At 37.6% G+C, this 230686-nt stretch carries 227 protein-coding genes, 1 other RNA gene, 3 pseudogenes, 2 riboswitches and 4 other annotated features (2 of these 237 running past the window's edge); of the genes and pseudogenes, 54 read left to right on the top strand and 177 right to left on the bottom strand.

Going from position 1 to position 230686, the window contains the following annotated elements; translation table 11 throughout:
• The 4 genes from AAJG31_RS22020 to rpmG all read right to left on the bottom strand — a co-directional run.
• Positions 1-1397 carry the 5' portion of an LTA synthase family protein gene (locus AAJG31_RS22020; protein ID WP_048392681.1) on the bottom strand. Its footprint begins 499 nt before the window's first position, so the window shows 1397 of its 1896 coding nt (coding positions 1-1397); its start codon is at positions 1395-1397; the stop codon falls past the left edge of the window.
• A 280-nt stretch (positions 1398-1677) separates the two neighbouring features.
• On the bottom strand, positions 1678-1887 hold the full coding sequence (locus tag AAJG31_RS22015; protein ID WP_004231021.1) for a YqgQ family protein: 210 nt from the start codon (positions 1885-1887) through the stop codon (positions 1678-1680).
• Positions 1880-2473, bottom strand: coding sequence for a 5-formyltetrahydrofolate cyclo-ligase (locus tag AAJG31_RS22010; protein WP_066036422.1), 594 nt, complete (start codon positions 2471-2473; stop codon positions 1880-1882). Before AAJG31_RS22010 ends, AAJG31_RS22015 begins: the two co-directional genes overlap by 8 nt.
• A gap of 112 nt (positions 2474-2585) precedes the next feature.
• Positions 2586-2735 carry a 50S ribosomal protein L33 gene (gene rpmG, locus AAJG31_RS22005; RefSeq protein ID WP_008408521.1) on the bottom strand — a complete coding sequence of 50 codons (150 nt, stop codon included), beginning with the start codon at positions 2733-2735 and terminating at the stop codon, positions 2586-2588.
• 150 nt (positions 2736-2885) lie between these two features.
• Here rpmG and AAJG31_RS22000 point away from each other — a divergent pair, with 150 nt between their 5' ends.
• Positions 2886-3338, top strand: coding sequence for a hypothetical protein (locus AAJG31_RS22000; RefSeq protein WP_305210563.1), 453 nt, complete (start codon positions 2886-2888; stop codon positions 3336-3338).
• Between the two features lie 3 nt (positions 3339-3341).
• Positions 3342-3824: a hypothetical protein gene (locus tag AAJG31_RS21995; protein WP_054549222.1), complete on the top strand. Its 483-nt coding sequence runs from the start codon at positions 3342-3344 to the stop codon at positions 3822-3824.
• Positions 3825-3870: 46 nt separating this feature from the next.
• Here the strand turns inward: AAJG31_RS21995 and AAJG31_RS21990 are convergent, their stop codons facing one another.
• The 9 genes from AAJG31_RS21990 to AAJG31_RS21950 form a co-directional block, all read right to left on the bottom strand.
• Positions 3871-4443: an aminodeoxychorismate/anthranilate synthase component II gene (locus tag AAJG31_RS21990; protein WP_279495589.1), complete on the bottom strand. Its 573-nt coding sequence runs from the start codon at positions 4441-4443 to the stop codon at positions 3871-3873.
• Positions 4440-5825, bottom strand: a complete 1386-nt coding sequence (gene trpE / locus AAJG31_RS21985) for an anthranilate synthase component I (protein WP_279495590.1) — start codon at positions 5823-5825, stop codon at positions 4440-4442. The genes AAJG31_RS21990 and trpE overlap by 4 nt, the downstream gene beginning before the upstream one ends.
• A gap of 138 nt (positions 5826-5963) precedes the next feature.
• Positions 5964-6174: a binding site (T-box leader), on the bottom strand.
• Between the two features lie 39 nt (positions 6175-6213).
• A complete protein-coding gene (locus AAJG31_RS21980) occupies positions 6214-7284 on the bottom strand; it encodes a mechanosensitive ion channel domain-containing protein (RefSeq protein WP_048392250.1) in 1071 nt (356 codons plus the stop codon).
• A 77-nt stretch (positions 7285-7361) separates the two neighbouring features.
• Positions 7362-8234 (bottom strand): hypothetical protein, encoded by an 873-nt coding sequence (locus tag AAJG31_RS21975; protein WP_048392249.1) that lies wholly within the window; start codon positions 8232-8234, stop codon positions 7362-7364.
• 177 nt (positions 8235-8411) lie between these two features.
• On the bottom strand, positions 8412-9071 hold the full coding sequence (gene phoU, locus AAJG31_RS21970; RefSeq protein WP_048392248.1) for a phosphate signaling complex protein PhoU: 660 nt from the start codon (positions 9069-9071) through the stop codon (positions 8412-8414).
• 13 nt (positions 9072-9084) lie between these two features.
• On the bottom strand, positions 9085-9918 hold the full coding sequence (gene pstB, locus AAJG31_RS21965; RefSeq protein ID WP_048392247.1) for a phosphate ABC transporter ATP-binding protein PstB: 834 nt from the start codon (positions 9916-9918) through the stop codon (positions 9085-9087).
• A gap of 12 nt (positions 9919-9930) precedes the next feature.
• Positions 9931-10809, bottom strand: a complete 879-nt coding sequence (pstA, locus tag AAJG31_RS21960; protein ID WP_048392246.1) for a phosphate ABC transporter permease PstA — start codon at positions 10807-10809, stop codon at positions 9931-9933.
• Between the two features lies 1 nt (position 10810).
• Positions 10811-11758: a phosphate ABC transporter permease subunit PstC gene (gene pstC, locus AAJG31_RS21955; protein WP_048392245.1), complete on the bottom strand. Its 948-nt coding sequence runs from the start codon at positions 11756-11758 to the stop codon at positions 10811-10813.
• A 64-nt stretch (positions 11759-11822) separates the two neighbouring features.
• Positions 11823-12797: a PstS family phosphate ABC transporter substrate-binding protein gene (locus tag AAJG31_RS21950; RefSeq protein WP_004231003.1), complete on the bottom strand. Its 975-nt coding sequence runs from the start codon at positions 12795-12797 to the stop codon at positions 11823-11825.
• A 243-nt stretch (positions 12798-13040) separates the two neighbouring features.
• Here AAJG31_RS21950 and AAJG31_RS21945 point away from each other — a divergent pair, with 243 nt between their 5' ends.
• Positions 13041-13232: a hypothetical protein gene (locus AAJG31_RS21945; RefSeq protein ID WP_009370174.1), complete on the top strand. Its 192-nt coding sequence runs from the start codon at positions 13041-13043 to the stop codon at positions 13230-13232.
• A 256-nt stretch (positions 13233-13488) separates the two neighbouring features.
• Here the strand turns inward: AAJG31_RS21945 and AAJG31_RS21940 are convergent, their stop codons facing one another.
• From AAJG31_RS21940 to AAJG31_RS21925, 4 genes are all read right to left on the bottom strand, one after another.
• Complete coding sequence (locus AAJG31_RS21940) at positions 13489-15693, bottom strand: penicillin-binding protein 2 (RefSeq protein ID WP_048392244.1); 2205 nt, start codon at positions 15691-15693, stop codon at positions 13489-13491.
• Positions 15694-15973: 280 nt separating this feature from the next.
• Complete coding sequence (locus AAJG31_RS21935) at positions 15974-16579, bottom strand: superoxide dismutase (RefSeq protein WP_016995356.1); 606 nt, start codon at positions 16577-16579, stop codon at positions 15974-15976.
• Between the two features lie 175 nt (positions 16580-16754).
• Positions 16755-17234: a DUF456 domain-containing protein gene (locus AAJG31_RS21930; protein ID WP_004230999.1), complete on the bottom strand. Its 480-nt coding sequence runs from the start codon at positions 17232-17234 to the stop codon at positions 16755-16757.
• Positions 17235-17296: 62 nt separating this feature from the next.
• On the bottom strand, positions 17297-18928 hold the full coding sequence (locus AAJG31_RS21925; RefSeq protein ID WP_279495591.1) for a Na/Pi cotransporter family protein: 1632 nt from the start codon (positions 18926-18928) through the stop codon (positions 17297-17299).
• A 194-nt stretch (positions 18929-19122) separates the two neighbouring features.
• Between AAJG31_RS21925 and AAJG31_RS21920 the strand changes: the two genes are divergently transcribed.
• The 4 genes from AAJG31_RS21920 (at position 19123) to AAJG31_RS21905 (ending at position 21835) form a co-directional block, all read left to right on the top strand.
• Positions 19123-19641, top strand: a complete 519-nt coding sequence (locus AAJG31_RS21920; protein ID WP_054548526.1) for a DUF1189 family protein — start codon at positions 19123-19125, stop codon at positions 19639-19641.
• 52 nt (positions 19642-19693) lie between these two features.
• Entirely contained in the window at positions 19694-20038 is a 345-nt protein-coding gene (locus AAJG31_RS21915) for a hypothetical protein (protein ID WP_004230996.1), read from the top strand.
• Positions 20039-20134: 96 nt separating this feature from the next.
• Positions 20135-21250 (top strand): flavodoxin-dependent (E)-4-hydroxy-3-methylbut-2-enyl-diphosphate synthase, encoded by a 1116-nt coding sequence (ispG, locus tag AAJG31_RS21910; RefSeq protein ID WP_004230987.1) that lies wholly within the window; start codon positions 20135-20137, stop codon positions 21248-21250.
• 12 nt (positions 21251-21262) lie between these two features.
• On the top strand, positions 21263-21835 hold the full coding sequence (locus AAJG31_RS21905) for a nucleotidase (RefSeq protein ID WP_048392241.1): 573 nt from the start codon (positions 21263-21265) through the stop codon (positions 21833-21835).
• 60 nt (positions 21836-21895) lie between these two features.
• Here AAJG31_RS21905 and AAJG31_RS21900 read toward each other — a convergent pair whose 3' ends face one another.
• Positions 21896-23983 (bottom strand): methyl-accepting chemotaxis protein, encoded by a 2088-nt coding sequence (locus AAJG31_RS21900; protein WP_279495592.1) that lies wholly within the window; start codon positions 23981-23983, stop codon positions 21896-21898.
• Positions 23984-24741: 758 nt separating this feature from the next.
• Positions 24742-24870, bottom strand: coding sequence for a hypothetical protein (locus AAJG31_RS21895; RefSeq protein WP_255349862.1), 129 nt, complete (start codon positions 24868-24870; stop codon positions 24742-24744).
• Positions 24871-25068: 198 nt separating this feature from the next.
• Between AAJG31_RS21895 and AAJG31_RS21890 the strand changes: the two genes are divergently transcribed.
• The 6 genes from AAJG31_RS21890 to AAJG31_RS21865 all read left to right on the top strand — a co-directional run bounded on the left by AAJG31_RS21890 (position 25069) and on the right by AAJG31_RS21865 (position 29556).
• Complete coding sequence (locus AAJG31_RS21890) at positions 25069-25554, top strand: hypothetical protein (RefSeq protein WP_269899005.1); 486 nt, start codon at positions 25069-25071, stop codon at positions 25552-25554.
• 152 nt (positions 25555-25706) lie between these two features.
• Positions 25707-26111: a MerR family transcriptional regulator gene (locus tag AAJG31_RS21885; RefSeq protein ID WP_308339959.1), complete on the top strand. Its 405-nt coding sequence runs from the start codon at positions 25707-25709 to the stop codon at positions 26109-26111.
• A gap of 32 nt (positions 26112-26143) precedes the next feature.
• Complete coding sequence (locus tag AAJG31_RS21880) at positions 26144-27478, top strand: hemolysin family protein (RefSeq protein ID WP_048392236.1); 1335 nt, start codon at positions 26144-26146, stop codon at positions 27476-27478.
• A gap of 90 nt (positions 27479-27568) precedes the next feature.
• Positions 27569-27973 carry a hypothetical protein gene (locus AAJG31_RS21875; protein ID WP_004227282.1) on the top strand — a complete coding sequence of 135 codons (405 nt, stop codon included), beginning with the start codon at positions 27569-27571 and terminating at the stop codon, positions 27971-27973.
• Positions 27974-28111: 138 nt separating this feature from the next.
• Positions 28112-28561 (top strand): helix-turn-helix transcriptional regulator, encoded by a 450-nt coding sequence (locus AAJG31_RS21870; RefSeq protein WP_009370152.1) that lies wholly within the window; start codon positions 28112-28114, stop codon positions 28559-28561.
• 260 nt (positions 28562-28821) lie between these two features.
• Entirely contained in the window at positions 28822-29556 is a 735-nt protein-coding gene (locus AAJG31_RS21865) for a metallophosphoesterase (protein WP_269898104.1), read from the top strand.
• A 69-nt stretch (positions 29557-29625) separates the two neighbouring features.
• On the opposite strand, the gene cyoE is transcribed toward AAJG31_RS21865, so the two are convergent.
• The 5 genes from cyoE to AAJG31_RS21840 form a co-directional block, all read right to left on the bottom strand.
• Positions 29626-30576: a heme o synthase gene (gene cyoE, locus AAJG31_RS21860; protein WP_115674090.1), complete on the bottom strand. Its 951-nt coding sequence runs from the start codon at positions 30574-30576 to the stop codon at positions 29626-29628.
• Between the two features lie 302 nt (positions 30577-30878).
• Positions 30879-31532 (bottom strand): alpha/beta fold hydrolase, encoded by a 654-nt coding sequence (locus tag AAJG31_RS21855; protein ID WP_066036432.1) that lies wholly within the window; start codon positions 31530-31532, stop codon positions 30879-30881.
• A gap of 38 nt (positions 31533-31570) precedes the next feature.
• Positions 31571-32128, bottom strand: a complete 558-nt coding sequence (locus AAJG31_RS21850) for a hypothetical protein (protein WP_066036433.1) — start codon at positions 32126-32128, stop codon at positions 31571-31573.
• Between the two features lie 137 nt (positions 32129-32265).
• Entirely contained in the window at positions 32266-32967 is a 702-nt protein-coding gene (locus AAJG31_RS21845) for an O-linked GlcNAc transferase (RefSeq protein ID WP_054548534.1), read from the bottom strand.
• A 104-nt stretch (positions 32968-33071) separates the two neighbouring features.
• On the bottom strand, positions 33072-33542 hold the full coding sequence (locus AAJG31_RS21840; RefSeq protein WP_066036434.1) for a thioredoxin family protein: 471 nt from the start codon (positions 33540-33542) through the stop codon (positions 33072-33074).
• 195 nt (positions 33543-33737) lie between these two features.
• Here AAJG31_RS21840 and AAJG31_RS21835 point away from each other — a divergent pair, with 195 nt between their 5' ends.
• Positions 33738-36032, top strand: coding sequence for a YhgE/Pip domain-containing protein (locus tag AAJG31_RS21835; RefSeq protein ID WP_279495594.1), 2295 nt, complete (start codon positions 33738-33740; stop codon positions 36030-36032).
• A 79-nt stretch (positions 36033-36111) separates the two neighbouring features.
• Positions 36112-36624 (top strand): PCYCGC motif-containing (lipo)protein, encoded by a 513-nt coding sequence (locus AAJG31_RS21830; RefSeq protein WP_279495595.1) that lies wholly within the window; start codon positions 36112-36114, stop codon positions 36622-36624.
• Positions 36625-36656: 32 nt separating this feature from the next.
• Here AAJG31_RS21830 and AAJG31_RS21825 read toward each other — a convergent pair whose 3' ends face one another.
• Together AAJG31_RS21825 and AAJG31_RS21820 are read right to left on the bottom strand one after the other, a co-directional pair.
• Positions 36657-37076, bottom strand: coding sequence for a hypothetical protein (locus AAJG31_RS21825; protein WP_233732086.1), 420 nt, complete (start codon positions 37074-37076; stop codon positions 36657-36659).
• Between the two features lie 304 nt (positions 37077-37380).
• Positions 37381-37917 (bottom strand): hydrolase, encoded by a 537-nt coding sequence (locus AAJG31_RS21820; protein ID WP_279495597.1) that lies wholly within the window; start codon positions 37915-37917, stop codon positions 37381-37383.
• A 395-nt stretch (positions 37918-38312) separates the two neighbouring features.
• On the opposite strand from AAJG31_RS21820, the gene serC reads away from it, so the two are divergent.
• Positions 38313-39401, top strand: a complete 1089-nt coding sequence (gene serC / locus AAJG31_RS21815) for a 3-phosphoserine/phosphohydroxythreonine transaminase (protein WP_103118443.1) — start codon at positions 38313-38315, stop codon at positions 39399-39401.
• A 279-nt stretch (positions 39402-39680) separates the two neighbouring features.
• On the top strand, positions 39681-40088 hold the full coding sequence (locus AAJG31_RS21810; RefSeq protein ID WP_279495598.1) for a hypothetical protein: 408 nt from the start codon (positions 39681-39683) through the stop codon (positions 40086-40088).
• Between the two features lie 64 nt (positions 40089-40152).
• Here AAJG31_RS21810 and AAJG31_RS21805 read toward each other — a convergent pair whose 3' ends face one another.
• Genes AAJG31_RS21805 through AAJG31_RS21795 form a run of 3 tightly spaced genes read right to left on the bottom strand, consistent with a single transcriptional unit; the run spans position 40153 to position 42201 of the window.
• Positions 40153-40581: a Fur family transcriptional regulator gene (locus AAJG31_RS21805; protein ID WP_048392220.1), complete on the bottom strand. Its 429-nt coding sequence runs from the start codon at positions 40579-40581 to the stop codon at positions 40153-40155.
• Positions 40578-41441 carry a metal ABC transporter permease gene (locus tag AAJG31_RS21800; protein ID WP_048392219.1) on the bottom strand — a complete coding sequence of 288 codons (864 nt, stop codon included), beginning with the start codon at positions 41439-41441 and terminating at the stop codon, positions 40578-40580. Before AAJG31_RS21800 ends, AAJG31_RS21805 begins: the two co-directional genes overlap by 4 nt.
• Positions 41442-41454: 13 nt before the next feature.
• On the bottom strand, positions 41455-42201 hold the full coding sequence (locus tag AAJG31_RS21795; RefSeq protein WP_048392218.1) for an ABC transporter ATP-binding protein: 747 nt from the start codon (positions 42199-42201) through the stop codon (positions 41455-41457).
• Between the two features lie 165 nt (positions 42202-42366).
• Between AAJG31_RS21795 and AAJG31_RS21790 the strand changes: the two genes are divergently transcribed.
• Positions 42367-42603 carry a Nif11 family protein gene (locus AAJG31_RS21790; RefSeq protein WP_004227236.1) on the top strand — a complete coding sequence of 79 codons (237 nt, stop codon included), beginning with the start codon at positions 42367-42369 and terminating at the stop codon, positions 42601-42603.
• 44 nt (positions 42604-42647) lie between these two features.
• Here the strand turns inward: AAJG31_RS21790 and AAJG31_RS21785 are convergent, their stop codons facing one another.
• Together AAJG31_RS21785 and AAJG31_RS21780 are read right to left on the bottom strand one after the other, a co-directional pair.
• Positions 42648-43541, bottom strand: coding sequence for a deoxyribonuclease IV (locus AAJG31_RS21785; RefSeq protein WP_048392217.1), 894 nt, complete (start codon positions 43539-43541; stop codon positions 42648-42650).
• 12 nt (positions 43542-43553) lie between these two features.
• Positions 43554-44855 (bottom strand): DEAD/DEAH box helicase, encoded by a 1302-nt coding sequence (locus tag AAJG31_RS21780; RefSeq protein ID WP_048392216.1) that lies wholly within the window; start codon positions 44853-44855, stop codon positions 43554-43556.
• 293 nt (positions 44856-45148) lie between these two features.
• On the opposite strand from AAJG31_RS21780, the gene AAJG31_RS21775 reads away from it, so the two are divergent.
• A complete protein-coding gene (locus AAJG31_RS21775; RefSeq protein ID WP_279495599.1) occupies positions 45149-46204 on the top strand; it encodes a 2,3-butanediol dehydrogenase in 1056 nt (351 codons plus the stop codon).
• Positions 46205-46254: 50 nt separating this feature from the next.
• Here the strand turns inward: AAJG31_RS21775 and kdpC are convergent, their stop codons facing one another.
• Genes kdpC through kdpA form a run of 3 tightly spaced genes read right to left on the bottom strand, consistent with a single transcriptional unit; the run spans position 46255 to position 50684 of the window.
• A complete protein-coding gene (gene kdpC / locus AAJG31_RS21770; RefSeq protein ID WP_279495600.1) occupies positions 46255-46899 on the bottom strand; it encodes a potassium-transporting ATPase subunit KdpC in 645 nt (214 codons plus the stop codon).
• A gap of 11 nt (positions 46900-46910) precedes the next feature.
• Positions 46911-48974: a potassium-transporting ATPase subunit KdpB gene (kdpB, locus tag AAJG31_RS21765; protein WP_103118447.1), complete on the bottom strand. Its 2064-nt coding sequence runs from the start codon at positions 48972-48974 to the stop codon at positions 46911-46913.
• Positions 48975-48989: 15 nt separating this feature from the next.
• Positions 48990-50684 carry a potassium-transporting ATPase subunit KdpA gene (kdpA, locus tag AAJG31_RS21760; protein ID WP_279495601.1) on the bottom strand — a complete coding sequence of 565 codons (1695 nt, stop codon included), beginning with the start codon at positions 50682-50684 and terminating at the stop codon, positions 48990-48992.
• Positions 50685-51057: 373 nt separating this feature from the next.
• On the opposite strand from kdpA, the gene AAJG31_RS21755 reads away from it, so the two are divergent.
• The 4 genes from AAJG31_RS21755 to AAJG31_RS21740 all read left to right on the top strand — a co-directional run bounded on the left by AAJG31_RS21755 (position 51058) and on the right by AAJG31_RS21740 (position 56164).
• Positions 51058-53763: a sensor histidine kinase KdpD gene (locus tag AAJG31_RS21755; RefSeq protein ID WP_279495602.1), complete on the top strand. Its 2706-nt coding sequence runs from the start codon at positions 51058-51060 to the stop codon at positions 53761-53763.
• Positions 53756-54463, top strand: a complete 708-nt coding sequence (locus AAJG31_RS21750) for a response regulator transcription factor (RefSeq protein ID WP_004227221.1) — start codon at positions 53756-53758, stop codon at positions 54461-54463. Before AAJG31_RS21755 ends, AAJG31_RS21750 begins: the two co-directional genes overlap by 8 nt.
• Positions 54464-54624: 161 nt before the next feature.
• Positions 54625-55119, top strand: a complete 495-nt coding sequence (gene vrrA / locus AAJG31_RS21745; protein ID WP_004227219.1) for a VrrA/YqfQ family protein — start codon at positions 54625-54627, stop codon at positions 55117-55119.
• A 76-nt stretch (positions 55120-55195) separates the two neighbouring features.
• Positions 55196-56164: a 4-hydroxy-3-methylbut-2-enyl diphosphate reductase gene (locus AAJG31_RS21740; RefSeq protein WP_048392210.1), complete on the top strand. Its 969-nt coding sequence runs from the start codon at positions 55196-55198 to the stop codon at positions 56162-56164.
• A gap of 47 nt (positions 56165-56211) precedes the next feature.
• Here the strand turns inward: AAJG31_RS21740 and AAJG31_RS21735 are convergent, their stop codons facing one another.
• Together AAJG31_RS21735 and AAJG31_RS21730 are read right to left on the bottom strand one after the other, a co-directional pair.
• Positions 56212-56913, bottom strand: coding sequence for a response regulator (locus tag AAJG31_RS21735; protein ID WP_279495603.1), 702 nt, complete (start codon positions 56911-56913; stop codon positions 56212-56214).
• A 17-nt stretch (positions 56914-56930) separates the two neighbouring features.
• Positions 56931-58472, bottom strand: a complete 1542-nt coding sequence (locus AAJG31_RS21730; protein ID WP_167444839.1) for a sensor histidine kinase — start codon at positions 58470-58472, stop codon at positions 56931-56933.
• Positions 58473-58622: 150 nt separating this feature from the next.
• Between AAJG31_RS21730 and AAJG31_RS21725 the strand changes: the two genes are divergently transcribed.
• The 3 genes from AAJG31_RS21725 (at position 58623) to AAJG31_RS21715 (ending at position 61887) form a co-directional block, all read left to right on the top strand.
• The gene (locus AAJG31_RS21725; RefSeq protein WP_048392207.1) at positions 58623-59672 is read left to right on the top strand and encodes a TRAP transporter substrate-binding protein; all 1050 of its coding nucleotides are present in this window, start codon (positions 58623-58625) and stop codon (positions 59670-59672) included.
• A gap of 264 nt (positions 59673-59936) precedes the next feature.
• Positions 59937-61196: a dicarboxylate/amino acid:cation symporter gene (locus AAJG31_RS21720; protein WP_016993523.1), complete on the top strand. Its 1260-nt coding sequence runs from the start codon at positions 59937-59939 to the stop codon at positions 61194-61196.
• A 154-nt stretch (positions 61197-61350) separates the two neighbouring features.
• Positions 61351-61887 (top strand): hypothetical protein, encoded by a 537-nt coding sequence (locus AAJG31_RS21715; protein ID WP_279495604.1) that lies wholly within the window; start codon positions 61351-61353, stop codon positions 61885-61887.
• A gap of 73 nt (positions 61888-61960) precedes the next feature.
• On the opposite strand, the gene AAJG31_RS21710 is transcribed toward AAJG31_RS21715, so the two are convergent.
• Positions 61961-62587: a hypothetical protein gene (locus AAJG31_RS21710; protein WP_112118222.1), complete on the bottom strand. Its 627-nt coding sequence runs from the start codon at positions 62585-62587 to the stop codon at positions 61961-61963.
• Positions 62588-62848: 261 nt separating this feature from the next.
• Here AAJG31_RS21710 and AAJG31_RS21705 point away from each other — a divergent pair, with 261 nt between their 5' ends.
• Complete coding sequence (locus tag AAJG31_RS21705; protein WP_054550103.1) at positions 62849-63028, top strand: hypothetical protein; 180 nt, start codon at positions 62849-62851, stop codon at positions 63026-63028.
• Between the two features lie 65 nt (positions 63029-63093).
• Here the strand turns inward: AAJG31_RS21705 and AAJG31_RS21700 are convergent, their stop codons facing one another.
• The 11 genes from AAJG31_RS21700 to AAJG31_RS21650 all read right to left on the bottom strand — a co-directional run bounded on the left by AAJG31_RS21700 (position 63094) and on the right by AAJG31_RS21650 (position 72724).
• Positions 63094-63633, bottom strand: coding sequence for an NADPH-dependent FMN reductase (locus tag AAJG31_RS21700; RefSeq protein WP_048392202.1), 540 nt, complete (start codon positions 63631-63633; stop codon positions 63094-63096).
• 214 nt (positions 63634-63847) lie between these two features.
• Entirely contained in the window at positions 63848-64096 is a 249-nt protein-coding gene (locus tag AAJG31_RS21695; protein WP_048392201.1) for a DUF2164 domain-containing protein, read from the bottom strand.
• Between the two features lie 112 nt (positions 64097-64208).
• Positions 64209-64433, bottom strand: coding sequence for a hypothetical protein (locus AAJG31_RS21690; RefSeq protein WP_048392200.1), 225 nt, complete (start codon positions 64431-64433; stop codon positions 64209-64211).
• Positions 64434-64447: 14 nt separating this feature from the next.
• Positions 64448-65569 (bottom strand): Nif3-like dinuclear metal center hexameric protein, encoded by a 1122-nt coding sequence (locus AAJG31_RS21685; RefSeq protein WP_048392199.1) that lies wholly within the window; start codon positions 65567-65569, stop codon positions 64448-64450.
• A gap of 1 nt (position 65570) precedes the next feature.
• A complete protein-coding gene (locus AAJG31_RS21680) occupies positions 65571-66263 on the bottom strand; it encodes a tRNA (adenine(22)-N(1))-methyltransferase TrmK (protein WP_048392198.1) in 693 nt (230 codons plus the stop codon).
• A gap of 164 nt (positions 66264-66427) precedes the next feature.
• Positions 66428-66790 (bottom strand): cytochrome c550, encoded by a 363-nt coding sequence (gene cccA, locus AAJG31_RS21675; protein WP_016993532.1) that lies wholly within the window; start codon positions 66788-66790, stop codon positions 66428-66430.
• A 462-nt stretch (positions 66791-67252) separates the two neighbouring features.
• Positions 67253-67819, bottom strand: coding sequence for a hypothetical protein (locus AAJG31_RS21670; RefSeq protein WP_004227167.1), 567 nt, complete (start codon positions 67817-67819; stop codon positions 67253-67255).
• A gap of 245 nt (positions 67820-68064) precedes the next feature.
• A complete protein-coding gene (gene rpoD / locus AAJG31_RS21665; RefSeq protein WP_004227165.1) occupies positions 68065-69192 on the bottom strand; it encodes an RNA polymerase sigma factor RpoD in 1128 nt (375 codons plus the stop codon).
• Between the two features lie 32 nt (positions 69193-69224).
• A complete protein-coding gene (dnaG, locus tag AAJG31_RS21660; protein WP_083225209.1) occupies positions 69225-71057 on the bottom strand; it encodes a DNA primase in 1833 nt (610 codons plus the stop codon).
• Between the two features lie 206 nt (positions 71058-71263).
• Positions 71264-72076: a pyruvate, water dikinase regulatory protein gene (locus tag AAJG31_RS21655; protein ID WP_066036445.1), complete on the bottom strand. Its 813-nt coding sequence runs from the start codon at positions 72074-72076 to the stop codon at positions 71264-71266.
• Between the two features lie 15 nt (positions 72077-72091).
• Complete coding sequence (locus AAJG31_RS21650; RefSeq protein WP_004227151.1) at positions 72092-72724, bottom strand: helix-turn-helix transcriptional regulator; 633 nt, start codon at positions 72722-72724, stop codon at positions 72092-72094.
• Between the two features lie 427 nt (positions 72725-73151).
• On the opposite strand from AAJG31_RS21650, the gene AAJG31_RS21645 reads away from it, so the two are divergent.
• Positions 73152-74537, top strand: coding sequence for a glycine--tRNA ligase (locus tag AAJG31_RS21645; RefSeq protein ID WP_004227145.1), 1386 nt, complete (start codon positions 73152-73154; stop codon positions 74535-74537).
• Between the two features lie 44 nt (positions 74538-74581).
• On the opposite strand, the gene AAJG31_RS21640 is transcribed toward AAJG31_RS21645, so the two are convergent.
• Positions 74582-76300, bottom strand: coding sequence for an HD domain-containing phosphohydrolase (locus AAJG31_RS21640; RefSeq protein ID WP_054550114.1), 1719 nt, complete (start codon positions 76298-76300; stop codon positions 74582-74584).
• 838 nt (positions 76301-77138) lie between these two features.
• Here AAJG31_RS21640 and AAJG31_RS21635 point away from each other — a divergent pair.
• Entirely contained in the window at positions 77139-78539 is a 1401-nt protein-coding gene (locus AAJG31_RS21635) for an S-layer homology domain-containing protein (protein ID WP_066036446.1), read from the top strand.
• A gap of 24 nt (positions 78540-78563) precedes the next feature.
• Here the strand turns inward: AAJG31_RS21635 and recO are convergent, their stop codons facing one another.
• The 13 genes from recO to rpsU form a co-directional block, all read right to left on the bottom strand.
• Positions 78564-79349 carry a DNA repair protein RecO gene (recO, locus tag AAJG31_RS21630; protein WP_048392194.1) on the bottom strand — a complete coding sequence of 262 codons (786 nt, stop codon included), beginning with the start codon at positions 79347-79349 and terminating at the stop codon, positions 78564-78566.
• A 218-nt stretch (positions 79350-79567) separates the two neighbouring features.
• Positions 79568-80485: a GTPase Era gene (gene era / locus AAJG31_RS21625; protein WP_004227129.1), complete on the bottom strand. Its 918-nt coding sequence runs from the start codon at positions 80483-80485 to the stop codon at positions 79568-79570.
• The gene (locus AAJG31_RS21620) at positions 80472-80885 is read right to left on the bottom strand and encodes a cytidine deaminase (RefSeq protein ID WP_081011012.1); all 414 of its coding nucleotides are present in this window, start codon (positions 80883-80885) and stop codon (positions 80472-80474) included. The genes era and AAJG31_RS21620 overlap by 14 nt, the downstream gene beginning before the upstream one ends.
• A 59-nt stretch (positions 80886-80944) precedes the next feature.
• Positions 80945-81295, bottom strand: a complete 351-nt coding sequence (locus AAJG31_RS21615; RefSeq protein WP_048392193.1) for a diacylglycerol kinase family protein — start codon at positions 81293-81295, stop codon at positions 80945-80947.
• Positions 81296-81769 carry an rRNA maturation RNase YbeY gene (gene ybeY / locus AAJG31_RS21610; RefSeq protein WP_066036447.1) on the bottom strand — a complete coding sequence of 158 codons (474 nt, stop codon included), beginning with the start codon at positions 81767-81769 and terminating at the stop codon, positions 81296-81298.
• 8 nt (positions 81770-81777) lie between these two features.
• Positions 81778-83898 carry an HD family phosphohydrolase gene (locus tag AAJG31_RS21605; protein ID WP_004227107.1) on the bottom strand — a complete coding sequence of 707 codons (2121 nt, stop codon included), beginning with the start codon at positions 83896-83898 and terminating at the stop codon, positions 81778-81780.
• A gap of 224 nt (positions 83899-84122) precedes the next feature.
• On the bottom strand, positions 84123-85079 hold the full coding sequence (locus tag AAJG31_RS21600; RefSeq protein WP_016994096.1) for a PhoH family protein: 957 nt from the start codon (positions 85077-85079) through the stop codon (positions 84123-84125).
• Between the two features lie 2 nt (positions 85080-85081).
• Entirely contained in the window at positions 85082-86194 is a 1113-nt protein-coding gene (locus tag AAJG31_RS21595) for a sporulation protein YqfD (protein WP_048392191.1), read from the bottom strand.
• Positions 86184-86444 (bottom strand): hypothetical protein, encoded by a 261-nt coding sequence (locus tag AAJG31_RS21590; RefSeq protein ID WP_048392190.1) that lies wholly within the window; start codon positions 86442-86444, stop codon positions 86184-86186. Before AAJG31_RS21590 ends, AAJG31_RS21595 begins: the two co-directional genes overlap by 11 nt.
• A gap of 54 nt (positions 86445-86498) precedes the next feature.
• Positions 86499-86975: a hypothetical protein gene (locus tag AAJG31_RS21585; RefSeq protein WP_054550098.1), complete on the bottom strand. Its 477-nt coding sequence runs from the start codon at positions 86973-86975 to the stop codon at positions 86499-86501.
• 28 nt (positions 86976-87003) lie between these two features.
• A complete protein-coding gene (gene floA, locus AAJG31_RS21580; RefSeq protein ID WP_016994103.1) occupies positions 87004-88008 on the bottom strand; it encodes a flotillin-like protein FloA in 1005 nt (334 codons plus the stop codon).
• Positions 88009-88011: 3 nt separating this feature from the next.
• Positions 88012-89340, bottom strand: coding sequence for a nodulation protein NfeD (locus tag AAJG31_RS21575; RefSeq protein ID WP_066036448.1), 1329 nt, complete (start codon positions 89338-89340; stop codon positions 88012-88014).
• Positions 89341-89652: 312 nt separating this feature from the next.
• Complete coding sequence (gene rpsU, locus AAJG31_RS21570; protein ID WP_004227078.1) at positions 89653-89826, bottom strand: 30S ribosomal protein S21; 174 nt, start codon at positions 89824-89826, stop codon at positions 89653-89655.
• 252 nt (positions 89827-90078) lie between these two features.
• Positions 90079-90220: riboswitch (cyclic di-AMP (ydaO/yuaA leader) on the top strand.
• A gap of 116 nt (positions 90221-90336) precedes the next feature.
• On the opposite strand from rpsU, the gene AAJG31_RS21565 reads away from it, so the two are divergent.
• Together AAJG31_RS21565 and AAJG31_RS21560 are read left to right on the top strand one after the other, a co-directional pair.
• The gene (locus tag AAJG31_RS21565) at positions 90337-91674 is read left to right on the top strand and encodes a TrkH family potassium uptake protein (RefSeq protein ID WP_048392187.1); all 1338 of its coding nucleotides are present in this window, start codon (positions 90337-90339) and stop codon (positions 91672-91674) included.
• A gap of 25 nt (positions 91675-91699) precedes the next feature.
• Entirely contained in the window at positions 91700-92356 is a 657-nt protein-coding gene (locus AAJG31_RS21560; protein WP_004227067.1) for a TrkA family potassium uptake protein, read from the top strand.
• 51 nt (positions 92357-92407) lie between these two features.
• Here the strand turns inward: AAJG31_RS21560 and AAJG31_RS21555 are convergent, their stop codons facing one another.
• From AAJG31_RS21555 to deoC, 4 genes are all read right to left on the bottom strand, one after another.
• Complete coding sequence (locus tag AAJG31_RS21555; protein WP_004227065.1) at positions 92408-92977, bottom strand: manganese catalase family protein; 570 nt, start codon at positions 92975-92977, stop codon at positions 92408-92410.
• Positions 92978-93001: 24 nt separating this feature from the next.
• Complete coding sequence (locus tag AAJG31_RS21550) at positions 93002-93265, bottom strand: spore coat protein CotJB (RefSeq protein WP_016994107.1); 264 nt, start codon at positions 93263-93265, stop codon at positions 93002-93004.
• Positions 93258-93485, bottom strand: coding sequence for a spore coat associated protein CotJA (locus AAJG31_RS21545; RefSeq protein WP_004227061.1), 228 nt, complete (start codon positions 93483-93485; stop codon positions 93258-93260). The genes AAJG31_RS21550 and AAJG31_RS21545 overlap by 8 nt, the downstream gene beginning before the upstream one ends.
• Before the next feature lie 135 nt (positions 93486-93620).
• Positions 93621-94292: a deoxyribose-phosphate aldolase gene (gene deoC, locus AAJG31_RS21540; RefSeq protein WP_048392186.1), complete on the bottom strand. Its 672-nt coding sequence runs from the start codon at positions 94290-94292 to the stop codon at positions 93621-93623.
• Positions 94293-94605: 313 nt separating this feature from the next.
• On the opposite strand from deoC, the gene mtaB reads away from it, so the two are divergent.
• Positions 94606-95955, top strand: a complete 1350-nt coding sequence (mtaB, locus tag AAJG31_RS21535; protein WP_048392185.1) for a tRNA (N(6)-L-threonylcarbamoyladenosine(37)-C(2))-methylthiotransferase MtaB — start codon at positions 94606-94608, stop codon at positions 95953-95955.
• A gap of 216 nt (positions 95956-96171) precedes the next feature.
• Here the strand turns inward: mtaB and AAJG31_RS21530 are convergent, their stop codons facing one another.
• The 14 genes from AAJG31_RS21530 to AAJG31_RS21465 all read right to left on the bottom strand — a co-directional run bounded on the left by AAJG31_RS21530 (position 96172) and on the right by AAJG31_RS21465 (position 112023).
• Entirely contained in the window at positions 96172-96939 is a 768-nt protein-coding gene (locus AAJG31_RS21530; protein WP_054550096.1) for a CsxC family protein, read from the bottom strand.
• A gap of 129 nt (positions 96940-97068) precedes the next feature.
• Entirely contained in the window at positions 97069-98550 is a 1482-nt protein-coding gene (locus AAJG31_RS21525) for a BC_2427 family protein (RefSeq protein ID WP_066036449.1), read from the bottom strand.
• 311 nt (positions 98551-98861) lie between these two features.
• Complete coding sequence (locus tag AAJG31_RS21520) at positions 98862-99662, bottom strand: CsxC family protein (protein ID WP_048392182.1); 801 nt, start codon at positions 99660-99662, stop codon at positions 98862-98864.
• A gap of 279 nt (positions 99663-99941) precedes the next feature.
• Positions 99942-100679: a 16S rRNA (uracil(1498)-N(3))-methyltransferase gene (locus AAJG31_RS21515; RefSeq protein WP_279495606.1), complete on the bottom strand. Its 738-nt coding sequence runs from the start codon at positions 100677-100679 to the stop codon at positions 99942-99944.
• 81 nt (positions 100680-100760) lie between these two features.
• Positions 100761-101702, bottom strand: coding sequence for a 50S ribosomal protein L11 methyltransferase (gene prmA, locus AAJG31_RS21510; protein WP_004227050.1), 942 nt, complete (start codon positions 101700-101702; stop codon positions 100761-100763).
• Between the two features lie 21 nt (positions 101703-101723).
• Positions 101724-102842, bottom strand: coding sequence for a molecular chaperone DnaJ (gene dnaJ / locus AAJG31_RS21505; RefSeq protein WP_016995416.1), 1119 nt, complete (start codon positions 102840-102842; stop codon positions 101724-101726).
• 233 nt (positions 102843-103075) lie between these two features.
• The gene (gene dnaK / locus AAJG31_RS21500; protein WP_048392179.1) at positions 103076-104917 is read right to left on the bottom strand and encodes a molecular chaperone DnaK; all 1842 of its coding nucleotides are present in this window, start codon (positions 104915-104917) and stop codon (positions 103076-103078) included.
• Between the two features lie 75 nt (positions 104918-104992).
• Positions 104993-105565: a nucleotide exchange factor GrpE gene (gene grpE / locus AAJG31_RS21495; RefSeq protein WP_004227038.1), complete on the bottom strand. Its 573-nt coding sequence runs from the start codon at positions 105563-105565 to the stop codon at positions 104993-104995.
• Between the two features lie 17 nt (positions 105566-105582).
• Positions 105583-106611, bottom strand: coding sequence for a heat-inducible transcriptional repressor HrcA (gene hrcA, locus AAJG31_RS21490; RefSeq protein ID WP_004227036.1), 1029 nt, complete (start codon positions 106609-106611; stop codon positions 105583-105585).
• An 89-nt stretch (positions 106612-106700) separates the two neighbouring features.
• Complete coding sequence (gene hemW / locus AAJG31_RS21485) at positions 106701-107846, bottom strand: radical SAM family heme chaperone HemW (RefSeq protein WP_066036451.1); 1146 nt, start codon at positions 107844-107846, stop codon at positions 106701-106703.
• Between the two features lie 172 nt (positions 107847-108018).
• On the bottom strand, positions 108019-109182 hold the full coding sequence (chrA, locus tag AAJG31_RS21480; RefSeq protein ID WP_083225211.1) for a chromate efflux transporter: 1164 nt from the start codon (positions 109180-109182) through the stop codon (positions 108019-108021).
• 85 nt (positions 109183-109267) lie between these two features.
• On the bottom strand, positions 109268-110116 hold the full coding sequence (locus AAJG31_RS21475) for a DUF4179 domain-containing protein (protein WP_048392177.1): 849 nt from the start codon (positions 110114-110116) through the stop codon (positions 109268-109270).
• 103 nt (positions 110117-110219) lie between these two features.
• Positions 110220-111419: an oligoribonuclease gene (locus tag AAJG31_RS21470; protein ID WP_066036452.1), complete on the bottom strand. Its 1200-nt coding sequence runs from the start codon at positions 111417-111419 to the stop codon at positions 110220-110222.
• A 397-nt stretch (positions 111420-111816) separates the two neighbouring features.
• Entirely contained in the window at positions 111817-112023 is a 207-nt protein-coding gene (locus AAJG31_RS21465) for a helix-turn-helix transcriptional regulator (RefSeq protein WP_279495607.1), read from the bottom strand.
• A 424-nt stretch (positions 112024-112447) separates the two neighbouring features.
• On the opposite strand from AAJG31_RS21465, the gene AAJG31_RS21460 reads away from it, so the two are divergent.
• Positions 112448-113200 (top strand): hypothetical protein, encoded by a 753-nt coding sequence (locus AAJG31_RS21460; protein ID WP_227744900.1) that lies wholly within the window; start codon positions 112448-112450, stop codon positions 113198-113200.
• A gap of 213 nt (positions 113201-113413) precedes the next feature.
• Here the strand turns inward: AAJG31_RS21460 and AAJG31_RS21455 are convergent.
• A pseudogene (locus tag AAJG31_RS21455) lies at positions 113414-113773 on the bottom strand (hypothetical protein); the annotation flags it as partial.
• A gap of 522 nt (positions 113774-114295) precedes the next feature.
• Between AAJG31_RS21455 and AAJG31_RS21450 the strand changes: the two are divergent.
• Both AAJG31_RS21450 and AAJG31_RS21445 read left to right on the top strand, forming a co-directional pair.
• Positions 114296-115939 carry a pyridoxal-dependent decarboxylase gene (locus tag AAJG31_RS21450; RefSeq protein ID WP_279495608.1) on the top strand — a complete coding sequence of 548 codons (1644 nt, stop codon included), beginning with the start codon at positions 114296-114298 and terminating at the stop codon, positions 115937-115939.
• On the top strand, positions 115923-117620 hold the full coding sequence (locus AAJG31_RS21445; protein ID WP_279495609.1) for a methyl-accepting chemotaxis protein: 1698 nt from the start codon (positions 115923-115925) through the stop codon (positions 117618-117620). The genes AAJG31_RS21450 and AAJG31_RS21445 overlap by 17 nt, the downstream gene beginning before the upstream one ends.
• Positions 117621-117701: 81 nt before the next feature.
• Here AAJG31_RS21445 and AAJG31_RS21440 read toward each other — a convergent pair whose 3' ends face one another.
• The 7 genes from AAJG31_RS21440 to AAJG31_RS21410 form a co-directional block, all read right to left on the bottom strand.
• Entirely contained in the window at positions 117702-118130 is a 429-nt protein-coding gene (locus AAJG31_RS21440; protein ID WP_048392170.1) for a GatB/YqeY domain-containing protein, read from the bottom strand.
• A gap of 50 nt (positions 118131-118180) precedes the next feature.
• Entirely contained in the window at positions 118181-119203 is a 1023-nt protein-coding gene (locus tag AAJG31_RS21435; protein WP_259948140.1) for a DUF1835 domain-containing protein, read from the bottom strand.
• 266 nt (positions 119204-119469) lie between these two features.
• On the bottom strand, positions 119470-120459 hold the full coding sequence (locus tag AAJG31_RS21430) for a zinc-dependent alcohol dehydrogenase family protein (RefSeq protein WP_259948141.1): 990 nt from the start codon (positions 120457-120459) through the stop codon (positions 119470-119472).
• 18 nt (positions 120460-120477) lie between these two features.
• The gene (locus AAJG31_RS21425; RefSeq protein ID WP_279495610.1) at positions 120478-120870 is read right to left on the bottom strand and encodes a GNAT family N-acetyltransferase; all 393 of its coding nucleotides are present in this window, start codon (positions 120868-120870) and stop codon (positions 120478-120480) included.
• Positions 120871-120939: 69 nt separating this feature from the next.
• A complete protein-coding gene (locus AAJG31_RS21420; protein ID WP_036076277.1) occupies positions 120940-121623 on the bottom strand; it encodes a VOC family protein in 684 nt (227 codons plus the stop codon).
• An 86-nt stretch (positions 121624-121709) separates the two neighbouring features.
• Positions 121710-122048 carry a cupin domain-containing protein gene (locus tag AAJG31_RS21415; protein WP_054550083.1) on the bottom strand — a complete coding sequence of 113 codons (339 nt, stop codon included), beginning with the start codon at positions 122046-122048 and terminating at the stop codon, positions 121710-121712.
• A gap of 58 nt (positions 122049-122106) precedes the next feature.
• Complete coding sequence (locus AAJG31_RS21410; protein ID WP_066036458.1) at positions 122107-122859, bottom strand: SMI1/KNR4 family protein; 753 nt, start codon at positions 122857-122859, stop codon at positions 122107-122109.
• A gap of 149 nt (positions 122860-123008) precedes the next feature.
• Here AAJG31_RS21410 and AAJG31_RS21405 point away from each other — a divergent pair, with 149 nt between their 5' ends.
• The 3 genes from AAJG31_RS21405 (at position 123009) to AAJG31_RS21395 (ending at position 124394) form a co-directional block, all read left to right on the top strand.
• Positions 123009-123344, top strand: coding sequence for a hypothetical protein (locus AAJG31_RS21405; RefSeq protein WP_066036459.1), 336 nt, complete (start codon positions 123009-123011; stop codon positions 123342-123344).
• A gap of 10 nt (positions 123345-123354) precedes the next feature.
• Positions 123355-123903 (top strand): GNAT family N-acetyltransferase, encoded by a 549-nt coding sequence (locus AAJG31_RS21400; protein WP_279496372.1) that lies wholly within the window; start codon positions 123355-123357, stop codon positions 123901-123903.
• A 356-nt stretch (positions 123904-124259) separates the two neighbouring features.
• Positions 124260-124394, top strand: a complete 135-nt coding sequence (locus AAJG31_RS21395) for a hypothetical protein (RefSeq protein ID WP_004226973.1) — start codon at positions 124260-124262, stop codon at positions 124392-124394.
• A gap of 131 nt (positions 124395-124525) precedes the next feature.
• On the opposite strand, the gene AAJG31_RS21390 is transcribed toward AAJG31_RS21395, so the two are convergent.
• From AAJG31_RS21390 to AAJG31_RS21365, 6 genes and pseudogenes are all read right to left on the bottom strand, one after another.
• On the bottom strand, positions 124526-125389 hold the full coding sequence (locus AAJG31_RS21390) for a GH25 family lysozyme (RefSeq protein ID WP_066036461.1): 864 nt from the start codon (positions 125387-125389) through the stop codon (positions 124526-124528).
• A gap of 215 nt (positions 125390-125604) precedes the next feature.
• Complete coding sequence (locus AAJG31_RS21385; protein WP_066036462.1) at positions 125605-125994, bottom strand: tautomerase family protein; 390 nt, start codon at positions 125992-125994, stop codon at positions 125605-125607.
• A 507-nt stretch (positions 125995-126501) separates the two neighbouring features.
• Positions 126502-126734: pseudogene (locus AAJG31_RS21380) on the bottom strand (hypothetical protein).
• A gap of 878 nt (positions 126735-127612) precedes the next feature.
• Positions 127613-128329 carry a hypothetical protein gene (locus AAJG31_RS21375; RefSeq protein ID WP_279495612.1) on the bottom strand — a complete coding sequence of 239 codons (717 nt, stop codon included), beginning with the start codon at positions 128327-128329 and terminating at the stop codon, positions 127613-127615.
• Between the two features lie 328 nt (positions 128330-128657).
• On the bottom strand, positions 128658-129278 hold the full coding sequence (locus AAJG31_RS21370) for an AAA family ATPase (protein WP_036076269.1): 621 nt from the start codon (positions 129276-129278) through the stop codon (positions 128658-128660).
• Positions 129279-129411: 133 nt separating this feature from the next.
• Positions 129412-129753 carry a DUF2834 domain-containing protein gene (locus tag AAJG31_RS21365; protein ID WP_081011009.1) on the bottom strand — a complete coding sequence of 114 codons (342 nt, stop codon included), beginning with the start codon at positions 129751-129753 and terminating at the stop codon, positions 129412-129414.
• Positions 129754-129901: 148 nt separating this feature from the next.
• Here AAJG31_RS21365 and AAJG31_RS21360 point away from each other — a divergent pair.
• Positions 129902-130015 (top strand): annotated as a pseudogene (locus AAJG31_RS21360) (type II toxin-antitoxin system HicB family antitoxin); the annotation flags it as partial.
• A gap of 144 nt (positions 130016-130159) precedes the next feature.
• On the opposite strand, the gene AAJG31_RS21355 reads toward AAJG31_RS21360, so the two are convergent.
• On the bottom strand, positions 130160-130633 hold the full coding sequence (locus AAJG31_RS21355) for a hypothetical protein (RefSeq protein WP_259948156.1): 474 nt from the start codon (positions 130631-130633) through the stop codon (positions 130160-130162).
• 382 nt (positions 130634-131015) lie between these two features.
• On the opposite strand from AAJG31_RS21355, the gene AAJG31_RS21350 reads away from it, so the two are divergent.
• Positions 131016-131201: a hypothetical protein gene (locus AAJG31_RS21350; RefSeq protein WP_341715411.1), complete on the top strand. Its 186-nt coding sequence runs from the start codon at positions 131016-131018 to the stop codon at positions 131199-131201.
• 446 nt (positions 131202-131647) lie between these two features.
• Here AAJG31_RS21350 and lepA read toward each other — a convergent pair whose 3' ends face one another.
• From lepA to gpr, 4 genes are all read right to left on the bottom strand, one after another.
• Complete coding sequence (lepA, locus tag AAJG31_RS21345; RefSeq protein WP_004226914.1) at positions 131648-133474, bottom strand: translation elongation factor 4; 1827 nt, start codon at positions 133472-133474, stop codon at positions 131648-131650.
• Between the two features lie 518 nt (positions 133475-133992).
• Positions 133993-135888, bottom strand: coding sequence for an acyltransferase family protein (locus AAJG31_RS21340; RefSeq protein ID WP_066036466.1), 1896 nt, complete (start codon positions 135886-135888; stop codon positions 133993-133995).
• Between the two features lie 594 nt (positions 135889-136482).
• Positions 136483-137337 carry a stage II sporulation protein P gene (gene spoIIP, locus AAJG31_RS21335; protein WP_225340378.1) on the bottom strand — a complete coding sequence of 285 codons (855 nt, stop codon included), beginning with the start codon at positions 137335-137337 and terminating at the stop codon, positions 136483-136485.
• Between the two features lie 120 nt (positions 137338-137457).
• Positions 137458-138474, bottom strand: coding sequence for a GPR endopeptidase (gpr, locus tag AAJG31_RS21330; RefSeq protein WP_066036467.1), 1017 nt, complete (start codon positions 138472-138474; stop codon positions 137458-137460).
• Between the two features lie 163 nt (positions 138475-138637).
• On the opposite strand from gpr, the gene rpsT reads away from it, so the two are divergent.
• A complete protein-coding gene (gene rpsT, locus AAJG31_RS21325) occupies positions 138638-138886 on the top strand; it encodes a 30S ribosomal protein S20 (RefSeq protein ID WP_004226906.1) in 249 nt (82 codons plus the stop codon).
• A gap of 95 nt (positions 138887-138981) precedes the next feature.
• Here the strand turns inward: rpsT and holA are convergent, their stop codons facing one another.
• On the bottom strand, positions 138982-139992 hold the full coding sequence (gene holA / locus AAJG31_RS21320; protein ID WP_048392157.1) for a DNA polymerase III subunit delta: 1011 nt from the start codon (positions 139990-139992) through the stop codon (positions 138982-138984).
• 165 nt (positions 139993-140157) lie between these two features.
• Here holA and AAJG31_RS21315 point away from each other — a divergent pair, with 165 nt between their 5' ends.
• Complete coding sequence (locus AAJG31_RS21315; protein WP_004226902.1) at positions 140158-140295, top strand: YqzM family protein; 138 nt, start codon at positions 140158-140160, stop codon at positions 140293-140295.
• Positions 140296-140323: 28 nt separating this feature from the next.
• Here AAJG31_RS21315 and AAJG31_RS21310 read toward each other — a convergent pair whose 3' ends face one another.
• The 12 genes from AAJG31_RS21310 to AAJG31_RS21255 all read right to left on the bottom strand — a co-directional run bounded on the left by AAJG31_RS21310 (position 140324) and on the right by AAJG31_RS21255 (position 150027).
• Positions 140324-142600, bottom strand: a complete 2277-nt coding sequence (locus AAJG31_RS21310; RefSeq protein WP_131520523.1) for a DNA internalization-related competence protein ComEC/Rec2 — start codon at positions 142598-142600, stop codon at positions 140324-140326.
• A 14-nt stretch (positions 142601-142614) separates the two neighbouring features.
• Positions 142615-143184: a ComE operon protein 2 gene (locus AAJG31_RS21305; protein ID WP_004226897.1), complete on the bottom strand. Its 570-nt coding sequence runs from the start codon at positions 143182-143184 to the stop codon at positions 142615-142617.
• A 105-nt stretch (positions 143185-143289) separates the two neighbouring features.
• Complete coding sequence (locus AAJG31_RS21300) at positions 143290-143916, bottom strand: helix-hairpin-helix domain-containing protein (RefSeq protein ID WP_066036470.1); 627 nt, start codon at positions 143914-143916, stop codon at positions 143290-143292.
• A gap of 279 nt (positions 143917-144195) precedes the next feature.
• Complete coding sequence (locus tag AAJG31_RS21295) at positions 144196-144933, bottom strand: class I SAM-dependent methyltransferase (protein WP_115674130.1); 738 nt, start codon at positions 144931-144933, stop codon at positions 144196-144198.
• Complete coding sequence (rsfS, locus tag AAJG31_RS21290) at positions 144934-145278, bottom strand: ribosome silencing factor (protein ID WP_004226890.1); 345 nt, start codon at positions 145276-145278, stop codon at positions 144934-144936.
• Positions 145275-145847: a bis(5'-nucleosyl)-tetraphosphatase (symmetrical) YqeK gene (gene yqeK / locus AAJG31_RS21285; protein ID WP_103118467.1), complete on the bottom strand. Its 573-nt coding sequence runs from the start codon at positions 145845-145847 to the stop codon at positions 145275-145277. Before yqeK ends, rsfS begins: the two co-directional genes overlap by 4 nt.
• Positions 145816-146406 carry a nicotinate-nucleotide adenylyltransferase gene (locus AAJG31_RS21280; RefSeq protein WP_103118468.1) on the bottom strand — a complete coding sequence of 197 codons (591 nt, stop codon included), beginning with the start codon at positions 146404-146406 and terminating at the stop codon, positions 145816-145818. Before AAJG31_RS21280 ends, yqeK begins: the two co-directional genes overlap by 32 nt.
• A gap of 9 nt (positions 146407-146415) precedes the next feature.
• Positions 146416-146718, bottom strand: coding sequence for a ribosome assembly RNA-binding protein YhbY (gene yhbY, locus AAJG31_RS21275; RefSeq protein WP_048392151.1), 303 nt, complete (start codon positions 146716-146718; stop codon positions 146416-146418).
• Positions 146719-146723: 5 nt separating this feature from the next.
• Entirely contained in the window at positions 146724-147554 is an 831-nt protein-coding gene (gene aroE / locus AAJG31_RS21270; RefSeq protein ID WP_131520522.1) for a shikimate dehydrogenase, read from the bottom strand.
• Between the two features lie 32 nt (positions 147555-147586).
• Positions 147587-148690, bottom strand: a complete 1104-nt coding sequence (gene yqeH / locus AAJG31_RS21265) for a ribosome biogenesis GTPase YqeH (protein ID WP_131520521.1) — start codon at positions 148688-148690, stop codon at positions 147587-147589.
• Positions 148687-149208, bottom strand: coding sequence for a YqeG family HAD IIIA-type phosphatase (locus tag AAJG31_RS21260; protein WP_016994153.1), 522 nt, complete (start codon positions 149206-149208; stop codon positions 148687-148689). The genes yqeH and AAJG31_RS21260 overlap by 4 nt, the downstream gene beginning before the upstream one ends.
• Positions 149209-149244: 36 nt before the next feature.
• Positions 149245-150027 carry a phosphatidylserine decarboxylase gene (locus tag AAJG31_RS21255; RefSeq protein WP_048392148.1) on the bottom strand — a complete coding sequence of 261 codons (783 nt, stop codon included), beginning with the start codon at positions 150025-150027 and terminating at the stop codon, positions 149245-149247.
• A 199-nt stretch (positions 150028-150226) separates the two neighbouring features.
• Between AAJG31_RS21255 and pssA the strand changes: the two genes are divergently transcribed.
• Positions 150227-150664, top strand: a complete 438-nt coding sequence (gene pssA / locus AAJG31_RS21250; protein ID WP_004226869.1) for a CDP-diacylglycerol--serine O-phosphatidyltransferase — start codon at positions 150227-150229, stop codon at positions 150662-150664.
• Between the two features lie 86 nt (positions 150665-150750).
• Positions 150751-151458: an RNA polymerase sporulation sigma factor SigK gene (gene sigK, locus AAJG31_RS21245; protein ID WP_004226867.1), complete on the top strand. Its 708-nt coding sequence runs from the start codon at positions 150751-150753 to the stop codon at positions 151456-151458.
• Positions 151459-151581: 123 nt separating this feature from the next.
• Here the strand turns inward: sigK and AAJG31_RS21240 are convergent, their stop codons facing one another.
• The 17 genes from AAJG31_RS21240 to AAJG31_RS21160 form a co-directional block, all read right to left on the bottom strand.
• Positions 151582-151737, bottom strand: coding sequence for a hypothetical protein (locus tag AAJG31_RS21240; protein ID WP_026023469.1), 156 nt, complete (start codon positions 151735-151737; stop codon positions 151582-151584).
• 51 nt (positions 151738-151788) lie between these two features.
• The gene (gene mtnN, locus AAJG31_RS21235; protein WP_016994157.1) at positions 151789-152481 is read right to left on the bottom strand and encodes a 5'-methylthioadenosine/S-adenosylhomocysteine nucleosidase; all 693 of its coding nucleotides are present in this window, start codon (positions 152479-152481) and stop codon (positions 151789-151791) included.
• Positions 152482-152541: 60 nt separating this feature from the next.
• A complete protein-coding gene (locus tag AAJG31_RS21230) occupies positions 152542-153201 on the bottom strand; it encodes a YrrS family protein (RefSeq protein WP_048392147.1) in 660 nt (219 codons plus the stop codon).
• Between the two features lie 143 nt (positions 153202-153344).
• Entirely contained in the window at positions 153345-153833 is a 489-nt protein-coding gene (greA, locus tag AAJG31_RS21225) for a transcription elongation factor GreA (protein WP_016994160.1), read from the bottom strand.
• 175 nt (positions 153834-154008) lie between these two features.
• Complete coding sequence (udk, locus tag AAJG31_RS21220) at positions 154009-154647, bottom strand: uridine kinase (RefSeq protein ID WP_004226858.1); 639 nt, start codon at positions 154645-154647, stop codon at positions 154009-154011.
• Positions 154647-155927 carry a U32 family peptidase gene (locus AAJG31_RS21215; protein WP_054550066.1) on the bottom strand — a complete coding sequence of 427 codons (1281 nt, stop codon included), beginning with the start codon at positions 155925-155927 and terminating at the stop codon, positions 154647-154649. The genes udk and AAJG31_RS21215 overlap by 1 nt, the downstream gene beginning before the upstream one ends.
• A 14-nt stretch (positions 155928-155941) precedes the next feature.
• Complete coding sequence (locus AAJG31_RS21210; RefSeq protein WP_115674133.1) at positions 155942-156874, bottom strand: peptidase U32 family protein; 933 nt, start codon at positions 156872-156874, stop codon at positions 155942-155944.
• A gap of 5 nt (positions 156875-156879) precedes the next feature.
• Complete coding sequence (locus AAJG31_RS21205; protein ID WP_054550064.1) at positions 156880-157512, bottom strand: O-methyltransferase; 633 nt, start codon at positions 157510-157512, stop codon at positions 156880-156882.
• A 286-nt stretch (positions 157513-157798) separates the two neighbouring features.
• The gene (mltG, locus tag AAJG31_RS21200; protein ID WP_048392143.1) at positions 157799-158926 is read right to left on the bottom strand and encodes an endolytic transglycosylase MltG; all 1128 of its coding nucleotides are present in this window, start codon (positions 158924-158926) and stop codon (positions 157799-157801) included.
• 149 nt (positions 158927-159075) lie between these two features.
• Positions 159076-159603, bottom strand: a complete 528-nt coding sequence (locus AAJG31_RS21195) for a DUF1292 domain-containing protein (protein WP_048392142.1) — start codon at positions 159601-159603, stop codon at positions 159076-159078.
• Positions 159604-159948: 345 nt separating this feature from the next.
• Entirely contained in the window at positions 159949-160257 is a 309-nt protein-coding gene (locus AAJG31_RS21190) for a DUF1292 domain-containing protein (RefSeq protein WP_004226842.1), read from the bottom strand.
• An 18-nt stretch (positions 160258-160275) separates the two neighbouring features.
• Complete coding sequence (gene ruvX / locus AAJG31_RS21185) at positions 160276-160692, bottom strand: Holliday junction resolvase RuvX (protein ID WP_004226840.1); 417 nt, start codon at positions 160690-160692, stop codon at positions 160276-160278.
• Between the two features lie 2 nt (positions 160693-160694).
• Positions 160695-160961 carry an IreB family regulatory phosphoprotein gene (locus AAJG31_RS21180; RefSeq protein ID WP_004226839.1) on the bottom strand — a complete coding sequence of 89 codons (267 nt, stop codon included), beginning with the start codon at positions 160959-160961 and terminating at the stop codon, positions 160695-160697.
• An 88-nt stretch (positions 160962-161049) separates the two neighbouring features.
• Positions 161050-163710 (bottom strand): alanine--tRNA ligase, encoded by a 2661-nt coding sequence (gene alaS, locus AAJG31_RS21175; RefSeq protein ID WP_279495614.1) that lies wholly within the window; start codon positions 163708-163710, stop codon positions 161050-161052.
• Between the two features lie 87 nt (positions 163711-163797).
• Positions 163798-164013: a binding site (T-box leader), on the bottom strand.
• Between the two features lie 68 nt (positions 164014-164081).
• The gene (gene corA / locus AAJG31_RS21170) at positions 164082-165047 is read right to left on the bottom strand and encodes a magnesium/cobalt transporter CorA (protein ID WP_279495615.1); all 966 of its coding nucleotides are present in this window, start codon (positions 165045-165047) and stop codon (positions 164082-164084) included.
• Between the two features lie 246 nt (positions 165048-165293).
• Positions 165294-165459, bottom strand: a riboswitch (M-box (ykoK) riboswitch).
• Positions 165460-165516: 57 nt separating this feature from the next.
• A complete protein-coding gene (hpaB, locus tag AAJG31_RS21165; protein ID WP_115674135.1) occupies positions 165517-166950 on the bottom strand; it encodes a 4-hydroxyphenylacetate 3-monooxygenase, oxygenase component in 1434 nt (477 codons plus the stop codon).
• A gap of 123 nt (positions 166951-167073) precedes the next feature.
• On the bottom strand, positions 167074-169506 hold the full coding sequence (locus AAJG31_RS21160) for an ATP-dependent RecD-like DNA helicase (RefSeq protein WP_131520513.1): 2433 nt from the start codon (positions 169504-169506) through the stop codon (positions 167074-167076).
• Between the two features lie 189 nt (positions 169507-169695).
• Between AAJG31_RS21160 and hisA the strand changes: the two genes are divergently transcribed.
• The 3 genes from hisA (at position 169696) to AAJG31_RS21145 (ending at position 172043) form a co-directional block, all read left to right on the top strand.
• Positions 169696-170463, top strand: coding sequence for a phosphoribosylformimino-5-aminoimidazole carboxamide ribotide isomerase (gene hisA, locus AAJG31_RS21155; RefSeq protein ID WP_048392137.1), 768 nt, complete (start codon positions 169696-169698; stop codon positions 170461-170463).
• On the top strand, positions 170460-170747 hold the full coding sequence (locus tag AAJG31_RS21150; RefSeq protein ID WP_048392136.1) for a hypothetical protein: 288 nt from the start codon (positions 170460-170462) through the stop codon (positions 170745-170747). Before hisA ends, AAJG31_RS21150 begins: the two co-directional genes overlap by 4 nt.
• 546 nt (positions 170748-171293) lie before the next feature.
• On the top strand, positions 171294-172043 hold the full coding sequence (locus AAJG31_RS21145; protein ID WP_048392669.1) for a GTP pyrophosphokinase family protein: 750 nt from the start codon (positions 171294-171296) through the stop codon (positions 172041-172043).
• Positions 172044-172132: 89 nt separating this feature from the next.
• Here AAJG31_RS21145 and AAJG31_RS21140 read toward each other — a convergent pair whose 3' ends face one another.
• The 5 genes from AAJG31_RS21140 to AAJG31_RS21120 all read right to left on the bottom strand — a co-directional run bounded on the left by AAJG31_RS21140 (position 172133) and on the right by AAJG31_RS21120 (position 177531).
• A complete protein-coding gene (locus tag AAJG31_RS21140) occupies positions 172133-173578 on the bottom strand; it encodes an MDR family MFS transporter (RefSeq protein WP_066036483.1) in 1446 nt (481 codons plus the stop codon).
• A gap of 172 nt (positions 173579-173750) precedes the next feature.
• The gene (locus AAJG31_RS21135; protein ID WP_048392133.1) at positions 173751-174410 is read right to left on the bottom strand and encodes a tetratricopeptide repeat protein; all 660 of its coding nucleotides are present in this window, start codon (positions 174408-174410) and stop codon (positions 173751-173753) included.
• 74 nt (positions 174411-174484) lie between these two features.
• Complete coding sequence (mnmA, locus tag AAJG31_RS21130; RefSeq protein ID WP_066036484.1) at positions 174485-175609, bottom strand: tRNA 2-thiouridine(34) synthase MnmA; 1125 nt, start codon at positions 175607-175609, stop codon at positions 174485-174487.
• 78 nt (positions 175610-175687) lie between these two features.
• Positions 175688-176836, bottom strand: coding sequence for a cysteine desulfurase family protein (locus AAJG31_RS21125; RefSeq protein WP_054550056.1), 1149 nt, complete (start codon positions 176834-176836; stop codon positions 175688-175690).
• A gap of 275 nt (positions 176837-177111) precedes the next feature.
• On the bottom strand, positions 177112-177531 hold the full coding sequence (locus AAJG31_RS21120) for an Rrf2 family transcriptional regulator (RefSeq protein WP_004226809.1): 420 nt from the start codon (positions 177529-177531) through the stop codon (positions 177112-177114).
• A 203-nt stretch (positions 177532-177734) separates the two neighbouring features.
• Here AAJG31_RS21120 and AAJG31_RS21115 point away from each other — a divergent pair, with 203 nt between their 5' ends.
• Complete coding sequence (locus AAJG31_RS21115) at positions 177735-179021, top strand: replication-associated recombination protein A (RefSeq protein ID WP_131520511.1); 1287 nt, start codon at positions 177735-177737, stop codon at positions 179019-179021.
• Positions 179022-179102: 81 nt separating this feature from the next.
• Here AAJG31_RS21115 and AAJG31_RS21110 read toward each other — a convergent pair whose 3' ends face one another.
• The 15 genes from AAJG31_RS21110 to hisS form a co-directional block, all read right to left on the bottom strand.
• A complete protein-coding gene (locus AAJG31_RS21110) occupies positions 179103-179819 on the bottom strand; it encodes a hypothetical protein (RefSeq protein WP_279495616.1) in 717 nt (238 codons plus the stop codon).
• Positions 179820-180113: 294 nt separating this feature from the next.
• The gene (locus tag AAJG31_RS21105; protein ID WP_048392128.1) at positions 180114-180632 is read right to left on the bottom strand and encodes a hypothetical protein; all 519 of its coding nucleotides are present in this window, start codon (positions 180630-180632) and stop codon (positions 180114-180116) included.
• 209 nt (positions 180633-180841) lie between these two features.
• Entirely contained in the window at positions 180842-181228 is a 387-nt protein-coding gene (locus AAJG31_RS21100) for a hypothetical protein (protein WP_048392127.1), read from the bottom strand.
• Between the two features lie 141 nt (positions 181229-181369).
• Entirely contained in the window at positions 181370-182131 is a 762-nt protein-coding gene (locus tag AAJG31_RS21095; protein ID WP_048392126.1) for a tRNA threonylcarbamoyladenosine dehydratase, read from the bottom strand.
• Positions 182132-182431: 300 nt separating this feature from the next.
• Positions 182432-183514 (bottom strand): MupG family TIM beta-alpha barrel fold protein, encoded by a 1083-nt coding sequence (locus AAJG31_RS21090; protein WP_279495617.1) that lies wholly within the window; start codon positions 183512-183514, stop codon positions 182432-182434.
• A gap of 24 nt (positions 183515-183538) precedes the next feature.
• Positions 183539-184864, bottom strand: coding sequence for a PTS sugar transporter subunit IIC (locus AAJG31_RS21085; RefSeq protein WP_112118169.1), 1326 nt, complete (start codon positions 184862-184864; stop codon positions 183539-183541).
• 47 nt (positions 184865-184911) lie between these two features.
• Positions 184912-185232: a PTS lactose/cellobiose transporter subunit IIA gene (locus AAJG31_RS21080; protein WP_004226783.1), complete on the bottom strand. Its 321-nt coding sequence runs from the start codon at positions 185230-185232 to the stop codon at positions 184912-184914.
• 18 nt (positions 185233-185250) lie between these two features.
• Positions 185251-185562 carry a PTS sugar transporter subunit IIB gene (locus tag AAJG31_RS21075; RefSeq protein WP_103118482.1) on the bottom strand — a complete coding sequence of 104 codons (312 nt, stop codon included), beginning with the start codon at positions 185560-185562 and terminating at the stop codon, positions 185251-185253.
• 226 nt (positions 185563-185788) lie between these two features.
• Positions 185789-186964, bottom strand: coding sequence for a GNAT family N-acetyltransferase (locus AAJG31_RS21070; protein WP_279495618.1), 1176 nt, complete (start codon positions 186962-186964; stop codon positions 185789-185791).
• A gap of 87 nt (positions 186965-187051) precedes the next feature.
• A complete protein-coding gene (locus tag AAJG31_RS21065) occupies positions 187052-187330 on the bottom strand; it encodes an HPr family phosphocarrier protein (RefSeq protein ID WP_279495619.1) in 279 nt (92 codons plus the stop codon).
• Between the two features lie 18 nt (positions 187331-187348).
• Positions 187349-188068 carry an SIS domain-containing protein gene (locus AAJG31_RS21060; protein ID WP_103118484.1) on the bottom strand — a complete coding sequence of 240 codons (720 nt, stop codon included), beginning with the start codon at positions 188066-188068 and terminating at the stop codon, positions 187349-187351.
• Positions 188069-188072: 4 nt separating this feature from the next.
• Positions 188073-188795: a GntR family transcriptional regulator gene (locus tag AAJG31_RS21055; RefSeq protein ID WP_004226770.1), complete on the bottom strand. Its 723-nt coding sequence runs from the start codon at positions 188793-188795 to the stop codon at positions 188073-188075.
• Positions 188796-189345: 550 nt separating this feature from the next.
• Positions 189346-189545, bottom strand: a non-coding RNA gene (gene ssrS, locus AAJG31_RS21050) — 6S RNA.
• Between the two features lie 139 nt (positions 189546-189684).
• Positions 189685-191454 (bottom strand): aspartate--tRNA ligase, encoded by a 1770-nt coding sequence (gene aspS / locus AAJG31_RS21045; protein WP_054550048.1) that lies wholly within the window; start codon positions 191452-191454, stop codon positions 189685-189687.
• A 65-nt stretch (positions 191455-191519) separates the two neighbouring features.
• Positions 191520-192788, bottom strand: coding sequence for a histidine--tRNA ligase (gene hisS, locus AAJG31_RS21040; protein ID WP_016991629.1), 1269 nt, complete (start codon positions 192786-192788; stop codon positions 191520-191522).
• A 231-nt stretch (positions 192789-193019) separates the two neighbouring features.
• Positions 193020-193262, bottom strand: a binding site (T-box leader).
• Between the two features lie 164 nt (positions 193263-193426).
• Here hisS and AAJG31_RS21035 point away from each other — a divergent pair.
• Positions 193427-195013 (top strand): SH3 domain-containing protein, encoded by a 1587-nt coding sequence (locus AAJG31_RS21035; RefSeq protein WP_048392119.1) that lies wholly within the window; start codon positions 193427-193429, stop codon positions 195011-195013.
• 46 nt (positions 195014-195059) lie between these two features.
• On the opposite strand, the gene AAJG31_RS21030 is transcribed toward AAJG31_RS21035, so the two are convergent.
• The 7 genes from AAJG31_RS21030 to AAJG31_RS21000 all read right to left on the bottom strand — a co-directional run bounded on the left by AAJG31_RS21030 (position 195060) and on the right by AAJG31_RS21000 (position 203623).
• A complete protein-coding gene (locus tag AAJG31_RS21030; protein WP_054550044.1) occupies positions 195060-196466 on the bottom strand; it encodes an AbgT family transporter in 1407 nt (468 codons plus the stop codon).
• Between the two features lie 621 nt (positions 196467-197087).
• Positions 197088-197303 carry a DUF2642 domain-containing protein gene (locus AAJG31_RS21025; RefSeq protein WP_004226745.1) on the bottom strand — a complete coding sequence of 72 codons (216 nt, stop codon included), beginning with the start codon at positions 197301-197303 and terminating at the stop codon, positions 197088-197090.
• A 71-nt stretch (positions 197304-197374) separates the two neighbouring features.
• Positions 197375-197815 (bottom strand): D-aminoacyl-tRNA deacylase, encoded by a 441-nt coding sequence (dtd, locus tag AAJG31_RS21020; RefSeq protein WP_279495620.1) that lies wholly within the window; start codon positions 197813-197815, stop codon positions 197375-197377.
• Positions 197816-197847: 32 nt separating this feature from the next.
• Entirely contained in the window at positions 197848-200043 is a 2196-nt protein-coding gene (locus AAJG31_RS21015) for a bifunctional (p)ppGpp synthetase/guanosine-3',5'-bis(diphosphate) 3'-pyrophosphohydrolase (RefSeq protein ID WP_048392114.1), read from the bottom strand.
• A 205-nt stretch (positions 200044-200248) separates the two neighbouring features.
• Positions 200249-201163, bottom strand: a complete 915-nt coding sequence (locus tag AAJG31_RS21010; protein WP_048392113.1) for a pseudouridine-5'-phosphate glycosidase — start codon at positions 201161-201163, stop codon at positions 200249-200251.
• 4 nt (positions 201164-201167) lie between these two features.
• On the bottom strand, positions 201168-202259 hold the full coding sequence (locus AAJG31_RS21005; RefSeq protein ID WP_279495621.1) for a winged helix-turn-helix transcriptional regulator: 1092 nt from the start codon (positions 202257-202259) through the stop codon (positions 201168-201170).
• A gap of 113 nt (positions 202260-202372) precedes the next feature.
• A complete protein-coding gene (locus AAJG31_RS21000) occupies positions 202373-203623 on the bottom strand; it encodes an MFS transporter (protein WP_048392111.1) in 1251 nt (416 codons plus the stop codon).
• 184 nt (positions 203624-203807) lie between these two features.
• Between AAJG31_RS21000 and AAJG31_RS20995 the strand changes: the two genes are divergently transcribed.
• Positions 203808-204266, top strand: a complete 459-nt coding sequence (locus tag AAJG31_RS20995) for a MarR family winged helix-turn-helix transcriptional regulator (RefSeq protein WP_048392110.1) — start codon at positions 203808-203810, stop codon at positions 204264-204266.
• Between the two features lie 39 nt (positions 204267-204305).
• Here the strand turns inward: AAJG31_RS20995 and AAJG31_RS20990 are convergent, their stop codons facing one another.
• From AAJG31_RS20990 to AAJG31_RS20955, 8 genes are all read right to left on the bottom strand, one after another.
• A complete protein-coding gene (locus AAJG31_RS20990; RefSeq protein ID WP_004226730.1) occupies positions 204306-204818 on the bottom strand; it encodes an adenine phosphoribosyltransferase in 513 nt (170 codons plus the stop codon).
• 23 nt (positions 204819-204841) lie between these two features.
• Positions 204842-207172 (bottom strand): single-stranded-DNA-specific exonuclease RecJ, encoded by a 2331-nt coding sequence (gene recJ, locus AAJG31_RS20985; protein WP_279495622.1) that lies wholly within the window; start codon positions 207170-207172, stop codon positions 204842-204844.
• 142 nt (positions 207173-207314) lie between these two features.
• On the bottom strand, positions 207315-208106 hold the full coding sequence (gene trpA, locus AAJG31_RS20980) for a tryptophan synthase subunit alpha (RefSeq protein ID WP_066036497.1): 792 nt from the start codon (positions 208104-208106) through the stop codon (positions 207315-207317).
• A gap of 1 nt (position 208107) precedes the next feature.
• Complete coding sequence (trpB, locus tag AAJG31_RS20975; protein ID WP_279495623.1) at positions 208108-209313, bottom strand: tryptophan synthase subunit beta; 1206 nt, start codon at positions 209311-209313, stop codon at positions 208108-208110.
• A complete protein-coding gene (locus AAJG31_RS20970; protein WP_279495624.1) occupies positions 209313-209927 on the bottom strand; it encodes a phosphoribosylanthranilate isomerase in 615 nt (204 codons plus the stop codon). Before AAJG31_RS20970 ends, trpB begins: the two co-directional genes overlap by 1 nt.
• Positions 209924-210715, bottom strand: coding sequence for an indole-3-glycerol phosphate synthase TrpC (gene trpC / locus AAJG31_RS20965; protein WP_066036499.1), 792 nt, complete (start codon positions 210713-210715; stop codon positions 209924-209926). Before trpC ends, AAJG31_RS20970 begins: the two co-directional genes overlap by 4 nt.
• Positions 210715-211743 carry an anthranilate phosphoribosyltransferase gene (gene trpD / locus AAJG31_RS20960; RefSeq protein ID WP_066036500.1) on the bottom strand — a complete coding sequence of 343 codons (1029 nt, stop codon included), beginning with the start codon at positions 211741-211743 and terminating at the stop codon, positions 210715-210717. The genes trpC and trpD overlap by 1 nt, the downstream gene beginning before the upstream one ends.
• On the bottom strand, positions 211743-213071 hold the full coding sequence (locus tag AAJG31_RS20955; RefSeq protein ID WP_066036501.1) for a chorismate-binding protein: 1329 nt from the start codon (positions 213069-213071) through the stop codon (positions 211743-211745). Before AAJG31_RS20955 ends, trpD begins: the two co-directional genes overlap by 1 nt.
• Positions 213072-213170: 99 nt before the next feature.
• Positions 213171-213412, bottom strand: a binding site (T-box leader).
• A gap of 320 nt (positions 213413-213732) precedes the next feature.
• On the opposite strand from AAJG31_RS20955, the gene AAJG31_RS20950 reads away from it, so the two are divergent.
• Positions 213733-215421 carry a methyl-accepting chemotaxis protein gene (locus AAJG31_RS20950; RefSeq protein WP_066036502.1) on the top strand — a complete coding sequence of 563 codons (1689 nt, stop codon included), beginning with the start codon at positions 213733-213735 and terminating at the stop codon, positions 215419-215421.
• 106 nt (positions 215422-215527) lie between these two features.
• Here AAJG31_RS20950 and secDF read toward each other — a convergent pair whose 3' ends face one another.
• Entirely contained in the window at positions 215528-217795 is a 2268-nt protein-coding gene (gene secDF, locus AAJG31_RS20945) for a protein translocase subunit SecDF (RefSeq protein ID WP_066036503.1), read from the bottom strand.
• A gap of 346 nt (positions 217796-218141) precedes the next feature.
• On the bottom strand, positions 218142-218450 hold the full coding sequence (locus AAJG31_RS20940; protein ID WP_279495625.1) for a post-transcriptional regulator: 309 nt from the start codon (positions 218448-218450) through the stop codon (positions 218142-218144).
• Positions 218451-218543: 93 nt separating this feature from the next.
• Here AAJG31_RS20940 and AAJG31_RS20935 point away from each other — a divergent pair, with 93 nt between their 5' ends.
• Positions 218544-220061, top strand: a complete 1518-nt coding sequence (locus tag AAJG31_RS20935; RefSeq protein ID WP_048395180.1) for an oligosaccharide flippase family protein — start codon at positions 218544-218546, stop codon at positions 220059-220061.
• On the opposite strand, the gene AAJG31_RS20930 is transcribed toward AAJG31_RS20935, so the two are convergent.
• On the bottom strand, positions 220058-220693 hold the full coding sequence (locus tag AAJG31_RS20930; protein WP_066036504.1) for a DUF421 domain-containing protein: 636 nt from the start codon (positions 220691-220693) through the stop codon (positions 220058-220060). The genes AAJG31_RS20935 and AAJG31_RS20930 overlap by 4 nt on opposite strands.
• Before the next feature lie 138 nt (positions 220694-220831).
• Here AAJG31_RS20930 and AAJG31_RS20925 point away from each other — a divergent pair, with 138 nt between their 5' ends.
• Positions 220832-221683, top strand: coding sequence for a polysaccharide deacetylase family protein (locus AAJG31_RS20925; protein WP_279495626.1), 852 nt, complete (start codon positions 220832-220834; stop codon positions 221681-221683).
• A gap of 73 nt (positions 221684-221756) precedes the next feature.
• Here AAJG31_RS20925 and yajC read toward each other — a convergent pair whose 3' ends face one another.
• The 7 genes from yajC to AAJG31_RS20890 all read right to left on the bottom strand — a co-directional run bounded on the left by yajC (position 221757) and on the right by AAJG31_RS20890 (position 228192).
• Positions 221757-222023 (bottom strand): preprotein translocase subunit YajC, encoded by a 267-nt coding sequence (gene yajC / locus AAJG31_RS20920; protein ID WP_004226696.1) that lies wholly within the window; start codon positions 222021-222023, stop codon positions 221757-221759.
• A 253-nt stretch (positions 222024-222276) separates the two neighbouring features.
• Positions 222277-223422 carry a tRNA guanosine(34) transglycosylase Tgt gene (tgt, locus tag AAJG31_RS20915; RefSeq protein ID WP_016991901.1) on the bottom strand — a complete coding sequence of 382 codons (1146 nt, stop codon included), beginning with the start codon at positions 223420-223422 and terminating at the stop codon, positions 222277-222279.
• A gap of 57 nt (positions 223423-223479) precedes the next feature.
• A complete protein-coding gene (gene queA, locus AAJG31_RS20910; protein ID WP_279495627.1) occupies positions 223480-224520 on the bottom strand; it encodes a tRNA preQ1(34) S-adenosylmethionine ribosyltransferase-isomerase QueA in 1041 nt (346 codons plus the stop codon).
• Positions 224521-224537: 17 nt separating this feature from the next.
• Entirely contained in the window at positions 224538-225542 is a 1005-nt protein-coding gene (ruvB, locus tag AAJG31_RS20905) for a Holliday junction branch migration DNA helicase RuvB (RefSeq protein WP_004226692.1), read from the bottom strand.
• A gap of 18 nt (positions 225543-225560) precedes the next feature.
• Positions 225561-226181 carry a Holliday junction branch migration protein RuvA gene (gene ruvA, locus AAJG31_RS20900; RefSeq protein ID WP_048395174.1) on the bottom strand — a complete coding sequence of 207 codons (621 nt, stop codon included), beginning with the start codon at positions 226179-226181 and terminating at the stop codon, positions 225561-225563.
• Between the two features lie 111 nt (positions 226182-226292).
• Entirely contained in the window at positions 226293-227072 is a 780-nt protein-coding gene (locus AAJG31_RS20895; RefSeq protein WP_054550030.1) for a phosphotransferase, read from the bottom strand.
• Positions 227073-227160: 88 nt separating this feature from the next.
• Positions 227161-228192, bottom strand: a complete 1032-nt coding sequence (locus AAJG31_RS20890) for a LysM domain-containing protein (protein ID WP_279495628.1) — start codon at positions 228190-228192, stop codon at positions 227161-227163.
• Between the two features lie 141 nt (positions 228193-228333).
• Between AAJG31_RS20890 and AAJG31_RS20885 the strand changes: the two genes are divergently transcribed.
• Entirely contained in the window at positions 228334-228867 is a 534-nt protein-coding gene (locus tag AAJG31_RS20885) for a transcription repressor NadR (RefSeq protein WP_131520487.1), read from the top strand.
• Positions 228868-228994: 127 nt separating this feature from the next.
• Here AAJG31_RS20885 and AAJG31_RS20880 read toward each other — a convergent pair whose 3' ends face one another.
• From AAJG31_RS20880 to AAJG31_RS20870, 3 genes are all read right to left on the bottom strand, one after another.
• Complete coding sequence (locus AAJG31_RS20880; protein ID WP_048395166.1) at positions 228995-229387, bottom strand: thiol-disulfide oxidoreductase DCC family protein; 393 nt, start codon at positions 229385-229387, stop codon at positions 228995-228997.
• 24 nt (positions 229388-229411) lie between these two features.
• Positions 229412-230290, bottom strand: coding sequence for a prephenate dehydratase (pheA, locus tag AAJG31_RS20875; protein ID WP_048395164.1), 879 nt, complete (start codon positions 230288-230290; stop codon positions 229412-229414).
• Between the two features lie 165 nt (positions 230291-230455).
• Positions 230456-230686, bottom strand: partial view of an ACT domain-containing protein gene (locus tag AAJG31_RS20870; protein WP_004226679.1) — the 3' portion only. It continues 225 nt past the right edge of the window; the window shows 231 of its 456 coding nt (coding positions 226-456); the start codon falls outside the window, past its right edge; its stop codon occupies positions 230456-230458.

Raw genomic sequence — 230686 nt, 5'->3', positions numbered from 1 at the left:
ATAGAATTATCATAGACACCTTGATCTTTTAACTGTTGGAAGAAGTCTTTTAAAGCCTCATCCATGTAACGTACTGTTTGGAAGTAACGATTTAATGTACCTGAATTTGAATCATATTCAGGAATCATAATATCTTCTGGATCCAATGTAAATGGATAATGGTTCGTTAAAGTAATAAGTCTAGAGTAGAATGGCTGAGGCATATCTTTCATTAAAGCAGCTGATTGCTCTAAGAATGGAACATCTTTCATTCCCCAGTTTACAGCTTGCCCCTCTTCCACAGTATATGAATCTATATCGTAGAATTTATTAATTTTTAACGATTGATACATCATGTCACGATTCCAGAATGATTTATTATTAGGGTGCATGACATTTGTAAAGTATCCATTTTCTCCAAGGCGTTCAGCCATTGAATTATACGTATTTCCACCATGCGTGAAGAATACAGCACCTCGACCTAAACCAAACAGTGAGTTTTCAACAATAAACTCCGAGTCAGATGTTTTTCCTAACCCTGTTTGGTGATAGAAGTTACTGAAATAATACGTATCTTTATCTTTTGTTAAAGAGTTTAAGAATGGCGTAATTTCGTGACCATTCATGTCATTATTAATGACAAAGTTTTGTAATGACTCCATCGATACCACAATCAGGTTACGACCTTTATATTTCCCAAACATCTCTGGATTTACAGCAGCCTGATTAGAACGTATATAGTTGTTCACTTCTACTAGTTCACTACCATCGGCTAACGCACGTTGAGCAGATGATTTAGATTGAATATAAATGTCATACAAGTGGTAATTGTACGTACCAATGTTTTTTACTAATAATTCGCGGTCAAAACTACGTGTTAGTAATTGTGGGCGCTCAGTTTCTGCTAATCCTAAATTTAAGAATGTCATTGCTATTGCAAGCACAAAAAATGCACGACGGAATTCAATATTCACTTTAAATGCATCTTTCATTTTTGGTAAAAATTTATTCGCTAAGATTAAGATAACGACATCAACGAAATATAATACATCCCAAGGCTCAACAATGGCTGCTACTGATGTTCCTAAGTCACTAAAGTTACTTGTTTGGAATAATACTGGTAGCGTAATAAAATCATTGTAGAATCGATAGAACGCTACATTTCCATATAAAACAATGGACAAAATAACGCTGACCGTAATCAAATAACGATTTCTAGCTTTTGCTGATTTAAAGAATAGTGATAAACCATACGTAAATAGCAAGAAGCTTAATGGATTAATAAATAAAATAAACTGTTGCATTGCATTTTCAATTTTCATTTCAAAGCTTGTGTGGTAAACAATGACCGTTTTGATCCAAGTTGCTATAATTGCTAGTATCATAAATGAATGTTTAGGCCACTTTATTGATTTCATTCCTAACATCCTCCCTACTTCCTTACAAAAAAATAATAATTTTTTACATTTTGTTACGGAAACAAAATATATCTTAATCCTTTTTTAACAGATAATCAACACATATCTTAGGGAAAATTTTTTCTCCCTGCTCTTTCTATGCACCAGATATCTATATATACGTTTTGCATTGTAAAAAGTTTCGTAAAAACATAAAAACAGCGGAAACCCACTGTTTTTAAGAATATTACATACATGTTACATTAATTTTACAATACCCAATTACATTATATTTCAAACATTACTTTTTATGCTCTTCCATACGAAGTCTTGTTGTTTCTTGTCGAATAAGCAGTAGAGCCATTTGATAATCTTTTATATCTAGTACATTCGCTTTATAGAGCTCACGTATTTCATCCTCCATCAACATCAAATCGCCAATAGGATCACGTGTATAAATATAGGTACCATATGTTTTCAAGAGTTCATAAATATCTAGCATTTTATCCATTTTCATTCGCTCCTCGTTGTGCAACACAGTCAATACGTTTTGTGGGCGTCACAATGATATCTACTGGGCAATCATGTGCTTCAGTAGGAACACAATCAATGATTTGCTCATCAAAGAGCAGCGACATCAGCTTACCCTTATTATAGTTTAATACATAGCGGTCATAATAACCACCGCCATAGCCGATTCGATAACCGTATGGATCAAAAACAACGCCTGGTACAACAATGATATCCATCTCATTTGCGTCAACAAACTCACTTTTTGCTGGAATGGGCTCACGCAAATGCATATATACAGTTTCAAGCTGTGCAAATGATTCAATGGCATAAAATGACATTTCTCTTGTTTTTGGGTGACATTTAGGAACTGCGACCTTTTTACCTAGTTTCCATAATTCCTCAATTATAAGAATTGTGTCGACTTCTGGCTTATTTGAAATGGTCATGCCAATTGTATTTGCTTCTATTATATATGGTTCCTGTAGCACCTTGTTTAACACAGCTAATGATTGACGATGATAGTCTTCATCCTTCATAGTTGCAAGGGCTTGGCGTACCGTGTTTCGTAAAGTTGTTTTATCCATCTAGGCTACCTCCTATATCGTAAAACTTCATATCCTCCTGGAATTGTTACATTGAATGATGTGATAAAATGTAGAAAGCCAAAACCACTTGTGGTTTTGGCTTAATGAGCGATTACTTAGTTTCACGGTGAAGAGTGTATTTCTTCTCGCGAGAGCAATATTTTTTAAGTTCAAGACGCTCTGGATTGTTACGCTTGTTCTTTTTAGAAATGTAGTTACGTTCGCCGCAATCTGTGCAAGCTAAAGTAATATTTACGCGCATCATTAACCCTCCCACTCTATATCAAGAATTTAAATTTGAGCATGATTTATACGACTAACCTATTATAACATAAACTGAAAAAAAATCTACCTTCATTTCATATTAAGTTTGCATATGGTAAAATATCTTATAATTACATACTACATTGAGGTGAAACTATTGGATTTATCCATCTTATTAATGAGTATCGGCATTTTTCTGATCATCATTTCGTTCTTTTTCAAAAATAGCTCGAAAAAAATCGAACAAGATGTCGAAGAATTATCTATCTCCATCTTCCAAGAAACGAATAATTTAAAACGTCGTCTTAAGATTGTGGAGGAAGAACTTTTACTAGAGCCTGAGTTCCAAGTGAAATCAAAATCAAGTATCCCTCCAAAAGGTCAAGATCCTAAAGTGCACCAAGTCATGCAGGCTGTTCAACAGGCTGCACAGAGTTCAAAAGTTGGACAAACAACAGCACCAGCAAAACCGATTCATCAAATTATTATTAGTCAGGTACTTGAATTAAATAAACAGGGTCTTTCTGTAGCAGATATTAGTATTCGCTCAAATTTAACAGAAGAGCAAGTTCGGCAAGTGATTGCAAACGGGGGGCGTTGATTGATGAATAAGTCTGCCATTCGTGCATTTGGTATAGCCATTTTTCTTGTTGGGGCATTGCTTGCACTCGCAAACCGCTTCGATGTAAATATTGGTCTTCCTACTAAGGAATTTTCCAATCAACAACAGGTAAAAGAACTGCAAAACAAACTAAGTAAGGCCAATCAAGAAATTGCCTCGTTAAAGGATCAATTAAAGCAAGTACATACGACTGAAAAAACTTCTACAACAGATGCATCTGAACAAGCTGATAAAGAAGCGTATACAGATGTAACAACGATGTCTCTGCAAATCTATAGTGGTATCACACCGTATAGTGTGGCCCAAAAACTTGAAGACGGTGGCATTATTACCAATAGTGTTGAAATGGAGTTACTACTTGCTAACCCTAAATATGCTAGAAGCTTACAAATCGGCTCCTATGAGGTCAATTCTTCCATGACTTTAGAAGAAATAGCTAATTTAATTACAGGTAAGAAACAATAACATAAAAAGCTGTCGCCCATTCATATATGAGGCGACAGCTTTTTTATTACGCTATACTTTCTAGAAAGGCTTGCATCATCATACTACCTTCTTTTGTGCCGATTGATTCAGGATGAAACTGCAGCCCATAAAGTGGATATTCTTTATGTTGAATGGCCATGATTTCTCCGTCATCACCCGCTGTGGCGAGTATTTTAAAATCCGTGTGTAAAGTTTGTTCTTCAATAATAAGTGAATGATATCGCATAACCTCGATATCCCCATCTAATTGGGCAAATAAACCTGTTTGCTCGTATTGTAATGGGGACAGCTTTCCATGCATAATATTTTTTGCCTGTACAATATTTGCGCCAAAAGCCTGACCTATCGATTGGTGCCCTAGACAAATACCTAAAATAGGGAATTTTTGATAGAGTTCCTTGATGACCTCTATCGTTATCCCTGCTTCATTTGGCGTTCCTGGCCCTGGTGATAAAATGATGGCTTCTGGCGATAGTTTTTGAATTTCTTCTATAGTAATGACATCATTCCGTACAACCTTGACGCTTTTTCCAAGCATACTGATTTGTTGAAATAAATTATAGGTAAAAGAATCGTAGTTATCTATGATTAAAATCATTTTTTTACCTCCAATAGGGCACGTGCCTTATTCAGTGTTTCTTCATATTCTGACAATGGAATCGAATCATAAACAATACCTGCTCCTGCCTGTACATGTGCCTTTTGATCCTTAATGAGCATCGTGCGAATCGCGAGGGCCAAGTCCATATCACCAGTTGTCGAAATATAGCCCACTGCTCCCGCATACACCCCACGCTTTACTGGTTCTAATTCATTAATCAATTGCATGGCCCGAATTTTTGGTGCCCCTGACACTGTACCAGCAGGTAAACAAGCACGAAGTACATCCAGTACATGGAGGTCATCTCGCAATTCGGCAATAACCTCAGATACCATATGCATCACATATTTATAGCGCTCAATTTTCATGTATTTGGTTAGCTTGACAGAACCCACTTTTGCAATACGTCCAAGATCATTGCGACCTAAATCCACTAACATACGGTGTTCAGCTATTTCCTTGCTATCCACTAATAGCGCATTTGCGATGGCCTCATCCTGTTCTATTGTCGTGCCACGCGGCTTTGTACCTGCTATTGGGTTGGTTGTCACTTTTCGATTTTTTACTTTCACAAGACTTTCAGGAGATGTTCCTAAAATAATATAGTCACCATAATCCATATAAAACATATAGGGTGATGGGTTAGACGTGCGCAATTGACGATAGAGCGAGAACGGCAAACCTGTAAACGGCGCAGAAAAACGTTGCGATAACACAATTTGGAAAATATCACCTCTCAAAATATGCTGCTTAGCACGTTCCACCAAAGCAACAAATCGTTCCTTTGAAATCATAGGCTTAAACTGTAGCTCATCCACCTTTAATACCTCAAAGGTCGTACCTGCACAAAGCTGTTGCTCCATCCTTGTAATAGCAGCTTCCATCTCCTCTAATGAACGCCCATCCTGAAATAGATCAATCGAAGCTAGTGTAATTTCTTGTGTTAGATGATCAAAAACAATAAATGTATCATAGAAAAAAACATGAACATCAGGCATAGCTAAATCATCCTGTAAATAGTCACCTATTTTTTCTGTGTAAAATGCTGTTTCATAGCCAAAGAAACCTATAGCTCCTCCAAAGAAAGCAAAAGGATAGCTTTCTTTATGAAAGGGTATTAGTTCTTTTAATCGATCAAGCACATTGCCCCTAGCCTTGTCATTTTCTGCTCCTTTTGAAAACACGAATTCTTCATTGTTTCCTTTTAGTTCAGCCACTGGATTGATGGCGATAAAGGAATATCGCCCACTTTCCTCATGTTTCGCTGAGGATTCGAACAACATTTTATGCTGCCCTTTCAGTGATTGATACACAGAGATCGGGGTCATCATATCCCCATGTAATACTTTCATAGCATACTTTCTAAGCTCAACTGTCATACTCTTCTCTCCTTCTCTAAGCTCTGCTCATCTACACCTCATCTATCTTTAGCAGCAGAAATCTGCTAAAGGCTCTCTCTTCATTCAGCTAAAACATTTGCCGTCTAAAGAAAAAAATATAAAAAGGCCTTTCCATCCCAAAAGGACGGAAAAGCCGTGGTGCCACCTTCATTGGTCTCCTGATAGGAAAACCCTCTCTAAGCCTTGTAACGTAGGCATCCGCTAATCCGTACTTTTTTCAGGATTAGAGCTCCGAAGTCCATTCACTAAACATTTGTACTAGTTTTCACCAACCACTAGCTCTCTATAACAAATTGTACTAGCTACTACTCTTCATCAAAGCTGATTTCTTGGTAATATTGTAAAGCAAACTATCTTACAATTCAATTTATTTTTTATTTCGCAGACTTTCTTCTTCAGGATGGCTAGCTAATGTAATCGATAGCTCCTCCATTATTTGACGAATGGCAAATAAAATATCCTGCCGCACTTCCAGCATAACAGCGGTATCATTTGTGGCAACAAAGAATCGAACAAGCACGCGATACGAATCATGATGAAATTCATCTATAAATACATGAATCATGTCTTTCTCTGTTTTAGCATGTAAATAAATTTCCTTATGAATGGCCGTTAAAGCGCTACGTATGTCTTCCTCATTATTAGCAGCAGCGATATATAAAAATTGCTCACATTTCCGTTTTTCTCGTTTAGATAAATTATAAAGTGGGCGATTCACTAAATAGGAGTTCGGCACATACACAAGTCCTTTGTCTCCTGTTTGAATTAACGTACTTCTTAAATTAATATCCTCAATCGTTCCTTCAATTTTTTGATCCTCTGTCGCAATCCAATCTCCTATTTGGAATGGATTATCTAAAGCTACGGACATGCCACCAAATACATGCGCTAGTGTATCGCGAATCCCAAAGGCAATCGCCACACCCGTTAAGCCGATTCCCGTTAAAAAGCCATTCAGATTAAAATCCCAAAAGGAAGCAATCGTAAACATAGCAAAAATCATGATAAGTACTTTACCGATTCGTAGAAAAAACGGTAGTAAAACATTCTGATCCTCTTCGCTTGTTAATTCAAATGGTTGTTTCGTATAAAAATTCAAAACATCATAAATCCCTTTAAAAGCAAAAAACACCATAATAGACAATACAAAATTCTTTGTTGATGGATGTGTAAATAAAGGGACTTTTATTAAATAAGATAAGCTTAGCACAATGACAGTCGTCATAAAGGCATAGCCAATTGCTTTACTAAATTGAGCCAGTACATTTGCTTGGAAATTGCGCTGACGATCTTTTAAAAATAGCACAACACGATGAATAATTTTTTTGATGATGAATCGTTGAATAAGCCACCCGACTAAACAAATAATGACAGCAATTAAGCCATCTAGCCAGGTTGGGACTGTAAATTTAGGTAATAACCAATGTAATGAATCCATGTATTTCTCCTTTATAACTACCTATGTATCGCCAGCAAAAAGGAGCCGACCTTCAGTAATGGTTAGCCCCGTTCTTGTTATTGTATGGCATCATCTGCAAAAAAAGCCTTACTAGCAAACCAAAATTGCTGTTTATTAAAGTTATGTTCATGCATGGCAATTACCGAAAATTCAGCATGATATTTTTGCTTCATTTCCTTTAGCATCATTTTTGCTTGCTTGCCAACGAGATGCTGCCCATCAATAGGTGCTCCTTCTGTAAAAATAATGACATCTGCTTCTGTACCTAATTGATTTTCCTGTAGCAATGCTTTCACAAATTGTAAAACAGGTAAAATGGCTGCCTCTCCCTTTGCCTTATATTCGATAAAACTTTTAAAATCAGCTAAATTTAAATGACCATTTTCAAAGCGGTAGTGGACATGAATTTGCCGATCATACGGTACAATGTATAAATCACGGCCTTCTCGATGTGCACTCATAAATAACGCTAAAATCATACTTTTACAAATCTCAGAATAAGCGGCCATTCCTGTCGTTTGTTCTAAACAAATAATCATCGGGCCAGGGTCTTGTTGATAATCATGAAAGGGTACATAGTAAATATTGCCGCTTTTCGTTGTCTGTTGCTTAAGCTTTTGACGTCTAAGCTCTGACCATTTTCGTTCATAATACTGGCGTTGCTCTTTGCCATTTGCTAAGCGTTCTGCCTTCTCAATAGCAGGAATATTCTCTTGGATTTCATGCATGATATCCGTCAATTCCAGAGCAAATGCTGCCATATTTCGTAATGGCTCACTCTTGAAAAAATAATCGATAAAATAATGTTGTTCCCCTTCACTTAACTCCTCTATATGTAGGTTTTCATAGAGAAAACGTAAATAGTCAAGTTGTTCTATTGTCAACTGCTTGTCAAATTGCTTGATGAGGGATTCAATCGCATCTTTCATGTAGCAGCACCTCCTAAGCACCACATTTTTTGGATAATGTCTATAGTATAACCAAAAAAATTTTTTGACAATACAAAAACGCTTGCTATAAAGACGCTACAGCCAAAGACAATGTTGCTGCTTCAGGAGATTTTTTTCTGCAAATGAAAAAAAGAGCTAAAACGCAGCTCTTCTTTCTTAATTATTTAATTCATAATGTTTGCCTTTTACTAAGTAAAATAGATGTTCAGCAATATTTGTAGCATGGTCAGCAGAACGCTCTAAATAGCGGCATATAAATGTTAGGTGCGTAATCTGTGAAATATGGGAGGGGTTTTCTACCCCAGCACGGAGTAAAAGGGTGATCGTTGCCCCGTATAAATCGTCCACGTAATCATCTAACTCTGCAATCTCTTTAGCGCGTACCGTATCTTCCTCAGTAAAGGCCTTCATGATGCTCTCTAGCATTTCTACTGTTTTATTGCACATGGTTTGGAGATTTGTTATTGGAAATATCATCGGCTCCTTACCAATTCGAATTGCTTCTTTAGCTATATTAACCGCATAGTCCCCTACTCTTTCCATATCTGAAGCTGCCTTTACGAGAACCATGAGACGGCGTAAATCTGTTGCTACTGGTTGTTGCTTGGCAATCATTAGGATCACATGGTCATTAATTTCTTCTTCAAGGCGATTAATGATTAAATCGTCCTCCAAAATTTTCAAAGACTTTTCTAAATCCTGCTCTACCAATGCTTCAAAAGCTGTTTTTAATGCAAGGATACTGCTATTAGCAATTGCAAGAAATTGTCCCTGTACCTCTTTTAACTCTTGTTCAAAACGTTCACGTACGATCATTCATTGCTCCTCCTTAGCCGAAACGTCCCGAAATATAGTCTTCTGTACGTTGATCTGCTGGTGTTTGGAAAATAACATCCGTTTTATCGTATTCGACAACCTCTCCACTTAGGAAGAATGCTGTACGATCAGAAATACGTGCCGCTTGCTGCATATTATGTGTCACGATGACAATGGAATAATCCTTTTTCAGTTCTTGAACCAGCTCTTCCACTTTCAACGTAGAAATCGGGTCCAAGGCAGATGTTGGCTCATCCATTAAGATGACATCAGGCTCAATCGCTAAGCAACGTGCAATACAAATACGTTGTTGCTGACCACCTGATAATCCGTAAGCATTTTGATTCAAACGGTCTTTTACCTCGTCCCAAATGGCTGCCCCTCTTAATGATTTCTCCACAATTTCATCGAGAATTTTTTTATTTTTAATGCCATGAATTCTTGGTCCATAGGCAATGTTATCATAAATGGATTTTGGAAACGGGTTTGGCTTTTGGAATACCATACCTACACGTGTTCTTAATTCCTCTACCGTATAGTTTTTATCTAAAATATTTCGCTCACGATATAAAATTTCTCCTGATGTACGTACGATTGGTACAAGTTCAACCATGCGGTTTAATGTTTTTAGATACGTAGATTTCCCACAGCCAGATGGTCCAATAATAGCCGTTACTTCATTTTCATAGATGCTTAAATTAACATCTTTTAAACCATGATGATCACCATACCATAAGTTTAAATTGCGTGTATCATAGACAATATTTTTCGCCACATCTGCTATAGGCTTAGTCGTTGCCTGATTCCGTTTGACAATTGTTTTTTCCTCTTTAAAATCTAATACCATAAGGTCACCTCATTAATAACGTTTTTGGAATTTATTTCGGATATAGATGGCAATCGAATTCATTAATAGCAGCACTGTCATAAGCACTAAAATACCTGCGGCTGCTACGTACTGAAAGGCTTCTTGTGGTCGTTTTGCCCAATCATATATTTGCATTGGTAATGCTGTAAATTGACTCAGTAAACCATTCGGTAAAAACTGGAGGATAACTGGAATTCCAATTACAACTAGTGGAGCTGTTTCTCCAATGGCACGAGACAAGGCTAAAATACTTCCTGTTAAAATACCTGGAATGGCAGCTGGCAATACAACACGCAAAATCGTTTGCCATTTCGTTGCACCCATGCCATATGAAGCTTCACGTTGTTCGTTTGGCACTGCACGAATAGCCTCTTGAGCCGCTACAATGATAACAGGTAAAATTAACAAACTCATTGTAAAGCCAGCAGCTAAAATACTTTTTCCTAGACCCATCATACGTACAAAAATAGTTAATCCAAGTAATCCAAAAACAATGGAAGGAACACCTGCTAGATTCGATATATTCATGCGAATAAAGTCATTGATTTTATTTTTCTTGGCATACTCCTCTAAATAAATCGCAGTACCAACTCCTAAAATAATGGATACTGGTGCTACAACTGCCATTAACCAAAGCGAACCGATTAAAGCAGCTTTGATACCTGCCTTATCCGCAAATCGTGATGCAAAATTCGTCAAGAAATCGATATTTAAGTAATCAATCCCCTGTGTCACAATGCGGTACAGTAAAATAGCTAAAGCAACAAGTGCAAACGTAGTAGCTAAGAAAAAGAGAGTTTTCCAGACTTTATTTGCTGTAATACGCTTTGTCATTCGTTTCATGACGACTGTGTCATCCATATAGCGCATGCTAGTAAACCTCCCTGAAGCGTTTCGAAATATAGTGAGCAAGTAAATTCATTACTAGAGTAAAGATAAATAGTGTAAATCCTACTGAATAAATTGAGTAATAAATGGTTGTACCATAACCCGCATCACCAGTTGAAACCTGTACAATGTATGCAGTCATTGTTTGAATAGAGTCTGTCACATTGAGGTCAAATTTCGGTGTTGAACCACCTGCAAGCGATACAATCATTGTTTCTCCAATTGCCCGGGAAATAGCTAACACAACAGAAGCGACAATCCCTGAAAGCGCAGCTGGTAATACTACTTTGATTGCTACTTCAAATTTCGTCGCACCTAGAGCTAAGGCTCCTTCACGCATACTATTTGGTACAGATGACATAGCATCTTCTGAAAGAGATGTAATCATTGGTAAAATCATAATCCCTACAACAATACCAGGACTTAATGCATTAAATAATTTGAGTCCAGGTACAATTTCTTGTAAAACTGGTGTGACAAATGTTAAAGCGAAGAAGCCATAAACAATTGTTGGCACACCTGCTAATACCTCTAAAATAGGTTTCACTGTACGTCGTGTTTTCTCACTTGCATATTCACTTAAATAGATAGCTGAAGCAATTCCAAATGGTACAGCTACTACAACTGCAATAAGTGTCACTTTTAATGTACCAGCGATTAATGGCAGTATCCCAAATAACGGTTCGTTACCTGAAAACGGTAACCATTTAGTACCGAAAAGGAAATCCGTAATCGACACACGTTTAAAGAATTCAAACGTTTCAAAAATAAGGGTGAAAACAATGCCAAATGTTGTTAATATCGAAATAATAGCTGCAGAAAATAATAGAGCTGGCATGGCTTTTTCCACTATTTTCTTTGTTTTTTGGTTGCGCGAATTTGCAATTAATTGCTGCACAGATGATGTCTTATCTTCCTTTTGAGAAACCATTGGGAGCTCCTTTCAAATAAGTGAGGGAAAGAGCATACATCTCTTCCCCTCTATGCATGTCTTCTTATTTTAAGCCTTCTAAAGTTTTTAAGCCTTCAGTATATTTTTCTTCAGGTAAACGAACATAGCCCACTGCTTCAGCCATATCGCCTGCGTTTTCAAGTGTAAATTTAATGAAGTCGTATGCTGCTTCATTGTCCTTCATTGCACTATTTTTTACGTATGTGAATAATGGACGTGAAAGTGGTGTATATTCGCCACCTTCAATTGTTTCATTTGTTGGCTCTACGCCATTTACTTTGACAATGTTTAATTTATCTTTATTTTCAAGGTAGTAAGCATAACCGAAGAAGCCAATCGCATTTTTATCACCAGCTACACCTTGCACTAGCATATTATCATCCTCTGATAATGTTGCTGAGCTTACTAGATCTGCTCCATCTAAAATCACTTCATCAAAGTAATCGTATGTGCCTGAATCAGTACCTGGTGAATAGTAAACGATTTTTTCATCTGGCCATGATGGATCAATATCAGACCATTTTTTCTCTGTCCCATCTTCAATCCAAATTTTTTGTAGTTGTTCTACCGTTAAGTCCTTCGCCCAATCATTTTCTGGGTTCACGACTACTGATAAACCGTCATATGCTAAAGCTAGCTCTGTAAAATCAATGCCCGCTTCTTCTAATTTCGCTTTCTCTTCATCTTTTATATTACGAGATGCATTTGAAAAGTCTGTTTCACCTGCGATGAATTTTTCAAAACCACCACCAGTACCAGAAACCCCCACTGATACTTTGACATCTGGTTGTGTACCTGCATACTCTTCAACAACTGCCTCAATGATTGGTGCTACTGTTGATGAGCCATCTCCAGCTACAGACCCTTGTAGCTTTTCATCAGCAGCTTCTTGTCCTGAGCTTGCTGGTGCATTCGTTTCTGTATTGTTTCCGTTTTGTGCAGAATCGCTACCACATGCACCTAGCATTAATGCAGAACCCATTACCGCTGTCATCGTTAAGTACTTCCACTTTTTCATCTCATTTGCCTCCGTCATGAACTGTTTTATAGTTATTTGTCTTACAATCTTTACTATAATGACTGATTGTTGAAGTCGTATAAACGGTTCGTAAAAGAGATGTAAAGGAATGTAATGCTTTGTAAACGTTTGTAAAGATGAATTTACAATAGAGGAAACTTGCTTCCTATAGGAAAGGTGTTATAATAAGCAATTGTGTCAGGAAATATTTATTTTAATGATAAGGAGAGTTTGACCTTTGTCATGAAACATGCAAAAGTACAAAATGTCGATTATTTTAAAACATATTTATCATTAGTAATGGAACATCGGGACTACACACTTCAAGAGGCGATTGATTTTATGCTAGCTTCTTATTTCTATAACAATATAGAACTTTATGGGGTAAAACCAAGAGAGCAATTTGAATTAGCCATTCAGCAATTATCCGCATAAAGGCACTAAATATTTGAAAGGGGCGTTTTGCTATGCAAACGCCCCTTTCACTACTTAGTTAAGTTTAAATTTCACAACATATTCAGTTCATCAGCAATTTTGACAAGTACCTCTGAATTGCGCATTTGGTATACATTCCATATTTACTTAAGAATTAGCGTAACATCATTCAAAATTCATAAAAAAGTAAAAATAAAACGGATTTGGAAAATAATTTTTCCAAATCCGTTTTGTATTAGCGCATATCCAATACCCTTTATTCCTGCTCATTCTCTCCAATTTTTTCTTCCGTAATCGCTGGTAAAATTGGCTGTTTTACATTGCTATCAGTTACTTTTTCAGCTTGATATTTTGCTTTTAATTCAAAATACTTATCTAAAGAACGTCTAGCAATGACATTATTTTGATAGTAGTGTGGCGCTAAATTTGTATTAACCCATGGGATCACAACTGCATAGGCAATTTCAGGATTTTCATATGGGGCAAAGCCAACATGCGTTAAATTAATCGTATTTGTGCCGTAGTGCTCACGTAACGGACCATAATACACTACCTCTGCTGTCCCTGTTTTCCCTGCAGCTGTATATGGAGTATCGGCAAATTGTGCTCGTGCTGTACCATGTGAACCAGTATATACACGACGTAGCCCTTGCTTTACATAATCGATCTCTTCTTTAGGATTATCAATTTGATTCAAAATAGTTGGACCTACTTCTGTTACTAACTGCCCTAATTGCTTCCCATCCTGTGATGGGTCTCGAACCTCTTTCACAACATGTGGCTGAATACGATAGCCACCATTGGCAACTGTTGAAATATATTGTGCAAGTTGAAGTGGTGTATACGTATCATACTGACCAATCGCCAAGTCAAGTGTTTTACCACCCATTGTTGGACCTGATGGACCACGCACTCCGCTAAATTCATTTGGTAAATCAATGCCTGTTTTCACACCTAAACCAAATTGCGCATAATTATTACGCATTTTTGAGAACGTATCGTCCTTTAAGCGTAATGGCATACCATAACTATAAGGGGTTCCATTAAGCAGCATCGCAATTTTAAACATATAGGAGTTGGAAGAACGTTCTAATGCTAACAAGTCATTCATCGGGATATATCCAGCCCTGTTAAAAATAGACGTTTTCGGGTCCGTGCCAGCTAATATAATCGGCTCGTCTCCCATTGAAGTACCCATCGAAATAACATCCTGATTGTAGCCAGTGAGGACTGTTGCTGCTTTAACAGATGAACCTGCCTCATAGGCTGTTGTAAACGATCCATATGCATAGTCAATGACTTCATTTTGCCCTGTCTCGGGATTTTTTTCTATTTTCTTACCTACCATCGATAAAATGTCGCCTGTATTTGGATCCATCATAATAAGGAAGGCACGGTCTAATAAATAGGAGCCTGGAAGTGCCTTTAAGTTAAGCAGTTCTTCTTCTACAATCTTATCCGTTTCAGCCTGCAGCTCACTATCCAATGAAAGGATTAAGTCTTTACCTGGCTCCCCTTCATAGGTTGTGACTGTATCGACTACTTGACCTTTTTTATTGGTAATATTTTTGACGACTGTTTTTTGACCTTGTAATAATTCTTCATATTGTGCTTCAATGTAACTTTCTCCCACACGGTCATTACGTGAGTAGTCACGTGCTAAATAGTAATTGAGCTTCTCTTTTGGTATCCCTTTTGTTGGGACCGTTGTACGCCCAAGAATAGATAAAGATGATAATTTGACACGTTTCCAGTCTGTTGTTGTATTAACACCTGGTAGTTCAGTTAAACGCTCAGATACACGAGCAAATTCATCAGCTGATACATTTTCACTTTTAATAATTTGAGGAGATAGATTATAGCCAGATACCATCTCACGATAAATCGCTAATACCTCTAAATCTGCCTCTGTTAATTGTAAAAGTTCTTCGTTTGTGATACGTTCCCGTACCAGTTTATCAATCTCTGCATTAATCTGACTTGTTGTAATATTTTCTTGTGCATTAATTTTTGTTTTTTCTGCCTCTGTGACTTTTTCATAGGCAGCATCGTGATTTTGTAATATCCAAAAATCCTGTTTATCACGCAATGTGACACGCTTTGTTGGCTGTTCAATTAACTGTGCCAGCTTTTTCGCGATATCAAGCATCTCCTCTGTTGTGGTCGTTTGCATTTTCGTATACGTAATGGCATTTTCCGGGTGATTATCCACTAAAATACGACCGTAACGATCATACATGCGTCCCCTTGGTACACTTGTGTTGACAGGAACTTCTTCTGTACGCTCTAAAATACGTACATAATCTTCCCCTTTGACGATTTGCATATAGCCAAGTCTAAAAATTAACATTGAAAATACGATAAATATTGCAAAGAAAAGGATATTCATACGAAATGTTAAGTTAGAATGATGTTTTGCTTTAACACTCGCCGCGCGATTTTTTCCAGGTGCTTTGCGCATATGTATTCCCCTCCTCATCTTCTGATCATTTCAATACACGATACCTAGTATACCATTCGAAGGTATGACAGAAAAGCACGCACTTTCGATTTCTTATGTAAAACATCATTTATTTGACGGTACTTTATGGAGAAAGGTTGCCCTATTTCACGCTCTCCTTATATTTCGTCTTCATTATCCTGATATTTTCAGATTCTATCCCTTAATTTGCTGTTTTATCCAACAAAAAAAGGCTATGCCTCCGTGATTGCTCACTTTAGGCACAGCCAATTATTCGTTATTATTTTGCAGCTTGGAATTTAGCTTCTACTACATCCCAGTTTACTACGTTCCAGAAAGCACCGATGTAATCTGGACGACGGTTTTGGTAGTTTAGGTAGTATGCATGTTCCCATACATCTAAGCCTAAAACTGGAGTTTTCCCTTCCATTACTGGAGAGTCTTGGTTTGGAGTAGACGTAACAGCAACTGAGTCACCATCAACGATTAACCAAGCCCAACCTGAACCAAAGCGAGTTGTAGCAGCTTTAGCAAATTCTTCTTTGAAAGCGTCGAAAGAACCGAATTTAGCATCGATTGCTTTTGCTACTTCACCAACTGGTGTATTTGAACCGCCTGGAGCGATTACTTCCCAGAATAATGTATGGTTAGCATGTCCGCCACCGTTGTTGCGTACAGCAGTTTGTTTGTCAGCTGGAAGAGCATCTAGGTTTGCGATTAAGTCGTTAATGTCTTTTTCTGCAAATTCAGTACCTTCTACTGCTGCGTTTAAGTTTGTTACATAAGTATTGTGGTGTTTAGAATGGTGAATTTCCATTGTTTTTGCATCGATATGTGGTTCTAATGCGTCATAAGCGTAAGTTAATTGTGGTAATTCGTAAGCCATTGTTAAGTTCCTCCCTAAAATAAGAAATAATTAGTACATCCTTAGATTATCAAAATTGGTCAAACCATTCAACGAAAAATACTTCAATTTGAAGATTTCAGCCTTTTGACCGAAATACCGATATGTTTACTATCTTACCCTTTTCTCTCACACACTAAACCTTAAAAGAAAGGCATTAAATGGCGATAAAAAATACAATAATCATAACAATTTGAATAACAGCCTTGACAACAGTAGATGTCAAAAAGCCAATTAAAGAACCTACACCACTTTTCACTGCCTCACTAAATGTACGTTTCTCAACGATTAGTTCCGCAATCACAGCCCCTAAAAATGGTCCAATTAAAATCCCTGCCACAGGGATCACAAATGGACCAATTAATAACCCAATGGTGCTCCCCCACATACCAGCATTGGAACCACCAAACTTTTTGATACCAAACGCATTTGCCACAGTATCTGCCCCAAATAACAACACGACAAATAGTATTTCAATGACCCAAAACCACCAGCTTAGCTCTGCGAATGAGAAAAATAAGCCATAGAGCAAAAACCCACCGACTAAAAACAGTACTCCGGGAATAATTGGATATACTAAACCAATAAATGAAATAATAAAGCAGGCAATCACTAAGATCCAGCCAACAACTTCCATAAAGATTCTCTCCTTTTAACGTGCATTGCCTTTCATACGAAATAACAAAGTGAAAAGTTTCATTAATGACGAATGCCTAAAATAGAATCTGCAATATTTACTGCATGGTCTCCTATACGCTCTAGGTTGCTAACGATATCCATATAAACAATTCCTGCAGCCCCACTACACTCATTTGTGTTTAATCGGGCAATATGCTTTTGACGTAGTTTATCTTCCATATCATCAATCAGGCTTTCTAGCTCTGTTACTTCTTGAGCTAAACTTAAGCTAGCGGTATCTAATGCTTCTATACTTTTGCGCACTGCCTCTATGGCTAAACTAAACATACCTATTAAGTCCTGTCGCGCTGATTTACTTAAGCTTACCTCGTGGTGATCCTTGTACTGTAAAAGCTCTAATATATTTTCAAAATGATCCCCAATTCGTTCAAAATCCCTTACATTTGTCAATAAAGTATGATGTCTTACAGAGTCTGCACGGGAAAGAGGCTGCTTAGACACCATTACTAAATAATCAGTAATTTCATTGTCTAGATGATTTAGCCCGACTTCTAGCTGTAGCACCGTTGGAATATGCTCTGTCTCTCCAGATTTCATATATAAAAACGTTTCTTCTAACCCACGCAATGCATGTTCACCCATGCGTAATACCTCTTCTTTAGCTTGACCTAGCGCAATAGCAGGAGAGGAATCAATGAATGAAGGATCTAAATGCTTAGTTGTTACATTGATATGGCCATCATGTCCCGGCAATAGCTTTGTAACTAAGGCTGCGAGTCCAGCAATAAATGGTAGTTGGATCATCATATTAAAGACATTGAATGAGCCATGAGCAATGGCAATCTGCATGCGAGGCTCTAAATGAAATATGCCACTGATCCACTGTACATATTGCATAAACGGTGTGAACAATAACATGAAAATAATCGTTCCAATCACATTAAATAATACATGAGCCGCTGCTGCACGCTTAGCGTAAATAGAAGCACCAAGAGAAGCTAAAACAGCTGTAATGGTCGTGCCAATATTTTCCCCAAACAATATCGGTAAGGCACTATTTAAACCAATTAATTGTTCTGCATATAAACCTTGCAATACCCCCACCGTTGCGGTAGAGCTTTGCACAAGTAATGTGAAAATGGTTCCTAAAAATATGCCTAATATCGGTTGATTGCTTAAATGAAGCGTTAACGATGCAAAATCTGCAAGCTGGTGTAACGCCTGCATACTAGCACTCATCAACTCTAGCCCTAAAAATAAACCGCCAAAGCCAAATAGAATCTGACCAATATGTTGATACGTTGCTTTCTTTAAGAAAAATAAACAGGCTGCCCCAATTGCCAATAAAGGGTAAAAATAGAGTCCAATATTAATACCAATAATAAATGCTGTAATAGTTGTACCAATATTTGCCCCCATGATGACGCCGATTGCTTGACGCAGTGTTAAAAAACCAGCACTCACTAACCCTACAGTGATGACTGTTGTGGCAGAACTTGATTGTATGCAAATTGTTACAAATATACCTACCAGGACACCCATAACAGGGTTTGTGGTAAAGCGATTTAACCATTCACGTAACCGATCATCCGCTGATTTTTGAAGCCCATCCCCCATGAATTTAATGGAAAATAAAAAGACCCCTAGTCCGCCTAAAAACTGAAAGAGAATGCTTTGCCAATCTATTGTCAATTGTTTTCGCTCCAATTCCTACATCTCTACTACCCTCGTTCTAATCATTAAATGATTCCTAACAAAAAGTAAAGAAATCCTTTAACTTCTTTACATAATGTTAACATTTTAACATCAAGACCCTCCTCATTTATACTTCTTTCATATCTTGTCCTCATTGAACATGTTAAAATATCGATTGGAGGAGATAAAGCATGAAACACTCACAGCTTTTTATTGATAGTCTTATACATCCTAAAAAACTAGCAGCCTATCGTTTATTACCTATTGGAAAGGTTATTCAATATACTTTTCTACTGATTACCATTGTGTCCGTATTCTCTTTAGGTCGTTTTGCAGCAGGTATGTCCGTTGATACATTCGATATGGATAGTTTAACTGGTTTAACAGATTACATAGAGGACATTAAATGGCTCTTATATCCATTCACCTTCCTAATGCTTTTCGTCGTGACAACAATGCTTATTTTTGCACAAATTGCCCTTTATGCTTTAGCAGGTTTATTTATCTTAAAAGCGATGAAGCGTCGGGGTGAGTATCGCCATATCTGGAGAACAACTACCTTTGCGATCACTTGGGCTACGTTACTTTCGATGTTAGCAGACTATCTGCCCGTTAGCAGTACTGTTATCACTGTACTATCTTTATTTTTAACCATTTCTCTATTAATTGTGGCCTTTACAAAATATCCAAAACAACCAAATATAAAATAATGTGCATGAATCCCCTCTCTTCTCAATATAGTGTAGAAAAGGAGGGGATTTTTTGCGAGCATTCATCTTAACAACTATCATCATCGTAATTGCCTTTGTCGTCAAAGTAGATTTAACAGAAGGGTCCATCCCACTTGCGGCTTTATCCACAAAGAGCTCAGAAAATGGACTTTGTGAACAACAGCGTGAGCCAAATTATATTACTGTACAAACGATTGAAGGAGATACCATTCATAGTTTATTTGCTCTACACCCTGCTAAAGTTCCCATGACCTTTCCAGAACGCTTACAACTTTTTTACAACTTAAACCCACACTTACAATTACAAGCACTAGTTCCAGGTGAAAATATCAAGCTTCCTCTCTCATTTGAGCTTGAAAACAAATGCGGAAAATGAAAAGTTAGCGTTTCTTCCTTGTCCTTATTTTCTTACACTGCTAAAATAAATGACAGTGACGGCTGAAAATAGTGGCCCGAAAAGGAGAGAAAGTTAATGAGTGAAATTTGTCACCGTTCAAATACACGTCCTGTGCGTGTCGGTAACTTAACAATTGGTGGTAGTAATGAATTATTCATTCAAAGTATGTGTACAACCAAAACACATGATGTAGAAGCAACAGTTGCAGAAATTCTTCGTCTTGAGGAAGCAGGCTGTCAAGTTGTTCGTGTTGCAGTACCAGATGAACGTGCAGCGGACGCGATTGCCGAAATCAAAAAACGTATTCATATTCCATTAGTAGCTGATATTCATTTTGATTATAGATTAGCATTAAAAGCCATTGAAAATGGTATTGATAAAGTACGTATTAATCCAGGTAATATTGGTCGTAAAGAAAAAGTGGAAGCTGTTGTTAATGCAGCCAAAGCAAAAGGTATACCAATTCGTATTGGTGTAAATGCCGGTTCATTAGAGCGTCATATTTTAGAAAAATACGGTTATCCTACGGCTGATGGTATGGTAGAATCTGCTCTACACCATATTAAAATTTTGGAAGACTTGGACTTCCACGATATTATCGTATCAATGAAGGCATCTGACGTTAACCTTGCCATTGAAGCCTATGAAAAGGCGTCTAAAGCCTTTAATTATCCGCTACATTTAGGGATTACAGAATCAGGGACATTATTTGCCGGTACTGTAAAATCAGCAGCAGGTCTTGGAGCCATCCTATCAAAAGGTATAGGAAACACATTACGTATCTCCCTTTCCGCTGACCCTGTAGAAGAGGTTAAAGTAGCACGGGAACTATTAAAATCCTTTGGCCTCGCTTCTAATATGGCAACTTTGATTTCTTGCCCAACATGCGGACGCATTGAAATTGATTTAATTTCTATTGCAAATGAAGTAGAAGAATATATTTCAAAATTAAATGTACCGTTAAAAGTAGCTGTTCTAGGCTGTGCGGTAAACGGTCCTGGAGAAGCGCGTGAGGCAGATATCGGTATTGCTGGTGCCCGTGGTGAAGGCTTGTTATTCATGAAGGGGAAAACAGTCCGTAAAGTGCCAGAAGAAACAATGGTGGAAGAACTGAAGAAAGAAATTGATAAATTAGCAGCAGAAATGGAAGAAAAACGTGCAGCGGAAGAAGCTCAAAAAGCGAATGCCTAAGGAGGTGCTAGCATGAAAAAGCCCCGCTTTGGTATTGATATTGATGGGACTGTGACATGTCCAAGTACACTCATTCCACATATTAATAAACAGTACAATGTAAATATTACGCTAGATGATGTTTGTGAATATGATTTTTTATCTGCCTTCCCACACCCTATTGACCGAAGTGCCTTTAATACTTGGTTTAAGGAAAATGAACCTTATATGTACGAAGTCTCTGAAGTGGCAAAAGATGCAAAAAATATTCTAAGCGCTTGGAAAAATAATTTTGAGCTGTATTATATTTCTGCACGTGGTGAAAATGTAGCAGACATCACTGTCAATTGGTTTAAATCGCAAGCTATACCTTACGACCATATCGAGCTTCTCGGCAGCCATGATAAACTAGCCGCTGCAAAAAAACATCGTGTAGAAGCTTTCTTTGAGGATAAGCATGATAATGCGGTGATGCTGGCAGAGGAATTAAAAATACCTGTTGTGTTATTTGATACACCTTATAATCGTCTTGCCGTTCCTAATAATGTTGTAAGGGTTTATAACTGGCAGGAAGCGAATCAATTTATTACACAATTTTTCAAATAAGTATTAAGAGCTGTAGGCAAGGTTGGATGAAAATTTCACCTTGCCTACAGCTCTTTTAATTTAATATTGAAATTTAGCTAGTGCTGCCTGTAAAGAGTCCGTCATAGCTGTTAATTGTTTGGCTTTGCTATTGATGTCATGAACCGCTAAATTCTGCTGTTCCATCGTTGCCAATAACTCCTCTGTTCCTGCTGAGGATTGCTGGCTAACAGCTGTCATATTTTCCACTGCACGTACAACCTCCTGCGTCTCCCTTTGAATGACACTGGAGGCAGCTGTCACATTATCGATTTGCGCTACTGTATCGACAATATGGCGTAAAATCGCATCAAGTGCCTGCTTATTGGCATCAATATATTGCGTATTGTTTTCCACAGCTAAGACAACACTTTGCATAGCATCACTAGCCTTTGCTGCTTCCCTCACAACCATATCAATAATGGAGGCGATTTGGCTTGTTGATTTGGCTGATTCTTCTGCAAGCTTTCGTACTTCCTCTGCCACAATCGAAAAGCCCTTGCCATGCTCACCTGCACGAGCAGCTTCTATCGCCGCATTTAATGCTAATAAATTTGTTTGACCTGCAATAGCATTAATGACTTGTAAAATACGATTAATTTCTGTTGATTGGTCGCTGAGCTGTTGGACGATCATAGCTGTCAGTGACACTTTTTCAGACATCACTTCCATCCCTTGAATAGACTGCTCTGCATGAATTAAACCTTGTTTAGAAGACGCTGTTGTAAGCTGAGAATCCTGAAGCATTTCTTCAATTGCCATTTGAATTGCTTGCAATTTCTGCTCAACCTCTTGTGTAACGCCTAAAGTAGTAGGGGCCTGTTCGGCTTGTACGGTAGCACCTGTCGCCAACTCACTTGTTGTTGTTAGCACCTGTTCGATACTGATGCTCATATCATTGGTAGAAGTACGTAAATCTCCGCTGTATACATTCACCTGATTGGAAATATGTGTAGCCGCTTGTAACAGCTCACGCATATTGTCTGTCATATGATTCATTGCATGTGCAAGCTCGCCAATTTCATCCTTCGAACGAACCTGTAACGGATCCACTGCTAAATTTCCACCAGCAATGGTTTTGACCTGTTCCACTGTCTGAACCACTGGTTTGACGATCCGTTGAGCTATCCAAGTAATGGCACCAACTAATACAATAATACCAATAATAGCTAGTAGTATTGATAACCACATTGCCTCACTTGCGGCTGCCATTACCTCATCAGATGGAATAATTACCTGCAATGCCCACGGTGTCGACGTTTGACCAATTTGGATAGGTGAGACAGCAATAAAGGAAGCTTCCTGTAAATAGGATGAATAATCCTCTACTAGATAAGGTTTGCCCTGTTCAACAGCAGACAAAATTTTATCCGTATTTTTATATTTTTCCATTTCAGTCACTGGTCTATTGACATAATCAGGAGATGGGTGGGAAACAAACGTCCCATTATGAGACACAATGGCACTATATCCTGTATCATAGAGTACAATTTCATTATTAATGGCAACCAATGTCTCTAAGCTTATATCAATGCCAACAAGACCAACGACTTTTCCATCTATTTGAATAGGTATAGCTGTGGAAGTCATCAATACATCCTGACCGTCAACTGGGTAAGTTAACGACTCTAAAATAACCTCTTGTTTCAACGTTTTAGGTAATACATAATAATCACTAGTTTCATAGTCTTCTAGAGGAGCAAGCGTCACATCGTTGTTGCTGCGTGCCCAATATGGAAGGAAACGACCTGATGCATCATGCCCTTTCAAATTGGCAAAATGAGCATCTTGTCCATCAAAGGCATTTGGCTCCCAAATCGTCCAAACCCCTAGAAAGGTGTCATTGTGTTCGAGTAATTGTTTGAGCATCTCGTTTGCTAAATCACGATCTCCCTTATGATTGGCTACCATTGCTTGGAGATTAGAGGCTACTGTCCTTGCTGTATCCATCGCATAATCAAGTTCCATTTGCATTTTATATGCACTTTCGGACGCCCGCGATTGAGCAAGCTGTCGTGCATCCTCCACTGCTAATGAATTAGTTTTTACAATATTGACACTTAAAATAATGATGAACACAATCATCATTGTAGATAACGTTGTCAGTAATATTTTATGTAGTAATTTCATATGTACCAGCTCCTGCCTATAGCAACTAAATAAATAATAGCATTTATGCGTCAATAAATAACTAAATATTCAGAAAAATATTTTTGGTGGTAATTAACTTACAATTTAGCCGTATGTCATCCCGTTGTACAGAAGATGACATGCAGTCTTAGTTCTCTACTAAAAATGGAATTTTGCTAGTGTTTGTTGTAAGGAGTTCGTCATACCTGATAAGCTTTATGCCATATTTTTTGAACCGCGGGATTTTGCTGCTCCATCGTTGCTAATAGCTCCCTTGTTTCTGCTGAGGATTGCTGGCTGACAGCCGTCATATTTTTCCACTGCCCGCACTACCTCTACCGTTTCCTTTTAAATTAAAAGAGAGGCAGTTGTCACTTCGTCAATTTGCGCCACAGTAACAACCAATACGTTGTAAGATGACATCAAGTGCTTGTTTATTAAATTTTGAATCTGGTACGCGTTATTAGATGTTTCTGCTTGTGCCATTTTTTGAGCTGTTTCAATCATTTAATTTTTTGTTTGATAAATATTCACAGCTGTTAGAACTGCGAATACCTACTGTTCAAATGACAGTTGTGAGAATTTTCCCCAATAAATTCATATGCATCATCCCTTTTAGATAGAAAGTAATAGATACGTAACCAATTAAGCTAATTATAGCATCAGTAGCAATGAGTAAAGTATCTAATTTAAGAGTAAATATGTCTTTTTTATAGATAAAAACTCCTGTTTCCAGGAGTTTTTTAAAGTACAGCTCACTATATGTCAAGTATGCCTCGTAGCCAACGCTCCACAAAGTTTTCAAACGTAATCCCATAAGTATCATAAACAGCATGATAAACAAAATATGTTCCTAATCGATCAAGCATTTCATCATTAATTTTCATCACAAACCGCTCCCATTCTTTTGTTTTTTTACTAAATATTCAGACTTATATAATTCTCAAATGCCGAACAATCAAGTGGAGGTCGCATCGTTGCAAAACCGTCACAAACTACCGCCTTCATGCCCTTTCTTCATATTTTTCTTTTCGTTAAGATAGTTATAACAACTTACTAGACTGGAGGGACTACTTGTGAAATGGATGACAAAAGTTGCTTGTATCACATGCATCTGCGCACTACTTTCTGGCTGTGGTGGTCGATTTTCAGAAATTAAAGATGCTGCCTCAGGCATCAATTCAGCTGCTAATTCCGCAGCTAGTGCAGTTAGCCGAGATGTCCATGCAATACGTGCTCTAGACATTAACTATAAAGATACATCGTTTACGGTTAATGACCTATTTAAAACTATTTTACGTGACATACGCTGGGATTATGACCTTGAAAAAAATGAGCTACATGTGAGAGGTACTTGGCAGCCTCCACTATTTTCTGATCAGGCGTGGAGTGACGATATGAAAGAAAAGCTTACTGAATCAGGCTTTGTGACTGTTACCTGTCAAATAATTGACGACAAAATTGATAGCCAACAAATGAGCATAACACTTACATATAATGATGAAATTCTCTTACAAAAAAATGGTGAGGAAGCACTCCATCACCTATACGATACTTATTTACTTCCTTAAACCTAGGAACGTCTCTACCATTTAATCATGGTAGAAACGTTCTTTTTTTGAAAAAAATTTTATAATTTCGAAATATCAAAGGCTATCATTTGAATAAACTAAAACCATCACGTTATAATCAAAGTATCACGTGATGGTTTGGAGGTGTTTGCATTGGGACAGAAAAATTAAAGATTGGCGAGCTTGCAGAAAAAACAGGCATTACTAAACGAACAATTGATTACTATACAAATATTGGTTTGCTAGATGCAGAACGTTCTGCAGCAAATTATCGCTACTATGACCAAGCCATGATTAAACGGCTTCAATTTATTGAACAGCGCAAACAACAGGGGCTTTCACTTGTACAAATCCAACATGAGTTAAACATCACACCCTATGAAGAAATCGATGTACAGGTGCTTCGTTTAAAAATGCAAGATTTAGAGCATGATGTTACATCTCTGCTCGCACAAATGAACAAGCAAGATGATAAAAAAATTGAAACGATTAAGAAAAATGTTTCACCCGAAAGTATTGCATTAATGCAATCTTTATTATTACTCATTCATAATTAGGAGGTGACGTTCTGTTTTTACAGAACGACTATTTGGAGACCATAATAAACCTATCGATTTTTACCATTCTATTAGCTTTAACAGGCTTTTTCGTGGCAACAGAATTTGCCATTGTAAAAGTACGTTCCTCAAGACTCGATCAGCTGGTTGCAGAAGGCAATAAAAAAGCAGTTGCTGCTAAACATGTTGTTCAACACTTAGATGAATACTTATCAGCGTGTCAATTAGGGATTACTGTAACCGCTCTTGGTATCGGGATGGTTGGTGAAAAAACTTTTGAATTTATGCTTCACCCGCTATTCGAAATAATCGGCATTTCTGATAAATATATGACGATCTTTACAATTGGAACAGCCTTTGCCATTGCTACGTTTTTACATGTAGTGGTCGGCGAATTAGCCCCAAAAACAGCTGCCATTCAAAAAGCTGAATCCATTACACTTCTTTTCGCAAAACCCATTATGTTTTTCTATAAGATCATGTATCCATTTATTTGGTTCTTGAACGGTTCTGCACGCGTGTTAGTTGGCTTATTCGGTATGAAACCTGCTAGCGAACATGAGCTATCTCATACAGAGGAAGAATTGCGATTATTACTGTCTGAAAGCTTTAAGAGTGGTGAAATCAATAAATCTGAGCTCAAATATGTCAATAACGTCTTTGAATTTGATGAACGTATTGCTCGTGAAATCATGGTTCCCCGAACAGAAATTATTGGAATTGAACAAAATGAATCTTTTACAAACATTATTCATTACATCGCTTCTGAAAAATATACGCGTTACCCGATCTATGATGGGGACCGAGATAATATATTAGGTTTCATCAATGCGAAAGAACTACTAACGCAGGGTCTACTTGAACAACTTACAGACGACTCCTTAGTTCTAGAAGATTTCATAAATCCAGTCATTCGCGTAATTGAAACAATGCCCATTCAAGAATTACTTGTACGTATGCAAAAGGAACGAATCCATATGGCTATCCTAATGGATGAATATGGTGGTACATCTGGTCTTGTAACGGTTGAAGATATTTTAGAAGAAATTGTTGGTGAAATTCGAGATGAGTTTGATGATGATGAAATTGCGGATATTCGAAAAATTACAGATCATCACTATTTATTAAATGCAAAAATGCTTGTGGAAGATGTAGAAAATCTATTAAACATTACCCTGGATGCTGAAGAAGTGGAAACATTAGGTGGTTGGTTCTTAACTGTGAATAACGGCATTAAAGCATCAAAAAATATTGAGCTAGGCTCCTATATTTTTAGCATCTATGAGCAACAAGGTCATCAAATTCATTATATCGAGGTTCGTCCTCTTCGAAAAAGTCTACCTCTTAAAACAGAGGTTCAATCGTAACAGTAGGAAACAGTATTCCTTATTCCATTATTAGCCATTTCACTATATAATGAATAGAGAAAATGATTTTAGTTGCAGGGGGCCATACACATGACATTATTTAAGCTATATCATTCAGATGGTATTCACATTATTACTGATGTAAAAAAACACAAAACAAATATTGAGTTAAAAACAATCACGGGAGAAGTTCTATTTATTATCGTGGTAACAGATGAAAATTACACAGTCTACGATGATCGGTTTGCAGGAGCTTCCAAGCAATTAAATTCAGTTGAAGCTTTCGATATTGATGGGAGTTTTCGTAGTTTAGATTTCGATAATATGCGCTCTCTATTTAAAGAATCTTTTACAAAGCTTTTACAAGAGATTGCTGTGTGTGTCAAAAATAAAGAGGAGCTTGTGGATATCGATACACTCCGCCATAAAGTCAGCGCACAGATTAAAGGCATCCACTTCAGGGTGATCTCGGATACAAAAAAATATGAAATCTAACATCCAACAGACTGTCCATTAGGGGCAGTCTGTTTTAATTTTACGCGACCTTTGCCACTTCCCAAGGTGAAAGAAAAACACGCTTCTTTACTTTCATGTATAATGGAACTTAACAATCTGAAAATAAGGGGTGTTAGGATGAATCGTGAACAATTAATCACACTCGTTTCAGAAAAACTGAAATTAATCCGTACAGAAAAAGCTTTCACACAGGATCAAATGAGTGATTTACTAGGATTATCAAAAAAAACACTTGTCCAAATTGAAAAGGGCCGTATACTAGCTGGCTGGACAACCACTGTTACAGTTTGCACATTGTGTAGAGACAGTACGATTTTACAGCATGAGCTTGGTGGTGATCCATTAGAGGTTGTAGATTTAATCGCAAATAATGGAACATTGCAGCCAAAAGAGAAAACAATGGGTGGATACATATGGTGGAAAAACATTCAGGAGTATGGTGGTTTTCGACTACAGCAAAACGTCATCAGTCAGCATTATCGCATTTTAGACAGCAATAATTTTCGCCTCATTTCAACATTTGATGAACAAATAGCTAAGCAAGCATGGGAAAAACTACAGATATAATTTTTAAGTCAAACAGTAGGAGCATTGCAATTTGCTTCTGCTGTTACGTTTCAAGCATTTCCCTCCTCTCATCACCCATCTTCTCTAGACAAATGAATAAAGCCATAAAAACATCCTTCATATGATAAACATAGTAGTAAGAGAATTGTTTCTTTAAAAATTCTATGAAAAAAGCTAGGAGAAGCTAGAAAAGTCGAAACTTGTAGAATAATTCTCTATACTTAAGGGTAAAGCTGTACTATTAGAAAGGATGCTCGTAAATGAACCGTATACTAGCAATTAGTGACATACATGGAGAATTAGGGCTACTGGAAGAATTATTATTAAAAGCAAACTATGACCCAATGAACGACCAGCTTTTTCTTCTTGGTGATTATATTGATAGAGGGCCCTCTTCTAGTGGTGTGTTAAATTTAGTGAGTGAATTACAGACAAAAGGTGCACGAGTTTTACTAGGCAATCATGAGGCGATCATGCTCAATGCATGCCGTTCAGGTCTTGCTAAGCCATGGAACCATTGGGTAGGGCTTTGTGGTGGTGAGGCAACATTAGCAAGCTATGGCTATCAGTTGGCAGACTTTGAGGAAGCCATCCAAAGTAATACTCTGCCTAGCTTTATTAAAACGCTCCCTAAGCTTGAAGAACATTTACAGTTAATCGAGACATTTGAAATATATATTGAGTTAGAAGATGCTATTTTCGTCCACGGTGGCGTTGTGCCAGGTGCTGCAATAGCCGAAACTGACCCCATGCGCTTACTTTGGATTCGTGATGAATTCCACGCAGGCTATCAAGGGGAAAAAACAGTAATCTTCGGCCATACCCCTACGTATAACCTGCATCATGATCCAACTGATTATCATGTTTATTTCGGAGAAAATAATATTATTGGCATTGATGGTGGAGCTGTGTTTGGCGGACAGTTACATGCATTCGAGTGGCCTAGCCGCCAAATCATTTCTGTCGACAATAAAAAACCAACAAGTAACGAGTAAACTTGTTGGTTTTTATTTTCGCAATTGTTTTCGCACAACTTTATTTTTTTCAGGGCAATTTTTGAAAAATTAATATAACTTAAAAATAACTCCTACTAGCGAGTACACAATAACAGTTGTGAATAGTATAGTCATATGGAATAGGGAAAAAACAAACATTTTGGTAGCCCATTTCACTTGATCTGTATTACTATGATAACCGTAAATACTCATCACTAGCCAAGCAACACTTAAAATCAATGCCACAAGCATGATGCCTACACTTAGTGAGCCAAATAAAAAGCTTGATAGAATCAATAGTATTAAATAGAAATTGGTTTGATAATATGTTCGACGCATCCCTTTGATAACTGGTAGCATGGGTACACTGGCTGCTTCATAGTCTATACGTTTGCGAATGGCAATAGCATAAAAGTGAGGCATTTGCCAAATGACCATAACAAAAAATAAACCAAGTATCGCTGGGTGTGTAATATCTGTAGATACAGCAGACCAACCTATTAATGGTGGCACCGCACCACTAATACTACCGATTTCTGTATTATATATCGTACGACGCTTTGTCCACATTGTATAAGGGACTACATATAGGAATACACCTAATAATCCAAATGCCGCTGCTAAAGGTGAAGCAAGTGCCAGCACAGCTACGCCAATAATTAACATTACAACAGCTAATGATAAAGTAGATTTTGCTGACATTTCACCTGTTACAGTTGGTCTGCTTTGTGTACGAGGCATAATTGCATCAATATCACGATCATAGACATTATTAAAGGCCCCCGCAGCTCCAATGACAAGGGCGGAACCGATTGTTGAAAAAATAATTTCTGGTATATTGTCTACAAATGTCATTTTATTTTTGTACATGCCTAGCGTTAAACCAGCCCACATAGGTATTAAATTGGATTTGATAATCCCTGTCTTGACGGTTTGCGCTAAAATAGAAGAACGTGATGACTTCCCTCTTGTTTTTTCGGAGGATAGTGGTTTATGCTCCGTTTTCAGATTTTGTTCCATTCAGCTTAATTCCTTTTCTCCATAATTTCTACACGCTTTCATCGATAGAAAGCGACAAAATTTGCATCTAGCACATCAAATTATTATTTTACCCCTTTTAGTTCTGTTCTGTCTCTCTTTTCACATAAAGTACATGTTTTTCATCTAACAAAGCACGTTCATTCACAACATCTACTATGATACCACCGACTGACGTGAATTTGAACCTTCTTGCCTCGATTCTTCCAAACACTATTGGAGAAAAATAATTTGAATTACGATAGCCAAAAAAACCGAGACAAATTTTTGCCTCGGATTTCCTTTTATTGAATTTCTTCCTGTAGTTGCTGCGCTAAAAATGCTACTAGATCACGTAGATTATCAGGTGTTACACCATGTCCATCTGGGTATTGTTTAAATGTCACCGTGGCACCAAATTGTTCAAAGATCTCCTTGCTTTCCATTCCCCATTGAGAAGGTATTACATAATCATAATCACCGTGCGAAATAAAAGCATGTAAATGTTCTACAGAACGAATAGCATACTCCTCCGTCACAAACTTTGGCGTATAGCCACTTAATGCAACAATACCCGTCACTAAATTCCCCATCACAAAGGCAAGTGATTGTGCTAAAACCGCACCTTGGCTAAAGCCTAAAACAAATACTTTATGAGGATCGATTTGATATTCTTCGATAGCCTCTAATATAAATCGTTGCAATGCAATCAACACTTTATCGAAGATTGCACGATCTGGTTGCCCCACCTCTTGAATGGTAAAAAAAGCATAGCCGGGATGTTGCGTAATTGGCCCTCGTAAGCTAAATATATGACATTGCTCTTGAAAATCCTGCACTAATTGTGGTAAATCATCTTCATGACTGCCCATGCCATGAAGCAAAAAAATAGCAGGGTACTTCTTCGTAGGGTCCATATTTGTTGGTTGTGTATGGTTAAAAGTAAATGGTGTATTCATTTAATCAAATTCCTTTCGCGTGAAGCTTTGTAACAAAATTAGTGTAATTTTGTTTTATTAATTAATCCATCTGTATGGTAGGCAATATAACCATTGACAATTCGTATCGTTTCTTGTGGATCTGCATCAAAGAGTATTTTTGATTGCTCTGGCGTGGATACAAGCACGGTTAATAAATCCATACGCATGGAATGCCCAGCAGAGCTATAGGCATAGTCATAAATAATCGCTTCCTCTGTCATGCCTTCTGTCTCATATTGCTTATGGAATAAATTCTTTGCAGCATCCAATTGCTCTGCCACTTGTTGACGAATTCGCATCTGATGCATTAATAATTCCTCTTCAAGAGCTGATGGCTTTAGCCACTCCTTAGCTTGAAGCATATTTAGAAATTCCTGCTCCCAAGCCTGTTCATTCTCAGTAAAATAAAGCATATTAATCATCAACATGTCCCAAAAGTCCATAGATGTTGCGGCTGATTGTCGCTGCATAGTAATTGTTTCTTTAAAATGCTCTTCCACTTTTGTAATATTCATATTGCGAACTAAATGATTACATACGTTTTCTATAAACTTATTTGCCGCTTCTTGTGCCATAAAAAATCCGTCCTTTATATCTACAAATCATTTTCTTTCTTATCATACCATGATTGTGAAATATGGCAACGAACCCCGCTCACTTGATTTTTAAGTAAAAAGGATGACTCCATATACTTTGGAGACATCCAATTATCTTATGAGAAAACATAGCTATCCATATTGTCGATTGTATTTTGAATAGCAGCTTTCAACGATTTTTGCTCTTCACCACAAGAAGCTAGCGCATCCTCCAATGTCAGTGCAGCATTCGCTATAAATGGAGCCATTTGCAAATCTTTTGCCAATTGAATAAGTACGAGGGCTCTATTCCATTTCCATCGAGGATTTGTTGGATCTAGCTGAATCGCTTGCTCCAAATAACCGAGGGCATCAAATGGCATCCAGCCAAAGCGGTGCATCGTCTGCCCTGTGATCCCCCAGTAGACAGCCTTATTTGGGTTTTCCTTTACTGCTTGCTGAAAACAGTGAACACTTTCATTGTAATGATGTGCGAATAAGAACAGCTCTCCTTGTGTAAAAAAGGATTGCGCTTTGTCAGCTGATGTTCCAGTTTTTGCGACTTCCTCCAATTGCTGAATACGCTTCGCAAATGCCTCTTCATCTTTTATTGCTCGTATTTCTACAACTAGATCTGATTCTGGATAGCTTTCATCAGCTCGTTCCACATGCTGTACTTCGATATGAGCAGTTGGCTTTGGATAACGATCATATTCATATTCTTCTAATAATCGAATATATTTTTGTGCCAATACTTTGTCCTCTTCGTTTGTCACCTGCTTCGCTAATTCATAGCATTTCATCAGTTCACCATTATAAAAATAATCATCCATTGACATTCATCATACCTCCAGTGTACAACTATTCAGTATTTTTAGTATACACTACAAAAACAAAAGAGACCGTATCTAAATAATTATGATACAGTCTCTTCCTTTTCTATTTATTTAACCGTATTTAAGAACGTTCGTAAATCTTCTTCTTTAAGAGCTCCTACAAAGCGATTTACTTCTTTACCATCTTCGAAACGAATAAATGTTGGTGTTGCTTCAATATTATACTTGTCTGTTAGATCATCGTATTCATAGACATTTAATTGTGCAATATCAACACCTAGCTCTTCTGCAATTGGCATTAACACTGGCGTGAAAGCTTGACAGTGTATACAAATCGGGCTGAAGAAATAAGCATTGACAGGCTCACCAGCTTTTATTTTTTCCTCTAACTTGTCTGGCAACATAATGTTTTGATAGTTTTTGTCATCTACTTGATCGATTGTTTCTTGTTTAAGCTCTTTATCGCCATAAAGTTTTTTTGCGATTTCTAACTTACTTTGATTTGAGACATTGGTAAGGACAATAATTGCTGCAAATAAAACAACAATCACTGAACCAATAATTAATAATTTTTTCACTAAAGTAGTGACCTCCTTTTTTACACTAAAAGCCCTACTTTTAGTGCATTCGCGATTGATTATAAATTGTTTTGAAAACCTAGTAAACTAATTCGCCTTTAAATGAAGATATTTCACATTTATAACATAATTTCAAGTATATTTGGGAACATACATAGTGAGAGTTCATGCAAATTTGAATGTGGGGTGATCATGATGAAAAACTCGTTCCAGCATGTTTTTCAAATTTATACAAAAGATATCCGTAATATTGTCACAAACTGGGTCGTAGCTGTCATTATAGGTGGACTAATTTTTCTTCCATCTCTTTATGCCTGGCTAAATATTTATGCCTCCATGGACCCTTACGCTCACACCTCTAATATGAAAATCGCGATTGTCAATGAAGATACGGGAACCACGGTAAGAGATGAAGCAATTAATGTCGGGAATGAAGTAATTGAGACTTTACGTACGAATAAAAGCTTTACTTGGAAGCTCGAAACAGAGAAAAAAGCTAAGGAACAATTAAAAAATGGTGATTACTTTGCAGTCATAATCATTCCAAATGATTTTTCGCAAAAACTAACCTCTATTTTAACCGACCAACCAACGAAGGCCCATATTGATTATTATGTAAATGAAAAAAAGAATCCTATTGCCCCTAAAATTACAAGTAAAGGAGCGAGCGTACTTACACAGCAGGTTTCGAATGAATTTGTATCCACCGTCAATGGGACACTTTTTTCTATTTTTAATACAATTGGAATTGAAATGGAACGTGACATCCCTGATTTCCGCAAATTCGAAAATTATGTTTTTACTATCGAACAGCATTTACCTGATATTAATTCATTTTTAACGCAAGCCTCTACTCAAGGAAAGGAGGCAAATCAATTACTTAATCAGGCGCTGACACAAGTTCCACAGGTGAAACAACTAACGACAGATGGTTTAACTACCATTCAAAGGGGTTTACATTTAGTGAATGAAGCAGATGCTTTATTTAATGAACTATCCCCTATCATCAAAAAGGATGTCACAACTGTTCAAAATATCGCCCAACATTTTACAGAGATCATCAATAAGCTCAATCGTATAAATTTTGACCCTGCCTCCATTACGCAAACGAAAGAGGCACTTAAAAATCAATTGTCAACTTCTAAAGACAACATAAACAAGAGTATTCAAACACTTGAGGCACTGCAAAAATTAATTCAGGCAGATGCTTCTACTCGTAAGCAATTAGAAGACTCTTTAACAACCATTATTGGTTCTTTACAGGAAAGTAATGCAGAAGCGAATCAACCAATCATCGAACAGCTTACAGCCATTCGCGAAGCTTTGGAACATCCACCAAACTTCATTGATTCTACGTCAAATGCGCTTAACTCATTACAACAATTACAGACTCTACAAGACGATTTACTAAATAAAGTGGATCAATTAAAGCCAATTGATAAAGATGTTATCAAGCAAGACATTACAGCTATTCAGCAAATCGCACAAAATGCTACAGCTAATTTACAAAAATTCTTATCCTACTATAACGAAAGTCTAGAGCCACAAATTCGATCTACCCTAACCAGTGCGAAACAAACTTTAACTAACGCTTCTACCATGTTGACAAATGTAAAACAATTCATACCTCAGGCAACAGATAAATTGACACAGGCCAAAAACACGCTAGGAACAGCAAATCAAGCTATTCAAAAAATACAAACTGAATTTCCAACTTTAAGTGCTAAAATCAAAGAATTAGCGAATAAGCTACGAACTTTAGAAGAAGAAGCGGATCTAGCAGAGATTGTGCAATTACTAAAAAATGATGTCAACGCCGAACGTGATTTCTTTGAGGAGCCTATTATATTAAAGGAACATCGCGTATTCCCTATTGCGAACTATGGAACAGCCATGACACCGTTTTACACAGTACTATCTATTTGGGTAGGCTGTTTACTGTTAATTTCATTATTGTCTGTGAATCTCCATGGAGATACATCTTATAGTATTCGAGAAATTTACTTTGGTCGACTCTTAACTTTTGCAACTTTCTCGTTTATTCAAACTCTCATTATTACAATTGGAGATATTTTCTTAGTAGACGGCTCCATTCAAGCACCTGCCTACTTTATCTTATTTGGACTTTTTATTAGTCTCGTATTTGTAACGGTTGTCTATACACTCGTATCCGTCTTCGGTAATGTAGGAAAAGCATTAGCAATTGTGATGCTTGTGTTACAAATTGCAGGCTCTGGTGGAACCTATCCAGTCGAGTTATTGCCGAGGTTCTTCCAAATAATCAACCCTTTTTTACCATTTACGTATGCGATTGAAATGATGCGTGAAGCTGTCGGCGGAATTATTTGGTCAACAGTCTGGATGGACCTCATCTTCCTATTTGGTTTCTGGTTCATTTTTATCCTGTTCGGATTCTTCTTAAAAAAATTATTGAGCGAGAAAATGGAACATTTCATGAACAAAACACGTGGATTAGATATATTTCACTGATTTTCAACGAGGCGTCTGTAAATGTTTATGAAAACGATGTTATAATGGAAGTATTGTAAACATGTAGGAGGCGCTATTTTTGAAGAAATCGATTACTATTTTTGTTGTATTGGCGTTACTGTTATTAAGTGCTTGTGGAGAAAATAAAAACAGTGCTGAAACCTCTCCTAAAGCAAATGACGCTTCACATGAAGGTCATGACCATGCAGAGGCATCTGGTGATATCCAAGAAGAAACAGCTTCTGCAGACGTCCTACCAACCTTTTTAGAGGGCAAGCAAGAAAATATACGCTTAGTCTATCAAATCGCTGGACAATCAACAGAGATTCTCGAATGGATGCCATGCTATTGCGGCTGTGGGGAATCTGCTGGCCATAAAAGTAATTTAAATTGCTTTATTCAGGAAAAAAGTGAGGATGGTTCGATTGTTTGGGATGATCATGGGACGCGTTGTTTAGTGTGCTTAGAGATTGCTGTCCAATCAGCACAACTGCACAAAGAAGGCAAGAGCTTAAAAGAAATTCGTCAGTTCATTGATGACACGTATAAAGAGGGCTATGCAAAACCAACACCAACGGACATGCCTGCATAAAAAAGCAAAGTCGCACATTCGCGACTTTGCTTTTATTGTTTCAGTTGATTTTTCTTTCGTTTACGAAGGATGATATACAGGATAACTGCAATGACAAGGATGAGCCCAACAAATTCTGCAATTAAAACATAGGATATTTCACCTTTTTTAGCTACTTTCCCGTCTTCCTTATCAGCATTTTGATTTATGGCTACAACAAATTGCCCTTCTTTTGTTTCAATCGCAGCTTCTGTCTGTGAATTCGTCTCTTTCAAGTGAGCATAAAAGTTACCTTTTACAGAGGCATTTTCTAATGAATGAATCCATAATAAAGGCTCTTTAAGCTGCCAGAAATTTTTCGTTATGAACACATATTGGCCAATTGCCTCAGGTAAAAACCCTTGTGAGATAAGCTGCTCAGATGTGTGAGGGATTTTTGAGGATTGCTTGGCAAGCCATATTAGCTGTTCCATTTCTCCCATAAAAATGACTGTTTTTTCATAGTCATCATCCTAATTAAAAGTTATTTACCCATAACGAATTCCCGATTTTTAATTATAGTATACAACAAATGGAATGGCTAAGTTTTTATATGAGTAATGTCACACATAATATAGCCCTAAAATAAAAAAGATGCCCAATAAAGGTCTATAGACCCATTAGACATCTACATTTATTCAATCTAACCCAATTTCTTTGTATATATTTCTCTTGAAAGCAAAATTGTTATTACAATGAATGGAATAAACATACCAATTGTTTCAATTTTAATTTGCGTTATTTAACAAGCTTCAAAATGGTTTTAAAATGTTCATGATCTGCACGTTGTAGTAGCTCATACAAGATCATTTCGGTGCTAGTTGGGTAAATACCCAGCGCATGCATCTTTGTAAGCCCAATTTCTTTATTTGCCTTTGTTCGAGAAGATACTGCATCTACAACAACCTCTACTTCAAATCCTTGTTCTTTCAGGTGTCTAGCCGATTGGTACACACAAATATGTGTTTCAATACCTGTCACAATGAATTGAGTACGTCCATTTTCCTTCATAGCCTCTACAAATGCCTCTTCTTGGCACGCACTAAAGGCCATTTTAGGAATCGGTTGCCCTTCTAAATGCTGAGCAATCTCAAGAGCCGTTCCGCCTAAACGACTTGGATTTTGTTCTAGCCATAAAATAGGTACTTCCAGTGCCTGCATTGCTTGTACGAGCTTTGCCACATTTTCAATTACCATTTCACAGTCATCTACAATTGTTGCTAACTTTCCTTGCACATCTACAACTACTAAACAAGCTTTCTCTACTGTAAACATCCTGAACACCTCTTTTTCTTTTCTTTATAATACTATACAAAAACCTGCTTATCTCTCGTAAAGTAATAAGGAGTTTTCTCTAACAATCGATTTTAATGGTTTTGCTTTAGCCTGTAGGTTTCACACTCCCAATAAGGAAATACTTGTAAATTAAAACACGAACATTATCGTTTTTATGGTAATAAAAAATATTTAATATACGGAAAATATCACTTAATTTCAAAAATAACTTTCTATTTGTTCGTTTTTAATGAAAAATACCTGCTTAAATGTGTACATTTTGTTGCGAGTCTGTCTCCATTCTGCTCAAATATTAAGAATTTTATTTTTTCTCTTGAAAATTAGGTTATAATCCAGTAAAGTTCTGTTATTAACCAAACAAGGAGTGTACCACTTTGACACAACGTGCATACAATTTCAACGCAGGTCCATCTGCTCTACCACAAGAAGTATTAGAAAATGCTCAACAGCAATTAGTAAACTTCCGTGATTCAGGTATGTCCATTATGGAAATGAGTCACCGTAGTGCCATTTTTGATGAAGTACATAACGAAGCCATTACTTTATTAAAAAAACTTTATGCTATTCCTGAAAACTATGAGGTACTATTCTTACAGGGTGGAGCAAGCCTTCAGTTTACAATGGTGCCTATGAACTTCTTAACAACTGAGCAAAAAGCTAGCTATGTATTATCAGGCTCATGGTCTGAGAAAGCTTTTAAGGAAGCTAAATTATTTGGGACACCTGTTGAAGCTGCAAGCACAAAAGAAAACCAATACCGCAATATTCCTGCTTTAGAAGATATTCAATTCAATGAAGATGATGCATATGTTCACATCACATCCAATAATACGATATATGGTACGCAATGGAAAAACTACCCTGATACAGGAAATGTTCCATTAGTGGCAGATATGTCAAGTGACATCCTATCAAAACCAGTTGATATTGAAAAGTTCGGAATCATCTATGCTGGTGCTCAAAAAAACCTTGGTCCTTCAGGTGTAACGGTCGTAATTATTCGCAAAGATTTACTTGAAAAAGCCAATAAAAATATTCCGACGATGCTAAAGTATACAACACATGCTGATAGTAATTCACTTTATAATACACCTCCAACATTTGGGATCTATATGCTAGGCGAGGTGTTAAAATGGGTTGAAGCTAAAGGCGGCGTAGCAGAAATTGAGAAACATAATGAATTAAAGGCTAAAGTCATTTATGATGCCATTGACAAAAGTAATGGTTTCTACAAAGGCCATGCCACACCAGAAAGCCGTTCTTTAATGAACATTACATTCCGTGTTGCAGATGAGGAGCTGGAAAAATTATTCCTTGTAGAGGCAAAGGCAGCAGGTTTTGTTGGGCTAAATGGACATCGTTCTGTAGGTGGTTGTCGTGCTTCCACTTATAATGCAGTGCCCCTTGAGGCATGTGAAGCTTTAAGAGATTTCATGGTAGATTTCCAACAAAAACATCAATAAACTTCTATTTAAAAGATGAATCTTTACAGAAATGTAAAGATTCATCTTTTTTTCGCGCTTGTAGAAGGAAATAAGAAATCTATCCCCATACCATTAGCTTGATTAGATGTTTATAGCAATATCTCAGCTTAGGGCTTTACACATTGCAAAAGTTTTTGAGAAAAATATAGATTTTTAAGCAGCCTATCGGACATATCGCCAGCCTCTAGCTATGCACCAAACATAGATTATTACTGTAAGGGTTACCCTTACGAAACTAGAGGAAGGGAGGTCTAGACAATGGAAGATAAAAGATATATGTCACATATGAACTGGCAAGGCTGTAAATGTCCTAAAAAAGAGGAAAAATGCTGTCAACGTAAAGTTGAAAAATGTCATTGCCAAAAAGAGGAAAAATGTCATTGTAAAAAAGAAGAAAAATGTCATTGTAAAAAAGAAGAAAAATGTACACCAAGAATGAGCAGCAACTGTAGAGGCTGTATTTGTCACCAATTAAGAAAATTAGAGCTAGCTACTACACTAGATATCTTCTTATCTGGAGGTATTAGCTTCTTAGGTGTGACTTTCATTTCCTTCGATCCAAGAAATTGCTGTGCATACTTCCTTGAGCCAGGTGCAGCAGCTGCTTCTCCTTTAATCGTAGATTGCAATAAAATTGTTGCGATTCGTCGAGTGGCAGTAGCTTAATCCTTTTAGAGGGTAGCCTTCTATTGGCACCCTCTTCTTACATAGAAAAAAACTCTGTCAACATTTAATGTGACAGAGTGTCATGCTTACAATCAGGACATTTACCATATATTTCAAACTTATGATTTTCAATTTCATAATCAGGCAATTTTTCACCTAACATTTCCATTGGACAAAGATTAAGCTCTTTGACGTTGCCACAGTCCATACAGATAAAATGATGGTGATGATGCGCAGATTCACAGTGCATACGGAAATTACGTTCCCCGGATAGCTCTGTTTCTTCTAATATCCCAAGTTTCACAAAAGTAGCAAGGTTACGATAAATAGTATCAAAACTCATTCCCGGAAAATCTTTTTTTAAAACATCCAATAAATCACGGGCTGTTAGATATTTATCTGTTGCTGCAAACATATCTAATATTAACTCCCGTTTATCTGTTTTTTTATAGCCATTTTCCTTTAATATTTCCCACGCTCTTGAAATATTCATTGCGCTACCTCCCCCTGCTTTGCAGCCATTTTAAGTGCTACTTTCTTCCCTAGGATTACAAGTAACAAAATCAGAATAGAAGTGACAACAATCGTGCCTCCTGGCGCTAAATCCATATAAAATGCGCTAATTAGACCAATTAGTACAGCTGTTTCTCCAAAAACAATGGCAAAAATGATGGTTTGTTTAAAGCCCTTTGCCAAGCGCATTGCTGCTGCAACAGGCAATGTCATCAGAGATGATACAAGTAAAATACCAACTATGCGCATACTTGCCGCAATGACAAGTGCTGTTACAATCATAAATAAAAGATGAACCCAACGAGCCGGAAGTCCACTAGCTTTTGCATATTCCTCATCAAAAGACAAAACAAATAATTCTTTAAAAAATAAAAACAAAAAGATAATCACAATGGCAGCAATGCCAATCACTACCCATAAGTCTTGACGAGATACAGCAGAAACCGAGCCGAATAAATAACTCATTAAATCTGTGCTAAAACCACTGGCAAGTGAAATAAAGATGGCGCTAATCCCAATACCACCTGACATGATAATTGGAATGGCAAGCTCCTCATAGTGCTTATACAAACGTCTTAAACGCTCAATCAAGACAGAGCCACTCACAGAGGCTAGTATTCCTAGATAAATAGGATTGAGCATTGCTAAGGCTGTCACTGATTGACTAATGTATAAGCTCCCAGCAATTCCTGCAAGTGTTACATGCGACAAAGCATCCGCAATCAAGGATAGCCTACGTACAACAATAAACACACCCAGCAGGGGCGCAAGTATGCCAATTAATAATCCAGAGAAAAAGGCATTTTGTAAAAATTCATAATGTAAAATTGCTTCAATCATATGCCTGCTCCTTCTAATGAATCTTTCTCACGGAATGGCCATACCAAGCGTCTAGCGCATCCTGAGAAATATTATCAAATTCATTTTTATAGCCGTGGAAGTGAATAGTTTGATTCAAACATGCCACATGGCTGATACGATTCGATACCGTATCGACATCGTGTGTGACAAGAATCATCGTAATTCCTTGTTCCCGATTTAATTTCGCCAGCATATCATAAAATGACTGCACATTCTCGTGATCAATGCCGACAGTTGGCTCATCTAAAATGAGCAATTTGGGATTACTGACTAAAGCTCTTGCAATAAAAACACGTTGTTGTTGTCCACCAGATAGTTCTCCAATGTTGCGATTCATATAAGCATCCATGCCAACTGCCTTTAAAGCTTCTTGAACTTTGTCTTTGGCATCTCGGCCAGGTCTTTTAAAAAGCCCTAATTTTTTCGTTAATCCACTTTTCACGACCTCTTGCACGGTTGCCGGGAAGCCAGAATTAAAGGCATTGGATTTTTGCGAGACATAGCCAATCCATTCACGGTGCTTAAAATTTGCACTTGGTTCACCAAATAATTTTATTTCTCCGGATAAAGGTTTCAGCAAACCTAAAATAATTTTTAATAATGTTGATTTTCCCGAACCATTTGGGCCGAGAAGTGCTAAAAAATCTCCCTCTTCTACACGAAAAGAAATGTTTTTTAAAACTTGCGTATAGTCATATTGAAATGACACATTTTCAATGTCAATAAGTGTTGTTTTCATGCATGATCGCTTCTTTCTAATTCAAAATCATTACGATTTACAAATTGTAAGTATAAAGGAAAGTGCAGTTTTTGTAAAGAAAAGAAGATGGATGCTTTTTCGAATAGCTGATTGCAAGTGTATAAATGATTTCGTGAAAATTAATGAGATAAAGGAGGATTGACTTTGAGTATTCAATTTTTACAGCAATTAGCACAAAGCACGGATAAGGAAATTGTCGCGATTGCTCGTGAAGAAGGCTTTAGCATTACGACTTCTGAAGTAAAAAAACTTCGACCTTATTTGGAGCAATTCTCATTTTCTTGGCTATTTTTAGGGATTCCTAAAGATATTCTTGTTGAAGTGGAGGCCGTTTTAGGAAGAAAGCGCTCTCGTCAACTCATCGCCTTGTTTACAAAATAAAAAAAGCCCGAAATCAGAACTAGCCTGATTTCGGGTTATTTCTGTTAGCCTTTTAAAGCTTCAATATGCTCAGGTTTAAAAGTACCACTTCGTAACATATCGATTTCCACTTTATACGGAGCTACCTTAGATTTAGCGTCACTCTTGAGAGGGACAAAGGGTGTTTCTAAAATTTTAGGAACATCCATTAATTGTGGATGGTGTACTACATAGTTAAGGGCATCAAAGCCAATATGACCAAAGCCAATATTTTCGTGACGATCCTTACCTGCACCGCGCACATTTTTGGAGTCATTGATATGCAATACTTTAATGCGTTCCACGCCTATAATTTTATCAAATTCGTTTAATACACCATCAAAATCTTCCACGATATTATAGCCAGCATCATGTGTATGACAGGTATCAAAGCATATAGAAAGTCGCTCGTTATTCGTTACACCATCAATAATTTTAGCAAGTTCTTCAAAGGAACGTCCACATTCCGTCCCCTTCCCTGCCATGGTTTCTAATGCAATTTGAACGGGATAGTCCTGAGATAATACCTCATTTAAACCTTCAATAATTTTAGCAATACCAGCATCAGCACCAGCTCCTACATGGGCACCAGGGTGTAAAACAATTTGCGTTGCCTCCAGTGCAGCAGTACGTTCAATTTCCGATTGTAGAAAATCTACACCGAGACGGAATGTTTCTGGTTTTTCCGTATTGCCAATATTAATAATGTAAGGTGCATGTACAACAATATTGGTCATCCCATGCTCTTTCATATGCAGGAGTCCATTCATAATGTTTAAGTCAGCAATGGCTTTGCGACGTGTATTTTGCGGTGCTCCAGTATAAATCATAAATGTATTGGCTCCGTATGACAGTGCCTCTTTACTAGAGCCAAGTAGCATTTCTTTCCCGCTCATCGAAACATGTGAGCCAAGTAACATGTAAAAGCCCCCTTATTTTTTACCGCGTGCCTTTAAGCGACGTTCACGTTTTTTAATTTTTTCCATTTCCCACTTCATATTACGTTTATAGCCAGGTTTTACCTTTTTAGGCTTACGTACCAACGCTTTTGCTTTCACATCAATTTCATTCTCTTGCTTCACACGATTTTTACGGGCATGACGCTCTTTTAACTCTGACCATTCGCCATCTTTTACATCTTTTTGTACAAAAGGAATGCCCATTTTTTCTACGCGAACTACTGCATCCTCATCTGATGGCTCAAATAAAGTAATGGCTGTCCCTTTATTGCCTGCACGCGCTGTTCGACCAACGCGGTGAATAAAGAATTCTAAGTCTTCTGGAATCTCGTAGTTAATAACATGAGAAATGCCTTGGATATCAATACCACGAGCAGCTAAGTCAGTTGCTACAATGTATTGGTAGTCAAGATCACGGATTTGCTTCATCATTTTTTTACGATCACGTGGACTTAAATCACCGTGAATTTGGCCACAACGGATACCATGCTCATTTAAATAGCCAGCAACGTGTTCTGCTGTCTTACGTGTGTTGGTAAAGATAACAGCTAAAAAGGGATTAATGCCCTCAATGACTTCTAATAAACGTTTATTACGAGATTTTGAGCGCACTGGTACAAGTACAAAATCGATACCTTCTGCCACTGGTCGTTTATCATTCATATGGACATGCACTGGTGCTTCCATGTATTTCTTTAAAAACGGCTGAAGTTTTTCTGGTATTGTTGCAGAGAAAACATACATTTCAAGCTTTTCAGGCATCTGTGAAGCAAATCCATCAATCTCTTCAATGAAGCCCATATCAAAAGCTAGATCCGCTTCATCGACAACTAAAATTGGTGCTGTATGCACAAATAACGCTTGTGCTGAAACAAGGTCACGAATACGTCCTGGTGTTCCAACAACAATTTGTGGCTGTGTTTTTAATTTATCAATGGAGCGTTGTTTGTCCGTACCCCCAATAAATAGTTTTGCTTGAATAGCTGTTCCTTCTATTAATTGATTTAATGCATCAAAAATTTGCTGTGCTAACTCTCGTGTAGGAGAAGTAATAACGGCCTGTACTTCCTGTTTTTCTACATCAATACGTTGAACAATTGGAATTAAAAAACTATGTGTTTTCCCTGTTCCTGTATGTGCCTGTCCAATAGCACTTTTCCCTTTTAATAAAAGCGGAATAATTTCTTTTTGAATTGGTGTCGGTTCTGTAAAGCCAAGATTTGCAATGGCGTCCTGCAAAAATGGCTGAAAATTATAATCAGTATATTTTGACATCATTCGTTCCTCCTAACATCTTTTTCATTGTACCATGATTCGAACTTTAAGGTATATTTACGTCCTATTTCTTACTAGCATAAACATATTTTTAATGTTTTATTATCACCGTAACAAAGCCCTTATCAAAGGTACTTGAAATACGCAGAATATGCAATCATAAAAGCGCTGTAACAATGTTCGAAAACGCTTGTAATATGTAATTTTTATGTCAATTTATAGGGAACTAATGATTAGCAGATTCCCCACATGTTATGATAGAGCTGTAAGATATTATGGGAGGTTGGTAGATTATGAAAGCAGCAAGATGGTATAAAGCAAAAGACATCCGTGTAGAAAACATTGAAGAACCAGTCATCGCACCTGGAAAAGTAAAAATCAAAGTACATTGGACAGGGATTTGTGGCAGTGATTTACATGAATACGCAGCTGGGCCAATCTTTATTCCAGTGGAGCAACCTCACTATGTAAGTAAAGACATCGCACCTATTGTAATGGGACATGAATTTTCAGGTGAAGTAGTTGAAATTGGCGATGGTGTTACATCTGTTAAAATCGGTGATCCTGTAGTAGTAGAACCAATCCTTGCATGTGGCGAATGTGCTGCCTGTAAAAAAGGTAAATATAATATTTGTAAACATTTAGGTTTTCACGGTCTTTCAGGCGGTGGCGGTGGATTCTCCGAATATACAATGGTAGATGAAAAAATGGTTCACAAAATGCCAGAAGGGCTTTCTTATGAGCAAGGAGCACTTGTTGAACCAGCAGCAGTCGCTTTACATGCCGTGCGTCAGAGTAAATTAAAAGCCGGTGACAAAGCTGCCGTCTTTGGGACAGGACCAATCGGGCTACTTGTCATTGAAGCATTACGTGCAGCGGGCGCATCAGAAATCTATGCTGTAGAGCTTTCAGCAGAGCGTGCCGCAAAAGCTTTAGAACTTGGTGCAACAGCCATCATTAATCCTAAAGAGGAAGATGCCGTTGCGCGTCTACATGAATTAACAAATGGTGGTGTAGATGTTGCCTTTGAAGTAACGGGCGTTCCTGTGGTATTACAACAAGCTATTGACTCAACAACTTTTGAAGGTGAAACAATCATCGTGTCGATTTGGGAGTCTACAGCTGCTATCCAACCGAACAATATCGTTCTATCAGAGCGAACAGTCAAAGGAATTATTGCCTACCGCGATATTTTCCCAGCTGTAATGGAGCTGATGACCCAAGGTTACTTCCCTGCAGACAAGCTTGTTACGAAACGAATTGCTCTTGATGAAGTGGTAACAGAAGGCTTTGAGGCATTAATGAAGGAACGTAATCATATTAAAATTCTTGTAAATTCTCAAGCATAAAATACGATCAGGTAGAGAATAAAGCATTTCTCTACCTGATTTTATAGTTATTATTCTTGTCTATTATCCATTTTTTTCATGATAGTTAAATTCGCCATTAGAACGTTCACTTTACTTTCTCCAAAGATTCCTAGTGTTCGTTTCTCCGTATTTTCTTCAATGATTTTTTCAATCTCTTCTTCTGAAAGACCGCTTGCTAGGGCAATGCGCTTCACTTGAATGTTTGCAGCCTTCACACTAATATGTGGATCCAGCCCTGAGCCAGAAGCTGTCATTAAATCTGCAGGTATATCTTGGCGTTTTACTGTTGGGTTTGCAAGTAGAAACTTCTTGATATCTGCTTCAATTCGCTTCTCCAATTCTGGATTAGATGGTGCATAGTTAAAAGTTCCAGAAGTCACACCACTATAATTTAACTGACCATTTTTGTCTGGTACCGTATCATCCTCAGTATAAACATTGTAATGAATGGCTGAAACACGTCCCCAGAAATATGATGGTGCTGAAAAGGATTGACCGATCAGTTCTGAACCAACAGCTTTACCATTGATTTCCAGTAAACTACCATTTGCTTGATGATGGAGTAATCCTTGAGCTAAAGCAGTCACCGCAAAAGGATAGATTAGCCCACACAGTATAAACATTGTTATTGTAATCAGAATTGCTTGCTTTAAGTTCATAAATAGTTTTCGCATGTACCTTCCTCCTATAGCCCAAAACTACGGCATAGTGGACCAACTAGTATGTCAATTAACTTAATCCCAATAAAAGGAGCTATAATACCACCTATACCATAGACTAATAAATTTTTATTCAAAAGTTTTGTAGCACTCATTGGTTTATACGTTACTCCCTTTATTGCAATTGGAATTAACAAGGGAATAATGACTGCATTAAAAATTAAGGCAGAAATAATCGCACTTGTTGAAGAATTAAGTTTCATTATGTTTAATGCGCTCATCTCAGGTACAGCCACCATCAACATAGCAGGTATGATGGCAAAATATTTTGCTATATCGTTAGCGATACTAAATGTTGTTAAAGCGCCACGTGTCATCAGAAGCTGCTTCCCTATCTCTACAATTTCAATAATTTTAGTTGGATTTGAATCTAAATCAACCATATTAGCTGCTTCTTTTGCTGCATTTGTACCTGAATTCATTGCAAGCCCAACATTGGCCTGCGCTAACGCTGGTGCATCATTTGTACCATCACCAGTCATTGCTACTACCTTCCCTTGTGCCTGTTCATCCTTAATGACTTGAATCTTGTCCTCAGGTTTGCTTTCTGCGATAAAGCTATCTACTCCAGCTTCCTTTGCAATGGCTGCTGCTGTAAGTGGATTATCTCCTGTACACATAATGGTTTTAATCCCCATTTCACGAAGCTGTTCAAAACGTTCCTTTAGTCCAGCCTTGACAATATCCTTTAGATAAATAACGCCTAAAATTTTATCATTCAGTGCTACGACCAGAGGCGTCCCCCCTACTGTAGATACTTGTTGAACCAGCAACTCTAGATTTGAAGGAATACTGTACCCTGCCTTCAAACTCTCTCTTTTTATCGTATCATAGGCACCTTTTCGAATTTTTGTGCCATCCACCCTATCCAAGCCACTCATTCGTGTTTGTGCAGTGAAGGGAATATGTTTACTTGTCTGGATAATGCTTTTTTCACCGTCCGTATTCACCCCTAATTCGCAAGCAAGCGATAAGATAGATTTTCCCTCAGGTGTATCATCTGTTAGAGAACTAAGCCATGCAGCTTGCATTAACTCTTCTCTGGCAACTCCTTTTACTGGTAGAAACTCAGCTGCCATTCGATTGCCATATGTTATCGTGCCAGTCTTATCTAAGATTAATGTATCCACATCTCCACAGGCTTCCACCGCTCTCCCAGACATTGCAATGACGTTAAATTGTGTTACCCTATCCATACCTGCAATACCAATTGCGGATAATAATCCACCAATCGTTGTAGGAATTAAACAAACTGTAAGTGCTATTAATGTTGCGATAGAAATTGGCACATTCAAATACATAGTCATTGGATAGAGGGACACTACCACTAACAGAAAGATAATTGTTAAACTTACTAGAAGTGTATTAAGGGCTATTTCATTTGGTGTTTTTTTACGGCTAGCCCCTTCAATTAGCGTAATCATTTTATCCAGAAATGATTCGCCAGGCAATGAAGTAATTTCAATCATCAACCAATCACTCGTAACCGTCGTACCACCCGTAACGGATGAAAAATCTCCACCTCGTTCTTTTACAACAGGGGCAGATTCACCTGTTATTGCCGATTCATCCACAGTAGCAATGCCATCAATGACTTCCCCATCATTTGGAATTACCTCTCCAGCTTGAACTAATACAATATCTCCTTTTTTTAGGTCATTGGCCTGTTTAAGGATTTCCGTACCATCATGAAGCAACACACGAGCCTGTGTCACTGTCTTTGTTTTTTTTAAAGTTTGAACTTGTGCTTTACCTCTTCCTTCTGCAATTGACTCTGCAAAATTAGCAAATAGAATTGTAACAAAAAGTAGGATAGCAACTATTCCATTGTATAATCGAGCATGTTCTTCTACTACACTCCCAAACATATTTGGAAAAAGAACTAATAGCACCACAAACAAAAATCCTACTTCTACAACAAACATAACAGGATTTTTTAGCATATAAGTGGGACTAAACTTTTTTAAAGCGTCTATCATTGCATTTTTCAGCATCTTACTTGTCAAAAAACTCTTTCTTACTGTTTCCATATGCTCACTCCTCCATTAAGAATAAAGTTGTAAATGCTCTGTAATTGGACCAAGTGCTAAAGCTGGTAAAAATGTTAGGGCACCAATCATTAAAACGATAGCCACTAGTAAAAAAGTAAAAGTAGTATTATCCGTTTTTAATGTTCCTATTGAATCACTGTGCCAAAATTTTTTGGCAAGTAGTGACGCAATCGCAAGTTGAATGATAATGGTTAAATATCGTCCAAAGAACATTGCAAGTCCTGTTGTCACGTTCCAAAATGTGGAATTATCTACTAACCCTTCGAACCCTGAGCCGTTGTTGGCAGAGGCTGAAGCAAATTCATATAAAACCTGTGATAATCCGTGAGCACCTGGATTCGTTATGCCTGCTATTCCTGTTGGTGTTACAACTGCTAGTGCTGAAAATAGCAAAATAATAGCCGGATGAATCAAAATGCATAGAGCAATTAATTTCATTTCTTTCTCTTCAATCTTTTTACCTAAAAACTGAGGAGATCGCCCAATCATTAAACAGGCAATAAAAATTGTTAGTAGAACATACATCATCATGTTCATCAGGCCGACCCCTTTACCACCAAACACAACATTTAGCATCATATTAAACATCGGTACTAGACCCCCAAGAGGCGTCAATGTATCGTGCATATTGTTAACAGATCCTGTTGTAAACGCAGTAGTGACAGTGGTAAATAATGCTGATTGTACTACTCCAAAACGCATTTCTTTTCCTTCCATGTTCCCTAGCTCCTGTGTTATACCGAGTTCACTTATAATTGGATTACCAGCCTTCTCTGCTATGTACACAGTCACTAATCCGAGTAGAAACAATATACTCATTGCTGCAAAAATAGCTAAACCTTGTTTTCCAAAAATAGTTTTCTTTTTTCTATAAGCAATCATCAAACTAAAGGCAACTACACAAGCGCCCGGCAATAGCATCATCGATAACATCTCCACTATATTTGAGAGAACGGTTGGATTTTCAAAAGGTGTTGTTGAATTGGCTCCGTTAAAGCCCCCACCATTCGTACCTATATGCTTAATCGATTCTAGAGAAGCAACAGGTCCAAGTGCAATATCTTGTAATTTTCCTTCGATCGTTTGTACTGTTTTATTTGCACTTAAGGTTTGTGGTGTCCCTTGAGATACTAAAATAATGGCAACAACGATGGAGATAGGCATTAAAATACGCGTAATAACACGAACAAAATCAATAAAGAAATTCCCAATAGTATCTGTTTTCGCAACAAGGCGACGACAGAACGCCATACAAGCTGCATAACCAGTAGCTGCAGATGTAAACATCATGAAGATAATGACTAGCATCTGTGATAAATAACTGAGTCCAGATTCACCGCTATAATGTTGAAGATTTGTATTGGTTATAAAAGAAATAATCGTGTTAAATGAAAGTGTAGCTTCCATATTGCTAATATTATTTGGATTTAAAAACAGGAATGATTGAATGCGCAACAAAAAATATCCAATAAAAACCATAATTGCATTTGAAAGTATTAATGAAAGTACATATTCTTTACCATTCATATCTACTTGTTTAATGCCACACAATTTATAAATTACTGCATCAACTTTGTCTAAAATAGGATCAAGCCATGTTTTTTGATGTAATGTTACCCGATATAGATAATGCCCAGTTAAGATAACGAGCGGTAAATAAATAATTAATACTATGGCTATTTGCCACATAGTGCATTACCTCCTAACAGCCTTTAATAATTTTCAGGACAAAGTAATGCATGCCCTAGATAACCAAACAAGAATACAAGTACAATCCCGATAAAAATCCACATTCCTATCTCCTCCTTATTGCTCATCCACTAGTTTGAAGCACCATGTAGTTAATGACAAAAGACTTGCGAAGCTTATCAGTAACAATACAACCATATAAAAGTCCATCAATAAAATACCCCTCCTTCATTTAGGTTGTTTTCATCTTACTGACTTTCAAATTAATGTAGTGTTAGGAAATCTACTTTTCTATTAAGAAAGCATAAAGAGGCAAAATCTTTATACTTTCTTAATGGGAGTTAACGCTATAATACAAATGAGGTGAACGAGGATGGAAAATACACGTCCAACTCCTGAGATGTTTTTAGCAAGACTTCAACAGGAGCAACAAATTTTAGGGAATTTAAAAATCTTTCTCGGTTATGCTGCTGGAGTAGGTAAAACTTACGCAATGTTAGATGCAGCACATCAAGCTCAAAAATTAGGTAAAGATGTGGTGGTTGGCTATGTAGAACCGCATCCTCGTCCAGATACGTTAGCTTTACTAGAAGGGCTTGAGCAAATTCCGACGAAAAAAATAACCTATAGAGGAAAAGCTTTTTATGAATTAGATATTGATGCCGTATTGCAGCGCAAGCCAGAAATTGTTCTTATCGATGAATTGGCACATTCCAATGTTCCAACAATGCGGCACAAGAAGCGTTTTGGAGATGTTGAAGAACTACTGTCAAAGGGGATTCATGTTTATACAACTGTAAATATTCAACATATTGAAAGCCTTCATGACTTAGTAGAAGAAATTACTGACATTAAAGTACGAGAGCGTATCCCTGATTACTTAATTGATCAAGCATCTCAAATAAAAGTTGTAGACATTGAACCAGATGAACTAATACAACGCCTACAAGAAGGTAAAGTTTATGCAAAACAACAAGCGGAAAAAGCACTGCATTCTTTTTTCCGTAAACAAAATTTAGTGTCATTACGAGAAATCGCATTACGTAGAGCAGCGGATACAATCAACTATAAACAAATAAACAACCATGAATCTGTCAAACACCCTGTACAAATTGAAGAACACCTACTAGTTGGTATCAGTAGCTCTCCTACAAATGCAAAAGTTATTAGAACCACTGCAAGACTTGCACAAGCATTACACGGTAAATTTACTGCTCTTTATGTGCAAAACCTGCAGGAGCAAGAAGGAAGTAGTGCAAATTCAGAACGATTACAACAACACATTAAACTTGTGGAACAGCTTGGCGGCCATGTCGTCATCGTTCAAGAAGACGACGTAGCAGCAGCCCTTGCTAATTATGCTCAAATTAGTGGGGTCACGAAACTTGTTATCGGACGAACAAGTATGAGGAAAAAATGGTGGCGACCAAGCACAAAAATAAGTGACCGCCTGAATGAATTTGTTCCGAACTTAGCCTTACACATAGTACCAGATCAAGAAAATGAACCATTTTATTTTCCTAGTATAAGTAATAAATTATCATTTGAATGGCTTGATTTGTTCAAAATGTTTATCGTATTTTGCTTCATATCAATTGTCGGCTTGTATCTATATTCAATTGGTATAAGCGAGTCAAACATCATTACAATTTACATTTTAGGGGTCCTCATCCTTGCTATTTGGTCAACTGGATCGATGATGAGTATTATTAACTCCATTATTGCTGTCTTACTTTTTAATTACTTTTTTACAGAGCCTCGATTTTCATTTGATGCTTATCATCGTGACTATCCAATGACATTTTTTATCATGTTTATCTCTGGCGTAATTACGAGTAGCTTAACAAAGAAGATAAAGGAGCAAACCATTATAGCCATTCGTAAATCTTATCGAATGGAGGTGCTCCTTGAAACAAATCGTAGGCTTCAACATGCTAAGTCTATTGAAGAAATAATAGTTGAAGGCATGTCTCAAATTGTTAAATTAGTAGAAAAGCCTGTACAATTTTTCGAAATAAATAACCAGGTAATTGAGAAATCATCTTTCTTTCGTACTGAAACAATGTCTAGTAGTGAAAATCAAAAAATAGCTGTACTTTTCGATAATCCAAATGAATGTGGTGTTGTTAGTTGGGTTACAAATAATAGGCATGTAGCAGGTGTATCTACAGACATCTTTCCTGAAGTGAACGCTTATTATATACCTGTTATTTCTAATGGAGATGTGAAGGGTGTTATAGGTATTGCCCTATCTAAAGTCTCCCCATTGCCTGCATTTGAGCGCAATATTTTGCACGCCATTATTAATGATTTTTCATTCGCTTTGGATAAATGGTATTTACAGAAACTTAATGAGGAAGTAGCGCGAGAAGCTGAAATGGAACAGATGCGAGCTAACCTTTTACGTGCAATCTCTCATGACCTTAGGACACCACTCACTGCTATCTCTGGAAATGCAGATATCTTACTCAACAATGCACCACTAATACCAGAGATTGAAAAAAATATATTGTATGAAGATATTTATAAAAATTCAAAATGGCTTGTACAAATGGTTGAAAATTTACTAGCTGTATCTAAGTTAGAGGATGGGCAATTTGCGTTAGAAATGCAAATTGAACTAGTAGAAGATATTATTCAAGAGGCACTGTCCCATGTTATTCCTCAAAACAATACACATAAAATATCTTATGAAATTAAACCTGAGTTTTTATTTGCTTTAATGGATGCTCGACTCATCATACAAGTTTTCATTAATATCATCGATAATGCATTGACTTACACCCCACCAGGTAGTGCCATTACGATCATAGTGAAAGAATCAGATGGATTCGTAAGTTTTAGTATTTCTGACAATGGGCCTGGAATCGATGACGCTTTAAAAAGTAGCTTGTTTGAGCCATTTACAACTGGAAAAGTACAACGCAGTGATAGTAGACGTGGTCTTGGTTTAGGCTTAGCACTCTGTCAAACAATTTTAAAATTACATGGTAGCAGCATAAACGTTTCAGATAATAAACCACAAGGAACGATTTTTAACTTTTCGCTGAAAAAAGGAGTAATGAAATTTGATGAGTAAAAGAATTCTAGTAGTTGAGGACGATGTAGCAATTGCCAATTTAATTAAAATGACATTAGCGACAAACCATTATGAATTCGACATTGCACGTGATGGTAATAGTGCCCTTCAAAAGGCTCTTACCATAAAACCTGACGTTTTTATTTTAGATTTAGGTCTACCAGACATAGATGGCGTAGAACTAATCACAAAAATTAGAAGTTGGAATCAAACACCAATTATCGTCGTAAGTGCTCGTGGAGAAGAACATGATAAAATTAATGCTTTGGATGCAGGTGCAGATGATTATGTAACAAAGCCATTTAGTGTGGAAGAATTATTAGCAAGAATTCGGGTTGCCTTAAGAAGAATGGCCTATGAACAACCACTTGAAAAAGAGAATCCCATTTTCACAAATGGTTATCTTCAAATTAATTATGTTGATCATACAGTATTTGTAAATGGAAAAGAAATACATGTGACGCCGATTGAATATAAGCTTTTAATTGTTTTATCCAAAAATGTTGGGAAAGTTCTAACACATAATTATATTTTAAAGGAAATCTGGCAAAATGCTCTTCAATCAGATGTTCCAAGTTTACGAGTTTTTATGGCTACACTTCGAAAAAAAATAGAAGTTAATCCAGCACAGCCCAAACTTATTCAGACACATGTACGGGTAGGCTACCGAATGCTTCGCTATCATGAAGAGGATGAATGAATATGGAGCCTAAGGTCTAGCTGTATTTGGACTTCTACTTTACAAACTCCATATTACATTTTGCTTTTATGTAGCTTTATTGAACCCTCCTATTAGCCTTTGCATATCATAGCTATAGTCAGGTATGTCATCAATGAAAAACAAGTAGAAAGGAGATCATTATGGTATTTCGACCACCTTATCCATACCCAATGTATCCGGGTGGCATGAGAATGCCCATGCCCATGCAAACACCTCCACAGATGTCGCCACAGTCCTTTTTCCCGCCTGGAGGCTTCCCTGTTCAACCACGAATTCCAGGCGGCTTTCCAATGGCTAATGGAATAGGTTCATTTGGAGGGCAAATGCCGATGCCACCTGTGCAAGAAGCTTCGAAAGTCGGTTCATTTTTACAGCAAGCCAACAGTTTATTTAATACAGCCAAAACCTATACCCCTTATATCCAACAAGCTATGCCGATGGTGAAAAATATTCCATCACTTTTAAAATTGTATAAAGGATTCCAAGGACTTCCTTCCGCTGGCGGTGGAGCAACAGAAGCAGCAGGAAGCGATAGTAAGGCTGCTGGAAGTAGACGGTCATCTAGGCAAAGTGCATCATTTACGCCTCCCGAGCCACTTCCATCTAAACCACGTATTTTCCAACCACCAATGTAAATGAACGTTTCTTTGTATTCACTGTCACTGTCCGTTATAATGTAGATAGGTAAGCTTGAAAGGAGTCACAACCACCATGCAAGTATTAAAAATTAATCCACGTGGCTATTGCTACGGTGTTGTGGATGCGATGGTGATCGCTCGTAACGCCGCACTTGATAAAACATTACCAAGACCTATCTACATCTTAGGGATGATTGTGCATAATAAACACGTCACAGATGCGTTTGAAGAGGATGGTATCATCACGTTAGATGGTGACAACCGCCTAGAAATTATTGAACAAGTTGAAACAGGTACTGTCATTTTTACAGCACATGGTGTTTCACCGGAAATTCGTGAGATTGCGAAGCGAAAAGGCTTAGTGTCCATTGATGCTACATGTCCTGATGTAACAGTTACCCACGATTTAATTCGTGAAAAATCAGCAGAAGGCTATGACATTATTTATATTGGTAAAAAAGGACATCCCGAACCAGAGGGTGCTATTGGCGTTGCCCCGGATCATGTCCACTTAGTACAGTCTTCTAACGATATTGATGCTTTACAATTAACGAATGATAAATTACTTGTCACAAATCAAACGACAATGAGCCAATGGGATGTCGCCCATTTAATGGATAGTTTAAAAGAAAAATTCCCACATATTGAGGTACACAAAGAGATCTGTTTAGCTACACAAGTACGTCAAGAGGCTGTTGCACAGCAAGCAGGTGAAGCGGATTTACTTATTGTTGTAGGTGATCCTAAATCCAATAACTCGAACCGCTTAACACAAGTTTCTGTAGAAATTGCAGGAACACCATCCTATCGAATTGCAGATGTTTCAGAGCTAAAAGTAGAATGGTTAAAAGGTATCAACATCGTTGCTGTAACAGCAGGTGCTTCTACGCCAACACCAATTGTAAAAGAGGTTATTAACTTCCTTGATCAATTTGATGAAAATGATCCATCTACACACGAGATTAAGCGTACAGTAACACTAGATAAAATTCTGCCAAAGATTAAGACACCAACACCTGTTGATAAAATCATGCCCTATTAGTTAATCACAAAAAATCCTGATTGTTATTATGACAATCAGGATTTTCTTTATTTACTAAAGTAATAGTTTATAGGACGACCAATGCCACCATAATGGACATCCATTGTGATTTCCTCTTGTTTTTCAAGGTAATCTAAATATCTTCTAGCTGTTACGCGGGCAATGCCAATTCCACTGGCTACTTCTTCCGCTGAGGCACCATCCACCGATTGTAAAAAGTGCACAACCTTTTCAAGTGTTGTACGATTAAAACCTTTTGGGAGATTTTTTTCGGATTTCAATGTAACAGATTGATCCAACATAGTTTGTCCATCACGATAATGAAATAACTGATCTAATTCTCCCTGTGTGAGCTCTCGTTCTGTTTGAGTTTGCTTGTTAAAGCGTAAATAATTGTCAAGTGTCCCTTTAACACGTTCAAAAGAAAAAGGCTTCATAATATAATCAAAAACACCTAGATGCAGTATCTGTTTCACTGTCTCCATATCATTTGCGGCCGTCACGGTAATAACATCTACTGGTAAATCGAGCTCACGTATTCTGCGTAAGCTTGTAATACCATCTTGCTCTGGCATAAAAATATCCATAAAAACTAAATCAGGCTTCAGTTGACAAATTTGCGTAATGCCTTCTAACCCATTAGGTGCCTGTCCAACCACTTGAAAATGCTCTACCTTTTCAATAAATTGACGATTTACCTCTCGTACCATTGGATCATCCTCAATTAATAATACTCTAATCTGTGCCACTGCTAGCCCTCCATCCATTATGAATAATAAAAGGTGATTAAAAAACTTGTTCCTTTGTTAGGCTCACTGATGACTTCGATGTCACCCTGCCCTTTTTCGACAATTTCCTTTATTAAAAATAACCCTATTCCACGGTAGTTTTTCTCTTTTGTAGAATAACCATTATCAAAAATGTGCTGCTTGACCTCTTCCGTCATGCCAACACCATTATCGGTTACTAATATGGCTAATACGTCATCATCTTCATCCACAGAAACATGAATCACCTTCTCCTCGACCTGTACATCCTTTAATGCATCAAACGCATTTTCTATCAAATTACCAAAGAGAATGACGAAATCATGATGATCCAAATTAGCTGGAAATGATGTAAATCGGCTTTCACGGTCAATTTCCAATCGAATTCCTTGTTCCTTCGCATAGGAAATTTTACTGAGCAATAGCCCAGAAATATTTTCATTTTTTATTCGTTCGTTTAAAAAGTTAGTGATTTCATCATGCTCTTCCTTCACTTGTGTTAAGTAAGAAAGTGCCTGTTCATGATGACCTAGCTGTAAAAGACCCGCTATCGTATGCAGTTTATTTTTATGTTCATGAGTTTGTACACGAAGGGCTTGGACAAATGCTCTAACGCCTGTTAATTCTTCGGCAAGCTTTTTCACTTCCGTACGGTCTTTAAACATGGCCACTGCCCCAACAGTTTCACCATTCACCTGTATCGGAATTCGATTACTCATAATACTATGATTATTAATATACAGCTCACGATTAAATAACGGCTGATCCAGCTCTAAAATTTCAGGAAGTCGTGTATCTGGCAAGACATGAAAGATTTTCTGTCCAATCAATGTAGAGGGTTTTTCATAAACGCCTAAGATATCACAGGCTTTTTCATTAAAAATCGTAATGGTCAAATCATTATCGATAGCAATGATGCCTTCGTGCATGGCATTAAACGTTTCTGTACGTTCTACATACATTTTGGCAATTTCATGCGGCTCTAACCCAAACATTTGCTTTTTCATATGAAGCCCCAATGTTCGTGCTCCCCATACACTAAATAGTAACGATAATAGTACAGTAACCATTAGTTCGGTTTGCATTGTTTGCAGTAACTCCACTACCGTAAGAACACTGTACCCTACTACTGTAACACCTATTTGTTGTCCTTCATGGTTCATAATCGGAACAAACGCACGAACCATATTACCATGTTCTCCACGTGCAATCGACGTATAGTAATGCTCTGAAAAAGCGGCGTTTAAATCTCCAGATTGAGATATTCGACCAAGTTCCTGGCTATTAGGATGGGAATATTTTCGTCGTTGCATATCAAGAACAACAATATATTTTGCCCCATTGATATCACGGATTTCCTCTACAACAGGATTAATATGCTGTACGGCATCATAGTAATTTTCACTAGCAATATATGTTTTTATTTCAGGAAGCTGAGAGACGGTTTTTGCTACAAGGAGTGCTTGATCACTTAGTTTGGTCTTTTGCTCATTCATGACAAAACCTAACAAAAAAGTACCGCCAATGCTAAAGGAAAGCATGAGAATAAAAAAAGTCAGAGACATAATTTTTCTTTGCATGGATAACTTCTGAAATTTCAACTGACCGCCTCCCTCCTACTATATTTTAGCTTACTCCATATGTTAGAATAACAAAAACATCAGAAAATACGAATTAATTGGGTGTATACAATGAAAAAATTTATTATTGGTACGATTATAACTGTGCTTGTGTTAATCCTCACTATCAGTGTTCAACAAGGATTACTATTCGCCAAGCCACTTCCCTATGATGATGAGCAAAAGGGTTTAGACACACAGATAACAATTCATTTAAGTCATGTCGTCGCTGAAAATACCCCTAAAGGCCAAGCTGCCAACAAATTTGCTGAGCTAGTAGAAGAAAAAACAAACGGGAAGGTCAAAGTACATGTCTACTCCAACTCCTCTTTATTTAATGATGAAAATGAATTTCAGGCATTGCAAAAGGGAGAAGTGGAAATGATCATCCCTACTTTTTCTAAAATGACAGCTTATGTTCCTAATTGGCAGGTGCTTGATTTACCCTTTCTGTTTAATACAAATGAGGAAGTAAAGGAAGTCCTAACGGGTTCTATTGGTGAACAATTGGTTAATGAGCTAGAGCCGTTCCATATTAAAGGGCTTGGCTTTTGGTACAATGGGTTTAAGCATCTAACCTCTGTTGAGCAGCCTATTCATAACTTTGAAGATTTACAGGGCTTACGAGTGCGTACGATGCCAAGTAAAACATTAGAAAAGCAATTTGAAGTGGTCAAAGCAACACCTATACCTATTTCTTTTAGTGAGGTCTTTTCGGATTTAGAGAAGCATGCAATAGACGCACAAGAAAATACCGCTTCTAATATCTATTCAAAGGGTTTTTACAAAGTACAAAAGCATATGACTATCACTCAGCATGGGATTTTAGGCTATGCTGTGTTAATGAATGAAACCTTTTGGAATTCTCTACCTATCAAAATTCAGCATCAGTTGTTGGATGCTATGAAAGAAACAACCGATTGGCAATTTGAGCAGGCTGAACTTATGAATGAACAAGATATGGACAAGCTGAAACAGCTAGATGATTTTGATGTGTATACAATGAGTCCCCAAGAAAGACAGCGCTTTAAGGAACAACTTGCACCTGTTTATGATTTTTATAGAGCCCATATTCAAAACGATCAAATCTTAGCAGAGATTGAAAAAATCGTTGATCCCTAATACTTTTGTTCATTAATGAAAAATCCTTACAAAACGTAAGGATTTTTTCTATTGTATTATAATAGATTCGCGAATCTCACAACTACTATAAAACAGCTTAAAACCCTTGATATTACTAGCCTTAATACCCCCTTTCTCTCAGAATGAACAAAATGAACAATACAACCATTACGGTCATAAACACTATTGTCGGAAAATTTCAGCTATGATAACCACATGAAAGCGTTCACACAATATTCATAGATGTTGTAGGGGGAGAACTATATGCGGATAAATTTTAAAAACTTAACAGTACAAGTATTGATTGCCATTGTACTAGGGATTATCGTCGGAGCAACATTCCCAGAATTCGGGGCAAAGCTCAAAATCTTGGCGGATATATTTATTAAACTTATTAAAATGTTAATAGCACCAATTATCTTCCTAACAGTCGTAATCGGCATTGGTAGCATGGGGGATGTCAAAAAGGTTGGTAAAATTGGTGGAAAAGCTTTAATTTATTTTGAAATTGTTTCAACTTTTGCCCTTGCAATTGGCTTAATCGTTGTCAATATTGTTCAACCAGGTAAAGGTTTTAATACAGATGCAGCAAGCGGTGCTGATGTTTCACAATATACAGAAGCAGCGGCTGCAGAGCATGGTTTAGGTGCATTTATTATGCAAATAATTCCTGAAAATGTAGTTGGTGCTTTAGCAAATGGTGAATTATTACCAGTCTTGTTCTCAGCTGTTTTATTTGGACTAGCTGCGGCGGCGATTGGTGAACCAGCTAAACCTGTTATTAAATTTTTCGAGCAAGTTGCAGATATTTTCTTTAAAATCGTTAACATGGTGATGAAAATTTCTCCTATTGGTGCGTTTGGTGCCATGAGTTATACAATCGGAAATTTTGGACTTAAATCATTAGGAAACTTAGGATTTTTAATGCTATCTGTTTACATTACAATGTTCATTTTTATTGTTGTGATCATTGGATTGATTACCCATTATTTTGGCTTTAGTATTTTTAAATTTATCAAGTACATTAAAGATGAAATCTTTATCGTTATCGGAACATCTTCATCTGAATCTGCATTACCTTCCATGATGCGTAAGCTTGAAAACTATGGTTGTTCAAAGCAAGTGGTTGGGCTAGTGATTCCTACAGGCTATTCATTTAACTTAGATGGAACATCCATTTACTTATCAATGGCTGCTATCTTTATTGCGCAAGCCTATGGTGTGGATTTAGATGTTTGGCATCAAATTACGTTATTAGCCATCTTAATGCTTACTTCTAAAGGGGCAGCTGGTGTAACAGGCTCTGGCTTTATTACACTTGCAGCAACATTAGCAGCATTCCCGATGATCCCAGTAGAGGGGATTGCCCTTTTAATCGGCGTAGATCGTTTCATGTCAGAAGCACGTGCAGTTACAAATCTAATTGGTAATGGTGTAGCAACAGTGGTCGTGTCAAAAATGGAAAAAGAATTTGATACAGAGCAGGAAAAGCGTGCTCTATCCGGTCATACCCAAATGTCATAAAATGAACAGGCTGCTGAAAGCGGAAATAATTTGCTACTTCAGCAGCCTGTTCTTTTATTTATAAAGAGGCAAGTAGATAAAAAACACCGTAGAGCTAGTTTCTTGAAACCTCCTCAACTACCTACTCGTATAAATAATGACTGGAGGTTTCTTTATGACAACTTTTACACTTACCTATCCGAAGGGCTTTAAAAGCTTCACTGATATTCCAATCGTGAATGAACACAACGAAACAGTATGTGTACTTCAAAAAATGGAGCGTACCTCTGCTGGTAAAGTACTGAATGCTGTCTTGCTGGTAGCTGCACAGCAAACATTACCGTACCGTTATGAGACACGAACTACATTAGGTGCACCACTTTTTCAAGTACAATCTACCCTGTTAACAAAAGGAGTCAGCCATCAAATTGTTATGCCTGATGGCAGCTTGATACCCATTCAACGGAAAACAGTGCAATTATTAGAATCCTCTTATTCATTTACAATGGACGATTTAGAATTTCGTTTTGAAAAGGATTTTACCTCTACTGCTTATTTATATTGCAATGATGAAAAGATTGCGAGTGCAAGCTCTATTGAGACTGAGCTAGTACAGATAGGTATACAGTTTAAGCTTTTCCAAGCGGATGATATGCGCTTTGTTGCACTCCTAGCAACTCTTTATCAAGCTCTCTTTGCAACAACTACATAGCTGCTTTAAACATGTCAAAGGCATCGAGCATTAAAATCTCGATGCCTTAATCCTATGTTATTTTTCTACACAGCTAATTTATTTTTTCTCGTTGGGTATTTAATATGTTAATAACATAGGAAGTATTTTGTGATGCTTTTGCTTGTACAATCTTCTTGATGGCTTCTTCCATCCTTAAAGCTAACTCAAGTGCCTCATGCGTAGCGCCCTTTATCGTTGTTTGTATGGTAATGGTTGTTCGATTTTCAATAACTAAATATTCATATACGTCAAAAGCTTCTAAGCCCGCAATTAAATCTTCCATCAAAAGGTTCATATCATCCCCCATTATCTTGTTGTTATCAAGCAAGGAGGTAAACTCCCATCTTTCAAAAACTATGGGATAGTCCTTTAAGGGAGACGTTTTTAAAGCATTTTTTGCTATGGATTCCATATCTTTTTTAATTGACTGGAAATAGTCTTCTCCGCCTACAACTTGGATTACTAATTCCTTTTCTTCCGTCGTTTTAACGTCAATGCCGACATACTTTTCAAGTAGCTTATCCTTCAATCGAGCCAGACTCAACTCTTCATTTGTTATAAGCGATTGAGCCTCTTTATTTGCTTCTGACCTTTTCTCTCCTGCAAATCTATCAAATAGGACCAACATAGATATAATGACTACCAACAGTCCGATGACAAGCCCAAACCGTTTACCCATTGAATCCCTCCTGATAGGAAGGTATGTCCCCTTTTACTACAATATTCGCTTTTCTAGCTTGAAACAGCACATACTTTTCATACTAAAATGCAGTTTCCATACAGTATCTCCACTCTTCATAAGGGAAATTGTATCGCTTATTTTTCCCTATATATTCCGGGACGCGAAATAAATTTGCTTTGTTTTGTCCTTTCTGTGTCATGCTTCTCAAAAAGGAGTACACTTAAGAAGTAGTAATTCTATCATTATGGAGGGTTTTATATGGCATCAAAAGCAGCGGATATTAAAAATATACTAACATTAAATCTGCTTGTACAAATCTTAGAGGAACGTGGCATTATGACAGATAAAGAACTAAAAGAGCGTCTCACCAATACAGTAAAACTATCTTCGATGGAGAATGATTTAAAGGAAAAAGTCCTTGAAGAAATCAAACATTAATGGATTTTACCTCATCAAAAAACGACCGCTTTCTGAAAGCGGCCGTCTGAATCAAAGCTTTAAGTTTAGGATCGAATTGTTTTCAAAGCAGTTGACCATGGCACAAGCTGATCTAACATTTGATGAACTGAATCTGCTTGCACCTCTTTTGGTTTAAAGACAGAGCCGTTTTCAAAATCAGTAAATAATGATAATGCTGGATGTACTCGAACATCTGCAACTAGCAATTCTCCGAGAATTCCTCGTAGATGCTCTGCTGCACGCGCACCTCCAACAGAACCATAAGAGACAATACCAGCAGCTTTATTGTTCCATTCAACTCGTAAATAATCTAATGCATTTTTTAATGCACCTGTAATGGAGTGATTGTACTCCGCAACAATAAAGACAAAGCCGTCACAAGCTGCTACTTTTTCTGACCATGCAGCTACCCCAGAAGTATCTCCACCTGGTTCCCCTAAAAATGGTAATTTAAATTCAGCGATATCAATTATTTCATATTCCGCATCACGACGTTTTTCCGCAACTTCCTTTACCCAAGCTCCAACTTGTGGGCTTACACGACCTTCTCGCGTACTTCCTAAAATAATACCGATTTTTAACATATGACGCCTCCTCTTATCATCCATTCTTGTGACTCCATCACGGTTTATCGTACGTGTTCGCCACTCGTAACCATTTTGGTCAGAAAAATATCCCTTTATTCATCACCCGTTAATTAGCTCTGAATAGTTAGAATTGAATTATCTCTAATTCAAGATTAAGGTATCATCAACCATTCTTTCCTGTCAAATATTTAATCTAGAGGGATAAAGAGGATTATTTTGTTTTAATGGGCTGCTCCAATGCCTCTAATTCCTCTTCAATAGAGGCGTATTGTCTTTCCACAACATACTTGGCATCTGACAAGGCAGCATTATAAATATAGGGGGCAATATGCTCTTTGATAAAATCTAACATACGTTCAGCTTCAAATTCACTAATGTCTTCATCACGCTGATTATAAAAAAAACGTTGAATATCAGCAAGAATCATTTCCTGCTGATCTTTAGATAAACGAATAAACAAGACAACTCTCTCCACTTCTGTTAATCAATTTTCTCTACATCTTATCACTGTTCATAGATTCCTTGCATTCAAAAAGGCTGAAACACTAGTACTGCTAGCGTTCAGCCCCATCTCATTGTTTACATTCAAATGAGTAGCTAGTGGATAAAAAGTTTTTCTCCTTTGCTACAATTGCTTGTCCACCATCATCTTCACATTGCTGTGTCATTGCATCGATTTTCTTATCATTGACCATATTGGTCATCACCGTCATACCAATACCAAAAACAACGATGAATAAACCAATCATGATCCATAGCTTGCCTGCTTTATTACCAGCTGGTCTTTCATTAGCCATATTAGTTCCCTCACTTATACAAATAAAAATGGTTCTGTATGGATCGTTGATTGGATGAATTCAACCAAATATTTTTTATCCTCACATAGTTCAGCCATTTTTTTTGCTACTCCTGCAATCATTACCTTTTCTACATGATGACCAGGATCTACTATTTGCAGATCAATGGCTTGTGCGTCCTGAGCTGTATGGAAGTACATATCGCCTGTTAAGAAAACATCAGCTCCTGCACGTTTTGCCGCATAGATATATTTATTACCATCTCCACCAACAAGCGCAACCTTGCTGACCTTCGATTGTAAATCACCCACTACACGCACAGCTGGCACATCTAGTTGCTGTTTAACGAATTCAGCAAATTGTTGTAACGTCATGTCCTTTGTTAAGTAACCTACACGCCCTAATCCCATCACATTTGTTTGCTGCTCAAGACGTATCACATCATAGGCAGGCTCCTCATAAGGATGACTAGTAAGCATGGCCTTTAACACGCGGCCTTTAATAGATTCAGGAAAAACAACTTCTACCTTTACTTCTTCCTCCACATGTAATTCACCAACAGAGCCAACGAACGGATTAGCTCCTGCTAATGCACGGAACCGACCTTCTCCAGTCGTTGTATAACTACATGCTTCATAGTCGCCAATACGACCCGCCCCAGCTTTTGCAAGCGCCTCACGTAATGCTTGGGCATTAGCAGTTGGTATAAAGACTGCCAGCTTCAACAAATTCTCAGCATACGTTTCTTCTAATATTGACCGGTTTTTTAGCTGTAGGGCATCTGCTAATAAATCATTTACCCCACCTTCGGCTACATCTAAATTTGTATGAGCGGCATATACAGCAATATCGTGTTTAATGAGCTTTTCATATAAGCGCCCTGCTGGATGATCTGTGCGGATATTCGCTAGGCGTCTAAAGATTGGTGGATGATGTGCGATAATCAGCTCACAGCCTTTTTCTATTGCCTCATTTGCCACGGCTTCATTGACATCTAACGTCACCAAAACTTTACTTACAGGTTTGTTGAGGGTCCCTATCGCTAGTCCAATTGGATCATTGTCCATACAAGCTAGTTTTTTGGGCGACCATGCTTCGAACACTTGAATAACTTCTTGGCCATTTACCGTTTTCATCTTACAAAACTCCTTCTACTAAATGTATCAGAGCCGTTAACTCTGCACGCTTTTCTTCAATTTCAGGTGTTTGTTCTGCTCCTTCAATGGATTGTAGTACACGTTGCCAATTGTCTTTTTCACGCAACCATTTTTTCGTAAATGCTGGCGATTTACGCAGGCTTAGCTTAGGTCCAAACAAAATCTCTGCTGTAGAGAGCTCCATTTGCCCTCTTTGTAACACAAGGATTTCATAGATTTTATCATCTTCCTCTAAAATCTCTTCATCAAGAATCGCCCATTGATGTGCTAAAGCCCACTCACGGATAACCTTGGCGTGAATATTTGGCTGTAGGATTAGACGTGTGACACCTTGAAGCTTTTCTGGATGCTTCTCTAGAATGGAAACAATTAATGGTCCACCCATGCCTGCTATTGTCACCGTATCCACATGGTCAGCTTCTTCTATCGCTGCTAAACCGTCTGCAAGGCGTACTGTAATTTTTTCAGTTAAGTTTTCCTTCTGTACTTGTCCTACCGCCGATTCATAGGGTCCTTTTACAACTTCCCCTGCTATGGCATATGAGGCAGTCCCTTTGTGAATTAAATAGCATGGTAGATAGGCATGGTCACTACCAATATCCGCCATGACTGCTCCTGTAGGAACAAATTTCGCTACTGCTTCTAATCGCTTTGAAAGTTTTTGTGCGTTCATTTTTATACCGCCTATCTTCAATAGAGTCCATTAATAGTATGGATGATGTCGTGAAAAAAAACAAATGGAGTTGTCTCACATTTCTATGTGGACAACCCCATCTTCATGATGCTTAAATCTAAAAAGTAGCTGTACTATTTCAGTACAGCTACTTGTCAGTTTTACTATTCTAAAGTAGAAATGTATTCAGCGATTGCTTTTGCTTCCTCTTCAGTTTTCATGTTTGGTTGCATTGGAGTACCTTCGATACCCTTTGTTAAAACTTCTACGATATGTGCTTCATCTAAGCCATGTAGATTTGGACCCATACTACCAGTTAAGTCACCACCATGACAACCGATACAAGATTGTACTAGTGCTGAACCATCAGCTTCTGCATCTGTTGTTTCTGTAGTAGTTTCGCCACCACCCTCATGTTCAGCAGCAATTTCTTTCTTGTTATCTGCACCTTGTAAAGACATGAAGAAAATAAGACCAATACCAAATGCCAGAATTAAGATGTAAGGAACGACTGGATTGTTTTTCATAAGTTTCCCCTCCTCATTTTAAGTCTACTTCTATTATAATATAGAATCAGTCAACATCTAATATTGTACTTCATTAACAAAGAAACGAAAAGCCCTATTCGCTAAGTTTTCCTTTGTTTGTAACAAATTCGACATTTCTGTATCTATTGGATAAAATATGTCTTGCCAACATCCAAAATTGGTCAAATTTATCCTTTTATACAATTTCTTTTTCATTATATTTATGCTGTTATCATACCCTTTTCACTCATTGATATACCCAAAATTAAAAAATCTGTACGTTTTTAATTAGCGTACAGATTTTGAATCTTCTGAGGTAAAAACTTTAACATGATACTGACCCTATTATAGATAAATTGTCACAAATTATGGTTTTATATAAACACTAAAGATCAATTAAGTTTCTAACCTGATTTAGTAGATGGAGTTCCTTGTACATCGATAGAAATACCATTTGCTAAATCAGGATAAATTTATGATATAGTACCCAACTAGTGCTATTAATCCTAAAGCACCTGAGACTGTGAAATATAGAAGTTTCATTTTAATACCTGACAAAAGCCAAATGACACAATTTGCTGCAATCAAGCAAAATAAAACCGTATTATTTCCACTAAAATATGTAGTACAAATGCGGATCGACATACTAAATAACAGGATGGCCGCTAGTACATGAAAAATGGGAGCTAGTAGATGTTTTTTTCGAGCCATTTGCCACGCAGCAATAAATAAGATGCATGCACCTACTCCCACGATTACTGTAAAAATCAATGTTAAAGATTGCATTGTAAAATAGAGTGCCAAAACAGCCATTATGGCGATACATAGACCCACTACCAATAGGATCATTTTTCTTTTTTCTGATGGCAAGACCGCTTGTTTAGGATGTTGCACTGGTTCTAACTCCTCTATGTCAGCCCCCTCCGTATAAAGAGCTGCTAAAAAGTCACAATAGTGCTCAGGTAAAAGTTTATTTTGCTTCCAAAACAAAATTTCATTAAGGATTATTTTTTTGCGAGGATTTGTCATAGTGTTAGCTCCAAACATTGCTTAATAATGGTTGTATTACAATTTTATCTCACACTATTTGAAAACACATCTGTATAAAGTCGCAAATCTAGCATTTCCCTCATTCTAATTATCTATGATTGCATAGCATCGATAGGTGAATAGCAGGGCTAATTTCTTTTTGTTGACTTTTCAATTCTATAAAAAAGGAGCTATACCAATTAGTCATTTTCTCACTACTTGGATAGCTCCAGCTATTTTAAATTTTATTCTAAGAAGTCTTTTAAACGTTTACTACGAGAAGGATGGCGTAATTTTCTTAGTGCTTTCGCCTCGATTTGACGAATACGTTCACGCGTTACGCCAAAGACTTTCCCAACCTCTTCTAATGTACGTGTGCGACCATCGTCTAACCCAAAACGTAAACGAAGTACGTTTTCCTCACGGTCTGTTAACGTATCTAGTACATCTTCTAATTGTTCTTTTAACAGTTCATAGGCTGCATGGTCGGAAGGAGATTGTGCTTCTGAATCCTCGATAAAGTCTCCTAAATGGGAATCATCTTCTTCTCCAATTGGTGTTTCAAGAGATACTGGTTCTTGTGCAATTTTTAAAATTTCACGTACTTTTTCAGGTGTTAAATCCATTTCTTCTCCAATTTCCTCTGGAGAAGGCTCACGACCTAAATCTTGTAAAAGTTGACGTTGTACACGTATTAATTTATTAATGGTTTCGACCATATGAACAGGAATACGAATCGTACGCGCTTGGTCAGCGATTGCGCGTGTAATCGCCTGACGAATCCACCATGTAGCGTAAGTCGAGAACTTAAATCCTTTACGATAATCGAATTTTTCAACAGCCTTAATAAGACCCATATTTCCTTCTTGAATTAAATCAAGGAATAGCATTCCACGACCAACATAGCGTTTTGCAATCGATACAACTAGACGTAAGTTCGCTTCCGCAAGGCGTTTACGCGCTTCCTCGTCCCCTTGCTCAATACGTTCAGCAAGTGCAATTTCTTGCTCAGCAGATAATAAATCTACTCGGCCGATTTCTTTTAAATACATACGTACAGGGTCATTGATTTTAACACCTGGTGGCACACTCAAATCATTTAAGTCGAAAGTTTCTTCGTTCGCTTCTTCTTTCATTAGACTTTCTTCTTCAAATTCTTCTTTTCCAATGATTTGAATATCTTTATGCTTTTCAAGATCCTCAGCAAAATGGAAAATTTCTTCGTTTTCCAATTCATAAGGTGTTAGTTTCTCTGAAATTTCTTTCATTGAAATTTCACCCTCTGTTTTTGCTTTTTCTTGTAGGAATTTTTTTGCATCATCTAATGTAATTTCTACTTCTATCTCTTTTGAACGTTCTGACTTGTCCGCCATAAACCTTCCTCCTTCTAAACAACCGAATCGGGTTAAATCGCCGATAACGATTTTCTTAAATGAATAATCTGTTGGGCGATTTCAAGTGCACGTGCATACTCATGCATCTTCTCCGCTTCCTTTGACTCATGCATCTTTTGATAAATTTCTTGCTCAATTCTATATTTTTGAAGCTGACGGATAGAGTCCATAACCTCTGCCTCTGCTTGATCTGGATCTCGCTCAACTAAAGCCGCTTCCATGACAATTTTTCGTAATTCAGCGTCATCCAAAATTTCCACAAAACGTTGATAATCAGGATGACCATACTCCTCATAAAATCCAACTAAGCGAACAAAAACTGCCATATAGGCATCTCGTACAAATGGCTCTTTTTGCTCACTACGTAATACCCTGTCCACTACATCTATATTATGAAGCATATGAGCCAGTAATAAACGTTCGGCACGTTCGGCTGCGTCCATAGGCTTTTGTTGTTGCGTGACTGGCATTGAAGGTATCTGTGTAGGCATTTCTACTTTAGCAGAACGTACCTGATTAGCCTCCAGTTTTCGGAATTGGGCATAAATGGCTTCTTCCGAGATGTTTGTTTCATTTGATAGCTGTCGTATATACAAATCTCGTTCAACTGGTGAAGATCTTCCCACTAGCTGCTCAAGAACTTCTTGAATATATTGAAGCGTATCATTTTCAAATTGAAAGTTCTTATTGCGTCTAGCATGCATCATCATAAAAGCAATATACGCATGAGGTTTTTCCAAAATTTGTTCCTTAAATGCTTGTCCACCTAAAGTGTGAATGTATTCATCAGGATCTAATTTTTCTGGCAACACGGCAATATCGACTTTCAATCGCTCTGTATGCAGTAGCTGCGCCGCTCGTTTCGCTGCATCAAATCCAGCATTATCACCATCATAGCAAATCGTAATTTGCTCTACTAAGCGCTTTAGCTTTGTGATATGCTGATTTGTTAACGAAGTACCCATTGTCGCAACAACATTCATGACACCTACAGAGTTGGCTGCTAAAACGTCCATAAATCCTTCCATCAATACTACTTGACGATTTTTTCTGATAGAAGTTCGTGCTTTATCTAGGTTATACAGCACTTCACTTTTTTGGAAAATTGGTGATTCTGGACTATTTAAATATTTTGCTTCCTCACCATTGGATGAAAGGATACGTCCTGAGAAGGCAATAATTTTACCATTCTCATCTCGAATAGGAAACATGATACGTCCTCTAAAACGATCAAAATAACGCTCTTCTCCCTCTCTTTTGATGATTAAGCCACTTTCGGCAATTTCTTGTAAGTTATAACCTTTTCTTTCAAGCAATATTGTTAATGCATCAAAGCTTGGGAGAGACCAACCAATGTTATTAGATTCGATAAGTTCCCTTGTAAATCCTCTTTCTAGCAAATAATTTAAAGGTTCTTCACCATCTTCTGTATTCAACAGTAAATGATGAAAAAAATCTGCTGCAAAAGCGTGTGCTTCTTTCATCCTTTCTTCCGCTTTAGATATCTTTTTCGTTCCTCCAGGGAAACTTGGCTCAACATCTAAGTGTATGCCAACACGTTCCCCAAGTTTCACAACTGCATCAGGAAAAGAAATGCCTTCAATATCCATTACAAAAGTAATGGCATTGCCCCCTGCACCACAACCAAAGCAATGAAAAATTTGCTTGTCTGTAGATACAGAAAAAGACGGTGTTTGCTCTCCATGAAATGGACAGAGACCAAACCAATTTCGCCCACGCTTAGTAAGCTGCATGTATTCACTAATAACATCAACGATATCTGATTGTGTGCGAATCTGCTCAATTACTTCTTCTGGAATCTTCCCTGCCAAATCCATCACCATCTTTAATATTTGCGTTCTAGAAACACAATTCGCTATTCGTTTTAATATTCCTTTATTTCTCGACAAAAAATTAGGATTTTTCTCTTATAAATATTTTTACCACAATTTTATTATTATAAAACAAAAATTAGTTTTTATCTATACCATTTTCAAAATCCACTCAAAAAAACCGCCTCTGCTAACCGAGGTGGTTTAAAATTCTATCCTTATTTACAGGTCAAAATATGTTCGATAATCGTATTTGCTGTCTCTTCAACAGCTTTATTTGTCACATCGATAACTTTACAACCTATTCTACCGACAATTTTTTCAAAATGCTGAATCTCATCAAGAATTCTTTCATGCTGTGCATAGATAGCATCATCATTCAAGCCGAGAGACATTAATCTTTCTTTCCGAATTGAGTTTAACTTCTCAGGGGAAATAATCAATCCAAAGCATTTTTTAGGGTCTATCTGTAATAGCTCTTCTGGTGGTTCTACCTCTGGCACTAAAGGTACATTCGCCACTTTATATTTTTTATGGGCTAAATATTGTGATAGTGGTGTTTTAGAAGTTCGTGATACACCAACTAGTACAATATCAGCCTGTAATAATCCTCTTGGATCTCTACCATCATCATATTTTACCGCAAATTCAATCGCTTCAATTTTTTTGAAATAATCATCATCCAGCAGATGAACAATACCAGGCGTTTCCAATGGATTTTCTTCCATAAAAGCTGCCATTGATTGTAAGGCTGGCCCTAAAATATCAACAGCCTGAATTTTTTCTTGTTCACATAAATCATGTAATAATTTACGCATTTCTTGGCGAACAAGTGTATAAACAATGAATGCTCGCTGTTGCGAAGCAAGAAAAACAATTTTACGGATAAGCTCCTCTGATTGAATATGTGGAAATCGACGAATCACAGTATTTTCAAGACCCGGTCGGAACTGGCTAATAACCGCTTTTGCAACTTGATCACCAGTTTCACCGACAGAATCAGATACAACAAATACGCGTAGTCTTTTCATGCAGCTCTCCTTCATTTAGACATTTTGTGCAAGAGATAAGAAAGCCCGTGTAATCGTTGTTTTTGTAAGACGACCAACAATCGTTAAACCACCCTCTTGCGGTTCAACTACTGGTAGTGAATCAACCTCACGTTCAATAAGTTTGTTCGCTGCAACAATTAAAGAATCTGATCTTTCACAGTACGAAATATTTGGCATACGCGTCATAATAATATGTACTGGAATTTTATTTAAATCCTGCGTGCCAATACTTGTACGCAGTAAATCTTTGCGAGATAGTACGCCTGTCAAAAACTCATTCTTATCTACGACAAAGAGTGTACCAACATCTTCTGAAAACATAAAGCAAATTGCATCATAAACCGTCATTGTTTCAGGGACAACTACTGGCCCTGAATGAAAATCCTTCACTTTTAAATTGTGAATACTATCTATTAATGTAACAGATGCCTTCTTACCTGAATAAAAATAACCAACCCTTGGTCTTGCATCCAGAAATCCTGCCATTGTTAGGATTGCTAAATCCGGTCTTAGAGTTGCTCTTGTCAGATTGAGACGTTCGGCAATATGTTCCCCCGTAATAGGGCCATTTTCTTTCACAATTTGTAATATGTCTTCCTGACGTTTATTGAGTTCGATTGGACTCACCGCCTCAAATCTAATAGTGTTATACTTATGCTCAATTATTATATACTATTTTAATAATTATTGCGAATTAAAGAACTACATGCTACAATATTGACACATACGCTTGCTCTATCAGTATTTTCGAGCAAATTGCGTTATACAGGCGATGATGGGAAAAAAGTATCTGTTCCATTCTATAGCGAGTAGAAGATGGTGAAAGTCTACACAGCAACAGAGAAAAGGCACTCCCTGAGCTAACTTTTTGAAAAGAGGTTTTAAACTACTCGTTTAAAACAATCAGGGTGGAACCGCGGGTATTAGCACTCGTCCCTGGGCATACAATGTGCCCGGAGACGGGTGCTATTTTCATTTAGTTGCAACTGAATGAAAAAACTATGGCGTTTTTACCGCTAAAACAACGTATTAAAAATTTAAAGGAGGCTATTTTATGGCTAACAAATCAATGGAAACCATCGTATCTTTAGCGAAGCATCGAGGCTTTGTCTTCCCTGGTTCTGAAATCTACGGAGGTTTAGCAAACACGTGGGATTATGGTCCACTAGGTGTCGAATTAAAAAATAATATTAAAAAAGCATGGTGGCAAAAGTTTGTTCAGGAATCTGAATACAATGTAGGTATTGATGCTGCTATTTTGATGAATCCAAAAGCTTGGGTTGCTTCTGGTCACGTAGGAAACTTCAATGACCCAATGATCGACTGTAAATCATGTAAGGCCCGCCACCGTGCAGATAAAATTATCGAAGACGCTGCATTAGCGAAAGGCGATGAAATCATTGTTGATGGTATGACATTCGACCAAATGAAAGAAACAATGATTAAATATGACGTAGTATGCCCTGATTGCGGAAAGGCTGATTTCACAGATATTCGCCAATTCAACCTCATGTTTAAAACATTCCAAGGTGTAACGGAATCCTCTACAAATGAAATTTATTTACGCCCAGAAACGGCACAAGGTATTTTCGTGAACTTTAAAAACGTTCAACGTTCTATGCGTAAACGTACACCATTTGGTATCGCACAAATCGGTAAATCTTTCCGTAACGAAATTACACCGGGTAACTTCACATTCCGTACACGTGAATTCGAACAAATGGAGCTTGAATTCTTCTGTAAACCTGGTGAAGACCTTGAATGGCATGCATATTGGAAAGAATTCTGTAAAAATTGGTTACTAAACCTAGGCATGAAAGAAGATTCGATGCGCCTTCGTGACCATGAGGATGATGAGCTATCTCACTACTCTAACGCTACAACAGATATCGAATTCAAATTCCCATTTGGCTGGGGAGAGCTTTGGGGTGTAGCAGATCGTACAGATTACGACTTAAAACAACATATGGAGCACTCTGGTGAAGATTTCACTTACATTGATCCTGTATCAAATGAACGTTATGTTCCTTATTGTATTGAACCATCATTAGGCGCTGATCGTGTAACATTAGCTTTCTTGTGTGATGCCTATGATGAAGAGGAACTAGAAGGTGATGATAAACGTACGGTTTTACGTTTCCACCCTGCTCTGGCTCCATTTAAAGCTGCTGTGCTACCACTTTCTAAAAAATTATCTGATGAAGCTACAGATGTTTGGGCTGAACTGCGTAAAGCCTTCCCTGTTGATTTTGATGAATCACAATCAATTGGTAAACGTTACCGTCGTCAAGATGAAATTGGTACACCATTCTGTATCACATATGATTTTGATTCAAAAGAGGATGGCCAAGTAACAGTACGTCATCGTGACTCTATGACACAAGTTCGTATGCCTATTGCTGAAGTAAAAGCATATATTGAAAAACACCTACAATTCTAATCACTTAAAAAAGAGGGGGTAGCCAGCAGGCAACTCCCTCTTTCTTATGCTTTAAATGTTGAAAATAAACGCTCTTGCATTTTTTCCTCGAATGAAAACTTTTTCATGCTCAAACCTATTAAGCTTACTAATAGCTCCTCAATATCCGCTAGTGAGTAATAAAGGAATGTACCTTCTCGCATTGGACGAACCCGTTTGTCAAAAGTTAGTTCATCTTCAATAAAGTAAGCGACATTAACATCACAATGTTCCATCAATTGTGTAATACGTTGATCATCACCTGGGTTTATAAAGAATGGCACAATTTTATCAATATACAAAATACTTTGAACAAGCTTAATGAAGAAATTTTCACGCAACGATGTCTCCACAACTAATATGGTCGTTTGCTCATGTTGATAATCCATATATAAAACGTTTAATTGCTCCTCTAGGAGCGTTTTTAAAATACCAATAGAATTGCGATACTTTGTCATATCCGTTTGGATTTCCCTTGTTAGTAAACGTAAAATACGAAAGGCTGGCAGAAAAATTTTTAAGACAATTTCTTTAGGATGTAAATGGTCAATTAATTTATTAAAATGAATTCTCAGATTATTTTCGTCACAGCGGATTAATTGCTCTACAAATAAGTTGAAAATCTCTTCAAAGCTATTCGCTCGATAGTCGATCATTTTCGTAATTCTCACACTATAGTTCAAAGGAAGATTCATTGATTTTTGCTCATCTAACAATCTTACTTTTGGTAATGTTGGAAATAAATCATAAACAAGTTCTACTTGTGCACTGCGATTATCGGATAACATAACAACAGAGTTTACTGGGTAAATCCCTAAACATTCTACAAATTTATGCATAAAGCTCTCATTATATAAATGTCGATCTCTGTATAAGACAGCTAAAGCATCTGTAGCACCATAGCCAACATGATAGACTCTCTTGGATGTCATCGCTGAATATACATCAACAATTTGTAATAATTGTACACCCTCACTCATATCATCCGCACAAAGTTGATTTGGATAGCCCTTTCCCGCAAAACGTTCATGATGATCTCTTGCCAAATAGGCAATGTCTTCCTCGTTATGTTCCATGAGTAGCTCGTAGCCTTTTGTTGTGTGCGTCTTTACAATATCGAACTCATCTTCAGAGAGTTTACGTTTCAGATTTAATATTTCTTGGGGTATAAAAACCTTCCCGATATCATGGAACAGGTAGCCCCTAGCTAATGTTTCAATATCTGTTAAACCTAGGTATCTAGCAAAAATTGTACCTAATACAAACACATCAAATGAATGGACAAATGAATACTCGTCCCATTCCTTTAAACGCATAAGTAGCTCATAGCGATGTTTTTTTTCCAAAATCTTTTCAAAAACACCTCTTACATAAGCCGTATCCTGTATGCTTTTAAGAATTTGTCCATAGCGTAATTCGTGCACGACATTCTCCAACGTTGTCATAAAAAGCTGACTAACTGTCTCTTTATAATCATCCACAGGATCTCTTTTTTCAATTAATGGGGCAAATAGATCTTCATATTCTCTTGTTCGTTGAGCACTTAAATCATGTACAACTCGAACTGAATTAGATGGCAAATAGACAGATAATTCATCTACTTTACGAAGTTTAAGTAAGGCAATAATTCGCTCCGTTAAAACTAAATCCTTTTTAGCCAATAAACGATACTCTGAAAAAATATCTTCTGCTAATATATCATTTGCTTCAACTTCATGAATACTTAAGGTTACTTTTCGTAGCATATATTTTGCCACATACGCAATGTACTAAGCACTATGTGACTCCCTCCTTCTTCCATAGGACTGCGCTATTCTGATAAACGTATAACAATACGTTTTGCTGATAGAGGCTTTTATATTTCATAGGCATGTCTAAAGTGATCTAGCGTACATCAGTTTCGATGGAGATTAAACGACTTAATTATATTTAAAAAATATAATTACCATTATCTATACCATTTACAATATCATAGGTTAAAATGCCTTTTCAACTAGTATATGGGTCTCGAATGAACAGTTTCTACCACTTATATAATGAAAACTAAACAAAAATACAAATCTTTTTACCTATTAAAATACTTATAAATATATAAATAAATAAAAATATAGATAAATAAGACTTCATATTATTCATTTAAAGACGGAAAAATAACAAATAAAATTAAATTTACGCAATAATTTTATTTTGTAAAAATTGAAATTTATTCATTAAAAAGAAAGGTAATCTAGTTGCATCCTCCTATAAAATCAAAGGTATTTCTTTTTATTTAAAAGATAAAATGAAGCGAGTTCTGTGCTATGCAAGTTAATTAGTTTTAGCTCCCCCTTTTTACATAAGGTATAATCGATTACCGAACAGTCATGATATGGATGAAATTCCCTCTATGCGTTGTTCCATCTTTTTGGTATAAATAAGTTATTATAGTTAGTATTAGCTGTTAAATAATGAATAATTGACAGGCTAAAGACACATCACCTTTTAACATTCATTCGTCCGGAAGTTTGAACTGATACATAGGAAGGTCTGACCAGAAATATATATACTATAAAATTTTCTATTGTACTTTTTGGAGGAATTTAATTGCAGTCTCAACGTTTATTTCAACTAGCTATGGCTTCTGCTTTAGCAACAAGTGCGATTATTATCGCACCACCCGCACACGCAGCATCATTTTTTCCTGATATCAACCCAACCAATGAAGAAGGTAAGGCTATTATTCAATTAGCAGAGCGTGGCATTATTTCAGGCTATATGGATGGGACATTTAAACCCGCTAATCCTATTACACGTACACAGGCTGCGAAGATTTTAGCAGGTATTTTAAAGTTAGATACAGTTCACGTAAAAAATCCCCAATTCAAAGACATCAAACCTGGCGATGAAAACTACGGAGCCATTGCAGCATTAGCAAATGCTGGCATTATTAATGGTGCAAATGGTTATTTCTACCCTACTCAAAATATAACTCGCGAGCAAATGTCTAAAATGATTGCGAAAGGCTTTGGATTAACAAGTACGAGTAACACACAATTACCATTTACAGACGTTAAAAAGGGGAATGAATTTGAGCCTCATATTAAAGCATTGTTTGCAAATGGGATTACCAAAGGAACATCTGCAACCACTTTCGGCCCAAAAAGCAATGTAAAGCGCTCTCAGCTGGCTGCTTTTGTTGTACGAGCTGAAAAGTTGCTAGGCAATGCAACCGTCTATGCAAGTCAATTTAAACAGGACTATATTTTTGCTTCTTATGGTGGTCTTGAGCCAGCAGAGGATATTTTCACATGGAATGAAGAGGAAGATATGACAGAGTCTATCACAATTACCCCTATAAAAGAAGGTACGGGTAAATTAGTGATTACTGGATTGACTGATGATTCAGAGGACTTTATTGACATTTTTTATTTAGTACATGTCAAAAATGTAAATGGTAAGCTGAAGGTAACACTTGAAGAAGTAGAAGAAGATGATTATATCGAAAATTTACCACTCGATTTGTCTGAGAGCAAATTACCATTCATACCAACAGAGGTGACGGTTCAAAACGCGAATGGACAGCCACTCGCTTCAAATTTCTATAACTTTAATCAACAAGATCAAACACTGTCCATTTCGCAAAATGGACAATACATTGTTACATTTTCAGATGGGACGCAACAACAAAAGATGGCCGCAGATGTGTATTCCTATGATTTTGTTCGCAGCATTGATTTATATCATTTGACAGATGAATTAATACTGACAGCGCAAGAATTACCTTTCGAACCAACACATGTAGCACTCGAAAGCTTTGGTTTTGAGCCAGTGCCTGTAAAAGCGACAATTCTTGACGGGCAACTACATATTACGCCAAAAGCTGAAGGTCTAGCGATTCTCCATTTAACAGGTAAAAACAATGAAACATCATACCTTTATATTGAAAGTAAAAAAATTGCTGGACAGTGGGCCTTTTTAGTGACAGAGGATGAGGATGAATTTTAAATAACGTGAAATGCCAGATGAACATTATGATTCATCTGGCATTTTGTCTTTCGAGCGTATTTGCAGTTCAGGGGTACGTTCTAGTTGCTCTATAAATTTTCTCGTCTTAAACCGAATACCGGTTTGTTCTTCATAGATGGTTGTTATAATTTTTTTAATGAAATATTTTGTTTCTTTTTTTAGTTCTATTTTTCCAATTTGGTCGATAGGAACAGTGTAGAACATCCTGATAAGTTTCAGCTGTGTTGGCGTTAAGCGAATGATATAGGGGTCATGCTGATAACAGCGATGGCATAAGAATCCTCCTTGAGCAAAGGAAAAAGCGAATTCCCCATCTACTGCGCCACACGCAGCACAGGCATGTAAAATAGGTTGTACACCTGTATAGGGCAACATTTTCCATTCAACAAATAGCGTAATAGCTTCAGGATCGTAGCCATCCTCAATTGCTTGTAGTGCATGTAGTAAAACATCGAACGCAAATGGCTCTGGCTTTCCTTCTTCCACAACTCGCTCCACTAATTCCATAATATAGCTAGCATAAGCAGTAGCCATAATATCCTCACGAATATGGCGCATTGAATTTAAATGTTCTCCCTGTTGCAAAGTTCCCATGCCTGTATGATGTTGTACCATAAACATCCCATAGGTAAAGGGTTGCGTGATGGAAGCCAATCTACTAGAAGGTTTTTTTGCCCCTCTAGCCATCGTAGCCACTTTACCAGCTTCCCGAGTTAGCAAAATAACAATCTTATTAGATTCCCCATAAGCGCGAACCTTTAATACAATCCCCTCCCATTTATGAAGCATAATCCCCCTCCTTTCATAAAAGAACTATCCATGCAAAGAGAGCTGCCCAAAATAATTTTGGACAGCTCAAAAATAAAAATGATCAAATACTTCTAGATCCTTTTGTGCCTACAAGAAGAAGTTAACCTAAAACCGTCACGTCAAAATTTGGCGTCTATTCCTGATTCAACGGGCCATGTTCGTCAACGTTACAATTCATTGGCTAAGCCAGTAAAAACTTAATATTCATCATCACGGAATCCAAAATCACGTAAATGTGTAGCTTTATTACGCCAATCTTTTTGCACCTTTACCCATAGCTCTAAATAAACTTTAGACCCTAGAAGCATTTCGATATCCTTTCGCGCACGTGTCCCTACTTCTTTTAGCAAGGCTCCACGTTTTCCAATAACTATCCCTTTTTGAGAATCACGCTCCACAATAATTGTAGCCGCTACATGAATTTTATCCTCATTTTCTTCATCACGACGAATTTTATCAATTACCACCGCGATAGAATGGGGAATTTCTTCACGCGTTAAATGTAGGACTTTTTCACGAATAAGTTCAGATATGATAAATCGTTCAGGATGATCTGTCACTTGATCGGCTGGGTAATACTGAGGTCCTTCTGGTAAATACTTCGCCAATGTCACTAATAAATTTTCAACATTATTGCCTTGTAGCGCAGAAATCGGTACAATCTCCGCAAAGTCATAGCGCTCTTTATAGCTCTCAATAATTCCCATTAGTTCATCTGGATGAATGGCATCAATTTTATTGATGACCAAAAAGACAGGTGTTGGGTTTCCTGCTAGCATTTCTAGAATAAATTCATCACCTTTACCGAGTTTTTGCTCAGCATTAACCATAAACATAATAACGTCTACTTCACGCAATGTGTTTTTAGAAACCTTCAGCATGAAATCGCCTAGTTTATGTTTTGGCTTGTGAATACCTGGTGTATCAATAAAAATCATTTGGCTATCATCTGTTGTTAGTACGCCTTGTACTTTATTTCGTGTTGTTTGTGGCTTATCACTCATGATCGCAATTTTTTGGCCAATGACACGATTTAAAAATGTCGATTTGCCAACATTTGGACGACCAATGATGGAGATAAAGCCTGATTTATAGCCATTTTTAGTTTCCTGCATTCTCTAAATCCTCCGTCGTAAATGCAAACGGTAGTAATTCGCCCACTGACGTTACCGTCACATCACCTTTTAAATTCGTTAAATAAACAGGCATAGTTGGAGCACAAAACTCCATCATGACCTGGCGACATGCTCCACATGGGGCGCATGGTCCGTCTGTATCAGCTACAATGGCAATGGCCTCGAATTCGTAAATCCCCTCCGATACTGCCTTAAAAAACGCTGTACGTTCAGCACAATTTGTCATACTATAGCCTGCATTTTCAATATTACAACCGTGAATAACCTCTCCATCTTTAGTTAGTAGAGCTGCCCCTACTTTAAATTTTGAATAAGGAACATAGGCTTTTTCACGTGCCTTTTTTGATTCTTCTAATAATGCATGCATATCCATTGTCATCTATACTAATTCTCCCTCACATTTATGGTTTATTTTCAATTAGAAGACACTCATTTCCATTAAAACCATTTTGGCAGAAAGATGAGTAATCCGATTATAGCACTGAATAGCGCAAATACAAGCACTGCACCTGCTGCAATATCTTTTGCTTGCTTAGCAAGCGGATGTATCTCTGGGGAAGCTAAATCGACTACCCGTTCGATAGCTGTATTCATCATTTCCAGCGCAAACATTAGTGCTATTAATAGTAGCACAATATACCACTCCATACGAGATAAACCTGTCAAATAACTAGCCAGTATAACAATGATTGCACTTACTATATGTGATTTCAAATTTTGTTCTTTACTTGCAGTTATGATGCCTTCAAAAGCATAGCCAAAAGATCGCAAGTATTTTCGCAAATTCATCTAATCTCGACCTAAGCCAAAAGTTTGGAGAATCTCATCTTGCTTTGCAAACATCACTTTCTCTTCTTCTGGCTCCATATGGTCATAACCAAGTAAATGTAAAAAACCATGTACAGCTAAAAAGCCTAATTCTCGCTCAAAGGAATGATTATATTCCTCTGCTTGCTCTTTTGCACGATCAGTCGAAATAATGATATCACCTAATACACGTGGCATACCTTCAAAAGTTACTTCAATTTCCCCTTCACCTAGCTCCTCTAGTGCAAAGGAAATGACATCTGTTGGTTGATCTTTGCCACGATATTCACGATTAATATCTTGAATTGCCTTGTTCGTTACAAACGTCACCGAAACCTCTGTTTCTGGCTCAATATTTTCTACACTTGCAGCATGATGTAATAGCTTTTCAACAAGTTCGATATGTTGTGCTCCCACTTCATTTGTTTCATCCGTAAAATCAATTGTTAAAATCATAGATCCTCCTACTTATCTGCCTTTGGATATTCAATACGTGAATGGAATATCCCATTCAACGTTTCACAAAGTACTCTCTCTATACATTTTAACTCTTTTATTGAAATATCGCATTCATCAAACTGATTATCTTGGACGCGATCATCGATAATCGCTCGTACTAGCTTCTGAATTTTCTCTGCATTTGGCTCTTTCATAGAACGTACTGCTGCCTCGACACTATCCGCAACACTTATAACAGCTGCTTCTTTTGTTTGTGGTTTGGGCCCTGGGTATCGGAACTTTGCCTCATCAATATTTTTTCCTTCTTCCTTTGCTTTAAACAAGAAGAATTTTAACAAACTTGTGCCATGATGTTGTAAAGCGATATCAATAATTTCTTGGGGCATTTTATAACGTTTTAACATATTGGCACCATCTGTCGTATGGGCGATAATAATCTCTGCACTTGTTTCAGGTGGTAACGAATCATGCGGATTGATGCCCGACATCTGATTTTCGATGAAAAAGGAAGGTCGTTTGGTTTTACCAATATCATGATAATAACAACCTACACGCGCTAATAAACCGTCAGCACCAATCTCTTCACACGCAGCTTCCGCTAAGTTCGCTACCATCACACTATGATGATATGTCCCTGGAGTTTCCATTAATAATTTTTTTAATAATGGATGGTTGGGATTGGATAGCTCAATTAAGCGTAAAGACGAAAGCAAGCTAAACGCCGATTCAAAGAATGGTAAAAGTCCCATCGTTAATGCCCCTGAAAGCAAGGCTGATAACATCGCCGCTATTAAGTAAAATGCTAATTCTGGTAAGCCATAGGATGATTGTGTCATTAACAAATAAAACGCAATAAATGCCATGTTTACAAGGGAAATCACACCAACCGCATGTAAAATATGTGAGCGTTTTTCCACACTACGCAAAAAGAATAGGCTTGCAAACCCTCCGAATATGATATACAGCGTAATTTCCATTTGCATAACTGAGGAATAGCCTTCTTGAAAAATTACCCCTGCTGAAGCAGCCGTCATAACTGTAATTAATACGGCTGCTCGCTCATCTGCTAGCAATCGTACAAGCATCGTCGCTAGTGCTGTCGGAAATAAAAAGGCAATCGTCACATCAAAGCCACTAGAAACTAAGCTAATAAATTTCATTAGCAAAATAGACAAGCTATAAACAATCACTGTGACTAACAGTGCATTACGTTTTTTTCGTTCGTTCGTCTCCCAACGCTCAAATAAAATATACATAAACATCATTTGTAGTAGCGTTAAAATAATAAGCCCTGCTATCGGCTTAAAGGAGGCTTTATTACTAACCATCCCTAATAGCTCTAATTGTCTAAAAGCCTCATTGTCAATAATTTGGCCTTCTTGAACAATAATCTGACCTTGTAAAATTCGTGTCGGCTCTACACTTTCTTTGGCCTGCTGTTTTCGAATCTTTGTTTGTTCTTCGTTAATTGTTTCATTTTCAATAATGCTTGTACGTCCTATTAACACGACTGTATTGAATATTTTATCAGGATATCCTCGTTGTCCACGAATCTTTGTTTCAAAATCATTTTGTGCAACAAAGACGTTCTCTGGTCGGATGGATTTTTGTAAATATTCCTCTACAAATTTAGATAATTGCGTACTTGTTCTAGTTAAATCATCTTCACTTTGTACTAATAGACCTTCCAGCTGAGAATCTGTAAAAATTAACGGCATCTGGTCTTCGTCAATGGATTCAAATTTTTTTCGAAGCTGTGTAACCTGGTCTGCAATAGGAATAGGTTCCTTACTATTTGCAACATCTTTTTTCACTTCCAAAACATAATCAAATAATGATGTTACAATCGCTGCTCTTTGCTTGGCGACATCCTCCGAAAATTGATAGACTGAATCCACTGCATTGGCAGCTTTTTCTCGCTCTAGCTGTGTTTTATAAGTGTCTTCAATCGTTTTAGTAGATCGTACGGTTTCAGGCGCAAGCTGTAATGGTTTGAAATCATATGTAACTCCTTTAACATTGCCATACATGAACCCAAATTGTAGGCCACCTGTTAAAATGAGAATGATGATAAGAAAGTAGCGAAAACCGATAAGCTCTGTAAATTTTCGAAGTTGTTTCTCCATCTGGCACCTCCTCTATCTACCTACTATCATACCAATTCAACATACATTTTTCTCGAAAAATGTATAAGAAAGCAAAAAACAGCTATGCATCTTCGCATAGCTGTCACATTTTTTTCCATATTTTGATTAAATTCGTGGTTTAGGTTTTAACTATATGGATGTTTTAAACCTCGTTGCCCCTGTCGCTTCGCTTTCGGGGCAGACTTTAGAATTGCTACGCAATTCTAAAGTTGCTGTTCTTCGTAGGCTTGAATGATTTTGGCTACGATTGGGTGACGTACGACATCGCCTTGTTCTAGTACTTGGAAATGAATAGATTTAACATACTTTAATGTACGTTCTGCTACAATCAAGCCAGATTCTGTATTTTTGGGTAAGTCGATTTGCGTTTTATCACCTGTGATGACCATTTTAGAGCCGAAGCCTAGACGAGTTAGGAACATTTTCATTTGTTGATGTGTTGTATTTTGTGCTTCATCTAAAATAACAAAGGCATCATCTAATGTACGGCCACGCATATAGGCTAAAGGGGCGATTTCAATCGTTCCGCGTTCAATTAGCCGCTGTGTTTGTTCTGAGCCGTAGATGTCGTTTAAAGCGTCGTAGAGAGGTCGTAGATATGGATCGACCTTTTCCTTTAAATCTCCTGGAAGAAAGCCTAGAGACTCTCCAGCTTCAACAGCAGGGCGAGTTAAAATAATTCTCTTAACATGGCCGTTTTTAAGTGCCTGTGTTGCCATGACTACCGCTAAATACGTTTTCCCAGTACCGGCTGGACCAATACCGAAAACAACGTCTTTATGACGGATTGCTTGTATGTATTCTCGTTGACCAATTGTTTTTGCACGAATTGACTTACCTTTCGTCGTGCGTGCTATTTCTTCATCATATAGTTCTGCAAAATACTCGATTGTTCCTTTTTGTGTCATTTCAATAGCTGTTGTGACATCACGTTGATCAATATTAATTCCTTTGCGAATGACCTTCAATAAAGCATGCAGAAGAAATGTTGCCTGTTCCTTAGCATTTTCTTCACCCGCAAGTTGAATTTGTTCACCACGCGTAATGATATGAACATTAAGTGCTTCTTCAACTAATTTCATATTTGCATCGGAAATACCTAGTAGCATAACCGCTTCATTTGGATTATCCACCTGTAATACAGTTAACTGTTCTGACATAATCATTCTCCTTGTAGGCCTTGTATTGGACTTGCAATGTTTTCATTGACTAAAAATAGAACTTTCCCTTCAACTGTACCATTCCCCCACTTTGCCTGTAAAAGGTTTTCTTTCTTGATGATTGTTTTTGCAGGTAACGAACGTAATACTTTTTCATGCAATAAAGGAATCAGCAATGACTCAATTTTCGATTCATCCAACTCTACTTGCATCGTTTTCGTCTGTTGCTCCTCTACAATTGAAACATAGGGAGATAGCCAATTCGGTAAATCCTTTCTTTGTACATAATCCACCTTTTCCTCATGTATACCCTTTATCAACACTCGCCATTGCTTTTGCTGCAAGGTTTCCACGGTAATTTTTGTTGGAATTTTAAATGAACATTCAAGCCAATAGTCTGCATAAACCTCTCCCTTCGCCCCTACAAAAACTTGATCTGTGCCACTTTCTAATACACCACTTACGAGGACGTCACCCTCGTAGGCTGTATCATTTACTGAAATTTTTCGCTCGCCATGCTGTATATTAAAGTGTGTAATGACACCACTTTTCGTTGCTACTATATGGGAGGCTAATTTATCAGTTGTTTGCTCTGTTTGTTTAGGTGATTCTTGTGGTCTCAAAATTACTCGTCCGCCATGTTTATCAATATGAACCCATGATAGCTCTCGGTGTTGCTCTAACAGCTTTTGTCGTATAACCGTATTGGAAGGTAACTTTTTTTGAGATAAAGGGGTTTCTAATTGAAAGGTTTCATGAAAGGTCTTACCTAAACGCTGCTCTAGTTCTGGTGTTGCGGCTTCTATGTCCACTCGCCATATGACTTGTGCACAAAGAATTGGAATAGCAATCATAAAGGCTAAGCCCAATAAAGTCCAAATTTGCGCTCGAAAAACTTGAAGCTCATCTGCATAAAATACAGCCATTTTTAAGCGAAAACGTCTTCGTACACGGCGAATTTTTGGTAGATAATGCATCGTCGTTTCAAAGGAAACTTCCTGCTCACGAAAGACAACACGCTTTAATGGGACATGTTGAGCGTGCAATGCTTGAATAAAAGGATGAACATTTTCATGGCGCTTTATACGTATAATAATTGGCCGATTATTCCACATTTTTGCTCACACCCATATTCTTTGTCATTTTCATATGAAGCTCCTGTAGATTGTCAACAGTGAGATGTAGCATTTCTTCTTTGAGCGCATTGATTGTCACTGAATCCGCATTGACAGTAATATGATAATCTGCATAGACAAACGAACAGGTCGTCGCATCTGCATGAATAAAACGGTAGGGTCCAATAATTTTTAATGATTCGTATTCTAACAACTCAAGTAGTGGCGTTAATTGAAATAATTTTTTCATAAAAAATGCCTCCTTCTTCGGCAATATATGCATCGAAAAAGGAGGACATGCTAGTTATTTTCTTTTTGATTTCGGTGGCCCTAATATTTCAGCCATCACGATTGCTTGCATAAGATCATTTTTAGATTGAGGTAGTTGTAAAGTCGAATTTGTGCCAACTGATTGCACTTCTTTTTTTCCAGCAGCTAATCGTCCTCGACCTTCTCGATTAGAAGAACGGCTAGGGATATCTGCTGGAATGACAGCTGGAGCAACATAGCTTGGTATTTCCCTTTTCACTTGTTCTTCAACAAATTTTTTAGGCTCCTCGACTTTCTCATTTTCTGGAATCCAATCTCCTATAAATTCTCGTGCAAAATCTTCAAAACTCTGTGCTTTCCCAGTACGATGTGGTGCTTTCTCCGTAACTGGAGGCTCCACCACGGTGTCTTTATTAAAAGGAGGCATCTGCTTCTGAGGCTTTTTATTTTTTGATTTTCCGAAAATAGAGCTGACTATGGCAATTATGGCGAAGATTATTAACTGTTCCATATGTTAGTTTCGCTCCTTTCCGTTATTATTAAGCATTGGGTTCATTTTTTTCTGGTTTATCATTGCTTACTTTTGAGATAGAGTCGCGCATCGCTGTATCTGCTTGGATATTGCGATAGTTCATATAATCCATAATGCCAAGATTACCAGAACGTAAGGCTTCAGCCATCGCTTGTGGTACTTCCGCTTCTGCTTCTACTACTTTTGCCTTCATCTCTTGAACACGTGCAATCATTTCTTGCTCGTTTGCTACAGCCATTGCACGACGTTCCTCAGCTTTTGCTTGCGCAATGTTTTTATCAGCTTGTGCTTGTTCAATTTGTAATTCAGCCCCGATGTTTTTACCGATATCTACATCCGCAATATCAATGGATAAGATTTCAAAGGCTGTTCCTGAATCCAAACCTTTAGATAAAACCGTTTGTGAAATCATATCTGGATTTTCTAATACTTCTGTATGACTAGTAGCCGAACCAATTGTAGAAACGATCCCTTCCCCTACACGGGCAATAACTGTTTCTTCACCAGCACCACCGACTAAACGCTCGATGTTGGCACGCACGGTAATACGAGCCTTTGCTTTTACCTCAATCCCGTTCATTGCTACACCTGAAATGAAAGGTGTTTCAATAACTTTTGGATTAACAGACATTTGAACAGCTTCTAATACATCACGCCCAGCTAAATCAATTGCTGCACAACGTTCAAATGACAGCTCAATATTGGCACGGTGAGCCGCAATTAAGGCATTCACTACACGGTCAACATTACCACCTGCTAAATAGTGACTCTCTAACTGATTAATCGTTACAGGTAAACCTGCTTTATGTGCTTTAATCAACGGATTAACAATTCGAGAAGGGATTACACGACGCAATCGCATCCCAATTAATGTAAAAATGCTCACACGTACACCTGCTGCTAATGCAGAAATCCACAATGCAACGGGTACAAAGGTAAAGAATACCGCAAGCACAATGAATAAAATAACTAGTCCAGCAATAGGACCAATCAAAGCTAAATCAAAACCCATTTTCTATTCCTCCATCTCTTTATCTGTTTGTCTCACAACAATGCGTGAGCCTTCAACTTTAATAATTTCTACATGTTGATTGGCATCGATATAGCCACCTTCTGATACAATATCAATGCGTTCACTACCAAGTACCATTGTTCCAGATGGACGAAGTGGTGTAAGCGTTTTCCCAATTTTTCCTAACAGTTCTGTGCGATTCACATTGGATACATACCCTTCTTCTGTCGTGGTTGCATCCATTAACACAAGCCTGTTTAAGACATGCAGTTTTTTTCCGAAAAATTTCATCAGAATCACCATTCCTATCATCGCTATCACAAGCGCAATGAGAATTGCTACTATCATTTGCATCATATTTGCACCTGCCAGTATCAGACTTAGTACTATTAAGACACCACCTAAAATACCAACAATTCCACCAGGGACAAAAAACTCTGCAATTAAAAGGGCTAAGCCAACAATAAATAACAATAATGTTTCATATCCCGCAAAGCCGGCCACCATATGTCCAAAGAAAAATAAACCAAGTGCTGATAAGCCCATTATACCTGGAACACCAAATCCTGGCGAATAAAGCTCCATCACAAGTCCTAAGCTAGCGATAGACAATAGAATAGGTACAATGATGGGATTTGTAATAAAACGAGCTAACTTTTCAGAAAAGGTTGGTTCAATGGGAACAACATCACTACCATTCAAGTTGGTTACTTCTAAAAGCTCCTGAAAATCGTTAACCGTCCCTTCAGAATATTTAACCTTTGCTGCCTCTGAGGCTGATAGGGTTAACAAATTCTTTCCGCCAGCACGGTATTCTGGTAGTTCATAGTTGGTATCTGCCATTGCTAATGCATACTTAGGGTCGCGCCCTGACGTTTCTGCTGCTGCTTTCATTTGAGCAAGCCAAGCGCTATTGGCCTTTAGGTCGGCTGCATTACCTGCTGAATCGATAACTGCCGCTGCACCGATTGTTCCATTTGGAACCATGTAGATCTCATCCGCATGTAAGGCTAAAAACGCTCCTGCTGAGTGCGCATCCTTATTAATATAAGCAATCGTTTTTATTTGCGTTGCATCCATAAGCATGGCGATATCGCTTGCTGCATTCACAAAACCGCCAGGCGTATGTATTTCTAAGATAATCGCCTCTGCATTGTTTTCTTCAGCCTCTTTAAAAGCTCGTTCTAAAAATGCATGAAGTCCTCGCTCTACTTCATTATGAATCGGAACATGATAAACCTTATTACTGGCTAAAGCCGAAGTTAATGGAAACGCTAACAAAAGAGTCATCCATATCACTAGTAAATAGCTGAGGATTCTCCGTTTTCGCATCTTTTTCCCTCCCTTCTAACATGCCTCTCCTCTGTATATACGGTCAATCATGCGAAAAGTTTCACAAATCTTAAAAAATTTATTAATTATTTATCATTCGATCTAATGCCAATTACTAACACTTAGTATGTGCAAAAAAGCCGAATGAATCAAAGTGATTTCATTCGGCTTTTTCATATGTACGTAAAGTTGAGCAATGTAAAATACCTGAAATTAATCAAAAATGTGATTAATTTCAGGTATAACTTTGTCTGCTCAGTGAATCATACAATTGCGTGTTATGAACGTAGGGATTTTTAATGGGAAATTAAATTACCACTTACGTTTACGTGCAGCTTCTGATTTCTTTTTACGTTTTACGCTAGGTTTTTCGTAGAACTCGCGCTTTCTAACTTCTTGAATTGTACCACTTTTTGATACAGTACGTTTGAAGCGGCGAAGAGCATCTTCAAGCGATTCGTTTTTGCGAACGACAGTTTTTGACATCTCTCTTTCCCTCCCTCCGAACACACGTCAATACACAATTAGGCAAATCACCTTCTGTTGTGTACTAAAAAATTATATCGTATTGTCTAATAATGGTCAATAGAAAGTATGCGAAATTATCAAGTGAATTTTTGGTTTTATTTTTGCTCGAATTATTCATACACAATTCGCCCACAATAAAAATAATTACATTTTCCTAACAATTAAGGGGTTTACAAAAAATAGAATAAGGGCGTAGAATAATCACATTCAATTTCATATCGGCCAAATCTCAACTATTTGAGAACGGAGGAACCAATCTTTTGGGGTTAATTCTGCTTTAGCAGAAGGGATGAGAAAGCTCTTTCGCCATCCTACCCGTCAGCTAACTTCGTCGGCTAAAGCGAAGGAGGTCGTTATTGACCACCATTATTAGCATGCTTTCTACCCTTTTCATGCTCTAATCGTAGGTCTTTTTATTATGCCATCTAACAAACAGTTGTTTACTATTCAGAATTGAGGGAAAATTAAATGAACAATTTTAAAAGAGCATTAAATCCTCCCAAAGTTCTTGTATTGGGCTTTGCCCTTATCATTGCCATAGGTACGTTTCTTTTAACAATGCCATTTTCTACTGAGGATGGGAAGGGTTTGCCCTTTTTAGATGCTTTATTCACTGCTACATCAGCTACTTGTGTCACAGGTTTAATTGTAGTTGATACAGGTGATACCTTCTCTATTTTTGGCGAAGTGGTCCTTTTATTCTTAATCCAAATTGGCGGTTTAGGATTTATGACATTTGCCACATTATTATTTTTACTGCTTGGAAAGAAAATTTCATTAAAAGAAAGACTGCTGCTTAAAGAAGCATTTAATAATATCTCCATTGCTGGTCTTGTTCGATTAGTGAAAAGAATATTGCTCTTTACAGCATGTATTGAAATAATCGGTGGTCTAATTCTATCGATTCGTTTTTCTTTTGATATGCCTATTGGAAAGGCCCTTTATTTTGGATTTTTTCATGCCATATCCAACTTCAACAACGCGGGCTTCGATTTAATGGGTGGCTTTAACGGAATGACTGCCTATGTTGATGACCCCTTTGTTGTTTTCACCATCTGTGCTCTTATTACAATCGGTGGATTAGGCTTTATTGTGATGAATGAATTGTATGAATATCGTGTAACTAAAAGGCTTTCTGTCCATTCAAAAATAGTCTTAGTAACGACACTTTTGCTCACTGTTAGCGGAACCATTTTGATATTTTTGTTTGAGTATGGCAACCAAAAAACTCTTGGACCATTATCCGAATGGGGTAAAGTATTAGGTTCCCTTTACCAAGCGGTTACACCACGAACTGCTGGCTCCAATACACTGGCTATTGGGGACTTAACGCATTCTACATTATTTTTAATGATTCTTTTCATGTTTATTGGGGCAGGCTCTGGGTCGACTGCTGGAGGTATTAAAATCACAACCTTTGCTGTTTTAGTAGCTACTATGTGGTCACAAATTCGAGGAAAAGAAGATGTCGTTCTCTTTAAACGTAGAATTGTTACTGAAACTATCTTAAAGGCTTTGACGGTTACAATGTGTGGAGGATTAATTGTTGTAGTCGTGACGATTATTCTCAGTATCACGGAACAGCATCATAGCTTTATGATGTACTTATTTGAGGCTACCTCTGCGTTTGGTACTGTTGGTCTTTCGATGGGCCTAACTCCAGAGCTAACACCTGCTGGTCGTCTTCTTCTGATTATTACAATGTTCGCAGGAAGAGTAGGACCATTAACCATTGCTTTTGCCATTGCAAAACGAAGAAAAAAAGAGAGTTTCCGCCACCCAAAAGGAAATATTATGATTGGATAACCAAATGAGAGGAAGACAGAACGCTATGACCATTAAACAATACGCTGTGATTGGCTTAGGTAGATTCGGAACAAGCGTCGCTCGCAGATTGCATGAAGCTGGACAGGAAATATTAGGAATTGATATAAATGAAGAAAGAGTAGAGGATGCCGAACCCTATGTGACTCACGCTGTGGTTGCAGATACAACAGAAGAAAAAGCCTTAAAATCGATTGGTATTGGTAACTTCGATTGTGTTATCGTAGCGATCGGTAATGATATGCAATCTAGTATTTTAACCGTCTCTTTATTAAAAGAGCTAGGGATCAAAAAAGTGATCGCAAAGGCACTTGGTAAAAGACATGGACAAGTGTTAGATAAAGTAGGAGCTGATTGGATTATTTACCCAGAAAGAGATATGGGTGAACGTGTAGCTAATCAACTCCTATCCCCAAATATGTTGAATTATATCGAATTATCAAAGGAATACAGCATTGAAGAAATTATGATTCCTTCCAAAATGGCTGGACAAAACCTTCGGGATTTAGACTTGCGCGCAAAATATAACGTCAGTGTAATTGCGATTGTGCGCGAAGGTGAAATTATTATCTCCCCTTCTCCTGAGCAAATTATTGAAAAGGAAGATTTATTAGTAATGATTGGTCATCGAAAAGATCTTAGCTTATTCTCAAATATTCAGTAACCGCAAAAAGGCTGTGTCAAGTTCACCTTGATACAGCCTGCCATTTTTGTCTTAGAAAACTTTCTTTTGATCTCTATCATCTTTTAAAATTTCAACAGCCTCTCTAAAGCGCTGGGAATGAACAATTTCCCGTTCACGTAAAAACTTCAAGCTATCATTTAAATCCGTGTCATCTGATAAGTCAATAATCCATTGATATGTGGCACGTGCCTTTTCTTCGGCTGCTATATCCTCATACAAATCCGCGATAGGGTCACCCTTTGCTTGAATATAGGTTGCTGTGAATGGTACCCCCGAGGCGTTTTGATAAAATAGAGCCCGATCGTGATTTACATAATGATCACCCAATCCAGCTTCTTTCAGCATTTCTGGTGTTGCATCTTTTGTTAGCTTATAAATCATCGTGGCAATCATTTCTAAATGTGAAAATTCCTCTGTTGCTATATCGGTCAATAACCCTACTACTTTGTCAGGAATCGTATAGCGCTGATTCATATAGCGTAGAGCTGCTGCCAGTTCCCCATCCGCTCCTCCATATTGTTCAATTAAAAACTTTGCAAGCATTGGGTTACATGTACTAACTTTTACCGGATACTGGAGTTTCTTTTCATAATACCACAAAGATTTTTCCTCCTAGTCTTTTGTTTAGACTTGCCATGGCCATGGTGTATCAATCCAGTTAAAAGGATAATTCGAATAGCTTCTCCCAAAATTCATGAGTGGTCCATATTTTTGCTCAAAATCAATTTTAAGTTTCATACTTTTCTCTGTATTTTCATTAAATTGCTGAATGGCGTCATAATCGTGTGGATGAGTGTCTAAATAGAGGTTTAATTCAACAATGACGAAATCAATTGCTTGTATTTCTTCTAATTGCTTATAAAATTCGGGCGGCATCTTTTTAGTCATGCTTCCTCCCTCCTTTTAGGGGAAATGGGTATGGGCTAAACAACTGTGGCCATAGTGTTCCTGCCATTAGCGCTTCTCTGGCGGTTGGAAATTGTGGAAGTCCAGGTGGTTGAAAACCCATATATAGTTGTGGGGGTGTTGCATAATACTTAACTTCTATAGGCTTACAAGGATCAAAGGGGCTAATATAGGGCCTCCAAGACTTATACTGTGTAAACATGACATCCTCCTTTCTGTATTTACATTCATCAGTGGAGTATATGTGTATAGAAAATTATTATGCTGATTAAACACAAAGAAGCCATAAGCTCATGTCAATGTACACATGAGCTTATGGCTCTATAAAAAGATAATATTAATAGTTGGAGTCTGCAATTAAACCATTCATAATAGCTACACCAGAGCTAGCCCCAATACGAGTCGCACCTGCTTCTACCATTTTTTTCATGTCCTCTAAGCTACGAACACCACCTGATGCTTTTACACCAAGTTCTGGACCTACAGTTTTACGCATAAGCGCGATATCCTCTGCTGTTGCTCCACCAGTAGAAAAACCTGTAGATGTTTTCACATAGTCAGCACCCGCTGCTACAGCTAACTCACATGCCTTCACTTTTTCTTCGTCTGTTAGTAAGCATGATTCAATAATGACTTTTACAAGTGCGCTATCTTTAGCTGCTTCTACCACTGCTGCGATATCTGCTTGTACAAGGTCATAGTTTTTATCTTTTAACGCACCGATATTAATAACCATATCTACTTCTTTTGCACCGTTAGCAATGGCGTCTTTTGCTTCAAATGCTTTGACTGCTGGTGTATTGGCACCAAGTGGGAAGCCGATAACCGTACAAACTAACACGTCTGTACCCTGTAATAATTCACTGCTTCGCTTTACCCAAGTTGGATTTACACAAACAGAAGCAAAGTTAAATTGTTTAGCTTCAGCACATAATTTTTCAATTTGTTCTTTTGTTGCCTCAGCCTTTAATAATGTATGATCAATCATACGTGCAAAATTTTTTTCCATTGTTGAACGCTCCTTCATTAAACAAGATGTACGTACCTCTTCGAATCATATCATTTTTTCGCGATGGCGTCTAATTTCTTTCTATATAATGAACACCCAAATATAAACATTCCAGAACGAGTCATGTTTATCTGAAGTCCTCAAAAGATTATATAGAAAGTGATAACTTAATTATTTCACAAAAAAATCTTATATGTACTGATTTTATAAGGATTATGTTATCATAAATCACGTATCTAAAATATGTACAACGAAAAACTTATTAAATGTTTGGAAACACAAGGTAATGTGAATTGAAAGGATGATATATATCATGAGTAACGAGCGATCAAAAATCGTGAGTTTTCATACTCTAGGTTGTAAAGTAAATCATTACGAAACAGAAGCAATTTGGCAGCTGTTTAAAGAAGAAGGCTATGATCGAACAGAATTTGATCAACAAGCAGACGTTTACGTCATTAATACATGCACAGTTACGAATACTGGAGATAAAAAATCACGTCAGGTTATTCGTCGAGCAATTCGCCAAAATCCGGATGCAGTTATTTGTGTAACAGGATGCTATGCACAAACATCCCCTGCAGAAATTATGGCAATCCCTGGTGTTGATATTGTTGTTGGAACACAAGATCGTACGAAATTACTTGGTTATATTGAACAATATCGTGCGGAACGACAACCGATTAATGCTGTACGTAATATTATGAAAAACCGAGTATACGAAGAATTAGATGTACCAGCATTTACAGACCGTACACGTGCTTCGTTAAAAATCCAAGAAGGCTGTAACAATTTCTGTACATTTTGTATTATTCCATGGGCACGTGGTTTAATGCGTTCTCGTGACCCACAAGAGGTATTACATCAAGCACAGCAATTAGTAGATGCTGGTTATCTTGAAATTGTCTTAACTGGTATTCATACAGGTGGCTATGGTCAGGATTTAAAAGATTATAATCTTGCTCAATTACTACGTGATTTAGAGGCCAATGTAACAGGCTTAAAGCGTCTTCGTATTTCATCTATTGAGGCTAGTCAATTAACAGATGAAGTAATTGAAGTACTACGTGAATCAAAGATTGTCGTGAATCATTTACACATCCCTATTCAATCTGGTTCTGATACGGTATTAAAACGTATGCGTCGTAAATATACAATGGAGTTCTTCGGTGAACGTTTAACAAAATTACATGAGGCTTTACCTGATTTAGCTGTTACTTCTGATGTAATCGTTGGTTTTCCAGGTGAGACAGAGGAAGAGTTTATGGACACATATAACTTTATTCGCGATCATAAATTTTCTGAGCTACACGTTTTCCCATTCTCTCCTCGTACAGGAACCCCTGCTGCACGTATGGAAGATCAAATTGATGAAGACATTAAAAATGAGCGTGTGCATCGACTCATCTCTTTAAACGATCAGCTAGCAAAAGAGTATGCTTCTCGTTTTGAAGATCAAGTGCTAGAAGTTATCCCTGAAGAATTTGTGCATGATGACAGTGAAGAAGAAGGCCTTCTAACAGGCTATACAGACAATTACTTAAAAGTAGTTTTTGAGGGTCCAGAAAGTCTAATCGGACAACTTGTAAAAGTAAAAATTACACAAGCAGGCTACCCTCACTCAAAAGGACAATTTGTACGCGTTTTAGAAACAGTGAAATAAATAGTGAAAAAAGGGTTGCCAATTTTATATGGCAACCCTTTTTCCTTTTAATGAAGCTAATCATTCACTTGTATTTGATTTTTCATAATATTGATAAATGCTTTTAAAGATTGACAGCTCCTATAAGAAAATTAGTAGTACAAACAAAATATCCATCTGTACTACCAGCTTTCTTAATATATTATAATATTCTACTGTCCTCTAAACTAGCATTTATCAAGGACTAGGAGGAGGTGTAAGTCCTAAAAGAACAGGCGTTATTACGCTACTGCCAGCACCAAGGCGGATTTGTTGCACTTGCAATACTTTTACAGTAAGTTCTAAGACAATTTTTTCACGTAATGTGCTGAATGTCCCTTCAGGAGCCGCCATAATCGGTGAAAAATCAAGTTCAAAGAAGTTGGCAGCTACTAATTCACCAAATGGTTGTTCATTGTATTTAACAAGATTTTGGAAGAAAGCCTTATCTAATCGAGCATCCATTTGTGTTCTTTCGTTAAGGAAGTTCGCTTCAGCAAACTCGGAAATGCCTAAGATTGGTGTTGCGCCTCCAGGTGTTTGTGGGAAAATAAGATCTGTAAAACCAGAAAACGGAACGTCAGCAATTCTATCTCGAAGTGCCCCATTACATGCTGATGAAGCATATTCAATATTTTTCCGAATATGTCCTGCTACAAATAATTTAGCTCTTGTTACTCTAAAGAAATCAGTGCCACCAATACGTGCAAAGCTAACTGGTACAAGTTTCACTTGATTTAGGAAGACATTCTTTTTCACTCGTTTGATTTCTGTAGCAGCAGGGCTAAGTGTAATATCCGACTCAACAACGATTTGCAGTGTTGGTTCTGCCAATACAACTGGAACTTTGATAGTTGGCGTTGTAACTGGAGTAGTGACTACTGGTGTAATCTCATTCGTTAATGGAATTTGTTCAGTTGATGTTACAGGACAAGGTTGAAATTGGCTTTCTAATTGATCGCTCAAAAAATTCCCTCATTTCATTTTTTTAGTATTAGAGAGCTCTCCTATCGCTAGAATATGTAGCATTTAAATCTATACATGGACGTATATATTAGTTTTATATTCATTTTATTTGAATTAAGGGATAAATTTCTATAACCCTCCATTACCTTGCCAGTCAAACAGTACTTTAATTTTTTGTACTTGTAACATTTGGATAATTAATTCTAATACTATATTTTGACACAATCGATTGGGATGAATGGCTGACTTATTTTGCGTATTAGATACCCTATACTCAATATTATGCTGTATGTAGCCTTCTATAAATAAATTCCCCTTTAATACAGTTCTTGTTCCATTTCCCAATGACTGGGATCTATGAATAGGTACAAATCTACAATCGGATAGTACTACCTCATTTGTGATCTCTTTAACCTCTTCAATTCCTTTATCAAAAGCAATTTTTTCCTCCATACATATTTCTATTTTGTATTCCCCTAGCACAACAGGAACTCGTATATGTATAAAAGGCTCAGAGGAATTAATTTCTCCTTTTTTAATTGCTTGTGAGTTATGTAAGGGAACTACTACTGATTTAAACGGATGCTGCTCACTACCATTTTTTTTATTAGTATCCGTGCTCATTAAAGAAATCATTTGATTAATGTTGGAGCTAACCAAACGACAATCTGGTTGTTCAGGGTAAATCGAAATCGTTTGGAGTAGCTTCGTCTGAAGTTGGGGAGATAGGTTATCATTTAAATCAAGAAAATCAAATATTGTATTTTGAACATTTTCACCATAAATAGGAGCATGAAGAAAATCGTTAATTTCTACATAAGTAGAAAAGGGACTTTTTTGGATAATGGTGCATACTTCTCCTTGTAAAGACTTTGCAATCTCTTTATTACGATTTGGAGGATTGTTTTTCTCCTTTTCTTCTATATCATCCAAATGCATATTATTTTCAGCCTCTGACAGAGCTCTATTGAAAGATTTTGGATTATTGTCTGATTGGGCTGTTGAATTTTGTTCTTCAAGGGAGTTCTCATCACTATCTAGTAGATGGTCAATTTCTACCTTTGTTGGACTGGGTACACTTTGATTGCATGCTATCTGGTCTAAAGTTAATTCCTCTACATGGTTCTCATCCATATGTCGGAAATTTTCTTCGTTCTCCTTAACATTCGCTTCTATAGGTATGGGTATGGACGCTAATTGCTCTATTAAGGTCACTTTTGTGTGACTCTCATCGATATCTAGAGGATGTTCGTTTTCTTGCTCAACATTTGTTTCTTTAGATATAGGTAGATCTTCATTAGATGCTAATAGCTCTGCTAAGCTAGCATCCTCCCTGAAGTTCTCAAAATTTGGGTGATGTTCGTTTTCTTCCTCAATAATCGGCTCCATAGGTTCGGGGAGCTCTTCATTAGAGATTATATGGTCTGTTAAAGTTGATTCCTCTGTAATTGGTTTATCTTCTATTTCATCAAGCAGATTATTATTTCCATTAAAAGTCTGTTCAAATGGAGATTCGTCATCTATTTTAGTTTGATACCTCCACTCAGTGTATTTATTTTGTTTAGAGGATATTTTTTTCATCTCTCTAAAATTAATCCATGGAGTTGCCATTCATTCACTCCCAAATAATGATTTGACAAAAAAAGCATAACAATCAATTTTTAATCCATTAGCTAATTCTTCTGATGCGATTATGTTAGGACAATTGAAAATCTACAATACTAATTACAATCCATATTATGCAATATTTTTACTTTTGTCACAGTCCCCACCAAGAGATACAATTGGAAAGCGCATGTCCTTATCTTGCCAAAAAAAAGCAGTTAAAAGTTCGAGTAAAAGTGAACTTTCAACTGCCCAACAACATATTTGATTTTATATCAGTATTATTGTTACAATTTTTGCTCCACTACATAAAAAAATTAACAAGGCTCAGTAGGCGGAATCATATCAGGAACAATTGGTGTTGCTGGTGGAGTAAGCCCTGGTAGAACAGGTGTTACTACACTACTTCCAGCGCCCAAACGGATTTGTTGAACTTGCAATACTTTTACAGTAAGTTCTAATACAATTTTTTCACGTAATGTGCTGAATGCTTCTTCAGGAGCTGCCATAATCGGTGAAAAATCAAGTTCAAAGAAATTGGCTGCTACTAATTCACCAAATGGTTGTTCATTGTATTTAACGAGATTTTGGAAGAAAGCCTTATCTAATCGAGCATCCATTTGTGTTCTTTCGTTAAGGAAGTTCGCTTCGGCAAACTCAGAAATGCCTAAAATTGGTGTAGCGCCTCCTGCTGTTTGCGGAAATATAAGATCTGTAAAACCTGAAAACGGAACATCAGCAATTCTATCCTGAAGGGCCCCATTACATGCTGATGAAGCATATTCGATATTTTTCCGAATATGTCCTGCTACAAATAATTTAGCTCGTGTTACTCTAAAGAAATCAGTGTTAGCAATACGTGCAAAGCTAACTGGTACCAATTTCACTTGATTTAGAAAGACATTCTTTTTCACTCGTTTAATCTCTGTCGCTGCAGGACTAAGTGTAATATCGGACTCGACAACGATTTGCAGTGTTGGTTCTGCCAGTACAACTGGAATTTTAATAGTTGGCGTCGTAAGTGGTGTAGTAACTAGTGGTGTAATCTCATTCGTTAAGGGTATTTGTTCAGTTGATGTTACTGGACAAGGTTGAATCTGATTAAATTGTTCACTCAAAAAATTCCCTCATTTCAATATAGTATTAGTGAGCTCTCCTATCGCTAGAGTATGTCGCAATTAAATCTATGTATGGACATTGAACTTGTTCTTTTACATATTTTATTTGGAATGTTTGAGGTTGTGATTTTCCCGGTTGATCTTACACAATGGGCTAAAACTCCATTTAAGCAGGGATTTAACGCAGACCCCCTTCAAATATGATTTACGTAAAAAAACCACTTAATAATATTAAGTGGCTTTCTCTAAGTTATGTTGATAATAAATTATACATAGCTGTTATTCAAATTCATAGGATATGGCAGACAGTGCGTATAATGGCGCTGTTTCTGCTCGTAAAATTCTCGGTCCTAATGACATCGTTTGAGCGCCTGCTTGTAATAGCGCTTCTGATTCTTGACGAGAAATGCCCCCCTCAGGACCAAAGATAATAAGCATTGATTTCGACTTCATATCATACACGTTTTTTAGCTTCTCCGCAAACCTTGTGCGCTTTTCAGCCTTTGCATCCTCTTCATCAGCAATAAAAACGGCATCGAAATGATCTATTTGTTGTACTAGCTGTTTAAATGATATAGGTTCAAAAACTGTTGGAATATGCGTACGGTGAGCTTGTTCCGCAGCTTCCTTAGCAATTTTCTGTAATCTTTCTTGCTTTTTTGCTCCTTTTTTCTTGTCCCATTTCACAATGGAGCGCTCAGCTTCAAAGGGTAATAAAGCAAACATTCCTAGCTCTGTGGCTTTTTGGGTAATAAGCTCCAGCTTATCACCCTTCGGTAAACCACATGCTACTGTTACTTGAATGGGTAACTCTGGGGAAGGGATTGTTTGTCCAGTCGCTTCAATGACAACCTCATCCCCTTCAAATCCTTCAATTGTGCATATATACGCAGTGTTTTGTGCAACAACTACAATGTTGTCGCCTTGCTTCATACGCATCACTCGTTCAATATGCCGTGCATCTTCTCCACTAATACGTGCATTTTCGATAGCTGTCTCAATAAAATAACGTTGCATGCCACACAGTCCTTTCTAGCAAGAAAGGAAAACGCCAAATCACAAGCACACGGCTCACGATTTGGCGCTTCCTCAGTCATGTTATAGTGGACGACGGGCAATAATGGCTACCCAATCTTCCATTAATAATACTTCTTCAATCACAAAGCCTGAAGCTTCTAGTGCTACTTTCACATCATCTCGTTTTGCACCGATGATGCCCGAAGTGACATATAATCCACCTGGTTTTACAATTGTATACGCGTCATCTGTGAAGGACATGATGATTTCAGCCAAAATATTAGCGACTACTACATCTGCTGGTTCTTTTACAGTATCCAATAAGTTACCATGGAACACTGCCACCTTATCTTCCACTTTATTTAATGCTACATTTTCTCGCGCTGAACGTACAGCTACCTCATCTAAATCAAGCGCATGCACACTTTTGGCACCAAGTAATGCTGCACCAATAGACAATACACCCGATCCTGTACCGATATCAACAACTGTATCCCCTTCTTTAATGACCTTTTCAAGTCCTTGTAAACACATTACCGTTGTTGGGTGGGTACCTGTACCAAATGCCATACCAGGGTCTAATTCAATAATTAGTTCATCTGTTGAAACAGGTGTGTATTCCTCCCATGTCGGTACGATAGTAAAGCGTTCAGAAATCTTAACAGGATGGTAGTATTGCTTCCAGGCCGTTGCCCAATCTTCTTCATTGACTTCCACAATGGATACCACATTTTCACCGATATCAATGTTAAAGTTCGTTAAATTTGTGATAGCTGCTTTTATTTCTTCGACTGTTTCATTTAAAAAACTAGACTCTGATAAATAAGCTTTAACAATCACGCCATCTTTCGGAAAATCATCTTCATTTAGCGCATAAATTTCACCATATTGATCTTCACGTGGCTTCGCAAACTCTGCAGAATCTTCGATGACAACACCACTTGCACCTGCTTCATGCAAAATATTCGAAATTGCTTCTACCGCATCATTTTTTGTATGAATGGATAATTCTGACCACTTCACGTAGCTCTTCAGCTCCTCTAATTATTCACCTTGGAATTTTTTCTTAATTTTATCGAATAGTGAACTACCTTGTTCTTCAGGGATATCGCCACTAATTTCTGCAAATTCTCGTAGTAATTGTTTTTGTCTTTCCGTTAATTTTTCTGGGGTCATAACTTTTACTGTCACATATTGATTACCCATACCATAACCATGAACATTTTTAACACCTTTATCTTTTAGACGGAATTGAGCACCTGACTGTGTTCCAGCTGGAATACGTAATTTTACTTTCCCATGGACTGTTGGTACTTCAATTTCATCCCCAAGTGCTGCTTGAGGGAATGTTAATTTCAACTCGAAGTAAATATCGTCTCCATCTCGTTCAAAATCCTTGTGACCTTGAACGCGGAACATAATATATAAATCCCCTGCAGGTCCACCGTTTATACCTGGTTCACCTTGACCAGATACACGAATTTGTTGTCCATCATCCACGCCTGCTGGAATCGTCACTTTAATTTTCTTACGTTTTTGGACTTTTCCTTCTCCACGACAAGTCGTACATTTTTCTTTAATAATTTTACCTGTTCCATGACATGTTGAGCATGTACGACGATTCATCATACGACCAAATGGTGTATCCACTGCTTGATTGATTTGACCTGCACCTTTACATGTCGAACATGTTTCTGGTTGCGTGCCTGGTTTTGCTCCTGAACCGTGACATGTTTCACACGTTTCATCTTTTGGGATTTCTATTTCTGTTTCTTTTCCAAAAATAGCTTCCTCAAATTGGATGTTCATACGATATTGCAGATCATCCCCTTTACGTGGAGCATTTGGATCTTGACGGCGACCACCTCCGCCAAAGAATGAACTGAAAATATCCTCGAAGCCGCCAAAGCCGCCCCCTCCAAAGCCACCACCAAAACCAGCATTCGGATCCTCATGACCAAATTGGTCGTAGCGTGCTTTTTTCTGGTCGTCACTTAATACTTCATATGCTTCAGCGATTTCTTTGAATTTTTCATCTGCACCTGGCTCTTTATTAAGGTCAGGGTGATATTGTTTTGATAATTTACGGTATGCTTTTTTAATCTCATCTTTTGTAGCCGATTTTGTTAAACCAAGCACCTCGTAATAATCGCGTTTCTCCATGATTCACACTCCGCTCTGTTTGCATAAAATCTATTGTAACATGCAGTTGAAAAAACTGCCTCATTTTTTCGATTAAAGGTTCTATAAGTTCCAAAAATGAAGATACCCACTTCCTAGCAGCTAACGTATGCAACTATCCCATAAATGGTGCATTTACGTGAAGTGACCTCACATCATGACAAAAGCCAAAGCCGCAAGCGGTCTTTGGCTTTTTCACTTTACTGTGTTACTTCTTATTTATCATCTTTTACTTCTTCGAATTCAGCGTCTACAACACCGTCATCTTTTTTACCAGCGCCAGTGTCTGCACCTGCATCGCCACCTTGAGCTGCTTGAGCAGCTGCTGCCGCTTGTTCGTAAACTTTCATCACTAGTGGCTGTAATACGCCTTCTAGTTTTTCTTTAGCTGCTTTAATACCTTCTAATTCACCAGCTTCAAGCGCTTTTTTCAATTCGTCACGAGCATCTTCCACAGATTTTTTCTCGTCTTCTGTAATTTGCTCACCAAGGTCAGCAATTGTTTTATCCACTTGGAATACTAATTGGTCTGCTTCGTTACGAAGATCTGCTTCTTCTTTACGTTTAGCATCTGCTTCAGCATTAGCTTCAGCGTCTTTTACCATGCGTTCAATTTCTTCCTCTGATAAACCAGAATCAGATTGAATCACAATTGTTTGCTCTTTGTTCGTACCAAGATCTTTTGCTTTTACAGATACGATACCGTTTTTATCAATATCGAATGTTACTTCGATTTGAGGTACACCACGAGGTGCTGGTGGAATATCTGCTAATTGGAAGCGACCTAATGTTTTATTGTCAGCTGCCATTGAACGCTCACCTTGTAGAACATGAATATCTACTGCTGGTTGGTTATCAGCTGCTGTAGAGAAAACTTGAGATTTTGAAGTAGGAATAGTTGTGTTACGGTCGATTAATTTTGTGAACACGCCACCCATTGTTTCAATACCAAGTGAAAGAGGTGTTACGTCAAGTAATACAACGTCTTTCACATCACCTGTTAATACGCCACCTTGTACTGCAGCACCCATTGCAACAACTTCGTCAGGGTTAACACCACGGTGAGGCTCTTTCCCTGTTTCTTTACGTACCGCTTCTTGTACTGCTGGAATACGTGTAGAACCACCCACTAAAATAACTTGGTCAATTTCAGAAGTTGACAAACCTGCATCAGATAATGCTTGACGCACTGGTCCTACTGTACGGTTTACTAATGGTAAAGTAATTTCGTCAAATTTCGCACGCGTTAAAGAAATTTCTAAGTGTAATGGACCTGCTTCTCCAGCTGTAATGAATGGTAGAGAGATTTGAGTTGATGTTACACCAGATAAATCTTTTTTCGCTTTTTCAGCAGCATCTTTTAATCGTTGCATCGCCATTTTATCTTTTGATAAGTCAATGCCATTTTCTTTTTTGAATTCAGCTACTAGATATTCGATAATTGCGTCATCGAAATCATCTCCACCTAGTTTGTTATCACCAGCTGTAGCTAGTACTTCAAAGACACCGTCACCTAACTCAAGGATAGACACGTCAAACGTACCGCCTCCAAGGTCAAATACTAATACTTTTTGATCTTGATCTTGTTTATCTAATCCATAAGCAAGAGCTGCAGCAGTTGGTTCGTTGATGATACGCTCTACTTCTAGACCTGCGATTTTACCAGCATCTTTAGTTGCTTGACGCTGTGCATCGTTAAAGTAAGCAGGAACTGTAATAACTGCTTTTGTCACTTTTTCCCCTAAGTAGTCTTCAGCATAGCCTTTTAAATATTGAAGAATCATTGCAGATACTTCTTGTGGCGTGTAGTCTTTATCTTCTACTGTTACTTTTTCAGCCGTACCCATTTTTGATTTAATAGAAATGATTGTGTTAGGATTTGTTACTGATTGACGTTTCGCCACTTCACCAACTTGACGTTCACCATTTTTAAAGGCAACAACAGATGGCGTTGTACGGTTTCCTTCTGGGTTTGGAATTACTTTTGGTTCTCCACCTTCAAGTACAGAAACGCAAGAGTTTGTTGTTCCTAAGTCAATACCAATAATTTTGCTCATTAAAATTTCCTCCTATTATGTCAACGCAAGGGATGCGTTTTCTAACTAATTTTAATTGACTAAATAGTGCAAAGACTATTCGTTCACAGATACCATTGTTGGGCGTAATACACGATCCTTTAAGATATACCCTTTTTGTAGTTCGCGTAAGACGATACCCGTTTCTTTTTCACTATCTTGTTCTTGCATAACAGCTTGGTGAATCGTTGGATCAAATTGCTCACCTTCAGCTTTAATCACTTGCAGACCTTCTTTTTCTGTTGCTTCAATTAAAGAGCGATACACCATTTCAATTCCTTTAATGATCGATGCAGTCTCTTCAGAAGTTGTCTCTACTTGTAAAGCACGTTCAAAATTATCAAGGACTGGTAATAGATCAGATAGTAAGCTTTGGGCGCGATACTTTTCAGCTGCCTCACGGTCTAACTGATTACGACGACGCATATTATCGAAGTCAGCACGTAAACGTAGGTGACGATTTTCTTCGTCAGCCAGCTTTGCTTGTAGTTCAGCCAGCTTAGCCTCATACTGTTCTTCAATTGATAACTCTACTTCTTCCTGAACTTCTGTTTGCTCTACTTCCTCAGTTGTCGTTTCAGCTTGTACATCTTCTTGTACTAAATCTTTGTTTTCCGTTGTTTCCGTCACTTGAATCCTCCTCATTATCATTCACTACGATTCTTCATAAAGGCTTGTGTTAAATCCAAGCGCATTACGTCTAATAAAGCCACAACACGCTTATAATCCATACGTGTAGGGCCAATAATAGCAATGGCTCCCTGTTGATCATCACCAATAGAATAGGTAGTGGTAATGACACTGCAATTTTCCATTTCTAGTTGTTTATTTTCTGAGCCTATCCGAATATGAATACCTGATTCATTCGGATGGAAAAGTGACTGCACTTGGCTAGTCGTCTCCATTAAGTCCAAAATCATTCGGACTTTATTTAAGTCATGGAATTCTGGTTGGTTGAACATATTCGTTTTCCCACCATAGAAAATTTTACTTTCTGAATTATGCATTGTTGCTGTGATAAGTGCGCGAATAAAATCATCCGCTGATCGAACATGTTGCTGTAACACTGCTAGCACTTCAGCCTCAAGGCTTTTATGGAGATCTTCTAATGAAACTCCAATAAGGCGATCATTTAAGATATTTACCATTTTCTCTAAATCAGAAGCGGTAAAGTCAGGTGGTAGATTGAACATGCGGTTTTCTACATGCCCATTATTCGTCACGATAATCGCTACTGCTGTGTCGCTAGAAAGAGGGACAATTGAAAATCGTTTAACACGATGCCTTTGGACATCAGGTCCTAAAAGTATGGAAGTATACGATGTCAGCTCTGATAAAATGTTGGCTGACTTTCGGATAATATGCTCTACTTCTACTAGTCGATCATTAAAAATTGATTGAATTTGTTGAATGTCCTTGGAATTGATACCTTGAGGACTCAACAAATGATCTACATAAAATCTGTAACCCTTTTCCGAAGGCACTCGACCAGAGGAGGTATGCGTTTTTTCTAAAAAGCCTAATTCCTCTAAATCCGCCATTTCGTTTCGAATAGTGGCTGGACTAAATGTAATCCCTTGTTTTTTGGAGATTTGGCGAGAACCTACCGGCTGCGCAGACACAATAAAGTCGTCTACAATGACTTGCAATATCTGTAACTGCCGATTTGTTAGCATGATTATCACCTCTGTTAGCACTCAACTAAGAGGAGTGCTAATACTATTATTAAGTTATCAAATCCCACATTTTATGTCAACGATATCGCTCAATCTTCTAGCAAAAATTGTTGAAATACTTCATTGCCCACAAAACGCCCTTTTCTTGTCAGGCGAACACCAAGCTCATCCTGTTCTAAAAGCCCCTTTGACACTAGATCTTTTATTACCACATCATAATGCGCAGTCATAGGTGTTTTAAATTTCTCTTCATATATAGAGTGCATAACACCCTCTGTTTTTCTTAGCCCTAAAAACATTTGTTCTTCTCTTTTTTCCACTTGTGATACTTCATGTGCGTGGACAATTGGTAGCTCATTTGCCTCAACAGCTTCCATATACTTTTTTAATGGACCGTGATTAGAATAGCGTATACCTGCTAAATACCCATGAGCTCCTGCGCCAAACCCTGCATATTCATCATTATCCCAATAAATCTTGTTATGCTCTGAATGATATCCTGGTTTTGCAAAATTACTGATTTCGTATTGTTGAAGCCCATGTAAGGCCATTTGTTGCATCAGCACATCATACATATCCGCTTCTAAATCTTCTGTCGGTAAATACAGTTTCCCTTTAGCGTACTGATTATAAAAAATCGTTTTGGGTTCCACAATAAGAGAATAGGCAGAGAAATGTGGCAAATCAAGAGTAAAAGCTTTGGCTAATGAATCCTTCCATTGCGCCATCGTTTGCCCAGGTAAACCATACATTAAATCAATGCTGATATTACGGAAGCCAATTTTTCTAGCCAGGGCAATTGTTTCATAGACATGATCATTACTATGAGTGCGTCCAATCTTCTGTAGCAATCCCTGGTCAAAAGATTGTACACCCATGCTTAAACGATTAACACCACCGTCGAACAACACCTGCAATTTGGCTGCAGACAATTCATCTGGATTTGCCTCTGATGTAAATTCTGTCACACTATTCATTGGAATATACGTATGAATAGACGTTAGTAGTTTGTCCAATTGCTCAGGAGATAAAGCTGTCGGTGTTCCGCCACCAAGAAAAATCGTCTCGATGTTACGGAATGTTTCAGGATGTTTTTCGGTTGTCAGGGCCATTTCTTTTCCAAGTGCTTCGATATATTCATCCACTGGTTGATTTTTAAAATAAAATTTATTGAAATCACAATAATTACAGATTTGATGACAGAAAGGAATATGAATGTAAACACCTCGTGCCATAGCAATCCCTTCTTTCGCGTTAAGTCTTTTCCATTTCTACATTATAACGAATCGATAGAAGGAACGCTATGAAACCTCACAGGTACTTTTAATGAATATTGATTCTGTAATGACAAAACAAACTGCACCTCCGATTATTAGTTAGAATCTAACAATCGAAAGTGCAGATTTTTCATGTATAAAAAATGACGCCCACAACAATTCCTAACAGCACCAATAAATAAGGCTGTATTTTCCATCGAATTAAACACCATAAAAAGACAGCTACTATGAAAATATCTAACGTGCTGATGATGGTTTGTGTCACAATGGGATGTACAAAAGCAGCAGCTAGAATGCCAACGACTGCCGCATTTGCGCCTGCCATCGCACCTCTAAGTCGTGCAATTCGACTTAGGCTAATCCAAAATGGTAGCGCTCCAACCACTAGCAAAAACGCCGGTAAAAATATTGCGAAAGTAGCAATAATAGCTCCCGGAACGCCAGCAATAACCATACCGATATATGCAGCAAATGTAAATAAAGGTCCTGGAACTGCCTGTGTCATACCATAGCCAGCTAAAAAATCTGAGGTACTTATTTGACCACTTTGAACAAATTGTGTTTCCAGTAAAGGTAAAACAACGTGTCCGCCACCAAATACTAAGGCACCTGCAAGATAAAACTTCTCTATCATAGAAATCCACTCAAGATGCCATAAAGCGGCTAATATAGGTAAACCTAGGAGTAGCACGAAAAAAAGTACTAGTAAAACAATGCCCGTGGTTTTTGAGATGGGTATATGAACTAATTTTGAGGTATTACCCTCATCACTTTTTTTCAGTAGTTGAAAGCCTAAACAAGCAGCGATCAATATTGCTACGATTTGTGCCAATGGATTTAGCCATGTCAATACTGTTATCAATGTCAATAAAGCAATCAACCAATGCCATTTTGTCGAGAGTAGTTTTTTACCCATATCAAAAATAGCATGAGCGACAATCGCCACTGCTACTAACTTCAAACCATGAATCCAATCCATCTTAAACTCTGTATACTTGGAGAAATAGGCAAAAAGTATAAGTATCAGAACTGATGGTAAGGTAAAACCAAGAAATGATAGAAAGCTTCCTAGTACTCCTCCTCTAAGTAAACCAACCCCCATCCCCACCTGACTAGATGCAGGACCAGGCAAAAATTGACTTAACATAACGAGTTGACCATAATCATGTGCAGAAAGCCATTTACGTTTCTGTACATATTCCTGTTGAAAATAACCTAGATGAGCTGTTGGGCCTCCGAATGAGGTACAGCCCAATTTTAAAGCAACAAAAAAAATCTCCCAAAGCCTTCGCAAACTCTCAACTACTTTCCATATCTTTTATTTCATCTTACACGGAAAGCAGTTTTTTTTAGATTAAGAGTTTGTAAAATTTACTTCATTATTCATCTCTCTTTATTTTAATTGCAGAACCTACTTTACTACCCTCTTTATTGATTGGAATTAAAGTGTATTTTTTTTCTGTTAGATAGAGTGCATCTACACGACTTCCCCACCTTGTACCTTCTTTATTTAATGGATAGGGTGCTGCAAAATCCCATGATTGTCCAGATTTTGATTGGATTTTAAAGTGTAACGCATCATTGACAACACTTTCCTCAGCATGAAAATAAATCGTTGTGGAAATAGGTGTGGAGACAACTTTGTCGATGGTTATTTCCTGCTGATCAACATGCTTCACTTTTTTATCAATGGAAAAGATTTCACGATCTTGTTGTAATTGCTCTTGTGAAGCATCTACCTGAAATTCCCAAGGCTTCTCAATTGGTGTTTCAACATTCCAATCTTTATAACGAATAACTAATTCTAATTGTTCATCAGCCGGAAAATCATCCATTTTAATACTATTGTATATCGTATAGACGTTGGCAGACTTTGCTATGGACTGTCCTCCATTACGAACCATATAATCTTGCCCATTGACAAGAATTTGCGGAAAGAAAAATACTTGATGGTCTGGCTTAAACTCTTTTCCAGGTTCGAAAGTTGCATTCAGTAAAATTTGATTGTCATCTATAATCACTTCATTTAATGTTAACCGTCCTAAGCTATTGCTAGCTGTTTTCCCTACATCCGTTTTATAGGCTTCAAAATTCACATCCTGATCCCACCACAAATACAGCGTCGATCCACTAGCAATCATTAATAAAAGGATCACAACAATAAGCCACTTCTTACTTCTCCGATTTTCCTTATCCAAATCCACAACTCGAATCATATCATTGGACAACCGTACACCTCATTTTTATAAAAATCATTATGATTCATTGTAGTGCTCAATCATGCATTATATAACCTTCTATGTTGAAGATTCATTTATGTATAAAAGGATATTACATCCCTTTATGTAGATGACGACCTTTATTGACTTCACGCATTAAATAGTCCACAAAGAGATCATCTCTTACTAGCCATGCTTGTTTATTTCGCTTTAAAAACCACTCCGCTTCATTAAAGCTCGCAAAGGATTGTGTCAGTAGCATGTTATTTTTTTCAATTATCCAATCAACCTCATCGTTTGAATAGAGCATAAACATTTCATCTTGCTGATTTTTATAGAAAGTTCCAAACGTAGACCCTTTTACATTATAACGATTTCTTCTTGCATCCTCTGGAATAGGCTCTATATGGAATGTTGCCACTACATACTGCTTGTAAGCTTCCTCTGTTAATGAGCAGCCAGCAGCCTTTTGATGTCCACCTCCACCATATTTGGCAGCAATAGCTGACACATCAATATGATCATGGATTGTTCGAAAGGATATCTTCTTACTGCCCATATTAATCATCGCAATATAATCAAGATGCGGATTTTCCTTTCCCAATTCATTACCAAGTTCAGAAAGATAGGATTCTGCATAGACAACCCCAGCATAGTATTCTCCCAAAGTAGTTTGAATAAGCTCCCGTTTCTTACGCCGAATGTAACGCTCTGTTTTTTCTTCTTCCATGCTTAAAATTTTCTTTTCAAAATCATCGAAGTCAAAGTGATCACTTGTTTTTAAACGCTCAAGCATTTTCTCTTCAAATTCTTCAATAGACACTAGAAAAAAGAGTGCATTTAATCTTTGCGCTTGTAAATTGCCGTTCTTTTCCCATTCCCATGTATCGTATTGTCTTACTAACTCTACAAATTCAGAAACGGCTTCTGTTTTTTCTAATAGTCCATGGATAACCAGGTATTGATAATATAAAGATGTAGCTGACGTTAAAAAGCCTTGCTCATCCTCAATTAATACCTTTCCCCATTCATATTGATTGAAATGGAGTGCTGTCTTATGATGGTCCAACAATTGCACATTACCAGTCGCCTGATAATAATCATGAATCCTTTTTTCATTCTCTTCATTTGGAGAAAGATCTGTAATAAACAAAAATGTTTTCTGTTGATCATTCTCCAAAAAGAATTCGATTTCGCGATCAAGTGCTGTAATGGAATTGTAGCGTATCTTCACCTTATCGTTAAAAGCAAGCTTGGCTAAAATCCCACACCCTACTCCGTCTAAATCGTTATGTGATAATAATTTATACATGTTCTCACCTCGATTGTAGTATGGGTATTTTTTTGGTATTCAAACAGCTAATGACGTTCAATACGTAACAACATTGATATTGTTTTTCAGATAACATACATTAAAACCATACATCTTTAGGGTGAAAGGGAGGACACAGTGAATGAAAAGGAAACTAGCTTATAGTGGAATCGGATTTATTTTGTCTTTGTTTTAAACCTTTGTAATTGTAATTAAATTCTTTTATTCTTGCGAAATTTTCTCCAATTGGGCGATCACTTTATCGTATGTTGCCAATTTAATTTGTTCTAGCACTTTAATCTGAGCCTGTTATCTTTCAGCTTCCATCATTATCAAAGTTGTTTCTACATTCATTTCCCTCTGCTCCTTCTACATTAAAATAGGTTATTTAGAATCTCTATTCAAAATCTCCTTGATTAACCCAAAATATTTCATCCAATGTCGCATTCACTATATAGCAAATCAGTAAACAAAGCTTCAAGGATGGATTAAAACTCCCCTTATCTATCCGTAGTACAGTCTGTCTTGATATTCCTACTGCATCGGCTAATTGTTGTTGTGTCAAATCTGCTTTGACACGTGCAATTTTTACATGATTTTTCATATATTAACCTCCATATATATGGAGTAAAATATAGTTTACTTTATGTAAATTATATATCACATATATTTTAAAAATAATATCTAATGTTACACCTATTTAGTAGAACAGAATATACTTCGTAGTATAAAAGAAAATAAAATAATTGGTATATTTATGGTAATTAAATATTTTTTATGTTAGAATTTTCCATGAATGGTTTTTGTATATCAACCGTTCCCGAAATATCAGAAAAGAATGGGGGTCTTAAATGAAAAAATCAGTCCTACTTAGAGTATTGGCATTTATAGCCGTATTGCTTATCCTTTTTTCAGATGGGATACAAACCTATGATTTTCTTATCCTATTGTTTGCTGTTTTCTTTATAGGTACCCCGTGGTACAAATTTTTCAAAAAAAAGTAAATTTAAATTTAGGAGGAATAGTAAATGAAGAAAAAATTGATCTTTTTTGTAATGGTTATGTTTTTAGCATTTCAACCCCTATCTGTAAATTTAGGTGCTTTAGCTAAAGAAAAAAATGAAACTACTGACACTACTGATTGTAATAGTTGCTCACAACAAGCACCTTTGCAAATTGAAAAGAATGGTTTCCTTAATGACTCAGTAGTTGTAAATGAAGTGAAACAGGATTTAGATATTGCAGAGAATTTCACACATAGTGAATACAGTAGAGAAGACTTTGATTGGCAAAATACTGAGTATATGGATTACGGTAAGAATAAAGATGGTTTGATGATTCCTTATAAAAAGAACAATGAAAGTTTTGATATTCGATTATTGACTACTTATGATAAAACCACTGGTGAAGTTGGCGAATTTATCATTATGAAATCAACTTTAGATATAGAGAATAATGAAATCAATGTTACTTATGCAACATTAAACAATGAAGACATGCTTGGTATGACTCTTGAAGTAGGTACAAATAAAGTAATTGATAAACAAGTTTATTTCGATGAAAATTCAGAAGTTTCCCTTTTATCAACTAATAGTGCTAAAGCAGGTTATTGGAGTGATTCATGGGAATGCTTAAAAAACTATTGGTATGATGCCCCTGAACTAACAAAACAAATTTGTAGTGCCGCATGTGCGTCAGTAATATTTGGTGGCAATGTTGTAGGTGCTGTTGCGTGTGCTAGTTGTTTAGGTTCTCATGTTATGGTATGTCTAATCCATTAATAGTTAATTAAAAATCCCCTTCTATGGACGTTTAAAAGGTAAACCGATAATAAAATTGTTTAATATTATTATAAAAATATAAGAGCCTTGCTACACTCTAGCGTGTAGTAAGGCTCTTTAAAGTTGTTTAATTCTTATTGAACTAAAGCACCCTGTTAGTTGAAGAACTAATTTTACGAAATAATTCCTTTATAATTGTTGTATAGTACTATATTATTCCGCATGTTCTTTCATTATTTTATCAAGTGCTTTAAGATAAGCATCTTTATTTTCCTTACTTAACTCATAAAGTGCATTATCCCAATTTTCCCCATCTACACCCGATAAATGTGGAGTACTTTTTAGTACAGCTTCTTGCATATTCGGTTTATCCTCTTTACTAGCGTCTTTAATAAGCTTTGTTGCTTTTCTTGCATCTGTAACCCCTACTTGTATGTCTTTGTGAATGTCTTTGTATTTAACAGGAACATTTATATATTCCATATTGTCTAAAATCTTATCCATCTTGATTGCTGTTTTTAAAATATCTTTTTCTTTTTCTTTGTCTTCCATAGCTTTCATCGAGTTTACTATGAATATCTTAAAAATATCACTCAAGCATTTGCCAACTACTCTAAGCAATCATGGAATATTGGCAAAATGGCTCAGATGAATAATCGTTTTTTAATTAGCCTGAGAAATAAGTTATTAAAATTAACACCCCAAGTAATGATTCAAAAACAAGCACAGCATGTCTATAATTTTGAAACCACAAAATAAACAAACTATAACGAAATTCTTAAAATCTGCACTTTCTTTGTGCAGATTTTTTCTTTTAACTAGTCAAATAGATAAAAAGTAATAGCTCTTAAAGTTTTTCTTATAATAATATCATCATTCTTTTTCATTTTAAGATATTTCTTTAAAAATCAAGCTACAGTAACATAGTTAGAATTTGTCAATAAAACTTAGATTTTTCAGAAATGTCTATAAATATTTTTTCAGTAAAATATAATCACCATCTCTGCTAAAATATGCTATTATACCTTTAGTATAATGTCCTATTTTTATTAAAGTAAAAATAGAGGAAATATGAACTACAAAAGGATGATGAATATGCAAAATATCCAACAATTATTCCAGAGCGAAGATGGAAATATCCAACAAAGAGGGAATTTTTTGTCCCTATTAGAGAAAATTGTTTCCTCATTAGATGAATTAAAGAACCCAAATAAGACAACTCTTGGTCCAATGAAAGAGCGATCTGCTAATTTTTATCAAGAGCTTATGCAAGAGCATCAAGTGCCAACAACTGGGATTGGACTAGATCAAGTTGTAAAAGAATTGACACATTTAATGCAAGGACACCCTTATCATACACGTAACTTTGTAACAAATGTTTTACCGATGGCAAGTATTCCTGGAGTGTTAGGACAGTTTACAAATGCGCTATTGAATGGCAATAATTTATGGGATGTTTATGGTCCTGCTGCTGCTGAGTGTGAGGTTAAAGTAGTAGCAATGATGTCTAAATTAGTAGGCTATGATTATACGAAAAGTTTTGGCTATACTACATGGGGTGGACAAGGTGCTGTTTTTAGTGGACTTCGTCTTGCCATTGCAAAACAATTCCCTCAAGCAAAAGAAGATGGTGTTCCTACTAATTTATATTGCTTTGCTTCAGAGAATGCCCATTACAGTCTTTTAAAATCAGTAGAAGCCGTGGGTATCGGCAGTAAACATTTAGTGCGTGTAAAAGCAGGTAAAGATCATTCGATGGATGTAGAAGACTTACGTGCACGTATGACAGACGTCATCGAAAATGGCGGTATTCCTGTTTATGTAGTAGCGACAACAGGTGCTACTGATCAATTTGGTATTGATGATGTCCAAGCCATCAAAGAAGTCACAACAACCCTTGAGAAGAAATACAACTTACAACCAGTACATATTCATGCTGATTCGGCTTTAGGTGGTTTTTATGCCTTCTTCAATGATTATGATTTTAATAAAAACCCACTCCAATTTGAGTCAGAGGTTTTACAGGGATTAGCACAAATCCATGAACGTATGCAACATCTAGCCATTGCGGATAGCCTATGCTTTGATTTCCAAAAGCTTGGCCAAACACCTTATTTAACTAGTCTATCCTTAATTAAGGAAGGTAAAAGTTTACAGCTACTAGATATTGAGGACTTTGATACGCCATATGTAGGCAATCGTGGTTATGGCTCTTATCATACTGGCTATACATTAGAATGCTCTCGTATGGGTAGCTCCATTGCAATTTTTGCTGCATTGCAGGCATTTGGTAAGGAAGGCTATCAACAACTATTAGCTAATTATGTACGTGTGAATTTAGCATTCCGTGCTCAATTAGCTGCGAAAACGCCAATGCTACAGGTGGTTAATGAATCCAATATTGGGCCAGTCACAGCGTTTCGTTTATATCCAGACGGCATGAATTGGCAAGCTGAACAAGCTGGTCACTATACACAAGACCAAATTGAACATATTAATGGCATCAACGCTTCATTCTTTGAAATTATTGGAGAAGGTCGAGACGAAGTATTCTTTGGTGACACAACACGAGTTTGCACCGTTCATACAAGTGATACAACACAACATGTTCCAGTTGCAGCGGCAAAATTCTTCTCAATTTCACCTTATACTGAGACAGCGCATATTCCTGATATGATTCAATTCTTACAGCAAAAGCTTAAAGTACTGGAGGCGTCTCACATTGCGTATCGTCACTAAATTTAAGAGCTCTTTACTCTATAAATATATAGCCAGTTTCACCATTCCAATAGCGATTATTTCCTTGCTCTTTAGTATTGTGTTATTTGCCGTTTCTTACCGCATTATTGACAACTTTGTTATTAAACAATTTGAATCTACTTTAGAGATTACATCGACAACGATTTTTGAAGATATTGAGAAAAATGATGTAAAGGCAGCGGATAATGGTAGCCCTGACAAATACAAAAAGCTTTTAGATCAATTGAATGCAACGGTTAAAAAATATGATGTTGAAAACGCCTATATCCTTTCTAAAGCAAATGGTAAGGAACATATCGTCGCTCTAAGTAATACCGACAATCATCAGCAAGATTATGTATTTAGTGAAGAAATGCATGAAGCCGTAGCTAGTGGTAACACACAAACAAGTGATATTTATAAGGATGAATATGGTATCCATAAATCCATTTTTATCCCATTTAAAGATACAGATATTATTTTCGGTTTAGATATGGATGCTTCCTTCATTTCTAAGCTTCAAACGGAAACACTTTGGATTTGTATTATTTTAACGATAGTATTTGTAATTTTTGGTATAATCGTTGCTTACTTTATTAGTGTAGGCATTACAAAGCCAATAAAAAAAATGACACGTTATGTTGGTCAAGTTGCACAGGGAGATTTGGCTGTTGAACCTCTTCACATAAAAGGTTCCAATGAAATTGCCCAGCTTTCATCAGGCATTGAAAACATGACGGAAGATTTGCGTTCGTTAATTAAACAAATCGCTCAAAATGCTGAACAAGTGGCCGCAATGTCGGAGGAATTAACAGCAAGCTCTGAACAGACAAGTGCATCCATTCAGCAAATAACCTCTTCTATGCAAGAGGTTGCAGCGGGTTCAGAAAAGCAAACTTCTTCGATTGAAGAAGTGGATAGTCATATTACAACCATCTCTAACAAAATGTCAGAGGTAGTGACAAGTGTAACCGATGTAACAGATAAGGCATTCCAAGCATCTGCTATATCAGAAAAAGGCAACACAACAATCCAAGATGCTACTGAAAAAATGGCCGTAACATCTCAGGCTATTCAAGAGTCAGCAGCTGTAGTAGAACGTTTAAGCACATACACAAATGAAATTGGGGATATTGTGACATTGATTACCCAAATTACAGATCAAACGAATTTACTTGCATTAAATGCTTCGATTGAGGCAGCGCGTGCAGGCGAACACGGTAAAGGCTTTGCAGTTGTAGCGGAGGAAGTCCGTAAATTAGCCGATCAATCTTTAGAGGCAACTAACAGTATTCGTACACGCATTGAAACGATTAAAGAAGAATCTGCACAAGCCGTCAAATCAATGGCTATCAGTAGCAGTAATCTTGCCGAAAGCTCAACAACATTCAATGCATCCGGAGAGGCATTTGCTGAAATTTATACCCAAGTCACTTCACTGACGAGAGAAATGGACCATGTCAATAACGTGATGTCCAATATCAATGAAGGTGTTAGCAGTATTGCTAGTTCTGTTGAACAAGTGGGGGTCGTAGCTGTTCAAGCTTCAGGCAATATTCAAAACGTAGCTGCTGCCTCTGAGGAGCAATCTGCAAGTATCGAAGAAATAACAGCTTCCTCTAATAACTTAGCTGAAATGGCTCAACAGCTCCGCAATATCATTCAAAAATTCCAGTTATAAAAATAACAAATCCGCTATGCACATTTTCGGCATAGCGGATTCTTCTTTCCATAAAAACTCTCCTACCAAAATGGTAAAAGTTTAGGCAATAATATTTTTCACAACTTTTGAAATAACGGCACCTTCAGCCTGACCTGTCAGCAATGGTTTTGCAATTTTCATGGCTTCTCCCATGTTCATTCCTTTTCCAACACCCGCTGCCACTAATTTCTCTGCAATTTCTTCTTCTGATAATTGCTTTGGTAAAAAGGATCTCAAAAGTGTCAATTTGGCTTCCTCTTTTTCAATCAGGTCTGCTCGCCCAGCCGTTTGTGCACCTTCTAAAGCCTGATTTGTTTGTTTGACCTCTCGATTAATAATAGCTATTTCTTCGTCAGCTGTTAAAGCCTCTCCCTTTTCTTTTTCAGCTGAATCTAATGCTGACTTTAAAAGAGATAATACACCCTTCGCTAACGTATCTTTTTCTCTCATTGCCGTTTTTAATTGTTCAAATACTTCTGTTTTTAACAATGATCTCACTCCTTCTAACCGTCTATATCAAAAAAATTATATCATAAAAATCATGAAGGATTATAGTTCGTTGCATCTGCTAACTTTACTTTATAGTGTAATATTCCCTTTAACTCACCTTCATAAGAAAAAATGCCTTGCTGAATTAATTGACGCAGACGATAGTCGATCCATTCAGCCTCTCTCAATTCTTCCATATGCCCCAGTACCTCTCCAATTAACCTAGCTGCAACTTCGTAATGAATTTCCTCTTGTTCTTCCTGTAAACGTTTAGCACAGGTAATGATCAAGTCATCCTCTCTATCCTCATTATTATTTCCCCAAAGTTCATGATATTTCCATGTATGTATGCAATCGTAATCATCCATTAACAGATTTAGCCCTTCTTTGCATAGGGAGTGCCTCAATGCTTCTTTTAATGGCCATCTTTGGAAATGTTCATAAAAGTAAAGTAAATCCTCTGTGCTGACCTCTCCAGTCGATCTTGGATAATGATCCTCTGCTAACTGTGGTAAAGTATATAACTCATGAAATAACTGAAAAGTATCTAATACATAGATATCATTTGTTTTCTGTTCGAGCATCGCCAAAACGAGTCGAAGCCCTATTTGCTCATGAGCATTTTGACAAGTCCAAATCAGTATATCCTGATGAGGGGGGATATTTTTAATTTTCTCTATTGCTTCCTTCATCTCCCGCTCACATATGATCAATCCATCATCTTCTATTAGATAGCGCTGTTCCAACCATTGAAAACGAGCTTCAATTCCGTCCCTTGTATGTACATCTTTTAAAGGACCAACAGAAAAATTACCTGGCACAACAATAATCTCCTCGGACTTAGCATAGTCAGGATTACGAAAGGCTGCTTTCAAGCTCCCCCCAGGTGAATGACCGAATACAATATGCACTGTTTGTACCGTTGAAGCATCCCGCTCCTCAGCTTGCTGTAATAAAAACTGTAACATGCTATCTCTTGACTGTTCATTTATTAAAGTTAAAAGAAGCATCGACTTCGCATCAGCTTCACTCAATCGTTGTATTGACTGTTTTAGTTGGTTGATCTTCTCCATCATCTGTACTCCTTTATTTAAAAACACCTAACCTTATCATACCTCTTTATTACCTCAAATTACTAATTTAGTTAGTTTTAAAGATATGTTACTACTATTGCTAGTGAATTCTTTAATCTGGGCGGAGGCTCACTTCTTTTGAGCGACTTGCTCACTTTTTGGAGCAGGACAATGTATGAACTATATTCTCCAGAGCTAAAAACACTCATGTCCCTATAAAAAAACATACTACACGTAGTAGCTCAACTACGACGGTAGTATGTTATTTAATCAACATTCGTTAAAAATACTTTTCCTTTTTTAGTTCCCTCAACAGCATCGATTGCCTTATGGATATCCAATAATGGAAAACGAGCATGTACATTCATCATTTTTAAGGAGCCATCCTGTACAAGGTGTATAAGTTGTTGCATCGTTTGTTGCCATTTTTCAATTGACGTCTGACGTTGCCAATGGCGTAAATGAAACATCCTCGCTTGTACCTTTGCTTCCTTCACAATGTTTGTCCAATTTACCTGAATACCCGATAAAAGACCAATAGCTAAAAAAATACCCTCGGGCTTTACGCAGAAGGCAAGCTGATTGCCAGCCTCTCCACCAATCGAATCAATTGCTGCATCTGCTCCCCTACCATTTGTTAATGCCATAACGGTTTCGTAAAGTGGCATATTAGAGGTATCAATGACAAAAGCTGCACCAAGTTGCAGTAATTCTTCAGTATGCTGATTACTTCGTGTCACAGCAATAAGTTGATAGCCTAGCAATTTCGCAAGTTGAGCATAGAGATGTCCAATGGCAGAGCCACAAGCATTTACTAATAAGACATCGTTTGATTGTAAATTAAGTACCTCTGAGCATGTTACGAAGGCTGTAATTGGATTAATATACATTTGTGCTGCTGTAAAATCATTCATCGTGTCAGGAATAGTCACTGCAAAATCTGCTTGCGTTTTCACTACTTCCTGCCAAGTTCCCTCTCCCCGTAACGGTAATACGCGCTGACCAATAATCTTTGGTGAAACAAGCGGTCCAACAGCTTCTATTATTCCTACTCCCTCATAGCCAGGGATAGTTGGTAAAGTGATTCTATGAGCATATTTCCCCCATATTGGTATTAAATCTGAGGGATTAATCGGTCTGGCTAGCATGCGAACAAGAATTTCTTGACCTTGAGGAGGCTCGATTGTTTTATTCTCTAGCCTTACAACCTCTTGCGGATTTCCAAATTCATAAATTTTTAGGCATTTTGCTTTCAACGATTCTAGCTCCTTTATTCATTCTGTATAGAACAACATCATACGTTCCTTAAATCCAAGCTTCTGATAGAAAGGTTGTTTACCTTTGGCACAAAATAATTGAACCCATTTTATATTTTCTTTCTGACATTGCTCTAAAAGAGCATCCATCACCATTGTGCCAACTCCTTTTCGTTGATAATCAGGATGCACCATCACATCACAGATAAATGTTTGATAGATACTATCAGAGATAATACGTCCATAGCCAATTAGATTGCCTTCATCATATATAGATGTACTGAACCAGCTATTACAAATAGCCTTGTATAATTGTTCATACGTATACTGCCCTTTTGCATTCCAGCCAGTTGTTTGGTGCAATGCTTTATACGAGTCTATCGTCGGATTTGTTTCTTTGATTATATACATATAACACCCTCCTTATTTTGAATAAATATACAAAATAACATATATTTAATCAACAATAAGTTTATGATGTTAGAGTTGCAGAAGCTTTAATTGCCCTTCTTCATCCATATTTAATTGTAAAGCTTCGTCTATTTCAATACTAATCGGGCTGATAACTGCTTTCTTATCAGAAAAATACCACAGACGTCCACTCGGTCCTAATAGGATATTGGCTCCGTCTTCATAGTTTCCTAGAAAATTAAGGCCATCCAGTTGAATTTCCTTGTTTGCTATAGGGTTTATAGCATACTTCTTTAATTTTTCAGCAATTGTTTGAATGTCATCTGACGTTAAATTGATTTCTCCAATATGTAACACTTGCTCTACAGAAAAATTAACTTCAGCATGTTTCGGATTTATTTCCTGTCTTGCAATAAGCTCTACTATATTGCCTTCTGGATCGTAGAAATAGCATGCATATGCTTTTAAAAACTCAAAATAGACTTCATCCTGCCCCTCTGAATCCAGCAAGCCTACATGCTCTTCTGCCCAAATCTTTGCCTGTTGAAATAAGTTACTAGGAATATTTAATGCAAAATGATACTGCTTTGGCATTTTAGAAGGCATCTTTTCAAATGTCATCCTGCTTTCTCCCACGGCTATTGTAAAATAGTCAGCTGTTCTTTCTAACAAAGTAAAACCTAACAAATCAACATAAAATTGCTCCATTTTTTGCATATCATGAACATATAATTTTACCTTCGTAATCTTCATCTTTAAGCACCCCTTTACACTCCCTACTATACAAGTAGCTGATTAGAATGGCTTCATGCAAAAGAATGAAGTTTACTTTCGTATAGTTAGAGAAGCTCTCGATCTCCCCTGCTATTTGGCTGCGATATTACGAGGAATTCTACATCTTCTTGTGAATCGTTTCGCATTTGATGTGGTAAATTTGGAGGTACTTCAATTCCCTCATGTTGCTTTAACTCAATTCTTTGGTCATTCAGTTCTATTGTAGCTGTGCCTGAAAGAACAAAGAAAAACTGCTGTGCATGATGGTGATAATGATTTACCTCAGCTGTTTGAGCAGGCATCCGCTCATGTATCACACTAAGCTCCCTATTTTGTACAAGATGCCAGCCATCACACTGTGCTCCCCATTGATAATGTTGTGCTAATGCTTTGTTAATTTTCATCCTTACACTTCCTTCCCTGCTTTAGAGGAGGGATATCCATCATTCTTGTTAACTTCCCTCATCCAATAAATTCAGCTAAGCTAATTTTCCTTTTTTGAAAATCTGCACGGATAGCCTGTAACTCAGCTTCTAACTTTAAGGCACCTGCTTCAACTCCCCTATAAATTACTAGCGGGGGCTGTTCTAAAGCCTTTCTCGCTTGTGAATAATCATAAGATAATAATTTTTTTAGCAACAATAATGTCTTTAGTTTATCTTTTCCTTCCCCAGTAATAGTTAGTTCATAGTACGCTACAGAACTTTCTTCAGGCAACATTTCTTCTAAACTAGGTGGAATCAGTACACTTTCAAGGAACAAAATTAAATTGTCATAAGCCATTGAAAAATGCCAATTGCCTGTCCCATGGGGAGCGGTAAAAACAGCCGTATCACCTCTTGATAGATCCAGACAATAGGGATCGCCTTCATCTGTGGCAATGACTAAATAATCATGTGGCCAATCCTCAATCATCTCATCTGTCACTGGATTATAATTATAGCCCTCCTGCCCACGTATTAAATCTCTTGCGCCATAGATATTTAGATTAATATAATCACCTGTAGCCCATGTAACCCTTTCAACAACATAATGTCTCAAAAAATAAACATACTCTGCTGGCAATGACCACCCACCATCCACAAATTGGCTAATATCCTCTTCTGATTGATGATAAAAAACCATGGGATAGGCTGACTCCCGCTCCTGAAGCTCATCAATACAATCACGCATTTGCTGTAATATTGCATCGAGTTTCTTTTCTAAATCTTTCAATGGAATTCTCTCCTTTTGATGACCAAGTGTCTTTCTTGCATTTTAACATACCCCATCATTAACCAAATAAGGGGAACATGTTATAATCATTAAAATAGACTGGTAGTATGCATAACGTGAACAAAAATAACGGATGGGAGCGATCTGTCATGCAACATACGAATGAACAGATAATACAGCAAGCCAACACGGAATTTTTGAAAGCACTTCGCTATTTAGATTATGGCAAGGTAAAACAAGGGGAAGCATGTCTCAAACAAGCCACCCATTTGGCAAATCTGCTGAATGACCATATCACATTTATTCGTGCTGCCATTTGTTATGGAGAGTTGCTATGGCACGCTGAAAAATATGATGCCTCCGATCATTGGTTACAGCTGGCACTTGATCGATTGACCGCAGTACAGCAAGATATAAATGACTTACTAGATGTGGATGTGCAACGAGTTCGATCCCTACTAAACCACCAACGACATCCATTATAAGGAGCAAGCAATCATGCAATTACTTATTAGACGTCCAGAACAGTCGGACATCCAGGCGTTACACGAATTCTTTGATCTTGTCATTCGGGATACTTATAAAAAAGAAGGAATTGCCGAGCTAGTGGACGATCAACAGGATGAATGGGAAACGAAAAAACAGTATGTAGCAATGGACTTAGAAAGCCAGGGCAAAAAAAGATTTTTCTGGTTAGCTTTAAATGAAGAAACCAATGACATAATAGGCACTATCGAATGCGGTGCAGCCAACGAAATCATTCAACAAACAATCAAAGAGGAACTATTCAATTGTCTAGAAATCGGTACCGTTTTTGTTCATCCTAACTATCAAAATCGTGGGATCGGCACCATGCTACTACAGAAAATGCTCCTAACGTTAGAAAATCGAAGGGTTCCTAGTCTTTGTTTAGATAGTGGATATAAACAAGCGCAAATGATCTGGCAGAAGAAATTTGGACAGCCTGATTTTGTCCTTGAAAACTATTGGGGAGCAAATAGTCACCATATGATATGGAAACGAACACTACCTTTTCGAATATAGAAGTAAAAAATGCTCTATCAGATTACACAAGAACCTCTATGTAAAAAACAAATCTTTAGTCAATAACATGCTTTATGCATACAATATAAAACACTTTCCCAAATGATTTACAGGGTGTTATTAGGAATTACACATAAGGTTCGTGGTTTAGGGTATGACAAATTACAATGAATACTCAGTATGATTTCCACTTAGCTTTCAAGTGTTACCATCTGATGAAAATATCCTAATAAAAATTTACGGGACTCTCGATATGTGGGATAAGACTCTAAAAAAGACTTTGGATCAGTATGATGATTGGTAAGCAATAAAGAGATTATAAATGCTAATACTTATTATGTTTGGAGGGGAATGAAATGTTAAAATTCATTGATGATTTAGCGGGTGCGGTTTTCGATGTTTTTATGTTGTTTTGTTATTTCTTTGCAGGCGTAATAATTGTAGGAGTCCCCATTTTTTTATTAGCTAAGTTTTTCCTATTGTTTCACTAAATTTCAAACAGGTTGGTCGCACTATAAAAGGAATCACTATAAATAGTGATTCCTTTTATGACGAATACACTCAATATTAGGCTAAATATTTTGTTGCTAGTTCTCAGGTACTTATGGGCGAGACAATGCTATTATTTAATAAATTTATCATAGAACCGTTTGAGCATCGTTGCCATTTGTTGTCTTGTGAGTGTATCTGTAGGATTCATACACTTGCCATCGCCTCGTATAACTCCCTCTTCAATGGCCCACTCCCAATCTTCTTTATGTGCTGGTGATACCATAGCATTTGATTTTATCCCAACTAATAACTCTTTCATTTCAGTAAGTTCCTGTTTTAGTTGTTTGTTTTCTTTCTGTAATTCTTCATACTGAGACAATGATATTTCCTTCTTCTTATCAGTATCTGTGAACCAGGATAAAGACTTAGATCCATTTAATTGGTTTAAATCTACAGTTCCTTTAATACCTGCTACAATCCCTTTGTCTGTGTACTGCCATAAGTCACAAGCAAAGTTTGGCTTTAGTCCAGGTGAGCTAGAGCCACTATAGCGAGGAATCCATAGGAAATCATAATTTTTAACGGTATCCATCAGATAAGGTTTGTAAAAATGATGGCCTGTATATAGCCCGACTTTTACAGCCTTACTTTTTAAATAATCAATAAACACCTGTGTGCCTTGTACGATTTTTTGGACACTAGCACCAAAGCTTTCTTCGATATCTACAACATAAAATAGCGGATTATAGTTTTTTGCTCTGTTATAGAAGTCTTTTGCTTGTTCCAATGCCTCAGTACCATTTTTAAAGGTAACATAAATATAAACACCAAAAGGTACCTTGTACTTAATACATGCTTCTATATTTTGAACGTATTTACGGTCAATTGTGCTTGTACCATATTGTGTGCGGATGATAGCCAAATCAACATCTTTAACCGCTTCAGACCAATCAATATCTCCTTGATGATGTGAAATGTCTATGATATAACTCATACAATTTTCTCCTCCCTAAAAATAGTAAATAAATTATGAATAGCGACAAACCCATTGCTTCAAGCATTATTTAGAATCATTCATTAAATAAAGTTATGTAGATTATTTTAGTCCTTATAGATTCTTCATTTACCGATTTTTAGTGGTCAGATAATTAAAAAGACAGAGCACATTTCACATAGTCGAATTAACTCTAAAAAAATAGCGGCTTTATATCAAATATTTACTTTGTAATTAAGTGCTAATTCATCCCCAGGTAACCCTCTTATTCCCCAATTATGTTTAGGCGTTTCAAAAATTGTAATTTCAACATCTTGAGGTGAAATATTTAATTTGTTATTTATGCGTTCAAATAGTAGCTTTACTAATTGTTTTTTAGCTTGAATCGTTCTACCTTCAAACATACTAATTTCTATTATTGTATATGATTCAGTTCTTTCACTTGCAAAATAAAAATCCTCTTTGTCCATAGGAAAAAAGCGATGAAATTTCTTATCTAATGGATATTCAAGTGCGTCCACCATACAAGAATGGATAATATTCGATAATGTTTCCTTAATGGGATTTAACCTTCTCTTAACACCATAAATTTTAATTTGTCCCAACGACCTCTCACCTTTCTTGACTTACTAATCTAAACTCAACTACCAAATACTGTTCTATAACGATATTATAAAATTCTTCAACATGACCATCAAGCTAATTCTATGCTTGGTTTCATTTAAACAATCACCCAATTTATTCATGAAACAAATGTGAACTATTTAAACCAACAATTCCAAAATAATAACTCTACTTAACTGTGACCATAATTAACTGCAATACGCTGCAAGCTCAGGTAGAAACAGTTATCCAAATAGTACACATTCTGTTGTTCCAATCTGATAAAGAAATAGATATAAAATATATTATTGTTGATGACAAACTAACGTTTGAAGTTGTGGGTGCCTATATACCTTAAAGCTCCAGGAAATGAAAGAGAGAGTGAGAGAAGCTCAGGACATACTGTTGCTTCGTTAGTTTCTACACCACTACATTTAAATAAATGAAAAGGAAGAACCTTAAATTACTAAAAATTAACTACTCAATTTTAAATGAGCACCTCATCTTTACTATTCAATTTCAAAAATGACCCAAACTTTATATCTACCTTCAATACTATTTTCTGTATAAACTCTACACTCTTTTATAGAAGCTAATCTAAAAGCAAGCGAATAGGCTATTTTGTAATCTGGTGTATCATATCCGTTATAAATTCTTCCATATATTTCATTTGCAATTGAATCTGCCCAGGTGTCAGCTTCATATAGAGTATCGAAAGTATTTCTTCTCTGTTCCATTTAATAGTCATTTCATAAACTCCTACGTAGTAATAGAAATAATCTAGATGAATGTATTGTTAGGAATTTGAATTCCATATTTCAAAGCAAGTAGCTACGGATCGTTTCGTAAAATCTTTAAATTGCACTTTGCAAATAATTTGATTTTTCCGAAAATTAAAGAGATTGCAATTACAAAGGGATATTAATATAAAATTATATGAAAGTACTATAAAATTATTTCTAATATTGAGAAAGGTGGAAGTAATATGATTTCAATATACAAATCATTCATATTAGCGGTGGTAATAGGGTTATACGTATATATAGCCAGTAAAAGTGAAAATAGCGTGCTTCTAAATTTTGTCATACTTTATATGATAATTTCAATAGTTTATTTATTATTTAGAAAGATTGAAAAAGAAAAAAGTAAGGAAAAATAACTTAATTAAAAGTAGGAGATTCGAGACCTTTGAAAAGATTCACTGTAAACTATCTGAAAAAAAAGCAGAGGATAGTAGCCAAAACAAAAAATGCCCAAGTATTCAATTAAAAACAAGTAACTGGGCATTATTATGACTAATTACTATGTTGTGTATGTATTATACCATTTTGAAGAGTTAAATAATGGTTTTTTTGGAATCAAAGGAAGCACCAAATTTTATTCCGAAGTTCCTCTTTTTTATATGCATTTATCATATTACCGATTACCTTTTCCAACACAATTTTCAATAAGCTCGCAGAAATGCTCATTATATTTTTCTATAGGTCATGTTTCTTCTCTCAACACGGTGACATGAAGGTGGAAGAAAACATTGAAGCCCCCACAACAGAGTGGTCTTAATTGGCAGGTTTCTAAACATCATTTCCATGAATAATTCAAGATTTTTATCAAATTCTTTTATTAATTTATGACCTCTTTAAAGCCTATTCGATGTATGATAAGACGATAGCCAGAGTATCCTTCTTCGTCTAGAAACTCCTCAAATTCTCCATAGACAATTATAAGTGTATTGTTTTTATAAGCGTTCTGCATGTTTCTGATAATTTTTTCTTTCACGTCAGGGTTAGCGCTCTGAAAGTGACAATTTATAAGCTCAGAGTATTTACTTAGATAAAAAGATAGAGTGCCATCACTATGTTTTTCGAGTCCATCTGGAGGATTACCGGCTGTCCACAATAAAGTTTTACGCATTGCATAATAAGCTTTCTCCATTCCTAATTCTGTAAGCATGACATTTATATATGTATCTTGCTCCTCAAAAGTAGAGTCCAGCTCTAACGTATCAAGACGTATTTCTCCTACGTTGTCATAATTTTCAAAACTAGAATCTTCTCCGTCTAAAATGTCCGACTCTTTAAGTTCTACTACAGTTGATTGATTTTCTCCGATAGCAGTATGCTCAGGTGGTGGAATCATATAAACTGAGCCGCCCCGTTCCTCTATTCTTTCTTTCGCTGCCTCCAGGCTGTCCTCACTGAACATAGACTCTACTAGTTCTTGCGTATGAATTTCCTTTTCAACTTCGCCCATAGACTCTTCTTCTGTCTCTGAACTACACCCTGCAATAATTACAAATAAAAGTGCGACAATTGTTATAATAACGCTTTGTATTTTCATATTACATACTCCTCCCTCTAGTTCAATTTTGTTCGAACTCTTTTAATAATACCTCAAATAAAGTTTATTTGGATAACTATTTCCATTTATTATAAAAGCCAATTCTCCAAATTAGGTCTATTTATATTTTTTGGAATACTATCACTTATATTTAATCAATTATTAAAAGTTACTGAACGTTTTTTATATGAGGTTTCTTTTATATGAAATGCATGATTAGACTTCATATTAGACCGCTCCCCAGCCTTGCTCTAGGTTTGATGGGGGAAAATTTAAGACCACCCATTTTGGAGTGGTCTTTTATGGTGTATTTAATTAAAGCATTCCGTTAGTTGAATAAGTAAATCTGTCTTGCGTAGGAATCCCAATCTTTATTATCAGTATTTATTTCAATTGTAGGTATGATTGAATTTTCAGCTTGACTCCTATACTCTTGTTGTTGGTCTAATAATAATTCACACGCTAATTTCTTTTCTTGCATGGTTTTCCCTTCCCATTCATTGGGATTTCTACTACTTATTCTTTCCTCTAAATTCTCTGGTGATACAGTTAACAAAGTACATCTTGCTCCCATTCCAAGTAACTGGGCTTCTAATTCCTTAATTTCATCTGATATTGAATGAGAAAATGCTACTCGATGATTTAAATGAAACCTTTCCAAAATAAAGAATAAGCCTTTTGAACGTTGAGTTTGTCCAATTTCTCTTGACCAATTATTTAACATTTTCAACATCGTGACTCTTTCTCTTAAGACTTGTAAGTGTTCCTCTCGACTTAACGACTTTAATTCACCATTTACTTTGTGTAATACTTGCGAATAATGCTCACTGAGAACTATGACACTACGTTCGGCATCATCACTTGCGTGAAGTTGTTTCAACGCTTTTAAGACTGATGTTTTTCCAGCATTCGAATAGCCTTCTAAGATTATCCCTCTAAAATCACTCATTTTCTCCCCCTAATTAATGTAATCTCTATCTAAATAAGGACTGTAGAATTATTTACGGTTGTTAAACTAACCTGCTCCGTTTGCCATCCATGTAACACAAAATCAATACAACACCATAGAAAATGTAAGATTTTCACGTTCTTTCATTGGAGTTTAACAACACTTCTTTCTTTATGTATGACTCTCTGAAAAACAAAAATAACGGTAATGCCAGCGATAAACCAACTGTAAACAAAGTTAATAGACATATCCACTTTTCTTTAATGTTATACTTTCTTGACTCATTAAACATAAAGATTATAAAAACAAAGCATGAAATAAAAAAGTCAACAGCGAAGAAGGTCGATATCGAGTTTGCAAATAATAAATCTACTAATAACCCTAAATCAAATCCGTTTTTGTTCAAGAATTGCACCAAAAAATAATACGGGAATACTGTGCCGATAATCGCAAATAACAAGTACACTTTTCTCATTTAAATTAAACTTCCCCTCTTTATATGATTTTCACAAATAATATACTTCTTAATTAAACTCTTTCAGTTTAATCATATCTCATAAAAAATAATTTAAATATAAATATAAATATAAATATTTCCATTTACCATTCCAACCAATTGTCTTTTAACTATTCCTAAATGGTTAAATGATGCTGCTGAAAATGAAAATATAAATTTCTCTCAATTACTTCAGTTCGTCATAAAAGAACGCTTAGGAATCATTAGAAAAGAACAATAAACAAAAAAAGAACAGGTACTCACTTTCAAATGAGCGCCTGGTCTTTATTTTGGTAACTGATTAAAAATTATTCAACTTTTATATTAAAGGCTTTATTATGTTCTATTTGTTAAATATCCTACTACATTGATTTTTATTATAAACTCAAAAGCTATTTGCCTCTGATATTAGGGTCTCTACAAATTCGTTAATTTGCTCCATTTTCACTTTTAAACATAGTGCAGGCCCAGTTTCTGATGCACTATGATTATTTCTCTCCCCAGCATCTAACACAAAAATTAGTCTATAATAAGGTTCCCATTCGTCTCTTTCATGTTCAGGTACTTGAAGAAAACCATGTCCAGGGTAATAATAAGAACCAAATAGTGGGATATGATAAATACATAAACCAGGATCATGGGCCTCTAACATACTTAGATGTTTAGTATCAATTTGTCTTAGATCTTCTAATAATTTAAAAAAGTCTCTTCTCATACAAACTATTTCAGAACTTATTTCAGGAAAACTATGACCTGATCGAAATAGAATATTAAATTTCACACTAGATTCATTAACTAAAACTAAATTTATTTCAACTTCACAATTAGGTTGATCACTATAATCTTTTAATAAAGCCATAATTTAAACCCCTTTACACTATTAGCAATAGTTATATTAACTAAATTACAACAATCCACAGTGACTATACCATGGATTGTTGTAATGTTATATATGAATTACCTTTATACTGGATCTCCCGTAGTGCTTTTTTTACTTTATATCTCCTTTGTACTGCCAATTGCTTTTTAACCATTTCAATTTCTTTTCTTTTTGATTATATACTGTATCGATAACATCAGTATTTTTATTAAGTAAGACTGCATAATTTGATTCTATGTTTGTAAAAAAAAACCATTACCAATTAAGGTAACCGGCCCCTACTGTTAAGCGCTACGTTGTGCAATGATAATTTCTAATCCTTTTAAATCTCCATTTCTACTGCGGGTTGCGTGTAGGAGGAGTGTGTGGACTTGAATGGAAACACATAAATTTTGAAGAAATGACATTGGAGGTTGAACAACAATTAGTTGGTATTAAAGATGAAAATGGGAAAGCACAATGGCAACCTAGACCTCCAAAATCAAAGGCTGGTTATCGAACAATTCCATTTGGTAATATGCTCGCAGAAATGCTAAAAACGTATTAAAAAAGCACAAATAGAAAATCGTTTAAAATATAGTAAGTTTTATCAAAAGGATTCTGAACATGATTATGTATGTAAAAAAATGGCGAACATTGTACGCCAAGTGTAATTATATAATACTAGAAAAATAAGCGAAAAGTTAAATATTAGTTTTAACTATCATTCCTTACGCCACACACATGCTACAACTTTAATCGAAAATGGTACACCTGTTAAAACAGTACAAAAAAGATTAGGACATAGTCGAGCTACTGTAACAGAAGATCGCTATGTCCATCTCACTGAGAAAATGGCTAGAGATGTTGCGAACATCTTTGACTCATTTGCTCAAGATATATAAGAAAAGAATTTCTAACTTATTTTTTTATGGTGAGGAATTGGTGGGAAACCCCACCAAATTGATATAAAATCAATTATTAAAAACCCCTATAAACCCTGTTATATCAATATTACTTCGAATCATCCATCTTCAGCACAGCCATGAATGCCTCTTGAGGGACTTCGACTGAGCCTACTTGTTTCATACGTTTTTTACCTTCTTTTTGTTTATCAAGAAGTTTTCGTTTACGGGAAATATCTCCACCATAACATTTCGCTAATACGTTTTTACGGATGGCTTTAATTGTTGAACGCGCCACGATTTTTTGTCCAACTGCTGCTTGAATTGGTACTTCAAATTGTTGGCGTGGGATTAATTCTTTTAATTTTTCTACGATGATTTTACCTCGATCGTAGGCAAAGTCACGGTGTACGATAAAGCTTAGGGCATCGACTTGCTCACCATTTAATAAAATATCCATTTTCACTAATTTCGATGGCTGGTAACCAATAAGTTCATAGTCGAATGATGCATAGCCCTTTGTATTTGATTTTAAATAGTCAAAGAAATCATAGACAATTTCTGATAATGGCATTTCATAAATAATACTTACACGCGATGTATCAATATAATCCATCGTCATGAAATTACCACGCTTCATTTGACAAAGTTCCATAACCGCTCCCACATAATCATTTGGTACCATGATTGTTGCTTTCACATATGGTTCCTCAACACGATCGATTTTTTGAGGGTCTGGCATAAAGGATGGATTATCGACTTTCAGCTCAGTACCATCTGTCATATGAACATTGTAAATTACGGAAGGTGCTGTTGTAATTAAGTCGATATTAAATTCACGCTCAATACGCTCCTGAATAATTTCCATATGTAGTAATCCTAAGAATCCACAGCGGAAACCAAAACCAAGTGCTTGCGATGTCTCTGGCTCATATTGTAGAGCAGAATCATTTAACTCTAGCTTTTCTAACGCTTCACGTAAATCGTTGTATTTGGCTGTATCAATTGGATACAAACCACAGTAGACCATTGGGTTCAAACGGCGATAACCAGCTAATGGCTCAGCTGCAGGACGATTTGCATAGGTTACAGTATCCCCTACACGTGTGTCCCCTACATTTTTGATAGATGCGGTTAAATAACCTACATCACCCACTGTTAACTCAGCCTGTGGCACAACTTTTGGTGTATGTACCCCAACTTCAATAACTTCGAATTCCGCACCTGTTGCCATCATACGAATTTTATCGCCAGGCTTGACAGTACCATTGATGACACGAATCGAAATGATAACACCTTTATAGGCATCATAAACAGAGTCAAAAATTAAAGCTTGTAGTGGTGCATCTGGATCACCAGTTGGCGCTGGTACCTTCTCTACGATTTGCTCTAGAATATCCTCGATACCAATACCTGCTTTCGCAGAAGCTAATACTGCTTCAGAGGCATCTAATCCAATAACATCTTCTACTTCTTGACGTACACGTTCAGGGTCAGCTGCAGGTAAATCAATTTTATTGATTACAGGTAAAATTTCTAAATCATTGTCTAGTGCTAAGTAAACATTTGCTAGTGTTTGTGCTTCAATACCTTGTGCTGCGTCCACAACTAATATGGCACCCTCACAAGCAGCTAAACTACGTGATACTTCATATGTGAAATCGACGTGTCCTGGTGTGTCGATTAAATGAAATGTATACACTTCGCCGTCTTTTGCTTCGTACTTTAATTGAACTGCATTTAACTTAATTGTAATGCCTCGCTCACGCTCTAAATCCATTGAGTCGAGGAGCTGTGCCTTCATCTCACGGGAAGTTAAAGATTTTGTTTGCTCTAAAATACGGTCAGCAAGCGTTGATTTCCCATGGTCAATATGTGCAATAATAGAGAAATTTCGTATATTCTCTTGTCGTTTTAAACGTGCTTCTCGGTTCATCTTTTCCACTCCTAATTAAACTATAATGAATTATACTATGAACATAACGCAAAGTACAACAGCAACTAGACTTGAAAGCCTATAATATCAATACTTTCAGTGTTTCATGTCGTTTTTAAATTTTACAGTATTAAGTATATAAATGCAGACAAATCAGCTATAGTAGTACTCGATGTGTAGCAGTGGAAATGAAAATGCGTCTACTCGACATGAGGAGAGATTCGATGGATGAATCTTCGCCTGATCAACCAAGAAAAGCACGCTATCTCCAAAAGATATCATCATCCATATTGCTAAAAAGCGTAAACACAATCCCATTTTTATAAACCTAAACTATGATTAGTAAAAGAAAGAATGGACATCGCACCATCTTCCACATAATGGAACAGATCAAATATCAAGCTTACCATACAGGAACAACTAATAGAATAAATATAGGTAGAGCAAATAGCTCCCTTTCTAAGATATAGAAAAAGTCAGCTACGCAGATAAAACTGTGTATACTGACCTTTTTTATTTTATTTATTTAAGGATTGTTGAATGAGCTTTGTTAAAACTTCTATCCCTTTTTTCTCTAAATGTACACCGTCAGGGGCAAAGTATTCAGGGTGATTGATTGCTGCTACATGCCAGTCAATTAGTGTTATTCGCTCATGTTCCTGTGCTTTTTGCAGTAAAGCTTCATTCACCTTTGCTTCCCAAGATCGCGGCACACGTGTATTCACTAAATAAATATCGGCATTTGAAAAAGCTTCAAGGAGTGCATCCATTTGGTCAGTCGTAAAATAACCATTTGTCCCCAATTGAAGAATGACTGCATGATTAGGTTGATTAAAACTTGCATAATTTGGTGCAAGTTTTACAGCTTGCGAAACTTGACGGCCTATTTTTCCATCGATTGTAATAGTCGGATACATATTATGTAAGCTCGGTGCAATATCAATCATTAGGGAGTCACCAATGGCTAGTATGCCACGATAAAACTCATCCTTTTCAGGCTCTATAATGGTGTTATTTTCTTCTTGCTTAGGTGTTTCTATCTTTTGAACATCCTCTACTCCCTCATCCTTACTTTGAGAAGGCTTGTCGGTAGAGGCTTCAGCTTGTTTGTCCTGCTTGTTCAGATTGGCTGTAGGCTCTTCGCCATTAATTTTTATCGTTGTTGGCAGCGTTTTAGATGAGTTTTGCTGACTTTCACCCACTACACCTGTCATGCCTGTGAAAAATACAAGCAGAAAAAGAGGAACCATAACCGTTGATATTTTTCGTGGAAAAGTAAGGCTTCCCCACTTGTTTTTATTACAAATCAGATATTTTTGACAATAAACTCGGAACCCTTCTTTCCGGATGGGCATCTCAATGAAGCGATAGGATAGCTCTGCAATCATCAGGATTAGTAAAAGCTGCAGGAATATTCGCCAATAGGAAGGATTACCAATTTCATGAATGGGTGTCCCTAAAACCATGACAGGATAATGCCATAGATAAATGCCGTAGGAACGAGAGCCTATCCAACATAATGGCTTCCATGCTAATATTTTTCCTAGTATGCTGACCGGATGAGAAATACATGCAATCAAAACGGCAGCATTCAAGCAAAATAAAAACATGCCTCCTCTATAAAGAAAGGATTGATATTCATCCACATACACTATGCTTACTAAAAAAATAGTAAGTGCAATGAAACTCATAATATTTAGTTTCTTCACATGGTTCGCTGATAATTTTTGAGAAGATAGTCGTTTCATTGGCCAAACAAGTGCTAGCCAACAGCCTATTAATAATTCAAAACAACGTGTGTCCGTTCCATAATAAACACGACTAGGATCAGCGCCTGGCTGATAGAGTAACGCCATTACGAATGCTGAACAAAGGGCACCACAAAAGATGATATTTGCTAGTTTATTTTGTTTTTTAACAACAAAAAGTCCAATCATTAAGAGCAATGGCCAAATCAAGTAAAATTGTTCTTCAATAGCTAATGACCATAGGTTTTTTAAAGGTGATGGAGAACCGAAACTATCAAAATAAGAGAGTTTATGAAAAATGAACCACCAATTACTTGAATAAAAAATGGAGGACAATGCATCCCCGCGCAAAGTATGGAGAAGCTCTTTATGAAAGAGCATTGCCCAAACAAATGATGTAACAATCATAACGTAGGCAGCTGGTAGTAGCCTTCTAAATCGTCCCACCCAAAATTTCTTTAGGCTGACTGTTAATTGATTGCCCTTTAAAGGTAAGATGGTAGAGGTGATTAAATAGCCCGATAATACAAAGAAGATATCTACTCCTAAAAAGCCACCTCTAGCCCAACTGAAGTTAAAATGATAAGCAATAACTGCTAATACAGCCAATGCTCGAATCCCGTCTAGTCCAGGAATATAACGATGATTTAATGACTTGCCTGACATACTATTCCTTCCTTCAATAATCTCTCAATTTCGTTTCGGTATAATGTGTTGGTTTTTTCTAGCTGTACAAAGTAGAAGTCAATCTAAAAGCGCTGTCACAATCTGTAATAACCGCACACGGCTTTGGTTAAATGATGTTAGTTACATCCAAATGCTACAAGGAGTATCGCTTTTTGAAGGTATTCCCTTCTGCATCAAGATAAAACCTGTTGTCACGTAATAGAACCTTTTGGATTGATAACCATCCCCTCTCTATTATTTTTGCTTATTCACTTATGTATTTGACGATTGAAATACGATAAAAGTTTGAGAGAAAAATGAAACGTTATCATTTTTAGTCTTCTAAAAATTCATATGTATATTTGCTATAGAGGCATTCCCAAAAATGGTATATACTCCAAAAGTAAGTTTGCTTTATTTGCATATGCCTTCATTTAACGTTTTATCATGAAATTCGCGAGCCAACTTGAAAATTATAAGACAAGAATGGAGCAATGGAAAGACAATTAATGAGAATTATTTCTGGAAATTTTATTATCATTCAATATAAAAAAAAGTGAGCCCACAAGAGTCCCACTTTTTAATATGATTAGTCTATTTTGTTGAATCATTGACAAACGCTTTTGATATTGCCTTACCAATTACAGCAATCGTACGATTAACCTCTTCCTCAGTATTACCAATTCCACCAATCTCAATAATCATCATTTGCTTTGCTAAATCCTGATTGTATCGCCCATCAACCCCATCACCACTTTTAGAAATAACCCCTTTAGAAATTTTTGGAACGATGGCATTTAGTGTGGATGATAAACTTTCAGCATAGGCTGTATTCCAGCGGTAATTAGCATGTTCTGCCCCAACAACAATAGCGATTTTCGCATAATTTTCCCCATTATATGAGATCGTTGTAAGATCATGTTTTAATGAGTCACGATGTAAATCAACTATTAAATCATAATTATTTGTTTCTAAATGCTTACTTAAATATGGCCTCATCACATTATAAGATTCATGATAGCCTTTACCTTCTTCTTGTAATTTCTTCATAATATCTACATCAAGAACATCCGTCTTTAAACCATTTACATTAAAATGATTCACAATCTTATCCTTCAGGCTCATAATATTGACCGTTTCATGAGAAGTCGCTACCTTACCACTCACTGCTTTCACCATAGGTTCATATGCTTCATGCGTATGGGTAAATAACACTAACACTTTAAATGGGTCCGGGTCTAGGGCTTGATCTGGTTCAGGTTCTTTCGTTTGTTCCAGTACACTTTGTTCAGCTAAATTGGTAGCAGCAAACACGACTTGCTTATCTTCTGATTGTTTGATCGGAGTCGATGCTTGCTTGTTGAACGGAAGTTGCCCAGCAATGACAGGTAATACGAAAAAGAACAATAATATACCAAATGACCATTGTAGTTTTTTTAGCAAAGTCACACCCTCCTCCCCATATCGTATGGAGGGGGGATGTTAATTAGAACGAAAATAAATTTCTTGTTTTACGCATAAATAAGCGTGTTTTAGAAGGACTACTCTAAGCGTTGTTTCTTCATTATTTTATAAATCACTTGCCCAATTCATTAGCATAGAAGCCACTAATTTTGCATAGCGATCAATCCAATAGTCTGCTTCTTTTGGTGTAACCATCAGTTGTGTGTGGGAGCCAGCGAAGGTTTCCTCAAACAGCTGCTGCCGCTCCTCTTTCGTCCATGTCGCCCATTCTCCAAATATAGGTTGTACTAATGTCATATCCAGTTCCTTGTTGATATCTGGTTGCCATGAGGATAATGAAAGCTTTGATGACGGTTTACTGCGTTCAGCCACACGAGCAGCTATCGAACGCAGCATAGTTTCTACCGCATCCGCAATTAATACAGGTGCATCTACTACAGTAGGGATCCCTATTGCTGTTACGGGAATGCCAAGCATCTCATAGGAAATCTCTTGCCGTTGATTGCCTACTCCTGAACCTGGATGTATGCCTGTATCTGTTAATTGAATCGTTTTACAGAGTCGATTACTCGCTCTTGTAGCAAGTGCATCTACTACAATGATTAATTTTGGTTGCAGACGTTCAGCAATAGCAGCCACAAACTCACCTGTTTCGTAACCTGTTTGTCCTGTTACACCAGGAGCATACATGACAAATTTTTCATCAATGACATCTAAACTATGCAAATGGTCAATTAAATAGGGACCTATTGCATCGGGGGTAATAGTGCGATTTCCTAAACCGACTATTAAAATTTTATCGTCTTCTTGCCAAGAAAGTGCGTCATGCATTTTTTTGAAATTTACAAGCAATTCTTGTTCAAGTTGTGCAAAGCCTTCTTGATCTTCTAATGTTAGTGTTGGGACAGAAAGGGTAATATACTGCCCTTCTTTTTTACCAATTTGCTTTTCCCCTTCAGCATCTACAAGAACATCTGTAATTTTTACTCTACCAGCATTCCGATCTTCAATTTGAATGCCACTTGATTGTTCAAGCTTTTCTTTTTGCTCTTTGGTCTGATGGACAACTACCTCTTCTGATTCATCGATTAAATCTGTTCGTTGCCAATTAAAATTTTGCATACAGTTCACCTCAAGCTGTAGTTTGTTCAAACTGTCAAGTAAATATTCTTTGCATTTATCTATTGCAATTTGGCCAAGCGTTTGTTAAAATGATTTTTGTTGTATTGACACAAGAAATCAATGAGAAGATATCATCTCGTACCTAATTTAGGAGGTGAAATATATGCCAAACATTAAATCTGCGATTAAACGCGTAAAAGTTAACGAAAAAGCTAACATTGCTAATTCTCAAGCTAAATCTGCAATGCGTACTACAGTGAAAAAAGCTGAAAACGCTGTTGCTGCTAACGCTGAAAACAAACAAGAACTTTTACAAGCAGCTTTCAAATCTTTAGATAAAGCAGCTTCAAAAGGACTTATCCACAAAAACGCGGCGGCTCGTAAAAAGTCTCGCCTTGCTAAAAAAGCGTAATTGTTTAAAGGATCAGATACTCTATTAGGAGTAGCTGATCTTTTTAATTTTATAGAGAACATAAAAAGCTGTCCTTATTAGACAGCTTTCTTTGCCTATAGTTGGCGCAATAAAAATAGCTCTAGATAGCGCTCTCGATTTCCACCAGACGATTTTAGCTGTAAATCAACCTCTGCTAATTGATATAATGCCCGAAGCAAATTTTCTTCTGAAGGCCGATGCCGTTGCTCAATCATAAGTTTGACGCGATACGGATGAATTTTTAAATTTTTAGCGATTTGTTGAGGGTGATAACCTTTTTTCAATAAATAAAAAACATTTGACATGGTACGAACATTGGATGCTAGCAAGCCCACTAACATAATAGGTTCTTGTTTTTGTCGCAATAAATCATGATAGATAGACAAGGCTCCGACAGAGTCATTTGCCAAATATGCGTTAAGCATTTTAAAGGCATCTTGCTCTAATGTTTTTGCCACCAAATCCTCCACTAAAGAAGTTGTAATTTCGCCACCATCACCTAAATAAAGGGTTAGCTTGTCAATTTCCATCTGTAATTGTAGCATGTTGGCTCCGACCATCGTAACAAGCAATTCAATAGCATCTTGTGTAATGCTATTACCTTGTGTTTTGACAATGCCTTGAATCCATACGGCTAAATCCTGCTCTTTTGGTGTTTCTGCTTGTACAAATAATGCATGCTCTTTCATCATTTTAGTTACTTTTTTGCGCTCATCCAATTTTTCATAAGGAGCAATAAAAACCGTTACGGAAAAATCAGAAGGATTCGACAACCATGTTTCCAATCGTTTCACATCATGATCGATTTTTTCCTTCCCTTTCTCGGTTGCTTTTAAAAACGAAGCATTTTTAGCAATAATAAGCTTACGTTCTGAGAAAAAAGGAATGGTATCTGCTTCATCCATGACTGCATCTACTGGTACTTCTTCTAAATCAAATGTGGACATCTCCAGATCTTCTTCTGGACCCAATGCCTCTTTTAAACGTTTAATGGTTTCATCTATAAAATAGCTTTCTTCACCAACAAGCAAATATACTGGTGCAAGCTCACCTTTTTTTATTGTATTCCAAACCGTTGAAATCATAATTTCCCCTCCATCTAGCAATACTATTAGTATACATGATTTCATAGTCCTTTGTGTCTTTGACCGAATTGTGTCGATTCCTTGCCAGACAGGGAAATCACCTTTTCGATATAGCTTTTATGACCATGTTGTCTTATAATAAATAACAGAATTGGAGGGATAACAATGAATCCATTTGAAGGAAAAAACATACAATGTCGACGTAACGATGCTATCGATTCTGGTGTTGGCTTCGGTGTATCATTTGGCGTTTTCACGCTTATGTTTATTATTGCAACTATAGTAGAATTTGTATCACAGTAATTGGACTTATGCAGGAGAAGGGCCTTGGTCATTGGACAAGGCCCTTTTCATTTACGCTAACGGACCAGCGATTATCACGAATACGTATTTCGATTGATCCATTCACCCCTGTTGTCCATGTCACTAAATCTCTACTGACAAAACGTTGTACTACTTCTTCATGTGGATGACCATAACGATTATGGAGACCTGCACTAAAAACCGTTAATTGGGGCTGTAGCAGCTCGACAAAAGCTTCTGTGCTTGATGTCTTACTCCCATGATGCCCTGCCTTCAGCAATGTGAGATTGGCCAATAAAGGTCCATAACGCTTGATCAGCTGTTGTTCGCCATATTGCTCCAAATCCCCTGTAAATAACGCTGTAAACGCCTTTTGCTGCATGTACAGGACAAGAGAATCATCATTACCCTCATACAAGGCGTCATCAGGCCATAAGTAATAAAAATCTGTATCCCCTACATGCCACGAAGTCCCCTTCATTTTTTCTTTAATAGGAATATGTCGCTTATTTGCTTCTCGCAATAAATCATCCATTAAAGGCTCATTCAATGAACCAGGTGTAACGTGTATTTCCTTCATGTTAATCTCTTGTAAGACTTCCTCTGCTCCTTCAATATGATCTGCGTCTGCATGCGAAGCAATAAAAATATCGATAGTTCGTATTCCCTTGCCTTTTAAAAATGGGACGACAACTTGCTTCCCTACCTCATATGGACTATCTGCTTTCTTCCACGATTCCTGCTCAAAGCGCAATACTCCACCTGTATCTATAACATAGACAGCTCGTCTAAAAGGCAATTCAATGACAATACTATCTCCTTGCCCTACATTTAAGAAGGTAATCTTTGTTTCGTTATACAACATGGGTGCCAAATGAATCCAAATAACAGGGATGACAAGGATCAAAATAGCTTTCCTGAATCTTTTTATTTCCAAATAATAGAAACTTACTAAAACACTTAACATCGCCACGCAGCTCAGCCAAATAGATGGTTTGCCTGGTGACCATAATTGCCAAGGAAGCTCTTGCATATAAAAGATTACTTCGGTCAGCCAATTACGCAGCGGTTCATAACCAACAAATAGGACATTAGCAAGTGGTAAAGAAAGATAAGATAGCACAAAGGCAATCATGTTAAAGGGTAATATAATAAAGGAAAACAGTGGAACAAAAACAATATTGACAAAAAACGAGGATAAAGATAATTCATAAAAATGATGGAGTAATAGTGGGTAAACGAGCAGTTGGCACACGAATGTGATAAAAAAAGAACGACCTAGCCAAGTTCTTGTCTGCTTAAAAATAATACCAGAATAAAGAAGACTAGCGGTTGCTAAATAGGATAGCTGGAAACCAATTTGGAAAATAACACCTGGCTCAAGCAAAACAAAGCCTATAAAGCTAATAGCTAATGCATCATCGATCGAAAGAACCCACTTAAAAAAGCGCAGTAACATCATCAATTCTACTACAGAAACAGCACGCCATACGGAAGGTGCTCCCCCTGCAATAACTCCATAAACCGGTAAGAGGATCAATAGCACGATAGTAGCCATTTCCTTGCGAACTCTTATTCTAAGTAATCCTTCAAAAAAGAGCCAAGACATCAGCGCGACATGTAGCCCAGAAATCGCAAATAAATGGGTAATACCAAGCTTTTGATAGGCACGCTGCAGTTCATCCTCCATCTGATCTTGCACCCCTATTAAAAGTGCTTGAGCCTCTGCTACAAGTGATTTTGGAAAAGTCCTCTCTATATGCTTTTTCATTTTGTGTCTTACTTCGGCAAGAATAGTGAAGATGGAGGTTCGTTTTCCTACATAATGCCAATTCGTGATTTCAACAACGCCTGTTGCTCCTTTGCTCGTTAAATAGTTTGACATGGAAAAGGCATAAGCATGTGCAGATGGAGAGGGAGTCACGAGTTCACCTTTTGCAGAATACGTCATTCCAGTTAATGAGGTATTTTCATAAAAATTTTTCTCTTGTTCCGAGGAAAAAGTATAAACTACGTAAAGTTTTTGGCCATTTGTTGTTGTAGCAAACCCACGGAGTTTTTGCCCGTTTATTTTATAGTCACTTGACCAAGTTATAGGGAAGGTTGACGGTAAAGGGGAAGGTTCCGTCAGATGATTGATAGAAAGGAAAAAATAAGTTAGTAGACCACTAGTTAGCACAAAAATTGCAAGAAAACGTGACTCACCTTTTATGGTGAGCCACAGGACTAGTAGCAGTAAAAAAATGAGTAGCCATGCTGATTTGTATACTGCAATAGCAGCTATCAATACAGCAAGAGCTACCATAATCCATCTATGCTTTAAAGCTTGATGCCAAATAATGCACTCACCTTCTGTTCATATGGGAGCAATTTTTCAGCAGATACCCCACTCTCGCGAAGCTCGTGCAGCATTTCTGTATACAAAGCTAGTTTGTCATCTCGTAAAAAATCAATTTTACGTTCATCAAAGGGTACATGAACTACTTCCACTCCAGCTTTTGCAAATAACTCCTGTGCATATGGATTATTTTTATAATCTGTTGCGTAATACACACGTTCTATGCCAGCTTGAATGATAGATTTTGTACATGGTAAACATGGAAAATGTGTTACATACAAATCAGCACCTTTTGTCGGTGTTCCATATTTAGCACATTGCAGTAAGGCATTCATTTCAGCATGCACGGTACGGACGCAATGATTATCAACCACATAGCACCCTTTTTCGATACAATGCTCGTCCCCTGTAATGGAACCGTTATAACCACCTGCAATGATGCGTTTGTCCCGTACAACAGTTGCTCCTACAGCTAGTCTTGTACATGTACTACGTAATGCGAGTAAATGGCTTTGTGCCATAAAAAATTGATCCCAAGTAATTCGCTCCATATGACTACCTCCAAAAATTGTCTAACTAATTAACTTTCTCTTGCTTTTCTACTATAGTGTAGCCCTTTTAGAAAAGGGGCGTCAATATACCATCCTGTAAAAGCATTACTTTACAGTAATCGCATCCTTTAGCTTTTCAAATGTTTTATCACCAATACCACTAACATTTTTTAAGTCATCTATGGTTTGAAACTGCCCATTTTCCTCTCGATACGTAAGGATACTTTGTGCTTTAGAAGGACCGATTCCTGGCAATGTTGCTAACGTTGCTACATCAGCTTTATTGATATTAATCTTTTGCTCCTTATTAGTCTCAGTAGGTAACGTTAACAAAGAAGAGGCTCCTTCCTCTAGCTGTTCGCCCATGATAGGAATATAGATTACCATTTCATCCTGTACCTTTTGGGCATGATTGATAAATTGTGTGTCAGCATTCTCTGTATAGCCACCAGCAAGCTGTACAACATCTTTTATACGTTGGTCTTGCTCAAGTTCATAAACGCCTGGATACATTACAGCACCCTTTATTTCCACAAATACCTGCTGCATAACCGCTTCCTCAGCAGATTCACTCAAATTTTTTTCTTCAATAGGTTGGATTGTTTCGATGAGCTCTTCTTGGGGAGGTGAAGAGTCAGAACTCGAAAAATAGAAGTAACAAAGTCCACTGACGACTAGTATGCTGGGGAATAACATACTTTTTTTGTACTTTTGCCATAAAGATTGTAGCACAGTACCATCCTTTCCTTGCGAAAGGTCATCATATGGAGTTATATATATCTTACACTATGGATGGGTGGTTGAAAATGATAAAAAAACGTCAGAAGTTTCAATTTACCTGTTGAAGAGAGCTATCTTCTTAGTTATATCCAGTTTTATCCGACAATTTAGCCTCTTTATCCGCCTGTTTAAGTGTTCTATCCGCTACTTTAATCTTTCTATCCACTACTTTAGCTTTTCTATCCATCAAAAAAGCCACACTGCGTATTACACAGTGTAGCTCCCTTTTCTTTATTTCAGCGCACGAATAAAAATGCGTTCACTTTCCTCGTCAGGTGCCTCATCTGTAAAGTCTGCTGTAATTTCCACATGACTAAAACCGATGGCATGCAACCAAGCCATATACTGCTCGATAGTGTAAGTACGTTGCACGTGCTCCTCATCAAAGCGTTCATATAATTCACTTGCGTCATCTCGTACATAAAAGGTCATTTGATGAATAACCGAATGTTCAAAGTCGGCAGGCTCCGTATGCCATATATAACTAATGTCACCATCATCATACGTGAACGGACCATCTAAAAAAATCTCATTCATTTTAAATAACGAGTGAACATCAAAAAACAGCTGACCTCCATCACGCAACGCCGCATAGATACGTTCTAACGTCGTATAAACAGAGTGCTCCTCTACCACATAATTCAAGGAATCAATTGTGATTGTGACAACATCGATTTCCTCAAAGCCATCTAGTTCGACCATAGACATACAGTATAATGGTGCATGGTAGCCTGCACCAGCAAAGCGTTCTGCGGCAATGGACAGCATCTCTTCTGATAAATCGATTCCACTGACTTGATAACCAGACTTTGCAAATAACAAGCTAAGTACACCAGTGCCACAACCAATATCCAACAGTTTTGGGTACTGGCTGCTTGGTGCATGCTGTACAACCCAATCTACATAAAGATTGTAAGGAATATCCGTTTGCAGCTCATCATAGACATGAGCAAAGCGTTCGTAACTCACTCAGGCCTCTGGCATGTCTAGTTGCGGTGCATCGCCCCAAAGACGCTCTAAATTATAATAAGCACGCTCATCCTTATGGAATACATGTGCCACAACATCGCCTAGGTCAACTAGTACCCAACGAGCTCCATCAAATCCTTCGACACGGCGAATTTCATAGCCTTGTTGTTCAGCTACATCCTGTAATTCGCGTGCAATGGCTTGCACTTGGCGATCTGAGTTACCATGAGCAATAATAAAATAATCTGCTAAAAGGGAAATTCCTTGCATATTTAAAACGACAATATCCTCACCATGTTTGTCGTCAATTGCTTTGTACGCTGCTTGTAATAAAGTTGAAGTCATCCTTCACTATCCTCTCTGTTCATCATATCGTTATAACATTCTATAGATAAAGGATAAATCGGCTGCTTTGTGTCAATTAAAAATGCCAAAGTATGGCGTACACATGCACTCATCGCCTTATCCAAATTTTTTTGTGCTTTTTTGCGCAGACGATCAACTCCATCAAATCGACGGTTCGGTTCAATCATATCTGCGACAAAAATAATTTTTTCTAAACGGCTCATATTAGCCCGCCCAGTTGTATGGAAACGAATAGCATTCAACAGCTCTTCGTCTGTGATACCAAACTCACTTTGTGCTATATATGCACCTACTGGACCATGTAGTAATTCACTACCCCATCCAATTAGTCTTTCATCTAATTTTTCATCACGAACGATATTTTCCATCCACTCAATATCAGCATATTTAGCAATATCATGGAGGATAGCTGCTGTTTCAGCTTTTTTTACGTCCTCGCCATATTTATGAGCTAGGTTGATGGCCGTTTCCATCACTCCGACTGTATGAATATAACGTTTTTCAGGCATTCTTGGCTTAATCACCGCTAAATACTGTTCGCGTTCCATAAAGACCTTCCTCTCGTATGAACGTCTCTACAGCTTCTGGTAGTAGAAATGTCACCGTTCCTCCTGTAGCCAGGCGTTCACGAATCAGTGTGGACGATAAATCGATTTGAGGTATTTCCACCATACGTATAGGGTACTCTGTTGCCGCGGCTGTCCCTGGACGCTTTACTCCGACAAACTGAACAAGTTTCACTAAATCATCTATACAATGCCATGTATGTAGCGAATCAATCATATCGCCACCGATGATAAAGTAAAATTTCACATTCGGCTCTCTTCTACACAATGCAGAAAGTGTCTCATAGGAATAGGATACGCCACCCTTCTCAAGCTCATACGACTCTACTGAAAAATAAGGAAATGGACGAATCGCACGTTTTACCATTTCAAGTCGTTCAACATTACTAGCATCAAAACGTGCATGCTTATGTGGTGGGATGGCATTAGGCATAAAGCGGATTTCATCAAGTTCTAGCGCATGAAATACTTCATTTGCCATTAAAAGATGACCCAAATGTGGTGGGTTAAATGTACCTCCAAGTAAACCGACCCTTTTCATCGTCTCACCTTATTTCGTTACTTTTGGTAATACAATCTTTTTATGATTGCGTGACTCTTTATATAAAACAACTGTCAGACCGATTAATTGGACAAGCTCCGCATGAGCGCCTGTGGCTAATGCTTCTGCGACTTCATGTTTATCCTCTTCACAGTTATCTAAAATACGTACTTTAATCAATTCACGTACTTCTAATGCCTCGCGAATTTGCTTTGTCATTTCATCATTAACGCCACCTTTTCCCACTTGGAAAATAGGTGTTAAATGGTGTGCTTCTGCACGTAAAAAACGTTTTTGTTTACCTGTTAACATAAAAATTAGTTTCCTCCTAATTGCGCCTTCAGTTGCGCAATCATTGAATTTGTATTTGGATAGTTTCCTAACCAGTGTTCAAAAGCGATGGCTCCTTGATGGACAAACATTCCTAAGCCAGTGACAATCGTTGCTCCTTTTTCTTCAGCCGCTTGTAAAAAAGGCGTCATTAATGGATTATACACAATATCCGCAACAATTGCTTCTTTCATCAGCCGATCTAATGAAAATGGCATTGAAAAATTGCCCGTGGAAAGGCCAGCTGATGTCATTTGCACAATAATGCTGAAATCAGCTAGCGTTTCTTCCGCTTGTTGTAATGAAATGGCACGTCCCATACCCATTTCATCAATAATCATTTGAGCATTCGTCACCGTACGATTGGCGATGGTTACATGACGATAGCCTTGTTGCTGCATAGCAAAGGCAATGCCTCGAGCAGCACCTCCAGCACCAACAAGTAATACAGGCTTGTCTTTATGAAAAACCCCAACGGCTTCTTCCAGTGATCGAACAAATCCAATACCATCTGTATTATAGCCTTTCAGCTTTCCTTCTGTTGTTCGTACGACTGTATTCACTGCGCCCATTTTTTGTGCCAGCTCATCTAGCTCGTCTAGATACGGAATGATTGCTGTTTTATGAGGAATGGTCACGTTCCAGCCACTTGCCCCTAATGTCTTCAAACCAGCAACAGCAGATTCTAATTGATCAGGCGTTACATGTAAAGGAATATATGTCGCATCAATTGACATGTCCTCAAACCAAGCATTGTGCATGGCAGGTGATTTTGAATGTTCAATTGGATCACCCATAACTGCAAACCATTTCTTCATTTCCTAGTCCCTCTCTCTACTATGTCCTCCATTTAGATCAGCGAAGGACGAATTGAAACTTGTACACCTTTTGGTGCGTAAGCTGCTACTACTACATTCGCATGTTGAACGGTAATCCAGCCAAGTCCAGAAAATACTACATCTGTTTTCGCTTCTTTGATGGAAAATTCGTGACGAACCAATGGCGGTAACTGGTCGATAAAGTCCGCAGTTGGGGGTGCCAATAATTCTCCTTTATGCTCTTCATATAACGCATCTGCCTTCTCAAGCTTTGTACGATGAATTGGTAAATCATTTGCCACATGGATGGTAAAGGCAGAACGATCACCCTGAATAAAATCAAATCTTGCTAATGCACCAATAAATAGAGTTTGCCCAGCATTTTGTTGATAGACTTTCGGCTTAATTTCTTTTTTCGGCATAATATATTTTAATTCACTGGCATCAATATGATGAGCCATTTGATGATGATTAATAATACCTGGCGTATCATATAATGCACTACCATCATCCAATGGAATATCAATCATGTCTAAAGTAGTACCTGGGAAATGTGAGGTTGTAATCACTTCACCCTCACCTGTTGCCTGCTTAATAATTCGGTTAATGAACGTAGATTTTCCAACATTTGTACAGCCAACAACATATACATTTTGTCCTTTACGATATTCATCGATGGCTTCCATTGCTTCTGCCATCCCTTTGCCTTTATGGGCACTGACTAATAGGACATCGATAGGCTGTAGTCCAAGAGCCTTTGCTTCACGTTTCAGCCAGTTGATAACTTTTTTTGGCTTCACAGACTTTGGTAATAAATCAGCTTTGTTGGCAATCAATAGGACAGGATTCTTCCCTACAAAACGATGAAGCCCTGGTAGCCAGCTTCCATTAAAATCAAATATATCAACAATTTTTACGATTAAGCCTTGCTGTGTGCCAAGACCATTTAAAATACGTAAAAAATCGTCATCTGTTAACGATACTGGTTGAATTTCATTGTAATTTTTCAAACGGAAGCAACGCTGGCAAATGACCACATCCTTTTCTAATGATGATGGGGGTGCATACCCAACTGCTGTTTTATCTTCTGTTTGAATTGTTGTACCACAGCCAATACAATTTGGCATTTCAATCATTCTTGTTCCTCCCAAGTTATAATTCCTTTTCGTTTCAAATCATTAAATACGCGACGTTCAATGAAACGATTCAATTTTGTTACAAGCCCATCTGATTGTGCAACAGGCTTCACGAGCACTGTGTGTAAGCCTAAGCGATTTGCGCCCATTACATCCGTAAGGAGTTGATCTCCTACCATTACTACTTCATTTGGACGTAAGCCTAGTTGAATCAGTGCATTATAAAAAGCATTACGAAGCGGCTTTTTCGCCTTGTGAATATAAGGGATACCTAACGGCTCAGCAAAATGCTTTACACGAGCTTCCTTGTTATTTGACGCAATAATAACACGAATACCTGATTCTTTCATAATGCGTAACCAAATGATTAGCTCTTCTGTTGCATCTGGACGATCCCATTCAACAAGCGTATTATCTAAATCCGTAATGATTCCTCTAATCCCTAATTCTTGTAACTTTTCCGGCGTAATTTCAAAAATATTCGTCACAAATTCGTTCGGTAATAAAAAATTATACAAAATAGCGACCCCTAATCTTAACGTATTATTCGACCATTATAGCATATTTGCAAAGGCTTCACCCATTCGAATTGGGCTTCCTTTTACAACATTATCCGTAAATTTAATTGTATCCTTTTCAAACAGCATCACAACAGTGGAACCAAATGAGAAATAACCAACTTCCTGCCCTTTCTGCCATTTCGTTGTTGTATTGGTAAGTACAATGGAATTCACAAAGGTTGCACCTACTTTGATAAATGCAACATGCTGATTATTTGCTGCTTTCAGCTCAGTCACTAAACGATAATTATGAGAAATTGGTTTTTTACCGTATGTAAGACCTAACTGATTCACAGGATAAGATTTCTGACCAAGTGTATATTGTCGTAAGACTTCTCCATCTATCGGGCTATGGATACGATGGTAATCAGCAGGACTTAAATAAAAAACAATAAAATGTCCGTCTGCATATTGTGCAGCTCGTTCTGTATTGCCGAGTAAATCTTGTAATGCATAAGGCTTACCCTTCACAAGAAATGTCATATCCCATTCAATACGTCCAAAGGATTCCACTTTTGCGTCCACTGGGCTGGCATAGACAGTTGGATTTTTTTCAATAGGTCGAGCTTCTTCAATAAGTTCTCTTGTAAAAAAATCATGTAAACATGAAAATTGTTGTTGTTTTTTTGAAACTTCTTCAAGGTTAATATCGTATAACTTCATGTAGCTTGGTATTATACGTTTACTCCACTTCGCTTTTGCTATTGTCTGCAAAAGATGGGAAGATTGCTTACCATTCGTTAGTTCTATCAAGCGTTGATATAGTTTTTCTTTCATACAGTAAAACCCCTATCCATTAATTTAGACTGTCAATTTTTTCGCATTCGAAGTATAATGGTACAATATCTTAAGTGCAAAGGAGTGATCCCCCTTGTTTTTTTATCACAAGTTGGTGGATACCACGGTTAAGAAAATGAAATCGCACGCAGCTAACTTCATAACAATTAGTAATATGTCCTTTGGAGGCGCGGCTATTATGGCCACTCTACATGAATACTATAGCTATAGTGTCTTGTTTATCTTTATAGCAGCTCTTCTTGATCGCTACGATGGTAAGGTAGCGAGAGCGCTCGGACAAGTGTCAGAATTAGGTAAACAATTAGATTCTATGAGTGATATTATATCATTTGGTGTGGCGCCTGCATTATTAATGTATGAAGTTGTTCTAGTTGATTTTGGTTTTGTCGGCATGATGATGGCCGTATTATTTATCGTCTGTGGCGCGATGCGTTTAGCTCGCTTCAATATTAGCGAAGCGAACGGTTATTTCACAGGTTTACCAATTACAGCCGCAGGTACGTTCTTAACTTTAACGTATTTCGCAGCTTATACGTTCCATCCGGCATTTTATCTTTTCCTTTTCCCCATTTTAGCTTTACTCATGATTAGTACATTTACGTTAAAAAAAGTGTAACAGCACATTTGCTGTTGCACTTTTTTCATTTCCCACGGCTTTTAAACATATACTGTCGAAAAATGGGGAAAGGATGAAATCATTCAATGAGCGGAATTTTTACATCGATGTTGCAGTTATGGCTTGAAATCCCTGCGTTGCTTGGCTATTTAAAGGGGCAAACATTCCATAAACCCTTTTCAAAAGAAGAGGAAGCTGCTTGTATTGAACGATTTTTAGGTGGCGATGAGCAGGCGCGTCTTGATCTAATAGAACGTAATATGAGGCTTGTCGCACATGTCGTTAAAAAATTCCATCCAAAACATGAGCAACTCGATGATTATATTTCTATTGGAACAATTGGACTAATGAAAGCCGTTGAGAGCTATACCCCTGATAAAAAAACTAGACTTGCCACATATGCAGCTCGTTGCATTGAAAATGAGATTTTAATGCATCTACGCACCCAAAAGAAAGTGCAAAAAGACGTTTCGCTATTTGAGCCGATTGGAACTGATAAAGATGGGAACGCACTGCAAATTCGCGATTTACTTCAGTGTGATGAAGAAAGTGCCACAGAGAAGCTAGAGCATAAAGAGCATGTAGCACAACTATACCACTATTTGCATATGCTCGATGAACGTGAGCTCGAAATTGTGACACTCCGTTATGGCTTAAATCAACAGGATGCACTTACGCAAAAGGAAATTGCAGCACGCTTAAATATTTCACGTAGCTATGTATCTCGCATTGAAAAACGGGCACTTATTAAACTCTATCAACTATATAAACGAGACCAAAAAACTATTGAATAATATATTGTAAAATGGTTATGAAAAAAATTCAATCCTTCAATGACGGAAGAATATGCCTATTTCATGGCATATAAAAAGCTCCCCTGCGACATGACTATGTCGCAAAGGAGCTTTCCCGTCATACTAGTGTGCTGATTCAGAGAGTTCTGCTGAAATCAACGTACCTATTAAAGTTGTAATAATCACTACACCTGCTGTTAAAAATAACATCATGAATGCCTCCCATTCTATTATGAAGAGATTTATTAATGTCAGTGTAGCATTTGTTTTTTGTATCAACTGTGATTTTTCTCACAGAATAAACCACACATTTTGACCATTCTGTGTAGTTTATAGTGAGGAAATTGCTTTTAATACGACTTGTGTCGAATGTTTTGCAGCAACTGGTAAAAATTCATCAAAGCTAATATTCGATTCTTTACCTGCAATATCTGATAATGCACGAATGACTACAAAAGGTGTAGCAAATTGATAACAAACTTGTGCAACTGCAGCCGCTTCCATCTCTACAGCTTTCATTTGAGGGAAATGGCGACGAACAGCCTCTACACGTTCAGGATCATTCATAAAAGCATCCCCAGAGCAAATTAAACCAACGCCATACTGGTGCTCTCCAACTGCCTTTACAGCCTCCTCAGCTACCTTCATCAATTTCTCATCTGATTTATATGCTGCTGGCATACCAGCCATTTGTCCAATTTCATAGCCAAAGATTGTGACATCCACATCGTGGTGACGAACTTCATCAGAAATAACGACAGCGCCTACCTCAAGAGCTTCATCATATCCACCTGCAGAGCCTGTATTAATGACAACATCTGGTTTAAACTCATGTAAAAGAATTGTCGTAGACATAGCAGCATTTACTTTACCAATACCGCTTTTTAATAATACGACTTCCTTGCCTTCAAAAGTTCCTGTTGTATACTCACTACCTGCAATCGTTGTGCTGTGTGCATCGTCTAATGCTGCTCTTAGAAGCTCCACTTCCTCTTCCATTGCGCCAATTACTGCAATTTTCATGTACTGTTACTTCCCTTCTTTTATCAACTCTATTAAAAATAATCAAAAGAGTGATTTTCGTCAATAGGCGCCTTCTAATGTATTTAGTTGCTCTAGCTTCACAGGCTTCCACCCTTCATTATCAACCCATTCCATGCTTACACGATACATTTGAGATTTATCATTGGTCGAAACAGTTGCAATGGATGAATTAGGACCACCATTATTTTGCATACGCCAGATGATCATATTGCTTTGGTCAATACCTGTCACAGTAGATACTGTTGCTACTTTCTCAGCCCAGTCTACAGACGTGTCGTCATATGAAGACACATGCTGACCTGTTTGAGTTGTAGGTGTTGGTTGCCAATTTTTATTCGTGATGACCTTCTCAACAATAGGATTATCTGATGCTGATTCTTCTGCTGTGCCTTGTTCTTCCTGGGATGTCTCAGGTTCTGATTCTTCTTCTGAAGGTTTATCTTCTTCTACAGCAAGATCTTCTTTTTCTTCATCCGTTGGTTCTTTTTCTACTTCTTTTTCATCATCACCGCTCTGTTCTTCTTGAACGGGTTCCTCTTTCACTGCTTGATCTGCATCATCTTGCCATTTAAACACATAGGTTGCTGTGATAATAATGAGTACAACCACAACACCAATTAGAACATTCAATAGTTTATCTAGCTTTTTATTACGAGATGGCTGCAAATGACGACCACTTCGAGTTTGTCGTTCACTCATAATGTCTCCCCCTCTCTAGGCAATATTCTATCAAGTTCGACAGCACTTGCAAAATAATTCTACTCACTATTTTACTACATAGTTATCACGCTAAAAATGGTACAAGCAGTCAGCCAAAGGCTAACTGCTTGTACATAGTCATATTATTTAATTGAGACAATTTTCACTTTCATTTCGCCGCCAGGTGTTTGAACGACAACCTCTTCACCTTCAGCACGACCAAGTAGACCTTTTGCAATCGGTGATTCATTGGAAATACGGAATTCCATAGGATCTGCCTCAGCAGAACCAACAATTGTATAAGATTCTTCATCTGTTGATGGCTTACCATTGATGATTTCTACGAATGTAACCGTTTTCCCTAGTGATACTACACTGTTATCTGTCTCGTCTTCAGAAATAATCACTGCATTGCGAATCATTGATTTTAATGTTGAAATACGACCTTCTAAAAAGGCTTGTTCTTCTTTAGCAGAATCGTACTCAGCGTTTTCAGAAAGATCTCCAAAATCACGTGCTATTTTAATGCGTTCAACGATTTCTTTTCGTGTTTCAGTTTCTAATTTTACTAATTCTTCTTCTAATTTACGTTTTCCCTCAGCTGTCATAGGGTACTGTTTTTCATTTGCCAAAGTCCTTCACTCCTTGTTTCTTCAATATAAAAACATAAAACTCGACTAAATGCACGGAAGATGCATTTAATCGAATTTTATTATTTTTAAACGTTTTCAAATTACGCTTTGACCTAATAGTATGCATGCTTTTTCAAAATATGCATGTAAATATTGTCAATACCACTCTATCTTATTACAATACGTTGTCGGTTTCAAGAATAGTTTTAATTTTCGTTACCATTAAATCAATCGCCACCTCATTATCCCCACCTTCAGGAATAATGATATCAGCATAACGTTTTGTTGGTTCAATAAATAAATTATGCATCGGTCGAACCGCTGATAAATACTGCTCAATCACCGAATCCGTTGTACGTCCACGCTCTTTAATATCACGCATAATACGGCGAATAATACGTAAATCTGAATCTGTATCCACAAATAATTTAATATCCATTAAATCACGTAAATCAGCATCCTCAAGGACTAGAATACCTTCTAGTATAATAACATCTACTGGTTCAACATGTATAACTTCTTCTGCCCTTGTATGCTGGACGTAATCATACACAGGTTTTTCAATTGGTTGACGCACTAGCAACTTTTTTATGTGCTCAATTAATAAATCATTATCGAAAGCTAACGGATGATCATAGTTAGTTCCTAAACGTTCTTCAAATGTTAAATGACTTTGATCCTTATAATAAAAATCTTGTTCAATTACCACAACAGAATGCTCACGGAAAACATCATAAATGGCGCGCGTCACACTCGTTTTTCCCGAGCATGAGCCACCTGCGATTCCGATGACAACAGGGCGCTTCACTGCCATTAGTTATTCTCCTTTCGCATCATGTTATGCGGCTTCAATGGTGTATCACATTTAAATTTCACAATTTGTAATGGATGACGAGCTGCATCTAGGCTATTGCCATCCTCGTCCCAAATTTCACCCATTGTTAAACGGAAATTCTCAATTTCAGGACCAAAGAATTCTACTTCGTCACCAGGTTTAAAATAATTACGCTGTTGCATTGTCACTATTTTTGTCTCTGGATCATGCTCTAAAATAAGTCCAGCAAATTCATAGGTTGTTTTACGACCATGCACACCAAACATCTGCTCCTCAAAGCCAGGTGCATCATGGAAGAATGCTTCAGCCGTATCACGGTTAGCACATTTGTCTAATTCCTCTAGCCATTCACGTTTAATTTTAAAATTATCAGGATCTGCACAATAAGCATCAATCACTTTACGGTACACAGAAACAACTGTCGCTACATAGTGAATGGATTTCATACGACCTTCAACTTTTAACGAGTCGATACCTAGCTCAATCATATGAGGAATCGCTTCAATTAATTTTAAATCTTTTGGACTCATCGCAAATGGTGCATGACTCTCATCGAAAAGTGCTTTTTCTTCACCATCTTCTAATTCATATAGATCGTAGTCCCAACGGCATGATTGGCAGCATCCCCCTCGGTTTGAGTCACGAGCCGTCATATGATTAGAAAGAACGCAACGACCAGAGTAGGCAATACACATTGCTCCATGAACAAAGGCCTCAATTTCAATGTCGACCTTTTCCTTCATCAGCTTCATTTCTTCTCCGCCCACTTCACGTGCTAATACAACACGATGTAAACCTTCTTCTTTCCAGTACTGCACGGCCTTCCAGTTGGACAATGATTGCTGAGTAGAAAGGTGAATTTCAAGCTTAGGTGCTGCTGTACGACATGTTTCAATAATGAGCGGGTCTGCTACAATAATACCAGTTACGCCCACTGATTCAATATCCTTTAAATAACGCTCTAAGCCATCCATATTTTCATTGTGGGCAAAAATATTTGTTGTTACATATATTTTCGCACCATATTGATTGGCAAATTCTACACCTTCACGCATCTCTTCAATTGAAAAGTTATCCGCATTCGATCGTAGACCAAACTCTCGCCCACCGATAAATACAGCATCTGCTCCGTAATGGACAGCTATTTTTAATTTCTCTAAGCTACCAGCTGGTGCAAGTAGCTCTGGTTTTTTTGTAATGACACGTTTACCGTTGACAATCTCACGGATTTTGTCATTTTGCTCTAACGCTAATGCCATGTTATTGTCCCCTCCTAGTAAACTGTTTCCTTGAAGATAAAGCCCGTATCTAATGGTCTAATAGCTGGTTGAATATCTTCAATTTTTGCTAATAAATCGTCTTTTATTTCTTCATATGCCTCTTCTGATTCGTCAAAATACGTATCGATCGCTTTTCGATAAGCTTCTGTTACCGCGACTACATAGTCTGGCGTTTGAAGTACACCTTCAATTTTCAGAGCATCGATGCCACCTTCAAATAATTCGCCTAGTTCATCAATAATACACATATCATTTGGACTGAAAATATGTGTACCATTTACATCTTCATATATTGGATATTTGTTATTTCGTTCATCATCATGTAGGAACATATTACGATTTTCCTGGCGATTTTCAATAGCCATTACTTTATCTTGATATAAGAAATAATGGCCGAGTAATGGACGTTTTGATTGGAACATACATGTCATGCCATGTACTTGTACTTCAATTTCCATTTCGGTATTTTCTTTAATTTCTAATACTTCATCAAGAGAAAGCTCACGCGCTAACACGGCACGCGTTGCACCACGTTTCCCCCAGTAATTAGCCGTAAACCAGTTTGTAGCTGTCGTTTCTGGATTCCAATGTAACGGAATCGTAACACCTTGCTCTCTACGAATAATGAGAACCGCTGGATCACCGTAGATTAAACGGTCCACACCGATACGTTGCATTTCATTTAAATAATCAGCAAGTGCCTCTAGCTTCTCATTATGGAAAAGTGCATTGACTGCAACATATACCTTTTTACCCGCTTCATGAATAAGCTTTGTCGCTTCTTCTACTTCTTCAACGGAGAACTCTCCTGCTAGACGTAGACCAAATTGTTGTTCACCAATAACAAAAGCATCTGCTCCAGCGACTAAAAGTGCTTTTATATGTTCTAATGATTGTGGTGTCACAAGCAATTCTGGTTTTTTCATAGTAGTCACCTCTTCAAACATAGTAATAAACCATCACCGACTGGTAAAAAAGCACTTGTATAATCTGGGTGCTGCATAATCCAATCCGTGAAGTTTTTTAAATTGCGAATCATTGTTCGCTTACGACGTGGAACATCCTTCAACTCTAAATCAGACAAACCATGCATGTACATATTATCGATATACAATACCCCACCTGATTTTACTAAAGGTGCATATTTTTCAAAAAAGCGTTGGTATTGTCCCTTCGCAGCATCAATAAAGACCGCATCGAATGTTGTGTTAATGGCCTCGTCATCCACTTCTAAAGCGTCACCCTCAATGACCGTAATTCGATCGGATACAGTCGACCGTTTAATATAGGCTTTTGCCCTTGCTACACGATCTTGATCACGTTCAATTGTAACAATTTGGACATAAGGCAATGCCTCTGCCATACGAATAGCAGAGTAACCAATTGCTGTACCTATCTCTAAAATTTTTGACGGATTTTGAATACGCAACAGTTGATTTAATGCATCAATACCTGCTAGCTGCATGATCGGTACGTGATGCTCCTCCGCAAATGCTTCCATTTCTAAAAGCAATTCATTACGTGGCTGTATAAATGATTGTATATATGCATCTGATAATTCCATTGTTTCCACCCTCATTTAAAAGGCAACGAGCGTTTGCCGTTGTCTGTACTTCATCATTTATCAACAAAAAGAAAAAGACCAAACGTGATGTCTTGGTACTTTGCCATACAAAAATGAGCAATTGCTTCGATATGCTCAAACAATTGCCACCACGCATATTTGTCCCGCATAAATGAACGGATTGATCAAAAATCACACTTTATAATAGCATGAAAATAGAAGGAAAGCTATTTTTCTTTCCTTCTATCCATCTGTTTGCTATACGATTTTTGTTCTTCCTATATGTTTACTCTTCTTTTCGTAAATATTTTTCTACCTTCTGCAAATGCTCATCATAGGTTTTTGAGAAGTGGTTGACACCCTCTTTATCTGCTAGGAAGTAGAAATAATCTGTTTGACTTGGATTTAATGATGCCTCAATCGAAGTTTTACCTGCACCTGCTATTGGACCAGGTGGTAGACCTTTATTTTTGTAAGTGTTATAGGCATTATCCACTTCTAAATCTTCATATAGAACACGATCCTTGTGATCACCCAGTGCATAGAGCACGGTTGGGTCTGTTTGGAGTGGCATCCCTTCATTGATTCGATTATAGAAGACACTTGCAATAGTCTCTCGATCCGTTTGAGCAGTCGCTTCTTCTTCCAATAATGACGCAAATGTTAACAGCTGATGTACGGACATTTGTTTTTCAGCTAATACATCACTATAGTTCTTCACTACATTGTTCATGGCTGCTATCATCTCTTCTACAATCGCTTGTAAAGATGGTTTTTCTTCATAATAAGAATACGTAGCTGGATATAAATAGCCCTCTAAGTCATAGCGAATATTGTCAGCTAAAACAGCCTCTGTAACTAGCTCAGGATAATTAGCCATCATTTGCTGAACAAATGTGTCACTCGTCACAAGATCCATAAATTCTTTTTGTGTGTACGGTGTTTTCTTTTCAATCACTTTCCCAATTTGTTCAAGTGTTAAGCCTTCTGGGACTGTCATCGTAAAGACAGGCTTACGATATACCTTCCCTGTTTTCAAGCTTTCAATGAGTTCATCAAATGTCATTGCCTGTGTTAAATCATAATTTCCCGCTTGAAATTGTGATTCATTTTTAAATTTTGCATAGTATTTAAAAACACGTGCATCTTTTATGACACCTTTTTTCTCTAGTAGTGTTGAAATGGAGGACAAACTAGAGCCAATTGGTACTTCTACTGCAATTGTTTTCGTTGCATTAGGGTCTAATGGTTTTAAAGCACCTTTTACATAATTGTACCCAAATAAACCAACAACTCCAATTATTAGTACGAAAACAATGGCAATAATTGCGACGATTTTTCTCACCATTTTTACCTCAGATTTTCTTTCTTGCATTTTTGAAAACATTTCTTGTTTTTTTGAACCGTTATCCACGGGTTTCCCCCCTATCACTATTCAATATCATACTAGAAATCAACTTTCACGACAAACAGAAATCGACAATTCTGTAGAAATTACATATGTAAAAAATCTGCCAACAACTTTCGTTAGCAGATTTTTGAGGATTCTAGAAATAGTTTATCCTATAAAGTGTTTAATACTTCTTCTACAAATTCCCATTCTTCATCTGACTCAATCGGGTATAACTCTTCAATCTGGCCTTCATTTCCAGCTATATATTGGGCTGCAAAAATATCACGCTCATCAATCGGTTCATCTGTTGCTGGCACATATAATACATACGATTTACCGAATTGCTCAGATGAAAATGTATGAATGACTTCGCACACTTGATCTTTTCCTTCTTCGTCTGTCACAGTAATTAGCTGTGGTTCTTCTTCAAATTCATCAAGTAATGTTAACACCACTTCATTAATCATTTCCCATTCGGCATCTGTTTCAACAGGCTGTAAATTTGTCATCTCACCTGTATTGTCATCATAATCAAAAGTCATCGCGGAAAGGTCTCCTGGAATTTCTTGACCGGTTTCATCTAGAAGGGAAAATAACACATAGGACTTGTCCTCCGCATCAAAGGTAAAGACCACACGACACTGCTGTTCCTTACCATCTTTCCCAATGATCATAAATTCTTGCGTTTCTTCATTCATTCTGGTTCCTCCTTTATGACAATTTGATGTCATTTATTAAATCGTTTTTTTGAGGTTAGACACTTTAGAATAGCTTCTCCTATTTTTGAGCAAGTTTTCCCTGCATTTCTTCTCTACCTTTGAGCAGGTTCTCGATGTTTGGAGTGGTGCTTGGAACGGTTACACTCTATTTCTAAGCGAATCCACAAACTTTATGAACGTTTCCCAACAATTGTGGATAAAAATCACACATTTACAATGCATTCATTCTTCAATTTAACAATCCTTCTACATTAGAAAAGCTTCAATAAAAAAGGAACAAGGACTGCAAGCTGCGATCCTTGTTCCAAGCTTTGAGTTAGAAGATTAGTCTTCGTTTTCATCCTCTAAAGCGTTTAAAACGTCCTCTACCATATCCCACTCTGCTTCAGTTTCGATTGGTGTTAATTCACCATCTTCACCATTTTCAGATGGTACAAATGAAGATACAAAGATTTCAACTGAGCCATCTTCATCTTCCTCTGCGCCTACCATTGAGTAAAACACATATGATTTGCCAAACTCTGGAGATTCATGAACGTGAATCACTTCACAAAGCTGCTCGTTTCCGTTTTCGTCAATCACTGTAATGTGTTGAACATGTAATTCTTCTTCATGGTTATGCTCGTGTGCCATGCATAGTCACCTCATCAATTAATTTTTGCTATCTAAGTAGCCTTGTAAAATCATCACAGCTGCCATTTTATCAATGACCTGCTTGCGCTTTTTGCGACTCACGTCCGCTTCGATCAGCATACGTTCAGCAGCCATCGTCGTTAAACGTTCATCCCATAATTTGACCGGTAGTGAGAAATGCTCTTCTAATAGCTTTTTATAGTTCTCAGAAGCCTCTCCACGCGGTCCAACCGTATTATTCATGTTTTTTGGAAAACCTACAACAAATTCTGTTATAGTATATTCCTTTACTAGCTCAGCGATACGGTCAATACCGAACTCACCATTAGCTTCATCAATTTTTACGGTTTCAATACCTTGGGCGGTCCAACCAAGTGCATCACTTACAGCAACACCCACAGTTTTTGACCCAACGTCTAATCCCATAATTCTCATTTCTAGTCCTCGTTATTCTTTTTGATATAAAATTTAACAAGCTCCTCTAGAATTTCGTCACGCTCAAGCTTGCGAATTAAATTACGAGCATCCTGATGGCGAGGAATATACGCCGGATCACCAGAAAGTAAGTAACCAACAATCTGATTGATAGGGTTATATCCCTTTTCCTCTAATGAAGAATGAACTTTCAACATTACCTGCTTGACTTCCTGTTCCATTGATTCTTCTGGAAAATTAAATTTCATCGTTTGATCAAATGAACTCATGACCAGCACCTCGCTTTCAGAAATAAGGAGATGTGCAAACAAGCTCATCTCCAATTTCTCTTTATTATAACATGTTTTGGTGAATTAATTAAATGGATTTAACATAATCATACACAGAAAGTAGTGCTTCATCAAGTTTTGATGCATCTTTTGCACCTGCCATCGCCATATCTGGACGACCGCCACCTTTACCACCACATGCTTCCGCAACCATTTTCACAATATTCCCTGCATGGTAATTGCCACCAACTAATTCTTTTGAAACACCAGCACATAACATAACTTTTTCACCATCAACTGCTCCAAGAACAATGATTGCTTTTGGCATTTTTGCTTTCAGGTCATCCATCATTTGACGGAGTTGATTGTTATCCTTTGCTTCCACTTTTGTAGATAGCACTGTCACATCTCCAATTGTTTGAGCGGCATCAACAACTGCCCCTGCCTGTGCATTGGCGATTTTTTGAGATAATGCTTCGTTTTCACGTTGTAATTCTTTGTAGTCTGCTTGTAATGCCTGTACTTTTGTGACAATATCTTTAGCATTTGCTTTTAATAATGTCGCTGCATCATTTAATAATGCTTCTTCTTCTTTTACTGCTTCATAAGCAACTTTTCCTGTAACAGCTTCAATACGACGAGTACCTGCACCGATACCACCTTCTGAAACAATTTTAAAGAAGCCAATTTCAGAAGAGCGTTTAACATGGATACCACCACATAGCTCAATCGAATAATCTCCGATGGATACTACACGTACAACATCTCCATATTTTTCACCGAATAATGCCATAGCACCCATTGCTTTTGCTTCATCAATACCTTTTTCTTCAATAACGACCTCTATATCATCCCACACTTTTTCATTTACAATACGTTCAATTTGCTGTAATTCTTCTTTTGTAACTTGACCAAAGTGAGAGAAATCAAAACGTAAACGATCAGGTCCTACATATGATCCAGCTTGGTTCACATGATCACCTAGCACATCTTTTAATGCACGTTGCATAATATGTGTTGCCGTATGGTTTTTAATGATTAAATTACGGTCATCACGATTGACCACTGCTTGCACTGCATCTTCCACATGCATTTCCCCAGATTCAACTACTACTGTATGAAGCGGTTGACCATTCGGTGCTTTTTGAACATCTTTTACAACAGCCGTAAAGCTATCATTTGAAATAGTACCACTATCAGCAATTTGACCACCCATTTCAGCGTAGAATGGTGTCTTCGCTAAAATAACCAATGCTTCCTGACCTTCCGAAGCGACTTTCGCAACTTGACCATTGACGATCATTGCAGCGATTTCAGTATTAACACTTAACGTATCATAGCCAACAAATTCACTTGCAACCGTTAAGTTTGCTAATACTTCATTCTGTACTTGCATCGAATCAACATCTTGTCGTGCAGCACGCGCGCGTTCACGTTGCTCTTCCATCGCTGCCTCAAAACCTTCATGATCTACTTTCATGCCTACTTCCTCTGCATATTCTTCCGTTAGCTCGATTGGGAAACCATAAGTATCATATAAACGGAAAGCATCTGCTCCTGGGATGTAATCATGACCAGCTGCTTTTTGAGATTCCACTACTTCATTAAAGATAGCTAAACCACCATCTAATGTTTCGTGGAAACGAATTTCTTCATTTTTAATGACACGTTGAATAAATTCGCATTTCTCTGTAACTTCTGGATAGAAGTCTTCCATAATTTTACCCACAGTTGGTACAAGTTCAAACATAAATGGTTTTTCAATACCAATTTGTTTAGCATAGCGAACGGCACGACGTAGTAAGCGACGTAATACATAGCCACGGCCTTCATTTGAAGGCAGGGCACCATCGCCTATAGCAAATGCTACTGTACGGATATGGTCTGCAATCACTTTAAATGGTGTATTAATATCTTCATCTGAGCCAAAGATTTCATTTAAGTCTACTTCGCCAGGTCGTTTATATTTACGATTGGCAAACTCCTCAATTTTTTCAATAATTGGCATAAATAAATCAGTATCAAAGTTTGTTGGTACATTTTGCACGACGGACACAATACGCTCTAAGCCCATACCTGTATCAATATTTTGCTTTGGTAGTGGCGTGTAAGTGCCATCAGGATTATGGTTAAATTGAGAGAACACAAGGTTCCAAATTTCTAGGTAACGCTCATTTTCTCCTCCTGGATACATTTCAGGGTCATTTTCATCTGAGCCGTATTCTACGCCGCGATCATAAAAAATCTCTGAGTTCGGACCAGATGGGCCTTCTCCTATATCCCAGAAGTTCCCTTCTAAACGAATTAAACGTTCTTCTGGAATACCAATTTCCTGATGCCAAACATCATATGCTTCCTGGTCTTCTGGGTGAATCGTGATGGATAATAACGCTGGATCAAAGCCCATCCATTTTTTATCTGTTAAAAACTCCCAAGCATAATGAATTGCTTCTTTTTTAAAGTAGTCACCAATAGAGAAGTTTCCTAACATTTCAAAGAATGTATGGTGTCGAGCTGTTTTCCCAACGTTTTCAATATCGTTGGTACGAATCGATTTTTGTGCATTTGTAATACGTGGATTATCAGGGATAATACGGCCATCAAAATATGGTTTCAAAGTTGCAACACCTGAGTTGATCCAAAGAAGTGATGGATCATTTATTGGCACAAGTGGTGCTGATGGCTCATGATGATGCCCCTTTTCTTTAAAAAATTCCAAATACATACGGCGAATATCTACTGCTTTCATTGGATAAATTCCTCCTATTTTATATTGTAAAATCACGATACGAATCCTGCGATTTACCGAAGAAAATAAAAAAAGCCCTCATCCCCAAAAAGGGACGAGGACTTGTCATTAGTCTCGCGGTACCACCCTAGTTGTAAGTAAAAACCTTACTTACCTCTTTAGCACTTGTAACGTCAGTGAACGGCAGGGATTAGCTGCACTCTGGAGTAGCTTTCGGCATTTGCTGTTGTGAGGATTTTTTCAGCCTAGAAATCCCTTTCTTGTGCACACACAAATACGTACTTTTTCCATCATCGTTTTTACTTTTTCTATCGAAAATTATAAAAAAAATCTATTGCGCTGTCAATTAGTACTAGTCTGACTAACACTAACTAAGCAATCATTTTTTTGAAATATATCCACATACCCCATGTAAAGATAACTAAGAAAGCGCTAATTGCAATAGTTGTATAAGGGGTATCTTGATAAGGTAAAGGCACATTCATTCCAAAAAAACTAGTAATTACTGATAGTGGTAACATAATTGTCGAAATGACCGTTAATAAATTCAGCTTTTCAATGGATTTCCCACTGATAATTGAAAAATACGTATCAAGCGTGCTGTTCACTAAATCGCGATATGTCTCTGTGGAGTCGACAATACGCTCTAGATGGTCATTCAAATCTTTATAGAATGGAATATTTTCTTCTTGAATATCAAATTTCCACTGGCCATTGATTGTAGAAAAAATTCTTCTTTGTGGCATAATGGCCTGACGAATTAAAATAATTGTCCGCTTCAATGCAAGAAATTCCTCTGTCACCACTTTTGGTTGATAATCATAAATTTCTTCTTCTAGTTCATCTATACGTGCGCGAATTCGTTCTAATACTGGGAAGTATTCGTCTGTAATACCGTCAATAATTGTATGCAATAAAAAATCATTACCCTTTTCCAAAAATCTTGGGCTATTGACACAAACATTTTCCATTTTTCCTAGCCATTGCAACTTTTGTTTATGCACAGTCACAATATAGTTTGGTCCCATAAAAATATTTAACTCAACGGTTGTAATTTCATTGTTACTTTTCTCATTATAAATTGGTGCATGGAGCACAAAAAATTTATAATCACCATAACTATCCATTTTTGGACGTGAGCCTTCATGTAAGCAATCTTCAACTGCTAGTGGATGAAAGCCAAATACATCAGCTATATTATTCAATTCATTATAACTATAGGCATATAAATCTACCCATAATAAATCTTCGTTATGAATAGGGAGTTGTAAATCAATCATATTGAAATCATGTTGGACTGTCTTGCTGCTGCTATTATAATAGTGGATTTTAATCATTGCATTTCACCTCGTGTTTGTTATTGAGGGAAACAAAAGGTCATCCTTAATCACCCTTTGTCTGCATCGGTGATCAGAAATCGATGACTTTTTATGTGTTTCCCTTTGCCTAAATGATACTTATTCGGTTCAGGACTACTATCCATTTCTCATCACCTTCCTTCCATAACAAAAACACGCCTTCTACGAATGAAGGCGTGTTGAATACACATATCAAAAAAATAGCAATAAAATACATTGCATGCTTGTTACCTTCAAACGTTGAGTTTTAGCACTATGCGGCATAGGAATATGTCCAGCTACGTTAAAAAACACCTTATTTCGATGATTTCTGTTGACCCATTGGCGTCTCTCGACATTTTTGGGTAGTAGCGTATCTCCAGCATAGGAGCCTCACCTAACGAAGGGAGTCTTATTTTTTTATTCCTGTAAATGATAACGGATAGTTTCACAACTGTCAAACTTTCTATCAATCATTTTTCAAAAAGTCTTCCACTCTTTGCACTAAATGCTCTCTTTGATAAGATTGATAGAGTAAGCTAGATAAACGTACAGGATCACCAAAAAAAAAGCGTTCATACAATGTCTGTCTTGTGCCAAAACTACTCATTGTTAAATCCCAAGCTAAACGAAATTTCTTTACTCGCTCTTCCCCTTTGTCTTGAAATGATTGCAGATAATGATCAAGATCCCCATCATCCGTTGCAAAAGCTTTTGCACTCGGTATGGACATTAATCCACTTGCTCCCAGTTGCTGGATGATATCTGTAAAGGTAGGATATACTTTCGGGAAGATATGAATAGCGACCTGTAATGTGGATTGGTCTGGTCTGATAAAGCCAAAGGAATCCCTTTGTGCCTCAATTTCTGATTTTAATTGCAATGCTTTCATCGTTTCTAATGCTACGATGACATCTACCACTTTTTGATGGACATGTTGGTAATCCCCAATATTTATGGAATCCACAATCATTTGTACAACCCCTAGGATGAATTCCGTCTTAGCAATTTGACGTGACAGCACATGATGCAAAGTATACGCTTGGAAGCCACTAACATTCATAAATTGATTGGCCACTTCAACATTTTCGTAATAAAATACTCGTTCCCACGGGACAACTACATCCTCAAACACAACGATTGCATCCATTTCTTCAAAACGTGCACTTAACGGATAATCAAAGGTAGAATCTCCCCCTACAAATGATTGCCGACATAAAAACTTTAAGCCTTTCGTGTTACTTGGAATAGAAAACCCGAAACCTTTTCCTTCATCATAGCCATTTGTTGATAAAACAAGAAGCTCATCTGTTATGCCACCCTGTGTCGCTAGTAATCTTGCCCCTTTAATGACTAAGCCCTCACTTGTTTTCCCAATGATTTTAGCTGCAATGGTTACTTCTTCATCCTCATAGTAAAAGCGCTTGCGATTTACCTGTGGTTCGATAAAGGTATGTGTCATCGTAATATCATTCTCGCGAGCATACTCATAGAACTTCAGCAAATGCTCTGGGAAACAATTTGGCTTCTCTTTTAAAAAATCTGACGCTGATGCAAGGGCCATTAATGTTGTATTCATATAATCAGGGCTTCTCCCCATAAAGCCTTGAGAAGATAATGCCCATTCCCTTGCCGCTTGGCGCCTCTTCACAAGATCTTCTGGCGTCAATACTTGAAGAAATGACATGCCAACTTTCTGTTTACTAGTTGGCGATTCATAGGTCATTTTTTCAAGAAGTGCCTCTTGATGTTGTAAATCAAAAAGTTTCGCTTGACTCTGGATAATTCCTTTAAAGGCAGGATGTTCTGACACCTTTCCTGTCACGACTTTCCCATCTATCGAAATATACGTTTTTAAAGCATCAATTCGTTCAATATACTGTTGCCCTGTCATTATTGGCATGCTGTCACCCCTATACATTCCCTATGTTTTTGTACTCATCTAGTATATGAAATGTCCAAATATTAGGTGACGATACATCAATTAGAAAAACCCGATTAGACAGTCTAATCGGGAATATATATTTTATTCATCCAAAAAATCATATGGAGAGACATCATTCATACCAATCATTGGATGAATATAAGGGGCTGTTTCTACTGTTAGCTTTTGTTCAACGGAAACAGGCTCCTGCATCCCTTCATTATCTACTGGCACTGCCTCGACTTCCACAAGTTCTTCCTCAATTTCCATTGGGTTAAGTCTTGCACGTAAAGAGGTGAAACGCTGAAGGTCATCTGTACGTTGTAAACCATCCGCAAGCACATCTGGTTCACCACATAAAATCAAAAAGTTTTTAGCACGTGTAATACCTGTGTATAAAAGATTACGCCGTAACATTTTGGAATACCCTCTAACCACTGGCATAATGACCGTTTGAAACTCAGAGCCCTGTGATTTATGGATGGAGCAACAATAAGCTAGTGTCAATTGATTGAGGTCGCTTCGTTGATAGGTCACTTCAATGCCATCAAAGGATACGATCAGTAAATCTTGTTTTTCGATCGTCTCTTTCGCCTTAATAATACTAATAACCTCACCCATATCTCCATTAAAGACATTGCTTTCAGGTTGATTGACAAGCTGAAGAACTTTATCCTTTATTCGATAGGTGACATCCCCAAAGACTAGCTCTTTTCGTGTGCCAGTATCATTTGGGTTAATAAGCTCTTGAATCATTTTATTTAAATTATCTATACCAGCTGGTCCTTTATACATGGGCGCCAACACTTGAATATTACGGATTTCCTGGCCCTTTGCGACAGCACTTTTGACAACTTGAGTAACAACGTTGGCAACTTGGTCTGCTGAAGCCTTAATAAACGAACGATCAGAGGTTTTAGCTGTTAACTCTTGTGGAATCGTTCCTTTTTTTATTTGATGCGCAAGTTCAATAATCGTTGAGCCTTCTGCTTGTCGATAAACATCTGTTAGCTCGACAGTTGGTAGCTGCTTGGATGCTAATAAATCCTTTAACACCTGTCCTGGACCTACTGGTGGAAGCTGATCCTGATCTCCAACAAAGACAACTTGAACATCTTCATGTAAAGCTTTTAATAATTGATGGGCAAGCCATGTATCAACCATTGACATTTCATCCACGATAATCAGCTTACCTGTTACTTCCCGCTCTGTTTCTTCCTCTTTTTCTTGCCCTGTAAAACCGAGCAGTCGATGGATGGTCATCGCAGGAAGCTCTGTTGATTCGGCTAATCGTTTAGCAGCACGTCCAGTCGGCGCACAAAGAATAATCGGAAAAGGCTCCTCTTTTTGAGCATACTCTTTTGGATTTAAGGATAGCCCATGAAGCTTTGCATAAACTTCTACGACTCCCCGTACAACAGTGGTTTTCCCCGTACCAGGACCACCCGTTAAAATCATAACAGCTGAATTTAAAGCCTGTTCGATGGCATTCGCTTGTGTTTCTGCATAGGTAACATTGAGTAGCTCCTCTGTTTCTCCAATGGCTTTTCGAATTTCATCTTTACTAAAATGTTCAGCCTTATTATTCCGCTCGATAAGCGATAAGATTTTCGATGCAATCCCTACCTCCGAAAAATAGAGAGATGGCAAATATAACCTTGTCTCTTCACCACAAATTTTGCCTTCTTCACGGAGTCCGATACAGGCTTGAGAAATATCCTCGAATGGTATCTCCTGTCGTTGGCTTTGTTCAAGCATTTCCTTAACGAGCGGTAAAACCTGTTCTGCATCTAGATAAACATGTCCATCCGATAAAGCTGCTGTATTTAAAATATGTAAAATCGCTGCTTTGACACGATCAGGATGTTTACCAGTTATACCTAATTTCGCACCTAGCTCGTCGGCTCGAAAGAAACCCACTCCTTCCACATCTTCAATCAAGCGGTATGGATTTTCTGTCAGTAATTCAATGGCTTCTGTTCGATAGGTTTGATAAATCTTCATCCCAAGCTGTGGACCAAATCCCCACTCATTCAATTGAATCATGACCCGCTCTAAGCCTAAGTTTTGCTCAATGGTGCGGTGAATGACTTCTTTTTTTTCAGCGGATAGACGCGGAACAGCATCGAGGGCACTAGGATCTTCTAAAATAACACGGAGTGCATTAGCACCTAGTTTTTCAACAATCGTTTCAGCTGTTTTTTTCCCGATCCCTACGAAGAGGTCACTAGATAAATAATGAATAATTCCTTGCTCAGTTGCAGGTACCTCTTTTGTAAATGTCTCAATTTGAAATTGAGCACCGTATTTAGGATGCTGTTTTAAAATACCAGTAAATCGATATTGTTCATCCATTTGTAGTGGGGGAAAATAACCAACAACAATAATCTCTTTATCTTCATATTGCAAATTCGTCTCTTGAATTTTCACACGTACAATCGAATACATATTTTGCGCATTATGAAAGATAGAGACGATCGGACGTCCGAGTATAAAAAATTTATTGAGTTCAAATAAATCTAAATGATCTGTCATGTTCGGTCCGTCCTTTCTTATAGTTTTCAATCTTTTTATTTTACCATAGCCACATGAAAATATCGCAGACAAAAATATATCCACTTTGTTATTTTTACATTATTTTGACAAATGACAATTCTCTGCCTTTATCCTCCGTTCCATGCTATGATTAATATGAATTAGTTGCACGGAAGGATTGTGAAATTATTGGAATTTAGACCTTGCATCGATTTACACGATGGCAAAGTAAAGCAAATTGTAGGTAGCACTTTGGGATATACAAATCAAGCAGTTGTAGAAAACTTTATTTCTCAACATGACGCTAGCCACTATGCACAAATGTTTGCCCAAGATCGTTTAACAGGTGGACACGTTATTATGCTAGGCTCTGGTAATGAAGAAGCTGCCCTATCCGCTTTAACAGCCTATCCTCAAGGCTTGCAAATAGGTGGCGGCATTACGGCTGACAATGCTCAAAAGTATATTGACGCAGGCGCTTCGCATGTCATTGTCACATCCTATATTTTTCATGATGGTCAGCTCGATTTAGCGCGTTTAAAGCGCTTAAATCAATTAATTGGTAAAGAACACCTTGTTATCGATCTCAGTTGTAAGATGCGTGACGGAAAGTGGTTTGTCATGACAGATAAATGGACTACATTTAGTCATTTCGAAGTCAATGCTGCGTCGATTGCCTATATTGAAGACTTTTGTGATGAGCTGTTAATACATGCTGTCGATGTTGAAGGAAAAAAGGGTGGTATGCAGGAAAGCTTGGTACAGGATTTAGCTGCCTGGACATCTATTCCAACTACCTATGCAGGTGGCGTTCGTTCAATCGAAGACTTAGAAAAATTTAATCAATTAGCCCACGGAAAACTTCATGTAACCATTGGAAGTGCGCTCTCAATTTTTGGTGGCGATTTACCTTATACAGATGTAGTCGAATATTGTAAAAAAGGCGGGATCTTGTGAAGCTCATTTATAAAGATTATGTTTTTCCATTTCAAGAAACTAATTTAGAGAGAATCATAGATGGTAAGTATTTTAAAGTGAATAAAAAGGATCATTCTCTTGCAATTCATGTACAACTTGACAACGAACAAATGTTATTGGAATTTTCAAAATCACTAAAGGCAACATGTGGGTTCTTACGCGATCAAGAAACAGAGCCTTATATTGGAACCTATATTGATTTACAAATTTTCGTTGATGAGTTTAATAAGCGCTATAACTTAAATGCTGAAATTATTAGTTAAAACAAGGGGACAAATGGTTCCCTTTGTTTAACCTCAAACCCTCTTCTGCATTTCTTCCTTGCCCCTATTTCTGAAACCTTTTCATTGTCATGTGAGTTATATATTGTATAGCATAAACCACAGGGGGCTTTCATGACTAAACTACATATTTTTTTCCTACCTTATTTTTATGCTTTCCGCTCTTCTTATAGAGATGATCACCGTGATCCCCTATGGTGTAGGCTTTCATAGTGGATACAGAACATGGTGGATAACTTTTGGTCCGTTTAATTTTTATATAGCTCGTATTAGTTTGCCTATATTAATTGTTTATTTATGGAAGCTTTCAATCAATAAAAATTTATCATTGACGATAGGATTGAAGTTCCTCATAGAAGGTATATTATTAATGAATCAGATGCAGGGCAAATCATTACGTTTGCTTGTGCATCAAACATTCTTTTATGGAGAGCTATAGAAAATTCCATTTGGAAGTATCTCGTTGCCCATCACAGCTATACAAAAAATAAAAATCGAATAAACCGTAAAAGAAAGGATTTACAAACGATGAAAACTGAACTAGAAGTAAACACTTTAAAATCTTTTCAAACTGAATTAACACGCTTCTTTTTAGCTTACAAATTTGCTCTACAGGAAGTGGAAACGAAAATTAATATATTACAAGAAGAATTTAAGTTAATTCATGAATATAATCCAATTGAGCATGTTTCTACACGTGTAAAATCACCTAAAAGTATTTTAACGAAGATGATGAAAAAAGAGCTTCCTCCATCAATAGAGGCCGTGCGTGAAAATATCCGCGATATAGCTGGTGCTCGCATCACCTGTTCCTTTGTGGAGGATATTTACAAGGTAAGTGCCATGTTACAAGCACAGCATGACATGGAAGTTGTTGAGGTGAAGGATTATATAGCCAATCCAAAAGAAAATGGCTACCAAAGCTTACATCTTATTATTAAAATTCCTATCTTTATGTCAGACCATATGGAAAAGGTCTATACAGAGATCCAAATTCGTACAATTGCAATGGATTTCTGGGCAAGCTTAGAACACAAAATTTATTATAAGTATAACAAAGAAGTACCTGAGCATATTCGACATGAATTAAAGGAAGCCGCACTACAAGCAGCTGAATTAGATCGAAAAATGGAGCGACTGAATAAGGAAATCAATATTTTAAAAGAAAATGAAGCCGAGCCTTCATTGCTAGACAGTACCCCCATCGCACATTTAGCGAAATACTTAACGGAACTACCTGGCAATCAAATAATTGATGACACTCTATTCAAAAAGTAAATTTATTCTATGGTTTAGTTGTCAAATGAAAAACCCACCTCACACGCTGCTTGATCACAGAATGTGAGGTGGATTTTACTTTTTATTCACTATTGCGCTTTCCTTGTAGATTTCGTTGCTACAAAAAAGGAGAAAATAAGAGCACCAATAGCAAAAATAAAGGTAGCTATATATACATAACTGACGCCATTCGCAATAGTATCCTTTAAAAAGCTTACTTCTTCTAATTTAAACCCACCTTTTGCAAATTCACCATTTAATTGAATTTCACCTTTTCCTAATGAAGCCATTTTTTCACTCGTTGCCAGGTTGAAAATCATACCAAATAGCGCTGCACCAATCGCTTGGCTAAATGTATTTGTAAAAGAGTTCAAACCAATTGAAATACCAAGTTGCTTTGGATCTGCCACCTTTTGTATGGAAATCATCAACATCGGCATAATAAAGCCCATCCCTAGCCCTATTAACGATGATGCGAAATAAACGCTGAAATCACTAGAATCTGAAGATAGTCTTGCCAACAATAGTGTACCCGTAACAAGTAAAATCGTACCCATTTGGATAATGCGTTTATTTGTTAAACGACCGATTAAATAACCTGCCATAATCGAGTTCACCGTCCAAAAAATAGACATTGGTGTTAATAATAAACCAGCCTGCGTTGCATTTTTGCCTAAAACACTTTGAGCAAATATAGGAATATAAACGGTTACACCAATGACAATAGACATACCGCTTAAAGTTAATGCATTAATGACCATTAGTCGTCCATTTTTAAACAGTGTTAACGGAATAATTGGCTCCTCTGCTCGTAACTCCACCCAGATAAAAATACTTAAGAATACAAGAGCAACACCATACATTAGCAGCGATTGACCTGATAACCAGGTTTGTGTTTTACTGTTTTCGATAATAACAAACAGTAACGCAACCATGCCAATTGTAAAAAACACTGCACCTAGGTAGTCAATTTTACGCTTCACTGCCTCTAGTTGTTCTTTATAATGTTTAGCAATTAAATAAATAGAGGCTAAACCAAACGGTACATTAATGAAGAAAATAAAATGCCAAGATACTTGGTCAACTATAAAGCCTCCAAATAACGGACCTACTACACCAGAAACGCCCCATACCATACTTAAATAGCTTTGTCCTTTGGCACGCTCTTTTTCAGTCTTAAACAATTCACCAACCATTGTTAATGTAATCGGTAAAATTGAACCTGCGCCAATACCTTGAATTGCTCGAAAAACAATTAATTGCTCCATGGATTGAGCTAAACCACATAACATAGAACCTACTAAAAAAATAATGATACCAGTAATAATCATCCGTTTACGACCAAATAAATCGGCTAATTTACCAAAAATAATCGCCGCTATGGCTGAAGCTAGTAAATAAGCAGAATAAATCCAGCTTATTAAGTCTACACCTAATAAATCAGCCGTAATACTCGGAATAGCAGTACTAACAATAGTTCCCTCAATTGCAGCAAGTGCTGTTACAAGTAATAGTGCAATAAAAACTTTATTCATTCTGTCACCTTTTCCTTTCCTGCATGACATACATTACCAAGTTTGAACTAGAATTAAAAGAGAAAGAGATTCAATTTATGAAAAAATAAACAATTTTTTCTGTATTACTAGATAAAATCAATAAAAAAGCAGCAAGAATGTTAATCAACATTCACTCGCTGCTTATTATCTATCAGTTAAATCGTTGAGCAATCATATCGTAAATATAACGTGCTTGGTCATATTCAGGTTGTAAGGTAAAGGCTTGTTTCAAATGATACATTGCATCCTCTGTTTGTTCGGTAGACACGGCATATAGTACGCCTAAATTATAATGTGCATCTGCATTATTCCAATCCTGTTCAATTAAGAGATCTAGTTCCTTCTTCCCTTCCTCAAACATTTCTAATGCACATAACACTATCGCATAGGCTAAACGAATCTGTGTATCCTCTGGAGCAATTTCTACCGCACGTTGTAAATATGGTAATGCCAATTTTGAGTTATCCAACCGTTCAAAGCATTTCCCCATCATATAATAGACATCGGCACCTTCAATATGATGTTTTAGCGCTTGCTCATATAGCTTCACGGCCTCGGCATAGCGTTCAGCATTGTAATATAAATTCGCTAGACCGTAATAGGCTGTAGCTGCTGATTCATCTACAGTGATTGCCTTTTGGAAGAAACGTTCTGCACGTTCAGTATCCTCTAATACGGCTAATAAATTGCCGAAATTTACATACCCAATAGCATTTTCAGGCTCTGCCTCTATTGCTTTTGTAAATAGTTGAGCAGCATCCTCATAACGTTTTTCTTGAAATGCTTGGATGCCCTGTTCATTATAATTCATTTGTTCTTCACCTCTATGTAGCGAAAGACTGCTTTTAGGAAGCCAAGAGGCCATAAAAGCAGTCTTAACGCAATTTATCCAACATATGTTAGTTTTTCATTACTTTTAAAGACTTCATCAATCGTTCCGCCACCCATACATTCTTCTCCGTTGTATAGCACTACAGCTTGGCCAGGTGTAATTGCACGTACAGGTTCTGCAAATGTAATGTGTGCACGGCCATCTGGTAAAATTTCAACTTCTACTGGTGTATCAGTTTGACGATAACGGAATTTTGCTGTGCAAGAAAATTTCCCAGGCAATTTTTTTGTCGAAGTATAGCTCATTTTCACAGCTGTTAATGATGTTGAATACGAATATTCATTGTCAAAGCCTTGTCCGACAAGTAGAACATTACGCGCTAAATCTTTTCCTAGCACAAACCAAGGCTCGCCGTCCCCACCAATACCAAGCCCGTGTCGTTGACCAAGTGTATAGTACATTAAACCATCGTGTTGGCCCATTACAACGCCATCCATTGTTTCCATTTTCCCAGGTTGCGCTGGTAAATATTGACTCAAGAACTCCTTGAAATTACGTTCACCGATAAAGCAAATGCCTGTTGAATCTTTTTTCTTTGCCGTAGCAAGGCCAGCTTCTTCTGCAATTTTTCGTACTTCTTTTTTCTCTATATCACCAATTGGGAACATTACATGCGCCAATTGCTCTTGGGATAATTGATTTAAAAAGTATGTTTGATCTTTATTATCATCAACGCCACGTAACATTCTAACTTCACCATCACCACTACGATCAATTCGTGCATAGTGACCTGTCGCTAAATAATCAGCACCAAGGTTCATGGCATGCTCTAAAAATGCTTTAAATTTAATTTCTTTATTGCACATAACATCAGGATTTGGTGTACGCCCTGCTTTATATTCTTCTAAAAAGTATGTGAAAACCTTATCCCAATATTGTTTCTCGAAATTGACAGCATAGTATGGGATCCCAATTTGATTACATACTTTTATTACATCGTCATAATCTTCCGTTGCCGTACAAACACCGTTTTCGTCTGTATCATCCCAGTTTTTCATAAAGATCCCGATTACTTCATACCCTTGTTGTTTTAACAAGTATGCCGCCACCGATGAATCTACCCCACCTGACATGCCGACAACAACTCGAATTTGAGAGGGGTCACGTGTTTCTTTCATTGTGGTCACCTTTTCTTTTATCTAATTACAGTTTATGTTTCAATATTTTAACGAAACATAACATAAGTATTTTGCAAATTATTTTTTAGCTAGTTTTTTCACAATTTGAGCCGTTTTTTCTGCTGCATCTTGTATATCCTTTTCCGTTAAACCCTGCCCAAAGCTGAATCGGATTGAATTTCGTAGCTCCTCTGCACTTTGTCCAAACATTGCTACTAACACATGAGAAGGATCAATCGATCCTGCAGTACATGCCGAACCACTCGAAACATAGATACCTGCCATATCAAGGTTCACTAAAAATGATTCTACCTCCATGCCTGCAAAGCTAATATTTAAGACATGAGGCAACGAATCCACCTCATCACCATTTACATGGAATGCTAGCTTTTCCTGTGAAAAAACAGCAAGCATAATTTGCTTAAAGTGATTGTATAGTGAACGCTTTTCTTCACGCAACTCATTTGCAACTTGCACTGCAGTCGCAAAAGCAATAATGGCAGGTATATTTTCAGTACCTGCACGACGTTTTTTCTCTTGTGCGCCCCCAAGAGCATAACTTGCTAACGGTGTTCCTGCTTTTTGATAAAGGAATCCAACACCTTTTGGACCGTTGATTTTATGAGCAGATACACTCAATAAATCCACCTGTAATTCATTTACATCAATGGACTCTAAGCCATAAGCCTGAACCGCATCTGTATGGAATATGGCACTATGCTCACGCAATAGCGCGCCAATCTCAGCAATTGGCTGTATCGTTCCAACTTCATTATTTCCATACATAATTGTCACTAAAATGGTATCATCACGAAGGGCTTTTTGGACATCCTCAATCGCGACACGCCCTTTTTGATCAACAGGTAAATAGGTCACCTCAAAGCCATCACGTTCAAGTTTTTCACACGTATGTAATACTGCATGATGCTCTACTTGCGTTGTTATGATGTGTTTTCCTTCATTTGCACGGGCATAGACAGTTCCTAAAATTGCCATATTGTCAGCTTCTGTGCCACCACTTGTGAAAATAATTTCCCCTGCTTGCGCACCAATTGATTTCGCCAATAGCTCACGTGCATCATCTAGATATTTCCTTGCTTCTCGACCTGCTTTATGAATACTCGATGCATTGCCAAATACCTCTTGCATAGCAGTCGTCATCGCTTCTATTACTTGGCCATTCATTGGAGATGTGGCCGCATGATCGAGATAGATATATGAATTCATGTTGAAAACTCCTTTTTAAACTCTGTGACATCCGCCAGAGGCTTTCGCTTGATTCAGTTAATGCTTGCAAAAAAATAAAAGTGTTCTTCGCTCCTCTATAAGTGGGGAGTCTCCCGTACTTAGTGGTTCATTTTAGTACAAAACATTTGCTGAATCGAGATAAAAGCACAAAACCCACATCACTCATCGTAAAAATAGCCATTGAGATGTGAATAGTTCACAATCTCCCAAAAAAATGAAGTGAATGCAGGAGTAGCGCTTTAGCTTAAACTATTTTAAATATAGAACATGTAGCCTTCCACTACATTTTCTTCTGTATATTGTGCTAAATCTTCAATTGTCGTTGTATCTAACACGTTTTTTACTGCATCACGAATACGTAGCCATAACTCACGTTGCGGGGCTTCTTCATTTTCAATACCCTCTACTGGTTGAATCGGCCCTTCTAGCACACTAATAACATGGGCTGCTGAAATTTCGCTAGGTGGATTTGCTAGCATATAACCACCATAAGCACCACGTACACTTTTTACTAAGCCTGAATTACGAAGCGGAGATACTAATTGCTCTAAATATGCCTCTGAAAGTTCCTTTTCCGCCGCAATTTTACGCAAGGGAATTGGCCCTTCCCCATAATGCTTTGCTAATTCAATCATAATTGTAAGCCCATAACGGCCCTTTGTTGAAATTTTCATTTTATCACCCTCAATTAGTCTAGTCAAAATACTACCAACAGTATATCATAATCTCCTCTTGATGAACTCGGAAATACACCTAGAAGGATATGATATACTAATTAAAGCGATTCATAGTCGTTCAAAATCCATATGAGTGCTTTATTTTAGCGTAAAAAAATGTATGAAGCAAAAAATGACAACGACAGAAAGGGGAAGTTATTTTGCACAATGAACCACTCGCTTTTCGAATGCGACCTTTAACCCTTGATGAGATTGTTGGTCATCAGGATTTCATTGGTCCCAACACAGCCCTTTATAAAATGATTCAAAATGAACATGTCCCTTCCATGTTGCTATATGGAGAACCTGGTATCGGTAAAACATCCATTGCCAATGCCATTGCAGGAAGTTCCAAGCTCCCTTTCTTCGCACTTAATGCTACACGAGCTGGCAAAAAAGATGTGGAAGATATTGTACAAGAAGCAAGAATTTCAGGGAAAGTAATACTTTTCCTAGATGAAATTCATCGTTTCAATAAATTACAGCAAGATACACTGTTACCACATGTAGAAAATGGATCAATTGTATTAATTGGTGCCACGACAGAAAATCCCTATCATGATGTTAATCCAGCGATTCGTTCACGCTGTGGCGAAATTTACCAGCTAAAACGCTTAACGAAGGAAAATTTAATCGAGCTAGTTGAAAAAGCACTTGCTGATGAAAGACGCGGACTAGGTAAATATCATTTTGCCTTAACACCATCACAAATTGAACAAATTGCAGCCGCAGCAAATGGAGATGCACGAAAGGCGTTAACTTTGCTAGAATCCATTTACTATGCCAGTGATGAGGTGGATGGACAAACGGTTGCTGCCGACCATGTCATTGAACATCTCATTAGTCGAATTGGTGTGTATGGCGATAAAAAAGGATCACATTTTTATAATTTACTATCAGCTCTGCAAAAGTCTGTGCGTGGCAGTGATACCAATGCTGCTCTGTATTATCTAGCGCATTTATTGGAAACAGGCGATTTAGTGGCTGTCAGCAGACGCCTACTTGTTATGGCCTATGAGGATATTGGTCTAGCTAATCCCGAAGTCGGACCTCATATATTAGCTGCTATTCAAGCAGCTGAACGACTAGGATTACCAGAGGCACGTATCCCACTTGCCAGTGCTGTCATTGAAATGTGCCTTGCCTCAAAATCCAACTCAGCCATTGTGGCAATTGATGCTGCCATTAAGGCTATTCATGAAGGCAAAACAGGTGATATACCTCATCATTTGCGAGATGCTCATTACGAGGGTGCAAAAGATTTAGGACACGTTGGCTATCAATATCCTCATAACACACCGATCGGTACTTTTGGTGGTTGGGTAGACCAGCAATATTTGCCAGACGAACTTGTAGGAACTGAATTCTACAAACCTGTTATTGCTGGTGAGGAAAAGCGCATGGCTGGCATCTACGACAAACTAAAATCATTTCAAGATAAGAAATAATAAAACAAAGCAAAGTCACTATCTTAAGTAATTGAAATGACTTTGCTTTTTATATAACAACAGGATAGGCTACTCTAGCAATCATCCTGTAAAGCTCGGGTTATTTGTTGTATATCGTTCTTGGTAAAACAAATTTAATGGTTCTGCCAAATGTCGAAGTGATGGCAAAATGGACTCTTTCACATCTCCTTCATTTGCCTTACTATGCAAAAAAACAATCAAATTATACGACTGATACAACAAGCTGGCGAACTCTTGATTGTTTTCTCTTACCTCAAAGCGAATTGCTTTTACAGCAATTGCTTGTGCAATTTTTTGTTCTCTTGTTTCACAGGAGGGCTCCTTACTTAATTCATCATCCGACACTCTGTATAACCGTTTTAATGCACCATATACCTCTTTATTTCCACTAAATCGATCTTTTAACCATTGCAAGACAAATTGCAAAAGAATAACTGCATAGATAAGGGAAAGACATTCATCGCCACGTGATTTTTTTGCTAAGCGTTGGAAATATTCTGCTTGTGTGACTAGTTCAAAAAGAATTAAACGTATTGGATAAAGCATGGCATGACCGCTATTGACGTAAAGCTTTTCTCGATCTCTATACATAGCCAACCAAATATCTTTGACCAATGAAATAGATTTCCTTGTTGAGAGCGCTAATTGACATTGAATAAGCTCCTGTTCAATTGTCGGTTGGATAAGCTGTAGAAATAAAAGTTCATCTTCCTCACTAACTAATAAAAGCGGCTTTTCCAAATTCGCCAAATCTATTTCTATTCCATTTACAATCATTGCTTAGCCCCCTTCCAATAAGTTCTTTTAGCTAAGTTCTTACAGCGTGAGCACATATATTACCAATTTTCTAACTATAATTCGACAAAAAAACATAAATACCTTTCAAGAAAATATGCCTTTTTACTTTCCTCACAATAAAAAAGAACCCACGCTACTAAAAGAGGCAAGTAAATCACTCTCTTTCCACATCGAACATTGTAGAAAAAAACTGATTTAAATCCCAATAAGTTACGTAGATTCTTGACGTATAGGCTATTTTCAGAAAATAGATAGTCTATTATTGTCTAAGGTTTATGCAGGAAGTTCTTGTTCCACAAATAATTTAAATTGTTGAAGACATTGCTTCACTTCACCTTTTTGTGACAGTACTTCGTTGCGTATGTTTGTTGCTTTTTCTTCATCCTCTAGCACTTCAGTTAAAAGAGCCATGATATCTTCTAATAATTGCTCATTCTCTTCCTGCTCAATACTCGGTAAGGAATAGGCTGCTATTTTTAATAAATGCTCTACTTTTTCAGGCGTTTTTTGCAAAGCATTCGAAGAATAATAAGTCGATGCAGCTAAAAAGTAGCATAATTTTGCACAACAATCGATAAATAAATGCCAATACGTATTTGCTTTCGGTAATTCCCCTGCCCGCTGATTAACATATTCCTTATAATAGGTAGTGACTTGTATATATAAAGGATTCAATTCTCTCATGGCTTTCGGATAGTTGTTGGATGTATCCAAATAGTCAAATACAATGGCATTCATTTTCTCTTGAAGTTTAACAATATCTAAATGATCACGAATTACTTGAATTTCCATTTTCTCACTCTCCCATATGTCATTTGCTGTTTAGCTTTCTGTCTATTCACTGAGTAGCACCAAGCATCCCAAACAAACTGATCGATTATCTAATGGATGATTCAAATTATAGCAATAAACCATATGAAGTAGTGTGGACATGAAAAAAATAAGACAATTTCGTGAATTAATAGCATTTTATGTACATAAGAGGAACTATTTTGGTAAAATTATACCCTTTGTACATAATCATCAAACAAGCATGGTTCGTTTGCTCGATCGATAATTTCAATAATACTTCCATGCACATATTTTTTAATGCGCTTTTGAGGTATATAAAAATAAGCATTGTTCATAATTAACCATTCACTTAATGTTAAATCACTACCTGCTTGTTGATTCGTTAAGATTTTTTTGTGTCGCAGAACATCAGCCATTTTATAAAAACCATCTGACAATTCGTAGGCTGATACATCAAAATTAAAAATGGGGCTGACAACCTGTCCAACATCAAAAATATGTATAGTTTGGTTTTCTTCATCTATAGCTAACTCTACTGTGCTAATCTCGTCGAAAAGATTTAAACCTCTATACTCCATTTGATAAATTTTTTCCATTTGTATAGGCCTCCTTTTTTACAACGGTCTAATTGTAACATAGAAAAAGTAGCTACCTCTAAATACAATTAAGGCAGCTACTTCTACGAAAATGAACATTTATGCTGTTTTTTGACTATTACCAAAGCACCGTATTTGGTATTAACCTTGTACGCGCGTAATTTTCACATCTTTTAGGATGGTATTGACTACCCAGCTTGCTGCAATTAAACCTGCTACTGACGGTACAAAAGCGTTAGATGAAGGTGGCATCTTTGCTTTTCGAATTGCTGCATCCGGCTTACCTACATGTTCGACAACATCTGGACGTACGACAATTGGACTTTCATCTGAAAATACAACCGTAACACCCTTATGAATACCTTCTTTACGTAGCTTAGTACGAATGATTTTAGCCAATGGGTCTGTATGTGTTTTTGAAATATCTGCAATTTGGAAGCGAGTAGGGTCCATCTTATTTGCTGCACCCATGCTTGAAATAATAGGAATATTACGCTTTAAACATTCCTTCATTATATGAATTTTATACATCACTGTATCACTTGCATCGATTACATAATCAATGCCTTGTGCAAAAAATTCTTCATAAGTTTCTTCCGTATAAAACATGTGCATGTCAATCACTTCACATGCTGGGTTAATATCTGCAATACGCTCTTTCATGACAGCTGATTTTGATTGACCAACTGTTGATAAGTATGCAACAAGTTGTCTGTTGACATTTGTGATATCTACATTGTCCTTATCGACTAGAATAATACGGCCGATTCCGCTTCGTGCACATGCCTCAGCCGCGAATGAACCGACACCACCCACACCAAGAATGGCAACCGTTGTATTTTTTAATTTCTCGAGACCCTCTGTTCCTATTGCGAGCTCGTTACGTGAAAATTGATGTAACATCCTGACACTCTCCATCTATGAAATTTTATTAGTAAACCTAGTTATATACTAAGATAAAATCAAAACCTATCTTACATTTTATCATGTTATTGTTCAAGATAAAAATATAAAGAAAAAGTCAAAATTGTCTACTTCAATCCTTTGAAATAATAATCCATAAAAACATTTCATCCAATTCTGCTATATATGGTAAAATAGTACATTAAAATTAGTTGATTAATCAGGTAAATCTTATATAACATTATGCTCAACCACATAAAGAAAAAGAGATTGATGACTCAATCTCTTTCTCACTCTTCTTTACTTTGTAAATCCAAATGATGCCCATGGTTGAATGTATGTTAATAAAAATAGTTCTTCCTCTACAATGCTAGCTACGACATTACTCGATCCTGTATTCGGAATGTCCTTTAGCACAATCTGTAGCTCTCCCTTATAACGAACATCTAAATTATTATCAATCGTGACATCTCCTCTTTTTAATGGCCGTATATCATGCACAGGAAAATCTCCATTTTTATATTTCACGCGGGATTGGGTGCTCCGAATCACGTATTCAGACACATCACCCCGATTAAAATGAGGCTCTTTATAAAGAATCGTCTCCTCTAAAATGCTTGTGTCTTCAGACTGGACAACCCTTAACTCAAGCTTATTACGATTTAATTGTCCTAATGCACGTAGTTCTTCCTCAGAAGCAAACATATTGCCAATAATACAATCGTCAATTAACCCTGTGTGCCATAAATCTTTCGCCTGTACAGTGATTGGGAGATAACGGTGTTCCTCTAATGTAGGTAACCCGTGCTCTGTTTGCTCCCAAGGTCCATATTGACCATGTTGTGAGGAGATCATTGCTGCTGTTCTCACATTGTGCGCTTTAAAGTGTTGTGACGTTTGTAAAAAATGCTGACGAGATAGCCCCGTAAATCGTTTTGGATAAAAATTATGACAGCCGATAATGTTCTCTTTATTGGGCTGATAAGAGATAATATTATCTACATACTTCGTACCATTACTAATGTTTAATTCTATTTTTAGATGACTTGCATCGAGTGACATCAACGCTTCTTCTTGACCTGAAAATCCCATATCTAAACGTAAGGCTGCCAAATAATAATGTTCTTTTAAATAGCCAATATCCCTATAAGTTAAGCCTAAATCATCAAAAACACCTGGTGCAATATCGGCGGATATGTCAAAGCCGAGGCGTTGCGCAAATTCGTTGATTTGTTGTAATTTTTGACGCTCCTCATCCTGTTTTAATGACATTAGGCATGTGAATATACGATCAAAGCCATTATCATGAGCCACCTGAACATAGCGCTTCATCTCCTCTAGCGTACTATGCTGCGGATATAGCGAGATTCCTAATCTTTTCACTTCAAACCCTCCGTTAATTGATGCTTATACTTCCACTTTTTGTCCTCTGGATTCCACTACAGATTCCTCACTCTGTGCCGCTAAAGCAGCTTTTTGCTCATTCTGCCTTGCCATACGGTTCGCCATCGAGATAAATGGCAGATAAATACAAACAGCGATGATAATTAAGACCATACTCAAAACAGCACCACGCCAAGATTGAGTTGCTAAAAAACCATTAATAATCGGCGGTGTTGTCCAAGGCGGTGAAACGGTAGCGGCTGGCACCCAGCCCCATTTCGTTGCAAAGAATGCAATTGTTACGTTTATCATTGGTGTCAAAATGAACGGAACAAATAAAACCGGATTTAATACAATTGGTAACCCAAAAAGTAATGGCTCATTGATATTGAAAATCCCAGGTGCTGCGGATAATTTCCCAACTGTATTATATTGCTTATTCTTTCTCGCAAATATGAAAATCGCAATAATAAGTGCTATTGTTGTACCAGAGCCTCCCATATTAATAAAAGCATCAAAGAATGGTTTATTGACAATGTAAGGCGCAACTTTACCAGCAGAGATTGCTGCAACATTTTCATTAATAGCTGGTAAATTAATCGTTTGCATGAATGGTTCGATGATATTTGCTCCATGTACGCCAAGTGTCCATAAAAATGTAGGTATAAATGCCAAAATTAAAGCAGCAAGCCATGTATTTGTAAGACCCATAAATGGCTCTTGAATCGCAGAGTAGAAGGACCCGACAATATCTGGTATATCAAAACCTGCTGAAATAATTGTACGTACTAAAGCAAATATTCCAATCGTAATAATGGCAGGAAGTAACGCAGCAAATGATTTGGCAACAGCTGGTGGTACACCAGTTGGCATTTTGATTAGTAGTTTAGGATTGCCAGACAATCTACAAAACAATTCTGTAGAAAGTAGTGCAACAATCAGAGCAATAAATATACCACCCGTGCCTGTTGTTAAGCCGGTTAATCCGCCTTCCCCGAAAGTCCCAAACGTCATGTAGCTTGATAAACTAATTACTCCAGCAGACAGACCATCTTTTTGATAACTTTTAGCAAGATGATAAGCAACAGTAAAGGCAAGTAGCAGTGAAATGATATTAAATGTAGCACTCCAAATATTACCGCCAAATTGAGTCCATGTCTCATGTTTCCAGATGGCATCGAGTGTATTTTGATAAAATTTGATAGGCAAATTGTTAATAAGTACAGCCAAAGATCCCACAATCGTTAAAGGCATAATCGTAATAAATCCGTCACGAATGGCAACTAAATGACGCTGATTCCCAACCCTAGCAGCAACCGGTACAAACTTTTCTTCTAAAAAACGGAACACTCACATACACTCCCTTTGCTTTTTATTGATAACATCAAAATTTGATGTTACTCCCCTTGAATTCGTTCATATAGCTCAATCATTTCCTGTGCTAAATCTCGAAAAGTAATAGCATTCATTAAATGATCCTGGGCATGAATTAATAACATCGAAACCTCTACCTTTTCTCCCCTTGCTTCTTGAGACAGTAACCCCGTTTGAGCATGATGCGCTTCAATTAATGACTCATTCGCTAATTTGATTTTTTCTTTTGCTGCCTCAATTTGCCCCTTTTTTGCTAGCTGAATAGCTTCCATACACTCACTTTTCGTATTTCCACTATGCACAATCAGTCCCATAATGGACGCCATTAATGCTGTATCTTCCATTCCCCATTGCCCCTTCTTTTATCCAATTAGTTGTAGAGCCTGTTTCAGGACATTTTCACCGTTCATCATGCCGTAATCCGCCATATTGATCACATCGATTGGAAAGCCTTTATCCTTATATTTTGTTTCAAATGAACCTTTCAAATAACGAACCTGTGGGCCTAATAAAAGAACATCAGCCTTCTTTGTCGCTAAGATCTTTTCCACCTCTCCTTCAGCAATGGCGTAAATATCGGCTTCAATATTTTGCTCTTGCGCTGCTTTTTGCATCTTCGACACTAATAAACTAGTACTCATACCTGCTACACACACTAACATGATGTTTTTCATTCGATACACTCCTTTTATTTTCTTCGATTGTGTAATCGCTTACTTATTTTGAGAATAGCACCTATTGGTATATACCACAATATAAATTTTACATTAAATTTATTTATATCAAGTTATTTACAAAATTGGGCTATATCAATTTTGTCGTGAAATTAATGATTATAATCAACTGGTATAGTCCAGAAAAAAAGCCAAAAAATTTTTAAATTTTCTTATTATTCAATACCTAGAAATACTCATAAAATGCTGGCTTTTCAGTAGGGATTGCCCATTCCCACTGTTTGATCACCTTTTCTACCGTAGGTTGATTAGCATAGACAACTGTTTCTTTGACAGAAAGATAACCTGCCATCATCGCAGAAAAAAGATTAATTGGTAGTGTTAACATATGCTTATCAGAAACTGAACTTGTCTCAATTATTGCGACCTGACCATTTTTATTTATTTGATAAATATGCTCATTCCAGAGACAAAATGGATCTTCAATACGAATCGTTAATGTTTCTTGAATATCCTTCCACGGATACTGCTGCATAAATGCATAAACATCTACTACTCTAATCATCACATCCTGTATGACTTCCCTTTTGAATTGTGGCTCCTTGAAATAAAAGCCAAAAGGATAATGATTACTAGTAACTCCCGTTATGCTACTGACACTTGCTGCATGAGATGTCATATAACGCCACATAGCTTGTTCAGCTAAGAGATTTGCTACAACAAAGTCTTGGATAGTAAATGCCCCATCTCGAATCGTATAACGAATATAGCCTTCTATGTTACTGCCTTGAAAATAGGCAGCAAAGTGACTATCTGGACTCCTTCTTTCAAGTCTTTTCCACCATCCTTCATCCCTTACCATACCACCATTTCGAATGATTGCCTGTGCATTATGAAAATCCTTAATCATCTGAAAGAGCGCAGGATCTAACCACTCAAAGCTCATCCTTTTCATGACGTCTACTTGTTTCCCTAAAGAGGGAAACATAGTTTGAGGGATTGTATAATGGAGCTTCTCAAAAAATAATTCCCAACCAAAATAACGATAGAAGGACACAGAAAATGGCGCTAAAACTGAAATCGTTTGTCCATTGTCTCGCATTTTTTGCAGCGCTTCTGTCATAAGCCTTTTGATAATACCCTGTTGTCGATACTCAGGATACGTTGCAACAAAGCCGATGCCTCCCATTTTAAATGAAACTCCATGCACTGTAATATTTAGCGGTAATATTAATAGCTGCCCAACAATTTTTTTGTCATCATAAGCACCTAAGGTCGTGCTTTGCTCAATCCAATAATGAAAATCCTCTCGACGAGCCCCTGAGTACTTATTTGGAAAGCAATAGTCTCTCAATCGATGAATCTGCCCATAATCATTAGGCGAGACGATGTGAATGTCCATTTAACCACCCCTAAAATTCCTAATATTCAGATAATTAGTCATAAGATTCTTTTACAGTGGCATAATCATAACCACTGCAAGAATCTTTTATCCCTCTTGCCATTCTTCTCCTATTGCTTTAGACAACATGACTTCAGTAATAGTTTGAAATAATGTTGCTACATCTGGTCCATCCGCTGAAATTTCCACTACACTTCCTGTTTTAACACCTAATGACATCACGCCCATAATAGACTTTAAATTAACGGATTTTTCTTCGTATGTTAATTTAATATCACTTTGAAATGGTGTCACTGAAGTTACGAGTAATGCAGCCGGTCTGGCATGGATACCTTCAGTAGATGTAATTTTATACATTTTCTTCATTTACATACCTCCACTCTTTCACGTGAAATTAATCCGATGTTGATATTTGGCAATCATTTTCTCATTATGTGACCAATCCGAATCAACATTATTGCTGACAAAAATCGGTAACTCTATTGAGGACTTTGCTAGTGTTTCTATGATTTCACTGAACAAAGCATTTAATAGTAATGAACCAATAACAGTAGATGCTGGCGCATACTGTATGTCATGTATAGTTAGTACACCATCACCAATCGGTATATGGGTATTAATTACAAAATCTACCACATCTTCTAGCCGCAGCCCACTGTGATGACGTGTAGTCTGTTCCTTATAGTGGAGCGATTGGAGGGATAGCACAAATATCCCTGAATCCTTTGCTAATAAAGCTGCGTCAATAGGTGCTGCATTTCTCCCTGAGGTTGAAATGACGATGCAAACATCATTTTCACGAAAGTCAAACTGTTCCTTATGCTGTTCAATAATAGTTGAATCTTTCTCATTGATTGAAGAAGCTAATGCTCCAGCATGTAAAGCTAATGGTTCAATAAATATAGGACGGACTGGTACTAAACCACCTGCTCGATAAAATGCCTCCTGTGCCAATAGCTGTGAATGACCACAACCAAATAATTGAATTATCCCACCTTTTTGGAGACGTTGGACAATGATTTGAGCCACATCACTTATATGTGATGCCTCCTTTTCCTTCACAACCTGGATAAGCTTTTCGATTTCAGAAAAATATGCATGCATAAAATCACCTTTTAATTTCACTTATGAATTTATAACGATCAGCTCGATACGTACTGCGTACAAGCTCAAAGGGCTTACCATCTGATAAATAACTTGTGCGTTTGATAATTAAAACTGGTGCTGTTTGATTAATTTGTAGAAACTTACTATCCTCTTTCGATACGATGGCTGCCTCCATCTGTTGTACCGCATTCCCAATTTTTTGATGGAACTTTGCTTCGATTAAGGCATAAAGCGAGCCCATTATTTGCTTCTCATCCAACTCCGGATAAATTTTAACTGGGATATATGTTCTTTCGATTGCCATTGGTTGCGCATCTGCATTTCTTATGCGCACTACAAAAAATACTTCTTCGCCAGACTCTATCATCAAATCTCTTGCAATATCCACTGGTGGTATGATTTTCTCAAATCGTAATACCTTACTGCTTGGTTCCATTCCTCTTGCCCGCATATCTTCCGTGAAACTCGTTAAGCCTTTTAACGGTTGCTCTAATTTTGGATTTGCAACATACGTTCCTCTCCCTTTTTCTCGATATAATAGACCACTATTTACTAGATTGGTAATGGATTGACGAACAGTCATTCTACTTACATCAAATTGTGCAGAAAGCTCTCGTTCTGATGGGATAGTCTCACCAATTCTGTATTCTTCTAAATAAATTCGTTGTTTAATAATCTCTTCTATTTGTATATAAATAGGTATATGAGAATTTTTCTCTAACAATTCTTGCACCTTCCTTATCGCCTTTATGATTTCTCCATACAACTTTACCTCGTTAGATCAGTTTTTGTATTTCGCATGATTAAACAAAGCTAAATGATATCCACGATAACAGTGTGAAAAGGACATATATACACGTCGCTTGATGTGGTAACTTTCTCACTATCATTGTAGCATCTGAGCTCAATCATTGTACCATTATATTCTCAACTGACTAATCATCGTCTCGTAATTTTGATCCAATTTGCCTTCTTTCAATAGGCTTTTCCCTCATGTGTTTTGTATCAACCACAATTAAAACGCTTTCAAAATCATTTAAATAAAGTGTTTTTCCTCGTAATCTCTGCCTAAAGATATAATGTATCTTTTCCTTTAGCGGATATAGCTTCTCAAAAGGTATAGTTGTCTATACCAATTATATGCTGCTTCATCAGAAATAAAAAGTAATTTTTCATATTTTCTGAACATTCACTTAAAACACTCTACTAGTTCTTGTTTAATTTTATGTAAAAAAAGGAGCTATTAATAAGCTCCTCTCAATCCTATGTATAGGACGAATCCCAATTGTGCCGTAATGCCAAGAAACATTCGTTTTGAACCCGCAATTTGCAGGTGGGTGCCCGCTTTGCAACTTTAAACGTCCCGCTTTGTTAGGGGCATGTTTGCGACTACAAAATGAAGGCTCCCGATTCTATAATGTTCGGTCAAAACTGTGAAGTAGAGTTAGCAGTTAGACAAACACATCAGGATTCGTATTACAGTTATCATAACACCACTTTTCTGATAATTCAAACGATTTTCTCTAATAATCTATAATTTCTTACGAAAACGCAAAAAATACCTAGATTCCCAACAGTATTTGCTAGGTAATCCAGGTATTTTGAATTATACATTATTTTCTAAATGGTTTGATAGCCAGGCTTAGTTCACTTAGTTGCTCAGGAGATACTTCGCTTGGTGCTTCTGTCATCAAGCAGCTTGCACTAGCTGTTTTTGGGAATGCGATTGTATCGCGTAAATTAGTACGACCTGCTAATAGCATAACAAAGCGATCAAGACCAAAGGCAAGACCTGCATGTGGTGGTACGCCGTATTCAAACGCTTCTAATAGGAAGCCAAATTGTGCTTGTGCTTCTTCTTCTGAGAAGCCAAGTAATTCAAACATTTTCTCTTGTAGGTCACGTTCGTAAATACGTAATGAACCACCACCAAGTTCATAGCCGTTTAAAACGATATCATATGCTTGTGCACGTACTGCTGCAGGGTCTGTGTCCATTAAAGCTATATCTTCATCAAACGGGCGTGTGAATGGATGGTGTGCTGCATAGTAGCGTCCATCTTCCTCAGAGTATTCGAATAATGGCCAATCAGTAATCCAAAGGAAAGCAAATTGTGATTCATCGATCAGATTTAAATCTTGTCCTAATTTTGTACGAAGAGCACCTAATGAAGCTGCTACAACATCGGCTTTATCTGCTACAAATACTAGAATATCGCCAACTTCTGCTCCCATACGCTCGATTAAAGCTGCTGCTAATGCCTCGTCAAAGAATTTCGCAATTGGTCCGTTTAAGCCTTCTTCTGTTACCTTTAACCAGGCAAGACCTTTTGCTCCGTAAATCCCAACGAATTTTGTTAACTCGTCCATGTCTTTACGAGAATATTTGTCAGCTGCACCTTTAATATTGATACTTTTCACTTGTTTTCCTTGTGCAACCGTATCAGCAAATACTTTGAAATTACAGCCTTCAAAAATATCATTTAACGCCACAAGCTCTAATCCAAAACGTACATCTGGCTTATCTGAACCATAACGATCCATTGCTTCTTGGTATTTCATGCGCTGGAATGGTGCAGGAATGTCGATTCCTTTTACTTCTTTCATAACCGCTTGAATTAATCGCTCGTTCATTTCTAATACTTCTTCTTGTGTTAAGAAGCTCGTTTCAATGTCCACCTGTGTAAACTCTGGTTGACGGTCAGCACGTAAATCTTCGTCACGGAAGCAACGCGCAATTTGGAAGTACTTTTCAAAACCAGCAACCATTAATAATTGCTTAAATAATTGAGGTGATTGTGGTAAGGCATAAAATTCACCTTCATGTACACGTGAAGGAACTAAATAGTCTCGAGCACCCTCTGGCGTTGATTTTGTTAAAATTGGTGTTTCAACTTCTAAGAATCCTTCATTTTGTAGGAAGTTACGAATTGTACGTGTCACATCAGAACGCATTTTGAAAGTATCGAACATTACGGGACGACGTAAGTCTAGATAACGATATTTTAAACGTAAATCTTCTGATACATCTGTACGATCTTCGATTTGGAATGGCGTTGTTTTTGCCGTATTAATTACGACTAATTTTGTTGCTTCCACTTCAATTTTACCGTTTGGTACATTCGGGTTGATTTGATCCTCTGTACGAAGGATGACTGTGCCTTCCACTTCGATCACATATTCACTACGCACTTTATCCGCTAATGCGTGTGCTTCTGCAACATCTGGACTAAACACAACTTGCGTAATACCTGTACGGTCACGCAAATCAATAAAAATTAAACCACCAAGGTCACGACGACGCTGTACCCAACCTTTTAATACGACTTTTTCGCCTTGTAACGCTTCTGACAGCTCGTTACTAGCATGTGTTCTTGTAGCCATTGTTAAATTCCTCCAAAATATCTTCAATTTATGTAGCATTTCCTAGAAATGCCCTCTGTCTATTTTTAAGCTTTTTGTGTTAAATAGTTCACTAGCTCTGAGAACGCCACTTTGTGCTGCTCCCCAGATTCCATATGTTTTACAGCCGCTGCTTGCTCTTCAAGTTCTGTTTCGCCAAGAACAAGCGTATATTTTGCACCTAGTCGATCCGCTGATTTCATTTGAGCTTTCATTTTACGGTCTAAATAATCCATCTCTGTCGCAAGTCCCTTCGCTCGGAAAGTGCTTGTCAGCTCAACAGCCTTTTGCTTCGCTTCATCGCCCATTGCAATAATGTAAACATCTAGCCCTGAAGCTGTGTCTAATTCAACACCCTCCGCTTCAAGTGCCAGCAACAAACGCTCAATACTTAATGCAAAACCTATACCTGGTACATCTGGACCGCCAATTTCTTGCACTAATCCATTGTAGCGTCCACCACCACATAATGTTGTAATAGCACCAAAGCCTGATGCTGTGGACATAATTTCAAAGGTTGTGTGATTATAATAATCAAGTCCTCGTACAAGATTTGGATCGACCTCATATGAAATACCCAATGTATCTAAGTACGATTTCACTTGATCGAAATAAGCAGCTGACTCTTCTGTTAAGAAATCAGTTAACGCTGGAGCCGTTTGCATTAATGGATGCTCACGATCTACCTTACAATCTAAAATTCGCAATGGATTCTTTTGTAAACGATTTTGACAGTCTGAGCAAAATTCATGAATATGTGGCTCAAAATGCTGTAATAAAGCAGTACGATGTGTATCACGTGTTTCTTTATCGCCAAGAGAATTAATCACTAATTTTAAATCCTTTAAACCCGCTGATTCGTAGACGTCCATAGCAAGAGCAATGACTTCTGCATCAATTGCAGGATCTGCTGAACCAATTGCTTCTACTCCAAACTGTACAAATTGACGATAACGACCAGCCTGTTGGCGCTCATAGCGGAACATTGGTCCTAAATAAGAAAGCTTAACTGGCTGATCAGGAGCACCAAACATTTTATGCTCCACATAGGCACGTACGACACCAGCCGTATTTTCTGGACGTAGTGTTAATGAACGCCCTCCACGATCTTCAAATGTATACATTTCCTTTTGTACAACATCAGTTGTTTCCCCAACACCACGTGCAAATAGATCCGTTTGCTCGAAAATTGGTGTGCGAATTTCGTTATAGCGATAAACACGACAAATATCACGAATAATTGCTTCAACTTTTTGCCATTTTTCAGATTGACCTGGCAAAATATCTTGTGTCCCTCGTGGCACTTTAAAACTCATGTAATTCCCTCCTATATTGATTGCTTATGATAGAGCAGCTGTAGTCCCACTTTGAGCGAATGCATGCTTTGGTTGAGCAAATTTTTGTCCGGTTGGAGCGGGTTACAGCCTTGATGAGCGCTTTTCATACTAATTAGAGCGCCTTCCCCTCTTTTCTGAGCAAAAACAACAATCCCTCTTAAAAAACTCATTACTTTTTGAACAACAAAAAAGCCCTCGTCCCTTGCAATAGCAAGGGACGAGAGCTGTATAAGCTTCCGCGGTTCCACCCTAGTTGACACAAATGATTACATGTGTCCTCCTCTTAATCGGATAACGGCCGATTCCGTTTTTTCCTACTAGGCACTGCTTTTCAGAAAAAAGCCTCTCAAGTGTTATTCACGTGATACATTTTTGTAGGAAAGATTGCAGCCTAAGTCTTTCCCTCTCTTTTCCAATAGTGGTATACGCTACTTGCTTGGTCATAAGCGATTAATCATTTTTCGATTACCCTTTATGTTAGTCACTAGCTAAAGCAATGTCAACTATTTTTGTATTTTTCATCAGTCTATGTTGAAAATAACTAATTCTGTTACCATTTTACCACGAATTTTATGATAAAAGCATGGTAAAATAGCACAAGGAATAGGAGGAATCTGATGAGGACAAAAATTTTACATAGTATAATCATCTTCGTACTAATGGTAACGATGGCGATGCCAAATAAGAACTTTGTTCAAAGAGCTTCCGCTGACACCAGTGATCTAAAAGTCGCTGGAACGATTCTTCATTTGCGAGAGGGTCCTGGATTGTCTTATCCCATTATTACGACTTTAGAAGAAGGTGACCCTTTAACCTCAATCGGTCGAGAAGGTGATTGGTACCAAGTCAAAGCAGGTAATTACGAAGGATGGGTTGCCTCTTGGCTGACAGCACCTACTAATGCTAAACAAGTGATCGACAAAACCGTCATTTCACAAGTTGACCGTTTAAATATTCGAACAGAACCAGATATCTCTTCAGCTGTTCTTGGTCAACTTTCTACTGGTAACCAAGCAAACCTTGTTGAAGAAAATGGAGAATGGGCAAAAATCGATTGGAATGGACTAACAGGATGGGTGTCGAAGGATTATGTCACGATCAACGATAACCCTAAAAAAGAAACAGAACCCAAAGAAGATGCTGTAGAAGTAACCACTACAACCACGGCACCCGCTAACAAAGATACAACCTTCACCATTTTAGTGGACACCCTTAATGTTCGTAAGAAGCCAGATTTGAATGCTAAAAAAATCGGCACAGCAACAAAAGGACAAGCCTTTAAAGTCCTCGCACATGAGCATAATTGGGTACAAATTCAGTACAATGATAAAAAAGTAGGTTGGGTCTATAGTTTTTACGGTACATTCTCCAATAAAGTAAAAAGTACCTCAAAAACATCAACTTCCAAAGAGTTAGAGTCTGTTACGATTATTTATAATGGGACAAACCTACGAACGGATGCCTCAACAGCAGCAGAAGTGGTTGAACGTGTAGATGCTGGTGTAAATTACCCGATAGTAGGCGTTAAAAATGATTTTTATGAAATACAAATAGACGACGAAAAAACAGCTTTTGTCGCGAACTGGGTGGTCACAACAAGTTCCAATAAAGCGACAAGTCCACAGAAAGAAAAGGAAGAGCCTCGCAAAAAAGGTACTTTAACTGGATTAACAATCGTTGTTGATGCTGGTCACGGTGGAAATGATCATGGCACAACTGGTCAACGAGGTACAGAGGAAAAGGGCATTACGTTAAAAACGGCTACTTTGCTTGCTTCCAAGTTAAGTGCTGCTGGCGCAAACGTTGTCATGACGAGAGAATCGGATGAATATGTGGCATTGCGTAAGCGTGTATCGATTGCCCATCAATATGAGGCAGATGCCTTTATTAGCCTTCATTATGATGCGACAGATGATAGCTCCATTAACGGCTTCACATCCTATTATATGAATAGCAATCAAAAAGGGCTTGCTGAAGCAATTCATGATGGTCTTTCCAGTAAACTAGATTTAAGAGACCGTGGTACACAACAAGGGAATTATTTAGTTTTACGAGAGAATCGTCAAAAGGCCGTCCTTATTGAGTTAGGCTTTTTAAGTAATTCCAGTGAGGAGCGCGTCATTACAACAGCTAAATTCCGTGAACAAGCGACTCTTGGTATTTATCAGGGAATTCTCAACTACTTTAATGAACAAGAAGAATAAGCAAAAAAAGCTGCGGATGATGATAACATCCACAGCTTTTTTATATTTAAGATATTCCTAATGCTACCGCAGCAATTAGCGCCAGACAGGCAATCAATGCCCACCCAAGAATCATCTTCCAGATAAACTTAATCCACTTTTCATATGGGATACCTGCAACAGCTAAATACGCCATTAATGCAGACGAAGTAGGAATAATAGAGTTCGTTAAGGAATCCCCATATTGGAAGGCTAAAACAGCCACTTGTCGCTCTAATCCTAGTAAATCAGTGATTGGAATCATAATCGGCATTGTTGCAGCTGCCTGTCCACTACCAGATGAAATAAATAAATTCAAAAGAGCTTGGATAAATAACATGCCGATTGCACTGATAGCATGTGGCAAATGTCCAATTGTTTCTGATGCTGCATAAACGATTGTATCAATAATTTTCCCCTGCTCTAAAACAACTGTAATAGCACGGGCAAAACCTACAATTAAAGCACCAAATGTTACGGCCTTGGCTCCCTCAATAAAGGAATCAAAGATAGTAGCAGGTTTTAAACCACCAATTAATCCTGCAATTAACCCCATTATTAAAAAGGATGCAGTTAGCTGCGTTAAGAACCAGCCCCAGTTAAAGACACCATAAATATTAAAGCCAATCCCACAAGCCATGACAATAAATACGAATTTATGCTTGCCTGTTAATGCAGGAATGTCAATCGCTGAAACATTGGATTTAGCTTTTTGCTCAATATCGTAAATAACGCTTGCTTGAGGATTCTTTTTCACCTTAAAAGCATAGCGAGATACATAAAAAATAGCAAAACTTAATACAAAAACATAGACAACAGCACGGAAGCCAATCCCTGAGAATAATGGTACATCCGCTAAGGATTGTGCTACACCTACCGTAAAGGGATTAAGCATTCCTCCAAAAAATCCACTGGCGGCACCAAGTGTAATCATGGCTGTTCCTGTTACAGCATCAAAGCCCATCGCGCGTGCAATGGCCACACCAATTGGTACGAAAATAATAGTTTCTTCCGCCATCCCCATTGTAAAACCACCAACAGAGAATAAAATCATCGATAAAGGAATCAGTAATTTCTCTCTGCCCTCTAAAGCTTTTACTCCTTTATAAACACCAGCCTCAATAGCACCTGTAGAACGAATAATACCAAATACACCACTGACTAAAAAAATGTAGAAAATAATTTGAGCCCCTTTTTCGAGACCCATTGGAACCGCTGTAAACATTTCAAAAAAGGAAACTGGCTCACTCTCAATATGATGATAGCTTCCATCTACAACGAGCATTCGCCCTTCTTCATCCTCTACACGTTCAAACTCACCCGCTGGTATAATATAGCTTGCAATACCTGCTAAAAAAATAATAGCAAAAATAATCGTATATGTATGAGGTACTTTCAACCAGCTTTTCTTCTTGACCCCCTGTTCATTTTCCATTAAATCACGCTCCTTTTTCTGATTTAGACATTAGCAGTATATTGTCGCTATTTGTCGCTAATTGAAAATAAATATACATGAGTTTAAATTTATTGTAAAGTATTAATTTTCTATTATTTCTGAAAGCACACGCTATCTTTCCTAATTAAACCTCTTGTTCCTCTTCTATAAACATGGAAAATTTTATACACATACTCAAATAATAATGGGCATTTTCAACCTTATTTTTTGTTTTCCAAAATAATAATTTTATCTTATATGACGAATTGTTTTTTATTAAGGCAGGAGCAATATGCGGCGGTGTTAGAATGATAAAGTTGTATACATTGTCCTTAAATGCTTTTTATTCATGAACTTCATAAAGATCCCCTTATTAGTGGGATGAAAGACATCAAAGGTTGTAAGTAGAATGGAAATCGTAGGTTAACTATCCATGAGGAATCAAATGGACTTTCTTACATATCGTTTATATTTTTTTAAAAAAATAATATTCAAAGAGTAGCAACTGTTTTAATAGTTTTTATCTCTTCGAAATAAATTTGCTATTTAGGTATTTTTATTTGCCCTAAACAAATAAAAAAACCTTCTATCATTTATTATGATTTGAAGGTTCATACTTTCTCATTTTTTTGTAGTTTCCAATGTCACCCATACAATTTCCTCCATCCGAATGAAGAAAGGCGTACGATTTATCTCAAGAACCATATGGTCAGGTAGTATGGATAATAAAATACCTTGTTGAATATTTTTTTCTGTTTGCACAACTACTGCCTGACCAATCATCATGTTAAGAGTTTCGTATAAATATGGATTTGTTATACTTCTCGTCTGCGTCATGTTTAAGACACTCCTTCCTATAAAACTAACCATACTCTTTAGTATATGAAGGAATTATAGGAAATGTTCCATTATTTGGACTCTAGAAGAATTGTGACTGGACCATCATTAATTAGTGCTACATCCATCATGGCACCAAAAATACCTGTTTCCACATGTAAGCCCTGCTCGCGTAAAGCTTGATTAAAAGCCTCCCACAGTGGCTCAGCTGCTTCCGGTCTAGCTGCAGTGATAAAACTTGGACGATTCCCTTTTTTTGCATCCCCATACAATGTAAATTGTGAGACGGATAAAATAGCGCCCCCATGCTCTAAGATCGAATGATTCATTTTTCCATCTGCATCTTCCCAGAGACGTAAATTGGCTACTTTTTTTGCTAAATAGGCAACATCCTCTTGTGTGTCTTCATGTGTGATTCCCACTAAAAGAACATAGCCATGATCAATTGCTCCTGTAACAGTTCCGTCCACTGTTACAGAGGCAGCTTTACTGCGCTGTAATACTACTTTCATGTACTAAACCCCAATTCTATATTGCCTATCAATTAGTTAATGACACGTTGCACCGAATATATATCAGGTGTTTGTTTAATTCGCTCAACTACTTTATGCAAATGTGAAATATTTGAAATAGAAATTGTTAAATGAATTGTTGCCATTTTATCACGGTCAGCACGACCACTTACTGCTAAAATATTCGTTTTCGTTTCACTAACAATTTGCATGATTTCATTTAAAATGCCAGGTCTATCAAAAGCTGAAACTTCAATATCAACAGGGTATTCCTTTTTCTCAGGAATGACACCATGCTCCCATTCTACTTCAATTAAGCGCTCCTGCTCATCCTCAATTTGAATATTTGGACAGTCCTCACGATGGACAGAAACACCTCTACCCTTCGTAATAAAACCTACAATATCATCACCAGGAACGGGCGTACAGCAACGAGAAAGTCGAATGAGCATATTATCAATACCCTTTACAATAACACCCGATTCCGTACGTTTTTGTGGAATTGGATTTTTCATTTTTTGTTCAATTTTCTCTAATGCTTCTTCCTGCTCACGTTCTTTACGACGTTTTTCAGCTAAACGATTTACGACCTGTTGCGCAGTAATACCATTCACACCAACTGCAGCATACAAATCTTCTTCATTCGTATAGTTAAATTTGTCGCATACCCGTTTTAGGTTTTCGGAGGACATCGTTTCCTTTAAATCGAAATCCTGAGCACGGATTTCTTTTTCTATCATTTCTTTACCTTTGACAATATTTTCTTCACGCAGGTGTCGTTTAAAGAATTGCTTTATCTTATTCTTCGCCTGCGAGGATTGAGCTATTTTTAGCCAATCGCGACTCGGACCAAAGGATTGTTTAGAAGTTAAAATTTCAATGATATCGCCCGTTTTTAATGGTGTATCAAGCGGTACCATCTTCCCATTGATTTTCGCTCCAATCGTACGATTTCCCACTTCGGAATGAACACGGTAGGCAAAATCAATAGGAACAGAACCTGCTGGCAATTCAATGACATCACCTTCAGGTGTAAAGACATAAACCATATCAGAAAATAAATCAAATTTTAAGGATTCCATAAATTCTTCTGCATTGGAAGATTCATTTTGAAATTCTAAAATTTCACGGAACCATGTTAATTTTTGGTCGACATTCTGCTTTTGATGATCAACGTTTTTGCCTTCTTTATATGCCCAGTGCGCCGCAATCCCGTACTCTGCAATTTTGTGCATTTCCTTTGTACGAATCTGTACCTCCAACGGATCACCATATGGTCCAATAACAGTCGTGTGTAGGGACTGGTACAGGTTTTGTTTTGGCATAGCAATATAGTCTTTAAAGCGTCCTGGCATTGGTTTCCAAAGTGTATGCACAATCCCTAATACGGCATAGCAATCTTTAATACTATCGACAAGAACACGAATGGCTAATAAATCATAAATTTCATTAAACTGTTTCTTTTGTAACACCATTTTTCGATAGATACTGTATATATGTTTTGGTCGACCATAGACATCTGCGTCAATTTCAACCTCATTCAGTTGCGATTTCATCTCAGCCATCACGTTTTCTAAATAAGCTTCACGTTCATCACGTTTTTTCTTCATCAGACTGACAATACGATAATATTGTTGTGGGTTTAAATAGCGCAGTGCTGTATCTTCAAGCTCCCATTTTACAGTCGAAATTCCAAGACGATGAGCAAGTGGTGCAAAAATCTCGAGCGTCTCTTTTGAAATGCGTCGTTGCTTTTCAGCAGGTAAATGCTTTAACGTACGCATATTATGAAGACGGTCTGCTAGCTTAATGAGGATGACACGAATATCTTGCGCCATAGCCACAAACATTTTCCGATGATTTTCTGCCTGCTGCGCCTCTTTAGATAAATATTTAATTTTCCCTAGTTTGGTAACACCATCAACAAGCACGGCCACCTCTTCGCCAAATTCACGTACCAAATCATCCCGTGTAAAATCCGTATCTTCGACAACATCATGTAAAAAACCTGCCGCTACAGTTTCTGGGTCCATTTGTAATTCAGCTAGAATACCTGCTACTTGTACTGGGTGAATAATATACGGTTCACCAGAGCTACGGAATTGCTCAATATGGGCATCCCTTGCTAATTCATATGCTTTTTTCACGAATGCGACATTTTCATCATTCATGTAGGATTTGACTAACTCAAAAACGTCCTCAGGAGTCAAAATTTGCTCTTTCGCCATAACATGTCCACCTTGCTCGTCAAATTTTTCAGATTAGATATAAACTTAATTGTATAAAATATTGTGGTCTATTGTAAAGAGACTGTATCATTTAGTTTAGTTAATCTCGTGAACAGTTCGAAAAATGGAAAAAATATTCTTCTTTTTAATAAAAAAGACCCTCTGCGACTTCACGTCACAAAGAGTCCTTGTTTCGACAAATTGATTAATGTAATTGATTGTAAGCTACAGCAATTTTCGCGCCGACTACTGCATTGTTTTTCACTAATGCAATGTTGGCATCAAGACTTTTACCTTCTGTTAATTCTTTAACTTTGCCAAGTAAGAATGGTGTAACATTTTTACCTTGAATGCCATTCTCTTCAGCTTCAACTAAAGCTTTTTCAATAATGTTTGTAATAAATGCATGCTCTAATGCTTCAGACTCAGGAATTGGATTTGCGATGACAGCGCCACCTTTTAAGCCTAATTGCCATTTCGCAGATAGCATTGCTGCAATTTCTTCTGGCGTATCTAATTGGAAGTTTACATCAAATCCACTTTGACGTGTGTAGAATGCTGGTAATTCATTCGTACCATAACCAACCACTGGCACACCTTTTGTTTCAAGATATTCTAATGTAAGACCGATGTCTAAAATAGATTTTGCACCCGCACAGATAACGGCAACATTTGTTTGTGCTAATTCTTCTAAATCAGCAGAGACATCCATTGTTGTTTCCGCACCACGGTGTACACCACCAATACCACCTGTAACAAAGATTTCAATACCTGCAAGCTCTGCACAGATCATTGTCGCTGCAACTGTTGTAGCACCTAATTTTTTCGTTGCTAGTAAGTAGCCTAAGTCACGACGTGAAGCTTTTGCAACACCTTGAGCATTACCGAACATTTCTAGTTCTTCATCTGATAGACCAATTTTAATTTTTCCATCAATTAATGCAATTGTTGCTGGGACTGCACCATTATCGCGAATAATTTGCTCAACTTCACGCGCAGTTTGCACGTTTTGTGGGTATGGCATACCGTGTGAAATAATTGTTGATTCTAACGCAACGATTGGTAGACCTTTTGCTTGTCCTGCTTTTACTTCTTCTGATAATACGATGAATTCTTTCATGTTGTTATTCCTCCATTTCATTTTTCAACAACTCTACTGATAATTCAGGTCTTACTGTATAAGGAGATGCCAATGTATTTTTTGCATTGGTTAATCCAGCATCAATACATGTCTCAAAAGATTGTCCAGTCAGCCAACTGTGAATAACAGCGCTAACAAAGGCATCTCCTGCTCCTGTCACATCTTCAATTTTGTCAATCACTTTAGCGGCAACATGACAAGGGGCAATTGTTGTAGATGCTGCATAAACGCCCTTGCTACCAGCCGTGATAATGACATGCTCCGCACCTAATTGTAGGAGCTGTTGTAAAGCTTTTTCATAATGGGTAGCGTTTTCAATTTTATGTCCAACAATCGTTTCCGCTTCATCTGTGTTACAAATAAACCAAGTTACGCCTTGTAATGTTTCAGGTAGTCGATTCATTTTTGGCGAAGATACTGGCACAATAACAAGTGGAATATCACGAGCAAGGGCTACTTGCTGGATATACGCCACTGTTTCTTTTGGACAGTTTAAATCCAAAATAAAACAGCCCGCGTTTACAAGCATTGTTTCATGTTTTTTCAACAAGCTCGGTAACAGAAGGTCGTAAACCTCCATATTTGCTACAGCTAGTGCTAGCTCACCCTGTTCATCCATGATGGCAGTATAAGAACCTGTGGAAGCCTCTGCAAGCTGCTCTACATAACGTAGATTCATAAAGGATTCCGAAGCCTCTTGGATCACTTGCCAATCAGCATCCTTACCTGCCGTTGTCAGTAACGTCACTTGGTGGTTTAATCTGCCTAAGTTTTCAGCAATATTTCGACCAACACCACCTACACTAAAGGAAGAACTGGCAGGGTTAGATGTTCCAAATTGAACATTGCCCTTGACATGGAATTTGCGGTCTAAATTAGCTCCACCGATGCAAATAATTTCATTTTCTTCGGGTAATATATAAGCACGACCTACAATTTTTCCTTGCTTCGTTAAACTAGACACTAAATTAGCAAGCACAGGACGCGACAGATTCATTGTATCTGCCATTTCTTGCTGAGACATAAACGGATTCTGGCGAATTAAAGCAAGCACCGCCTGTTCTCTTTCATTCATAGCATCACCTTTTATTATATTTGTTTATATTATAAACTTTTGTTTGCATTATGTCAAAAGATTCTTTATTAAAAAAGTTGAACCTCATCTTACTGAGGTTCAACTTTTTTTGTTTATGCTTGCTGAGGTGTTTGTTTTTTAACAATGATGACGAATAAACTGGCCATTGCACAAAACATTCCTGCAAGAAAAAAAGCCCATGTATAAGAGTTAAAAAATTTATAAATTAACCCTCCACCATACGCTGCAACCGCCGCTCCTGCTTGATGTGAAGCAAATATCCACCCATAGATAATACTGCTTTTTTGCATACCAAAAATTTGTCGTGTAATACTGATGGTTGGTGGCACTGTAGCAATCCAATCTAGTCCGTAAAAGATCGTGAAAATCGTTAATAAAACAAATGATCCTTGTGCAAGTGCATAAGGGAGCAATAATAGAGATGCGCCTCTTAACAGGTAATACCAAAACAATAACCACCGATTATCGAAGCGATCAGATAACCAGCCAGACGCAGTTGTACCTAATAAATTAAAAATGCCCATAAAAGAAAGGAATGATGCGGCAGTGACTAAAGGAACGCCAAAGCTAATACAATAAGAAACAAAATGAGTACCAATTAATCCGCTTGTCGATAGCCCACAAATAAAAAAGCTACCTGCTAAGAGCCAAAATGCTTTAACCTTAATCGCCTCAAATAAACCTTTAAAAGCCATAGCTATTGGATTCTTCTTTTGCTGTATTTGTTGTTCCTCTATAGCCTCCTCTTGTCCATAAGGAGTTAACCCCATATCCTGAGGTCTATTTTTTATAAAAAGCGCAATCATGAAAAACATTATGATACTAAGGAGTAGCATTAATGTGATAGCCCATCGCCAAGAATAGTGTTCAATAATGATAGCTAGAACTGGTAATAAAATTAACTGGCCCGTGGCTGTACTTGCCGTTAAAATACCAACCGCTAATCCTCTGCGTTTTACAAACCAATGATTCGCAACATATGGGCTAAGGACAGTTAAAAAAAGACTTGCTCCAAGACCAATAATGCCCCCCCAAATAACGATTAGCTGCCAGGATTCACTCATCAAAAATGTTAAAGTCATTCCTAATACTAAAGTTGCCATAGCACCTAGCATCATTTTCTTTAGGCCAATGACTTCAAGTAATGCAGCCATAAATGGTCCAGATATGCCATATAAAAACAAACTTACAGCAAAGGCTAAAGCAATGGTTGAACGATCCCAGTGAAATTCTTTTTCAAGAGGGTCGATAAACACGCCAGATGATGACATTGTAATTCCTGCGACAATTATCGAGAAAAATGTGACGATTAAAATAAACCAACTATAATGAACACGCTTCACCTCAACACCTTCTTTTCTTTGATAGACTACAAAACATGTATATACATGTTTAAGTCCGCTTATTTCATTTATATGTATATACATGTATAATCATAGTAATCGTTCATAAAGCTGTCAAGAAGTAATTTCTAGTTATTGGGTGTATACTTATAATTAGTAGAATCCCCTTAAAGGAGTACTGTCGATGAAGAATCAACTTAAAAATATTGATTATACACAAATTTGTGTTTGTGCAAACCTTAGAAAAAAAACAAGGGTTGTCACACAATTATATGATAAGCTGCTACAGCCTACAGGATTAAAAGTTACACAATATTCAATGCTTGCACATATCGACCTTCAACAAGCTGTCTCAATCAGCCGTTTAGGTGAAATTTTACAACTGGATCAAACCACTATAACACGTAATATTAATCTATTAAAGCAACATGGCTATGTTGAGTTAAAGCGAGATATCAATGATGCTCGTACCAAAAAAATAACGCTCACTGAAAAAGGTTTAGAAAAGCTGCATGAAGCAGCACCTATTTGGCAAGGCATTCAAGATAGAATTATCGAGGATATTGGAACCGAAAAATACGCAGATTTCTACGATACCTTGCGAACAATGCAAAAAATTATTCAAGCCTATGACGAAGTATAAAAAAAGCGCCCACAGTGTAGGGCGCTTTTTGCCATGCTCTTAATATTGAATAAGTGTTTTAATATTTAAATCGCCAAGCTTTTCGCGACCATTTAATTCTAGAAGTTCAATCAGGAATGCACAGCCTACTACCTGACCACCTAATTGTTCTACTAAACGAACCGTTGCTTCAACTGTACCACCAGTCGCTAGTAAATCATCACAGATTAAAACTTTTTGACCAGGCTTAATTGCATCATGATGCATTGTTAACGTATCTTTACCATATTCAAGACCGTAGTCTGCACTAATTACCTCACGTGGTAATTTACCAGGTTTACGAACAGGGGCAAAGCCGATTTCAAGTGCATAGGCAACTGGACAACCGATAATAAAACCACGTGCCTCAGGGCCAACAATAATTTCAGCGCCCACTTCTTTTGCATATTCTACGATTTGGTCTGTTGCATATTTGTATGCAGGACCATTATCCATAATTGTTGTAATATCTCTGAAGGTAATGCCCTCTTTCGGCCAATTTTCAACCGTTGTAACGTATTGCTTTAAATCCATGTTATTGCTCCTCCTACGAAACGTTATTCGTCCGCTGATGTTAAACGTTCATCAAACCATTGTTTTAATTCTATATAAGGAGCATAGACAAGCTTTTGCTCCATTTCAATCTGTTCTGAACGTTGTTTGTAAGACGGTGCCTCTGTTAGTGCTTGTTTTGGAGCATTCACGTTGACAGTCGTCAGTCCACTCTCCATTTTAACAAAATCAAGCTCAAAAAACACCTGTGTCATAAATTTTAGTGTATCTAATGGCCACCCCGTATGCTTCGCTAAATCTGCGATATGCATATCAAGCGGAAAGGCTGGTCGATTTTTCAAGAACTTATAATACCAAGCAAATTGCTCACGAGTAGGTAGACCACTGAAGTATTGCGAGTCAGGCATATAAAAATGAGCATAAATACGTGAAGGGGCTGTCTTCTGTAAAACGTCCTCTAGCTTTTGAACATTGTGTGGCAAGTCTAAGAGCACGATGTAATCACTTTGTTCAATATTTGAAAGGGCTGGGTCAACCAGTGTAATAGGTGCACCGATTAATGATTGATAATAGGTCATCGTTTCTGGACGAAAGGCGATAAACCGGGCCACGTCCTTCGGTACCGTATTCAGCCATCGAGCTGTTTGACGGATACCACGAATATCAAATAACTGCCATTCTGTAGTTTGGACATCCTCGATCATAAATTGGGCTTTTTTACGTCCCTGCCATTCGTTAATTTGCAAATCGCCTATAAAGGAAACTTTGATGCCATACGTTAATTCATCATGTAAATGCCCTTTGTTAAAACCAACACTATCCAATTTATCATAGCCGTTTGTTATTTCCATTTTAATATGATTCTCGCCCGCTCCAATTTTACGCATGGAGGCGATTTCTACATCCTCCAGCACATACACAGGCTTAGGGAAATCTGTGCCAAATGGTCCTAGTGTTGAAATTTCCTCAATAGCATCCGCTGAAATTTCGTCTATGCTGAGCGGTATATCAATATGCACTATAGGTGTTAATTGCTCCTCTGTTAAACAGGCTCTTGCCTGAGCATCTAAGCGAATACGTAGTTCATCCACATGCTCTAATGATAAGGTCATACCTGCAGCCATAGGATGTCCACCAAAATGCGGTAAAATATCTCGATTTTTAGCTAGTTCATTATATAGATGAAAACCTTCAATACTTCGAGCAGAACCTTTTGCTATGCCCTTTTCGGGATCGAGTGACAGCACAATCGTTGGACGGTAATACAGTTCAACAAGACGTGAGGCTACAATTCCTACAACACCTGCGTTCCAGCCCTCGCCAGCAACAACAAGAACTAAGGAATTGCCGATTTTTTCATCTGCTTCAATCAGTGCGATGGCTTCATCTGTAATACTTTTCACAATATCTTTGCGCTCGGTATTGCAGGCATTTAGCTTTTTTGCCAATGCGGTTGCTTTAGCATTATCCTCCGCCATTAATAATTCGACACCAGGAGCTGCTTCACCTAGACGACCAACAGCATTCAATCGTGGACCAAAATAAAAGCCAATCGTTTCTTCTGTAATTTTCGTCTGCTCTGTACTGGCTATGTCACACATCGCTTGTACCCATGGACTAAGGGAACGACGCATTTCTTGTATGCCCCTCTTCACGAGATAGCGATTTTCATCCACCAACGGAACCAAATCTGCTACAGTGCCAATCGCCACAAATTCTATTAGATGGCTTGGTAGTTCACCATAAAGAGCATGTGCCAGCTTAAAGGCTACCCCTACTCCTGCTAGCTCGCCAAATGGATATTGCCCTTCTGGTATTCGGGGATGAAGAATAATATCTGCTGGTGGTAGCTCCTCACCTGGCTCATGGTGATCTGTCACAATGACATCCATACCAAGCTCCTTTGCTACTCGAATAGGCTCAATACCAGATATACCATTATCCACTGTAATGATTAACTGTACACCATCTTCATAGGCCTCCCGAAATAGGGCTTCATGCGGACCATAGCCATGGATAAAACGATTCGGAATTTTAAAGGAGACGTCTGCTCCAAGATCTAGTAAAACATGTAACATAACGGTTGTGCTTGTCACACCATCCGCATCATAATCACCATACACTAAAATTTTCTCACCATTTTCTAGTGCTTGTTCAATTCGTGCTACCGCTTCAGCCATACCATGCATAAGAAATGGGTCATGGATATTTGCCTCAGTCATATTTAATAAGCTTTCTGCCTCAGCCGTTGTTTCGCAGCCTCGTGCTGCTAAAATTTTTGCTGCAATCGCAGAAAGTTGTAAGTCATTTTGTAATGCTTGTACAAGTGTTGCGTCAGGACGCTCCACCTGCCATCTTTTTTTTGATAGAATCATCTGCTCACTTCCTTACGAAAGCTATTATACCGAATTTCTATAGGTTGCGCACTATCCGTTAGATTGATAGTTTTATCCATCGATTTTTAATTTCTATTCGTCACTTTCCCATTTATTTCATCATCAAAAAAAGCCTACTCTTCTAAAGAGTAGACTTTTCTAACATACCTTTCGAGGCGGCTACTAATGCTTCCACCGTTGCCAAATCTCCTTGATGCAATGCCGTCACAATGGCACTACCGACAATTACACCATCTCCCAAAGCCCCCATCTTTTTCACTTGCTCAGGTGTTGAAATACCAAAGCCTGCAAGCACAGGGATTGGACTTGCTTGACGTAAGCTTGCAAAATGCTGTTCTAAATTATCGGCAAAACGCGATCTTGCTCCTGTGATCCCATTAACGGTCACTGCATAAACAAAACCTTGACTAGCTGCTGCGATGCGTGCTATACGCTCTGGAGGGCTTGTCAATGAGATAAGCTGTACCACATCAATGCCATATGGATTTAATGCATCACGTAACAACTCGCTCTCTTCCAATGGGACATCTGGTACAATTAAACCCTTAACTCCTCCAGCTACACAGGCTTGCGCAAAAGACTTTAAGCCATATGCTAATACTGGATTGAAATAAGTCATGACTACGAGGGGCACTGTTATTTCATCTCTAAATGACGCGAGTGTTTGCAACACGTTTCTTAATGTCACACCAGCTTTGAGTGCACGTTCTCCTGCTCGTTCGATTGTTGGACCATCGGCAACAGGATCTGTAAAAGGAATCCCTACTTCAATAGCTGTTACCTCTAATTGCTGCAGTTTTAAAATAGTTGGCTTAATGGTCTCTAGCCCTCCGTCACCTGCCATGATATAAGGTATAAAAGCTTTATGACCTTCAGCTTTTGCCTGATCGATCGCTTGCTGTAAAGTTGTCATTTTACATCCCCCCTAGTGCTGCTCGAACTGTGTGAACATCTTTATCTCCTCGACCAGATAAGCACACAACAATGATCTGATCTTTTGCCATGGTCTTTGCAAGTTTTGCCGTATAAGCAATAGCATGAGAACTTTCAAGTGCAGGCAGTATCCCTTCTGTTCGGCTTAATAATTTTAGTGCCTCCAGTGCTTCAGCATCTGTGATGGAGTCAAATTGAGCTCGACCAATATCATGTAAATAACAATGCTCTGGTCCTTTCCCTGGATAATCTAACCCAGCTGAAATAGAATGTGCTTCTTGGACAAAGCCGTTTTCATCCTGTAATAAATACATGTAGGCGCCATGTAATACACCTAATTTTCCACCTGCGATGGCAGCAGCATGCTTCCCAGTTTCAAGACCACTTCCTGCTGCTTCAACACCGTATAAGGCAACTGATTCATCATCAACGAATGGGTGAAACATACCGATTGCATTACTGCCACCTCCAATACAGGCAACAACTGCATCAGGTAAACGCCCCTCTTTTTGCACGATTTGCCTTCTTGTTTCTACTCCAATGACACGCTGAAAGTCCCGAACAATTTTTGGGAATGGGTGAGGACCTAAGGCAGAGCCTAAAATATAATGTGTATCCTCAACATTTGTCACCCAGTAACGTAGGGCAGCGTTCACAGCATCCTTTAATGTTTTAGAACCACTTTCCACCGATTGAACCTTTGTGCCAAGCAACTCCATACGAAAGACATTTAACTGCTGACGTTTTATATCTTCTGCTCCCATAAAAACAACACATTCTAGATTTAATAATGCACATGCAGTAGCTGTTGCCACACCATGCTGACCAGCTCCTGTTTCAGCAACGATTTTCTTTTTACCCATGCGTTTGGCTAGAAGTGCTTGCCCAATCGCATTATTAATTTTATGTGCACCTGTATGGTTTAAATCTTCACGCTTTAAATAAATCTTTGCTCCATCTAGCGCCTTCGTTAAATTTTCTGCGTAATAGAGCGGTGTTTCGCGGCCAACATAGTCTTCTAAATAATAGGACAGCTCCTCTGTAAATGCAGGGTCTAGTAATGCTTGCTCATAAGCAGCTTCTAATTCAAGCAAGGCTGTCATTAATGTTTCGGGCACAAACCGACCACCAAATTGTCCAAAACGCCCTTCTTTTGTCGGTACACTATTTGCTATTGATATTCCCATCATCTGCTCCCCCTCTTTACTGCCTGTAAAAAAGCTTGTATTTTGGTAGAATCCTTGCTTCCATTTGTTTCTACACCACTTGAAACATCCACCATAAAAGGCCCTACATCCGTAATAGCCGCTTCAATATTGTCTACATTGAGACCACCCGCTAATAGTAATTTTTCTTTGGGAATCCCTACTTGCTCAAGGAGTGTCCAATCAAAAGTGTGACCACTCCCGCCTTTAAACTCTGTACCAGGCGCGTCAAATAAATAATAATCTACCTGATAGTTGGCAGCCGCTTGAACATCCTCTTTTTCTCGTATCGATAATGCCTTTATGGCGGGATAACCTTGCTCCTGAATAAATGCTGGCGTTTCCTCCCCATGATATTGCACATAATCTAAGGGCACTCGCTCTACTGCTTCCTTTAATTCGGCTGACGTTGGATTCACAAAGACACCTATTTTTAAAACGCCTTGTGGTACATGCTTCGCTAACTGTTGGGCTTGCTCAATGGATACACGACGTTTACTCGGTGCAAAAACAAACCCTATAGCATCTGCACCAGCATGAACAGCTGTTTTGACATGTTCTTGCTCCTGTAGACCACAAATTTTGACCTTTGTCATACCGATGCCCCCTCTTTACTTACTTGCAAATCTCGTAGTGCTTGCCCCGCATCTCCACTCCTCATTAAAGCTTCACCTACTAGGACACCACTAGCCCCCATCGAAGCTACTAGCTTCGCATCGTCCTGCGTCCATATGCCACTCTCACTAATTAATACTCGATTCTCATCAAATGGAAACACATTAGCAATTTCTCTGGTGCGCTCTAGGCTTACTTCAAAGGTACGTAAATCACGATTATTAACGCCAATTAACTTTGCATCTACCGCAAGAGCGCGTTCAAGCTCTTCACAATCGTGTACTTCCACTAAAACCTCTAGGCCTAAGCCCGTTGCATAGCTATATAAATCACGTAAGGCATCGTCTGTTAAGGCTGCCACAATTAATAAAATAATGGATGCACCTGCCGCCTTGGCAAATCGAATCTGCACTCGATCAATCATAAAATCCTTACAAAGAAGTGGGGTATCTACAGCAGCAGCAACTGCTGCTAAATCTTCAAAGGAGCCTTTAAAAAATTCCTTGTCTGTTAAGACCGAAATAGCTGCTGCTCCTGCTAGTGCATAGACTTTTGCTTGAGAAACTGGGTCTGCTCCGCCAGCTATTAACCCTTTTGAAGGGGAAGCACGCTTCATTTCCGCGATGACTTGCAGTGTATGAGCTTGACACAATGATTCAATGAACGAGCGACGTGGCGTTTCTGTAAAGTTTGCTAAAGGATCTGGCTGCTCTAATAAAGCACCTACCTCAATCTTTTTTTGCAGTAATATTTTATTGAGTATATTCATTACCCTACCTCCACTTCTTTAATTTGCATGCTATATGTTACAACCGCCTCTAATTTTTGTTGTGCTCTACCGCTAAAAATACTTTCCTTTGCCATAGCAACACCCTCTTTGATGGTTTCCGCTTGACCATAGCCAAATAAGCCGATGCCAGCATTTAATACTACTGTATCTAAATAAGGACTCCGTTCCCCAGCCAATATTTTTTGCATAATCACCGCATTTTCATCTGCATTGCCACCACGGATGGCCTCTAAAGGGGCCATTTGAAGACCGACATCTTCTGCATTTAGGGAAAAGGGAATTAAATCTCCTTTATCTACTAAAACCAATGTATTTTGACCTGCTAATGAAGCCTCGTCTAAGCCTTGTGGTCCTGAGACGACAATGGCCCGCTCACGTCCAAGCATTTGTAAGACTGAGGCATATTCCATGACAAAATTCGGTCGATTAATGCCTGTAAATTGTGTGGATAATGGGACCGGATTTGTTAAAGGACCAACAAGATTAAAGATTGTCGGTTTTCCTAATGAACGGCGAACTTCACCAATTCTCTTTAATTTCGGATGAACATTCGGTGCATAAATAAAAGCGATTCCCTCTCGCTCTAGCAAATGGGCTGTTTGTGGGATGGAAATAGCTGTATGAATACCTAGTGCCTCTAGCACATCTGAGCTACCAGAGGAGGAAGAGATTTTACGGTTCCCATGCTTGGCAATTTTGACACCTGCCCCAGCTAACACGAAAGCAGAAGCTGTACTGATATTAAAAGTATGAAGACCATCTCCACCTGTACCGCAATTATCCATATAGCTACCTTCTTTTACGGCTATATCAAGAGCAAAAGATCGCATAATAGTTGCTAATGCGGCTACTTCATGTGCAGTTTCTCCCTTCGCAGCTAAAGCTGTTAAAAAGCTTGCTATTTCTTCTTTAGGAGTATCATCCTGAAATAACCATTGCGCTGCCTGTAGCATTTCTTCGTACATGAGATGTGTTCCCTGCAGTACTTTCCCTTGTAATCTTTCCATTAGTTTTGCCCCCCATTGTTCACCAGTAACTGTAAAAATGCCTGTTCTTCCTCTTGCACTTGATGTAAAACGTTTTGCACATTTGTATATTTGGTAACAGTTATTGTTGCTTGCAAATGCATGGTATCCTGTTTAACTACAATAGATTGACCTGTTAAGGCAAAATCCAAATGACCATTAAATCCAATAAAGCCGAGAGCACCAAAATAACCAGCTGCATACGGATGCTCCGTTGCTGAAAGTGGGGATATGGTTGCTGCTAAAACATCCAGGGCATGAAGCATTGGTAAAAGCTTTCCTTCCACCCTAGTCGTCATGTGCAGTGCCTTTTTGGACCGCTGGATACGCATAGCCTCCATGACCTGAACAGAATCTCGGAAACAAACCGACTGTAATTCTTGCTGAATAGCCCTAACAAGAAGTGCATGTGATTGCCTAATGCTTTCATGGTTGTATAATTTACGTTCATTTTCTAGTTCTTCATTTTTTGTTTCCCCTCGCGGATATGTTCCCTCTGTAGGAGTCGCAATAACGCTTTCACCTTTTACTCGGATTAGACTTTCAGGAGAAGTACCTAACACAACATGATCCTCAAATTCAATATAATACATATAGGCTGCAGGCTTTTTTTTACGTAGCTGTCGATACAAAGCCAACGTATCACCTTGAAAATTGGCTACATTGCGGTTCGGCAAAACTACCCTTGTTATGTCATCATGTAAGTTGGCTTGCATTGTCTGTAAAACCGTTGCAAATGATTGGTTTGTTGTAGTATCAAGCGGTTGATAACGATAAGATGCTTCGTCACTGATATGCCCGTTTACTATTTGTTGAGCCAATTCTTCCAAATCAGGTTCCTGCTTTTCTGCATCTATATTTGTATGAATCAATGTCACTTCATCTGTTTGATGATCGAAGACAATAATCGTTTCATAGACATGAAAATAAGCATCAGGCAGTTCTATTTTTTTATCTACGAACATCGTTGTACCGCCAAAGCCTATATATCCAACGGCACCTCCTGAAAATGGAAATTGCGTCGTATTGGAAATACGTGGCATGAGGCGTTTAAGAAGAACAATAAGTTCCCCTTGATGCACGTATGTTTTTCCTGTTTTATAGGAAACCTCTTGGATTTCTTGGCCCACACCTTTATATGTTTTTCGTGGATTAGCACCAATGAAGGAAAATCTTCCAGCTCCTTCGTGTTGGGTAGAACTTTCCAATAAAAATTTATGTTTTCCCTGTAAACGCCTAAAAATCAAAATAGGTGTTAAAGAATCGCCATTGATCGTTTTCATTTTTGTTCTTGAACTCGTTATTTGCATAGCTATTTTGCTCCTTTTTCAAAGATTCCTTTAGCTAATGTCTAGACGAATGCTGAATGAAAATAAAAAAGCCCTCTGCAAAAAGGATTATTCCTAATTGCAGAGGACGATTATGACCGCGTTGCCACCTCATATTAGAGCATATGCTCTCACTTTTGTGCTTTACATCATGGCTATGGTAAACCATACCTTGAAAGCACCCCTATAACGTGGGGAATCACGTTCGCTTTTTTATAAGCGACTCTCATAAGTCCATTCACATAAGCTGTAAATCAGTTTACACCAGCCACTGACTCTCTTTATTACACACTTAGGCTACTACTCTTATTCAACAATTTCTCAGCTATTCTCATCTAAACTCAGCTCATCTGTTCTGTGGCTGACCTCGCTCCCGAGATCTTCTACCTTGACCGAACAAAAAGTTAGCCTTAATTCTATGCCAATCCAATACTATTGTCAATCAATTCTGACGAAAAAAGTTGAAATTCCTATTTTATCAGAGGAATCAAAAGTAGGTATATTATCCTTCTATAAAAACTTATTGGAGAATAAGATTTCCTACGATTGAAAATTCCTTGACTATTGACCATGTAAATATATCAAGTTATAGTAATTTCAGAACATCAATTTTTTCCATATAATAAAAGAAAGTAGGAAGTTTATGTCCGTTCGCAAAAAATTAAATATAGGATTCATTTCCTTAACATGTTTACTTTTTATCTCAAGCATCGTATCATTTATTCAATTTAAAACAACTCAGAATGATTTAGAAGAAGTATTAAAGCATCGGATGGTGCAAATCCAATTAACAGATAAAATCCAACAACAACTTGCGTCTCAAGGTTTATTTTTACGCTCCTATATTTTAAATAAGAAGGACGAAACAGCTAAGGCCAATTTAGATCGCTATGAAAAGTTGTTACCTGAAACAGTTCATGAACTTTCTACTATTGTTCGATCAGATTATACAAAAAATATTATGCAGCAAATCACGGAATTGCAAAAAGAGTTACTGTCAAATTCACAGAAGGCTTTACAAGCGTTTAATAGTGGCAACACGGATCTAGCACTCTCAATCATCAATAATGATGTTACAAAATACAATAAGGACATTTTTAAGTTAACAACTGAATTATTAGCTTATCACGATGAACAGCTTCAAAATGTTGACCAATCTGTTAATCAAACCGTTTCACGCGCTATTATCATTGCTATTAGCCTTCTCCTTGCAAGTATTATTATTGGTTTATATTTTATGCATATGGTCAAAGCCTCCATTGTCCTGCCCCTACGCAAGGTTATTGGAGCAGCAGATACATTAGCACAAGGTGATTTAACAATTGCTGAGCTTGACCATCAATCAAAAGATGAGATCGGTACACTTGCCAATGCAGTCAATACATTAAAACAAAATCTAGCTGGTTTAATGACTAACATTCAAGATAGTGCATCCCATTTATCGGCTGTTTCAGAAGAGCTTTCTGCTAGCACTGAAGAAGTAACTGCAACTTCCGATAATATTGCTCAACGAATTCAAAATAATGTAACACATATCACTTCTTCTGCTAGTGCCTCTCAGCAAAGTGCTGTGGCAATGGATGAAACTGCATCAGGTGTCCAACGCATTGCGGAGGCGACTCAAAGTCTTCATCACAATGCAGAAAATCTGACGCAGCTTGCCCATACAGGTGGTGCAACGATTGCAACAGCAAAAGAACAGATGAATATGATCGCACTAGCAACTTCTGATATTGCAACATTAACGCAAAAACTAAGTAAGCAATCAGAAGAAATTGGGCAAATTACAACAGTGATTACAGCAATTTCAGAACAAACAAATTTACTGGCACTAAATGCAGCTATTGAAGCAGCAAGAGCAGGAGAACATGGGAAAGGCTTTGCAGTCGTAGCGGATGAGGTACGAAAACTTGCTGAGGAATCGAATCAATCTGCTAGCCAAATCGTTGCTATTACAAGAGAAATTCTAACAGATACACAAAATGTTGCAGCATCAGTAAATAATGGTTTAGCTTCTGTAAAGGATGGTGTAGCCAAAATTCATGAGGCTGGAGATGCTTTCTACTCCATCACCTCTGCTGTTGCTGCATTCACAGAGCAAATTAAAGAAATTTCTGCCACATCTGAAGAAATCTCTGCTAGTGCAGAGCAGGTTGCAGCTTCTGTCACGGAAATTGCCAATGTTTCTAACGAATCAGCAACGAATTCTCATATGATTGCAGAATCTGTTGACGAGCAAGTTGCGACCATGCAGCAGGTAAATACTGTCGCAGAAGAATTAAGTGAAAATGCGCAACAGCTACAAGGCTTAATCCAGCAATTTAAATTGTAAATACTATATGAAAAATCTGCTGCTTTTTATAAAAGGCAGCAGTTTTTTTTGCATGAAAAAAGCAGAGAATAGAAAACTATATGTTTTCCATTCTCTGCTCATTATATTATACAGTAGGCTCGTCTGTACCCCATTGTTTCTTCTCTTTTTTACGTAGCTTCCCATCTGATTTTTTCATTTCACGAATTTTTAATGAATACCAGATTTGAGCTGCGATACAGATTGAAGAATACATACCTGTAATCAAACCAATCAATAACGCGATAGAGAAGTTTTGAATAGATGGTGCACCAAAAATTAATAGGGCTACAACAACGATAATTACAGTTAATACTGTATTAACCGAACGACCCATTGTTTGGCGTAGCGATTTATTCACGATATTCGCCAATACTTCACGGTCATTAATGGTATCATAACGATCTAAGTTTTCCCGCATACGGTCAAAGGTAACAATCGTATCATTGATGGAATACCCAACAATTGTTAATACAGCCGCAATAAACGTAATATCTACTTCTAAACGCATGAAGCTAAAGACGGCAACAATTAAGAATACATCATGCAATAATGAAACAATTGCACCAATACCCATGCGCCATTCAAAACGAACTGCTACATAAATGATAATCCCTATTGCTGCAAGAGATAAAGCCTTAATCGCATTTTTTACAAGTTCCTTACCAACTGTAGGCGATACAGTACTTACAGCTGGTTCATGACCATATTTTTCGCCAGCTTCTTTTTTAAATTCTAAAATTTCTGCTTGTGTAAGGTCATCTTTATAGCGAATGACTGCTGTATTACTTTTCTCACCAGAGAGTATGATATCTTCTGATGAAAAATCAATGCTATCTAGATATTTGGACACTTCTTCTTTTGTTAATGTTTGATTCGATTCAATTTGGACACGAGTACCGCTTGAGAAATCGATACCTAGGTTAAGGCGGAAGATGCCAAGAACCACTAAACCAGCCACTAAAATGGCTAATGAGAACGTATAGAATTTCTTACGGTTGTGAACAAAGTCAAATCGATCGAATTTCGTTGATAAATCTAATGTACCAATATTTTCATCTAGACTATGCTGTTTAGATTTTGCAATACCAAACCATGCAGGACTGTTGAAATAGCCACTGTTTACAAGTAGTCCTAATAGGACACGTGAGCCCCAAACTGCTGTTAAGAAGCTCAATAAAATACTAATAATTAATGTTGTAGCAAATCCTTTAACAGAGCTTGTTCCCCATTGGAACAATACTGCTGCAGCTAATAAAGTTGTCAACTGCGCATCGACAATGGCTGATAAAGATTGTTTAGAACCAATTTGGAAGGCTTGTTTAGCGGAATAACCCACTCGTAGCTCTTCACGTATACGTTCTGCCGCTAAAATATTGGCATCTACTGCCATCCCTATACCCAGGACAATGGCCGCAATACCTGGGAGTGTTAATACCGCATTAATCCAGTCAAAGACCACTAATACTAGGAATGTAAACACAACCAGTGTAATGATGGAAATAAAGCCTGGTAAACGATAGTAGAATAGCATAAATAAGAAAATAACTATTACGCCGACAATACCAGCAAAAATAGTACTTTTCAGTGCTGCATCACCAAATTGAGCACCAACAGAAGTTGAATAAATTTCATCTAGCTTTACAGGCAATGCCCCAGCATTTAAAATATCTGCTAAATTTTTTGTTTCTTCAACAGAGAAATTACCGCTAATCATAACATCTGTTGTATTTAATGTTTGACTAACTGTTGCTGCAGATGCATAGCGAGGCTTTGCTTTTTGTGATTCCGCTTTATAGGAATCGACACCCTCTTCAAAGTCTAACCATACAACCAGTAAATTTTGACCTGCGGGTTTTGCCGCAATTTTACTTGTTATATCAGCAAATTTTTTCGCATCTTTTAAAGTTAAGGATACAATCGGACGATTTTGTTGGTCAAAAGAGCCTTTAGCACCGTTAGCTTTCAAATCGTCTCCATCTAATAATAAATTATCATCAACATCACGGAATGTTAAATTCGCAGAAGTAGACAATAACTTACGTGCCGATTCCTGATCCTCAACACCAGCTAATTGCACACGAATACGATTTTTGTCCTCAACCTGAATACTCGGTTCACTAACCCCCATCGTATTTACACGTTCACCAAGTGCAGTGGATGTTGCTGTGACAATTTCTGGTGTAATTTTTTGTCCTTCTTTTAATTCATTTACCTCGTAAAGCACTTCAAACCCGCCCTGTAAGTCAAGACCAAGCTTGATGTCCTTTAAGACGCCGTTTACAGTCGTACTAATACCTGCTGCCAATAGCACGATAATCAGTAGGAATGCAACTATACGACTTTTTAGTTTCATCAATAAATCCTCCTCGAATTGGTGTAAGGGCTGTCCTTACACGCCAAACAAGTAACTAGCAATACCTTTTGAAACGTTTAATCCTCCTTTTCATCTAGAATCGTGTTACCTGTGCTTCAAAAAGGTTGCTTTACTTATTTCAATCGTTCATAACGCGCAAGTTTATCTTAGTATTATTAGGTACTAGCCTTCTAAATGTCAATAAAAGCAATGAAGACTTATGTAAGTAAGAACTTATTCAAAATAAAAAAAGCGCAACACACTTATTATGAAACAGGTTGCGCTTGGTGTCAATTCAACACGTATAGGATTCTTAGAATTATTGTAAAATTTGACACATCATTGATTACGTTCTGACTGGACCAAGCAGTAATTGTAACTCGTCTGTATTGACTTCTTCAAACCAATTATTACTTTGTAAAAACTCTACTTGATTAAATGAGACGATATCAGATGGTGATACCGAAAAAATGGTAGAAATGACTTCATATAAACGTAGTTGCTCAACTTTCTTTTTACGCCATTTTTTTTCAATACAGTAGCGCCAGAGTTCTTCGGCTGTAATAGCATTATATTGATAATGCTGGAACTCTGCTATCTTACTATCAATTGCCGGACGAATCTTTTCAAATAGTTGCTCATATTGCATACTCATTTTGAATCATCTCCAATCAAAGTCGTAACGTAAGACATGCTTGCATACAAATAGTGTAAATGAATTTTTGCGGCTTGAGAAGGGACGGATGGCATGAGTTCTTTTGTACGAGGTACATTATTTTTAATGTTTGTGATTTTTTTATCTAAACTTTTTGGCTTCTTTTATAGAATGCAATTTATGCGGATTGCTGGTGAAGAGGCTGTCGGTATTTATATGACCGTCTATCCAGCGTTTATTTTCTTCATCTCACTCATTCAACTAGGACTACCTATCGCTGTGGCTAAAATAGTGGCTGAATTACTAGCAAAAAATAAACGTGAGAACATCTTTGGTGTCATGCGTACAGCCATTCTTTGGTCATTCATTGGCATGATCATTTTTATGCCACTCGTTGCACTAACAATACCATATATTTCAACAACCCTATTACATAATGAACAGACAACATTTACACTATGGATTGCACTCTTTGCTGTACCAGTATCAGTTGGATCTGGCTTATTACGTGCCTATTTACAAGGTGTTGCAAAGATTACACCGACAGCATGGGCACAAATGATCGAACAAATTGTACGTATTAGCTTCATTACTTTAATGCTACCCTATGTGGCTAATTACAATAATGCTGCTGTCACGGCTGCGGCGGCAATGGGCATTACACTGCTAGCCGAAGTTGTAGCATTCTTGTATTTATGGCTACACTATATCGTTTCCAAAAAGAAATTACTGACACGAAAAACTAAAATTGAAGGGTATCCTGCATCACCAATGTTACGTATTGCCCTTCCCTCTGCAGGCAGTAAGCTTTTTGGTTCTTTCACTTGGTTTTTAGAGCCGATTATCTTTTTAAAAGCTTTAACTGTGGCCGGTTTAACCGCTTCTGCTGCCACTATTTTATATGGTGTCATCTCCGGTGTTTTGGTGCCATTACTGTTATTTCCTGCGTTTGTATCAACAGCCTTATCGATTGTGCTCATTCCAGCTGTTAGTGATGCCGTCGCTCGTCAGCACACCCCGCTATTACAGGAACGAATTTCGGTATCCCTAAGATTGTCTTCGCTAGTGGGGTGCTTTGCTGCTACGTATTTCTTTGTGCATGGAGATGAATTAGCGATGAAGCTTTTCCATTTAGAAGAAAATCGTGGGTACGTTAAAATTTTAGCACCTATTTTTTATTTTTATTATATTCAAAGTCCTCTACACTCCATCTTACAGGCAATTGGTGAGGCAAGAGCTGCCATGATGAACTCCATCTATGGTGGGCTAGGTAAACTTTTCGTGATGTTTGTACTCGCCTCTCAACCAGGTATCCAAGAAAAAGGAGCCGTTGTAGCTATTGGCTTTGGGGTATTACTAACGTCATTCTTGCATATTGCAACAGTTAGACAACGTAAAAACCTGCGTGCGGGCTTCAGAATGTTTGTCGTGCCTTATAGTTGTTTTATTGCTGTTTGCGTCGCCCAGTATTTCCTTATTCCAATACTATCACTACCATTTATTTTAAGTAGTGGTGTGACATTATTTTTGCTATTTACCTTTTTATTATTTACCAATCAGTTGCGTATTACAGATTTCCGTTACATTAAAAAATTGGCGAAGAAAGTCTAGGATTCCTTTAATTGGATATGCAGCTTATTGTCTTCCCAAATACAAAAAAATACCGTTTCACTGTCAGTAATATTATTTTTTGCTAGCTCACCCATTAGCCAATCCACATCTTTATGCATGGTAAATAAATGTCTCTCTTGGATATCACCGTCGATAATCAATGGATACACAAAGGCTTTTTCATCTTTTTTATAGACAGAAAGATTGCCTGAAGGCTCTAAATACGCAAAGGCTACATCTGTCACAGATGCAATTCCGTTTTCTCGTAATTGCTGACATAAATCATCTAAATTATAGCGGTGTTTTCTCATCTCGCTCTCTAAAATAACACCGTCTTTTACTAATAAAGCAGGGTCACCATCCACTAGGTCACGTATTTTTTTGAACTTTAATGACAAAAAGGCACTTAATATTTGAATAAAGAGCAAAATAATGATAGGTAGTATGGCATTAAAGAGAGGATTTTTATAATCGTCTAGCGCAAAGGCTGCTACTTCTGCAATTAATACAAATACGACCAAATCGATGACTGATAATTCACCTACTTCTCGTTTACCCATTAAACGGAAAACGATGATGATAAACACATACAAAAAGCAAGTTCTAAAAATAATATGGTAATATTCTTCCATATAAACACCCCCATACTATCAAGGTGACCTTACTTATTGTTTTTTATACAGTTTTCAAGGAATAGTCCCTACTTGTTCGTACACACTAACATAGAGCTTAGATGCTTATCACAATAAACATGCAAACAAGGTGAGGACATGACAAAAAAAATAATCGTTTTCGTTTTTGTTTATATCCTTTTTCTTATTAGACCTTATCCTATTTACGGGTATCAAGAACAGGAAATACCTATTCTTATGTACCATCATTTAGAGGACAATATAAACAATACTACAGTTATTTCACCCAAAAGCTTCGAAAATCAAATGAAATTACTTAAAATGGAAGGCTATCAGGCCATTTCTGCTCAGCAATTATATGATTACTTAAACGACCAAGCGCCGTTACCTCAAAAGCCCGTGTTAATTACTTTTGACGATGGGTATTTTAGTAATTATAAAAAAGCTTACCCGATATTGAAAAAATATGATATGCATGCAGAAATCTTTGTGATTGCAAGCCGAATCCTAGAGATGAATGGAAACAATTACTATCCAAATGAAACAGCAAAGATGAGTTGGGATCAATTAAAGGAAATGAAGGATTATATTACAATCCAGAGTCATACTTGGGACTTACATTATAAATTACCTTCAAAAAATGGTAAACTAAATGGCGCAGTATTTGGTCCTAGTATTGTAAATGGGCAACTAGAGAGTCAGGTTGAATATGAAGAAAGGGTAAGAAATGATTTTATTCATTCAAGAAAAATAATCAAAGAAAAGTTAGGATATGAACCAATAGCAATAAGCTATCCTTATGGGATTTACTCACCCTCCACCATCAAATTAGCCAAGGAAGCTGGCTTTAAGATGGCCTTTGTCATACAAAATAAACATGTGAAAAAAGGCGATTCCCTATTTACGTTAAGCCGAATAACGATTAATGGCAATGATACTGGTGAGGCATTCATTCATAAATTAAAAACTACAACTGCAAAAAACATCTAAACACTGTCTTCTAATATTGTATAAAAAAGACTTACAATATAGCTATCGCCTATTGTAAGCCTTTTCTTCTTTGTTACTGATTGTCATTGACAATTCGTCCAATTGCTTGACGGTCAAATTTCACTCGTACATTGTCAGCAATTTTTAATGTCACTGCTGTGTCTTCAATTGCATCAATAACACCGTGTAAACCACCAATTGTAATGACTTTATCTCCACGTTGCAAACTACTTTGCATATTTTGTGTTTCCTGCTGTCTTTTTTTAGCTGGACGGATTAAGATAAACCACATTGCAACGAACATTAATAATATTGGTGCTAATCCTAATAATTGATCCATAATAGCATCTTGCCCCCTTTCCAAATCTCACTTTTTTAGTATAGACTATTCCACCATTAAAAAGCGATGGACAAGCCCAAAAATTTTCTCAATTACTAATATTTTTTCTATGATTGACAATATTTTGCTAGAAATATTCACTTTTTACAAAGTTTTGAATGATTTGCAAAACTATTGCTATTGAATATGGACATTAGGGGATGCCTAATGTCCTTTTTTAATTTAGCGCATGTAATAATCCTATTCGTCTAGTTTAAAAGTTTTTTGCATCTGGCCCATTAAAGCCGTATTTTTCAAAGAACTCTTCACGGAAATCACCAAGGCGATCTTGACGAATTGCCTCACGTACTTGCTCCATCAATTTTAATAGGAAGTGTAGATTATGATAGGATGTTAAACGAATACCGAACGTTTCTTCCGTGCGAATAAGGTGACGAACATAGGCACGAGAATAATTTTTACATGTATAGCAGTCACAGTTCGGATCAATCGGCCCAAAGTCACGTGCATATTTTGCATTTTTCACTACTAGACGTCCTTCTGATGTCATCAGGGTTCCATTACGTGCAATACGTGTTGGCAGTACACAGTCAAACATATCGATCCCACGAATTGCCCCATCAATTAAAGAATCGGGTGAACCAACACCCATTAAATAACGAGGTTTATTTTCAGGCATCATTGGCGTAGTAAATTCTAAAACGCGGTTCATCACATCTTTCGGTTCTCCAACGGATAATCCACCAATTGCATAGCCTGGGAAATCTAGTTCTACTAACGCTTCTGCTGAGCGGCGGCGTAAATCTTCGTACTCTCCACCTTGAATAATGCCAAATAAACCTTGCTCCTCTGGACGCTGATGTGCTTCCTTACAGCGTTTTGCCCAACGAGTTGTTCGATCAACTGATTTCAGCATATAGTCATGTGTCGCAGGATACGGTGGACATTCATCAAAGGCCATCATAATATCAGAGCCTAAATCATTTTGAATTTCCATTGCCTTTTCTGGGCTCAAAAATAATTTATCTCCATTGAGGTGATTACGGAAATGAACTCCTTCCTCCTCAATTTTTCGGAATTGACTAAGTGAAAATACTTGGAAACCACCTGAATCCGTTAAAATTGGACGATCCCAGTTCATAAATTTATGAAGTCCGCCTGCTTCTTTGACAATATCATTACCTGGACGAAGCCATAAATGGTACGTATTGGACAGAATAATACCGGCATTCATCTCTTTTAATTCTTCTGGTGACATGGTCTTCACCGTTGCTTGTGTACCAACAGGCATAAATGCTGGTGTTTCAAAGGAGCCGTGTGGTGTATGGACGATGCCAAGACGTGCTCCTGTTTGTTTACATGTATGAAGTAGTTCATATCGAATTGCTGGTTGTGTCATAAAATAAATAATCCTTTCTTATCTGAAGTAAAAACAGTACTCCGATTTTATCCACTATTATTTTTTGGGACGTATAAACATAGCATCACCAAAACTAAAGAAGCGATATCTTTCTTCTACAGCTTGCTGATAAGCACTTAAAATGGTCTCACGAGTAGCTAGCGTACTAACAAGCATGACTAGTGTTGATTTTGGTAAATGGAAGTTTGTGATTAACCCATCCACCACCGTAAAATTGTAGCCTGGATAGATGAAAATAGACGTCCAACCTTGTTCTGCTCGCACTTCTCCCTCATATTTAGAACCAATTGTCTCTAATGTACGAGTAGAGGTTGTCCCAACAGCTATTACCTTGCCACCGTTACGCTTTACGCGATTAATTGTATCTGCTGCTTGTTCTGTAACACTATAGAATTCTGCATGCATTTCATGGTTCTCAATCGAGTCTACACTAACGGGACGGAAAGTGCCAAGACCGACATGTAGGGTAATAAAGACAACCTCTACGCCTTTAGCCTTCACTTGAGCTAATAGCTCCTCTGTAAAATGCAGCCCAGCTGTAGGCGCTGCAGCAGAACCACGCTCTTTGGCATAAACGGTTTGATAACGATCCTTATCCTCTAGTTTTTCACGAATATAGGGAGGTAATGGCATTTCACCAAGTTGCTCTAATATTTCATAAAAAATACCATTATACTGAAATTCAAATGTACGTCCGCCATGTTCAAGCTCACCTGTACATGTAGCTGTTAATAAACCGTCACCAAATGTGATGACTGTTCCTACTTTTACACGCTTTGCTGGTTTTACAAGTGTTTCCCACTCATCTGTACCAGCCATTTGCTTCAGTAGCAATACTTCTATATGTGCACCTGTTTCTTCTTTTACACCCATTAAACGAGCAGGTAAAACTCTTGTATCATTTAGTACAAGACAGTCTCCAGCATGTAGCTCGTCTAATACATGGGCAAAATGGAGGTGCTCCACTTTATTTGAGCCCGGTGTCACGACCATTAATCGACTTGCTGTACGATCCACTAATGGTGTTTGGGCAATAAGCTCCTCTGGTAATTCAAAATCAAAATCTTCTACACGCATGAAAATAACTTCCTTCTTTATGTTTGTTGGGGATACTCATATCCAAAATGTTCGTAGGCTAAATGTGTGGCTACTCTTCCTCTCGGGGTACGTTGAATAAGGCCAATTTGCATCAAATAAGGCTCGTATACATCTTCTATCGTAACCCGTTCCTCACCAATTGATGCAGCAAGAGTATCTAAGCCTACTGGGCCTCCTCGGAATCGCTCAATCATATTGGTTACAAGTTTATGGTCAATATGATCAAGCCCTCTAGGATCTACTTGTAACAGCTCTAATGCTTGCTGTGCAAGACCCTCCGTTATCATACCATCTCCAAGCACTTGTGCATAATCTCGCACTCGTTTCAATAAACGATTGGCAATTCGAGGTGTTCCACGTGAGCGTCTCGCCATTTCCATTGCTGCTACTTGCTCTATTTCTACCTCAAATAAATGTGCACTTCTCACAACAATTTCAGCAAGCGATCGGTCATCATAATATTCTAGGCGCAGCAACACACCAAAGCGATCTCTTAGAGGAGCTGATAAAGCACCCGCTCTTGTTGTTGCACCTACAAGGGTAAAGGGAGGTAAATCAAGTCGTACAGAACGTGCTTCAGGACCTTTTCCTACCACAATATCTAAGCAGAAGTCTTCCATTGCTGGATATAATACTTCTTCAATAGCACGGGGCAGTCGATGAATTTCATCAATAAATAAAACGTCCCCAGGCTCTAGTGAACTTAAAATAGCTGCCAAATCTCCTGGACGCTCAATCGCAGGGCCACTTGTCATGCGTACGTTAACATTCATCTCATTTGCGATAACAGCCGCTAAGGTCGTTTTACCAAGTCCTGGAGGTCCATATAACAACACATGATCTAAACTTTCTTGGCGAAGCTTTGCCGCTTCAATGAATATTTGTAAGTTTTCCTTTACTTTATGTTGCCCAATATACTGTGCTAATTTTTGAGGACGTAAAGATAACTCAAACTGCTCATCATAGCTCCCTGCTTCACTTGCCATCATACGTTCAGACATGCACCTTTCCTCCTTTCCTTATTTTAATTTTAGCAGTAGTTGCAATGCTTGTTTCATAAAGGCATCTGTCGTTTCAAGTTTATCGTTATCCTCTAGCTGTGGTTTAATTTTTTCTAGCTCTTTTTCAGAATAGCCAAGAGCCATTAAGGCAAGTAGGGCTTCTTCTAATTCATGTTTATAGGCATGCACACCAAACAAAGGTAATTCATCTTCTGCACTAGGTAATTCAAGTGTATCTAATAATGAACCAAGTTTGCCCTTCAAGTCGAGGATCATTTGACGTGCTGTTTTTTTACCAACTCCAGGGAACTTCACTAAAAACGCTTCGTCCTCCCGCTCAATTGCGCTAATAACCTGTTGTGGATTACCTGTAGCTAAAATCGCTAAAGCGCCCTTTGGTCCTATTCCTGACACTAAAATAAGCTTACGGAATAACTCACGCTGATCTAGGTTAGGGAAGCCATATAAAACTTGCGCATCCTCTCGCACATGCAAATGAACATATATCTGTTGCTCAAGGGCAGATGTTCGAAAAGCAAATGGATTGGGCGTATTAAGTTGCCACCCAATCCCCTGTTGTTCCAGCACAATAAATTCAGGTGTAATACGAGTAATTTGTCCTTTTAAATAATCATACATCTATAATCCCTCACAATCATCGTCTTCGATTATAGCATATAGCGAACGAATGCTCGACAAAAAGTAGCGTCTAAACTCCGTTCGCAGACAAAAATGACCGCCAATTGACGGTCATTTCTTGACAAATCTATCAATATCGTACCACAGTTTTGGCCAATAGGTGAGGGCTCGTTTTGTAAATGGTACTAAATAATCTAAAAATACTAGCTGTTGCTCTAGTGGTAAATCTATAGCAAACAGCCATTCTCGTAATAACTCATTTGGGTATTTCAAGCGATGAAGCTTTCTTTTATCCAGTCGTTTCAGCTCAGGTAACTCTGCAAAAATCTTTCCAAGATCATAATCTACAGCAGGTAACACACGATGTAACCATAAAATATACTCGTCATCCGCTTCACCAAGGTGCGCTAAATCAAAATCAATTAAACGTAATTGTCCATCGGAGCACCATAAAAAATTATGATGAACTACATCCCCATGCAATAGCGTAATCTCTTTTTCAGGTGCATCTTCCAATGCAATCAATTGTAATGACTTATCACTATAATGCAATATTTGATCAATTTCTTCTTTCGTTAAAAATGTTCGAAACTCATTTCTTCTACTTTTAAAACGCATATGACGCATTTGCCATTTTAAAAGCTGTGAGTAGGTATGCAAGCCTGGCACGCGCTGCCACGCAATCTTTTTATGTGTGTCATGTAAAGCGATTAATAGTCTAAGAGATTCATTACGATCTTTTTTATGCGCAAAGTTAGCCCCGTGGCTTCCTTCTTGCCACATTTGCACAATTAACTGCTCATCATCGCTCTGAACTAATGGTAGGATCAAAGAAGGTTCCATACGTCCTAATTGGCGATGAATGGTTCTTACCTTCTCCGCAATTTCCACTTGCTTTGCACGTTTGACAAAATAATTTTTCGATCGATATTTATATTTCCAAATATTTGGCTTTACTTCTTCTACAATATACGCTTTTTCACCATCGATAAGGCGTCATCCCGCCTGGGAAATAATGCGGAGACATCCAAGGACCTGCTGCTGATGGGCATGGTGGTGGACAATGTGTCGGACATGGTGGTGGCGGGCAATGACAAGGGTCCATTTGCCAATTTGGCATCATCATTGGTTGTGTGCCACAGCCACAAGATTGACCCATGTTCATATCAGGCATCATCATTGGTTGTGTGCCACAACCACAGGATTGCCCCATATTCATATCGGGCATCATATCCATTTGTGGCTTTTGGTGATCTTGCGTATGGAAGAATGGTGATGTGGACTCTAAAAAGTCTTCCATTCCACCTACTTTATGATCTGGCATGTCATAGGACATTGGCTGCTGTGGCATCGTATAATGCTCGACCTGCGGCTGCATTGGCATCGGCCACCACATCTGATGATAGATTGGCTGATGGCAACTTGAACAATGTGGTACGGCAGGCATTTGTGGCATGATATGCATTGGTGGATGTGGTGCTGGTTGTGGCATTGGCATTGGCTTTGGTTTAGCTACAGGCGGTGGTGGCGGTGGTGGTGGCTGTATTTGTACAGGTGGTGTTGTAACATTTTGCTCCATTTGTGGCATCACCAATTGCTGGTGCCAATTCATTTCCACAGGCTGCGGTACCCACATCGGCTGTTGTGGCATCTGCATTGGCATTGGCATCGGTATTGGTATCGGTATCATTTGTGGTTCTGGCATTGGCATAGGAGCTGGTGGTGGCGGTACAATTGGCGGTGGTGGTGGCATTGGTCGCTGTACCTCTTTTTTAGGACTTTCCTTTGGTGTCTCCTTATGCACTTGTGTTTCCTTTTTCGGCATTTCTTTATGTGAATCTCTATGCGGCTCTTTGTTTATTTTTTCAGGCAATATAATTTCCATGCCTGGAACAATATAATCTGGGTTGGCAAGATGGACATTGAGCCGCTTCAAATCTTCAAACGAAATGCCGTACTCTTTCGCAATCTTCCACAATGTATCTCCCTTTTGAACAATATGAATACGCAATTTTTTCCTCCCTTCCTCTCTACGTATCATATGTTCAATGTTTCATTTGGATACAAAAATTTCAGCAAGTTAGAAAAGCTTCATGGTACACTAATTCATAAGGAACGCTGATTCCTTTATTACGAGCAGGGGTGATCTCTTATGAAAAAAATGTTAGGCGAAGAACGCCGACTGCAACTATTAGCGCAATTAAAAAAAAATAAAGCACCTATAACTGGGACAGACTTAGCAAAGTTCGCCAATGTTTCTAGACAAGTAATCGTCAATGATATGACTTTATTAAAGGCAAGAAATGAGCCCATTATTGCCACAAGCCAAGGTTATCTTTATATGCATCAAGAACAAATACAGCAAACCGTTGAACGAACATTCCCTTGCTTGCATACATCAGAGCAGACGGAAGATGAATTAATGACGATTGTAGACTGTGGCGGAACCGTCAAAAATGTCATTGTCGAACATCCAATATATGGTGAACTGACAGCCTCTATCATGGTATCCAACCGCCATGAGGTGAAACAATTTATCGAACGTGTGAATGCAACACAGGCCAACTATTTATCTGCTCTCACTGGCGGCATCCATCTACATGTCATCACAGCACCCTCTGTTGAAGTTTTAACATTAATTGAGGGAGCTTTACAAAAAAAGGGCTACTTAGTGTCAGATCAATGAATAGTAAAAGCACCGTCTGAAAAATTGATTTCAAACGGTGCTTTCTGTTTTTTAATGCTGGTATTGTCTCGTTAAGCGCGGGCTTCCGTCCGGAGCTATTGTTCTCTTAAAGGCAAGTATTTCCTTATCAGGAAAGAAATCTTTGACGTTGAGCAGGCGTAGGCAATAAGCATTCACTTTTTTTTCCAAACAAACGATAGCGTTGCTTTGCAAATAATCGATATAATGCATTGCGAATAAATGGTGGTACAAGAATGAAGGCGTAGAAACAAGGCCACAATCCATCAAATTTACGGCAAATGTTTAACGCAGCGGTAGATTCAACAGACACTTTCCCTTGTTCAATAAGAATTACACTATCTATATTCTTTGGTATATGATATTGAGTGAGAAGCGATTGACCAGCCTCGCTTTGCAGCGATGCAAATTGAAAATAGCCAGCTTGATCATGTTTGATGATAAATTGAACAGTGCTATCACAAAAATTACAGACACCATCGAATAAAATAATCCCACCCATCTTCTTTCCTCCTCCTTCACATTACTATGCTTCGTCTGATGTTACATAAGTAAAATAGGTACCCAGTGACTTTACTTTGCAGCCTAGCGCAGCTAATTCTTCCATTGCCCCACGCATCATCGGTTCCTTTTCATCTGCTAATACATCAATCATAAAGAAATAATCACCTAATCCAGTTTTTAATGGACGTGATTCGATTTTACTTAAATTTAGCTGACGCCATGCAAAAACAGAAAGCACCTGATGTAATGCACCTGAACGATCTGTTGGTAAGGTAATCATAAATGTTGTTTTCGCTTGCCCATCTGATAGCTCTTGTGGCAATCGTTTATTTTGCTTAGACAGTACAAAGAATCGTGTATGATTAAAATGAAAATCATGGATATTCTGCTCCACTATTTCAAGACCATATTTTTCAGCTGCGGCTGCATTACCGACTGCCGCTATACACTCTTGTGGATTCTCTGATACATATTTTGCTGCTGCTGCAGTTGAAGTTGTTTGATGTAATGGTACATGACTAAAACGATAAAATAAATATTTATGACATTGAGCTAGTGCATGCGGATGAGAATAAACACCTTCGATTGACTGCCAATCATCCTTCTGCGCTTTATTGACCATTAAATGCTGCTGAATTTTCAGCAATAACTCTCCAGTTACATAAAGTGTTGCCTCATGGAATAAGTAATCTAATGTTAATGATACAGAGCCCTCTAGAGCATTTTCTAGCGGCACGACAGCTAAATCTACCTTTCCCTCTGCAACAGCCTCTATACATTCTGGAATCGTGGCACACGGTACGAGCCACTCATTTGGAAAAGTAGCCTTTGTTGCTAAGTATGTAAATGATGCTTCTGGTCCTAGATAGGCGATTCGATTTTCCCATTGTTGCTTTGTCATTGCAAATACCTCCTTTATGGCACAATAAGGAGCAGTCCCTCGTGATGAAAAACGCTTGGGACAGCTCCTTATTTGAGCTTTGTTATCGTATCTTTACCCATTGGGGTTATTCAACACGATGTTTGTCATTTTGTCAAAAATTAAAGGATTGAACACTCTCTGTGCTTATAATGCTCCAGAACTAATCACTTCCGCTGATTCCACAAAATCTAAGCGTTTTAATTGCTGAATAAGATCATCAAGATCACAAGTCATGCTTGTTACATCTAATGACAATGTAACATTCGCACGTCCCTGAATAGGGATTGTTTGATGAATCGTTAAGACATTACAATGTGTAATTGTCACAGTTTCTAAAAGCTTGGCAAGTGTTCCTTTTCTATCTTGAAGCTGTAA

It is taken from the genome of Lysinibacillus sp. BS3 (genome assembly GCF_039614735.1).
GTDB lineage: Bacteria > Bacillota > Bacilli > Bacillales_A > Planococcaceae > Lysinibacillus > Lysinibacillus capsici.
This window is presented reverse-complemented; position numbering and strand designations above follow the sequence as displayed.

Excerpts from the sequence above, each read along its gene's own strand:
- AAJG31_RS22015 (WP_004231021.1), bottom strand. The coding sequence starts at position 1,887 with ATGGATAAAATGCTAGATATTTATGAACTCTTGAAAACATATGGTACC.
- AAJG31_RS22010 (WP_066036422.1), bottom strand. The coding sequence starts at position 2,473 with ATGGATAAAACAACTTTACGAAACACGGTACGCCAAGCCCTTGCAACT.
- rpmG (WP_008408521.1), bottom strand. The coding sequence starts at position 2,735 with ATGCGCGTAAATATTACTTTAGCTTGCACAGATTGCGGCGAACGTAAC.
- AAJG31_RS21995 (WP_054549222.1), top strand. The coding sequence starts at position 3,342 with ATGAATAAGTCTGCCATTCGTGCATTTGGTATAGCCATTTTTCTTGTT.
- AAJG31_RS21990 (WP_279495589.1), bottom strand. The coding sequence starts at position 4,443 with ATGATTTTAATCATAGATAACTACGATTCTTTTACCTATAATTTATTT.
- trpE (WP_279495590.1), bottom strand. The coding sequence starts at position 5,825 with ATGACAGTTGAGCTTAGAAAGTATGCTATGAAAGTATTACATGGGGAT.
- AAJG31_RS21980 (WP_048392250.1), bottom strand. The coding sequence starts at position 7,284 with ATGGATTCATTACATTGGTTATTACCTAAATTTACAGTCCCAACCTGG.
- AAJG31_RS21975 (WP_048392249.1), bottom strand. The coding sequence starts at position 8,234 with ATGAAAGATGCGATTGAATCCCTCATCAAGCAATTTGACAAGCAGTTG.
- phoU (WP_048392248.1), bottom strand. The coding sequence starts at position 9,071 with ATGATCGTACGTGAACGTTTTGAACAAGAGTTAAAAGAGGTACAGGGA.
- pstB (WP_048392247.1), bottom strand. The coding sequence starts at position 9,918 with ATGGTATTAGATTTTAAAGAGGAAAAAACAATTGTCAAACGGAATCAG.
- pstA (WP_048392246.1), bottom strand. The coding sequence starts at position 10,809 with ATGCGCTATATGGATGACACAGTCGTCATGAAACGAATGACAAAGCGT.
- pstC (WP_048392245.1), bottom strand. The coding sequence starts at position 11,758 with ATGGTTTCTCAAAAGGAAGATAAGACATCATCTGTGCAGCAATTAATT.
- AAJG31_RS21950 (WP_004231003.1), bottom strand. The coding sequence starts at position 12,797 with ATGAAAAAGTGGAAGTACTTAACGATGACAGCGGTAATGGGTTCTGCA.
- AAJG31_RS21945 (WP_009370174.1), top strand. The coding sequence starts at position 13,041 with ATGAAACATGCAAAAGTACAAAATGTCGATTATTTTAAAACATATTTA.
- AAJG31_RS21940 (WP_048392244.1), bottom strand. The coding sequence starts at position 15,693 with ATGCGCAAAGCACCTGGAAAAAATCGCGCGGCGAGTGTTAAAGCAAAA.
- AAJG31_RS21935 (WP_016995356.1), bottom strand. The coding sequence starts at position 16,579 with ATGGCTTACGAATTACCACAATTAACTTACGCTTATGACGCATTAGAA.
- AAJG31_RS21930 (WP_004230999.1), bottom strand. The coding sequence starts at position 17,234 with ATGGAAGTTGTTGGCTGGATCTTAGTGATTGCCTGCTTTATTATTTCA.
- AAJG31_RS21920 (WP_054548526.1), top strand. The coding sequence starts at position 19,123 with ATGAAACACTCACAGCTTTTTATTGATAGTCTTATACATCCTAAAAAA.
- ispG (WP_004230987.1), top strand. The coding sequence starts at position 20,135 with ATGAGTGAAATTTGTCACCGTTCAAATACACGTCCTGTGCGTGTCGGT.
- AAJG31_RS21905 (WP_048392241.1), top strand. The coding sequence starts at position 21,263 with ATGAAAAAGCCCCGCTTTGGTATTGATATTGATGGGACTGTGACATGT.
- AAJG31_RS21900 (WP_279495592.1), bottom strand. The coding sequence starts at position 23,983 with ATGAAATTACTACATAAAATATTACTGACAACGTTATCTACAATGATG.
- AAJG31_RS21895 (WP_255349862.1), bottom strand. The coding sequence starts at position 24,870 with ATGAAAATTAATGATGAAATGCTTGATCGATTAGGAACATATTTTGTT.
- AAJG31_RS21890 (WP_269899005.1), top strand. The coding sequence starts at position 25,069 with ATGACAAAAGTTGCTTGTATCACATGCATCTGCGCACTACTTTCTGGC.
- AAJG31_RS21875 (WP_004227282.1), top strand. The coding sequence starts at position 27,569 with ATGACATTATTTAAGCTATATCATTCAGATGGTATTCACATTATTACT.
- AAJG31_RS21870 (WP_009370152.1), top strand. The coding sequence starts at position 28,112 with ATGAATCGTGAACAATTAATCACACTCGTTTCAGAAAAACTGAAATTA.
- AAJG31_RS21865 (WP_269898104.1), top strand. The coding sequence starts at position 28,822 with ATGAACCGTATACTAGCAATTAGTGACATACATGGAGAATTAGGGCTA.
- cyoE (WP_115674090.1), bottom strand. The coding sequence starts at position 30,576 with ATGGAACAAAATCTGAAAACGGAGCATAAACCACTATCCTCCGAAAAA.
- AAJG31_RS21855 (WP_066036432.1), bottom strand. The coding sequence starts at position 31,532 with ATGAATACACCATTTACTTTTAACCATACACAACCAACAAATATGGAC.
- AAJG31_RS21850 (WP_066036433.1), bottom strand. The coding sequence starts at position 32,128 with ATGGCACAAGAAGCGGCAAATAAGTTTATAGAAAACGTATGTAATCAT.
- AAJG31_RS21845 (WP_054548534.1), bottom strand. The coding sequence starts at position 32,967 with ATGTCAATGGATGATTATTTTTATAATGGTGAACTGATGAAATGCTAT.
- AAJG31_RS21835 (WP_279495594.1), top strand. The coding sequence starts at position 33,738 with ATGAAAAACTCGTTCCAGCATGTTTTTCAAATTTATACAAAAGATATC.
- AAJG31_RS21825 (WP_233732086.1), bottom strand. The coding sequence starts at position 37,076 with ATGGAACAGCTAATATGGCTTGCCAAGCAATCCTCAAAAATCCCTCAC.
- AAJG31_RS21820 (WP_279495597.1), bottom strand. The coding sequence starts at position 37,917 with ATGTTTACAGTAGAGAAAGCTTGTTTAGTAGTTGTAGATGTGCAAGGA.
- AAJG31_RS21810 (WP_279495598.1), top strand. The coding sequence starts at position 39,681 with ATGGAAGATAAAAGATATATGTCACATATGAACTGGCAAGGCTGTAAA.
- AAJG31_RS21805 (WP_048392220.1), bottom strand. The coding sequence starts at position 40,581 with ATGAATATTTCAAGAGCGTGGGAAATATTAAAGGAAAATGGCTATAAA.
- AAJG31_RS21800 (WP_048392219.1), bottom strand. The coding sequence starts at position 41,441 with ATGATTGAAGCAATTTTACATTATGAATTTTTACAAAATGCCTTTTTC.
- AAJG31_RS21795 (WP_048392218.1), bottom strand. The coding sequence starts at position 42,201 with ATGAAAACAACACTTATTGACATTGAAAATGTGTCATTTCAATATGAC.
- AAJG31_RS21785 (WP_048392217.1), bottom strand. The coding sequence starts at position 43,541 with ATGTTACTTGGCTCACATGTTTCGATGAGCGGGAAAGAAATGCTACTT.
- AAJG31_RS21780 (WP_048392216.1), bottom strand. The coding sequence starts at position 44,855 with ATGTCAAAATATACTGATTATAATTTTCAGCCATTTTTGCAGGACGCC.
- AAJG31_RS21775 (WP_279495599.1), top strand. The coding sequence starts at position 45,149 with ATGAAAGCAGCAAGATGGTATAAAGCAAAAGACATCCGTGTAGAAAAC.
- kdpC (WP_279495600.1), bottom strand. The coding sequence starts at position 46,899 with ATGCGAAAACTATTTATGAACTTAAAGCAAGCAATTCTGATTACAATA.
- kdpB (WP_103118447.1), bottom strand. The coding sequence starts at position 48,974 with ATGGAAACAGTAAGAAAGAGTTTTTTGACAAGTAAGATGCTGAAAAAT.
- kdpA (WP_279495601.1), bottom strand. The coding sequence starts at position 50,684 with ATGTGGCAAATAGCCATAGTATTAATTATTTATTTACCGCTCGTTATC.
- AAJG31_RS21755 (WP_279495602.1), top strand. The coding sequence starts at position 51,058 with ATGGAAAATACACGTCCAACTCCTGAGATGTTTTTAGCAAGACTTCAA.
- AAJG31_RS21750 (WP_004227221.1), top strand. The coding sequence starts at position 53,756 with ATGAGTAAAAGAATTCTAGTAGTTGAGGACGATGTAGCAATTGCCAAT.
- vrrA (WP_004227219.1), top strand. The coding sequence starts at position 54,625 with ATGGTATTTCGACCACCTTATCCATACCCAATGTATCCGGGTGGCATG.
- AAJG31_RS21740 (WP_048392210.1), top strand. The coding sequence starts at position 55,196 with ATGCAAGTATTAAAAATTAATCCACGTGGCTATTGCTACGGTGTTGTG.
- AAJG31_RS21730 (WP_167444839.1), bottom strand. The coding sequence starts at position 58,472 with ATGCTTTCCTTTAGCATTGGCGGTACTTTTTTGTTAGGTTTTGTCATG.
- AAJG31_RS21725 (WP_048392207.1), top strand. The coding sequence starts at position 58,623 with ATGAAAAAATTTATTATTGGTACGATTATAACTGTGCTTGTGTTAATC.
- AAJG31_RS21720 (WP_016993523.1), top strand. The coding sequence starts at position 59,937 with ATGCGGATAAATTTTAAAAACTTAACAGTACAAGTATTGATTGCCATT.
- AAJG31_RS21715 (WP_279495604.1), top strand. The coding sequence starts at position 61,351 with ATGACAACTTTTACACTTACCTATCCGAAGGGCTTTAAAAGCTTCACT.
- AAJG31_RS21710 (WP_112118222.1), bottom strand. The coding sequence starts at position 62,587 with ATGGGTAAACGGTTTGGGCTTGTCATCGGACTGTTGGTAGTCATTATA.
- AAJG31_RS21705 (WP_054550103.1), top strand. The coding sequence starts at position 62,849 with ATGGCATCAAAAGCAGCGGATATTAAAAATATACTAACATTAAATCTG.
- AAJG31_RS21700 (WP_048392202.1), bottom strand. The coding sequence starts at position 63,633 with ATGTTAAAAATCGGTATTATTTTAGGAAGTACGCGAGAAGGTCGTGTA.
- AAJG31_RS21690 (WP_048392200.1), bottom strand. The coding sequence starts at position 64,433 with ATGGCTAATGAAAGACCAGCTGGTAATAAAGCAGGCAAGCTATGGATC.
- AAJG31_RS21685 (WP_048392199.1), bottom strand. The coding sequence starts at position 65,569 with ATGAAAACGGTAAATGGCCAAGAAGTTATTCAAGTGTTCGAAGCATGG.
- AAJG31_RS21680 (WP_048392198.1), bottom strand. The coding sequence starts at position 66,263 with ATGAACGCACAAAAACTTTCAAAGCGATTAGAAGCAGTAGCGAAATTT.
- cccA (WP_016993532.1), bottom strand. The coding sequence starts at position 66,790 with ATGAAAAACAATCCAGTCGTTCCTTACATCTTAATTCTGGCATTTGGT.
- AAJG31_RS21670 (WP_004227167.1), bottom strand. The coding sequence starts at position 67,819 with ATGACAAATCCTCGCAAAAAAATAATCCTTAATGAAATTTTGTTTTGG.
- rpoD (WP_004227165.1), bottom strand. The coding sequence starts at position 69,192 with ATGGCGGACAAGTCAGAACGTTCAAAAGAGATAGAAGTAGAAATTACA.
- dnaG (WP_083225209.1), bottom strand. The coding sequence starts at position 71,057 with ATGGTGATGGATTTGGCAGGGAAGATTCCAGAAGAAGTAATTGAGCAG.
- AAJG31_RS21655 (WP_066036445.1), bottom strand. The coding sequence starts at position 72,076 with ATGAAAAGACTACGCGTATTTGTTGTATCTGATTCTGTCGGTGAAACT.
- AAJG31_RS21645 (WP_004227145.1), top strand. The coding sequence starts at position 73,152 with ATGGCTAACAAATCAATGGAAACCATCGTATCTTTAGCGAAGCATCGA.
- AAJG31_RS21640 (WP_054550114.1), bottom strand. The coding sequence starts at position 76,300 with ATGCTACGAAAAGTAACCTTAAGTATTCATGAAGTTGAAGCAAATGAT.
- recO (WP_048392194.1), bottom strand. The coding sequence starts at position 79,349 with ATGCTTCATAAATGGGAGGGGATTGTATTAAAGGTTCGCGCTTATGGG.
- era (WP_004227129.1), bottom strand. The coding sequence starts at position 80,485 with ATGCAGGAAACTAAAAATGGCTATAAATCAGGCTTTATCTCCATCATT.
- AAJG31_RS21620 (WP_081011012.1), bottom strand. The coding sequence starts at position 80,885 with ATGACAATGGATATGCATGCATTATTAGAAGAATCAAAAAAGGCACGT.
- AAJG31_RS21615 (WP_048392193.1), bottom strand. The coding sequence starts at position 81,295 with ATGAATTTGCGAAAATACTTGCGATCTTTTGGCTATGCTTTTGAAGGC.
- ybeY (WP_066036447.1), bottom strand. The coding sequence starts at position 81,769 with ATGATTTTAACAATTGATTTTACGGATGAAACAAATGAAGTGGGAGCA.
- AAJG31_RS21605 (WP_004227107.1), bottom strand. The coding sequence starts at position 83,898 with ATGGAGAAACAACTTCGAAAATTTACAGAGCTTATCGGTTTTCGCTAC.
- AAJG31_RS21600 (WP_016994096.1), bottom strand. The coding sequence starts at position 85,079 with ATGTCAGAACAGTTAACTGTATTACAGGTGGATAATCCAAATGAAGCG.
- AAJG31_RS21595 (WP_048392191.1), bottom strand. The coding sequence starts at position 86,194 with ATGTGGAATAATCGGCCAATTATTATACGTATAAAGCGCCATGAAAAT.
- AAJG31_RS21590 (WP_048392190.1), bottom strand. The coding sequence starts at position 86,444 with ATGAAAAAATTATTTCAATTAACGCCACTACTTGAGTTGTTAGAATAC.
- AAJG31_RS21585 (WP_054550098.1), bottom strand. The coding sequence starts at position 86,975 with ATGGAACAGTTAATAATCTTCGCCATAATTGCCATAGTCAGCTCTATT.
- floA (WP_016994103.1), bottom strand. The coding sequence starts at position 88,008 with ATGGGTTTTGATTTAGCTTTGATTGGTCCTATTGCTGGACTAGTTATT.
- AAJG31_RS21575 (WP_066036448.1), bottom strand. The coding sequence starts at position 89,340 with ATGCGAAAACGGAGAATCCTCAGCTATTTACTAGTGATATGGATGACT.
- rpsU (WP_004227078.1), bottom strand. The coding sequence starts at position 89,826 with ATGTCAAAAACTGTCGTTCGCAAAAACGAATCGCTTGAAGATGCTCTT.
- AAJG31_RS21565 (WP_048392187.1), top strand. The coding sequence starts at position 90,337 with ATGAACAATTTTAAAAGAGCATTAAATCCTCCCAAAGTTCTTGTATTG.
- AAJG31_RS21560 (WP_004227067.1), top strand. The coding sequence starts at position 91,700 with ATGACCATTAAACAATACGCTGTGATTGGCTTAGGTAGATTCGGAACA.
- AAJG31_RS21550 (WP_016994107.1), bottom strand. The coding sequence starts at position 93,265 with ATGACTAAAAAGATGCCGCCCGAATTTTATAAGCAATTAGAAGAAATA.
- AAJG31_RS21545 (WP_004227061.1), bottom strand. The coding sequence starts at position 93,485 with ATGTTTACACAGTATAAGTCTTGGAGGCCCTATATTAGCCCCTTTGAT.
- deoC (WP_048392186.1), bottom strand. The coding sequence starts at position 94,292 with ATGGAAAAAAATTTTGCACGTATGATTGATCATACATTATTAAAGGCT.
- mtaB (WP_048392185.1), top strand. The coding sequence starts at position 94,606 with ATGAGTAACGAGCGATCAAAAATCGTGAGTTTTCATACTCTAGGTTGT.
- AAJG31_RS21525 (WP_066036449.1), bottom strand. The coding sequence starts at position 98,550 with ATGGCAACTCCATGGATTAATTTTAGAGAGATGAAAAAAATATCCTCT.
- AAJG31_RS21515 (WP_279495606.1), bottom strand. The coding sequence starts at position 100,679 with ATGCAACGTTATTTTATTGAGACAGCTATCGAAAATGCACGTATTAGT.
- dnaJ (WP_016995416.1), bottom strand. The coding sequence starts at position 102,842 with ATGGAGAAACGCGATTATTACGAGGTGCTTGGTTTAACAAAATCGGCT.
- dnaK (WP_048392179.1), bottom strand. The coding sequence starts at position 104,917 with ATGAGCAAAATTATTGGTATTGACTTAGGAACAACAAACTCTTGCGTT.
- hrcA (WP_004227036.1), bottom strand. The coding sequence starts at position 106,611 with ATGCTAACAAATCGGCAGTTACAGATATTGCAAGTCATTGTAGACGAC.
- hemW (WP_066036451.1), bottom strand. The coding sequence starts at position 107,846 with ATGGCACGAGGTGTTTACATTCATATTCCTTTCTGTCATCAAATCTGT.
- AAJG31_RS21470 (WP_066036452.1), bottom strand. The coding sequence starts at position 111,419 with ATGTATAAATTATTATCACATAACGATTTAGACGGAGTAGGGTGTGGG.
- AAJG31_RS21465 (WP_279495607.1), bottom strand. The coding sequence starts at position 112,023 with ATGAAAAATCATGTAAAAATTGCACGTGTCAAAGCAGATTTGACACAA.
- AAJG31_RS21460 (WP_227744900.1), top strand. The coding sequence starts at position 112,448 with ATGAAGAAAAAATTGATCTTTTTTGTAATGGTTATGTTTTTAGCATTT.
- AAJG31_RS21450 (WP_279495608.1), top strand. The coding sequence starts at position 114,296 with ATGCAAAATATCCAACAATTATTCCAGAGCGAAGATGGAAATATCCAA.
- AAJG31_RS21435 (WP_259948140.1), bottom strand. The coding sequence starts at position 119,203 with ATGGAGAAGATCAACCAACTAAAACAGTCAATACAACGATTGAGTGAA.
- AAJG31_RS21425 (WP_279495610.1), bottom strand. The coding sequence starts at position 120,870 with ATGTATATAATCAAAGAAACAAATCCGACGATAGACTCGTATAAAGCA.
- AAJG31_RS21420 (WP_036076277.1), bottom strand. The coding sequence starts at position 121,623 with ATGAAGATTACGAAGGTAAAATTATATGTTCATGATATGCAAAAAATG.
- AAJG31_RS21415 (WP_054550083.1), bottom strand. The coding sequence starts at position 122,048 with ATGAAAATTAACAAAGCATTAGCACAACATTATCAATGGGGAGCACAG.
- AAJG31_RS21405 (WP_066036459.1), top strand. The coding sequence starts at position 123,009 with ATGCAACATACGAATGAACAGATAATACAGCAAGCCAACACGGAATTT.
- AAJG31_RS21395 (WP_004226973.1), top strand. The coding sequence starts at position 124,260 with ATGTTAAAATTCATTGATGATTTAGCGGGTGCGGTTTTCGATGTTTTT.
- AAJG31_RS21390 (WP_066036461.1), bottom strand. The coding sequence starts at position 125,389 with ATGAGTTATATCATAGACATTTCACATCATCAAGGAGATATTGATTGG.
- AAJG31_RS21375 (WP_279495612.1), bottom strand. The coding sequence starts at position 128,329 with ATGAAAATACAAAGCGTTATTATAACAATTGTCGCACTTTTATTTGTA.
- AAJG31_RS21370 (WP_036076269.1), bottom strand. The coding sequence starts at position 129,278 with ATGAGTGATTTTAGAGGGATAATCTTAGAAGGCTATTCGAATGCTGGA.
- AAJG31_RS21365 (WP_081011009.1), bottom strand. The coding sequence starts at position 129,753 with ATGAGAAAAGTGTACTTGTTATTTGCGATTATCGGCACAGTATTCCCG.
- AAJG31_RS21355 (WP_259948156.1), bottom strand. The coding sequence starts at position 130,633 with ATGGCTTTATTAAAAGATTATAGTGATCAACCTAATTGTGAAGTTGAA.
- lepA (WP_004226914.1), bottom strand. The coding sequence starts at position 133,474 with ATGAACCGAGAAGCACGTTTAAAACGACAAGAGAATATACGAAATTTC.
- AAJG31_RS21340 (WP_066036466.1), bottom strand. The coding sequence starts at position 135,888 with ATGTCAGGCAAGTCATTAAATCATCGTTATATTCCTGGACTAGACGGG.
- gpr (WP_066036467.1), bottom strand. The coding sequence starts at position 138,474 with ATGCAAAATTTTAATTGGCAACGAACAGATTTAATCGATGAATCAGAA.
- rpsT (WP_004226906.1), top strand. The coding sequence starts at position 138,638 with ATGCCAAACATTAAATCTGCGATTAAACGCGTAAAAGTTAACGAAAAA.
- holA (WP_048392157.1), bottom strand. The coding sequence starts at position 139,992 with ATGATTTCAACGGTTTGGAATACAATAAAAAAAGGTGAGCTTGCACCA.
- AAJG31_RS21315 (WP_004226902.1), top strand. The coding sequence starts at position 140,158 with ATGAATCCATTTGAAGGAAAAAACATACAATGTCGACGTAACGATGCT.
- AAJG31_RS21310 (WP_131520523.1), bottom strand. The coding sequence starts at position 142,600 with ATGGTAGCTCTTGCTGTATTGATAGCTGCTATTGCAGTATACAAATCA.
- AAJG31_RS21305 (WP_004226897.1), bottom strand. The coding sequence starts at position 143,184 with ATGGAGCGAATTACTTGGGATCAATTTTTTATGGCACAAAGCCATTTA.
- rsfS (WP_004226890.1), bottom strand. The coding sequence starts at position 145,278 with ATGACTTCAACTTTATTACAAGCAGCGTACAAAGCAATTGACGACAAA.
- yqeK (WP_103118467.1), bottom strand. The coding sequence starts at position 145,847 with ATGGAACGCGAACAGTATTTAGCGGTGATTAAGCCAAGAATGCCTGAA.
- AAJG31_RS21280 (WP_103118468.1), bottom strand. The coding sequence starts at position 146,406 with ATGAAAAGGGTCGGTTTACTTGGAGGTACATTTAACCCACCACATTTG.
- yhbY (WP_048392151.1), bottom strand. The coding sequence starts at position 146,718 with ATGTTAACAGGTAAACAAAAACGTTTTTTACGTGCAGAAGCACACCAT.
- aroE (WP_131520522.1), bottom strand. The coding sequence starts at position 147,554 with ATGAAGAAATGGTTTGCAGTTATGGGTGATCCAATTGAACATTCAAAA.
- yqeH (WP_131520521.1), bottom strand. The coding sequence starts at position 148,690 with ATGATTGAAATGCCAAATTGTATTGGCTGTGGTACAACAATTCAAACA.
- AAJG31_RS21255 (WP_048392148.1), bottom strand. The coding sequence starts at position 150,027 with ATGAAAGAAAAACTATATCAACGCTTGATAGAACTAACGAATGGTAAG.
- pssA (WP_004226869.1), top strand. The coding sequence starts at position 150,227 with ATGGCCACTCTACATGAATACTATAGCTATAGTGTCTTGTTTATCTTT.
- sigK (WP_004226867.1), top strand. The coding sequence starts at position 150,751 with ATGAGCGGAATTTTTACATCGATGTTGCAGTTATGGCTTGAAATCCCT.
- mtnN (WP_016994157.1), bottom strand. The coding sequence starts at position 152,481 with ATGAAAATTGCAGTAATTGGCGCAATGGAAGAGGAAGTGGAGCTTCTA.
- AAJG31_RS21230 (WP_048392147.1), bottom strand. The coding sequence starts at position 153,201 with ATGAGTGAACGACAAACTCGAAGTGGTCGTCATTTGCAGCCATCTCGT.
- udk (WP_004226858.1), bottom strand. The coding sequence starts at position 154,647 with ATGGCAGTGAAGCGCCCTGTTGTCATCGGAATCGCAGGTGGCTCATGC.
- AAJG31_RS21215 (WP_054550066.1), bottom strand. The coding sequence starts at position 155,927 with ATGGCATTAGCGTTAGAGCAAAATGACAAAATCCGTGAGATTGTCAAC.
- AAJG31_RS21210 (WP_115674133.1), bottom strand. The coding sequence starts at position 156,874 with ATGAAAAAACCAGAATTGCTTGTGACACCACAATCATTAGAACATATA.
- AAJG31_RS21205 (WP_054550064.1), bottom strand. The coding sequence starts at position 157,512 with ATGGAATTATCAGATGCATATATACAATCATTTATACAGCCACGTAAT.
- AAJG31_RS21195 (WP_048392142.1), bottom strand. The coding sequence starts at position 159,603 with ATGAATGAAGAAACGCAAGAATTTATGATCATTGGGAAAGATGGTAAG.
- AAJG31_RS21190 (WP_004226842.1), bottom strand. The coding sequence starts at position 160,257 with ATGGCACACGAGCATAACCATGAAGAAGAATTACATGTTCAACACATT.
- ruvX (WP_004226840.1), bottom strand. The coding sequence starts at position 160,692 with ATGAGAATTATGGGATTAGACGTTGGGTCAAAAACTGTGGGTGTTGCT.
- AAJG31_RS21180 (WP_004226839.1), bottom strand. The coding sequence starts at position 160,961 with ATGAGTTCATTTGATCAAACGATGAAATTTAATTTTCCAGAAGAATCA.
- alaS (WP_279495614.1), bottom strand. The coding sequence starts at position 163,710 with ATGAAAGCAGTAGATATTCGCCGTATGTATTTGGAATTTTTTAAAGAA.
- corA (WP_279495615.1), bottom strand. The coding sequence starts at position 165,047 with ATGATTAAAATCCACTATTATAATAGCAGCAGCAAGACAGTCCAACAT.
- hpaB (WP_115674135.1), bottom strand. The coding sequence starts at position 166,950 with ATGCCAATAATGACAGGGCAACAGTATATTGAACGAATTGATGCTTTA.
- AAJG31_RS21160 (WP_131520513.1), bottom strand. The coding sequence starts at position 169,506 with ATGACAGATCATTTAGATTTATTTGAACTCAATAAATTTTTTATACTC.
- AAJG31_RS21145 (WP_048392669.1), top strand. The coding sequence starts at position 171,294 with ATGAAAACTGAACTAGAAGTAAACACTTTAAAATCTTTTCAAACTGAA.
- AAJG31_RS21140 (WP_066036483.1), bottom strand. The coding sequence starts at position 173,578 with ATGAATAAAGTTTTTATTGCACTATTACTTGTAACAGCACTTGCTGCA.
- AAJG31_RS21135 (WP_048392133.1), bottom strand. The coding sequence starts at position 174,410 with ATGAATTATAATGAACAGGGCATCCAAGCATTTCAAGAAAAACGTTAT.
- mnmA (WP_066036484.1), bottom strand. The coding sequence starts at position 175,609 with ATGAAAGAAACACGTGACCCCTCTCAAATTCGAGTTGTTGTCGGCATG.
- AAJG31_RS21125 (WP_054550056.1), bottom strand. The coding sequence starts at position 176,836 with ATGAATTCATATATCTATCTCGATCATGCGGCCACATCTCCAATGAAT.
- AAJG31_RS21120 (WP_004226809.1), bottom strand. The coding sequence starts at position 177,531 with ATGAAAATTTCAACAAAGGGCCGTTATGGGCTTACAATTATGATTGAA.
- AAJG31_RS21110 (WP_279495616.1), bottom strand. The coding sequence starts at position 179,819 with ATGATTGTAAATGGAATAGAAATAGATTTGGCGAATTTGGAAAAGCCG.
- AAJG31_RS21105 (WP_048392128.1), bottom strand. The coding sequence starts at position 180,632 with ATGGAAATTCAAGTAATTCGTGATCATTTAGATATTGTTAAACTTCAA.
- AAJG31_RS21100 (WP_048392127.1), bottom strand. The coding sequence starts at position 181,228 with ATGGAAAAAATTTATCAAATGGAGTATAGAGGTTTAAATCTTTTCGAC.
- AAJG31_RS21095 (WP_048392126.1), bottom strand. The coding sequence starts at position 182,131 with ATGTTACATCAATTTTCACGTAACGAGCTCGCAATAGGAACAGAGGGT.
- AAJG31_RS21080 (WP_004226783.1), bottom strand. The coding sequence starts at position 185,232 with ATGGAAGATACAGCATTAATGGCGTCCATTATGGGACTGATTGTGCAT.
- AAJG31_RS21075 (WP_103118482.1), bottom strand. The coding sequence starts at position 185,562 with ATGAAAAACATCATGTTAGTGTGTGTAGCAGGTATGAGTACTAGTTTA.
- AAJG31_RS21070 (WP_279495618.1), bottom strand. The coding sequence starts at position 186,964 with ATGGACATTCACATCGTCTCGCCTAATGATTATGGGCAGATTCATCGA.
- AAJG31_RS21065 (WP_279495619.1), bottom strand. The coding sequence starts at position 187,330 with ATGAAGAAAATGTATAAAATTACATCTACTGAAGGTATCCATGCCAGA.
- AAJG31_RS21060 (WP_103118484.1), bottom strand. The coding sequence starts at position 188,068 with ATGCATGCATATTTTTCTGAAATCGAAAAGCTTATCCAGGTTGTGAAG.
- aspS (WP_054550048.1), bottom strand. The coding sequence starts at position 191,454 with ATGGCTACAAGAACACATGCTAGTAACGAGCTGTCAGAAGCGTTACAA.
- hisS (WP_016991629.1), bottom strand. The coding sequence starts at position 192,788 with ATGAGTTTTAAAGTGCCACGAGGGACACAAGATATTTTGCCAGGTCAA.
- AAJG31_RS21035 (WP_048392119.1), top strand. The coding sequence starts at position 193,427 with ATGAGGACAAAAATTTTACATAGTATAATCATCTTCGTACTAATGGTA.
- AAJG31_RS21030 (WP_054550044.1), bottom strand. The coding sequence starts at position 196,466 with ATGGAAAATGAACAGGGGGTCAAGAAGAAAAGCTGGTTGAAAGTACCT.
- AAJG31_RS21025 (WP_004226745.1), bottom strand. The coding sequence starts at position 197,303 with ATGACGCAGACGAGAAGTATAACAAATCCATATTTATACGAAACTCTT.
- dtd (WP_279495620.1), bottom strand. The coding sequence starts at position 197,815 with ATGAAAGTAGTATTACAGCGCAGTAAAGCTGCCTCTGTAACAGTGGAC.
- AAJG31_RS21015 (WP_048392114.1), bottom strand. The coding sequence starts at position 200,043 with ATGGCGAAAGAGCAAATTTTGACTCCTGAGGACGTTTTTGAGTTAGTC.
- AAJG31_RS21010 (WP_048392113.1), bottom strand. The coding sequence starts at position 201,163 with ATGAAAGAATTCATCGTATTATCAGAAGAAGTAAAAGCAGGACAAGCA.
- AAJG31_RS21005 (WP_279495621.1), bottom strand. The coding sequence starts at position 202,259 with ATGAATGAAAGAGAACAGGCGGTGCTTGCTTTAATTCGCCAGAATCCG.
- AAJG31_RS20995 (WP_048392110.1), top strand. The coding sequence starts at position 203,808 with ATGAAGAATCAACTTAAAAATATTGATTATACACAAATTTGTGTTTGT.
- AAJG31_RS20990 (WP_004226730.1), bottom strand. The coding sequence starts at position 204,818 with ATGGATTTAAAGCAATACGTTACAACGGTTGAAAATTGGCCGAAAGAG.
- recJ (WP_279495622.1), bottom strand. The coding sequence starts at position 207,172 with ATGATTCTATCAAAAAAAAGATGGCAGGTGGAGCGTCCTGACGCAACA.
- trpA (WP_066036497.1), bottom strand. The coding sequence starts at position 208,106 with ATGACAACTTTACAGCAAGCGATCGATCAGGCAAAAGCTGAAGGTCAT.
- trpB (WP_279495623.1), bottom strand. The coding sequence starts at position 209,313 with ATGGGAATATCAATAGCAAATAGTGTACCGACAAAAGAAGGGCGTTTT.
- AAJG31_RS20970 (WP_279495624.1), bottom strand. The coding sequence starts at position 209,927 with ATGACAAAGGTCAAAATTTGTGGTCTACAGGAGCAAGAACATGTCAAA.
- trpC (WP_066036499.1), bottom strand. The coding sequence starts at position 210,715 with ATGAATATACTCAATAAAATATTACTGCAAAAAAAGATTGAGGTAGGT.
- trpD (WP_066036500.1), bottom strand. The coding sequence starts at position 211,743 with ATGGAAAGATTACAAGGGAAAGTACTGCAGGGAACACATCTCATGTAC.
- AAJG31_RS20955 (WP_066036501.1), bottom strand. The coding sequence starts at position 213,071 with ATGCAAATAACGAGTTCAAGAACAAAAATGAAAACGATCAATGGCGAT.
- AAJG31_RS20950 (WP_066036502.1), top strand. The coding sequence starts at position 213,733 with ATGTCCGTTCGCAAAAAATTAAATATAGGATTCATTTCCTTAACATGT.
- secDF (WP_066036503.1), bottom strand. The coding sequence starts at position 217,795 with ATGAAACTAAAAAGTCGTATAGTTGCATTCCTACTGATTATCGTGCTA.
- AAJG31_RS20940 (WP_279495625.1), bottom strand. The coding sequence starts at position 218,450 with ATGAGTATGCAATATGAGCAACTATTTGAAAAGATTCGTCCGGCAATT.
- AAJG31_RS20935 (WP_048395180.1), top strand. The coding sequence starts at position 218,544 with ATGAGTTCTTTTGTACGAGGTACATTATTTTTAATGTTTGTGATTTTT.
- AAJG31_RS20930 (WP_066036504.1), bottom strand. The coding sequence starts at position 220,693 with ATGGAAGAATATTACCATATTATTTTTAGAACTTGCTTTTTGTATGTG.
- AAJG31_RS20925 (WP_279495626.1), top strand. The coding sequence starts at position 220,832 with ATGACAAAAAAAATAATCGTTTTCGTTTTTGTTTATATCCTTTTTCTT.
- yajC (WP_004226696.1), bottom strand. The coding sequence starts at position 222,023 with ATGGATCAATTATTAGGATTAGCACCAATATTATTAATGTTCGTTGCA.
- tgt (WP_016991901.1), bottom strand. The coding sequence starts at position 223,422 with ATGACACAACCAGCAATTCGATATGAACTACTTCATACATGTAAACAA.
- queA (WP_279495627.1), bottom strand. The coding sequence starts at position 224,520 with ATGCGTGTAGAAGATTTTGATTTTGAATTACCAGAGGAGCTTATTGCC.
- ruvB (WP_004226692.1), bottom strand. The coding sequence starts at position 225,542 with ATGTCTGAACGTATGATGGCAAGTGAAGCAGGGAGCTATGATGAGCAG.
- ruvA (WP_048395174.1), bottom strand. The coding sequence starts at position 226,181 with ATGTATGATTATTTAAAAGGACAAATTACTCGTATTACACCTGAATTT.
- AAJG31_RS20885 (WP_131520487.1), top strand. The coding sequence starts at position 228,334 with ATGAAAAAAATGTTAGGCGAAGAACGCCGACTGCAACTATTAGCGCAA.
- AAJG31_RS20880 (WP_048395166.1), bottom strand. The coding sequence starts at position 229,387 with ATGGGTGGGATTATTTTATTCGATGGTGTCTGTAATTTTTGTGATAGC.
- pheA (WP_048395164.1), bottom strand. The coding sequence starts at position 230,290 with ATGACAAAGCAACAATGGGAAAATCGAATCGCCTATCTAGGACCAGAA.